This window comes from Microbulbifer maximicatervae (SeqCode) (genome assembly GCF_052467825.1).
In genome coordinates this window covers 3,190,758-3,421,443 of sequence record NZ_CP174327.1, presented here as the reverse complement: position 1 = coordinate 3,421,443, position 230,686 = coordinate 3,190,758, and the positions used below count along the sequence as shown (strand labels likewise).

General features: G+C 48.8%; 185 protein-coding genes, 7 tRNA genes and 1 pseudogene (2 of these 193 only partly in view). 76 read left to right on the top strand and 117 right to left on the bottom strand.

Going from position 1 to position 230,686, the window contains the following annotated elements; translation table 11 throughout:
- From ACJJII_RS15270 to ACJJII_RS15260, 3 genes and pseudogenes are all read left to right on the top strand, one after another.
- Window positions 1–413 carry the end of a lytic polysaccharide monooxygenase gene (locus ACJJII_RS15270; protein WP_444916779.1) on the top strand. It extends 1,117 nt beyond the left edge of the window, so the window shows 413 of its 1,530 coding nt (coding positions 1,118–1,530); the start codon falls outside the window, past its left edge; it ends in the stop codon at window positions 411–413.
- A 593-nt stretch (window positions 414–1,006) separates the two neighbouring features.
- Window positions 1,007–1,299: pseudogene (locus tag ACJJII_RS15265) on the top strand (DDE-type integrase/transposase/recombinase); the annotation flags it as partial.
- 441 nt (window positions 1,300–1,740) lie between these two features.
- Complete coding sequence (locus tag ACJJII_RS15260; protein WP_444916778.1) at window positions 1,741–3,723, top strand: NHL repeat-containing protein; 1,983 nt, start codon at window positions 1,741–1,743, stop codon at window positions 3,721–3,723.
- A 195-nt stretch (window positions 3,724–3,918) separates the two neighbouring features.
- Here the strand turns inward: ACJJII_RS15260 and ACJJII_RS15255 are convergent, their stop codons facing one another.
- From ACJJII_RS15255 to ACJJII_RS15200, 12 genes are all read right to left on the bottom strand, one after another.
- The gene (locus ACJJII_RS15255) at window positions 3,919–4,539 is read right to left on the bottom strand and encodes a response regulator (protein ID WP_444916777.1); all 621 of its coding nucleotides are present in this window, start codon (window positions 4,537–4,539) and stop codon (window positions 3,919–3,921) included.
- A gap of 13 nt (window positions 4,540–4,552) precedes the next feature.
- Window positions 4,553–5,125 (bottom strand): sensor histidine kinase, encoded by a 573-nt coding sequence (locus ACJJII_RS15250; RefSeq protein ID WP_444916776.1) that lies wholly within the window; start codon window positions 5,123–5,125, stop codon window positions 4,553–4,555.
- Window positions 5,126–5,640: 515 nt separating this feature from the next.
- Entirely contained in the window at window positions 5,641–6,666 is a 1,026-nt protein-coding gene (locus ACJJII_RS15245; RefSeq protein ID WP_444916775.1) for an alpha/beta fold hydrolase, read from the bottom strand.
- Between the two features lie 761 nt (window positions 6,667–7,427).
- Window positions 7,428–8,447 (bottom strand): NADPH-dependent aldehyde reductase Ahr, encoded by a 1,020-nt coding sequence (ahr, locus tag ACJJII_RS15240; RefSeq protein WP_444916774.1) that lies wholly within the window; start codon window positions 8,445–8,447, stop codon window positions 7,428–7,430.
- 286 nt (window positions 8,448–8,733) lie between these two features.
- A complete protein-coding gene (locus ACJJII_RS15235; RefSeq protein ID WP_413665326.1) occupies window positions 8,734–9,129 on the bottom strand; it encodes a YMGG-like glycine zipper-containing protein in 396 nt (131 codons plus the stop codon).
- A 177-nt stretch (window positions 9,130–9,306) separates the two neighbouring features.
- A complete protein-coding gene (locus ACJJII_RS15230; RefSeq protein ID WP_444916773.1) occupies window positions 9,307–10,041 on the bottom strand; it encodes a hypothetical protein in 735 nt (244 codons plus the stop codon).
- On the bottom strand, window positions 10,034–10,549 hold the full coding sequence (locus tag ACJJII_RS15225) for a DUF2878 domain-containing protein (RefSeq protein ID WP_413665324.1): 516 nt from the start codon (window positions 10,547–10,549) through the stop codon (window positions 10,034–10,036). Before ACJJII_RS15225 ends, ACJJII_RS15230 begins: the two co-directional genes overlap by 8 nt.
- 137 nt (window positions 10,550–10,686) lie before the next feature.
- Window positions 10,687–11,955: a class I SAM-dependent methyltransferase gene (locus ACJJII_RS15220; RefSeq protein WP_444916772.1), complete on the bottom strand. Its 1,269-nt coding sequence runs from the start codon at window positions 11,953–11,955 to the stop codon at window positions 10,687–10,689.
- The gene (locus ACJJII_RS15215) at window positions 11,952–12,749 is read right to left on the bottom strand and encodes a DUF1365 domain-containing protein (RefSeq protein WP_444916771.1); all 798 of its coding nucleotides are present in this window, start codon (window positions 12,747–12,749) and stop codon (window positions 11,952–11,954) included. The genes ACJJII_RS15220 and ACJJII_RS15215 overlap by 4 nt, the downstream gene beginning before the upstream one ends.
- Window positions 12,750–12,762: 13 nt before the next feature.
- The gene (locus ACJJII_RS15210; protein ID WP_444916770.1) at window positions 12,763–14,013 is read right to left on the bottom strand and encodes an NAD(P)/FAD-dependent oxidoreductase; all 1,251 of its coding nucleotides are present in this window, start codon (window positions 14,011–14,013) and stop codon (window positions 12,763–12,765) included.
- Window positions 14,013–14,792: an SDR family NAD(P)-dependent oxidoreductase gene (locus ACJJII_RS15205; RefSeq protein WP_444905638.1), complete on the bottom strand. Its 780-nt coding sequence runs from the start codon at window positions 14,790–14,792 to the stop codon at window positions 14,013–14,015. The genes ACJJII_RS15210 and ACJJII_RS15205 overlap by 1 nt, the downstream gene beginning before the upstream one ends.
- Window positions 14,793–15,221, bottom strand: a complete 429-nt coding sequence (locus ACJJII_RS15200) for a nuclear transport factor 2 family protein (protein WP_444916769.1) — start codon at window positions 15,219–15,221, stop codon at window positions 14,793–14,795.
- 254 nt (window positions 15,222–15,475) lie between these two features.
- On the opposite strand from ACJJII_RS15200, the gene ACJJII_RS15195 reads away from it, so the two are divergent.
- Both ACJJII_RS15195 and ACJJII_RS15190 read left to right on the top strand, forming a co-directional pair.
- Window positions 15,476–16,090, top strand: coding sequence for a sigma-70 family RNA polymerase sigma factor (locus ACJJII_RS15195; protein WP_444916768.1), 615 nt, complete (start codon window positions 15,476–15,478; stop codon window positions 16,088–16,090).
- Window positions 16,091–16,097: 7 nt separating this feature from the next.
- Window positions 16,098–16,769 (top strand): ChrR family anti-sigma-E factor, encoded by a 672-nt coding sequence (locus ACJJII_RS15190; RefSeq protein ID WP_444912747.1) that lies wholly within the window; start codon window positions 16,098–16,100, stop codon window positions 16,767–16,769.
- Window positions 16,770–16,793: 24 nt separating this feature from the next.
- On the opposite strand, the gene ACJJII_RS15185 is transcribed toward ACJJII_RS15190, so the two are convergent.
- Window positions 16,794–20,306 (bottom strand): indolepyruvate ferredoxin oxidoreductase family protein, encoded by a 3,513-nt coding sequence (locus ACJJII_RS15185; protein ID WP_444916767.1) that lies wholly within the window; start codon window positions 20,304–20,306, stop codon window positions 16,794–16,796.
- Between the two features lie 645 nt (window positions 20,307–20,951).
- Between ACJJII_RS15185 and ACJJII_RS15180 the strand changes: the two genes are divergently transcribed.
- Complete coding sequence (locus tag ACJJII_RS15180) at window positions 20,952–21,440, top strand: Lrp/AsnC family transcriptional regulator (protein ID WP_108732808.1); 489 nt, start codon at window positions 20,952–20,954, stop codon at window positions 21,438–21,440.
- Between the two features lie 136 nt (window positions 21,441–21,576).
- On the opposite strand, the gene ACJJII_RS15175 is transcribed toward ACJJII_RS15180, so the two are convergent.
- On the bottom strand, window positions 21,577–23,643 hold the full coding sequence (locus ACJJII_RS15175) for an alpha/beta hydrolase family protein (RefSeq protein ID WP_444916766.1): 2,067 nt from the start codon (window positions 23,641–23,643) through the stop codon (window positions 21,577–21,579).
- 148 nt (window positions 23,644–23,791) lie between these two features.
- Between ACJJII_RS15175 and ACJJII_RS15170 the strand changes: the two genes are divergently transcribed.
- Both ACJJII_RS15170 and ACJJII_RS15165 read left to right on the top strand, forming a co-directional pair.
- Window positions 23,792–24,301 carry a hypothetical protein gene (locus ACJJII_RS15170; RefSeq protein ID WP_444916765.1) on the top strand — a complete coding sequence of 170 codons (510 nt, stop codon included), beginning with the start codon at window positions 23,792–23,794 and terminating at the stop codon, window positions 24,299–24,301.
- A gap of 1 nt (window position 24,302) precedes the next feature.
- Window positions 24,303–24,512, top strand: coding sequence for a helix-turn-helix domain-containing protein (locus tag ACJJII_RS15165; RefSeq protein ID WP_444916764.1), 210 nt, complete (start codon window positions 24,303–24,305; stop codon window positions 24,510–24,512).
- A 69-nt stretch (window positions 24,513–24,581) separates the two neighbouring features.
- On the opposite strand, the gene ACJJII_RS15160 is transcribed toward ACJJII_RS15165, so the two are convergent.
- Window positions 24,582–25,313, bottom strand: coding sequence for a hypothetical protein (locus ACJJII_RS15160; protein WP_444916763.1), 732 nt, complete (start codon window positions 25,311–25,313; stop codon window positions 24,582–24,584).
- A gap of 169 nt (window positions 25,314–25,482) precedes the next feature.
- Window positions 25,483–26,274, bottom strand: a complete 792-nt coding sequence (locus ACJJII_RS15155; RefSeq protein ID WP_444916762.1) for a nucleotidyltransferase domain-containing protein — start codon at window positions 26,272–26,274, stop codon at window positions 25,483–25,485.
- Window positions 26,275–26,479: 205 nt separating this feature from the next.
- Between ACJJII_RS15155 and ACJJII_RS15150 the strand changes: the two genes are divergently transcribed.
- Window positions 26,480–27,340: an alpha/beta fold hydrolase gene (locus ACJJII_RS15150; protein ID WP_444916761.1), complete on the top strand. Its 861-nt coding sequence runs from the start codon at window positions 26,480–26,482 to the stop codon at window positions 27,338–27,340.
- Between the two features lie 668 nt (window positions 27,341–28,008).
- Here ACJJII_RS15150 and ACJJII_RS15145 read toward each other — a convergent pair.
- The 12 genes from ACJJII_RS15145 to ACJJII_RS15090 form a co-directional block, all read right to left on the bottom strand.
- Complete coding sequence (locus ACJJII_RS15145; RefSeq protein WP_444916760.1) at window positions 28,009–33,201, bottom strand: OmpA family protein; 5,193 nt, start codon at window positions 33,199–33,201, stop codon at window positions 28,009–28,011.
- A complete protein-coding gene (locus ACJJII_RS15140; RefSeq protein WP_444916759.1) occupies window positions 33,201–46,256 on the bottom strand; it encodes an isopeptide-forming domain-containing fimbrial protein in 13,056 nt (4,351 codons plus the stop codon). The genes ACJJII_RS15145 and ACJJII_RS15140 overlap by 1 nt, the downstream gene beginning before the upstream one ends.
- Before the next feature lie 298 nt (window positions 46,257–46,554).
- The gene (locus tag ACJJII_RS15135) at window positions 46,555–47,934 is read right to left on the bottom strand and encodes an AgmX/PglI C-terminal domain-containing protein (protein WP_444916758.1); all 1,380 of its coding nucleotides are present in this window, start codon (window positions 47,932–47,934) and stop codon (window positions 46,555–46,557) included.
- A 9-nt stretch (window positions 47,935–47,943) separates the two neighbouring features.
- The gene (locus tag ACJJII_RS15130; RefSeq protein WP_444916757.1) at window positions 47,944–48,483 is read right to left on the bottom strand and encodes an ExbD/TolR family protein; all 540 of its coding nucleotides are present in this window, start codon (window positions 48,481–48,483) and stop codon (window positions 47,944–47,946) included.
- Window positions 48,480–49,070, bottom strand: coding sequence for an ExbD/TolR family protein (locus ACJJII_RS15125; RefSeq protein WP_444916756.1), 591 nt, complete (start codon window positions 49,068–49,070; stop codon window positions 48,480–48,482). The genes ACJJII_RS15130 and ACJJII_RS15125 overlap by 4 nt, the downstream gene beginning before the upstream one ends.
- The gene (locus ACJJII_RS15120; protein WP_444897816.1) at window positions 49,070–49,801 is read right to left on the bottom strand and encodes a MotA/TolQ/ExbB proton channel family protein; all 732 of its coding nucleotides are present in this window, start codon (window positions 49,799–49,801) and stop codon (window positions 49,070–49,072) included. The genes ACJJII_RS15125 and ACJJII_RS15120 overlap by 1 nt, the downstream gene beginning before the upstream one ends.
- Before the next feature lie 69 nt (window positions 49,802–49,870).
- Entirely contained in the window at window positions 49,871–50,191 is a 321-nt protein-coding gene (locus ACJJII_RS15115; protein WP_238152012.1) for a hypothetical protein, read from the bottom strand.
- Window positions 50,188–50,772, bottom strand: coding sequence for a tetratricopeptide repeat protein (locus ACJJII_RS15110; protein WP_413662567.1), 585 nt, complete (start codon window positions 50,770–50,772; stop codon window positions 50,188–50,190). Before ACJJII_RS15110 ends, ACJJII_RS15115 begins: the two co-directional genes overlap by 4 nt.
- 32 nt (window positions 50,773–50,804) lie before the next feature.
- A complete protein-coding gene (locus ACJJII_RS15105) occupies window positions 50,805–53,939 on the bottom strand; it encodes a tetratricopeptide repeat protein (protein WP_444916755.1) in 3,135 nt (1,044 codons plus the stop codon).
- Entirely contained in the window at window positions 53,936–55,966 is a 2,031-nt protein-coding gene (locus ACJJII_RS15100) for a tetratricopeptide repeat protein (RefSeq protein ID WP_444916754.1), read from the bottom strand. The genes ACJJII_RS15105 and ACJJII_RS15100 overlap by 4 nt, the downstream gene beginning before the upstream one ends.
- A gap of 2 nt (window positions 55,967–55,968) precedes the next feature.
- Window positions 55,969–56,478, bottom strand: a complete 510-nt coding sequence (locus ACJJII_RS15095) for a hypothetical protein (protein WP_444916753.1) — start codon at window positions 56,476–56,478, stop codon at window positions 55,969–55,971.
- Between the two features lie 244 nt (window positions 56,479–56,722).
- Complete coding sequence (locus tag ACJJII_RS15090) at window positions 56,723–58,138, bottom strand: MFS transporter (RefSeq protein WP_444916752.1); 1,416 nt, start codon at window positions 58,136–58,138, stop codon at window positions 56,723–56,725.
- 258 nt (window positions 58,139–58,396) lie between these two features.
- Between ACJJII_RS15090 and ACJJII_RS15085 the strand changes: the two genes are divergently transcribed.
- Both ACJJII_RS15085 and ACJJII_RS15080 read left to right on the top strand, forming a co-directional pair.
- Entirely contained in the window at window positions 58,397–58,825 is a 429-nt protein-coding gene (locus ACJJII_RS15085) for a DUF4174 domain-containing protein (protein ID WP_444916751.1), read from the top strand.
- A gap of 217 nt (window positions 58,826–59,042) precedes the next feature.
- Window positions 59,043–59,690 (top strand): NAD-dependent epimerase/dehydratase family protein, encoded by a 648-nt coding sequence (locus ACJJII_RS15080; protein WP_444916750.1) that lies wholly within the window; start codon window positions 59,043–59,045, stop codon window positions 59,688–59,690.
- 109 nt (window positions 59,691–59,799) lie between these two features.
- Here ACJJII_RS15080 and ACJJII_RS15075 read toward each other — a convergent pair whose 3' ends face one another.
- Window positions 59,800–60,399 (bottom strand): CPBP family intramembrane glutamic endopeptidase, encoded by a 600-nt coding sequence (locus ACJJII_RS15075; protein WP_444916749.1) that lies wholly within the window; start codon window positions 60,397–60,399, stop codon window positions 59,800–59,802.
- Between the two features lie 382 nt (window positions 60,400–60,781).
- On the opposite strand from ACJJII_RS15075, the gene ACJJII_RS15070 reads away from it, so the two are divergent.
- Window positions 60,782–61,366, top strand: coding sequence for an exopolysaccharide biosynthesis protein (locus ACJJII_RS15070; protein WP_282932146.1), 585 nt, complete (start codon window positions 60,782–60,784; stop codon window positions 61,364–61,366).
- 56 nt (window positions 61,367–61,422) lie between these two features.
- Here ACJJII_RS15070 and ACJJII_RS15065 read toward each other — a convergent pair whose 3' ends face one another.
- Genes ACJJII_RS15065 through ACJJII_RS15055 form a run of 3 tightly spaced genes read right to left on the bottom strand, consistent with a single transcriptional unit; the run spans window position 61,423 to window position 63,894 of the window.
- Window positions 61,423–62,034 (bottom strand): CPBP family intramembrane glutamic endopeptidase, encoded by a 612-nt coding sequence (locus tag ACJJII_RS15065; RefSeq protein ID WP_444897824.1) that lies wholly within the window; start codon window positions 62,032–62,034, stop codon window positions 61,423–61,425.
- 19 nt (window positions 62,035–62,053) lie between these two features.
- Window positions 62,054–62,581 carry a GDYXXLXY domain-containing protein gene (locus ACJJII_RS15060; protein ID WP_444916748.1) on the bottom strand — a complete coding sequence of 176 codons (528 nt, stop codon included), beginning with the start codon at window positions 62,579–62,581 and terminating at the stop codon, window positions 62,054–62,056.
- Window positions 62,578–63,894 carry a DUF2157 domain-containing protein gene (locus ACJJII_RS15055; RefSeq protein WP_444916747.1) on the bottom strand — a complete coding sequence of 439 codons (1,317 nt, stop codon included), beginning with the start codon at window positions 63,892–63,894 and terminating at the stop codon, window positions 62,578–62,580. The genes ACJJII_RS15060 and ACJJII_RS15055 overlap by 4 nt, the downstream gene beginning before the upstream one ends.
- Before the next feature lie 243 nt (window positions 63,895–64,137).
- Here ACJJII_RS15055 and ahpC (ACJJII_RS15050) point away from each other — a divergent pair, with 243 nt between their 5' ends.
- Window positions 64,138–64,704 carry an alkyl hydroperoxide reductase subunit C gene (ahpC, locus tag ACJJII_RS15050; protein WP_413662577.1) on the top strand — a complete coding sequence of 189 codons (567 nt, stop codon included), beginning with the start codon at window positions 64,138–64,140 and terminating at the stop codon, window positions 64,702–64,704.
- A gap of 86 nt (window positions 64,705–64,790) precedes the next feature.
- Here ahpC (ACJJII_RS15050) and ACJJII_RS15045 read toward each other — a convergent pair whose 3' ends face one another.
- Entirely contained in the window at window positions 64,791–65,984 is a 1,194-nt protein-coding gene (locus ACJJII_RS15045) for an MFS transporter (RefSeq protein WP_444916746.1), read from the bottom strand.
- The gene (locus tag ACJJII_RS15040) at window positions 65,981–69,337 is read right to left on the bottom strand and encodes a Gfo/Idh/MocA family oxidoreductase (protein WP_444916745.1); all 3,357 of its coding nucleotides are present in this window, start codon (window positions 69,335–69,337) and stop codon (window positions 65,981–65,983) included. The genes ACJJII_RS15045 and ACJJII_RS15040 overlap by 4 nt, the downstream gene beginning before the upstream one ends.
- Window positions 69,338–69,726: 389 nt before the next feature.
- Here ACJJII_RS15040 and ahpC (ACJJII_RS15035) point away from each other — a divergent pair, with 389 nt between their 5' ends.
- The 9 genes from ahpC (ACJJII_RS15035) to ACJJII_RS14995 all read left to right on the top strand — a co-directional run bounded on the left by ahpC (ACJJII_RS15035) (window position 69,727) and on the right by ACJJII_RS14995 (window position 80,665).
- On the top strand, window positions 69,727–70,293 hold the full coding sequence (gene ahpC, locus ACJJII_RS15035; RefSeq protein WP_413662579.1) for an alkyl hydroperoxide reductase subunit C: 567 nt from the start codon (window positions 69,727–69,729) through the stop codon (window positions 70,291–70,293).
- A gap of 76 nt (window positions 70,294–70,369) precedes the next feature.
- Window positions 70,370–71,920, top strand: a complete 1,551-nt coding sequence (ahpF, locus tag ACJJII_RS15030) for an alkyl hydroperoxide reductase subunit F (RefSeq protein WP_444916744.1) — start codon at window positions 70,370–70,372, stop codon at window positions 71,918–71,920.
- A gap of 369 nt (window positions 71,921–72,289) precedes the next feature.
- Entirely contained in the window at window positions 72,290–72,955 is a 666-nt protein-coding gene (locus ACJJII_RS15025; protein ID WP_444916743.1) for a hypothetical protein, read from the top strand.
- Window positions 72,956–73,252: 297 nt separating this feature from the next.
- Complete coding sequence (locus ACJJII_RS15020) at window positions 73,253–74,230, top strand: right-handed parallel beta-helix repeat-containing protein (RefSeq protein WP_444916742.1); 978 nt, start codon at window positions 73,253–73,255, stop codon at window positions 74,228–74,230.
- A gap of 500 nt (window positions 74,231–74,730) precedes the next feature.
- On the top strand, window positions 74,731–75,684 hold the full coding sequence (locus ACJJII_RS15015; protein WP_444916741.1) for a NosD domain-containing protein: 954 nt from the start codon (window positions 74,731–74,733) through the stop codon (window positions 75,682–75,684).
- 402 nt (window positions 75,685–76,086) lie between these two features.
- Entirely contained in the window at window positions 76,087–76,971 is an 885-nt protein-coding gene (locus ACJJII_RS15010) for a hypothetical protein (RefSeq protein ID WP_444916740.1), read from the top strand.
- 389 nt (window positions 76,972–77,360) lie between these two features.
- Window positions 77,361–78,779 carry an alpha/beta hydrolase family protein gene (locus ACJJII_RS15005; RefSeq protein WP_444916739.1) on the top strand — a complete coding sequence of 473 codons (1,419 nt, stop codon included), beginning with the start codon at window positions 77,361–77,363 and terminating at the stop codon, window positions 78,777–78,779.
- A gap of 59 nt (window positions 78,780–78,838) precedes the next feature.
- Window positions 78,839–79,945 carry a sensor histidine kinase gene (locus tag ACJJII_RS15000; RefSeq protein ID WP_444916738.1) on the top strand — a complete coding sequence of 369 codons (1,107 nt, stop codon included), beginning with the start codon at window positions 78,839–78,841 and terminating at the stop codon, window positions 79,943–79,945.
- Window positions 79,946–79,948: 3 nt separating this feature from the next.
- Entirely contained in the window at window positions 79,949–80,665 is a 717-nt protein-coding gene (locus tag ACJJII_RS14995) for a LytR/AlgR family response regulator transcription factor (RefSeq protein ID WP_444916737.1), read from the top strand.
- A gap of 686 nt (window positions 80,666–81,351) precedes the next feature.
- Here the strand turns inward: ACJJII_RS14995 and ACJJII_RS14990 are convergent.
- The 4 genes from ACJJII_RS14990 to ACJJII_RS14975 form a co-directional block, all read right to left on the bottom strand.
- Complete coding sequence (locus ACJJII_RS14990; protein WP_444916736.1) at window positions 81,352–83,793, bottom strand: PKD domain-containing protein; 2,442 nt, start codon at window positions 83,791–83,793, stop codon at window positions 81,352–81,354.
- An 18-nt stretch (window positions 83,794–83,811) separates the two neighbouring features.
- Window positions 83,812–86,505 (bottom strand): TonB-dependent receptor, encoded by a 2,694-nt coding sequence (locus ACJJII_RS14985; RefSeq protein ID WP_444916735.1) that lies wholly within the window; start codon window positions 86,503–86,505, stop codon window positions 83,812–83,814.
- A gap of 263 nt (window positions 86,506–86,768) precedes the next feature.
- Entirely contained in the window at window positions 86,769–87,755 is a 987-nt protein-coding gene (locus ACJJII_RS14980; RefSeq protein WP_444916734.1) for a FecR domain-containing protein, read from the bottom strand.
- 29 nt (window positions 87,756–87,784) lie between these two features.
- Window positions 87,785–88,300: a sigma-70 family RNA polymerase sigma factor gene (locus tag ACJJII_RS14975; protein ID WP_282933363.1), complete on the bottom strand. Its 516-nt coding sequence runs from the start codon at window positions 88,298–88,300 to the stop codon at window positions 87,785–87,787.
- A 227-nt stretch (window positions 88,301–88,527) separates the two neighbouring features.
- Between ACJJII_RS14975 and ACJJII_RS14970 the strand changes: the two genes are divergently transcribed.
- From ACJJII_RS14970 to ACJJII_RS14870, 21 genes are all read left to right on the top strand, one after another.
- Window positions 88,528–89,160, top strand: coding sequence for a biliverdin-producing heme oxygenase (locus ACJJII_RS14970; protein WP_413665231.1), 633 nt, complete (start codon window positions 88,528–88,530; stop codon window positions 89,158–89,160).
- Window positions 89,161–89,191: 31 nt separating this feature from the next.
- Window positions 89,192–90,145 carry a tonB-system energizer ExbB gene (gene exbB, locus ACJJII_RS14965; RefSeq protein ID WP_444916733.1) on the top strand — a complete coding sequence of 318 codons (954 nt, stop codon included), beginning with the start codon at window positions 89,192–89,194 and terminating at the stop codon, window positions 90,143–90,145.
- Window positions 90,145–90,579 carry a biopolymer transporter ExbD gene (locus ACJJII_RS14960; protein ID WP_444905714.1) on the top strand — a complete coding sequence of 145 codons (435 nt, stop codon included), beginning with the start codon at window positions 90,145–90,147 and terminating at the stop codon, window positions 90,577–90,579. The genes exbB and ACJJII_RS14960 overlap by 1 nt, the downstream gene beginning before the upstream one ends.
- Complete coding sequence (locus ACJJII_RS14955) at window positions 90,576–91,412, top strand: energy transducer TonB (RefSeq protein ID WP_444916732.1); 837 nt, start codon at window positions 90,576–90,578, stop codon at window positions 91,410–91,412. The genes ACJJII_RS14960 and ACJJII_RS14955 overlap by 4 nt, the downstream gene beginning before the upstream one ends.
- A 239-nt stretch (window positions 91,413–91,651) precedes the next feature.
- Entirely contained in the window at window positions 91,652–92,068 is a 417-nt protein-coding gene (locus ACJJII_RS14950) for a YbaN family protein (protein ID WP_444916731.1), read from the top strand.
- Between the two features lie 645 nt (window positions 92,069–92,713).
- Entirely contained in the window at window positions 92,714–93,331 is a 618-nt protein-coding gene (locus ACJJII_RS14945) for a hypothetical protein (protein WP_444916730.1), read from the top strand.
- 185 nt (window positions 93,332–93,516) lie between these two features.
- Window positions 93,517–94,302 carry a PhzF family protein gene (locus ACJJII_RS14940; protein WP_444916729.1) on the top strand — a complete coding sequence of 262 codons (786 nt, stop codon included), beginning with the start codon at window positions 93,517–93,519 and terminating at the stop codon, window positions 94,300–94,302.
- Window positions 94,303–94,792: 490 nt separating this feature from the next.
- A complete protein-coding gene (locus tag ACJJII_RS14935) occupies window positions 94,793–95,065 on the top strand; it encodes a helix-turn-helix transcriptional regulator (RefSeq protein WP_413665225.1) in 273 nt (90 codons plus the stop codon).
- A gap of 302 nt (window positions 95,066–95,367) precedes the next feature.
- A complete protein-coding gene (locus ACJJII_RS14930; protein WP_444916728.1) occupies window positions 95,368–95,667 on the top strand; it encodes a hypothetical protein in 300 nt (99 codons plus the stop codon).
- A 1,064-nt stretch (window positions 95,668–96,731) separates the two neighbouring features.
- The gene (locus tag ACJJII_RS14925) at window positions 96,732–97,340 is read left to right on the top strand and encodes a bactofilin family protein (RefSeq protein ID WP_444916727.1); all 609 of its coding nucleotides are present in this window, start codon (window positions 96,732–96,734) and stop codon (window positions 97,338–97,340) included.
- 70 nt (window positions 97,341–97,410) lie between these two features.
- Window positions 97,411–98,643, top strand: coding sequence for a class I SAM-dependent methyltransferase (locus ACJJII_RS14920; protein ID WP_444916726.1), 1,233 nt, complete (start codon window positions 97,411–97,413; stop codon window positions 98,641–98,643).
- On the top strand, window positions 98,643–99,953 hold the full coding sequence (locus ACJJII_RS14915) for a MotA/TolQ/ExbB proton channel family protein (protein WP_444905720.1): 1,311 nt from the start codon (window positions 98,643–98,645) through the stop codon (window positions 99,951–99,953). The genes ACJJII_RS14920 and ACJJII_RS14915 overlap by 1 nt, the downstream gene beginning before the upstream one ends.
- Entirely contained in the window at window positions 99,946–100,647 is a 702-nt protein-coding gene (locus ACJJII_RS14910; RefSeq protein WP_444916725.1) for an OmpA/MotB family protein, read from the top strand. The genes ACJJII_RS14915 and ACJJII_RS14910 overlap by 8 nt, the downstream gene beginning before the upstream one ends.
- Window positions 100,644–101,717, top strand: a complete 1,074-nt coding sequence (locus tag ACJJII_RS14905) for a hypothetical protein (protein ID WP_413665219.1) — start codon at window positions 100,644–100,646, stop codon at window positions 101,715–101,717. Before ACJJII_RS14910 ends, ACJJII_RS14905 begins: the two co-directional genes overlap by 4 nt.
- Before the next feature lie 813 nt (window positions 101,718–102,530).
- Window positions 102,531–103,256, top strand: coding sequence for a hypothetical protein (locus tag ACJJII_RS14900; RefSeq protein WP_444916724.1), 726 nt, complete (start codon window positions 102,531–102,533; stop codon window positions 103,254–103,256).
- 563 nt (window positions 103,257–103,819) lie between these two features.
- On the top strand, window positions 103,820–104,971 hold the full coding sequence (locus ACJJII_RS14895) for a serine hydrolase domain-containing protein (protein WP_444916723.1): 1,152 nt from the start codon (window positions 103,820–103,822) through the stop codon (window positions 104,969–104,971).
- Between the two features lie 542 nt (window positions 104,972–105,513).
- On the top strand, window positions 105,514–105,966 hold the full coding sequence (locus ACJJII_RS14890; RefSeq protein ID WP_444916722.1) for a hypothetical protein: 453 nt from the start codon (window positions 105,514–105,516) through the stop codon (window positions 105,964–105,966).
- Between the two features lie 183 nt (window positions 105,967–106,149).
- On the top strand, window positions 106,150–106,749 hold the full coding sequence (locus ACJJII_RS14885) for a glutathione S-transferase N-terminal domain-containing protein (RefSeq protein WP_444916721.1): 600 nt from the start codon (window positions 106,150–106,152) through the stop codon (window positions 106,747–106,749).
- Between the two features lie 180 nt (window positions 106,750–106,929).
- Complete coding sequence (locus ACJJII_RS14880) at window positions 106,930–108,369, top strand: alpha-amylase family protein (RefSeq protein ID WP_444916720.1); 1,440 nt, start codon at window positions 106,930–106,932, stop codon at window positions 108,367–108,369.
- 205 nt (window positions 108,370–108,574) lie between these two features.
- The gene (locus ACJJII_RS14875) at window positions 108,575–109,459 is read left to right on the top strand and encodes an alpha/beta fold hydrolase (RefSeq protein WP_444916719.1); all 885 of its coding nucleotides are present in this window, start codon (window positions 108,575–108,577) and stop codon (window positions 109,457–109,459) included.
- A 338-nt stretch (window positions 109,460–109,797) separates the two neighbouring features.
- A complete protein-coding gene (locus tag ACJJII_RS14870) occupies window positions 109,798–110,853 on the top strand; it encodes an alpha/beta hydrolase (protein ID WP_444916718.1) in 1,056 nt (351 codons plus the stop codon).
- Window positions 110,854–110,993: 140 nt separating this feature from the next.
- Here ACJJII_RS14870 and ACJJII_RS14865 read toward each other — a convergent pair whose 3' ends face one another.
- From ACJJII_RS14865 to ACJJII_RS14850, 4 genes are read right to left on the bottom strand one after another with little or no spacing between them, the layout of a single operon-like run.
- Complete coding sequence (locus ACJJII_RS14865) at window positions 110,994–111,368, bottom strand: hypothetical protein (protein WP_282933382.1); 375 nt, start codon at window positions 111,366–111,368, stop codon at window positions 110,994–110,996.
- Entirely contained in the window at window positions 111,361–111,915 is a 555-nt protein-coding gene (locus ACJJII_RS14860; RefSeq protein ID WP_444916717.1) for an RNA polymerase sigma factor, read from the bottom strand. The genes ACJJII_RS14865 and ACJJII_RS14860 overlap by 8 nt, the downstream gene beginning before the upstream one ends.
- A gap of 11 nt (window positions 111,916–111,926) precedes the next feature.
- Window positions 111,927–112,745: a DUF6249 domain-containing protein gene (locus ACJJII_RS14855; protein ID WP_444916716.1), complete on the bottom strand. Its 819-nt coding sequence runs from the start codon at window positions 112,743–112,745 to the stop codon at window positions 111,927–111,929.
- 58 nt (window positions 112,746–112,803) lie between these two features.
- Window positions 112,804–113,094 (bottom strand): hypothetical protein, encoded by a 291-nt coding sequence (locus tag ACJJII_RS14850; RefSeq protein WP_444916715.1) that lies wholly within the window; start codon window positions 113,092–113,094, stop codon window positions 112,804–112,806.
- 170 nt (window positions 113,095–113,264) lie between these two features.
- Between ACJJII_RS14850 and ACJJII_RS14845 the strand changes: the two genes are divergently transcribed.
- The 3 genes from ACJJII_RS14845 to ACJJII_RS14835 all read left to right on the top strand — a co-directional run bounded on the left by ACJJII_RS14845 (window position 113,265) and on the right by ACJJII_RS14835 (window position 115,091).
- Window positions 113,265–113,873: a DUF924 family protein gene (locus ACJJII_RS14845; RefSeq protein ID WP_444916714.1), complete on the top strand. Its 609-nt coding sequence runs from the start codon at window positions 113,265–113,267 to the stop codon at window positions 113,871–113,873.
- Window positions 113,873–114,490, top strand: coding sequence for a LysE family translocator (locus tag ACJJII_RS14840; RefSeq protein ID WP_444916713.1), 618 nt, complete (start codon window positions 113,873–113,875; stop codon window positions 114,488–114,490). The genes ACJJII_RS14845 and ACJJII_RS14840 overlap by 1 nt, the downstream gene beginning before the upstream one ends.
- Window positions 114,491–114,791: 301 nt before the next feature.
- On the top strand, window positions 114,792–115,091 hold the full coding sequence (locus tag ACJJII_RS14835) for a YebG family protein (RefSeq protein WP_108732704.1): 300 nt from the start codon (window positions 114,792–114,794) through the stop codon (window positions 115,089–115,091).
- Between the two features lie 84 nt (window positions 115,092–115,175).
- Here ACJJII_RS14835 and ACJJII_RS14830 read toward each other — a convergent pair whose 3' ends face one another.
- From ACJJII_RS14830 to ACJJII_RS14820, 3 genes are all read right to left on the bottom strand, one after another.
- The gene (locus tag ACJJII_RS14830; protein ID WP_444916712.1) at window positions 115,176–115,571 is read right to left on the bottom strand and encodes an MAPEG family protein; all 396 of its coding nucleotides are present in this window, start codon (window positions 115,569–115,571) and stop codon (window positions 115,176–115,178) included.
- A gap of 145 nt (window positions 115,572–115,716) precedes the next feature.
- Window positions 115,717–117,018 carry an amidohydrolase family protein gene (locus ACJJII_RS14825; RefSeq protein ID WP_444916711.1) on the bottom strand — a complete coding sequence of 434 codons (1,302 nt, stop codon included), beginning with the start codon at window positions 117,016–117,018 and terminating at the stop codon, window positions 115,717–115,719.
- Window positions 117,015–118,427: an amidohydrolase gene (locus ACJJII_RS14820; RefSeq protein ID WP_444905736.1), complete on the bottom strand. Its 1,413-nt coding sequence runs from the start codon at window positions 118,425–118,427 to the stop codon at window positions 117,015–117,017. Before ACJJII_RS14820 ends, ACJJII_RS14825 begins: the two co-directional genes overlap by 4 nt.
- Before the next feature lie 330 nt (window positions 118,428–118,757).
- Here ACJJII_RS14820 and ACJJII_RS14815 point away from each other — a divergent pair, with 330 nt between their 5' ends.
- Window positions 118,758–120,371: a hybrid sensor histidine kinase/response regulator gene (locus ACJJII_RS14815; protein WP_444916710.1), complete on the top strand. Its 1,614-nt coding sequence runs from the start codon at window positions 118,758–118,760 to the stop codon at window positions 120,369–120,371.
- 285 nt (window positions 120,372–120,656) lie between these two features.
- On the opposite strand, the gene ACJJII_RS14810 is transcribed toward ACJJII_RS14815, so the two are convergent.
- The 3 genes from ACJJII_RS14810 to ACJJII_RS14800 all read right to left on the bottom strand — a co-directional run bounded on the left by ACJJII_RS14810 (window position 120,657) and on the right by ACJJII_RS14800 (window position 126,072).
- Window positions 120,657–121,235 (bottom strand): hypothetical protein, encoded by a 579-nt coding sequence (locus ACJJII_RS14810; protein ID WP_444916709.1) that lies wholly within the window; start codon window positions 121,233–121,235, stop codon window positions 120,657–120,659.
- An 85-nt stretch (window positions 121,236–121,320) separates the two neighbouring features.
- A complete protein-coding gene (locus ACJJII_RS14805) occupies window positions 121,321–122,943 on the bottom strand; it encodes a vanadium-dependent haloperoxidase (protein WP_444916708.1) in 1,623 nt (540 codons plus the stop codon).
- Between the two features lie 1,653 nt (window positions 122,944–124,596).
- Window positions 124,597–126,072, bottom strand: a complete 1,476-nt coding sequence (locus ACJJII_RS14800) for a lytic polysaccharide monooxygenase (RefSeq protein ID WP_444916707.1) — start codon at window positions 126,070–126,072, stop codon at window positions 124,597–124,599.
- Between the two features lie 776 nt (window positions 126,073–126,848).
- Here ACJJII_RS14800 and ACJJII_RS14795 point away from each other — a divergent pair.
- Window positions 126,849–127,481 (top strand): acyloxyacyl hydrolase, encoded by a 633-nt coding sequence (locus ACJJII_RS14795; RefSeq protein ID WP_444916706.1) that lies wholly within the window; start codon window positions 126,849–126,851, stop codon window positions 127,479–127,481.
- 56 nt (window positions 127,482–127,537) lie between these two features.
- Here ACJJII_RS14795 and ACJJII_RS14790 read toward each other — a convergent pair whose 3' ends face one another.
- Genes ACJJII_RS14790 through ACJJII_RS14760 form a run of 7 tightly spaced genes read right to left on the bottom strand, consistent with a single transcriptional unit; the run spans window position 127,538 to window position 132,575 of the window.
- On the bottom strand, window positions 127,538–128,704 hold the full coding sequence (locus tag ACJJII_RS14790) for a glutathionylspermidine synthase family protein (RefSeq protein WP_444916115.1): 1,167 nt from the start codon (window positions 128,702–128,704) through the stop codon (window positions 127,538–127,540).
- A gap of 3 nt (window positions 128,705–128,707) precedes the next feature.
- On the bottom strand, window positions 128,708–129,322 hold the full coding sequence (locus tag ACJJII_RS14785) for a DUF1190 domain-containing protein (protein WP_282933397.1): 615 nt from the start codon (window positions 129,320–129,322) through the stop codon (window positions 128,708–128,710).
- Between the two features lie 12 nt (window positions 129,323–129,334).
- On the bottom strand, window positions 129,335–129,751 hold the full coding sequence (locus ACJJII_RS14780) for a DUF350 domain-containing protein (RefSeq protein WP_282933398.1): 417 nt from the start codon (window positions 129,749–129,751) through the stop codon (window positions 129,335–129,337).
- Window positions 129,752–129,765: 14 nt separating this feature from the next.
- Window positions 129,766–130,419 (bottom strand): YjfK family protein, encoded by a 654-nt coding sequence (locus ACJJII_RS14775; protein ID WP_444916705.1) that lies wholly within the window; start codon window positions 130,417–130,419, stop codon window positions 129,766–129,768.
- Window positions 130,404–131,474, bottom strand: coding sequence for a potassium channel family protein (locus ACJJII_RS14770; protein WP_444916704.1), 1,071 nt, complete (start codon window positions 131,472–131,474; stop codon window positions 130,404–130,406). The genes ACJJII_RS14775 and ACJJII_RS14770 overlap by 16 nt, the downstream gene beginning before the upstream one ends.
- Before the next feature lie 4 nt (window positions 131,475–131,478).
- Window positions 131,479–132,174: a PspA/IM30 family protein gene (locus tag ACJJII_RS14765; protein WP_282933401.1), complete on the bottom strand. Its 696-nt coding sequence runs from the start codon at window positions 132,172–132,174 to the stop codon at window positions 131,479–131,481.
- Window positions 132,171–132,575 carry a DUF2170 family protein gene (locus tag ACJJII_RS14760; RefSeq protein WP_108732689.1) on the bottom strand — a complete coding sequence of 135 codons (405 nt, stop codon included), beginning with the start codon at window positions 132,573–132,575 and terminating at the stop codon, window positions 132,171–132,173. The genes ACJJII_RS14765 and ACJJII_RS14760 overlap by 4 nt, the downstream gene beginning before the upstream one ends.
- A 148-nt stretch (window positions 132,576–132,723) precedes the next feature.
- On the opposite strand from ACJJII_RS14760, the gene ACJJII_RS14755 reads away from it, so the two are divergent.
- Window positions 132,724–133,038 (top strand): DUF6471 domain-containing protein, encoded by a 315-nt coding sequence (locus tag ACJJII_RS14755; RefSeq protein WP_108732688.1) that lies wholly within the window; start codon window positions 132,724–132,726, stop codon window positions 133,036–133,038.
- 123 nt (window positions 133,039–133,161) lie between these two features.
- Here the strand turns inward: ACJJII_RS14755 and ACJJII_RS14750 are convergent, their stop codons facing one another.
- From ACJJII_RS14750 to ACJJII_RS14720, 7 genes are all read right to left on the bottom strand, one after another.
- Entirely contained in the window at window positions 133,162–133,464 is a 303-nt protein-coding gene (locus ACJJII_RS14750) for a hypothetical protein (protein ID WP_444916703.1), read from the bottom strand.
- Window positions 133,465–133,549: 85 nt separating this feature from the next.
- The gene (locus tag ACJJII_RS14745; RefSeq protein ID WP_444916702.1) at window positions 133,550–136,276 is read right to left on the bottom strand and encodes a DEAD/DEAH box helicase; all 2,727 of its coding nucleotides are present in this window, start codon (window positions 136,274–136,276) and stop codon (window positions 133,550–133,552) included.
- A gap of 76 nt (window positions 136,277–136,352) precedes the next feature.
- Window positions 136,353–136,904 (bottom strand): GmrSD restriction endonuclease domain-containing protein, encoded by a 552-nt coding sequence (locus tag ACJJII_RS14740; RefSeq protein ID WP_282933405.1) that lies wholly within the window; start codon window positions 136,902–136,904, stop codon window positions 136,353–136,355.
- A gap of 239 nt (window positions 136,905–137,143) precedes the next feature.
- A complete protein-coding gene (locus ACJJII_RS14735) occupies window positions 137,144–139,345 on the bottom strand; it encodes a hypothetical protein (protein WP_444916701.1) in 2,202 nt (733 codons plus the stop codon).
- A 296-nt stretch (window positions 139,346–139,641) separates the two neighbouring features.
- Window positions 139,642–142,749 (bottom strand): efflux RND transporter permease subunit, encoded by a 3,108-nt coding sequence (locus tag ACJJII_RS14730; protein WP_444905751.1) that lies wholly within the window; start codon window positions 142,747–142,749, stop codon window positions 139,642–139,644.
- Between the two features lie 43 nt (window positions 142,750–142,792).
- Window positions 142,793–143,857 carry an efflux RND transporter periplasmic adaptor subunit gene (locus tag ACJJII_RS14725; protein ID WP_444916700.1) on the bottom strand — a complete coding sequence of 355 codons (1,065 nt, stop codon included), beginning with the start codon at window positions 143,855–143,857 and terminating at the stop codon, window positions 142,793–142,795.
- Window positions 143,858–143,895: 38 nt separating this feature from the next.
- On the bottom strand, window positions 143,896–144,423 hold the full coding sequence (locus ACJJII_RS14720) for a TetR/AcrR family transcriptional regulator (protein ID WP_444896723.1): 528 nt from the start codon (window positions 144,421–144,423) through the stop codon (window positions 143,896–143,898).
- Window positions 144,424–144,575: 152 nt separating this feature from the next.
- Here ACJJII_RS14720 and ACJJII_RS14715 point away from each other — a divergent pair, with 152 nt between their 5' ends.
- Window positions 144,576–144,965 carry a YchJ family protein gene (locus tag ACJJII_RS14715; RefSeq protein ID WP_444916699.1) on the top strand — a complete coding sequence of 130 codons (390 nt, stop codon included), beginning with the start codon at window positions 144,576–144,578 and terminating at the stop codon, window positions 144,963–144,965.
- 21 nt (window positions 144,966–144,986) lie between these two features.
- Here ACJJII_RS14715 and ACJJII_RS14710 read toward each other — a convergent pair whose 3' ends face one another.
- Together ACJJII_RS14710 and ACJJII_RS14705 are read right to left on the bottom strand one after the other, a co-directional pair.
- Window positions 144,987–145,175 carry a hypothetical protein gene (locus tag ACJJII_RS14710; RefSeq protein WP_413665191.1) on the bottom strand — a complete coding sequence of 63 codons (189 nt, stop codon included), beginning with the start codon at window positions 145,173–145,175 and terminating at the stop codon, window positions 144,987–144,989.
- Window positions 145,176–145,254: 79 nt separating this feature from the next.
- On the bottom strand, window positions 145,255–146,463 hold the full coding sequence (locus tag ACJJII_RS14705) for an RtcB family protein (RefSeq protein ID WP_444916698.1): 1,209 nt from the start codon (window positions 146,461–146,463) through the stop codon (window positions 145,255–145,257).
- Window positions 146,464–146,853: 390 nt separating this feature from the next.
- On the opposite strand from ACJJII_RS14705, the gene ACJJII_RS14700 reads away from it, so the two are divergent.
- Entirely contained in the window at window positions 146,854–147,624 is a 771-nt protein-coding gene (locus ACJJII_RS14700; protein WP_444916697.1) for a pseudouridine synthase, read from the top strand.
- Window positions 147,625–147,662: 38 nt separating this feature from the next.
- Here the strand turns inward: ACJJII_RS14700 and ACJJII_RS14695 are convergent, their stop codons facing one another.
- The 7 genes from ACJJII_RS14695 to ACJJII_RS14665 form a co-directional block, all read right to left on the bottom strand.
- The gene (locus ACJJII_RS14695) at window positions 147,663–148,556 is read right to left on the bottom strand and encodes a polysaccharide lyase (RefSeq protein ID WP_444916696.1); all 894 of its coding nucleotides are present in this window, start codon (window positions 148,554–148,556) and stop codon (window positions 147,663–147,665) included.
- Window positions 148,557–149,214: 658 nt separating this feature from the next.
- Window positions 149,215–150,477, bottom strand: a complete 1,263-nt coding sequence (locus ACJJII_RS14690; protein WP_444916695.1) for a patatin-like phospholipase family protein — start codon at window positions 150,475–150,477, stop codon at window positions 149,215–149,217.
- A 159-nt stretch (window positions 150,478–150,636) separates the two neighbouring features.
- The gene (locus tag ACJJII_RS14685) at window positions 150,637–151,650 is read right to left on the bottom strand and encodes a YhdH/YhfP family quinone oxidoreductase (RefSeq protein ID WP_444894315.1); all 1,014 of its coding nucleotides are present in this window, start codon (window positions 151,648–151,650) and stop codon (window positions 150,637–150,639) included.
- Window positions 151,651–151,690: 40 nt separating this feature from the next.
- Entirely contained in the window at window positions 151,691–152,836 is a 1,146-nt protein-coding gene (sohB, locus tag ACJJII_RS14680) for a protease SohB (RefSeq protein ID WP_282933417.1), read from the bottom strand.
- A 48-nt stretch (window positions 152,837–152,884) separates the two neighbouring features.
- Window positions 152,885–153,535, bottom strand: coding sequence for a cation/multidrug efflux pump (locus tag ACJJII_RS14675; protein WP_444916694.1), 651 nt, complete (start codon window positions 153,533–153,535; stop codon window positions 152,885–152,887).
- A 45-nt stretch (window positions 153,536–153,580) separates the two neighbouring features.
- A complete protein-coding gene (gene nudC, locus ACJJII_RS14670; protein WP_444916693.1) occupies window positions 153,581–154,396 on the bottom strand; it encodes an NAD(+) diphosphatase in 816 nt (271 codons plus the stop codon).
- Between the two features lie 14 nt (window positions 154,397–154,410).
- The gene (locus tag ACJJII_RS14665; RefSeq protein ID WP_444916692.1) at window positions 154,411–156,117 is read right to left on the bottom strand and encodes a FimL-related protein; all 1,707 of its coding nucleotides are present in this window, start codon (window positions 156,115–156,117) and stop codon (window positions 154,411–154,413) included.
- Window positions 156,118–156,498: 381 nt separating this feature from the next.
- Here ACJJII_RS14665 and nhaB point away from each other — a divergent pair, with 381 nt between their 5' ends.
- Window positions 156,499–158,034, top strand: a complete 1,536-nt coding sequence (gene nhaB, locus ACJJII_RS14660) for a sodium/proton antiporter NhaB (protein WP_444913384.1) — start codon at window positions 156,499–156,501, stop codon at window positions 158,032–158,034.
- A 116-nt stretch (window positions 158,035–158,150) separates the two neighbouring features.
- Here nhaB and dnaQ read toward each other — a convergent pair whose 3' ends face one another.
- From dnaQ to ACJJII_RS14645, 3 genes are read right to left on the bottom strand one after another with little or no spacing between them, the layout of a single operon-like run.
- Complete coding sequence (gene dnaQ, locus ACJJII_RS14655) at window positions 158,151–158,876, bottom strand: DNA polymerase III subunit epsilon (RefSeq protein WP_444916691.1); 726 nt, start codon at window positions 158,874–158,876, stop codon at window positions 158,151–158,153.
- 14 nt (window positions 158,877–158,890) lie between these two features.
- Complete coding sequence (rnhA, locus tag ACJJII_RS14650) at window positions 158,891–159,328, bottom strand: ribonuclease HI (protein WP_413665181.1); 438 nt, start codon at window positions 159,326–159,328, stop codon at window positions 158,891–158,893.
- Between the two features lie 42 nt (window positions 159,329–159,370).
- Window positions 159,371–160,159, bottom strand: coding sequence for a class I SAM-dependent methyltransferase (locus ACJJII_RS14645; protein WP_413665180.1), 789 nt, complete (start codon window positions 160,157–160,159; stop codon window positions 159,371–159,373).
- 157 nt (window positions 160,160–160,316) lie between these two features.
- Between ACJJII_RS14645 and gloB the strand changes: the two genes are divergently transcribed.
- Together gloB and ACJJII_RS14635 are read left to right on the top strand one after the other, a co-directional pair.
- Entirely contained in the window at window positions 160,317–161,096 is a 780-nt protein-coding gene (gloB, locus tag ACJJII_RS14640) for a hydroxyacylglutathione hydrolase (protein ID WP_444916690.1), read from the top strand.
- A gap of 196 nt (window positions 161,097–161,292) precedes the next feature.
- A complete protein-coding gene (locus ACJJII_RS14635; protein ID WP_444916689.1) occupies window positions 161,293–162,855 on the top strand; it encodes a LysM peptidoglycan-binding domain-containing protein in 1,563 nt (520 codons plus the stop codon).
- Between the two features lie 79 nt (window positions 162,856–162,934).
- On the opposite strand, the gene ACJJII_RS14630 is transcribed toward ACJJII_RS14635, so the two are convergent.
- The 11 genes from ACJJII_RS14630 to ACJJII_RS14580 form a co-directional block, all read right to left on the bottom strand.
- Entirely contained in the window at window positions 162,935–164,818 is a 1,884-nt protein-coding gene (locus ACJJII_RS14630) for a SurA N-terminal domain-containing protein (RefSeq protein ID WP_444916688.1), read from the bottom strand.
- 119 nt (window positions 164,819–164,937) lie between these two features.
- Window positions 164,938–165,267: a non-specific DNA-binding protein Hbs gene (gene hbs, locus ACJJII_RS14625; protein WP_255422880.1), complete on the bottom strand. Its 330-nt coding sequence runs from the start codon at window positions 165,265–165,267 to the stop codon at window positions 164,938–164,940.
- 199 nt (window positions 165,268–165,466) lie between these two features.
- Complete coding sequence (gene lon / locus ACJJII_RS14620) at window positions 165,467–167,872, bottom strand: endopeptidase La (RefSeq protein WP_444916687.1); 2,406 nt, start codon at window positions 167,870–167,872, stop codon at window positions 165,467–165,469.
- A gap of 267 nt (window positions 167,873–168,139) precedes the next feature.
- On the bottom strand, window positions 168,140–169,426 hold the full coding sequence (gene clpX / locus ACJJII_RS14615) for an ATP-dependent Clp protease ATP-binding subunit ClpX (protein WP_282933429.1): 1,287 nt from the start codon (window positions 169,424–169,426) through the stop codon (window positions 168,140–168,142).
- Window positions 169,427–169,588: 162 nt separating this feature from the next.
- A complete protein-coding gene (gene clpP / locus ACJJII_RS14610) occupies window positions 169,589–170,230 on the bottom strand; it encodes an ATP-dependent Clp endopeptidase proteolytic subunit ClpP (protein WP_282933430.1) in 642 nt (213 codons plus the stop codon).
- A gap of 188 nt (window positions 170,231–170,418) precedes the next feature.
- A complete protein-coding gene (gene tig / locus ACJJII_RS14605) occupies window positions 170,419–171,732 on the bottom strand; it encodes a trigger factor (protein WP_444905767.1) in 1,314 nt (437 codons plus the stop codon).
- Between the two features lie 185 nt (window positions 171,733–171,917).
- A tRNA-Leu gene (locus ACJJII_RS14600) sits at window positions 171,918–172,002 on the bottom strand.
- 182 nt (window positions 172,003–172,184) lie between these two features.
- Window positions 172,185–173,360: an acetyl-CoA C-acyltransferase FadA gene (fadA, locus tag ACJJII_RS14595; RefSeq protein ID WP_444916096.1), complete on the bottom strand. Its 1,176-nt coding sequence runs from the start codon at window positions 173,358–173,360 to the stop codon at window positions 172,185–172,187.
- A gap of 11 nt (window positions 173,361–173,371) precedes the next feature.
- Window positions 173,372–175,528 (bottom strand): fatty acid oxidation complex subunit alpha FadB, encoded by a 2,157-nt coding sequence (gene fadB, locus ACJJII_RS14590; protein ID WP_444916686.1) that lies wholly within the window; start codon window positions 175,526–175,528, stop codon window positions 173,372–173,374.
- A 299-nt stretch (window positions 175,529–175,827) separates the two neighbouring features.
- Window positions 175,828–176,412 carry a type II toxin-antitoxin system RelB family anti-toxin gene (locus tag ACJJII_RS14585; protein WP_444916095.1) on the bottom strand — a complete coding sequence of 195 codons (585 nt, stop codon included), beginning with the start codon at window positions 176,410–176,412 and terminating at the stop codon, window positions 175,828–175,830.
- A 76-nt stretch (window positions 176,413–176,488) separates the two neighbouring features.
- Window positions 176,489–178,345 carry a beta-ketoacyl synthase gene (locus tag ACJJII_RS14580; protein ID WP_444916094.1) on the bottom strand — a complete coding sequence of 619 codons (1,857 nt, stop codon included), beginning with the start codon at window positions 178,343–178,345 and terminating at the stop codon, window positions 176,489–176,491.
- 139 nt (window positions 178,346–178,484) lie between these two features.
- Between ACJJII_RS14580 and ACJJII_RS14575 the strand changes: the two genes are divergently transcribed.
- Window positions 178,485–179,471 (top strand): GlxA family transcriptional regulator, encoded by a 987-nt coding sequence (locus tag ACJJII_RS14575; protein ID WP_413665170.1) that lies wholly within the window; start codon window positions 178,485–178,487, stop codon window positions 179,469–179,471.
- On the opposite strand, the gene ACJJII_RS14570 is transcribed toward ACJJII_RS14575, so the two are convergent.
- Window positions 179,451–180,104, bottom strand: coding sequence for a class I SAM-dependent methyltransferase (locus ACJJII_RS14570; RefSeq protein WP_444916685.1), 654 nt, complete (start codon window positions 180,102–180,104; stop codon window positions 179,451–179,453). The two genes, ACJJII_RS14575 and ACJJII_RS14570, sit on opposite strands and share 21 nt — an antisense overlap.
- Before the next feature lies 1 nt (window position 180,105).
- Window positions 180,106–180,582: an Hsp20 family protein gene (locus ACJJII_RS14565; RefSeq protein WP_444912651.1), complete on the bottom strand. Its 477-nt coding sequence runs from the start codon at window positions 180,580–180,582 to the stop codon at window positions 180,106–180,108.
- 146 nt (window positions 180,583–180,728) lie between these two features.
- On the opposite strand from ACJJII_RS14565, the gene thpR reads away from it, so the two are divergent.
- On the top strand, window positions 180,729–181,313 hold the full coding sequence (gene thpR / locus ACJJII_RS14560; RefSeq protein ID WP_444916684.1) for an RNA 2',3'-cyclic phosphodiesterase: 585 nt from the start codon (window positions 180,729–180,731) through the stop codon (window positions 181,311–181,313).
- Window positions 181,314–181,409: 96 nt separating this feature from the next.
- On the opposite strand, the gene ACJJII_RS14555 is transcribed toward thpR, so the two are convergent.
- Window positions 181,410–182,339 (bottom strand): hypothetical protein, encoded by a 930-nt coding sequence (locus ACJJII_RS14555; protein ID WP_444916683.1) that lies wholly within the window; start codon window positions 182,337–182,339, stop codon window positions 181,410–181,412.
- Window positions 182,340–182,877: 538 nt separating this feature from the next.
- Here ACJJII_RS14555 and ACJJII_RS14550 point away from each other — a divergent pair.
- Window positions 182,878–183,234, top strand: coding sequence for an HPF/RaiA family ribosome-associated protein (locus ACJJII_RS14550; protein ID WP_444916682.1), 357 nt, complete (start codon window positions 182,878–182,880; stop codon window positions 183,232–183,234).
- 87 nt (window positions 183,235–183,321) lie between these two features.
- Here the strand turns inward: ACJJII_RS14550 and gorA are convergent, their stop codons facing one another.
- Complete coding sequence (gorA, locus tag ACJJII_RS14545) at window positions 183,322–184,680, bottom strand: glutathione-disulfide reductase (protein ID WP_413665164.1); 1,359 nt, start codon at window positions 184,678–184,680, stop codon at window positions 183,322–183,324.
- Between the two features lie 241 nt (window positions 184,681–184,921).
- Between gorA and ACJJII_RS14540 the strand changes: the two genes are divergently transcribed.
- Window positions 184,922–185,422 carry a hypothetical protein gene (locus ACJJII_RS14540; RefSeq protein ID WP_413665163.1) on the top strand — a complete coding sequence of 167 codons (501 nt, stop codon included), beginning with the start codon at window positions 184,922–184,924 and terminating at the stop codon, window positions 185,420–185,422.
- Between the two features lie 78 nt (window positions 185,423–185,500).
- Here ACJJII_RS14540 and ACJJII_RS14535 read toward each other — a convergent pair whose 3' ends face one another.
- The 4 genes from ACJJII_RS14535 to ACJJII_RS14520 all read right to left on the bottom strand — a co-directional run bounded on the left by ACJJII_RS14535 (window position 185,501) and on the right by ACJJII_RS14520 (window position 189,582).
- Window positions 185,501–186,625 carry a TIGR01620 family protein gene (locus tag ACJJII_RS14535; RefSeq protein ID WP_444916681.1) on the bottom strand — a complete coding sequence of 375 codons (1,125 nt, stop codon included), beginning with the start codon at window positions 186,623–186,625 and terminating at the stop codon, window positions 185,501–185,503.
- Window positions 186,622–188,091: a YcjX family protein gene (locus ACJJII_RS14530; protein ID WP_444916680.1), complete on the bottom strand. Its 1,470-nt coding sequence runs from the start codon at window positions 188,089–188,091 to the stop codon at window positions 186,622–186,624. The genes ACJJII_RS14535 and ACJJII_RS14530 overlap by 4 nt, the downstream gene beginning before the upstream one ends.
- A 127-nt stretch (window positions 188,092–188,218) precedes the next feature.
- The gene (locus tag ACJJII_RS14525) at window positions 188,219–189,028 is read right to left on the bottom strand and encodes a GIN domain-containing protein (RefSeq protein WP_444916679.1); all 810 of its coding nucleotides are present in this window, start codon (window positions 189,026–189,028) and stop codon (window positions 188,219–188,221) included.
- 131 nt (window positions 189,029–189,159) lie between these two features.
- Window positions 189,160–189,582 carry an HIT family protein gene (locus ACJJII_RS14520; protein ID WP_413665159.1) on the bottom strand — a complete coding sequence of 141 codons (423 nt, stop codon included), beginning with the start codon at window positions 189,580–189,582 and terminating at the stop codon, window positions 189,160–189,162.
- Window positions 189,583–189,918: 336 nt separating this feature from the next.
- Here ACJJII_RS14520 and ACJJII_RS14515 point away from each other — a divergent pair, with 336 nt between their 5' ends.
- The 4 genes from ACJJII_RS14515 to tcdA all read left to right on the top strand — a co-directional run bounded on the left by ACJJII_RS14515 (window position 189,919) and on the right by tcdA (window position 192,169).
- Window positions 189,919–190,278 carry a hypothetical protein gene (locus ACJJII_RS14515; protein WP_413665158.1) on the top strand — a complete coding sequence of 120 codons (360 nt, stop codon included), beginning with the start codon at window positions 189,919–189,921 and terminating at the stop codon, window positions 190,276–190,278.
- 138 nt (window positions 190,279–190,416) lie between these two features.
- Window positions 190,417–190,881, top strand: coding sequence for an FKBP-type peptidyl-prolyl cis-trans isomerase (locus tag ACJJII_RS14510; protein ID WP_413665157.1), 465 nt, complete (start codon window positions 190,417–190,419; stop codon window positions 190,879–190,881).
- Between the two features lie 9 nt (window positions 190,882–190,890).
- Window positions 190,891–191,382 carry a thiol-disulfide oxidoreductase DCC family protein gene (locus ACJJII_RS14505; RefSeq protein ID WP_444916678.1) on the top strand — a complete coding sequence of 164 codons (492 nt, stop codon included), beginning with the start codon at window positions 190,891–190,893 and terminating at the stop codon, window positions 191,380–191,382.
- Window positions 191,369–192,169, top strand: coding sequence for a tRNA cyclic N6-threonylcarbamoyladenosine(37) synthase TcdA (gene tcdA, locus ACJJII_RS14500; RefSeq protein ID WP_413665155.1), 801 nt, complete (start codon window positions 191,369–191,371; stop codon window positions 192,167–192,169). The genes ACJJII_RS14505 and tcdA overlap by 14 nt, the downstream gene beginning before the upstream one ends.
- Here the strand turns inward: tcdA and ACJJII_RS14495 are convergent.
- Window positions 192,166–193,050: a LytR/AlgR family response regulator transcription factor gene (locus tag ACJJII_RS14495; RefSeq protein ID WP_444916677.1), complete on the bottom strand. Its 885-nt coding sequence runs from the start codon at window positions 193,048–193,050 to the stop codon at window positions 192,166–192,168. The genes tcdA and ACJJII_RS14495 overlap by 4 nt on opposite strands.
- Window positions 193,051–193,188: 138 nt before the next feature.
- Between ACJJII_RS14495 and ACJJII_RS14490 the strand changes: the two genes are divergently transcribed.
- Entirely contained in the window at window positions 193,189–194,385 is a 1,197-nt protein-coding gene (locus ACJJII_RS14490) for an acyltransferase family protein (RefSeq protein WP_444916676.1), read from the top strand.
- 1 nt (window position 194,386) lies between these two features.
- Here the strand turns inward: ACJJII_RS14490 and ACJJII_RS14485 are convergent, their stop codons facing one another.
- The gene (locus ACJJII_RS14485) at window positions 194,387–196,045 is read right to left on the bottom strand and encodes an aminotransferase class V-fold PLP-dependent enzyme (RefSeq protein WP_444916675.1); all 1,659 of its coding nucleotides are present in this window, start codon (window positions 196,043–196,045) and stop codon (window positions 194,387–194,389) included.
- Window positions 196,042–196,830, bottom strand: a complete 789-nt coding sequence (locus tag ACJJII_RS14480) for a TatD family hydrolase (RefSeq protein WP_444905784.1) — start codon at window positions 196,828–196,830, stop codon at window positions 196,042–196,044. Before ACJJII_RS14480 ends, ACJJII_RS14485 begins: the two co-directional genes overlap by 4 nt.
- 61 nt (window positions 196,831–196,891) lie before the next feature.
- Here ACJJII_RS14480 and ACJJII_RS14475 point away from each other — a divergent pair, with 61 nt between their 5' ends.
- On the top strand, window positions 196,892–197,512 hold the full coding sequence (locus ACJJII_RS14475; RefSeq protein ID WP_413665151.1) for a LysE family translocator: 621 nt from the start codon (window positions 196,892–196,894) through the stop codon (window positions 197,510–197,512).
- A gap of 65 nt (window positions 197,513–197,577) precedes the next feature.
- Here ACJJII_RS14475 and ACJJII_RS14470 read toward each other — a convergent pair whose 3' ends face one another.
- Window positions 197,578–198,057 (bottom strand): hypothetical protein, encoded by a 480-nt coding sequence (locus ACJJII_RS14470; protein WP_444896686.1) that lies wholly within the window; start codon window positions 198,055–198,057, stop codon window positions 197,578–197,580.
- A 507-nt stretch (window positions 198,058–198,564) separates the two neighbouring features.
- Here ACJJII_RS14470 and ACJJII_RS14465 point away from each other — a divergent pair.
- A complete protein-coding gene (locus ACJJII_RS14465; protein WP_282933459.1) occupies window positions 198,565–199,689 on the top strand; it encodes a M14 family metallopeptidase in 1,125 nt (374 codons plus the stop codon).
- A 205-nt stretch (window positions 199,690–199,894) separates the two neighbouring features.
- Here the strand turns inward: ACJJII_RS14465 and ACJJII_RS14460 are convergent, their stop codons facing one another.
- Window positions 199,895–201,415, bottom strand: a complete 1,521-nt coding sequence (locus ACJJII_RS14460; protein ID WP_444916674.1) for an MFS transporter — start codon at window positions 201,413–201,415, stop codon at window positions 199,895–199,897.
- A gap of 298 nt (window positions 201,416–201,713) precedes the next feature.
- Between ACJJII_RS14460 and ACJJII_RS14455 the strand changes: the two genes are divergently transcribed.
- Both ACJJII_RS14455 and ACJJII_RS14450 read left to right on the top strand, forming a co-directional pair.
- Window positions 201,714–202,913: a phosphatidylinositol-specific phospholipase C domain-containing protein gene (locus tag ACJJII_RS14455; protein WP_444916673.1), complete on the top strand. Its 1,200-nt coding sequence runs from the start codon at window positions 201,714–201,716 to the stop codon at window positions 202,911–202,913.
- Window positions 202,914–203,157: 244 nt separating this feature from the next.
- Window positions 203,158–204,909: a M28 family metallopeptidase gene (locus ACJJII_RS14450; protein WP_282933463.1), complete on the top strand. Its 1,752-nt coding sequence runs from the start codon at window positions 203,158–203,160 to the stop codon at window positions 204,907–204,909.
- A gap of 184 nt (window positions 204,910–205,093) precedes the next feature.
- Here the strand turns inward: ACJJII_RS14450 and ACJJII_RS14445 are convergent, their stop codons facing one another.
- From ACJJII_RS14445 to ACJJII_RS14385, 13 genes are all read right to left on the bottom strand, one after another.
- Window positions 205,094–206,731 carry an AMP-binding protein gene (locus ACJJII_RS14445; RefSeq protein ID WP_413665144.1) on the bottom strand — a complete coding sequence of 546 codons (1,638 nt, stop codon included), beginning with the start codon at window positions 206,729–206,731 and terminating at the stop codon, window positions 205,094–205,096.
- Between the two features lie 150 nt (window positions 206,732–206,881).
- Window positions 206,882–207,217: an SCP2 sterol-binding domain-containing protein gene (locus ACJJII_RS14440; protein ID WP_282933465.1), complete on the bottom strand. Its 336-nt coding sequence runs from the start codon at window positions 207,215–207,217 to the stop codon at window positions 206,882–206,884.
- Between the two features lie 81 nt (window positions 207,218–207,298).
- A complete protein-coding gene (locus tag ACJJII_RS14435; RefSeq protein WP_282933466.1) occupies window positions 207,299–209,092 on the bottom strand; it encodes an acyl-CoA dehydrogenase C-terminal domain-containing protein in 1,794 nt (597 codons plus the stop codon).
- Window positions 209,093–209,270: 178 nt separating this feature from the next.
- Window positions 209,271–210,341: an AraC family transcriptional regulator gene (locus ACJJII_RS14430; RefSeq protein WP_444896680.1), complete on the bottom strand. Its 1,071-nt coding sequence runs from the start codon at window positions 210,339–210,341 to the stop codon at window positions 209,271–209,273.
- A gap of 3 nt (window positions 210,342–210,344) precedes the next feature.
- Window positions 210,345–210,545, bottom strand: a complete 201-nt coding sequence (locus ACJJII_RS14425) for a hypothetical protein (RefSeq protein ID WP_282933468.1) — start codon at window positions 210,543–210,545, stop codon at window positions 210,345–210,347.
- 261 nt (window positions 210,546–210,806) lie between these two features.
- Window positions 210,807–212,192 (bottom strand): class II fumarate hydratase, encoded by a 1,386-nt coding sequence (locus tag ACJJII_RS14420; RefSeq protein WP_444916672.1) that lies wholly within the window; start codon window positions 212,190–212,192, stop codon window positions 210,807–210,809.
- A 58-nt stretch (window positions 212,193–212,250) separates the two neighbouring features.
- Window positions 212,251–212,697, bottom strand: coding sequence for a DUF4399 domain-containing protein (locus ACJJII_RS14415; protein ID WP_282933470.1), 447 nt, complete (start codon window positions 212,695–212,697; stop codon window positions 212,251–212,253).
- Window positions 212,698–212,949: 252 nt separating this feature from the next.
- Complete coding sequence (locus ACJJII_RS14410; protein WP_282933471.1) at window positions 212,950–213,384, bottom strand: hypothetical protein; 435 nt, start codon at window positions 213,382–213,384, stop codon at window positions 212,950–212,952.
- A 177-nt stretch (window positions 213,385–213,561) separates the two neighbouring features.
- Window positions 213,562–215,613 carry an NAD-dependent DNA ligase LigA gene (gene ligA, locus ACJJII_RS14405; RefSeq protein WP_444916671.1) on the bottom strand — a complete coding sequence of 684 codons (2,052 nt, stop codon included), beginning with the start codon at window positions 215,611–215,613 and terminating at the stop codon, window positions 213,562–213,564.
- Window positions 215,614–215,764: 151 nt separating this feature from the next.
- Entirely contained in the window at window positions 215,765–216,781 is a 1,017-nt protein-coding gene (gene zipA / locus ACJJII_RS14400; protein ID WP_444916670.1) for a cell division protein ZipA, read from the bottom strand.
- A 26-nt stretch (window positions 216,782–216,807) separates the two neighbouring features.
- Window positions 216,808–220,311 carry a chromosome segregation protein SMC gene (gene smc / locus ACJJII_RS14395; RefSeq protein WP_444916669.1) on the bottom strand — a complete coding sequence of 1,168 codons (3,504 nt, stop codon included), beginning with the start codon at window positions 220,309–220,311 and terminating at the stop codon, window positions 216,808–216,810.
- Window positions 220,312–220,615: 304 nt separating this feature from the next.
- Window positions 220,616–221,845 (bottom strand): c-type cytochrome biogenesis protein CcmI, encoded by a 1,230-nt coding sequence (gene ccmI / locus ACJJII_RS14390; protein ID WP_444916668.1) that lies wholly within the window; start codon window positions 221,843–221,845, stop codon window positions 220,616–220,618.
- Complete coding sequence (locus ACJJII_RS14385) at window positions 221,842–222,369, bottom strand: cytochrome c-type biogenesis protein (RefSeq protein WP_444916667.1); 528 nt, start codon at window positions 222,367–222,369, stop codon at window positions 221,842–221,844. The genes ccmI and ACJJII_RS14385 overlap by 4 nt, the downstream gene beginning before the upstream one ends.
- 176 nt (window positions 222,370–222,545) lie before the next feature.
- Here ACJJII_RS14385 and ACJJII_RS14380 point away from each other — a divergent pair.
- The 6 genes from ACJJII_RS14380 (at window position 222,546) to ACJJII_RS14355 (ending at window position 223,863) form a co-directional block, all read left to right on the top strand.
- Window positions 222,546–222,621 (top strand) — tRNA-Val (locus tag ACJJII_RS14380).
- Window positions 222,622–222,670: 49 nt separating this feature from the next.
- Window positions 222,671–222,747: transfer RNA gene (locus tag ACJJII_RS14375), tRNA-Asp, on the top strand.
- Between the two features lie 398 nt (window positions 222,748–223,145).
- Window positions 223,146–223,221: transfer RNA gene (locus tag ACJJII_RS14370), tRNA-Val, on the top strand.
- Window positions 223,222–223,270: 49 nt separating this feature from the next.
- Window positions 223,271–223,347: transfer RNA gene (locus ACJJII_RS14365), tRNA-Asp, on the top strand.
- A gap of 314 nt (window positions 223,348–223,661) precedes the next feature.
- Window positions 223,662–223,737, top strand: a tRNA-Val gene (locus tag ACJJII_RS14360).
- A gap of 49 nt (window positions 223,738–223,786) precedes the next feature.
- Window positions 223,787–223,863: transfer RNA gene (locus ACJJII_RS14355), tRNA-Asp, on the top strand.
- Window positions 223,864–223,934: 71 nt separating this feature from the next.
- Here the strand turns inward: ACJJII_RS14355 and ACJJII_RS14350 are convergent.
- The 3 genes from ACJJII_RS14350 to ACJJII_RS14340 form a co-directional block, all read right to left on the bottom strand.
- Window positions 223,935–224,414 carry a GFA family protein gene (locus tag ACJJII_RS14350; protein ID WP_413665136.1) on the bottom strand — a complete coding sequence of 160 codons (480 nt, stop codon included), beginning with the start codon at window positions 224,412–224,414 and terminating at the stop codon, window positions 223,935–223,937.
- A 142-nt stretch (window positions 224,415–224,556) separates the two neighbouring features.
- Window positions 224,557–225,066 carry a GNAT family N-acetyltransferase gene (locus ACJJII_RS14345; RefSeq protein WP_444916666.1) on the bottom strand — a complete coding sequence of 170 codons (510 nt, stop codon included), beginning with the start codon at window positions 225,064–225,066 and terminating at the stop codon, window positions 224,557–224,559.
- A gap of 63 nt (window positions 225,067–225,129) precedes the next feature.
- Complete coding sequence (locus ACJJII_RS14340) at window positions 225,130–226,020, bottom strand: patatin-like phospholipase family protein (RefSeq protein ID WP_444916665.1); 891 nt, start codon at window positions 226,018–226,020, stop codon at window positions 225,130–225,132.
- Between the two features lie 101 nt (window positions 226,021–226,121).
- Between ACJJII_RS14340 and ACJJII_RS14335 the strand changes: the two genes are divergently transcribed.
- From ACJJII_RS14335 to ACJJII_RS14325, 3 genes are all read left to right on the top strand, one after another.
- Complete coding sequence (locus ACJJII_RS14335) at window positions 226,122–226,637, top strand: PH domain-containing protein (RefSeq protein WP_282933480.1); 516 nt, start codon at window positions 226,122–226,124, stop codon at window positions 226,635–226,637.
- 59 nt (window positions 226,638–226,696) lie between these two features.
- Window positions 226,697–227,413: an esterase/lipase family protein gene (locus tag ACJJII_RS14330; protein WP_444916664.1), complete on the top strand. Its 717-nt coding sequence runs from the start codon at window positions 226,697–226,699 to the stop codon at window positions 227,411–227,413.
- Between the two features lie 84 nt (window positions 227,414–227,497).
- A complete protein-coding gene (locus tag ACJJII_RS14325; RefSeq protein ID WP_444916663.1) occupies window positions 227,498–227,956 on the top strand; it encodes a GNAT family N-acetyltransferase in 459 nt (152 codons plus the stop codon).
- 72 nt (window positions 227,957–228,028) lie between these two features.
- Here ACJJII_RS14325 and ACJJII_RS14320 read toward each other — a convergent pair whose 3' ends face one another.
- The 3 genes from ACJJII_RS14320 to ACJJII_RS14310 all read right to left on the bottom strand — a co-directional run.
- A complete protein-coding gene (locus ACJJII_RS14320; protein ID WP_444916662.1) occupies window positions 228,029–229,537 on the bottom strand; it encodes a PepSY-associated TM helix domain-containing protein in 1,509 nt (502 codons plus the stop codon).
- 27 nt (window positions 229,538–229,564) lie between these two features.
- Window positions 229,565–230,143: a hypothetical protein gene (locus tag ACJJII_RS14315; protein ID WP_444916661.1), complete on the bottom strand. Its 579-nt coding sequence runs from the start codon at window positions 230,141–230,143 to the stop codon at window positions 229,565–229,567.
- A 109-nt stretch (window positions 230,144–230,252) separates the two neighbouring features.
- On the bottom strand, window positions 230,253–230,686 hold the 3' portion of the coding sequence (locus tag ACJJII_RS14310; protein ID WP_444916660.1) for a TonB-dependent siderophore receptor. The gene runs 1,708 nt beyond the window's last position; 434 of the gene's 2,142 nt are visible here — the last part of the coding sequence; its start codon lies beyond the right edge, outside the window; the stop codon is at window positions 230,253–230,255.

Below are 230,686 nucleotides of genomic sequence, written 5' to 3'. Positions count from 1 at the left end.
GCGCCGGAAATATCAATAATACGGAATGGTCACAGGTAAGTGGAAGCCCTGTTGAAACCGCAACCGGGCCCAGTGGTGCACTGGTAATCGACACGTCAAGCTTAACAAATGAACAGCATGAATTAAGTTTCAAGTTAACCGTAAGCGGTGACTCTGCTGTTGATGACGAGATCTACTCATTTACTGTTGAACCATCAACTACCACAGATCCCACAGATCCCACAGATCCCACAGATCCCACAGATCCCACAGATCCCACAGATCCCACAGATCCCAGTATTCAAGCTTGGGATAGCAACGAAATCTACACCGCAGGTGATATCGTTAGCCACAATGGTGAAACATGGACTGCCGGATGGTGGACAAGGGGCGAGGAGCCGGGTACAACCGGCCAATGGGGTGTTTGGCGTTAAGTTAAAGGTCACCAACCAAAACAAGTAGCTAGTAGAAAATTATCTGCTAGCGCTTATCTGAAAGGCCTCAATAATCCTGAGGCCTTTCATTATAAAAGCTCACCCGAAAAGAGTTACCTTTCAACTGGATCAATATTTGGAGATTGTGGACTGGAGTAGTCGACATTTAGATCCCAGAAAGCGCGGCGCCTTTACTGAGAATACTCTCCTATTCTCCAGCAGCTGGAAATTCCATCAAAATACTGATCAATCTCAATCGAAATTTTGAAAGCCACTATAAAGATAACGTAAGCGTTGAAGAGGCTGTGCGACATGCTTAAAGAGAGCGCGATAAGCGCTGGGTACACAGCATAAGGACTGTCGGCACAACCTTTCTCCAGCGCCCTGCTAACTCCACTCCGTCACCACCATCATTACTTCCAGCTTTCACCTAAAACCACAATTTTTAATCCAAATCTGAATTCTTGATACTTTCATTACACCTTAGAAAACTAACAGACTGGGAGAGCATCTGCTTCACCGCCAGCGCCTCTAGCACCACTCTTCAATCTGTTGGCATGCTGGTTTTCTGATGCACCGAATCAGGAAAGGATTGGTTATATCTAGCGGTAGTGATCGACCTATATAGTTGGCTAGTTATTGGTTGGGTAACGTCGAAAACGGGTGGCTAACTTATGACGCTTTTCAAATGACTATATGGAGATGTAAGAAGCCTACGAATATTCTCCTGCATACTGACAGGAGAAGTCAGTATTGCTCTAGGAATTATCAACCTTTAATTACAGTGTATGATCTGCAGTACAGTATGAGCCCCAAGGGTAATTGCTACAATAACGCCTTTGCGGGTACCTTTTTCCACTCACTTAAAGTAGAGCTAATCCATGGTATCCGCTGTTGATGGGTATGATCAAAAATTATCACTTTCAAATGGTAATACCTGCTATCTCTTGCACTTCGAGCTGCCTACCAAACCCTCTACAGCTCAACTAAATAAAGATCGAAAGTACTCCCCATTGAATACAAAGTTACATATATATTTTACAGCAACCCCTGTTAGAGCCAAATAAACCTTACTTTCTGCCAAACCACTATTCTACTTATTTCTAGGTAAGATGGAAAATGGTAATGACTACCCATTCCTATTATTTCTTACACACAAATCAGAACTCTCGGTAGAATATTTTAAGTATCTCTGTGTATTTTTTAGAAAAGTCTTAACCTTCTTATTCAGGCAATATTCACATAGAAAATTTAGAATCACTTTTCTAGCGAAAACATTACTTTAAATGCTAGAAGGTTAACCTTTGTTGTTAATGGGGAAGTATGTATGAAAGTGAATTCTCAAAAATTAATTATATGCCTTGCAGTTACTGCTCTGCTCTCTGGATGCGGAGGTGGTTCTGGAAGTGACAAGTCAGCGAACAGTAATTCTGGAAGCGGACCGGTTAGTGGAGGTGGGAGTGGCTCCGGAAATGGGACAGGAAATGGTTCCGGGAGTGGATCTGGAGATGGAGATGGAGATGGAGATGGAGATGGAGATACCACTACACCTCCAACGGACGACCCCGATGTTGGTAGCTCGCGCTTCACAGTTAGCTTTACGCCTTTAAGCGGCAGTACCATTGGTAAAGATAAGGAAATCTATTTAGATTTTAGCAAAGCCATTCTGATCGACAACATTGTTATATCTGGGAGCATGGGAGAGGCCGGTGAACTTTCTCAACTCGATGAAGATACGCTTATATTGCATCCCAGGGGAGACTGGACCAACTCTTCGAACTACTCCCTAACAGTTAACGCCACAGATGATTCCGGCTATGATATCGAAGCGCTAACTGCCACCTACTATATTGATACGCTCTCCCCTTCCATTACTAGCTTCGAGCCAGATATCACTCGCCTGGAGAAAGATGACACGATCAATGTCCTCTTCTCTGAGACCATGGATATCGAGAGCCTTGCCCTATCTGGTACTCTCGTAGAAGATGACTATACAATCAACTGGTCAAAAACAAATATACCCAATGATACCTTAACGATTAGTCCTGTAGATGGCTGGAAATCAGCTCAAGATCGTAGCATTCAGATTGATATAGACGATCTTGTAGGGATTCCATTGATCACTTATGAGAATAGCTTTACTGTTCCCTTTTACTTTGAGAATTTTGACCCCGCACAGGTCGTTATAGGGCAAGATAACTTCTCCAGCACAGATTTGGGAATAAATGCTAAAAATTTTGCCTTTCAGCCATCCGGTGATGTCAGTATCGATGATGAGGGGAAACTATTTATATCAGATACTTCGTCCAATCGCGTCTTAGTTTTTAATTCAATTCCTATTACAAATGGCTCACCTGCAAATGCAGTAATAGGCAAGGACGGACTGGACACTTTGGCTTTATCAAATCCGGAACAGGAATTATTCGGTCCCTCGGATATTAGTTTTGACGGAGAACACCTGCTAATTTCTCAATACCGGGAAAGGCATATTTCTATTTACGATAGTGTGGTATCCGGAGCAGGAGCAGCGCCTACACTGACTTTAAATATTGGAGATTATGACATCTCCCCCTGTAAAAGCCTGGCACTTTGGATAAACTGGGGAGCCACCGTTGCTGATAGCAAAATAATGGTTACTGATGCAGCCAATTCCAGGGTGTTAATATGGAGCCAAATTCCTAAAAATAGTTATGCCTCCCCGGATCTCCTTGTTGGTCAGTCAGGGTTAGAAAACTGTGATCCAAACGATGTAGACCAAAGTGGCATATCATATCAACTATCAGCAAACACCCTATACACTCCAACAGATGTTTGGAGTGACGGAGAAAAGCTGGCCATTATTGACAGTGGAAATAACCGAATTCTTCTTTGGAATGATTTTCCTACCAGCAGTTTTGCCCCTGCTGATGTTGTTCTCGGACAACCCTCATTCAGCGAAAGAAATATTGAACTACCCGATGTGGACGGTATTGAATGGCCTGTAAATAGTAAGACCCTAAATCGCCCAGAAACTGGTATCTGGTCAAATGGCATTCAACTCTTTGTTGCCGACGCGAAGAACAATAGAGTTTTAGTCTGGAATAATTGGCCAACAAGCAATTTTGTCCCAGCAGACACAGTGCTTGGACAAGCTGACTTTGTAAGCTTCAAGCCAAATGATGCCAACCAAAACGGTATTAGCTATCCTGATGAACCTGAATCACCTACTGCTTCGACTTTAAAGGAGCCAACAGGAATTTTTGGATATAAAAACCACTTATTTGTTACTGATTCTGGCAATCATCGAATTCTGATCTTTAAATCTCGATAAAACATCGCTTGACAAATGGCTGTATAATTCGCAAAGAATATGTGCGGCCATTTTTCAACTTATACTTTAAAAGCTAACTCTACTTATATGAGTACCTTAAACATATATACGATCTAGAAAAAAAACAAAACACAAAAAACCAACCCAAACCCTTACCAACCCCTATTTTATACTAGCGAAACAATCGACTTTTATTTATTCAACAGGCTCTATCCAACCATAGTTTTGAGCCAAGCGTGCCGCTTCAACTCTATTACTGACATTCAATTTTTGGCAGCTGCTGTGGATATAATTTCGAATGGTACCCGGGGAGAGTGAAATTTCTCGTGCAATTTCCTCAGTAGTTTTCCCAGTATATGCGAGCTGGAGAATCTTCTGCTCTTTAGTGGAGAGTGGATTGTCCCCACATTTGAGTGCTTGCTGCACTAATTCAGGAGCTACCACGGTTTTACCTGCTGAAACTTGACGGATACAGCTTGCAAGCTGGCTCGGCGGAGCATCTTTAAGAAGGTAGCCGTTAACCCCTGCATTGAGTGCGCGACGAATATAGCCACTCCTTGAAAAAGTTGTCAGCATCACAACCTTGGGAGGATTTATAAGGCGCTGTAATTGCTCTGCGAGTTCAAGACCTGTCATCCCAGGCATTTCTATATCACTAACTACCAAATCCGGGCTGCAATTATCGCAAATCTCAAGGGCCTCTCGCCCATTACTAGCAGTTGCGACGGTCCGAATATCTTTCTCCAAGTCAAGTAATGCTCTCAATGCACCGAGCACCATCGCTTGATCTTCAACTAAAAGCACTTTAATCATCATTTCATACAACTACTTATTTGAGGGGAATTGTGGCGTAGATATGACAACCACCCTGGAATTGTATTTTCAAACTGCCTCCAAGCTGGTTCCAGCGATCGCTCATACCACTGAGGCCATGCCCCATAGATACCTTTCCCACAGCCTTTCCATTATCACAAACATGTAGAGAAAGTAGTTGCTTATCAAGCCACAGCGAAACTTCACACATACTCGCTTGGCTGTGTCGTAGAATATTCGTGGTGGCTTCGCGAATAGTCATTGCCAATGTATTGTCAACCTGAAGGGGTATTTCTGTGGCCTCGATATGATGTATACAGGTAATATTCACTGATTCCAGCGCAAACTTTGAACTCGCCAGCTCATTCGCCAGTGTACTGATTTTATAATTCGATACAGTTTCTCGAACCTCGGTAATCGCTGTTCTGGAGATTTTTTTAATATCAAGAATATGCTGCAGTGCCGTTGCTGGATCAACTTCGAGAAGCCTTTCGGCAAGCTCCGCCTTTAAAGTGATACTCGTGAGACTCTGACCGAGGGAATCGTGCAAATCTTGCGCAATACGCTTACGCTCAGAAGTCTTTGCCATAGAGGAAATTTCCTTTTGGCTTTGTTTAATAACCAGGTTAGATAAGTACTTTCTCAGTTGAAATAGAAAGTTCAGGCCGTTGATAGCTGTAAAAAATAGTCCCGTCAAAACAGCATATAGTGATTGTCCAGTTAAGTAGGCAGTACTCAAATAAGAAAAAGTAACAACAAACAGTAAAATAATGGATGCATAGAGTTGCCTGTACGCTGAGCAAGCTGCAGCTGCAAAGGCAAAGAAACCGATACCGGCAAGTGAATAGAAAGAAGTGATAACACCTAAGAGGTTTAATACCAAGACAATACCAGTAACTTTGGTTCCTTTACACCAAAATACGAGGAAGAACAAGGGAAAGAGAAGCAAGTGGCAAATTACTACCACCCCAAAAGCAACTTCACTAAAAGTATGAAAAATAAAGGGCAAGTATATAAGGATCTGAAAATAAGGTACTAAGTTCAGAGCACCTCTCAGATTCTCGGGGAAACTATAGAACCTTTGTAAATAGTGATATGCCGACATTAGTTATTAGCTTCCAAAAATTGTACTTCATACTCCATCCATTCTTTCACATATACAGGTGCCATGGCATGGCCCATACCTTCTACCCACAACGTTTTAGCACCAGGAATGCGAGCTGCATACTTTTTGGCTTGAGCAATACTTAACAGGGGATCTCTATCACCATGGATAACCATAGTGGGGACCTCCAAGCCCTCCAATCGCTCTAATCTCGAGCCAGAAAGAGAGATTGCTGTAAATTGCTGAACTGGCAGATTATGATCAAATCCTTGCCTATGACGTAGTTCGTAGAGAGTAGTGCGTGCAATATGTTCAACATCAAAGCCTCCCTGCCCCTGAAGACTGTGATAAGTACTTACCATCAACTTAGCCATACCCTCATCGGAGCCACTGAGTCCATAGCGAAGAAATAGCCGAAGCATATTGTATCTGAAGGTTTTTCCCTGGGGTAACTCGGGGTCGTCGAGAAAACCTGAGGACATGATTGAAGTAAGGCTTTTCAAGCGATTGGGAAATTGCAGGGCCATTTCTTGCGCAATCATCCCTCCCATTGAGGCGCCCATAACATGAATTTGCTTAATCCCCAGGGAGTCCATAACTGCAAGGTTATCGCGCATCATGTCGGAAAGGTCGTACGCTGTCTCCTTAGTCCAGTTGGTAACCCAACTCGAGGCACCGCAGCCACGATGATCGGTGAGTAGTACTTGATAGCCAGCAGCTAAGAGTGGCTCATAGACTTCAGATGGCCAATACAGAGAAGAAGAGCCCATACCGTTTATCAGTAACACAGTGCCACGAACAGGTATCCCCTCTGGGCTTTTAAGCTGATACCAAATTTTAAGGCTCCCTGAGCGAACATATCCGCTCTGACCTGAGATCAGTTCAGGTAGTGGTTTCTCAAGACTCAGATCTAGCTGTTTCTGGATATCCTTGGGTAGCGGGGGCGTTGTAAGGACCCAAATAGTACAGACTAACACCAGAAGGAATACTATCGTGCCAATGATTAAAAAAACTTTCTTGATCAATGTAAGCCTCCATAAACACCGTAACACTGGTGCAGAAATAATATTTATATGTAATATCAGGCAATAGCGGAAATTGGATAAGTCATTTCTGTCATCAAATTTATATGACATTTGTCATCTTTTGTTGATGATTAAACAGTCTAGCCACAACTGCTAGACAGTAAATGTACATGTATTAGAGTTAAGCCTCCAGCACGGGCGTCTAAGGGCGAAACCCTAAGTGTAAGGTTACCTGCAGCTCATCGCTTCTAGCGATCGCTCAACAGAAGCTTAAAGGTAAACAAACTTGTCTAAAATCGCTTAAAGATGATAGCTTCTACTCATGATCTAACATCTACAAGATCAAATGGTGCCAATAATGTACGAAGCTGCTTTACTTGTATCCCTCACGATCTTATTTTTATTTTTTGCTGCGAAAACTTTTTTATATAGAGCATCAGTAAAAAAACACCTAAAATTTGAACACGAGGGCACGTACAAACAACTTCTCATGTCTGAGTCCTTTGACATCAATGAGATCAAGAAACACAAACTTTTTGATAAGTTTATTAGAGAAAAAGAATATTTGAAGCTGGAAGACTCCTTCTTAACTCGCACTTGTTGCCGCTATGTTTTTTATGGACGCTGCTTCCTAGCATTTGGATTGTTATTGTTACTTGTATCTATTTCTATCTAGGTTTGAGGATACTTGCTTAGGACTTAAAACAATAGAACTTTGGACGCTCTTTTCTTTGACATCGTGGTCTGAACACAATAGCCCTCTACCCTTCCTGCGACAAAACAATCCGATACTTAGCCTTTCCTGATTTCAAATGTTCAAAAGCCGCCTCTATCTGACTCATTGGGAAAATCTCTATCTCAGGTTTGATCTTATGATGCGCCACAAACTCAAGCATGGTTTCGATGGTACCAGGACTGCCGACTGGAGATGCTGAAATTGAGCGCTGCCCAAATAACAAGGGAAATAGAGTAAATTGTATTGGGTTAGTTACAGCTCCAACAAAGTGTAAGCGCCCTTTAGGTTTCAGAGCCTGGATATACAGATCCCAATCAAGACTGACATTCACAGTCGACAGAATAAAATCAAAGCTCATTGCCGCCGCTTGAATCTCTGCGGGATCACGGGAGTTCAGTGTTTTATGAGCCCCGAGAGCTAAGGCTTCTTTACGTTTTTCCTCGCTGGAAGTAAACGCGGTAACTTCACATCCCCAAGCATGGAGAAACTTTAAGGCAAGATGGCCCAAGCCACCAATACCAATCACAGCCACTTTGTCAGTGGGTTTGATATCAAATTGGACCAATGGATTGAATACGGTAATACCCGCACATAAAAGGGGGCCGGCCGATGCATAATCCACACCATCAGGGATAACAACCAGACTACTCATATCTGCCCTGGCTTTATCGGCAAAGCCTCCATTGGTGAGTATGGTGAACTTTGCCTCTCTACATAAGTTGAGGTCACCAATTCGGCAAGTATGGCATGTTTCACAGTAGCCTGAATTCCACCCCAACCCAACCACCGTGCCCTTTTTAAGATGAGCTACTTGCTCCCCCATCGCGGTGACACGGCCAATGACTTCGTGACCGGCAACCATAGGGTACTGTCCAATACCCCATTCATTTTCAATCATGCTCAAGTCACTATGACAGATGCCACAGTACATGATTTCCAGTTCAACCTCTGTTGCACCCAACTCTCCTGCTGCAATTTGGTAGGTCTTAAATGGACCGCCGGCCTCTAAGACTGCATAGGCATTAATAGTTGATGCAGTAGACATGGCGGGCTCCTTGAAGAAAAGGAAATCACAAATGACCTTAAAAGTTTAGACGCCATTCAGCTGTAGACTTTATTGCACCCTTACAATTTTATTTTCTAGAAACTAGTGGCCCTACTATCTAGCACAGAAATTAAAAGTGTTAACCGGGAGAAAGTAAAAGATTGAAATTAAAGCTGTAAAATAGAAAAAAGGCCGGGGGTACTTCCCCCGGCCAGTGCCAAGTCCTGTGAGGTTGCTGAATAGCAGAGGACTGATGAGAAATTGGACCGCAGTTTTACTCAGAAGATCAATTCAACACTCGATATCCGCGACCAACCAGACAATTCTTGATGATGTAGGTTGCCTCAGAGCTCGCACTACCCGCCCCTGACAAGCCCCCAACAAGCGCGCCGGCACCGGCTCCGGCTACCGCAGCACGCCCGCTGTCACCGACTATTGCACCGAGCGCACCACCTACTACAGCACCACCCGCAGCACCGGCAGCTGTTCTCCGCCCTTGGTCACTGTACGTGGAGTAAGCGATTCCCTTGCACTCTGCAAGGTCCGCTTGATATTGATTCATGTTAACGCCCCAGGTATCGATAACGATTCCACCGGCACCGGGAACCTGCTCTGGCTGATTCGCACAACCGTAAAGCAGCGACATCATAATTCCAGCAGTTACAGAAATAGCAGTCTTCATCAAACACCCCATATCGCTTTCGCCACAGGATAGTGAGCTTGTCACGCTTTTCTTCTTTAGGTTTAGCTGCTGGTAGAACTTGACGCCAGTCTGGCGCCTAAAAATGAATGACCCGCTGGGCAACAAATCCAACAGGCGTAAATAGTGTTGTAGCTATTAGTGGAGGGCGCCTTTTATCTATGGATCTGCAGGTTGGGTTCCTGTAGGCAGAATTGAATATTGGTAAAACACTTCTAATTCTTGAGATTTCGCTTGTGGATCGAGGATATTTACTATGCCCTTAAAACTCTTTAATCGCCGACTCTCTGTATCGTAAGTGAGATTTAAGTCCTCTACGAAAAGGCGGATAAGAGGCTGGGCAATATCTACTCGTATACAAGTATTTTCACCTGCCGCTTGATTACAGGATACTGCCCTAGCGCGCAGCATTATCGATCGACCATGCAGTGGCGAAGCAAAATTGAATTTAAGAGTTTTTCCTGAAGACAATAAGTCCCAGTGGTCACGCACATAAGTATCAAAGCCTGCATCAACTACATCAACACTTCGTGCCTCTCGCAAACTTACTTTCCAGGCTTCGTCCTCGTTGGCTCTATAGCGCATCATCCACTGGCCGTCATCCCAAAGGACTTCACGGACTTCGCCGTGCCTCCGATCTATTTGAGTGACGCTAGGTAAGGCACTGCGACCAGCTGCGGGGCCACTTCGCTCTCGAAGAGTTTTCTCTGCTATCAAATCACCCTGGGGTGCATAGTAGAAAACAGTTATTTCGCCATTATCTTGCGAAGTATAATATTCGCAGTACTGTAACTGTTGATTATCCGGATCATAGGCCAAACCTTTGACCAGGAAAGGCCCTTCATAGTGACAGTTATTTCCGGCAATAGCCGACATCGCAATAAATTCAAGCATTGCTCACCTCTTTTTGACAAATCTTTCTTGCCAAATAGGCAAACAACGGCAGGATGCAGGCCCAAATTACACTTAGTGTTCCCAGGGATTGCCACAAGGGCCTGTGCAATTCCACAGTGCCATTTAGGAATGCACCGGTAAAGTAACTAAACGGTCCAAAAAAACCACCCAGGATTACCGCCAGCCATAGATTTTTCTGTAAGAAAACCAAACTGTATCGTAAGGTCATGGCAAAGTTCAACCACAGGCAGATCAGCCATAAGGGAGGCCAGGAGGAGCCGCTGTCATTTCGCATCACCCCCAAATGAAACAAGATAGAGTCTATAGACACTCCAAAGATAAACACCCCCGCCAACCAAAGCGGTTCCCTGGGCAAATTGGCGATATAGCGTAAATGTACAAAGAGGTTCACCAGAGTAAAGGGAACCACCAACCACACCTTGGCCACTATGACGCACAGTGGCCAGGCGATATCGAAAAGTAAGGCATTAGCGACAAAACGCCACATGCAGGAGAGCCTCTGGTTGATTCCGTAATATCCTTGGATTGCAAACTCTTAAAAGGTTTAAACAATTCCCTGAAATCACGCCTTGATCCTGAGCCATTCTGAAAGGCAAACACTTCACAAGATTAACTTGAGAGAGTTTAGAAACTGCCCAAAAACCGAGGTTTGGCGAACACAAATTGGGCGGTACCAATCACTCGTTGCAAAAATCCCCCTTCGCAATAGCATAAATAGAATTCCCACATACGGATAAAGCGCTCATCAAAACCTAACTCGCGCACTTTGGAAATTCGCTCAAGAAATGCTTTGCGCCAGTCACTTAATGTGCGGGCGTAATGGGCGGTGATGTCTTCAAGTCCAACAATCTGCATATCTGTTGAATTGGCAATATGGTCCGCGATAACCTGATTAGATGGCAGGCAGCCACCGGGGAAGATATATCGCTGGATAAAGTCGACCTCTTTACGATACTCGTGGTAGCGCTGGTCGCGAATGGTGATTGCCTGCATCACCATCAAGCCATCTTCTTTGAGTAATTCGCTACAACCAGCGAAGAAGGTCTTGTGAAATTCGTGCCCTACTGCCTCCACCATTTCAATCGATACAATTTTATCGTACTTACCTCGCAGGTCCCGATAGTCTTGTAATAAAAGAGTTATCTGATCCTCTAACCCTTCGTGCTTCACCCATTGACGGGCATAGTCATATTGCTCTTGGGAAATTGTAGTAGTTGTTACTTTACAGCCATAGTACTTGGCAGCATGAATGGCCATCCCCCCCCACCCAGTACCAATCTCAAGGAGGTGATCGGAGGGTTTTAACTTTAGCTTTCGGCAGATCAGTTCCAGTTTGTGATTAGAGGCTTCAAACAGGGTTGCATTTTCAGACGGGTAGACCGCAGATGAATACAGCATGGTCCTGTCTAAAAATAACCGGAAAAATTCATTGCCCAGGTCATAGTGTGCAGAAATATTCTTGCGTGAGCCATTGCGGTTATTCGCATTTAATTGATGTAACCAGCGCAAACCTAATCGGGGTAAATAGCTCCAACGACTATCGATACCTTCCACCAATTCCATGTTGTCCACCATCAGGCGAATCAGGTCCACGGTATTGGTTGAGGTCCAGGCGCCCTGCATAAAGGCTTCTCCAGAACCAATGGTTCCGTTTAATAGCACCTGTATATAGCTGGATGGATCATGTACGCAAATATGTGCCGAGATCTCTGCTTCTTCTGGTCTCTGGCCAAAGTGGTAACACTGCTCCCCCTCTTCGATTAGCAAGTGGCCACGATCAATACCCTTGAGTTTTTCCAACACCAGCTTGCGGGCCAGGCGAACGAGCCAGGACTGTGCCGATACTTCTGATTTTGACGACGAAGCCTGATCAACTTCCTGAACTGCTCTCATAGTTGTTTATCTCCTGCCTGAACCTCGGCGTCGTCGCGAGGATGCGAAAATACCGGGATACGCTTGACCCATAATTTCAGTGCCTGCCAATAAATGGCGGCTATAACTTTTACGGTCATCAAGGGGTACTGGATCAATATTGAATTAAGCGATCGGCCGCTAATTTCGCAGCGCTGTAAACTCAGGGTTGCATCAAACATTGGGCGAGTGCCATCTTCTGTATCATCGGCACTCGCATCAAAATTTTGCAGGTAGGCTGTCAGCTTTTCTCCAGGTTTTGTCCCTCTCCATCGATACCCTTGGGCCATGGGCATAAAAGGCGAGACATGAAATGTTTTTGCGAAGGTCGCTTTTTGCAACTTGGTATTATTACGGCAATCCAAAACATAGCTGTGACGCTCTTTCCAGGGTGTGTTGTGTACATCCAGGAGCAACCAATCCACATTCTGGCCCTCAGCATCGAAACAATAGTAAACACTGAGTGGATTCATGTTGTAGCCAAAGTAGCGCCAATTGGCCAGCAAACGAATAGGTCCCGCAGGCTGCTCTCCCGCTTTCTCCTCCACCCGCTGTCGAACCGCCTCATCAAGACTGAGGGATTCATCGCCAAAAAAATCACTGCGACAAAATCTCGCAGGTGCTCGCCGCTGGGAGGACCAAAGAGGTGAGAGCTGACAAATGGCTTCCACCTCTGCCAGATCGACGTACATCATAAAAACCTGATAGCGAAACTGATGAGCTCTGGGCGCAAAGCGCCGGTGCTCCAACCACCCGGTATAAATCGCACTTTCCATGATACCGGCCTCCTTACCAGTCAACACCCAACCCCCGAGCCACTCGCAACGCACTCGTTACACCGTCTTCATGAAATCCATTTGCCCAATAAGCACCGCAGAACCAGGTGCGGTTAACACCATTAATACTATCCCACTGCTGTTGCGCTCGTGTTCCGGCCACAGAGAACTGGGGATGGGCGTACTCAAAACGACCGAGCACAGACTTGGGATCGATACGCTCTTCGGCATTCAGGGTGACACAATAGGTTTTCTCGGTATTCAAGCCCTGAAGTATATTCATGTTGTATGTCAAAACAGGCAGTGCATCCTGTTCACTGCGCAATTGGTAATTCCAACTCGACCAACTGCGACGGTGACGGGGTAGCAAGGTGCTGTCTGTATGCAGGACCACGGCATTTTTTGCATAGGGTATAGCCCCCAGGATTTTTTGCTCACTGCCGCTGGGGTCGGTCAAACATTGAAGGGCCTGATCGGAGTGGCAAGCGAAAACAACGGCATCAAACTCCAAATTTTCCCCTGCTGCGGTGCGAACATTCACACCTTCCCTGCAGCGCTGCACCGCCTCAATGGGCGTAGATAAGCGAATTTTATCTGCGAAAGATTGTATTAACGGATCAATATATTCACGCGACCCGCCCTTAATCACTCGCCACTGCGGGCGACGCACCAGGTTGAGCAGGCCGTGATTAACAAAGAAGCGGACAAAGAAACTGACAGAAAACTCCAGCATTTGCGCCACACTGGCAGACCAGATAGCAGAGCCCATAGGTACCAAATAGCGATTGGCGAATTCCGCGGAGTAACCGTTCGCAGGTAGATACTCACCCAGGGTCAATGTCTCGCTCAGCCTCCCCTCCTGCCAGTCGCGGAGGGCATTTCGGTTAAAGCGCACTATGTCCCAGAGCATACGCCAGTGCCCAGCGCTGACGATGTTCGAGCGCTGTGCAAACAGGCTGTTGAGATTGTTACCCGCATATTCAAACCCCTCCTGATCGCAGCGCACACTAAAGCCCATGGAGGTGGGTTGGGATTGAACTCCCAGCTCTTTAAGCAAGCGAATAAAATTCGGATAAGTCCAGTCGTTGTAAACTATAAAGCCAGTATCCACTGCTAACCGGCGTCCCCTCTCGTCAATATCAACCGTAGCGGTATGCCCTCCCAGGCGCGCCTGTGCTTCAAACAGGGTGACATCGTACTTTCGATTCAATAGATAAGCGGCAGTAAGACCGGCAATGCCGCTGCCAACAATAGCGATTCGCATCAATTCTTCCTTAGTGTGCGGATTCTTGTCATTTTGGGTACGCAAAAACGGAACCAGATTGAGCTAAAAAAACCCAGAAACCGCAGAGGCCAACTGAGCCGTTTGGGAAAATCGACTGTATGCCCAACACCACAGAGCCCCTGTTCAATACGCTCGGCGGCCTGCTCTGGAGTCATTAAAAAAGGCATGTCAAAGTCATTGCGCTGGGTAAGGCGGGTGTCGACAAACCCCGGGCGAATGTGGACCACTCGAAGTGGAGTAAGGCTGGTATCGGCGCGCACCGACTCCAGAAAATAGGCCACCGCCGCTTTGGAACTGCCATACGCTTCGGCGCGGGGAAAAGGTACCACTGACGAGAGGCTGCCGAGCGCAGCAAATACCGGAGATCGACTTGCAGCTAACAGTAACTGCGCACATTTCAAGGTATTCACCAAGGCAAAGAAATTGCCATCAAAAACCCGCCGGTACATGGTGACATCCAATTGAAGGTCGTCGTCATATTCACAGGTACCAGCGCAAGCAATCACCATATCCAGGTGATCTGTAAAGTCCGCTAATCGCCGAGTAACACCCGGCATCACCGCATCATCACTAAGATCACAGTCCAAAACCCTGAGGCGACTGGGGGCTATGTTCTGTAACTCCGTCAGCGCATCGAGCCTGCGACTGCTGGCAATCACAAAATTATTCTGTTCCACCAGGCGCAATGTAAGCGCGCGCCCAATACCCGAGCTAGCACCTGTGATCCAGATGGTTTTATCGCGAATCCCCTGGGACACTTAGTTGCGCTCCATTCGCGACTTGATAAAACCTATGCAGGAGCCCAATACCGGCACCTGCTCGTAGACCATGGCGCCCATATCGTAAAAGTCCTCGTGGTAGTGAATCTTATCGGTGTAACGCAACAGGCTACAGCCACGAAGTTGTAATGGGCGTCCACCTTTGAGTGATTGGTGTCGGTAGTGCATGATCCACGAAAGGCAGGCGCTGCCCTCGCCCACCACCGGCAGATCATCAAATTGGAAGCGGCACTGGGTAAGCCCCCTGCTCATTCCCGCAAAGTAACTCTTTAAAGCAGGCAATCCCTCTATCCGATGCAACGGGTCGCAAAAAATGACATCGTCGCTATATAGTGATCCAAGGCTGCCAGTTTCCTGCATCAGGAAGTCTTTGTAGTACTTCTCTAGCTCCTCAATCAACGCGCTCATCATCGGATTCCTTACTGTTCTAGCTGCAGATAAATACGCCACACCCCATCGGGTGGATCACCGCTCAATAAAAGGTAGGCCAGAGTGATCCAGTTATGCCCTCTCTGCGTAAGTAGTTATCAGACAACTTGGAAGTCTCCCCCTGAGAGTCTGTTGCAGAATGTGGTACACGGATGTACCACAACAGCTCCCAACTCTAATTTCCAGACATGCTTGATTGCGTGAGTATCGACAACGACAGAAAGACCGTTAACATGGCGCATAGCCCCCAAGCAAAAAGTGAAATACGCCCGGTGAAACTGCCACAAAGAGAGGACCAGGACTGGAGTGCCCTGCTGACGCGAGTCGGTGCGGAGCGTGATCGCCAGTCCTTTGAGCAGCTCTTTCACCACTTTGCCCCACTAATTAAGGGTTTCCATCACAGCCGCACCACTCAGGCAATTAGCGCTGAAGCCGCCGATGAGCTAGTTCAGGAAACCCTGTTTAAAGTCTGGCGTAAGGCCCCCAGCTTCGATGCCAGTAAGGCTTCTGCCAGCACCTGGATATTCACCATTATGCGCAACACTCGTATCGACATGTTGCGCCGTAACGGGCGTCATCAAAACACCGAGATTATTGAAGCCATGGATGTTTGGGATGAAACCCCCGAACACCAACCGTTAATATTTCTACAGAGAAGACGCAACGAAAAGGAAGTTGCGGACGGCCTGCACAGCCTGCCGGCAGAACAGAGCCACGTCTTGGAAAAGGCGTATATGGAGGGAAAATCCCACAGTGAGATATCCAAGGAGCTGGAATTACCATTGGGCACGGTAAAGTCCCGCGTGCGACTGGCCCTAAAGAAGTTACAAGCGAGGTTGGCCAAGTAGGTTTAGTATGATTCGCCACCACCCCGATAAAAATTTACTCCTTGAATACGCTTCCGGCAGCCTGCCCAAAGGCGCCAGCCTGGTCGTTTCCGCCCATATACAAATGTGTGCCGAGTGTCGCGCTCAATATCAAACCATGAACACCCTGGGTGGCTCCATTCTGGAGTCCTGTGCACCACAGGCCGTAAACGATGAGGCTTTCCAACGCCTGATGGGACGTATTGATCAGGCCGCTGAACCGGAGCAACAAGTGGCTCCCGAGAGATCCAAATCCACGGAGCCCATGCTGGCGGGTGCACCGCCAGTCGTGCACAAGCTGCTGGAAAAAAATCCCCCGATCAAGTGGAAAACTATCGCGCCCGCCCTGAAAATGTGTCGACTAAAAACCGGGCAGGATCAATATGAAGTGAGCTTTCATCGCCTCAGTTGTGGCGGCAAAGTAGCAGAGCACGATCACCGGGGCTACGAACTCACCCTGGTTTTGTACGGCAGTTTCTCTGATAGCGATGGTGTTTATAGTCCTGGGGACTTTCTGTTGCGGGAACCCGGCGACGTGCACCGCCCGACGGTCACAGAAGATCAAGAGTGCCTGTGCTTCTCTGCGGTACAGGCACCGGTGGCGATTACCGGTGTCAGCGGCTGGTTGCTAAACCGCCTTATCCCGTTTCGTCCGGGCTGACACCGATTAAAAGAGCTGCGGCGTCTAGGACGCCGCCAGAGAAGTCGGCTCTTGCTCCCCATCCACAAATACTGCAGAAAGCTCATCCCAACGATCGCTGACCGCCGCGAATTTTTCCTCGCGCACATGGCCATAGCCACGCACTTGAAGGGGGATTTCGAGCAGCTCTTGTGCCTCTGACAGGTTTTCGCCGGACAGATGCGCGGCCACGCTATCAACTGCTTTGGCCACCTGTTGGGCCCAGCGCCGTTCAGCGCGGCGCTCCTGGGTGTAACCGAAGACATCCAGTGCAGTACCGCGAAGCACTTTACCCTTAGCCAACAGCGGCATCAGCTTGCCCATCCAGGGGCCAAACTGCATTTTGCGTACGCGACCACTGCTATCGGGGCGAGCAAGAAGCGGCGGCGCCATATGGAATTTCAGGGTGTAGTCGCCGCTGAATGTCTCACGTAGCTGTCGCTTGAAATCTTCACCGGTGTAGAGGCGCGCCACTTCGTACTCATCTTTATAAGCCATCGCTTTATAAAGGCTGCGCGCACCCATACGGGTAAGATCGCCCCGAGCAGCTGGCAGTGAGGATTCTGCTTTGCGCAGCGCCTCTATATGGCGAAGGAATTCTGCCGCATAGGCCGGGCTTTGATAGTCGCGAAGCTCTGCTGCCAATCGCTCCAGCAACTGCTCCACCGACTCCTCAGGCTCCACCAATTTCACCGGCTTGGCCGGCACTGCCAATTGCTCGATCGCTTTAGGATTCTCCGCCAGCAAACGGCCAGCGCGGAAAGCGCGCAGGTTGTTCTCTACCGCCACGCCATTGAGTTCGATGGCCCGCTCCAGGGCCGCTTCACCGATTGGCAGCAGTCCTTTCTGGCAGGCAAAACCCATAATCATCAAGTTACTGGCTACGGTATCGCCAAACAGTGCCTGGGCATATTTATTCGCATCAAAGGCAAAATACTCCGCACACAGAGACTCAATACTCTGTTGGGTCGCATCGGCAGGGAATGCCAGCTCGTTGTCGCGAACAAAGGCCGCTACCGGTACTTCAGCAGTATTTACCAGGGCACGCATTTCGCCGGTGGCAAATTTGGTTCGCTGGCCAGCGGCGGTGACCATATCGCAACCCAGTAACAACTGCGCCGCGCCATCGCGAATACGAGCGGTGGTAATCGCCTCGGGGTTTTCTCCCACTTTCACATGAGCCACTACGGCGCCATTTTTTTGTGAGAGTCCGGTAAAGTACAAAGTTGTACTGCCCTTCTCTTCCAGGTGCGCCGCCATACCCAGCAGTGCCGCCACGGTAAGTACACCACTGCCACCAATGCCGGCCACCAAAATACTGAGGGGCTGGGCCAGAGTCGCGACCGGCGCAGAAGGTAATCCGGCAATAGCCACGTCCAAGGCATCCGCCAGGGACTGCACCGGGGGCTTTTTCAGTTCTCCCCCTTCCACAGTGACAAAGCTCGGGCAGAAACCATCGGCACAGCGCATATCCTTGTTGCAGCTGGACTGGTTGATCTGACGCTTGCGCCCCAACGGGGTTTCCAGCGGCTCCACCGCAATACAGCTGGACTGCACGCTGCAATCGCCACAGCCTTCGCAGACACGGTGGTTGATTAACAGTCGCTGGGATGGGTCGACCATCTGTTTTTTCTTGCGGCGGCGGCGTTTCTCGGCCGCACAGACCTGCTCATAAATAATCGCCGTCACACCGGCAGTTTCCCGCAGACGACGCTGCACGGCGTCCAGCTCAGAGCGGGGAAGAACTTCTACGGCAGTGGGCAGTTGGCCACGGTGTTCACGCCAGTGGTCGGGGTTCTCGGTCAAAAGAATAACGGTACCAACTCCCTCGGCCAGCAACTGTGCAGCCAGGGACGGAGCATTAACTTCGCCATCGGCGGGTTGGCCACCGGTCATGGCCACCGCATCGTTCAGAAGAATTTTGTAGGTGATATTCACCTGGCTCGCCACGGCCTGGCGAATGGCTAATAGCCCAGAGTGGTTGTAAGTTCCATCGCCCATATTCTGGAAAATATGCTCAGCGCTGGAGAAACGGTGCAGGCCCACCCATTGGGCGCCCTCGCCTCCCATATGGGAATAGGTATCGGTGCGCAGGCCTTTGCCCAAAGCCATAATATGACAGCCAATACCGGCACTCCCCAAACTGCCTTCTGGCAATTTGGTGGAAGTGTTATGAGGGCAACCTGCACAGAAAATGGGTTCACGAGCCAACAAGCCCTGAACCTTTGCAGCGACATTGCCCCCCAGTTTTTCTGCCAGGGGAATCAGCTGTGCCGCCAGTTCAGTATCCACCAGCCAGCGGGCAATGGCTTTGGCCACCTGATCAGGACCAAAGCCCCACACTGCTGGCAACAGGTCCTTGCCATCCAGGTCTTTCTTGCCGACTACCTTCGGACGATAACTATCTTCCCAACCGTAGAGCAGGTTTTTCAGCTGATCCTCCACCAGAGGACGCTTCTCCTCGACTACCAGCAAGCGCTCCATGCCCTTGGCGAACTCGCCGATGCCCCTAGGCTCCAGCGGCCAGGACATCGCCACTTTATAGATGGAGATGCCTGCTGAGTTCAGATCTGCCTCTGATAAGTTGAGCAGTTTCAAGGCTTCAAGCAAATCACCGTGGGCCTTACCCACCGTTACAATGCCGAAGCGTTTTTGCTCCGCACTGTGGGTGGTTTTATCCAGGCGGTTGGCATAGGCGAATGCCTTGGCTGCAGGCAAACGCTCCTCCAGCATGCGGCGCTCGTACTCAAGGCGCTCGGCAGGCCAATTCAGGTGGGGATCGTAGTTCAGGCCGTGTGGCGGGATTGGGAAGTCAGCTGGAATTGTAAACTGGGGCAACTCCGGCACAATCAAGGAAGCACCGGCCTCTACAGTTTCAGTAATTGCCTTAAAACCCACCCACAAGCCCGAAAAACGGGATAAAGCAATGCCCGCGAGGCCCAGGGTCAGGTACTCATCAATGGAGGACGGAAATATCAGCGGCATCATTACCGACTCAAAAATCTGGTCGGTATTGTGGGAAAACATGGAGGATTCTGCAGTGTGGTCATCCCCACACAACGCCAAAACACCACCCAGTTTTGAGGTGCCCTGAATATTGGCTTGGCGGAAAACATCTGCGGTGCGATCTACACCGTGGCCCTTGCCATACCAAATAGAAAAGACGCCGTCTTTCGTTGCCTGCTGGCGATAGTGATCCAGCAACTGGGTGCCCCAAATATTGGTCGCCCCCAGGTCTTCATTAATGCCCGGCTCAAAATGGATTTCCCGCTCGGCCAATAGCTTCTTGTGCCGCCACAGGGCCTGGTCGTAACCGCCCAATGGGGAACCGCGATAACCGGAAACAAAGCCAGCTGTATTGAGGCCCGCCAGCTCATCCATGCGCTTTTGCATTAAGGGCAAACGAACCAGGGCGTCAATTCCGGTCAGGAATACACGGCCGGATTCACGGGTAAAAGCCGCTTTCAGCGAATACTCGCTATCAAAGCCCAATTCCTGATCGCCTTCGACCATTGCCATGGGTACCACCTATTTTATCTTTATTGCTTTATTGCTTTCATCACTCCAGTTCTCGACGCCAGTAACATGTCGCGAAAATATTCGCGGCATCTCCCGAGTTACAGCAGAACAGACCAGAGCTGTTTAATTGCGCTAAAATTAACACTGCCCGGCAGAGCAGGTCATACCAAAATTGGCCCAACTCAGGCATAATGCCGCCATAACTCGCTAAAGATGACCAGCTACTGGCAACAAATCACTCAAAATGAAGTATTTTGGGGGATACAACGGAAAGGACATGCCCTCTTATGGTGCTCGCCTCTGGCCTTCACACTCTGTGTGACTAAATAAGCGCCAAAGGTTCAGCTTTTTGAGAGGCATAGCCTGGAACTGATCAGGGGATATCAGTTTCCGCCCGTTTACAGCTAACCAGTATCAACCGGTTGGGCAACGTACCCATTAGCGGGAAATTAATAAAAAACGAGAAGGTCTCACAAAAGATGCGCAGTATAGGAAGCTACTGCCATAACAAACCAAAAAAAACCATGTACGCAATGCACACAATTTACCGGAGAACGCTGGGAAGCAAAGATTCACTGGCAGGTTGATGATTAGCAGCCGGCGATACCGGCGTACGTTCAGAGAGATGAGATACGGAATATAACCATGGCCTATTTACTGGATGCCATCGACAAGAAAATTCTGGAAATCCTTCAACAGGATGCCACCATTCCAAATATTGAGCTTGCAGAAAAAGTCTGCCTCTCACCCTCCCCCTGTTCACGGCGGGTTAAAAATCTAAACGAGCAAGGGTTTATAAAACGCGCAGTTACCCTGCTTGAACCGGAAAAGGTTGGGTTGCCGGTAAGTGTATTTATCCAGGTTACTCTTAACCACCAAGTGAAAAAAGAGTTACAGGACTTCGAATCGGTTATCGGCCAATGGCCGGAAGTGATGGAGTGCTACCTGATGACCGGTGATTTCGACTACCTGCTGCGCGTTGTTGTACCCAATTTGCAAGCTTATCAGGAATTCCTGGATAAAAAACTCACTGAGCTCCCAGGCATCGATCATATTAAAAGCAGCTTCTCTTTAAAGCAGGTGCGTTACCGCACTGAGTTGCCGCTGGACCAGTTGCTGGAAAGCCAAGGCTGAGCCTCTTTTGACGCCTGCATTCTTGCAGGCGTCTATTCACAACCTTGCCTTTAGCCGTCGCAAAATTGTGCGGGTTGCTTAAGCCAATTAATTGGAACTCTATTAGCAACCCGCCCCCATTAATTATCTAAAAGAATTACTTCTCAGATAAGCTTGATATATCAACTTCAAGACCAGCCAGATGCGTGGCAACTTGATCCGACACCAATGGGCTCACTTCCCCACCTAAGTGTTCTGCCAGGAAGTCTTCTGTTTTTATTAAAAGTGCCAACTTGTTAATGCGCTTGCTAAATCCATGCCCTTCATCTTTTGCCAAGATATACTCAACTTCCAACCCGTTTTCATACATTTTTTTGGCGATTTGATCAGACTCCACCTGGGTAACACGAGGATCATTAGCCCCTTGAACCAGCAGTAAAGGTGCCTTGATTCGATCGGTATAGTTCAACGGAGATCGAGTTTGCATTTCCTCCCGATCACTTTCAATCAAAGGATCTCCAACCGCTTTAAACCAATTGGAAATAAAGGGGCGATAATACTCCGGAAACGATTCAATCAAAGTAATCAAGCTAGAGGGACCAACAAACGATATTGCTGCAGTATATGTATCAGGCGTAAATGTTAGTCCTGACAAAGCCGCATAGCCTCCATATGAGCCCCCCATAATTGCTACTCTATCGCTGTCAGCAATTCCCTGCTCAATCAAGAACTCTACTCCATCGGTCAAGTCATGCTGCATCGCACCTGTTCCCCATTGGCGATTGCCCAGAGCGATAAAAGTCTCACCAAAACCCGTGGAGGCACGGAAGTTTGGCTGCAATACCGCATAACCGCGATTCACTAAAAACTGTGCTAGACGCGTCATAAATCCATCGTTGAGCTTCCAGTAATCCCTCGACCAAGGACCGCCATGGGGCAGAACAACCAACGGCAATTGCTTGCTCTTCCCTTTAGGTAAAGTGAGGTATGCCTGAATAGTAATACCATCACGCGCGGTATAGGTTATTGAGCGCTTTTCTGACAAAAATTTAGGGTCCAACTGGGAATCTTTGTCAATTAAACGTACCAGTGACTGATCTGATTGCTGATATCTATAAAACGCACCAGGATCGATATCGCTGGCAACTTCCAACAACCAAACTCCAGTTTCTTCATCCATGGAAACAACGTCTATTTCCACCCGACGACTAAAGTTACTGGTGATATTTTGCCAGTGCTTTTGGAAATTCTTATCAACAGGATAGTCTTCTCGATAACCATAATAATAGGAAATCAGCTGGAGCTCACCATCCTTATTGAACAGAGTTTTATACACGTCTGACCGTTGATTGGGATCTTGGTGAATGGCTGCTATTTTTCCTGAAGTTAAATCTAACTGTTTTACCCCAGAGGTATCAGCTGCACCAAAACTTGATTCAAAATACAGACTGCCAATTTCTGAGTTATAGCTCGACAGAGATAGTATTTCTCCCGGCTCCGTCTTTAGTGCCCCCTCCCAGGAGTCGCCTTTACGAACAAATAGTTCTTTTGACGTATCAGGATTGGGTCGCACACCAGCAACCGGAAACCCTTCATCATCAATTAAAATTTCGTTAAATCGATGAGTATTTTCCATCAAAAATGTTAGTTCACCCGTCTCAGTATTAAGCTGATAAAATTTCAAATTATTCGGGTCATCATGATTGGCCATTAGCGTCAGTGAATCCTGTTTTTCCGAAGCTTGCCCAAAAACCATGTAATTTGCAGAGTCGTTTGAGGTTAATTTTTCGGTGCCAATCAAGTTTAAGCTTTTACCTTCATCATTCAGGTCCAGTCGATAAACCTGGTGTTGCTCATTCCCATCCACATCTTTTAAAACGAATAAACCAAGCCGATGCTTATCCCACAAAAAAGCATCTACACCATCTGCAAACTCTGTTAACGCAAATGCATCTTTGCTTGCCCCATCAGCCGACATCACATAGATATTTGGCGCTCCATTATGCTGCTGTAGCCAGGCTAACCATTGTCCATCTGATGACAGATTAACATCCTTGATAGCAGACTCATTAAAGAGGCTCTCGACAGAAATCAACTCTTGCTCGTTAACTTTTGTCGCCCCCTCTTCCTGGGAAGCATTCATACTGCAACCGCTAAATGCAATCGCAAAACTCAAGCTACAGATAGCCTTCTTTATTGAACTGTTACGAATGTGCAATTTCATATGCTTTAACTCCTTGTTAGCTGTCAGTGTCGACTGTAAAAAATACTGTAAGACAGCTATAAATTATTGTAAAGCAATAATTTATAGCTGAATTGCAGAAATTAAACATCACGATATAATGCTTATGACTTCAAAAAAGGGGGAACTTATGAACCATAAAATTCAGGTGGTGAGTACTCGCCTGCGCTGGAGTGTCCTAGCAATAGGGCTGCTCGCTGTAGGTATCTTGCTGATCAATTTTTTTCTTTTCGATAAGTACCTATTTAATAGTGCCAATCCTTTTCTTCGAGAACTATGGGCACAGGATGACCAATACAGACCTTTATTACTAATTGGCCAAGTGCCAACAATTGTGCTTTTTGGTTTATTTATATACTGGCTGTGGCGTCTCTTCGGCCAGTATGCAAAAGGTGACTATTTTGATAAGGAGAGCGACCGGTGTTACCTGTGGTTGGTATGCCTATATGGAGCCATTATTCCGTTACGGGCAATTGAATCAGCCTGGATTAGTTACATTTACTACATGCATAGCGAAGAGGTCTCCTTACATCTTCCGTTTGATATCGGCAGGATACTTACCCTATTTGTACTAGTCAGCATTTTCTTTATTTTGCGCGCCGCAAAACAAATTGACCAAGAAAACAAAGAGTTTGTTTAGCATGGCAATTATTGTCAATTTGGACGTTATGCTGGCTAAACGTAAAGTCAGCTCGAAATCACTGGCCGCGCGAATTGGAATCACCGAAGCCAACTTATCCCTACTGAAGCGCGGCAAAGTGAAGGGAGTAAGGTTTGATACCTTGGCGGCAATCTGTGAAGCACTTGAGTGTCAGCCTGGCGATATTCTTGAGTTTAAACCAGACGAGTAAGACTATTACGAGAGCCCAATGGGCTCTCTAACAACAGGTTTTACCTTGTTCAGTGGCAAAGCAAGCCATTCACTCCAAGGTAGAATTCGCGTACTGAGCTAGGATACCTGCCCAGGTCTTCTCAATTTCCGGCAGTAAATCCTGAAACGCAGCTTTTTCTGTTGCAACACGCAAATCATCAACCGCATCTGATGTGCTCCAAACACTCGCACTCTTACGGTCTGTTGCTGTAGCTTCAGAAATACCAAACAGATACTCTGTGCGAACATCGAAGAATGCTGCCGAGACTGTGGTTGTCACCGTTACCTCTTTATTCTTTAAAAACCCCAGAGAGATAACATTGAGCGGAGCAAATTTCTGCTCACCAGCATGGAAAGACGTATCAAAAGTATACACCAACAAAATATCAGCTTTTAGCCGGGCCGAAGCCTCCCGAAGTGACCGTACTGAGTCCAGATTGGTCGGCAGTAGGATTTTATTGAGCGGCGCTACATTCGATACTGCCGGCAGCTGCGACAAACGAAGAAAATCCTCCTCGGTCTCCACCTCCCGAGTCGTAATAACACTGTAGCGACCTGTACCAAAGCTATTGAGCCGGTAAGATTGGTACTCTGGAGCCTGAACTCGGGCAATCGAGATATTTGCAGGGAATGGCGTTGCTGGCTCTTTAGACATCAATTCATTGATATCGGCATCCGCCAGCTCACTCAGATGTACTGAGCCTCCTGGAGTAGTATATGAGGCACAGCCACCCAGAGCGAATAAGGCAGCCAGTAGTAGCACTTTCGTACACACATTCATCAGAAATCCCTTTCGAAATTAGGTGAGATACAACGTTATCACAAGGTAACAGGTGGCTATATAGTTACCTGTTTATTCAGGCTAATCCCCACAACTGCTCTTCCCGCTACTCGCCAAACTTTATGCGCACCGCCTATGCACAAAATTCCAATCCGCTCGATTTAAAAGGCTATACACCCAGCACTTTACGAAAAAGCCTGTCAAATTCTGGAAGATCCAACTTTGGCCTTTCCTCTATAGAGTTGGCACCAGATCTATCCAGATTTGCTTGTATCCAGCCATCCAATTTGCCATCAACGGCTATCAAATCGTCCTCTTCAAGCTCCTTCTTTTTCAAAATCAAACTGGAAAGAATATCCAGAAGCCACTCATTTCCTGAGGGAGGCAACAACTCGTTATACATATGACTAAAGTCCACAGGAGGAATTTTTGTAAACTCTTTTATATACAGGGCATTAAGCAGTGAACGCAGTACATAAAGTAACTTCTTGACCTTAATCTCTTTAAAGCCTCGGTCATCCTCGCGAATAAACCTGGAATAATTATTAAACCCCATACTGACATAGTGATGAGCTAATGCTCGCGGCTGCCAACATTTTAAAGCCAAATCCTGCAATGACTCCAAACTATCTTCATTTCTAAAGTAGACTTTTGGCGAAAATAGCCACTCGATTAAAGTGGGGTTACTTGCCCTCATCAAAGTTAAAGTCTTCTTAATATCCCAGCCAACCAAGTCCAGCTCATCACCAAGCTTCTTATCAAAAGGAACCTCAACGACATCTCTGGGAGTACCTATAGTAAGATAATGCTGAATATCACACTTATAGATAAACCTTACATCCCAGTCACTATCAGGAGATTCAAACCCCCATGCGCGGCTTCCTGATTCACAGGCACAGATAATTTCAATATCTCGCTCTACTTCCAGTGACTTCAAGCGGTCTTTTATCAGTGATTCCATAAATACCTGCCCGCTACTTCAAAAAAAATCAACTATACCCGAAACCTTCCTTGATTACTCTTACGAGACCTATAATTGCACTTTCATCAAAGACTCATTAGGGCAGCGGCCTCTCTCTCCTAACAACTGGACTAGAAAATATTAAAAATAGACTTCTAATAGACTATGATAGCCGCTAAAAAATAGCTTCCAGGAGGCTGGTTTCATGGACGGAAATCCCAAAGACTCTATCATTGTAAACAACCATTCTATCTCTTATTCTCAGGAGGGACAGGGCGAACCCATTGTATTTGTGCATGGCGCACTGGCCGATGCTCGCATGTGGCAAGAACACTGCAAAATTCTATCAAAGGAATTTAAGGTAATCTCATTCACTCAAAGACATTTCGGCAATCCACACAGCCGCTCGGAGGGACCTTTTGGTATTGATACTCATACAAAAGACCTGATAAGACTGATTGAAACTCTGGATGTTGGCCCCATTCACCTTGTAGGCTGGTCTTATGGTGCCGATGTAAGCTTAAATGCTGTAGTAAAAGCCCCTCAATTATTCAAAAGCCTTTACTTATATGAGCCAGGATATCCTGGATACTTGTGTGCTGATGCCATGGCAGGTTATCAATGCGATGCTAAAGTAATGTTTACTGAGGTTTTCAAAGCCACCGCTGATAACCATCTGGATACAGCAACAAAGCAATTGATTGATGGCTCAGGAAACCGGGCTGGCTATTTTTCTCAGCAACCTCTCAAATATCGCGTACAGCAATTAGACAATGCCTTTACTCTCCCCTTACAGCTCAATCAAACTGAACAACCAGCACTAAACCCTGACAGCCTCACAGAAATCTCTATTCCAGTTTCTGTAGCCTATGGTAGTGATACTCGCCAGATATTTAAAATTGTATCCTGCACGGCTGGTGCACTGATTCCGAACACACTTCCGCTAGAGGTAGATTCAGCGAATCATATGCTGCCCCTTGAAGACCCTTCAAGGTTTTGTAAGCTCGTTAGAGGTTGGGTAAGAGCCTCCTCCCCAAAAAACTCAGAGACAAACAAAGACAAGTAATTTCTGCATATTTCCTTAAGCTTTGCTCCATTTAGGGAACAGTTACATGTTTATATGCTTTTCCACGTAAAACAAGTGAATACATATACTTTTCCAACACCCTCTCAACTCGATATTATTCTGAGGGTAAAAGATTCGCACCGACAGATCGTTCTCTCGACTTTCACAAACCATCATCCAAGAGCGTCAGAATTTTTTAGCTGCAAATTAGATAATATTTTTTCTCGCCTAACTGGCAAAAGCCAACTATTGACGGAGAGATTTGTCAATTTCCGTCAGACATATTTCACATAAAGAATCACACCCATCAGTTAATAAAAAATACTAATTCTACTTTACTCACCCAAAGCATCGGACAATTAAATATGTCATCACATTCAGGCTCTGAACTGATAGTTGACATCCCGAGCTACCCACTTAAAAACCCTTAGCAGTTGCAAGCTATTTCTCTTCAATCGCTCTAAAGGCTAAAAGGGGGCCGGTAGCCACAGTGGGCTACCAAAGATAGGTACAGTAGAGAAAGGCAAATAAAAACACATATAGGATCAATACTAAGTTAAATATCAGCAGTTCCTAACAAAAGATACAATCATAAATAATCAAAATAGAAGCCCATTAAAGCGGGCCCCTTAATTTTATGGGAGAAAGAATCATATAAAATCCAATCATCACAACTTACCAATAATATTAATAAACACCCCATGACTGTCATAGTCCAGCTGGGTGAGGTCATCAGAGAAGTCGGTAAAGTTGTAGCCCACCCCCAGCTTAAGATGATCGCCAACATGGCGATACAAGCCGATTAAGGCGCCGCTCTTGCTATCCTGGGCATCAGGTAGATCGAGCAGACGAGCTTCCAGGAGGAGATCCCAGCGCTTGATAAAATGCCAATCGGCACGCAGTACATAGAGACTCGCACGGCTATCGAAAAACTCCGGGTCTTCCGTATCCATGCTCAACTGGCCCAGACGATAGGCGTATTTGCCACCCAAAGTCCACTGTCGATTGAGATCGTAACTGGCGTCTATCGAAAAGATATGACTCTTCTGGATAAATTCAGTGGAGGTATTTTCAACCATAACCTGATCCTGAGTCGGCACATTATAGAAATAGGTGTACTTCATCAGGGTATTCAGGCGGTCGTTATTCACCGGGCGGTAGGCATAACCCATTACCGCTTCGGTGAATTTACCATCGTAGAATTCACCTTCCGAACTCTTGCTGTCTGAATAGTTAAGTTTGCCTACCAAGCGCCAGTCCGGAGTGAACTGGTAGTTGAAGGTATTTTTTAATAGCCAGGTATTACGCTCGGTTTCCGATACGGTATTTTCGCCCGATACCGTTTCCGATATATCCGTACGGTATTCCAGCGCGGATGCGATGCGTATAGCATCCAAACCATAGCCCACATTAAAGCCCATGGCATTGCGCTCGGTCTTGGCTCCTGTGTCTGGGTCTTCGAGTGTACCCGCCTCCAGGGTAGTGCCATAGGTCCAACGGTCATTGGGGGCCAGATCCATACCCAGGGCGTGGGTCAGGCCAGTGGAAACATCACCGTGACTGTAGCGCTCCTCACCGTAAATATTTAGCGTATCAGAATAGCGACTGCGGAAGCCGGTACTCATATTGCCCTTGCGTGCACGCACACCGGTATCGCTGCGCTCATTATCCAGCGCATAATTCATATAGAGGCTGGTTCTGTCAGTCACCAGAAAGTCCGTACCGAGTCGGGCAGCGGTGCCAGTATCACCACCGGAAACTTCACTGTCCATTGTCAAACGGTCACTTACCCGATAAGCGCCACCGAGGCCGATGCGATTGTTCTCTTCGCGGGTACCGGTCACTTCCATCGTATTCTGAACAAAACCAAAGGCGCTCCAACTCTCACCGGAATCATAGCTCGCCTCGACAGCAACATCTGTGCGATCCCCTTCTGTCTGGGTAGCGGCGACAACTTCGGATTCATCTTCACGGCTATCATTGCGAACTGCGGAGGTGAGTCGCCAGTGATCATTAATGCGGTAGCCGAGCATCAAGTCCATGGCATTGGTTTGTAACCCCTGCTCCTCCTCTTTGGTATCGGCTTTGATTCTTACATCAAAACTTTCGCCGATCGGCAGGTTAACGCCACCGCCATATTGGATGGTATCGCCATCCACAAATTGGCCTGGACCGGAAAAACCAGCTTCACGCTCTTGATGGTAGAAATTACCAGAGCCACGCAAACTCTCGAAGAAATCTCCCAGCTGTAAAACGCCTTCCACTTTGGTTGCACTGGCAGCAACCGTGGAATCCAGGCTTTCATCATCAAAGGTGTAGCCGCCATCGAGCGAACTGAAGCTATCGAGATTGCTACCCTCGCTATCGGCCATTTCAATTTTCACCCAACTACTGGCGCTTTTACGCAAAGTCAGGTCAATACCCTGCAAGGAACTTTCATTCTCATCTTCATCTTGCTGAATACTGCTGAGGCCCAATTTGACGTGATCGCCCAACCAGTAGTGGGCACGCCCACCGACAGCCAGGGTATCCATTTCTTCAAAACCGGGAGTATATTCGTAGCGTGCTACCAGGTATTGGGGATTGCCGTTGTAAGCTCCATCTTCAATGAGCAGTTCATCATTTGCCAGAGAAGATAAGGGGCTGTTAAGCAGGATACGCCCTTGGATATAGTCGATGTCGTAATCAACTACTGCGGTAAGGGTCTTAACTGCGAGCACCAGCCCGGAATCTTTATCCCGAACTTCTACTCGTAAACTTTCCGAGCCGCTGGAAATATCCTGGTGGCGGAGGTAATACAGGGAACCGCCGGTTCCACGATACTCATCGCGCCCGGCAATGGTTCCCGGCTCTGCTCCAAAGGCATCTATTTGAAAGCGCTTCTCACCAAAGCTGGTCATCGCATCGGTTTCAAAGTGACCACTGCCGCCGTAGAGCGTCCGGTCAATTTGGGCGAGCTCATTATCCGCGTAGTTGGCTTTGAAATTACCCCAGAGACCGTAGTCATCGTACTTGGATAATTTCACATAAAACTTGCCTGACGTGGGGGCGTCTTCAACTACGGTGGAGTCATCGCCAAACGTCGGGTAATACAAATCACTATCCAGACGGCGGAACAAGGCATCGGGAGACTTTTCCATAAAGTTGGAAAACAGATCCTCTACCGGGCCCTCTTCGGTATCTGCACTGGCCGACAAGCGCCAGCCTTCCCCGAAACCGCCGTTGGTGTAAAACGCCAGACGGCCATCGTAGCTTACTGAATTGTCATAGTGAGTTTCATCACCGGTAACCAGGGCCGCTGGGCCATTGGTTTTATCGTAACCCACGGTGAGGTCGGCAATACCTACAGTAAACCAGTCGTTTTTGGCAAAATCCAAATCCCGCAGGAAAAGTTCGCCATTACCCTCATCATCGAGTATCGCCACTTCAACCGTATGCATACCCGGCTCAAAAATCTGCTCGGCGATAAACTGACCTTGACTGTCGACCGGTACCGGATTGCCTGCTAACCATACGGTGTGCCCGGGCGGCACCTGAGTGCCATTGACCAATACACTGTTACCATCCAGGGGGATGTTCCGCTGCGCTAAGCGGTTCTCGCCGTAGCCTACTAATAATTCCCTACCGATATCTTCATTTTCTGCAGACTCTTCAATTTGATCTACCAACCACAGGGTCTGTTCCGTGGTCTCGTCATAGCGGCCCTTGTTGTCATAGGCACGCAGTACATAGTGTAATTTTTTTAAAGGCGCCTGGAATTCAGAAAATTCTGCACTCCATTCCCCTTTGCCAAAGTGATCCAGCGGTACAATTGCCAGAGGTGTATCGCGCAGAGACTGTCCCTCTTCGAACAATCGCACTTCGGTGCTTTTAATAAAAGAGGGATAGTTGGTATAGCTACTGAAAAATACCCGGTTCTCTGCCAGGTCGGTATCCGGGTTATCTGCGTAACGGATCGTATTGGGCCACGCTGTCACATTCAGGCGCGGTTGCATTTTTTTATTGTCGAAGCGAAATTGAATATTCGCTTCTCGCAAGGCCACATCAGTACAGCGCTGTAAGTCCGCCGAGTTTTTATAGGGGTCGTATTCCGGGCTGCCATCGACAGTGATACGCATTAAGTTAAGTGCGTAGGGATTATTGGCTATGGCTTCACGATTAATGCGCTCGATTTCCAAGCGATCACTTTCAGTAAGAATTGCCAGTTCATCGTACAGGATCTCGACCTCAACCCTGGCGCCATCCCGCTGCTCAAAGCCATTGCTCACTACATCCGCAGATTGGACGTAGCCTCGCCCCTCAAACTCCACCTGGGTATCTTCGAGATTCAGTAATTCCTGCACCTGTGCCATAGCGCGCTGAGCGCGGGCACCGGATAATCCCTGGTCATCGCCGTAAACCATCGCTTCGCGGCGATCCATACGCTGGTTATCACTGTAGCCAATAAAGCTCAGACGAACATTCGCTTTATTGGAAATTTCAGCCATGGCCGCACGTATTTGTGTCAGCTGTGCCTGACTGATAATCGGATCGCCATTATCAAAACGAATCGGCGACAGTTTTCCACCGGCAGACTCGTAGGCAATGGTGAGAGTTTCCGCAGCGGCAGCTTCCGGACAGGCCTGAACAGAATCAGTAGCAACTTCCAATGGGTCGTCATACCAAAATTCCACTTCTACCCGACGGTTGAGGGCTCGGCCTTTCGACGTATCATTGGCCGCTATTGGTTGACTTGCCCCCTTGCCACTGCTGGTGACCATGGCCGAAGGCAAATTCAGTGCAGAACCCAGAGCCTGAGCGACACGGCGGGCTTCGCCATAGGATCGCTCCTGATAAGCTCTCTGTTGGGCTTCCGGATTTTCACCTACATCCAGGGGGCGGGCGTCGGTATGACCAATAAAGTGAATAACCAGATTGTTTTTATCGGCAAGGTTGGATCGAACCTCGCGGATACGGCGAATAAAGGCTTCCGGTAATTCTGTTTGCCCGGGCTCCATCCTCAGTGGCGCCACCAGGTTTCTGAGGCGTGCCCGCTGTTCACTGCCTGCGGCATAAGTAAGCCTGCACACCGTTTCCTGGCGGCATACTTTCACCCGGTTGAGCAACAATGCTTCCGCACGGGCACGGTCCGCCATGGCTTTTTCATCCAGGGCGTCATAGGTTACTTTTACCTGTACTCGGCGATTCTCTTCTCGACCTGCGGTAGTAATATTATCCGCTGTGGGTTCTATATCCCCACGCCCTTCAACAACAATCATTTGCTCAGGCAGTTCAAGGGCTTCTTGAAGGAAGTCCGCCACGAACTGGGCCCGCGCCAAAGTAAATTCTTCTTTGCTGGCAAAGTCTGCTACCTGTTCCCCGGTAAGGGGATCGGAATCTGTATGGCCAATAAAGTGCAACTTAAAATTGGGCGTCTCACCCAAGTCATTCAAGGTCTGGCTCAGTAACTCCACTGCCTCCAGAGGAATTTCATCCTCAACGCCATAGAACAGGATTGGATCGATAAAATCTTCCACCACAATCGGGTCCAGCGGCGCAACAAATTGAGTCGCATCCTGCAACCATTGATTTGTAGGTGCGCGCAGCAGCATACCTTCTGTATTACTGCCTATCGACTGCTCTTCAAGCTCAGATTGGGTTTCACTTTCTTCGGAACTCAGGCTCGGAATATTTTGCCAAACCTGCCACCAACTAGGCTCATCTACTTTCGCATCCGCTTCCTGGGCCTGCGCTGGAAGTGTCAATGCCAACGCGATCGCAGTGGCGAGACGGCAGTCCCGCCGGGGGAAAAAGCGGGCCGTCTTCGCGGCAGTATTTATCGAGCAAGCTCGCCGGTCACGATTCCGTTTTGCAAAGGACATCACTTCAAACCTCCTTTACCAGGAGGCGCTCCGCGGCGCCAGAAAACTTCAGTTTCTATGGTCAAATCGTAGTCACCTTCACGGCTCTCCCAGTCCTGGGCGACCTGATCTTTAATTGCCTGCAGACGCTCGTCCACCAGATCCGGATCTTCATTCTCCCCAAGATAGGCAAGGCGTAAAACAGAGGGAGCTTCACTGAGTTTTTCCAACAATAAATCCATTCGGGAATGCCATTGCGGGCGCAATTCTGTTGTGCCCGGTTCAAATACCGCTTCGGCAATATCCAGGCGCACTACCCGGTGCAAGCTGGCTCCAAAGTTGAACTTCAGCATCTTGCCTCGGGTGGCTCGCAGCACACGCGGGTTTTCAGTGGTGAGACGATACCCGCTTGGCAAGCTGCGATCGTCGAGCTTGAGCACAAAATTGGAACCTCGATCCCCATTCGGCACCACTGCGCAGGTAATATGGAATCGACCGTGGGAATCCGCAGTAGCATTCAGGCCGGTAGCAGTCACCACTCGAGCACCCGGCAAACCACCCTCGCCTTCATCCTGGTAGCCATTCATATTTTTATCGTCAAACACTTTGCCGATAACATCGGTACAGTCGAAGGTGGGATCGGGCACCACGCGCACAGTGGCTGAGGCCTCACCAGAGGCTGCCTGTCCAGAGAGCTGATTAAACATACGGGCGCGGTTCACATATTTGCCCTCGCCCACACCGGAACCCACAACCAATAGCAATTTCAATACACGGGTTTCTTCCGCTTCCACGCGCAGGCCTGACCACCTCAATTGCAGACCTTCGCTTTCAGGCTCAACCGCTTCTCCATCAAGGCGCGCCGAGCCCGCAACATATTTGAAGCCTGCCGGGAAGTAATCTACTAGCTGTAGATCTGTTAGTGGAATTGGCAGCGTATTGCCAAAAGTAATGGTGTAAGGAACCAACTGACTGCGGGTTACGTTGAGCATGGCCGCGGTTTTGGTGATAGATAGCGCCCCTTCCAACTCCGGGTCCATGGCGACATGATTGTTGAACAGCTGGCTTTCCCCTGGAATCTGGCCGTCATCCAGGGTCATACGCAGGTAATAATCCGTTGCCGTGTCCCGTGCCTCCACGTCCAGGGAAGGATGAGCAGACGATTCCTGCACCTCGCAGTGGTTCGCAGTAGCGCGAACCATATCGGCGTTGCTGCCCAGGCAACCGGCCACATCAAAACCGGCGGTTTCGCTGTTTGTCTGCGAGGGAATTACCAGTGATTCCCCACCGGTGTAATCATCATCAGCGATATCTACCTGGATCAGGTAATCCACGTTGGACGGACAAGCCGCATCGCTAAAGTTGATATCGAACTTATAGTAGCCCCCGGACTGGGTAACCTGCCCCTGCTGCCTCTCATCATCAAAACAGCGCGCCGGCAACTCCTGACCGGAACTCACCCTCAACATAGTGAGGGTGGCACCCTCAATGGCGGAGCGGGTTATGGAATCATAAACCACACCATTGGGCGTCAACGGCAAGTTCAGGTCCTGCGGGTTTGCTCCCGACTCCACGTAGATGTCACTAATCGATTGCGGGCCGTTGGTGAAATCAGAAACCGGATTACCCAATGAGGCCGTGTTATCAGTGGCATCCGGTGCGCTGTAACGCATCTCATAGCTGAGTCCGCCATAACTGTTCGGTACCAGGCCCTGGAATTGGAAATAACCATTTTCATCGGACTGAACTGTTTCCATCAGTTCATCATTGAAATACAGGTCTACTGCCCAGTTAAGCAGCAGGCGTTCATCAGTATCTGCGCTGTTGTTGAAATTCACATCGTGCCACAGATAACCGGCCAGATTGGCAATGCCCGGGGTACCTCCAACATCGATAGCAACGCTGGCCTGAGCGCTGGAAGCCGGATCATTCCACTGTACTTCTGCGGTATTCACTACGGTAAAACCATAATCCAGGTTTTCCGACACCTGCGCTTGGAAGCGCAGCGTAACCACTTCTCCCGGCTCCAAATTGCCGTAGGTTGTGGCGTAGTCTGCAGTGATCAGCGTGTCGACAACAGTTATTCCGTCGGCTTGTCCGTTGAGCATGGCCGAATCGGCAATATAGGTAAGAACTCCATCTCCGGCTATAGCCAGGTCATCGGTGATCTCAATATAAGTTGCGGGGACACCGCTGATATTTTCGACGGTTACCAGGTATTCCAATACCGCACCCGCTTCTGCGGCACCGCCACCGACAACAGCAACTTCTTTCACAATGGAGAGCAACTGGGCATCACCCACAACAACGTCAGTTGGCTGTGCACCATTGGCTGGGTTGCCATCTGCATCGGTCAGGGTAAGTGCCAACTCATTTGCTTCGACACTACCCTGGTTGCTGATAACTGTGCCTGTCGGAGTGCCAGCATTCACCATTACCTCAAATGTGACAGTGGCAGTTTGACCCGAGGTAATAATGCCTTCATTGGCTCCTGGTAGCGGCGGAGTCAGGTCATCGGATGAAACCGGTAGGGCAGAATCCAACTGTGAATTACCACCACCGTTATCCGCGACCACTTCACCATTTAAAGTGGTGGTGCCGGCAACATAAGTAGTGTCATTTGGTACCTGGTCGGTAAGCGCTACTTCGAGAGCATCTACACCACCCATATTGGTGATTGCGATGGTATAGCGAAGTACATCACCCGGATCGACAATTCCTGCGGAAATATAGTCTTCGGCAATCTCCACAGTCTTGTGGGCAATTAACAGGGGTACATCGCCAACAATATCGATCGTTGGATCATTGGGAGCATCGGTATTCGGGTCATCGGAGGGCACTTCATCAAAAGTACCGCTACCCGCACCTTCACCATTTACAAACGCTTGGTTTGAAATAACGGTGCCATCATTAACATCATTAATGGTGACATCAAAGGTGATGACCACTGCAGCTGCACCATTGGCCGTTGCGCCGATAAAACCATCGGCTTCGCCATCGGTGTTAATGCTCATACCTGCAGCCAGAGGAGAGGTACCACTGACGTCTGACAGTGTGGAACCATTCAGGGTGGTAGAACCGCTGACATAGGTCGTATTAGCCGGAACCTGGTCCATTATCAGGACATTGATCGCATTCTCATTGCCGATATTTTCCACGGTAATGGTATATCGCAGGGTGTCGCCAACCATCAGCAGATCAGCATCATCAGTCATATCTGCCGACGTTTTTTCTACCACCAGTAATGGCTCTGACTCAATCAGTACTTCTGTGGGATCTTCATCACCCGCCGTATCCGGATCATCAGTGCCGTTGATATTGGGATCATCACTGTCTTGCAGTAATTGCCCGGGAAGCTGAACCTGGGCCTGGTTGAAGACTTGGGTCCCACTATCAATAACTGCTGCCAGGGTAACTTCATAAACAATCTGGATAGAATCTCCCGCGGTACCACTCGCCGTAAGATCCAGATTACTGACTTCCAGATAGCCACTATTCCAGGTACCGGCAGAAGCATCGATAGCACTGCTGTCACTGCCAGTCGGAGCACTCACCAACTGTAAAGTGCCCGATTCAAACAGTGCAGAATTATTTAATCGACCCAGATCATCGGTAATCTCGACTCCGCTCACATCAACACCACTCGTATTGGTCAGAGTCAATGTGTAACGTAAAACTTCCGTGGGACTGGCGGCAGTGGTCGGATTTTCTCCACGGCTGATATTTTCAACTGCCTTGTAGAAAGTTACTTTCGGCACAGAGGCGCTAACCGAATAAGCATCCTCATGATCCAATACACCGGGAGTGCCATCAGTGGGCGCCGCACGGGTGTACTGGCGAACCTCAGTGAGGCTGCTATCCCAGCTGTGCCACTGAGTAACACCGGCAATATTCGTCAGCGTATCCCCATCGACAGTATCTATATCCAGATAGGCATCGTAACCAATCAGCAGATGGTAATCCGCATCCAGTATTGCCACTGAACCAATGGAGGTGATTGTGAGGGTACAAGTCGCGTTATCGAATACCGCGCTAAAGTCGGAACCTTCTGTCAGGGTGGCCGTGGTGGTGCCGGCGCTGTCAGTAATTTGCGCGGTGAAATTGGCCGGGGCCGTTTCACACATTCCACCGGGATTATTATCCGGCAAAATATCGGTAACACTTATATCCCAGGCCGGGCCCGTACCGGTATTGTGTAAATCTAAAGTAAAGGTACCGCCTACACCGGACTGGACACTGGTGGGGCCAGTTTTAGTCAGGGTAATAGCCGTGGGCTCTACTACCGTCATGTCCGCCGTAGTATTGCCGCTACCCGCACCCTGCCCCGCAGGGGCATTATCATTATCGTAGTTGTAGCTGTAGCTGGCACTGGCGGCAAAATTCAAACCGTCCACATTCGGCGGGTCCATATCCAGCAGTCGCAGTGTTACATCAATAACGACTTGCTCGCCGGCGGGCACATCTATTCCGCTAGTGCTATCTGCAATACTGAGACTGGTGGAGCTGCCGTTATTTTCCGGAGTGAAAGATGCACTGCCAGATACTTTACTGGCACTGACAAATTCCAGGTCTGCAGCAGACGTAGTCAGATCCATCAGCACAGTAACATCGTGAAGCGCTGTGGTCTGCACCGTTTCCGGGATGGTAATGCGATAGTTAAACGGCTCGCCAATGGAGGCTGTTAATTGGGTAACTTCAATCAACAGTGGCGCGGCATTAGGAGTATTAAATTGGACACTCACTGGAGAAGTCGGGCCATAATCCTCGCGTAAATCGTCAGTGACCACCACGGAATTCAGAGACGGCAAATCGTTATCATCAAGCGAATAATAAACTTCAACATAGGCCGCATTTTGCAGGCTAAGTCCAGCCCCCAAATTAGAATCCGCTTCAACGCGATATACCATTTCCATGGACTCACCAGCGTTGATTCCGTAACCCGTACCTGCGGCAAAATCCCAAAAGGCTTCGCCAGTACTGCTATCGAAAGTAGGCGCAACCACTGTTGCTGCGGCACCATTTACTGTAAGGGATTGGACACCGACACCCCCTTGGCGCAGACCTAAAGGAATCACATCGCGGAATACCGGATCATAGGCTGGTGAAGAACCGTTGTTGGTTATCGTAACGGTATATTCAATGGTATCGCCGGCGGAAAGCGTGCTGCCATCTGCGGGAGTTGAGCTAATAGCTACGGCGAGGTCCGGCTGTAACAGATCCAGTGTTTCGCTATCACTGCGGGTTTCAGCTCCTGTGGCAGCATCAAAGCCAAACTCTGCGGTATTGATCAGAGCAGTATTCGTTGCCGGCCAGGGGTGGGAATCCTCATTGAGAACCCGCACAAGGTAACGCACAACAAATTCATCGTTGCTGGTATCGTTATCACCCGTATTGACCAGGTCGGGAATGCTCCAGGTAACCGTAGTGGCACCAGTAGAAGGATCACCAGACTGCACTGGTTCTGCGATATCGGCGTGGGTAAAGGGCGCCGCAGCAGTAAATGGAGCAGAAGTCTGGCCATTAATTGAAAGAGTGCTTACAAACACCATTCCCTGGGGCAAAGTATCGACAATAAGCCCATTGGAGGCCGTGCCCTCTGGTAGGGAGAGGGTAATCTGGTATTCAACCAGGTCGCCCACTCGCAATTGCTCGTCAGCGCTACCATAGCTGTCATCTGAACGAATTTTGCTAATTGTGCTGTCATTGGCAGCATCTAGCTGAGCAGCAATATTTTCCAGCAAGTAATCATTCAGGCCGCCGCTGCCATCAGCACCGTTACGTTCATAAATACTGCTGTTATCTTCATCGAGACTGGTCCATTCCACACTGGCAGTTGCGGACAGCGCCGCCGCCGGCTGTACGCTATCGAGTACAACCACATCGAAGACCAGTTCACTGTTATCACCTGCGGCGATATCCAGATCACTATTGGCCCGATCCCAAACCAGGTTTTGCGCAGTAGTAATTCCGTCACCAGTTACGGTGGGATCTGCCTGGGAGGCTCCGGCAAAAGTCACGGTGCCCGGTACAAACTCAAGCCCCAGGGATAACAGCTCGTTAACTGAGAGATCGTAAGCTGCAGAATTTTCCGCATTACCCGCAGCACTGAGGTCCAGGGTAAAACGCAGTACATCGCCCGCATCCGGATCGTTACCGGGATTGGTTTGATTTGCGACAGAGGCAATTGCACTTATCTCTGGCTCGACGATGGTGAGTGTCGCTGCAGTGCCGGTGCCTCCGGACTGAGAAGTGCCGCCATCAGTCGCGGCATAAGAATAAGTCACCTCATTTTCAAAGCTGTGAGCAGCCTGGGCTGTGGCATTGTTGGCAACCCGGGCGCGAACTTCAAAAATTGCCACGGTACCGGCTGGGATAATATCGATTGCCAGATCGATATTATTGCCACTGGTATTATCGGTGTAAGTAAGCCCATTAATTTCCTGCAATTGCACCAGCTCTAAGCTGGGGTCTAATACATCGGAAATTTCAATATCGTAAATGGCCGAGGTGGTGCCGCTACCGGGGACCTGTATCTGGTATACGACCTCGTCACCGACAGCGGCAGTAGTCGCTGTTTGCAGTGTTTTTTGCGGAGCAGTCACACTGGTCGCAACAGTGCCCATCGGATAGGGAGTGCCCAAAGTAACTGCAGAGTACTGTTCGCCATTGCTAGCTTCCAGCGACCAAAATTCATCGACGGTAAAAGTATTAACCCAGCTTTCACCGCCACTAATATCTGTATAGAAACCGATCTGGTAACTGATTTCCAAACAGGTACCCGCTTCGACCGGTACCAGGAAATCGAAGCCCATATCAGCACCGCGTGTTGCCGGCGCACTATAGGTGTAATCTGCTCCCTGTGTCAGTACAGTACCGTCGAGACTCACCTGGAGATTGGCAATGGAACTCTCATCCATTTGCGTCGCTAAATCGTCAGTTAGCGATAGGTTGTAGGCGGGGGCAAGACCCGAGTTACAGGCCTGCAGGGTAAACTGCATAATATCGTTGGCCGGGTCCACATTCATATGAGAGCTGGGCCAGGTAGCATCTGTCTTGGTGAGATTGTCGATCACCGGTTGCAATACAGTAATATCGGCGCTGTCCTGCAAGGTACTGGCGGCACCGGTGTAATTTAGCTGGGCCGTATTGGTCAGGGTTGCGGTAGGCGCGGTGATTCCCGAACCCGCCACTACTTTAGCGGTGTACTCAATAACAAAGTTATTGGTATTACCGAAATTACTGGTGATATCCCCCAGATCCCAGGTCACCGTGCCAGTATCACCGGCAGTGGGAACCGAAATCGCTGAATAGGTAAAGTCATTCAGACTATCGCTGTAGGGAGCAGCTGTGTCTCCGTTTACGCTGACAACAGTGTCAAACTCCAAGCCACTGGGCAGCGCATCATCAAGAGTTACCGCTGGTGTTGTTCCCGCCTGTAAATTTAGGGTGAGCTGGTAAGTGACAGTATCGCCAACACGCAAGGTACCCACTGCAGTTGCGGTATCTGTATCGGCAATTACTGCTTTTGTAATGCTGGTATTATCTACCGTATTGATACTGGCTTCTGCAGGACCAACACAGTAATCATCAGGTGCAGAAATACTGGGGCATCCAGCACCGTCGCGCTCATAGGCCAGGTCATTGATACTGCCATCGTCCAGAGAGGTCCAGTCCAGCATCACACTGTTGCTGATAGGCGAACCAAAAACGCCTGTAACCTGGGTTCGGTAGGTGAGCACCAGAGTTTGACCCAGCGCTAAATCCAGACTGTTATCGCCATTGTCACGACCCCATACGAGTGGACCTGCAGGAGCTGCCGCTGGTGTGGCGACAAAACCGGATACTGCGGTACCGCCTATTTCTGCGGTGGGTGTAAAGCTGCTGTCAAAGGTCAACTCTGAAGGCAGCGTATCGACTAAATTTAGCTCATAAGCTGCAGCACTGGAGCCCGCATCATGCTCCACAGTAATAACATATTCCAGCACGTCACCACCCACCGGCAGATTGCCGGGATTGGTGGCATTAGTCACTGTCTTGCTAATCTCGAGTAACGGTTCTACTACCGTTATACTGGTTGTGCTGTCATTGATATTTTCTGTGCTGCCACTTTCCCCATTGCTGTAAGTAAGCGCCGCATTATTTTGGCGATTGTCACCATCATTAGTGGCGAGATCATTTTCAATGCGGGCAAAATAGGTAATTCGAATCAGCGGAGCAATACTGCTTCCGACCGTGTCATTTTCACTACTGGTATCGACGGTGCCGATATCCCAGGTAGCATTCCCAGAAGTATTATCCCCCGGAAAACTGTTAAAGGCCGATTCAGACGGCGCGCTGCCATTAATAGTTTCAATACCGACAAAATCGTAAGTGATATCGTAGTCAGTATTGTGAGAGAGCACATAACCTTCAGGGCTACCCAGCTGATCAGTGATAACTACATTTTCACTGATACCTTCCGGCAAACTAATCTCCAGTTGGAATTCTTTATGGGCACCGACGGTGGGGACTACCGAGGTGTCCAAATCCGTTTTAGTCAACGCTAATGAAGGTACTTCAGTCTGGGCACTGGCAGTGGTTTCATAATCATTGATAGGATCGCCGACATTGGGCAAAACACCAATACGCATGCCATCAGCGGTACCATCAATGCCAATAGAATTGCCACTGTTAAGTGCAACATCCGAGCCCGGCAGGGACTGCCAGCGGGCTTCAACGGTGTTGTCCAGAATTTCATGGGGCTCAACGCCCTGCTCTACCTGGACTTCAAAAGTGAATATTTTTGTATCGCCAACCGCAATAGTGTAATCGCTATTACTGCGATTCCAGCTAAATATGGGGGCATTGGTGCCCACCGTAGTGACATCAACATTATTGGGGGGATCGTTGCCGCCCACATTGCCCAGGTAAATAAGATTGCTACCGGTGAGATCGTCGAGCACCTGCAAGTTGTAGGCATCGGCACTGCCAATATTTTCTGCTGTAACCGTGACTGTCAAAATATCGTCAGCATCACTATTGGTAACAGCAAAGGATTTGGTCAGCTGTATTTGCGGCTCGAATACTGTTATTTCATGGGCATCAAATGGCACCGCCACCGCCGCACCGGACTCATCCACATAGGTAACTTGCGCAGTGGTATAGCTGCCGCCATTACCCAAAACATCACCGTCATTGGTGTTACTGCTGTTTTCAATACGGGCAATAAACTCTACCGGAAAATCAAACAGGCTACCGGATACGGTGGTGAGTTCCTGATCACCAAAATCCCACTCAACGTAATCTGCAGTACCCGTGCTGGTACAGGTAGCATTAAAAGTACCTCCCGGTACAAAGCCAGCGGCATCATAAGGGGAGGCACTTAAATCGATAGTTTCCCCTTCGATACAGCGCATACCTGCCGGCAACTCATCACGAATCACAAAGTCTCGCAGTTTCGCAGCCGGAATCTGTGCTATCAGTTCGTAACGTACCTCTTCACCGACAACCGCTGTATCACTGCTGGTTCCACTGGCCGTGCCGTTGGAAAACTCAAGGGCTTTCTTCGGCTCCGCCTTCACCTCAATAATCTGCATCTGCGCTTCGGCATTGCCAGACTGGTAGTGACGAGCACGTCCTGCTTCGGGAGCGCCATCACCGACACCATCATTGTCCGTGTCACTGTCAATTTGCGGGGAAGTCTGATTACCAAAATCGCCTTCCAAGCTGTCATAGCGAGCAAAGAAAGTATTGGTAAATAGCTGTAGTGGTGCCACTGACTGGTGTGGTTTCACACGGTAATACAGGGTTACGGAGTCACCCGGGTTAATTCGCTCAAGGGCAGTGGAATGCTCATAGGAAAAAGTAATAATAGCCGGAGTACCACTATCACTACAGTGGGTAGCTTCTGAATAGTTATTTGCACCGGAGGTAATTCCCACCAAGCCATCATCGCCACTGACAGTTTCCGAACTGCCATCAGCATCGTTATCCAGGCTATCGGAATCCATTGCCTGCACACACATCTGGCCGGAAGAATCCAGGGTATCAGTTACTACAACATCGTATGCAGGAGCGCGATCAACACCGCTATCCGCAGCCCGGTTGGTAACCGTGAGACGGAAGATATAAGTCTGGTCCCGGTGTCCTTCATCAGTAAAATCCACAAAATTGCTACAGCTTGTTCCAGTGCCGTAGAGATTTTCGTTACAGACCTTTTTGTCGACTTCTATCGAGGGTTCAGTAACAGTGACAGATTCCGACCACTCGGTGATATCCGGAAAACCAGGGACCGTGGTTGGAACACCATCAATATTGGTCAGGGTTCCACTGGTATTGTAGTTATCTACGATAATCGTTTCAGTATCAAAAACCGCAGCAAACTGGGCGCGGGCGTAATCGATACTGTCATTTGCGTGTTGGTTCGGATCAGTGTTTTCTGTATCCACTGGGTCATTCAGCAAGCGGGTTGTCATATCCGCAAGGAACCAGCGATCTTTCGCAGTAATATTGGTAGTAATATCCCACTGTAAGTCTGTTTCGCTCAGAGAATTATTTAGACCACCGCCCTCAACAATATCACTGCTCAAAATAACCACACAATTTGCCTGAGAGGTGGGATCAGGAAGGCTAACGTCTGAACAATTTAGCGGTGAATCCGCAATATAACCCTGGCCGTCGGGAAGGTCATCGATAACATCAATATCCTTCACTTCAATCAAAGTAAATCCCGGTGTATCGAATCCAAACCAACCACCGGCTTGAATTTCAAAACTACACTCTTCACCAATCAATACACTGCTATTTGGAAAAGCAGTTTCGCTGGTCAGCTCGGTACATTCATCGGAACGGTCCTTGACCAGGTTAAAACCCATTACCCGCGCGCGCATACCATCAAGGGTGTAGTTGTTGGCCAGCTGCAAGCTTGGTGTTGTCTCGGGAATTACGGCAGGGCTCGGAAAGTACAGAGGTGTACCATCATTCAAAGTGATCTCACCGACCACATCCGCGCGGAAAGTCAGGTCGTCATCGGTGGCCGAGTGATTCTTTTCAACCACAAAAATCACCCGCTCTGTATCACCGGGTCCAATTTCACCACCAAGATCACCACTGTCACAGCGATACACTGTTGAGGAATCTGGCAAGTAATCCGGCTGGTTCCATACAGGATGCTGAGGTACAGTGCCTACATTCGGATTGCCCAACGCCGTACAGCTGCGGTCGTTAGACAATACCCTCATCGCCTCACCGAAGGTGACATACACTGAATAATCATTCGCATCGTGGCCACCATTATTGGTGATATCCACTGTTAGTTCTGAAGTGCCACTATCGCGAACAATATAGAGGGGGTGAACAGTACTAACATCCAGGTCTTCGGGATCGGGCGTAACTGATTCCGTATCTACCTGAGTAGCAGGGCTGGTTGAAGAACAAAAGTCCTCGTAATCAATAGTGAGAACATTGTTTGCCAGAGCGATATTACTATTAGGATCAGTACTGGTGGTGGAAGACTCTTCCTCTACATCCAGGTCCGCATCCAGGTCATAGAAGTCGGACTCAATCGTAACGATGCGGAAACGAATTTGAATTTCATCTCCATGTCGCATCATGTGCTCTTGGTCTGAGTATACCGAGTGAACTGTACTACTCAACAAGCGGAATTCCGGTTGGTTGTTATTAAGTGGATCCGTATCCCATTGATTCCAGTTAGAGCCCACACGCCATTCCAGAGTATCAACTTTGCCGTCATAGTCTGAGCCGTAGTTAGCGCTATGGCTATCAATACCGCGACGCTCGCGGGTAATTTCCGGTGTAAAGGTGGTATCAACCACATATTCGTCGGGCAGATCGCTGACAAACTGGATATCTCTTACCGAGCCACCTGTCCGGTTATTTACGGTTATAGTAACGTAACCGGAAGCACCGAGCGGTTGATTCAAGTTGGTACCAGTAATCTCCTGGGTAATAGTGAGGTCTGATAAAACCTCAACACGCATTGCCGAAGTATCAGAGCCCGGAGCTGAGGCTTCTGCAGGGCTTGAAATACCGCCCACACCCGTATCACCATCAATCTCACAACCCCACTGTAAATCTGACACTGTATTAGTGCCATTGCTACAGGAAGTATTTACTTTACCTACTAAATAAATATCCAGGTTGCCACCAGACGGAACGTCAGTGCGCCCTGAGCCACTGGAAAAGTTACCATCCAGCTCAAAGTTATTAATAGAATTACTTGCGGAAACACAGCTACTGCCACCGGGCGCAACACCATTATTATTGGCAACAGCTTCAGCGGCACTTTCACTCGAACAAGCGTAATTGATATCCATGTTGGGATTGGACATCAAATCATCAAAACGCGCATCCTGCATATCCGCGTCACCATCATTGGAGATACGAATACGCCAGATCACATCATCTTCAATATTGCCATAGACATTATTGGTGTAGTTCGTTTGCGCCGCATCAATATTACGGCCCCGCTTGTCCATGGAGGGTTCCGGCTCACGGATCGCCAACTCCATGCTGTGAGTATCTGTAGTGGTGGGGTAACTGCAGTAATCAAAAGTTGCGGTAGCATTTAAGGTGCGATTCTTAAGAACCAGCTCTTCCTCTTCGTCATCCTGACTGCGCACATTAAAGGTAATCGTCAAGGTAGTATTTTCGTCGCGCTCAGCGAGTGCCGACAGGTCATTTTGATCCCAAGTTATTGTGGTACCACTAATAGTGGGTTCACCCAGAACAACCCCGGAACTCACTGAAGTAGAGCCAGTCACATACTCGAGACCGGAGGACCCGAGGTTCTCCCTAATAACGATATTCTGAATGGACTGAGTACCTGATAGGCCACTGAAAATACTGGGCACATCAACTTCGATGGTTACCTGTCCATCACCACATAAAACGCACCAACTTTGGCCGGAGCGGTGACTGAGAATATTGAACCCTGCAGGATCATCGGTAATAGAAGGACAGCTAGATTGAGCAAATGCCTGCGGTGCAGCTAATAGGATCGCCGCACAGACCAATAAAAATCCAACAATCACAGACTTGCAGGATTTTTGCTCAACAAATTCCGACTTTATTATCACTTAACGGCCGCCACTTTCTAATACAGATATTTGGAGATAAATCGGGCATTTACACCAGACACTCCACGGTGGGCGAACTTTAATTACAACCCACTTAGGTAGCCGTGAAACAAGTCATAATTAGCCATCTAGCAAGTGGAACTTTTGTAGGGATTGCCAAGTGGTTCTCAGGCGGGCCCTCTGTGAGGGAAAATTTAGTTCAGAACGGACAAATAATAACTGAATAGGTATGACGAAAATTTCATCAGTTTGAAACGACCGGAACCCACTATTCAGTGGGCTCCGGCCAATTATCAGCCTAGGTTGGTGGGAAGAAGTCAATCGGATAAAGAATGGTAATGGTCGGCACTCCGGCCTTTTCACCAAAGTTAAATCGTTTGACCCTAGCCACAATTTTTGCATTGAGCGACGGCGAATCCACATCACTGGAATCTACACTCACGGCAGAAACCGATCCGCTGGGTTCAATAGTAATCTTCAACACCATCTTACCTTGCAGCGCGGGATTATTACGAAGCTCACGATTGTAGATACGATACAAGGTGGCTTTGTAGCGATCGAAAACAATCTGGATTTCCTCATCTGTCCGCGACGGTCCAGCACCATCACTGAGAGGACGGTCCTCGCCGGCAAAGTCACCTTCAGTACCGATAGAACTTTCCACTCGTGCAAAGGCAACGCCACCCAAGTCCGAACCAGATCCACCCACATTGCGACTCAACTCTGCCGTATTGATACCACCACTTCCCGCGGTAGATGCTGCGATGATCAGTGAGCGCTGACTGCGGTTCTCTTTTTTACCGGCTGTGCTCAGCTGGGTTTGCTGGCCGAGGCGGTTATCCAGATCATCCTGTATCAGGTCCTGGAAATTATCCTTAAAGGCGAGAACACCGGATCGCTCAGCTTTTTTACGCGCCTGCTTTTTCTCCGTCTTGGAGGGTTTCGGGTCCTGCTTGGCCACTTTCTGCTCAGGCTTCTTCTCCGGTTTTTTCTCCTCTTTCTTAGGCTTGGCTTTTTCTGGCTCCGGCGGTGGCTTGGGCTTGGTTTTCTTCTCAAGAACCAGCTTGGCCAAACGCTCGGGAATTTCCACTATTTGAGACTCGGGCTGGGGCACCGTATACAGAGGAATCAGGTAGCCCAGCAAGGCGGCGATAAACAGTGAGGCAAAGACACAGCGGCGAAAACGCTTTTCGTCCTCGCCCTGCTTGTGCCATGGCATCACCATAGGGCGGAACTTGGGCTGTTCGAATTCCCGTGTTATCTCGAACTCGAACTTTGACTCTTCCTCCTCGCGGCGCAGCTCATCCGCGCGCTCATCCAGCGCAAATACCTCTTCCTGGCACTCGCTTATGCTGTTCTGTATAGCACTGCGCTCATCGCGCAGCTGCTCCAGGCTCTGATTGAAACTGCGCGTCGACTGCCCGATCCGCTCGATAACCTGCGCAGAAGCATTCTCCCGGTAATCTTCCGCCCAGAACATTTCTCCCGCGCCCGCTTCTTCAAGCTTGCGCAGACGTTCGGAAATCTCGTCGAGCAACTGGTACTTGGACCCCTGGTCCTGCAATCCAGCCAGCTTCTCTTCGATCTGGTGCCGCTCATCCTCGAGCAGCTGCATGCGATGGTGAACCGCCTCAAGCGCCTCACCTACCGCCCGCTGTTGTTGAAGAAAATTACTCACAAACTTCCATTAACCCTGAGATGCTTTCTGAATAACCGCCAGTGAAACTTTGGTATAGCCAGCGTCTGTACAGCTGGACATCACCTTTTTCAGCAAACTGAACGGAATGCCTCTGTCCGCGAGAATATTGACCTCCGGTGGTTCTGGATCCTGCCCCGCCTCGACATCACCCTCACCTGAATCTGCCGAGGCCTGTGCAACTCCAATTGCCTTGGCCAGCTCTGCAACCATCGCTTCCTTAATGGCCGCAATAATGGTTTCCTCGCTTTCCAACACTTCGGAGGTGGCAATTATCGAGTTGGACTCCACCAGGATTTCATCATTGGTCACCATCAAGGTCACCGTTTCCCGGGGCTTGGTCTCCACCACTGAGTCCGGCAAGGTAATCACCTTGGGAGGCTCCAGCGCTTCATTGCTGGAGGTATTAGTCAGCAGGAAAAACACCAGGATCGTAAAAACATCCATCAGGGAAGTCAGGTTCATACCTGAGGTTTTCTTGCGCTTGTGGCTTCGCGCCATACGCTTCATGCGTCGGCTTTCATTTCTCATGGCGCATCTCCTATGGAAATATCAGGAAATAAAACCACCTTTTCCACCGCATCCAGATCACTGGGATCACTCCCCTCAACCCGCACTTCAGCTCCGCGCACAGTATCCATAATGCCCACCAAATGCTCATAGGCGATTGTGGGCTCCATCAGGATGATGGAATCAGTTTTTTCCGGATAACTGGCCTTAACTTCCAACAAAAACTGCGTGAGCTTCTTTAGGTCATACACCTCTGCTGTGGGCAGCACAGCGAGAATCTCAGTCTGTTCTGTATCTGCTAAAACGGGAGTCTCAATAGGAGCATTTTCACCCTCGCCATCGATATTCAGGTTGGGGAAACGTGCGATAACCTTTTCACCATCACTGATTTCCACGGCTTGCTCTCGCACAACCACCTCCACCGTAACCGTGGGATCATCCGGTGCTCCACCACCGGCACCACTCGGCATATTCAGTTCGAGAATTGTCACCCGCGAAAATACCGCCGATACCAATAGAAAAGGCACCAATACCACCATCAAATTCAAGAAAGCAGTGATATCCAGCTCAGGAGCTTCTTTATCCCGCCCGTGGCGCCGCCTTCTCATTACGCAGTTTCCGCTTGCTGTGCTACTGGATTGGTTTTAGCTGGTGTAGTTTTTTCACTAGACGGCTTGGATTTTGCGGGCTCCACTTCAAAGCGGCGACGAGTTGCACCATCAATCAGGTTGGATGCTTTTACTGAGACCATCTCCAGGCTATCGATAATTTCACCGGTGAGTGAGTTCAGCAGTGCGTGGACGATCAACAACGGGATACCAGTCATCAGACCGAAGGCGGTGGTGTTCATCGCCACGGAAATACTGGCGGAGAGCAGGTCTGCCTTTTCTGCCGGGTTAGCATTGGCTACCGCTGTAAAGGCTTCGATCAGACCCATAATGGTTCCCAGAAGCCCGAGCAAAGTTGCGATATTGGAAAACAAAGCGACGTAAGGGGTGCGCTTTTCCAGCTGTGGAGTGATCTCCATCATGCTCTCTTCCATCGCGATTTCGATATCTTCACGACGGCGAACAGCCCCCTGCCGGGCCAGCCCCATAGACAGTAATTTACTCACACTGGACTCGTCCTGTTTTACCAGGTTGCGAGCGCGATCGAAGTCTCCCGAAGCTAATACCGGCTGCAGCTTATCCCACATATTGCGGTTGCTGCGGCGCTCCAAATGCAGGCGGATAAAGCGCTCGATAGCCACAGCACCACCCAGTGCGGCAACCACGAGAATCGGGTACATGAAAGTACCGCCCGTCTGGAAAAACTCGATGACGTTATTGAAAAAGTCCATTACAAACCCTCTTGAGAAATACAGCTAAAACTTGGTGCTACTCCGGCGACAGCCAGAATCAATATGGCGTTAATCGCCGGACAGGCTGAGTTGATAGAACTCCAACTCACGCATGAAAACTTCCTTGTCAAGCGGTTTGAGTTTGTCGTCCATCAAGCTGGAGACAAGGTCGCTTTCGACACCCACTTCGGAACTTTTCCAGGGGACAATATAGAGAGACTTAGGGGCTTCCTTGTTACCGATAATAGAAATACCCGACAACTCCTTAATTTTTGAATCCACCTTTTTATCGGTGGATTCTTTTTTCTCCTCTCCCTCAGACTGAGCCAAGGCATAAGGAAAAACCATAAAGCTGGCCACGAATGGCAAAGCCCAACGAAGTTTGATCATTTACCAGCCCTCCGTTGAATATCAGCTAACCAGATAGTGACATCCCGGTCCTCTGGTTCCAATTGAACATATTGTTCGAATTGTGCCAGAGCACACTGGAGATCTTGCAGATACAGATCACACAATATGCCCAGATTTTTTATCAAAGGTAGATATTCTGGATTTTCTGCCAAAGCATTCACATATATTTTTCGCGCCTCGGCAAAGCGCCCTTGCTTTCGGTAGAGAACGGCCAGTTCATTAGTTGCCACCGGATGCTTTTCGTCCAGCGCCAATGCCTTTAAAAAAGCCTCTTCCGCTTTTGCCTCATTGCCACTTTTGTAGTGGGCAATACCCAGATTGATATAGGGTGCCGGAAGGCGCTGCTCGCGCTCCACCACTGACTGCAGAAGTTCAATAGCACTCGCATAATCCTGCTCGGCAAGATATTCCAGGGATCGCTCAAAGTCCCGACTCACACTGCCCGATACCCGCACCGAAGAATAATCAGAGATTTTTCCAGACTTGGTTTGGGTACTGGCGCAAGCTGCTAACAACAAGGCTAAGCCCACCAGAAAAAACAAACGCATTTGTTTTTGCATAACTTTCCACTCCAAAAGGCAAATGCCTGTTATTACTGACCCGAAACTGCTGATCCCGCTGAAGGCAATTCCGGCTCTGGCGGCAGGGGTACAATAGTCTGGAGATACTCACCAGCCTCTTCCGCCCGTGCATAGCGAGCGGGCATTAAATTGGCAAGCTTGCCAATACTTTTATCAACCCAGGGGTTATAAATACCGACGCCCAGCAACTCGACATTCTTCTGGTGAACAGAAATGGCTTTTTCCTCGAAGGGATAAATCTGCTCCTCCAATGCCAACTCATACTCTTCCAGCTCCAGGGCATTCAGGTTAGTTGGACGTTCAGAGTCCTTCAGGGCCACGCTAAAGTGGAGATAAATTTCAGCCAGGTAAAAGGTTGCCGCAGCGGTCACATCGGCCACCTGATAATCAATCAGGTCAGTAAATGCACGGGTGGCTGCTTTCATACGCTTGCGCTTGAGGTTGAGGCTTTTCTCGATAGGCGCAACCAAATCCACCTGGGTGAAAGCCTCAAAGCTGGGTTCAGCCAATAGCAGGGCCGCATTACCTGCGAGATAACGGGTGCGGTCGCTGCGCTGGGAACCACCGCGGGACTCAACTTTCACCAGTTCACGAAGCTCTGCCATGTAAAGCTTTTGATTCCCGGACACTTTGTAGATATCGGCAATTTTCTGGCGAGTCTCCAGCGCCGGCTCCATGGGTTCGGGGAAATAATCGACGTAGCGACGCAAAACAGACAGCGCTTTAGCGCTATCTTCTGCCGCTGCGTAAAGATCTGCCGCCTGGGTTAAGGCCTCACGGCGTATTTCATCGTCCTCGGATTCCCGCTCAATACGCTCAAATTCCGCAGCTGCCAACAACAGCTCACCGCTCTCCTGGTAAACTACTGCCAACTTCTTGGTGACATCATTTGCCAGCTCATGCTCCGGGAAGTGACTGCGGAAGTTATTTAATACCGTTGCCGCTTGTACCCAATCCTTAAGCACAATCAATGATGCGGCAGCATCGTACTCCGCCGTAGCCAAAATGGTCGCACCGGGTGCAGCGCCTCGAATACGCAGGAAGTGGCTCGCTGCGGTTGCATGATCCTCCTGCTTACGGGCCATATCACCCTGCTGGTAGATAGAAGCCGCCAGGTTATCTACCAGACCCGCCCTATCCTTTGCATCCTGGGCAGTCAGCGTCAAAGTTTCACCGTAAGCGATTTCTGCATCCGCAAAGGCCGCAGTATCGAAAGAAGCGTGAGCCACCAGCAGCCAGGCAGAACGTCTAATCTCCTGCTCCGCAGTGGGGAACTGCTCCAACAGTGAACGACCATTGGCGATTGTCGGGGCATAGTCTTTTAACCCGTAGAGATCCTCCACCGCTCCGAGCATGATCTGAGGGGCTTTGGCATGCTCAGGGAATGTAGCTGCAAAAGTCAGCGATGAACGGATAATTTCCCGCAATAGTGGTGCACGCTGCTCATCCGTTGCATCTTTTAAGTTATTGGCCAGATGTTCGCGATAAGCGTAAACCGCTGCGTAGCCTGCTTCGCTGGAATCCTTATGCGCAGGATATTCATAGGCCGTGCGCTCGTATTCCAGAGCTGCACCATGGAAATCCCGGTTTTCCAACATCAATCCGGCAAGCTGATAATTGATTTCCGGTGCGCGCTCAGTTTCCCGGAAGGAATCGAGATAGCTGCGATACCAGTGAATCGCCTCGCGATAATTCTCGGCCTTCTTATCTTTTAACTTCTTATTCTGGTAAGCCGCATGGTAGTGCCCGGCGAGGTCGATCAGGTTGGTCTGCAGGAAGGCAACCACCTCTCCGTATTCATTAATATCGAAGACAGTCCAGTAATCGGCATTAAGTGCATAAGTAGTGGCAAAATCCTTCTTCGCTTCCAGCACCAGCTTGGGGAAGCCGCCTTTACTGTAGATTTCAATAACACGAATTGAGAAATCCGCAGATACTCTGTGCAACTGGTTTCGATCAACAAACGCAATATAGGATTTTGCCGCATCCTGGTAGCGACGCTTCTCCAAATAATATTCACCCAGCTGGCTGTATACCCGGAACTCGTAATCTCTATTGCCCTTGCGGGTGAAGTAATCGACAACCGAATCAGGGCCTTCCAGGTAAGAAAAGCTCAAGCTGACCACGCGGAAAGTATCGTCAATATGCTTGCGCTCGCCCTTATTGTTTTGCTGGTCGAAGTCATATCCCTGGGAGACTTTGTAATCCAGCATGGCGATATAGTCATCCAGGGCCATTTCATACATATCCTGCTTAAACAGCGCCCAACCGCGTTTATACAGGGCAAGCTCGTAAAAACTGGATATCACACCAATATCGATAACTTTTCCGTAGGACTCTTCCGCATCGAGAAACTTCTTGCGGGTAAAATAGTATTCGCCCAGCCGGAACCAGGATTCATCGATATGTCGCGAATCCGGATAGTTAGCCACCAGCTGGCGCAATACATCCACCGCTGCATCAATCTCTCCCGCCTCTTCATAAGCCCGGGATAACTGATACATCACCTGGTCGTTGCGGTGGTATAGGGGGTACTTTTGCAGCAATTTAATATAGAGATCGATGGCCTCGCGGGCATTGGCTGACATCATCTCTTCAGAATCAACGCCCGGCGCTTCAAGCGGGGTTTCATCTGCAGCTATTTCTATGCTGCCACTAGCCCGGGTTTCAAACTCCTCGTCGGACTCGACAACCCCAGGATCCTGCACTTCAGTCACTACCGGCTCTACCTTGGCCACCGGCGCTGCCGTCTCTGGAGCATCCAGGGTATTTTCAGCCATAGCTTCTGACGCATCGACAGAGATCACCGCCCCGCTTCCAGCAGCTACTCCAGCAAGGTTATCGAATTCTGCATCTTCAGCGCGGTGTGCCTGCTTGATTTTCAGGTCGGCAATCCTGCGCATCGCCTCGGGGGTCAGCTTGGATTCAGGGGTTTCCTGCAAGTACTTCTGGTAGCTGGCCAGTGCCTTCTCCAGGCTCCCATCAATATGCTCTTCCTTAATTTCTACTTCGACATTTTGAAGACTGCCGATGGTCTTGCCGCTATTTCCCGCACAACCCCCTAGCACTATAAGTGCAGAGAGAAGACCGGCGGCGCGATTGAGAGATTTACCAGCTCGAGATTTAGATTTGAGCAACTTACTCACGAATCACCTCCCTCTGCTGATTCTTCTTCCTCCACCGGCTCCATCTCCGGCGGATTGTCCTCAGGGATTTGCTCTTCCAACAGTGCTTTGTGCTGCTCTACCTTGAATTCATCTTCACGCTGCTCCTGCAGCTCATTAGCGCGGTCGTAGCTGTCTGCCAGGGCGAAGCGGGCTTTAATTTGATAACTTTCCAACTGTGCGCGACGGCGTTCCAACTCAGCAATTGCCAATGCCTCAAGCATGGTGCCCTGGCGCGCCATCAGGGTTTTCAGTCGCCGCTGGGTTTGCTGGATACGCGCGCGCAAACGAGTAATATCGCGGTCGTAACCGGTATAGCTGTGAGTTGCCGCCTGGCGACTGCGCACAAAGGAATCGTAAACAGACTGGAGACTTTCGATCTCCTGGTTTAATTCCGCCAGGTGTTTGTAGGCCTCGGTCAAACGCTGGTCGTACTCAAAGGAAAGACGCAGGTCCAAAACACCTTTGAGCCGCTGTACCCGCTCCAAAGTAGTTTCAGTAAAGCCCTGGGGATGCTCAGCAATTTTTCCGCTAAGTTCCAGGAGCTTCAATCGCGCTTCCTGCTCTTCGGCCGTTGCCAGGTATTCTGGTCGGCGGGAGACCAGCATCTGCTCTATACGATTGGCAAATTGGTCACGCTGCTCCATCCGCAGTTGGATACGGGCATCGAGTTCACGGAATTGCCTGTCCAGCTCCGGCAACAGGGGTTCGTAATAGTTGCGGCGAATACGAATAATATCTTCGTAGGCTGTCAGGCTTTTTAGCCACTCTCCATTGCGCTCATATAAATCGTTGAGGTCGCGATAATTCCGCAGAAACTCCTGGTAGTCATTGGACGCCATCAGGTCGAGTAAGTAATGGGTCTCGGGGGCTTCCGGTAAATTGCGCAAGGCCACTACCCAGTTCTGTACCTGGGTGGCCTCTTTACGACGCAACGCCTCAAGGAACTTACCTTTGCGAATACTATGAATAGACTGAGTGAGGGTATCGATCTCGCGCCCAAACGCATCTAATGCGCGGCCGTAGTTAATTGCAGCGGTACTGTGGACATCCAATTTGCCATAGGCATAGGGCACCGCCAACATGACCTCTTGCACTGGCTCACTGGTGCCTTTGCGGTCTTGCAACAGTTTCCAGGGCACCAGTGCCCGGCCATAGCGACCCGCGCGGGCCTCTACCCAGCCAGCACCCAGCAGCGCCCTATTTGAGAAAGGGCCATCCAGGTTTACACGATCAAAATAGGGCCGCGCCATATCCAGCTTGCCCAGCTCCATTAAATGGGAGCCCAATAAGAGGTTGGTTTTATCGTATAGGGCCTGCAGGGCTGCCTCTGAACTGCGCTTTCTTCCCAGTGCAGTCAACTCCAGAACACCGCGTTCCTCTTCTCCCGCCTTCAGTTGGGCAATACCCAAATTGAAGGAAACAAAGCCCTCTAGCGACTCTTCACCCTTCAGGTCTTGCAGCAGTTCTACGGCCTCCTCGAATCGACCGAGCTGCATATAGACTCGAGCACGCAAAAACTGCTCATCTGCACGGACCCTCTCGGGAACCCGCCCGTCGATCATTTCCAGGGCGTGTAAGGCGTTGCGCGGCTGTTGTTTGTGATAGTGAATTTTTGCCAGTCGATACGCGGCTTCATTGCGAACCGGCTGGGAAACATTTCCCTGCAGTACAGCCTCAATAGCCCGCCCGGCCTCCCTGTGCATTCGGTAGGACAATTCCAAGTCACCCACCGAAAACTCAGCTTGCCCCAAGTGCGCACTGAAGGGATCGAGTTCGGGCTGATCTAAGCGGTGATACTGAGCAAGCTCTGTATCCAGTGCCACAATCGCATCAAAATAATTTTCCTGATGGGCATGAAACATTGCCGCACCGAAAAACAGGTCTTTAAGTTCTTCCTGCGATTCAGTCGCCGCTGCAGCGGGGAGAGCAGCCAAAGAACAAAGGGATAGAGCACCAAGCGTCATCCTGGTATGACAGGACAACACATTTACCAGGGACCTGAGCATGATTACCAGTCCTTGAAGTTTATCGTGGACTCGGTTCCCAGAACCTTAATCTCGACAAATTTAGGACCCACTGCTTTCTCCACGGTGTAGGAAGCTGTAGCCCGATACTCTTTTCCTGATGAGGTTTTACCGAGAAAACTAACCTCTAATGGGTGCCCACCCACTTGCACATTGCCAGTGTATATTTTTTGTACCCCACCTTTTTGCAGGGACTCAATTTCCCGGTAGGTATAGAGATGATGGGCAACTAATTTGCCATTCAGTGTGACCTCAACCGACTCCAGTTCGAAGGGCTTTTCATCTGCCACCGAGACAAAAAGAGCTACCTGCGTATTAGAGGGGAATAAGAGCTTTTCCTCCAGCTGTGACAATTCAGCAGTGAGATCAATTACATCTTTCTTAACATCCTGGATCTGCTCATCCAGGCCACGGATATCATCTCTATCAATAGTCTGAGCATGCCCAGTACTGGCCAACAGAAAGAAAAGTACAATCTGAAGAATTCTGAACATGTGGCCTACCTCCGACCCAACCCTAAACTATCAATTCCTGCCAGAGAACCTGGAACAGGACCACAATAAACCCAGGCACAACAGGGCCTTAAGCTGCGGCATTGTATTGAATAGAGGGCTAATCAGATGTGAGGAAATTCAAATCTCACAAAAACTCAAAGAATGGATAAATTTTGAAAAAAGCACTTCCAGCAAATAAAAGAGACCTACAACACAAAAGAAGTGAGATACAATTCACTTTCGATTAAGAAAGCTCTCCGCTTTGGCTCTCTGGCCTACCGATCACAAAAAACATACAGACAATCAAACCAACCAAGGCTAGGTAAGCATTTACTGTAAAAGCTCTATCTATACCCGAAGGTATATCTGGAGCGAAGGCAATGATTGTAGCATTCATACCCAAACCAACCGCACCCCCACCAATTTTAAACATATAGAGGATAGCGCCTGCCAAGCTGGCACGGTGAGGTTCCACCACCGTAATACCCGCAGTCGTACTGGATGGATTGAACAGCCCGATACCCACCCCCAACACGATCAAGCCCGGACACATATCCAGAAAACCCGTGTCCGAAGTCAGGTTCGAAAGCATGAACATTCCAACACTCATCCCCAAAATACCTAATGAGACGAGTAATTTGGGGCCAGCTACTTCATAGAAGCGGCCGGAGATAATAGCAACCAGCCCCGATACAACCATTAAAGGAACCAAAGATAAACCAGCCTGAAATGCTGAGTAACCACGAAAATTCGCCAAAAACTGGGGGACATAGAGAATTGCCGACAGAAATACTACGGAGATTAGGAGTGTCGTAACACCTACCGCTAGGAACTTCCGGTTCTTTGCAATATCAGGGGGAATCAGGGCATCTTTACCAACTCGATACTCCACGATGGTAAACAGGCAGAGCAACACCAGGAACACAACGATTAGGCTGATAACCACAGGATGCTTGAAACCAATTTCCGCGGAGACATCCAGTGCAAAAAGCAAACAAAATAGCGAGGTGCACAGTAGTAGCACACCGAAGAAGTCTATTTTTTCCTCGGTGTCACGAGGTTTATCGGGGGGCACTGCCCACCAACAAGCCAGCATTGTTGCCAGAGTGAGGAGAATATTAACGAAGAAAATCCATCGCCAACTGAAAAAATCTGCGAGCACCCCACCCAAAACTGGTCCAGCTGCATTCGCTAACCCACAGGTGGCCATCAGGATACCACCCGCCAACCCTGACCTTTCATAGGTCAACAAGTTAAAAGTCATTGCCAAAGTAGACGGCCACATCAATGCCGCACCCACTCCCATCAATGCGCGGGATATCAATAACATCCACATATCCATTGCCAAGCCACCCAGCACGGCAAAGAAAACGAATATTCCCGCTCCAATCATAAATACTCTGCGGCGGCCATAGATATCCGCCAAGCGGCCACCGGTTATGATGAAAACACCAAAAACCAAGGCGTAGCCGTTAATGATCCACTGGGAGCTAGTTATGTCTGCATTGAATTCTCTTTCGATGGCAGGTAGTGCGGGGGCAAAAGCGGTATAGTCATTACTAATAAGGAAGGCCGCGAGAACTAATGCAGCCAACCCCAAGTACTGATCTCGTGTAATTTTGCCGCTCTGTTTAGCCATACTGCGTAATTCACTCGACACCCGAGCCGCTCAGGTAATCCTTCAGAACCTAATTAGCTTGCGATATATTTTTAATACTCCCGCCTAGAGCCTAGACCACTCGCTAATTTACACGCCTTTTGACTAGTCAGTTTTCACTGTCGATACCGATCATCATCTGCCTTGTAACTGGCAGCTCATATCTTATGCTTAAAGGGCATCCAAGCGCCGGAAAATTGAATTAGTGATTGGATAGCCTACTGAGCCCCCTAAGATCACGCTAATAGATGAGATTAGTAAATGCATAAGTTCATTGTGCTTGTCTTGGTTCTGTTGACTTCTTCTACATTCGCCCAGGGATCTACGGTGAACGACCTAAAAGATTTCCAGTGGAAAAACCGCATTCTATTACTGAATATCCCGGAAGATCCCAATAGCACAATCAATGAATTACTCAAGTTAGCGCCGCAGTTTGCAGAGAGAAACTTGATATGGTTCCTATTCTCTAACGGCACCCTTGAGACTAACTTTCCCGGTAAAGTCACAGACAATTTTGCTAAAAATGTACGGGAAAAATATCTGCAAGGACCAGCAATGCAAGTACTTCTTATAGGAAAGGATGGGGAAGTAAAGTATAAAGCCAATAAATTCTCAGCCGTCGAAGTTTTCCAACGTATCGACAGCATGCCTATGCGACGCAATGAGATGCAGCAAGGATCTGCACAGTGAACAATTATTGAACATCCACAATCTGATAGAGAATTTTTGTATCTTCCAGAATTACTGAGGAATCCCAGAGTTAGATTTCCCTCAGTTAATTACGCTTCGGCCTTCTTTGCTCACCAGACACCCTTTCCAGCTGGCAACTTTTAACAAACATAGACATCTTTGCGCTAAAGTACGCTATTAGCCTTGCGAACTTATAATCAATGGAAATCGACCTCCAATGACCAAAAGAGCCATTATCCTCGGAGCTACGGGCCTTATCGGTGGCCATCTCACAGAGCAACTGGCTGGTGAAGAAGTCTTTGATGAAGTACTTACCCTCACTCGACGCCCCAAAGCCACTGCAAGTCAAAGAATACATAATCATATTGTCGATTTTGATCGGTTGGAGGAGGCTGCTCCTCTTTTTCAGGGAAATACTCTATTTTCCTGCCTGGGAACCACTCGCAAGCAAGCCGGCAGCCTAGCCGCCCAGCACAAGGTTGACGTTGAATATCAATACCAAGCAGCCCAATTGGCAGCGGAGGCAGGAGTCAGCCATTACTTACTGGTTTCATCCAGCGGGGCCAATGCCAATAGCGCCAGTGCTTACTTACGTATGAAGGGTGAGCTGGAAGAGAAAATCAAGAAACTTCCATTTAAGCGCATCAGTATACTGCAACCCTCCCTACTCCTCGGAGATCGTGCAAATGCCCGACCCGGTGAGAAAATCGGAGGCATCCTCCTACCAGTAATTTGTATGCTGCCGGGGCTGAGACGTTATAGGCCCATTGAGGGGCGTGAAGTAGCCAAAAAAATGGTTTATTTAAGTCGACAAGAACGAACAGGGGTTGAGACCCTGCGTTTGGATGAGTTATTCAATTCTTAAGGAGCCTCTGAATAATTCCGTAATGTCTCGGCGAATCTGGGAGGCTCCTTAAACCCCAAAGGTTAAATTCGGGAGCTTAAAACAAGTAAATCGCTCCCGAATATTACGGTTATTCTTTTACTTTAATTCCTAGCCAATGCGGATATTGAGTCAAAACAATAAGGACAATTGCATCGTAGACTGCGTGCCAGATTATCACCCCCAATAAGCTTCCGGACACTTGGTAAAACACTCCTAAAACCACACCAATTCCCAAAGTCAGAAAGAAATTGGTCCACGATGAGAAATGAAGTAGCGCAAATGCAATTGCGGAAATTAATAATCCCAACAATGGCGAGCTAAGTTCTGACAACCAGGACTGCAAAAAACCCCGAAACAAAAGCTCTTCACAAATTCCGACTACAACAGAAACCAACAGCAGCTGAAAGAAAGACAATCGTGAAAATAGCGGAATCAGGGCGATCGATTGACGCTGCATTGACTTGCCAAGGGTCGTTTCTGAGCGAGTTAACGACAACATCACACCGTAGGTAGCCATCGCTCCAATGATGCCAATTGTTACTTGCAACCCTACACTATCACCAATGATCACTACCTTGGGTGAAGCCAGATAAAAGCCCAGAAGGGCCAGCAACAAGCAAACAACCTGAGTGCCAATTAATAAAAGAAAAACTGGTGGATTCCCTTTTGTTTGGTCAACAGCATCCATTTGTGACCGTCCTTTTTATTAGTAATTTATCGAGGTAGTCGAGTGGCTCAGTACCTAAATAGACTGCCTTAGGATTCCGTACCAACTAGAAACCACATCGAAATTCAATCAGCCGAAATAAGCACACCCACCATCGGCAATAATCTAACAGAAAATGATGACAGGCATAATCCTCCGCCAACAGCCTATCTCTATCCGTTTAGTTTGACGTCAGACAGCTTATCTCCTTTGAAAAACTGCCTGACTTTAGCCGAAAAGCCAGTCACAGTGCTATGCTCGACAATATCTCTGGAACCGGATAGCTCGTAGAGACTACCCGGTTTCCAGCCCTCTTATCAGTAGATTGTCTTGCAAAGAAACTACACAGCAACTAATTCCAACCATGACACAAGAAATCATAGGACTGGGCCAGCTGCTGAAGGATATTGAGGAGAAAAGTCAGGGGCAGGAGAAAATCTCCATCCAGCATGTTATTGAGGCTGTGGGGCTTCGATCCTTTGCCCCATTCCTTATCCTTATCGGGTTGATCCTGTTTTCCCCTCTGAGCGGTATTCCCGGAATGTCTACCGCGATGGGCGTATTGCTACTACTGTTTGCCCTACAACTGCTGATGAAGCGCAACTATATCTGGCTTCCACAGTGGTTAATCAACCGCTCCATATCCAGCGAGAAGCTGATGGATGCCCTGCACTGGATGGAAAAGCCCGCCCGGTTTGCCGACCGCTGGATTCAGCCACGGATGGATTTTATCGTGCGCCGATATGGCACCTACGCTATTGCTGGAACCTGCATTTTTATTGCATTGACCCTGCCAATAATGGAAGTAATCCCCTTCTCTGCCTCAACTGCTGGTCTCGCTCTCACCATTTTTGGGCTGTCGCTGGCAGCTCGAGACGGACTCTTAGCGCTTATTGCTTTTATCCTAACGGCCTCCCTGGTACTAGTGGTGATCGTTGCCGTGATCTAGGAGCCCGCGAGTAACTACGTAATATCTCTGCAGGTCTCCAGACCAAAGCTGGCTACTTACCCTCGCTTTAAGACTTGATTTTTTAATCCGAGCAAATGGGGAAAGTGCACTATGGCGAAAATTGCCAAAAGGTCGTATACCGCATGCCAAACAATCGCCCCCACCAAGCCCCCGGACATTTGGTAGAAAATGCCTAAAATAAGCCCAATCATAAAGGTAAGGAAGAAGTACACCCAGGAAACACAGTGCAGTAATGCGAATATCAGTGATGCACCCAATAAACCGAGGAATGGCGTACTGAGCTGGGAGAGCCAAGACTGTAGAAAACCACGAAACAACAGCTCCTCACAAACACCCGCAGCTAAAGCAACCCATACCATCTGTGATGGGGACAACTTGGAAAACAGAGGGGTCAATTGAGTACAGTGGAGCCGCAGCATTTTCCCAAATAGCGTCTCAGAACGAGCTAATGTCAGTACTACCGCAAATGTGACAATAGCGCCTAACAATCCCAACAGCAGTTGCAGCCATACCGTATCACCAACAAATGAAACTTCCATTGGCACGAGGTAGAGACCCAGAGCTGCAAGCAATAGACAGCCCAGTTGAATATCCATTAAAAAAAAGAAAACCGGCAGGCTGCGCCGTGCCGGACCAATCGCTTCCATTCCTGATTTTTCCCTTTGCCTATTGATTTCCTGAGCCTCTGACAACCTTCAAGCTCGCTCGCCCATCCGCAGAAATCATCAATTCGGCCACGCCACCCTCCCGCAGTTGTTTTTCCAGATCCAGGGCTTTTTCCTTCGGAGCAAAGTAGGCTTCAATACCGTAGCGAATCCGGTAGCTATCTGATGAATTCCAAAAATTCTGGCCTGCTACCCGCCCTCGAATAAAGACTCCGCCCTGTGGTTGTTCAAGGCTGACAGAGGCGCGTTCATACAATCCGGATGGCCCTTTTTCTAAGCCTACATAAACCACCTCTCCCTGACGCAGCCGTCCCTGCCCTTTAAACAAGGCTTTATCTAAAGTGGAAAAGGGGTAATTTAATTGGGCATAGTTACCGCGAAACAATGAGCGCGGGTCTACAGGAACAGTTTTCACTGAAACAGGCTGGCCCGTCCACAGCGGCATTTGAGCCTTAATATACATTCCTAACAGTATAAAAAACTGCACGCCAATGGCGGCAACCAGGCCAATCACAACTCTACGTTTCATCGCAAACTTCCCCCCGCCTGGTGATATTTCCAATACTTGGCTGCTGCCAGCAATAAAACTGCGAAGAGAATAAACAGGAGAGCAGCTCCTATATAGTCGCCAATCAAGTCAATATAGCGCAGCAGAGCCGTCAACAGGACCGCCATAACTCCGAGGAAGAAGTAGTGCGAGATACCATCGTGAATACCCCTGAAGATCAACCAGATTCCACAGGCAATCAGGGCGAAGTTTGTGAAAATTTGTAACCAAACTGCGTAGTCACTGGAGCCGGCATTCGTTACAAACACAAGTACTGCCGCAAAAACACCGCACAACCCCAGTCCGAATAGCAACCTCTGAGACAGCAGCGCCAACACTATCGACACAGCAGACATAGTCCCCACTACCGCCCACATAGAGGGTAGGTGACTCCAGGGGGCTTCTATCATCTCCTCCCAGGGATATTCAAAGCTAAAAATCAGTAAGCCAATTAAAGTAAACCGAAGGCACCAAATAGAGATTACTGCTGCGTAGTCCTTGGCTACCGCCGACGGGCGAGTTGCCAACCAATGGGCAAAGCAATACATCAGGATAAAGAGCGAGACTGCAACAGCAAGGTTCTCTGGATAAATATCCGCACTAAATTTCCCATCCTGCAAACGCCAAAATTCTGATAGGGAAAATTCCAGCCAAAAACCTAAGCCAAAGATAAAGGTCAGCAAGAGAATCACGCTCGCAGGACCACTTAACAGAATATAGAGAGCCCCCAGCAAGAAAATTGGGAACAGGGCGGGGTAAAAGCCTAAACTCGACTCCAGGAAGAACCAAAGCAAAGCCAAAAGCAAGGACTGCTCTGCAATCCATGGGCTGCGAGTAATTAAAGCAAATGGCAAACTACCCAGTGCCCACCAGAAAATACCATCTGGCATATGCTCGCCCAAGTGGTATACCTGTGCGATCAAAATAATCGCCGCACCAAAAAACAGGTTGCCCAACAAGAACAAGCCCTCTCCGGCCTTCCGGTCTCCAGACAGGTAAACCTTAAACGCCACTCCCTGGGTCACCAAGGTCAAAGCGATCAGTCCCCCCATTCGCAGCGCTCTGGGGATTTCCTCCCAATTGGCTCCAATCAATGTAATCACCGCCAGCCCGATAAAGAGATAGGCCAACCCAATCAAAATACGATATCCAAGTGTTCTTTCTTGCGCCCGGTGGTAATCCACTTCATAGCGGGCACAGATCTGCTCAGCCTGAGCTTCACTGATCACACCGTCTTCAACCCAATCTCCGGCTTCGCGGGCCAGGTCATGCTTAAGCAACCGAATCAATCGCATAGATGCGCCTTGTGAAAAATTACCCATACCCGATGGATGGGTATTAATACTTTGGTCCCGAGTATCCCCGATGTAACCAGCGACCTCAAATTGGTACGGATTGAAGACTAAATTATCGCCAGGCTGCCTAGATAGCAGAAAACTATCTCAGATATTTAAATTGTTAATTTCTATTATTGATTGCCATTCAATAGCATAAACAGCATCAAAGTTAAGAGCCAGGCACCCAATAAGGAGCTAACCATGTCCCGCTATATCGAATCCGAACTCAAGCCGTTTAACGCCAAAGCCTACCAAAATGGCGAATTTCACGATGTAAGTGACTCTGACGTCAAAGGTAAATGGGCCGTATTCTTCTTTTACCCCGCCGACTTCACCTTCGTATGCCCCACTGAATTAGGCGATCTGGCAGACAACTATGAGGAGTTTAAGAAGCTGGGTGTAGAGATCTACTCAGTCTCCACAGACACTCACTTCACCCACAAGGCCTGGCACGATTCCTCTGACACCATCGGTAAGATCCAGTACCCGATGATCGGTGATCCTACCGGTACCATTACCCGCAACTTCGGTGTAATGATTGAGGAAGAAGGCATTGCCGACCGTGGTACTTTCGTAATCGACCCGGAAGGCCGTGTTCAAATTGTGGAAATTACTGCTGGCGGTATCGGCCGCGATGCCAGTGAGCTGCTGCGCAAGATCAAAGCTGCTCAGTACATCGCTGCTCACCCGGGTGAAGTTTGCCCAGCGAAATGGAAGGAAGGTGAGGAAACCCTGGCCCCCTCTCTCGATCTGGTAGGCAAAATTTAAGTCTTCCCAAGCCCTCACAGGATTGGAACTGGCCTTGCCCGCCCTTTTGGCGGGCATTGTCGTTAATCAAATATTGCAAATCGGTGTTAATGGCTTCTTTGCTTCGCAATAAGTGACAAAAGCAAGCAACATACAACTCCTCCCAAGAGGAACACAGGAACTACAAAGATTGCGGTTTGTATTCCGTAACTTTCGTCTAACCATCCCACCAAAGCATGGGCCAGAATCAAGAAAATTCCCCCCATACCTAAGGAGAATGAAACTGTAAAAGGGGGATTCTTACTACAATGTGTCAACCATTCCATGGCATAAGGAAACAAGTAGGATAGTGTCAATCCACATACTGGAAACCATAGTGGACTCACCCAGTAGCCCAGAGAAAATACGGCTGCTGTCGATAAAAAGGAGACTATTAACCAGAAAAAAGCACTTCCCTTCAGCAGGATAAAAGTGAAGGCCACTCTCCCTAAACAAAGCAATCCGAAAAAGATTGAAAGCAAAATATCCGCCTCAACGGCCCAGTGCCCTCCCCTAGCTTCAAGAAACAGCACCATCCTACTCGCCAATATATGTTCAGCGCCGTTGTAGGCAGAAACAATAAACCCACCACCAATTGCGATCCACCACTCTTTCGGTTCTTTATCTCGTTGGCTTGCCTCTTTAAAGGCGCCAGGGTTAAAAGAACTCCCATTTTTCCTCAGTTTTCCTTTTCTTCTTATTAATCCAGACAAGATAAAAAATAATATGCTTGCTGCTATCCCCCCAAACAAATAGAAACCACCCTCCCATCCAAAGTGAAATTTATATAACAACCCGGGTAACAAAGGAGACAATATAGAGGCCACCCCATAGGTACTATGTAATCCACAATAACCTTGACGAGTTAAGTTTTCAGGAACAAAAAGAGGAATTGCCACATTAATCAAAACCATGCTCCCTCCGGCACCCAAACCAAAGAGGAAGCTGCCCAGAATAAGCAGGGTAAACGAGTACAGATATCCAGAAATACCTGAAAGTACCGACCCTACCCCCATAAAAACTACGAATAATGCTAATCCAGAGATCACTCTGATTTTTTTTACCCAGAGAGCCCCTGACAAAGTCATAAGTAAGGCAGAAAAAGTGGACAGGAAGAAAAAGGTGGAACCCTTTGTTGGGGAAACGGAAAAAAAATCCAATATTTTTGGGTAAATTGGAGCTTTATAGACCTCCACAAAGCCCAGTAAAAATAGAGCCCCATAGCATGACAGCAATCCAAACCAATAGATGTTGCGTTTCACGCAGCCCTTCTTTTGATGTATTGATCACATTCTTCAATCATTCGGATTGCTTGTATAGAATCGGCAAGAGGAAGATCCGGTGACTCTATGAAGTTTTTTTCAATACATAATTGAACAGCCTGTGCCTCATAATAAAGCCCTTCAGAATTTGGATAATTAAACCTGCCTCTTATTCTCGGTAATGGGAATTCGTACAACTTAGTCTCATTATCTGTCCTTCGATCACCAGTGATCCGCGTCACTGACACCCTAGTTGGACAATGTGCCGGGGCAAACACTTTTATCCGCCCTTCTGTGCCATAGATTTCCAACTCTTCCGCACCCTCAACCAGATGACTCCAGGAAACTACAGCTGTTGATCCACTATCGAAGTGCGCATAAATGAGCCCGGCACCATCCTCCTGAAAACCGTAGTTATCCAGCACCCCAGAGAACTCCAGGTCTAATATCCCCCTACCCAACACCATCAGCGCCGTGTGAACAGGATACACACCGGCATCCATACCAGCTCCCACCTTCCATTTTGGAGACTGCAACCCTTCATCCTTACGCAGGTCAAAGCTCAAATCTGCACGAAGCTGGCTTACCTTACCTATATTTCCAAGACTAATAATATCTCTACAGTATTTAATAGCAGGGAAGAACCTCATCCACATCCCTTCCATGCAAAACAGCTGTTTTTTATTGGCAAGCTCTTTAATCCTTACAGCATCCTCAACTGTTAACGCCAGAGGTTTTTCAATAAGAACAGGCTTACCTGCCATTAATGCTAATTCAGCATGTTGTCGATGTAACTCGGGGATAGTTGCAATATAGACAATGTCAATATCAGGATCAGAAACAAGTTCCAGGTAACTGCCATAAGCCCTACTTGCTCCATAACTATTCGCAAACTCTCTCGCTCTATTAAAATCCCTGGAAGCTACAGCAAACACTTCTGAGGAATCCAGGTAATCGAGGACTAATGCAAAATCATTTGCTATTCTTCCACAGCCGATAAACCCCCAGCGCAGCCTTCTCAAAGGTAGTTTTTTAGCGCTTTGATGACTGGTCAAGTCTAATTGCTTAGGCAAATACTCCTCCTCTGCAATTTCATCAGGATCCAATATGAGCTCTGGATGACGAGTAAGCCTTTCTTGCAGGTCATACCAAGCGCTTTCCAGATAGTTCGCCTCTATCTTATTGACCCAAATACAGTTTCCTAAAGGGGCTGGGAGAGGCGCTCGCAAAGTACCGGAGCGATGAATCGAGATCTGTTTTATTGCCGTCTTGTATACATCCAGGCTCAGCCCTTTGACACTAGCTGCAAGTCCCAGCTGCACGTAAATTCCAAACAGTAACTCAATATCTGCCTTAGATATCAATCCCATTTTTTCAGCTACCAGCGAAGTAAACAGGCAATCAATGCCCACAGCTTCACCATGCATCAACCTAAAAGCCTCATCACGCTCCAACCACCGGGATAACGTATGTCCAAAGTCCATTGGTCTGGATAAGTTCTCTTCTTTTAAGTCTCCCGCAATACTATCCAGCATGGCATCAATACAATTTATCAACAGTTTATAGGATGCATCTCCCGGCAGGCCATCAGGTTCTAAAAAACTATTTTCCAACAGAGTGGCACCCTGAGCTGACAAGGTATCGAGCACATCCTTATTGAATACCACTCCAACCTTAATCATTTCACCAATCGCACTTTTTAATACCCGCTGTGGATTAGTTTTCAAGAAGGAGGGATCAATAATGGTATGCAAGGGACAATGAAAAGCACCAATCCCATTCTTAATATTGTGGTTCACACTGACTTTAATGCCGATAGAGGAGTCAATCATTCCCATTAGAGTCGTTGGAATACGTATCCAGGGTGTATTCCGTCGCCACACCGCACTGACAAACCCAATCGTATCGGTTACCGCCCCTCCGCCCATAGCTAAGATTGGCTCCCTGTAACGAAGAGGGTTTGCCTTCCATATCTCATCAATCATACTGATAAGACTATTAATATTTTTTGACTGTTCGCCACCCTTCATAACTATCGGGATGAACTCAACCCCCATGGACTCTTGCCACTCGGTAATACCCTTCCCATAGAGCTCCCATACCTTGTCATCAACACAACAAATAATTCTGTTCTGCGGCGGTCTTAGGAGTTCTATAAGGAATTTATTACCAGGATTAAAGAGTCCATGGTGGTACCAGATTCTTTGATTTGTTGGTGCCTGACAAATAGTATCTGAAATTTGTACGATAGAATGATGGCTTTCATCTTCTCTTAATTGAGCCTTAATAGAGGGCTCTATCGCTGCGGCCAATTCAAGAACACCACATGCATGAAGCAGTCGCGGCAGGCTCAAGTATTTCTCATCATCGCTATCTAGAATGGATTCAATAAACAGCCTTTTCAGATTGTAATAATCTCGCTCAAACAAGTAGCAATACCACATCCCTCCCTTTTCTTTTCTAGTAAGCTCAAGTGCCCGATCAAGGACATCTTCCATGGCCTGCCGAATAAAAACAGGGTCACCGCGAAGGCCTTTTCGCATCGCTATGCAATTTTCGACACCTTCACAACGGGTAGCCAGAAAAGAGAAACTCACTCCCAGATTAGTTTTTAGCGTAAAAGACAGCTTTTTGAAGTCCTCGATATCACCGAAGCGCTTTTGCACGGTTTCATCTCGATTCACTACTACATCAGTAATGTTGTGAGGAGCAAGGTTCCACTTTGCTATACAGAGTTCAAGTTCATGGCAACACTGGTTGAGCAGCATACCCTCAGAATTTTGCCTAAAAATGCTTTCCAGGTTGGCTTCCGGATGCGGGTTGTGATGAATGAATCCGACACTCCTGGACTTCAACTTCCATTGCTCGTTAAGCCTCTCGGCTCTATCCACGTAATTTGCGATATGCTTTTGATAGCCAACAACAACATTTACATTGTTTCTGTCGGCGATCCTTTCCATTTCACGCAGCTTTTCCAGCGAGTCTGCACCAGGTTTTTCAAGGTATATATTCCTATATCCTTTATTAATTACCGATTCAAAAACCCCCTTCGCGTGTGGAGTCCTCACCGAGATAACAACCAAATTTTTTAAGGAGGGATGCGCATCAGGTATTTGCTCCACCGAGCAATAAGTTTTGAAGTCGCCATACTGAGCTTTTAGCCTTGTCATCTCATTTCGGAAAACCACCCCTTTTTCAGATGACTCGACATCCCTGGAAAGCCAATACTCTTCAACAATCGCATCTACCACTACATTTCGCATATTCATTAGCTGAGACAAATGCAGCCATCCGATTGACTCCCCAGGCAGACCGACACCTACCACCGTGACATGCACCACATTCTGATTCATAGCGGCAACATTTAACCTCACATCCGCTGGCACTACCCAGATCGTCAGAACCGGGCTTGCACTTATAACTTATTGCTAATGTGCGCTGATTTACGACTCAACTCTTTTTTGATGCCTGAGGATATAGATCGCGATCAACACTTCTATATGTCGTCTTTGCGGCTCAATAGACATCAGGATGCGCCGATAAGGTTTCACCTAACGGCTGTCGCTTTGCCAAAGCCATTAAATAGCGGCTAAACCCCCAATCAATCAAATAGCCAACAACGATTGCCAAAAGCTATCACACGCATTTACATTAATAATTTTTATCAAAGGCTGTAGACCGATAGTATAGATCCCACTTCCAAACAACGACCGACAAGACAGTGATAAATAAGGAGCTATCCATGTCACGTTACATCGAATCCCAGCTGAAACCCTTCAGCGCCAAGGCCTATCAAAACGGCGACTTCTTCGATATCAGCGACGCCGACGTTAAAGGCAAGTGGGCTGTCTTCTTCTTCTACCCCGCAGACTTCACCTTTGTCTGCCCCACTGAGCTGGGCGATCTTGCCGACAACTATGAAGAGTTCAAGAAATTGGGCGTTGAGATCTACTCCGTATCTACCGATACCCACTTCACCCACAAAGCCTGGCACGACTCTTCCGACACCATCGGCAAAATCCAATACCCGATGATCGGCGACCCCACCGGCACCATCACCCGCAACTTCGGTGTGATGATCGAGGAAGAAGGCATCGCCGATCGCGGCACCTTTGTAATCGACCCGGAAGGCCGTATCCAAATTGTCGAGATCACAGCCGGCGGAATCGGTCGCGATGCCAGCGAGTTGTTGCGCAAGATCAAAGCTGCCCAGTACATCGCCGCTCACCCCGGTGAAGTCTGCCCGGCCAAGTGGAAAGAAGGCGAAGAGACCTTAGCCCCCTCCCTAGATCTGGTAGGAAAGATTTAACCCAAATACCTCTGACCCGGCCCATCAAAAGGTGGGCCACAACCCAGCCTTAAATTGTTAGAGAAAGGACACACCGATGTTGGACGCAAACCTGAAAAAACAACTGGACACTTACCTGCAGAATATCGTCAAACCGATCGAGATTCGTGTGTCCACAGATAACAGTGAAAAATCCAAAGAGCTGGAAGCGCTGGTAGATGAAATTTCCGGACTCTCCAACAAAATTACTGCACAGCAGAGTCAAGCCAAGCGTACGCCGAGTATGGCCATCGCTCCTGCCGGAGAGGAACCCCGGGTTAGCTTTGCCGGTATTCCCCTGGGACATGAATTTACCTCACTCGTACTGGCACTGTTGCAAGCGGGGGGCCATCCCTCAAAAGCAGACCCGGAGCTACTGGAGCAGGTACGAAACCTGAAGGGTGAATTCCACTTTGAAACCTATATCTCCCTCTCTTGCCAAAACTGCCCGGATGTCGTCCAAGCGCTGAACCTGATGGCAACCCTCAACCCAAACATCACCCACGAAATGATCGACGGTGGCCTGTTCCAAGAGGAAGTTGAAAAGCGCAATGTTATGGCTGTACCTGCGGTTTACCTCAATGGTGAACACTTCGGCCAAGGCAGGATGTCCCTCGAAGAGATTGTTGGAAAACTGGATACCGGCGCAACCGAGCGTAAAGCTGAAGAACTGAATGAAAAAGCACCCTACGATCTTTTAGTGGTAGGGGGTGGCCCAGCGGGCGCAGCGGCTGCTATTTATGCCGCTCGCAAAGGCATTCGCACTGGCATAGTGGCAGAACGCTTCGGCGGCCAGGTAATGGATACCGTAGGCATCGAGAACTTTATCTCTGTACCCTACACCGAAGGCCCCAAGCTCGCAGCCAGCCTTGAGCAACATGTTAAAGAGTATGGTGTCGATATCATTACCGATCAACGCGCAGCCAACTTGCGACGCAACGAAATGGTAGATATCAAACTACAAAGCGGTGCGACCCTATCCAGCCGCTCAGTAGTATTGGCTACCGGTGCCCGCTGGAGGGAACTGGGGGTTCCCGGCGAAGCCGAGTACCGCACCAAGGGTGTAGCCTACTGCCCCCATTGCGACGGCCCCTTCTTTAAAGGTAAGCGCGTAGCCGTTATCGGTGGCGGCAACTCGGGCATCGAAGCAGCGATCGACCTCGCCGGAATCGTCGAGCACGTCACCGTACTGGAGTTCGCCGACAAACTGCGTGCAGACGAGGTACTGGTACGCAAGGCTCAGTTAATGGACAACATCGATATTATCGTCAATGCCCAAACCACTGAAGTCCTCGGCGACGGTAACAAAGTGAACGGCCTGGCCTATACCGATCGAGAGAGTGGTGAAAATAAGCAGGTCGAACTGGCTGGTGTTTTCGTACAGATTGGCCTGGTCCCCAATACGGAATTCCTTAAAGAAACCGATGTGGAGATGAATCGCATGGGCGAAATTGTGATCGACGAGCGCGGCGCAACTTCAGTCCCCGGCGTCTACGCCGCCGGCGATGCGACCACTGTCCCCTACAAACAGATAGTGATCTCTATGGGTGCAGGTGCAACTGCTTCGCTGGGCGCATTTGACTACTTGATTCGATCTTCGATTGACTAGCCCTTAAGCAAGCACAGGTCGGCACTTTGCCGACCTGTGCTTAAACAATTAAGTGCACAATAAACTTTCACTGGCCCCAATTTAAGATTTAGGATACTTCCAAAAGTAACTTAGTGTTTAAACACTGACTCTAACCCTCCCCATTAACTTCAGGGATAGGCCCTCCAACACCTGAATTGCCCTATACTTTGATTTTCACCTACTTTTCAAAGGTATCCCGACTATTTGGCGGCGACTAATCCCACTCATTAAAGAAAGCCACCTAAGTAAGGTAGGTAAAGCTGGCAGGTTAACTTCCATATAGATCATGTAGATGCCCAACTTAAATAGCTGTTACACCTTTCTAAAAGAGTCTTGAAGAATTAGGCGATGATTAACAGTTTCACCGTCATCTTTGGTTTTTCCGCATTCATCATCACTTTTTTTCTCATTCATAAATCTCTTCACATTGTTATTAAGAGCAGCTCAAAGGACAACATCGATAAAGCATGTCAGCTAATTTTGTACACTATTTTAGTCATATTTGGCGCTATCGCACTATATCAAGAATACGAAAGTATCGGCAAAATTGGCGCAACCAGATTTTTCCGACTTGCATTGCTTTATGGCGTATCAATGTATGCGTTTGAGATAATCTTCTTACAGATAAGTCGATTTAATCAAATACATCATATCTACTACATTATCCTTGGGATGATACTCATATACCAAGATTATTATCTTGCAATATTTCCTGCTATCTATTTTGTCGAGCTAACCGTTATTTTTGATCTAATCAGCTTTCTCACACGGAAAAGCAAAAATATAGGCTTTAAATTTTACGCTTTTTCGCTAATGGTTCACGGCTTTGTCTGGTCAATACCTTTATTTCTTTTTTATCTGATTCTTCAAGATGGATTCCCCAACGATACCTTTTTAGATTCCATTCTTCTCATTGCACTTTCTATAACCTTTCTTGCGTCAATCGGGCTCGCCAACAAAGCACCTACACTTATTACCAAGTTTGTTAAGTACCAAAGGGACAAATCTCCCTAGAAATAAAGAAAATTGTACTCGCATCAAACCGATCCGCTTCCAAAATTCTGGCCAGCACCTATATAAGACGCCCAACTTCGCATACAGAAACAGCAATGGAAGGTGTGGTTTCACATGCCACTTTAGCTCCATATTTACAACAGAAACTAAACCTCTTCCTTTGATTTATATATATTATTAACAAACAGAAAACCAAGCCGATAAATTCGATAGAATATCAACCGGAATAACTCATTCATTCCCACCCCCGAACATGTGCCCACTATAAAAATTTAGTTTATCGACCTGGGAGCCCCCATGAAGAAGCCAAATTTAGCGCTATTTCTCAGTCTATTATCTGCCCTTGGATTACCTTTAGCCTCAAACAGTTTTGCTGTGAGCTGTGGCGACACGATTACTACCCAGGAATCCCTCACAGAAGATCTCTCCTGCGAAACCAATCCAGCCCTCACAATCGACGGCCCCGGTGGCGGGCTGAACTTAAATGGGTTTACTGTTACCTGTATAGAACCATTACATGAGGGCATCTATCTAACAGGGCTAGCTGCAAGCCTGTTTAATGGTGTAATAGACAATTGCAATGACTCAATAGCACTCACGGAAGATGGTGTTCATTTTGTCAGTGATATTGAGATTAACAATCTTGTAGGTGTGGGCGTACGTATTGAAAGTAACAGTAATTTTGTTACCGGCATCGTGATACCTTTTAATGGTACGCAATATGCAATAGGCATAGAAACAGCTAATCCCTCAAGCCTCAATCAGATCACTGGAAATTTTCTAGAGTTCCCGGGATTTTCAGGAATATATATAGAGGGGCGAAGCAATACAGTCACCGGAAATGAAATTCTTAACCCTGGTGATTTTGGCATAGCTCTTGATTCCGATGGAGGGAACAACTTAATCCTACTTAACACTATAATCAGTGACAGTAAAGCGAGAATATTCAACACCCTAAATGGCGATGGAGATGTGGGAATATCTGTAAGTTCAGATTCAAATCTCATTTCTCAAAATAGTATATCGAACAGCACCACTGGAATCAGAATCAACAACAGTGACAGCAACACAGTAAGCAGTAATGAAGCTGACAATAACATTGACTATGGCATAGTGATCGAGGGAACTAGCGCAGAATTCAATAACATTTTATCTAATACAGCCAATGACAATGGTATATTCGACCTTTACTCCCCTGATGATCCGAACTGCACATCTTCGAACAACTGGATTGGCAACATCTCTACAACCAATGATCCCAACTGTCTGGACTAAATATTCACTCGATTACATTCACACTCCCTAATGTACAAGCAATAGCTGAGTAGTATATCGCTGGCTGACAAATAGCATAAATAATCAGGGAGCCTCTGAATAGCTCCGTGATGCCTCTTGCCATGCAGAGCGGTCAACAATCAAGGCGTTGTTGCGTAGGGATGTCTAGACCTTTCAAGAAGTCGCAACGCGAAGTGTGAATCGCTTTGTATGTCAAGAGATAAAAACTTCAACCATCCTGCCTGTCTATACCTAAACAACCCCAACAATAAATAGCGCCCTAGAACAGACAAACAGCCCACTTAAAGGCGTAATAATAGATTCATTATTAGAAATAGCCCTTAAGCCCTCCTCTATCATTTAAATTAAGTATTATTAAAAATCATTAAAACAACTAAATATTGCAGGGGGAACACTGATATATCCTCACGAAATTCACCCAGACTAAAAAACTGCCTATCTAAGGTATCCGCAATAATTACTGACATGGTAAAAACCCTATGAAAAAACTAACAATAGCCCTTTGTTACATCCTTTTAACAACCGCCGCAATATCAACCTCTATTAATAGCTATGCCGTTACCTGTGGAGGCAGTATCACTACAGCGGAGACGCTAACTGAAGATTTAAATTGCACTACAAATTTTGCATTCAGCATTGTGGGTCCATCAGGCAGCCTTAATATGAATGGCTTTACCGTTACATGCCCTCTCACAGCAAATAATGGTATAGTTCTTGGTGGGTTTTTTGCGAGAATATCCTCAGGGACTGTCGAAAACTGTAATAATAGCATTACATTAACAGGAGACGGCTCCCATCAGGTTGTAGATGTTGATATTGTTAACCCTACCTCTACTGCATTATTTGTTAGAAGCGATCACAACTTTATCTCCGGTGTTCAGATACAGTCGAACGTCCCTGACTCTAACTTTGGTATACGAATTGAAAACAATGATTTCAACCAGGTTTTCGGAAATACTGTTGATGGTATGGATAACGTTGGCGTGCAAATAGAGGGGTCTTCAAATAGTGTTTCTGGCAATATAATCACCAACACCTCTGACACTAATGGCTCTGGTGTTGGTATATCTATTGAACCTCCTGGCAGCTCCAACATAGTTACATCAAACATTATCGATCAGAGTGCAGGTGAAGGCATATTAACATTTGAATCAGATTCAAACCTTATATCTCAAAATGTAGTAACAAACAGTCTAACCGGCATCGCAATTGATAATGCAGATAGCAATACAGTCACTATAAATAGCGTTAGCGATAATACGGATTATGGAATATCTATTGAGGATGCAAATGCTAGTGGCAATAACATTTTATCTAACTCATCGCTAAACAATGGGATTTTTGACCTTTACTCCCCCGATGATCCAAGCTGCACCGCCAATACTTGGTTAGGTAATACTTTTGTTACCAGCGACCCTTCATGCCTGAATTAAGCGAAAAGATTACTCAATCGAAGGTTTAGTTTGAAGACGATAATAAAGCTCCATATCGTCTTCTTACATAATTACCAACGCAACTTTAGGATTTACATTGAATTGGAATGCTACGCCTTTATCAACAGCATCACTATTTATTTATCAGTTTTTTAACAAAAATAAGTAAAACCTCCCATTAAACTAATGTCCCACTAAATCAGCACTTACCTCTCATAGCGCCTATCTAGGCCATCTATCAAACTCATACTTGTATCAACCCCATTCACAAGGAGTACGTGCCAGATTGTCGGCCAAGTTCCGACGATTAGGCTAGTGAACGGTGATTGATACGACCTCAACCTTGAAAATGCAATGGAAAACGACATTGGTCGTACAGTCTCATCACTAAAGGAGTTACTGATGAAGAATATTGCACCTCTAGCCGCCAGTATTGCCCTGGCAATCATTAGCCAGGGCGCTATCGCCGACACCAATACTGCAACGGTTTACCAAGAAGGTCTTGGGAACACTGCAACAGCTGATCAAAGTGATCCAACCGCCACAAACAATACCATCGATCAAACTCAGATCGGTGATAACAACACCAGCTATGCGGAGCAATCCGCTAACAGTGATGGTGGCACGATTATTCATAACCAAACTGGCGATATGAATACCGCCGAGTCCTATCAGGATAACTCTGTAGGCGCCTATATCGAGATCAATCAAGGAGACAACAATCAGTACGTCTTCACTCTCCAGTCATTTGTTGACGGTAGCACCATGTCCATTACCCAAGATGGGGATGGCCACAGTGCAACCTTAACTCAAACCAATAGTACCGATGATGTTATTGTGGTGACTCAAGCTGGGGTAAACCAAACTGCATTTGTTACCCAAACACTGACGTCAAATAGTGAAGTCTATGTAGATCAGCTCGGCGACTCCAACCTGGCGACCCACAATCAAGTCAATGGAGACTCCAACTACTCCTCCTCATATCAGGACGGTACTACCAATACCCTTAATGTGATTCAAACCAACGATGATCACGAGAGCAGTCTCTGGCAAATTGGCGACAACAATGTTGCCATTCATAACCAGACGGGTTCAGATCACTACGCACTGACTGAGCAGCTCGGAACTTCCAACTTTGCCAATATTACGGCAACAGGTATTGGTTCTTCCGCTCAAACTTACCAAAATGGTGTGGGTAACGCCCAGACAACAACACAAATTGGCGATGCGCAATCTGCTTTTGCCAATCAAACCGGAAACGCAAACGTAGGTGTGATTCTACAGTAAACGCTTCATCTCGCAGTGCTGCCCATAAATGGGCAGCACCCATGGACTCATTAGCACCGAAAGACCATCTTCCAAAGAGTTATTTCCGAACTAACTCTTCCCTTACATCCACATACCTAGGAATAACCCAAGTTCTTTACCAACTTATATAGGCGATTTCGTGTTCGTCATAGATACAATCCGCACCGTTAGTTAGTCTCTCCGTCCCATCTATCAGGATAAGTCGCCTCTATCTGATAACGTACCCCCACGCCTAACTAGACAAAGGATAGCCAAGACTTCCTCGCCGTTCAGCAGCCCTATTCGCCACTTATCCTAATTTTTATCCAGAAGAAAAAGATAGCTCTAAGATGGCAAGCATTCAGCAGGTGAACACAGAGAGAATAGTTATGCGATATATTCAAACTAGATATTCAAAGACCAACGCAAAGTTAAAGGCGCTCTTCGTAGCCGCCGGCCTGTTTTCTACTACAGCAAGTGCTAGTGGCATCGATGGGGAATGGAAGGCCACTATTCAAACAGAGAGTGACAAGGTACTTCCGATTGTCCTCCATATTGATCAGGACAACGGCAAATGGACGGGGGTACTGGATAGCCCCTCACAAAAGACCTATGGCATAGAGATGTCATCACTGGAAGTTAGCGGCAACAATATATCCTTCGAAATTGAGGACTTAGGACTCAGTTACGAGGGGGCGTACAACCCTGTAGTTGAGCTTATGTTCGGTTCATTTACTCAAGGGAAGTCACTGCCTCTTAACTTCAGAAAGATAAATACTGTTCAGCCGGAGAATCGTCCACAGACACCAACAGGCCCCTACCCCTATACTATTGAAGAGGTAAGTTTTAAAAGTACAATCACAAATAATATAATCTCTGGGACACTAACCAAACCAAACTCAAGGATAAAAGCCACCGCGATCCTGATTAGTGGTTCGGGGCCGCAAGACCGGGATGAAACCGCATTCGGCCATAAAGCATTTGCGGTAATTGCCGACTATTTAACCCGGCAAGGGTACGCCGTATTGCGTTATGATGAACGAGGAATTGGTGACTCTACCGGGAGTTTCTCCACGGCAACTACCGAAGATTTTGCCAATGATACCAGTGCAATTGTGGATTATCTGAACAGTCGTAACGATCTCCCCAAGGGTAAAACGGGCTTGATTGGGCACAGCGAGGGGGGGATGATAGCTCCTATGGTAGCCAGCAATCGTGATGATATTGCGTTTACAATTCTTCTCGGCGGCCCAGGGGTTAAAATGCAAGAGCTTTTTCTCGACCAGTGGTACAGGGATAGAAAACACAGCGGTATGACTGAGAAAAACCTGCAAGAGTTACGCAAGCTTGATGAAATTGTTTTTGAACAATTTGCTCGTCTTCCCACAGGGGGAACTATCAGTGATGGCTTACATCAAGTTCTTCATAAGAGTGTTAAACTCGAAGGCTTGGAAGGAGGCAAACTGGAAGCTCAAGTTGAGGTACTTAAGAAACAGTATTCCACCCCTTGGTTTCGTTATGCATTGAACTTCAACCCTGAGCCCTATTTAGAGGGTACAAAATGTCCTATTTTGGCTCTTAACGGCTCACTGGATTTTCAAGTTGATGCGGAAATGAACTTAGGCAATATAGAAAAGGTGTTGAGTAAATCCAATCATAAGGATTATGAAATTATTGAACTCGATAAAATGAATCATCTCTTTCAAACAGCCGAAACCGGCAGCTATGCCGAGTATGCGGAAATAGAGGAAACCTTTTCTCCTATTACCCTTGAGACGATATCAACCTGGCTGAACGAGAGATTCTGATTTTAACTAAACTCTGTGGCCCCAGAACAAGGGGCCATTTTATTAACATGTATTAATTTATGAAGTTACTGAAGTCCCCCGCACCTACGACAAAGTTCTTAGCGTATCATTTTGGCGGCTGGCTAATATTCGCCGTAGTGAACTCCATTTCTCGGGGCTTACTTACCGATGAAAATTTCGAGCAGCTCGCCATACATGCACTCACCCTGATATTAACCTGCGGAGCTTTAACGCTAATTATCCGAGAAGTGATTTATCGCTTTGACCTCTTAGATAAAAACTGGAGGCAACAGTGGCCCTACTTCTTTCTATCTTCAATATCACTTGCATTTTTATGTGCCTATATTTCAGTTATTTTTCTATTCTCATATTATAATTTAATGGGATATACCACTCCCGACTCAATTTGGCACAACGTACTTGGCAACTGGCTTGTCATGACTATTTTATTAATAAGCTGGACCCTAATTTATGTTACAGCAGTTAATCAAGACCGTTTACTCAAGGCTGAACAGGAAGCCATTCAACTTAACCTACAGCTCAATGAGGTTAAAATGGCAGCACTTATGGGGCAGCTTAACCCACACTTTCTATTCAATGGACTAAACAATATTCGGGCCTTAATTCTCGAGGATGCTACTAAATCAAGAACGATGCTGACAAACCTCTCTGATCTACTGAGATATACATTGATGGCACATAAACAGAAAACCGTGCCACTCAGAGATGAGCTGGAAATTGTTTGTCAATATATCGACCTCCTCAAAATACAATATGAAGATCGTTTGACTTTCAAGTTGATAACTGATCCAGAATTGATGGGAGAACGAATCCCTCCTCTTATTATCCAACTGCTTACAGAAAATGCGATACGCCACGGAATTGAAAAGTCCAAGCATGGCGGTGAAGTAACCATCAGAGTATCCCATGAAGAGGAACACCTAGTCATCACGGTAGCTAACCCAGGGACCTTAGAACTAAACGCACCTCTAGAAACAAAGCCCAGCAAAAAGAAAAATGAAAATACCGGATTGGGACTAGCAAATATACAAAAACGATTGACTCTTCAATATGGTAACAACACATCCTTCCAGATAAAGCAACAAGGGCAGCAAGTTATTGCCCAATGCAATATTCCTACTTCATCTTTACAGTCGGCGGTATAATAAGTGAAAGCCATTATTATTGAAGATTCCAGACTCGCTCGCAATGAATTGAGAGAGCTGTTAAAGCCTCACAAAAATATAAATTTAGTTGCAGAGGCAAAAGATTGTGAGCAGGCAGTTTCTCTGATTCTAAAAGAACAACCAGACTTACTTTTTTTAGACATTAATCTACCGGACGGGACTGGCTTCGACATACTAGAACAGCTTGAAGCTGCACCCCAGGTTATTTTCACAACCGCTTATGATGAATACGCCATACAAGCATTCGAAGTCAACGCATTAGACTATCTCCTCAAACCAATCAACCCGGAAAAATTAAAACGAGCGCTTAACAAAACACTAAGTGATTCTTCTTTACAGGATGATAATCACTTATCGAACTACCTAGACACCAACAACAAGATCTTTATCAAGGACGGAGAGCGCTGCTGGCTAATAGAAATAGGAAATATCCGTTATTTTGAAAACTGCGGAAATCATGCCCAAGTATTCTTTGATAACAACAAGCCGTTTATTTATAAATCATTATCTAAAATTGAACAGCGTTTAAATCCTGAGGTTTTCTTTCGCGCCAACCGCCAGCAAATCATAAACCTGAATTTTATTCAGGATATTCAACCATGGGTCAACAGCGGACTACTAATAACAATGACCGATGGAAAAGAAATAGAGGCTGCAAGACGCCCCGCTACTCGCTTACGGGAGATGCTGAGCTTATAGCCACTATTGTGTGCTACTGCCAAATATTGCGCCAGCAGTAGCACACTAACTATGCTCACATTTATTAAGCATTCTTCTTAAAGCTTACAAAGAAAATTCATTGACGACTTCTAACCCTTCCAAATAATAAAGGAAGACATTCCACCAATCATCTAGATGGCATTTTACTTAATTGAATATTAACCTATGTGGTTCGAAACTGCCTATGGGTAGGCTCCTTAAGCGCACAAGTTAACATATCCTCTACAGTTAGAGCATCATTTTGCTAGATGCCTATCAGCTCTCTTTAGAAGGGCATACTTACTGCCTCTTGTAACGACTCTCTTACATCGATAGAACGCGTTTCTCGATACACTAGTTATCTTGCAAACTTTGGAGATGTTTGCGCGCTTTTCTGCCAAGATTGGCAATACAGCTTTATGTTTGCGGGTCTAACCTCTCCTCTAGATATAGATACCCTCATAAAAACCAGTAACCGACCCCTCTTCAAGAGGAGATATCATTTTTGGCCTGAACTAATGAGTATTAAAAAATAGTGGCCTCATTAAAGTAATGTTACGGCATAATTTTTAACGCCTACAAAAATAAAAAGGGCATCCAAACGGATGCCCTTTTCTTGAGGAAGCCGCAAATCTCAATCAACTCTCAAAATAGAAAGTGTAATTGCGATGGCAAGCTTATATGTATCAGTTCAATTCCCCAGCTTCACACTCTCTCCAATCACCGAAGATTCCATTATCTGCCGCTACCCAGGTTTCATAGGTAAAGCTTAGCTCAGGAATCTCCTTAATATTGAATGAGAAGTGGAAACCTTCTGCTTTATCGTCGGTACGAATACAAGGTACGGCAGGCATCCAGGTTTTAAAGTCCAGGGACTCACCCTCGGTAATCACCTGCCCTTCCACCAAACCTTCAAACCAAGGTGTAAGGCTGTCTAAGTCGCCATTAATATGCTTGACTTGCACATTTTCAATCGTGTAATCAGAATCGACAGCTGTCAATGACCACTGGATGTTTTCATCTTCTGTTGCAGACGTATCCCACTGCAAGTTAGATGGAGTGCCATAGCTAGGGATATTTTCGTACGGCATCGGCAACCAGAGGCTCTCACCCCAGGAATTGATATTACGCAAACGTACCCCCTTAGCTTCGCTAATAGGCTCAACTTCTACAACAAAATCGTATACAGGTGCATCGTCGATCAAATCCGTGGCGTAGTAACGGAATACGTAGGTGCCCGCCTTGGAAAACACGGTACCGGTTGTATTCTCACAATCTTCACTATCTGGATAACTAGTGAATTCCCCCCCCTCCGGCGCACTGATCAGCTCTTCATAAGTGAATACTTCATCACCATCGGCATCAACAGCAACCGGGCGATGCAACAAGGACATGCAAGGCAGTATCTGGAAATAATCTTCACCGACGGACAAGCTGCCCCAATTGCGCGCCCAAACTACAGATTGTATTTCCGGTGCGGTATTAGATATTTTGGCTAGACCACTATCTTCAGAATAAGTCTTGGCGTAGAGGCCGCGGTCATCACTTACGATTAGACGCGCAGTATAAGAACCCGGTACATCGGTAATCACCCGAGCCCGGCGAAGCTCTTGACTCTCCGGCTCAGTGATCGGCTCTATTACAGCATTACTGCCATCAGGCTTGTCCACCAGCTCCCAATGGAAATCCATGGGGTCACCATTAGGGTCTTTACTGGTCGCATCAAATATCAGGGCTTCGCCTAGCAATACAGAGTTAGACTGGGCCTCAACACTTCGAGTAGAGGGATAGCCATTAACATTGCCAATCTTCGCTTCCATGGTCGCTTCCATAGTCACCAGATTGCTCCCATCGGAAACAGTCATACTTACGCGATAAGTGCCAACAACATCTAGCTCTTGGATTTTCTTGCCCATCGGCTTCCAAGAACCAATATCAACAAGCTCAGCAACACTGCCTTCCGGTTTTTCAATTAGCTCCGCATCAACAAGCTGTAGCGCATCACCCTCAAGGTCATAACCAACAAAGTTAAACTCAGCGCGAAGTCCCAGCTCTTGCTCACCAATACTGTAAGATGGGTAATAACCTGTAGCTTCAACCTCCCCAACAGGAGCTTCATTCACTTTCGCTTCAGGATCTGCCTCAACGATAATCGTAACTTCTCGCTCTTCACTTTTTCTAGCACCATCAAAAACAAACAAAATCAAATTGTAAGTATCAGCGGCAATAGGTGTGAATCTAAGGATGGAAGTTGTCTGACCTTCTAATTCGGGAATTGGTACACCATCAGTTTCAACCGGGCTGTAAGCCCACTTCCAGCGGTACTGTAAAGCGTTGCCTTCCGGATCGTAGCTTTCGCCAGCATCAAGAACAACCGTCTCACCAAGCGTAATAGTCTGGCTTTGTGCCACCGCAACGGGCGGTGCATCGCCAGGGGAAACTGTTACCAGAACTTCTGTAGCTGCACTAGAGAACCCATTGTAAGACACAACCAACGTAAGCTTGTATTCAAATTCATACTCACCTTCAGTATCCAGATGCAAGGTAGGCTTACTTGAATCCCTGTTTGTCAGGTATGCATCGCTGTCGAGGGGCTTATCAGTAAGAGTCCATAGATATTGCAGATCCCCTGTCTCTCCAGTCGGTGGCGTACTCATACTCCCATCGAGACCTAGGGTCTCAGCACCTAAAATAATACTGTGTACGGGCTCCGTAATTGCTACTGGGTAGGGGCTGGTTGCAGTCAATGTCATACGGGACACTTCACTGCTCTCAGTGCCATCATTGACAATCAAACTTACCACGTAATCCCCTGGATAATCGGCAGTAAACTCAGTATATGCATCTTCAGAACTGCTGAGTGTAGCCCGACTAGAAGGTGATTCAACCAACTCCCAACGATATGTAACGCTCGCATCTCTTGGACTGGAGCTATCCGTACCATTCAGCTGAACAATAACTTCTCCATCAGCCAGCGAAAAAGTTGTGTCAGCAGGGGACAACAAACTGATATTTGCCGTTGGTTTTTCTACCTCATTTTTTGAGCTGCCGCCCGAACCACCGCCACTACAAGCAACCAGCACGAGAGACAGACATAGCATGCCAACAAGGGCTATTGCTCTTTTCATCTGTTTTACTCCAAATAATTAATATTGATAGGTCAGACTTAGTCTCGCAGTACGTCCAGGCGCAGGAACAAGACCTAGACTCAATGCATCGAGATAATATTTATCGGTCACGTTGTCGACGGTGAAGTCCATCGAAAAGCTATCGCTAAATTGGTAGCTGGTATAGACATCAAGCACTTCATAACTGTGCCATAAAACAGGCTCATTAAAGCTGGTAGGTGCGTTATAACGAGGGATAGAATTTCGCTCACCGACAAAAGTGCCACGCACTCCCAACTCCAATTTTTTCTGGAATAAACGCAGGCCGAAATGGGCGCTTGCATGCCAGTTGGGTGGGATCATGTTATTGACATAACTTTCCGGGATGCCCCAATCTGTGCAGGAGTAGCGCACATAGCTGCCAACGTTGCACACTTCAATATGGCTGTACTTGGTGCCACTCAATTCGAGCAACCACCAGTGGGCGTCATACCCTAAATTCAGCTCCCATCCTTTAAGATCGAGGCTATCGATATTGCGCATACGGAAAAAGTCGAGACCATCCTGGGATTCCTCCCAGGCATTAGGTTGGGTGCGAGTCAAATAATCATCAACATGGTTTTCGAAGTAAGCAACTTTCGCGCGTAGCTGATGACTAGCTTCGAATAACTGACCATTAAGGTAGTTAATGCCAATTTCATTATTTTTAGCGTGCTCAGGCTTTAGTGGAATATCCAGGGCTGGGCTCACCGACCAACCGGAGGTATTTTCGAACAAACTCGGCATGCGCAATGCCTGCGCATGGCGGGCATAAATCTGCAACCCTTTAATCGGCTCCCAGGTCAGGACCACCATTGGCGCAGTGCCAGAGTGATTGTTTTTATAGTGAACCGGCAGGCAGCCACCATCTCCATCGGCCACACAAGCGGGGTCACTAGTGCTAAGCGGAAGGGCATTGTTGTCTTTAGAGGAAAAGCGGGTGTAGCGGAGTCCTGATTCAAGAGTCCACTCTGGCCACGGCTGCCATTTAACACTAGTAAAGGCACTATACTCATCACGCCATCCGCTACGGGAGCCGGAATAAAAACTATCAGTTGCCGGGGTGTCGGTATCCATATCCTCCCATTGGGCGGAAATACCATAGTCCCAGCGTAGCTCACCCATTGGGTAGAAACGCATACTATTGGTTATATCAATACCAAAACGCTGATAATCATCAGTACGTGCAGTATTGTCTTCCAGATCAACAGAGCCCACATCTGGAGTATTTAAATCGGTAACTGCATCGGTGTGCCAAAAATTAATACGCAAGTCCGCCCAATCATACTCAACCGGCTGCCAGCGATAACGAGCAGTATAAGTTTGGTTCAGCACCTCACTATCCAGCCACTGGCGCGCTTGCCCAAAAGAAACAATCTGGGATGGCATCATTTCGCCATAGGTGCTGCTATAGCGCAGGTAGCTGAACTCCAGACTCTGATCCTTTGGCAGATACAGGCTGCTTTTTAACAACCAAGAGTCACTGGAAAAATTAGTATTAGGGATTCTCTCTCCCGCACGAAATGGAGATGCCCCTTCAAGGGTGACCGGAGTTTCAGTATGCCAAGCCAACTCTAGAGGTTCACCAACAATTACTTCCGGTGCAGGACCATCGGTACCTGCGTAGTAGTTGCCCTGCTCACGCTGCGCATGAGCCACAACCAGGTCCCCCCATTCAAAACGCTGGGCGCCGGCAAAGCTCGCAGCGTAGCCGTCAAAGTCAAGGAGGCTGGGCCTATCCATACCGTAATCCGGGGCAAAACTATCCGGCATCAGGAAACCGGTACATTCAATGGCAAAACGACAGTCAGAGTGATAAGCATTTCGCGGAAGGTAATAGCCTGCGTATGTACCGGGCTCTGGGGCTTCGCTATTGTTTCCGATACCACTGACACGAACACGGAAACCCGACAATTCGCCGGGTTTTACGACATCTTCTGCTCTCAGGGTATTTACACTGACAACGCCACCGGTAGCGCCAGTGCCCTCGGCACCCATTACTGGGCCTTTATCAATACGCAAGGACCCAATCAGATCTGGGTCAATATAACTACGACTGGAAACCCCGGCATAACCGCGATAAATCGTTGTTTCCTGGCGACTGCCATCGATTAAGACAGGAACCCTACCCTGCCCTTGCATACCGCGAATATTGACATCCAGACCACCGGAATTGCGGTTTTCACTGATCAGTACACCGGGAGTGCCCTGGAAAATATCGCCAACACTGGTACCGCGAAAGCGCTCAATATTTTCCTGGGTGAGAATATTTACTGAACCGGACTCGCGAAATACCTGGTCTTTTTCACCGCCATCACGGGTCTCAACCTGAATGCTGTCCAGCACCATCAGATCCTGCTCGCCAGCGGACTGGATCAGCCAGGCACCACTACCAACGGGAACCGCTTGCAGGTTGGTACCGCGCAACAAGCTCAACAGAGCTTCTTCTGCACGATAGCTACCAAATAGTGCTGGAACAGAAATAGTTTCCACCAGGTTCTCGTCGAAAGAGAGCGTTACCCCGGCCTGACGCGAGTAGAGGTTGAGCACATCTCCCAGATTGCCCGCGGGCAAACTGAATTCGATCAACGCTGTATTGCCCTGCTGGGCTTGCGCAAAACTCGATACGGGAACTACGGCCAACAACAGTGCCAACAAGGTGGGCAAAATATGTTTTGGGGCGCGGGACTGCATTTAAGCGGCTTCCTATTCTCAGGTGTATAACTAGGAAGCCGAACGAAAATCAAAAACCCGTAATCTAAATGAGAATTATTTTGTTTTTTTTGCTTCGGAGGGAAAACTAGCAATCAAAAGCGTCATCAAAAATAAAAAATGGCACCTTCGGATAACTTTTTTGTGGTCATCTGGCAATAAGAGCAGGAATTAAAGGTTGCCCGTTCCGAAAAAACCGTCAGCCCGGACGCATAGGGGAAGGCAGGGAGCGATGCGACTTACTATCAGCCCGGCAATTGAATCGTTGCCCACCAGCGCGTGGTATAGCTCAGTTCAGCTCCCGCCGAACGCGCCAATATTTTTAGGATGGTGTCGATATCGTGAAGCTGGAAAACCCCGGAAACCTGGTGATCTCTTAATGCCGGATCACAGCGTAAAAAACCAACACGATAGCGAGACAACTCTTCAAGCAGTGCCCCTAATGGCATGCTCCGAGCTGAAAGCACCCCGTCAATCCATCCGCTGTAATCAAACATCTTGCTGTCCAGAGCGAGTGAACCGGCTCCAGTAAGACGATAAGCCTCACCCGCTTTAACTGCAAAGGGTTCTATATCCGCACTCGGCTGAACCTGCACCCCACCTTCCACAACCTGCAAAATCGTGTGGTCATCGCCATTGCGGACAAAAAAGCGCGAGTCACGGGAAATCAGCTGCCCCTGAGGCACCGATACCTGCATTGGCCTCGGGTCAGCGGCACTGGTCAAGTGCATTTCACCTTTAGTCAGCACAAGCGAACGGATTGCTGCGCCCGACTCCCATTCAATGGCACTGCCGGTGTTTAACCAGACCTGGCTCTTATCATCCAGAGTATATTGGGCCGGCTTAGAACCAGAAGAATAATCGGCAGACATATACTTCAGCAAACCGGTGTCATATCCCACCAGGCCAACGGCAAAAGCCCCAAGGACACCACCACCCATGGTTTTAAGAGCAGCCCTGCGATTTAAACGGCGAATTTCTGCATCGGTTTGATTTAGGGTGGAATGGGCCAAACGCGGCGCTCGGCGGGCCACCGTATCTAGAGGCGACTCCATCCGCTCAAAACGCTGCCACGCCAGTTCATGCAGAGGGTCCGCCGAACGCCATTGACTGCAAGCATCGCGCTCTGAGTCAAGCGCCTCGCCGGAGCCCAGGCGAACGCGCCAGCTAACGGCTTGCAACAGTACTGCTTCAGGAATTTTTTCTCTATTTTTTTCTGGGGCGTTTGACATCAGCGAGCAAGTTCCAAGTCCATAGAAAATTATTCGTTATCGTACGCAGCGGCATAGCACTTGAGCATGGCTTTTGCGATATATTTCTCTACTGAGGAAAGGCTCAGCCCCTGCTGCTCAGCCACCTGGCGGTATGTTAAGCCATCTAGTCTCGCCATTAGAAATACCGTTTTCTCTATCGGGCGCAGACCACTGAGCAATTGATCAATTTGCTCCAAAAGCCCCAATAGCTCCCACTTATCTTCCGGGGAGGGACATTCCGGTTCCGGCAAATTTTCCAGCAGCGCTAAATAATTCTTCTCCAGCACTTGGCGACGGGCTTGGTCGATCAGCAGGTTCCCGGCCACTTTGGTTAACCAGGCCCTCGGACTTCGAATTCCCGCAGGCAGGCTCGGCCTATCCAGCAGACGAATAAAAGTGTCCTGAGCTAAATCCTGGGCATTATCAACACCGGAAGTTCGGCGCGCTATCCAACGGACAAGCCACTCGTGGTGCTCTTGGTAAAGCTCATCAAATCCTGGGGTTGAAGGGGTTTCCGGGGCCAAAACTCAGACCTTGCGCTGTAATCTTTTGAGGGCGGGGACTGTAAATGATATCTATTCTCATTTAAAGTAGCTGAGCTGAGAATGTTATATCAATTTGGAATAACCCGGTGAATTTTTCAAAAAATATTGATCAACGGGATGGGTTAATTTGAATTTGGTCCGTCACCCATTACAAAGCCACCGGAATAACCGGGCGGTTATTGTTTAATTTGTTTTGGAAAAATCCCGTGAGTAATCCAGCAGAATGCCAATCCGTTGAACCAACAGAGCCCACCTTTTCCGCTTGGCTGAAAGAAGGCACTAATACGACCCACGAGAGTCTAGATAAACGCATTATGTCCCTGTCACCATTTTCCAATCGCGAGCGATATGCACTGTTTGTTCGCACGCAGTCGCGATTGCATCAAGCGGTGTCTGATTGGTTTCAAAGTGACGAATTAAATAATTTTTTGCCCGGCCTGAAAGAGAGAGACCGCTCTGAAGCAGTCCTCCAGGACTGTGCTGATTTCGAAATGCCCGAGAGCGATTTAAAAGCTGATCAACAAGCCGCAGCAGAAGTCACAATTACTGATTTCCACTCTGCACTGGGCTGGCTCTACGTAGTTGAAGGCTCCAACTTAGGAGCGGCATTCCTTCTCAAGTACGCGCGCAAACATCTGGATTTATCAGAAGAGTTCGGCGCACGCCACTTGGCAGGACATGAAGACGGTCGCGGGTTACACTGGCGCCAATTCAAAACTGCGTTAGATGCTCTTGAACTCAACCAAGAGCAAAAAGAAGTAGCCCTCAATGGGGCCAAACAAGCCTTTGCTTTTGCACGACAAAATGTCGAACAATTATTAGCGCCCGCTACACCCTAATTTATTTTTCACCTGAAGCCAGGAGTCGGTAATGAAAATCTGGACTGTAATTTTATTGTGCCTGCTAGGCAGCACATTGGGCCCATTGCCGGCTTTAGCGCAGGAAAATAATTCCAACTCAAGCGAACAAAGCAATACAAAAATAGTTCTCGAGGGAGATGTGGAAACCTCCGTGGGGTTGCAAGAAAATCAAGACAACTCTACCTCGACTGCAACCTCCAACATTGGAGATACCGCTTTCAGCGCACACGATTTATCTCCCATGGGAATGTATCACGCCGCGGATATCGTCGTTAAAAGCGTAATGATCGGCCTACTGTTGGCCTCGGTTTTAACCTGGGCGATTTGGCTTTTTAAAACCGTGCAGCTGGTAATAACACGTCGCAAGGCCAAACAATTATTGGCAACCCTGATCCAAAGCAAGACGTTCGCCAATGCCGAATCAAAGCTTTCAGGCCAAACCGGCGGTGCCCTATTATTGGTAGAAGCGAGTCGCCACGAACTCGACTTATCTTCAGGTGGCCCAGTGTCAGATGACGGCTTAAAAGAACGTGTTCTGGCTCGCCTGGAAAGAGTCCAAGCTTCTCTCGCTACCGACATGAACCGTGGCACCGGAATTCTGGCAACCATCGGTTCCGTCGCCCCCTTTGTCGGTTTATTTGGAACTGTTTGGGGCATCATGAACAGTTTCATCGGTATCGCAAAAACCCAAACCACAAACCTGGCCGTAGTGGCTCCAGGTATTGCCGAAGCCCTGCTGGCAACTGCGATCGGCCTGGTTGCTGCGATTCCGGCGGTAGTGATCTACAACTACTTTTCCCGGGCTATCGGCAATTATCGCGCGGTATTGGCCGATAATGTCACCGCCTTAATGGTACTGATTAGTCGGGACCTGGATCGCCATCATCCAAATGCGCGCCCGCTCGCCGAACTGGTTAGCGCGAACAAAAAGCGCGCAGTACCGCAGGTTCAGGGCGTCAACTAATGGCATTCAATCTCAACAGCAGCAATAGCGAAGAACTGCCAGAACAGCACGATATCAATGTCACACCTTTTATCGATGTGATGCTGGTATTGCTAATTATTTTTATGGTTGCGGCTCCGTTGGCCACTGTAAGCGTGCCCGTCAATCTACCCTCGGCGACAGCTCCGCAACAACCCCAGGCAGAAGATCCGAAATATCTCACCCTGCAAAAGGACCTCACCCTGACTCTCGGTGAGGACAAAGTTATTGTGCGGGAGAACTTAGCTGCTGAACTCCGGGCAAATGAAATTGGCACAGAACAGCAAATCCTGCTGCGTGCCGACAGCAAAGTGGAATATGGGGATTTGATGGACCTGATGAACCGCCTTGCCAGTGCCGGATACCAGAAAATCGCTCTGGTAGGTCTGGATAAACCGGCGACCGTAAACCAATGAGCCTCTTGGCCGGCCCGAAGGTAAAATCTGCGAAGCGTCCGCGATTTTTTCTATCGCTCTGCGCCTTTTGCTGTGCCCTAGCCCTTCACGGACTTATTGCCGTCTATTTTTTATGGCAGCCCAAATCCGAACTGGCACTTCCGCCTGCTGCAGCACCACAGGTATTTGAAGTCAGTATGGTAGCCGCTCCAGTGGCACCACCCACGTCGCTACCGGTAGGTCCCCAACAACAGGAATCCTCTCCCGCAAGCCAGCAGAGCAACGAGCCACAAAAAACCTCTGCGCAGTCAGAGCCTGTTATTTTGCCAGAAGCCCCCTCGGAAATTGCCATTGAGAAGCCCGAAGAGGAGCCCCCCACGGAGGAAAAGGAAGAGACCCCTGAGCCAGCGGAAGAGAAGGAAATCGCACAGCAACAAGACTCCAGTGGAGAGGCTACTGGAGAAACTGTTGTTGAAGAAACATCAGCCCCTCTCGCGGCAGATGTAGCAGAAGCAGAGCAAGCTGCAGCACCGGAAGTGGGCGCCTTGAACCAGAGGGAATCACAAGCCAGATTAACCTGGCAGAATCAATTACAGGCTCACCTTGAGCGAAGAAAACGCTACCCCCGTAGCGCCCAAATACGGCGTCAACAGGGTATTCCCTGGGTACAATTCACGATGGACAGAAAAGGCAAAGTACTAAAGGTTGAGCTGCACCGAGCCAGTGGCATATCGTCTCTCGACCGAGAAGTCGTGGCCTTGGTGCGCAGGGCAGAACCACTGCCTAGACCACCAGAAGAGGTACCCGGTGATCCTCTGACAATGGCCGTTCCGGTCGAATTTTTTATTCGTTAACCAAAATAAATTGCTTTCTCAGAACTGGGAGGCATGGCTTCACATAAACCAGAAAGTCACCTCCCTGGACAGAGGAAATCATCCACATAATCCGTTACCCTGCACTAGCGACCTATCGGCCTGCTGACTCTATTGACTAGGTGCTGGGCAAACTGCTTATGAGCAAGCAGACCAAGCGGACAAATATTGTTACTTTTGATGCACAACTACTGCAATAAGCTAGAAGGTAGAGGTACCGAATGAAAGAATCCGCTGAAGACAGCGTAATGTCCTACACCCCGCCGTTGGCAAAGGGCTGGATGCGCTGGCTGTGGGGCGCCGCTGCTTGCTTTTTTATCGCCCTTGGCATTATCGGAGCCATTCTTCCCGGCCTGCCGTCGGCTGTATTTATTGTCCTCGGTGCCTGGGCCGCATCACGCAGCTCCCAGCGCCTGCACCAATGGATCGAAGAACACCATCTCTTTGGGCATCTATTGCGGACTTGGCGCAGTGGTTATGTAAGCCGCAGAACCAAGTTACTGGCCAGCCTGACAATGGCTATATCCCTAGCTTTTGCCATCCTTCATATCAGTAATATTTACCTTCTTTGCTTTACCATTGGCGGCATCAGCTGCGGCGCCTACTGGATTTGGTCCCGGCCGGAACCCAGGGAGTAGACAACGCTACTTTCTACCCCTATTTGGCAGCAGACACCCGTAGATTTTAGCGCTATAGTCCCCCAACAAGGATTTGTCTGGGGGACAGGATGTACAACGTAGTACTTTTTTTTCACCTTCTAGGTGCAACAATTTGGACCGGTGGGCATCTGATACTTGCCTGCACAATACTACCCAAAGTTTTACGGGATAAGGATGTAGCTTTTCTTTCCCGGTTTGAAAGCAGCTACGAAAAGATTGGCATCCCCGCCCTGCTCATTCAAATACTCTCCGGGCTATATCTCTCATATACCCTACTGCCTGACTTATCGCAGTGGTTCAACTTCTCCAATCCAATTTCTCGCCTGGTATCCTTCAAACTGATTCTTTTGGCATGCACTTTCTTACTGGCAATTGACGCAAGGCTGCGAATCATTCCAAATCTTTCTGAAAAAAATCTCACTGCACTGGCATACCATATTATCCCAGTTACAGTGCTGTCCGTTCTCTTTGCTTTTGTTGGAATTTCATTTCGAACGGGATGGTTGTTTTAGATTGTGCCCCAGCGCACATACTGCTGAATCAGAAGGAAAAGCCAAAAACGTCCCCACTGGTTTGCTTGATCGATATACTAAGCAAAAATGGGATATGGCAGGAGTTCGGGGTTTGTCTATAGCTGAATACTATGAAGTGATTTTCGATACGCTGGAAAAAAACGAATCCATCCAAGACGGCCTTGAAAACCTTTCTTTTTGGGCTGATGGCCGAATCCCCAATTTGGCATGGCTAAAGCTGCCCACTATGCTAGGAACTGATGAACTTGACCTAGCCCAAACATGGTTCGATACAGAGCTGGCAGCTGCTGGGGACTCGCTTCCTCCTTCAGTCCTATATTTCGAACTGCGTGAATTCAGAAATAGTATAGGCCGGGAATTCCCGGATATCAGCTTAACTCTACTTCCTCAACTATTTAAAAGCAGAGAGGATTGGGTATATTCAAAATCTGATTTGGGCTCGAGATATTTGAGAAATATTGCAGCCTTGTGTAAAGGAGCTAACAAGCCGAAGTACCTAAATAGAGACGGATACATTGGTTTCAGCTTATGCTATACATCCCTCTTAGCGCGAGAACTCTGCAAAAACGAACAGCTTCTCCAATACAGTGAAGAAGCACCTATTAAGATTGTTGCTGGATTTTCTTCTGGAGACCTTCTTGAGATTATGCGCATATCCAACGGCTTGATTTATTACGAACGTCGCTTTGCGCAACTAGAGAGCCTGTAAATAATTCGCTATATTTCTGTGGACTTTGAAGGCCCGCCCTACAGGACACCCAGGTATGAGCATCCTAACTTCCCTTAGCCGTTAGATAGTTTGTATACCACAAACAAAACTGACATCAACAAGCCAACTATCACAATAATTTTATACTGACCGAAAATAGCACCTATTCCTCAAGGAAAAAACTAATGGAACTAGCAATTTATCAAGTAGATGCCTTTGCCTCCGAGGTATTTGAAGGTAATCCTGCTGCTGTGTGCCCTCTTGATAACTGGCTTGCGGATGAGACACTGCAAAAGATAGCTGAGGAAAACAACCTCTCTGAAACCGCATTCTTTGTTAAAAATGAAGATTCCTTTTCTCTGAGATGGTTTACTCCTGAGGCAGAAGTAGATTTATGTGGCCACGCCACACTCGCAGCTGCCCACGTTCTATTTACTCATTTAAGATACTCAGGCCAAACCATCCAGTTTGATACAAAAAGCGGCCCACTGTTAGTCCAGAGATCGGGAGCTGTCTATAGCATGGACTTTCCGGCTAGCATTCCGATATCCACAGAAGTACCAGATGCTCTTATTGATGGCCTCGGTGTCACTCCGCGAGAAGTTCTGTGTGCATATGATTATATAGCTGTCTTGGGTAGCGAAACCGATCTAAAATCTGTAAATCCAAATTTTATAAAACTTTCCCAGCTGGATAAACGAGGAGTTGTCATTACCGCTCCTGGGGCAAGTAACGATATTGATTTCGTTAGCCGATGCTTCTATCCAAAATTAAGGGTAAACGAAGATCCTGTGACAGGGTCAGCGCACTGTCAACTGGCACCATATTGGAGCCAACAATTTAAAAAGGATGTGCTTTTAGCTAAGCAACTCTCCAAGCGGACTGGACTAATTCACTGCGAACTGCATAGTAACAGAGTCTCTCTCAAGGGAGGCGCTGTAGATTATCTTCACGGCAGTATTAAGATTTAATAGCTTGGAGAGTTAAATTTATATAAGGAGCCTCTAAATAAATCCGTGATGCTTCTGGCTCACAGAGATATTACGGAATTGTTCAGGAGCTCCATAAGTCATCTTGCTACATGTTCTCATTGAAAGCTCTTCGACTCTGCTTAGTGGTAACCTTCCCCCAAAAAAACAGAAGAGCCACTATCCGAACCTCCAGTTACAACCTGACTCAACTCCCTAGCCTTTTACTTATCTCAAAGTGAGAACTTAGATCCTATAGATGTCTTCCCGACCCAGAATATGGATTCAGGGCAATAGTTAAAGGTTGTGCACCTCTTGTAGTACATCAGTGAATCACCTAACCTTCAACCACGCCCACCATTGACCGCAAATTGCACAGATAGTCTATTATTTGGATAAAGTCGTATAGCTGTCAGGTAGGTGTCGCAAGAACATCGTAACCAATAAGGACTGCCCCCCTGAAAATGGAGCTCAATTTTCAGAGGACAGAAGTATGGAAGTGAAAGTTAACTCAAAGAAAATTATTAAACTGAGAACAACTAGGGCTTGGAGTCAACAACAACTAGCCGATGTTGCATCATTAAGCCTTAGAACCATTCAACGGATAGAAAAAAGTGGAAATGCCTCTCAAGATTCAATAAAAGCAATATCTTCAGCATTTTCACTGAAGCCCATAGATATAATCCTTCAGGAAAACCCCAAAATATCGATGGCCAAGCAGGGCAGAAAGTATCTCACCGCAATATTGGCCCTAGGGAGCCTCTGAATAACTCCGTGATACCTCTGGCATGCAGAGCGGTTCACAATCAAGGCGCGGCTTCGCAGGAATGTCTAGACCTTTCAAGAAGTCGCAACGCGGAGTGTGAATCGCTCTGCAAGCCCCGAAGGGCGGGCCTTGAAGGCCACAGCTGCTGCGTTGCAGCTCTTGCAAAGGACTAGGCCATTCGCGGCGAGCTGCGCCTAACATCTGCAGCCTTCAAGACCCGCAGAGGCATTATGGAGTTATTCAGAGACTCCCTAGGTACGACTTTGCTCTTATATACCTCCTTATCGTCAGCTTCTCCAATAATGCTTAAGATAGATGCCAGCACCAGAAACGAGAACCTGGCCTCCGTCCGCCTCCTCAATAACGAAGGAGATGAAAGCGAAATCCAAATCGAAAACACACTTAGGTTCGAGGTATCTGCCGAACAAGTTTCTGAAAACCAAATTCGATTGCAGACAAAAATATATGAATTTGGGGCTTCTAGTGGTTACAAGCAGATAGCAAGTCCCATTCTGGTGACAGGGTTCAACCAAGCTGCAGAGGTAGAGTTTAAAACTTCAAACGGAACTCCGTTTAAAATCCAAATTACCCCTGAAATTTAGCCAGCCCAACAAGGCTGGCACCCCTGCCAACGCCACCAAAAAATATCTCTTGGGCCTACCTTTTTGTAGGTGGGACTGAGAGGTATGCGGTGAGTGACATATATCCTAGCCAAAACTGCCTGCAGCTCCACCCTGTGAAAACAGCCTTCCTGAGGACACCCAATAGTCATTGCAAATAAGTGCAGACTTACATTTAGGATAGAATTTTGAAAGCGCAAGAATGCAAGGCTCAGACATTAATCCAAATGCCAACATAAACAATTCTTTACATAGGAATACATCGCATATTGCAACAATATTTTAAGCCGTAAATCATTAGCGGATTAAAAAACAGGAAACGACGATCATCACGACCAAAAGGTGCTACAAGTCACACTTTTAGCATGCAATCCGTGCTAAATTCAGCGCATTCAAGTCGAGGTCAGCTTGATTGATTGCCAGACCGAAAACGCTGGTAAGCTCGCTGTAGGTAGTATTCCAATCATATATTGTTTTGTGCCAATAGGCTCGATACCCATCAGCAGACAATTAGAAGTATGCCCTCCACAAAAGAAAGTAAATATTTACTTACAGGTCGAGCCTGAAGCAAATAGCGGGAATATAGCGATATCAACAGCAATCGCAAAAATCGATCGTAGCTTAAGGTCAGAAGAGACTCTTCTTCACCTTGATGCAAGCACGAGAAAACGGGCATTGCAACTCTACGAGAGAGACGAAAACTGTAAAAGGACAAAGGAAGTCGTTCTTAAGGTATGTGCACAATAGGGAAAAGGCAGAGACAGGGATATTTTAGGTGACCAAAAGCACTGATAGTCTAATTTTCTTTTTTAGCAAAACACTCACAGCAAAGAAAAAAAATTGACATAAATGTAGGGACGTTTGTTTTGATAGGTATTACTCAGTATCAAAATAATCCGTACCCGCCATTAAAAAGTGCCTTATCACTTTTGAAAATTTTGATTTTCCGATTTAACAAAAACCCAACGTATCGACAACCCTGTAACCACGGTTATCGGTGCAATCGACGCAACAGCTGACTTTTCTAAACAGAGAGACTTATTTCTATGAGCACTGACAAAAGCAATGACTCCACACCATTTTTAGCGGGCATGAGCGCTGTTGAGCAGCAATCATCTCTTTCGGGCTCAGGCTCCAAGTCAGTGCTGGGTGAAGGTATTAACTTTCGTGGCGAGCTGATAGGCACCGAAGATCTGCACGTGGAAGGTACTGTTGATGGTACTGTGATCATGGTTGGCCACAATCTTTCTGTTGGCACTGGCGGTGCAGTTACTGCCAATATCCACGCAAAAAATATTGTTGTAGAGGGCACCTTGGATGGCGATGCTCTTGCCGATGAGTTGATCGAAATCCGCAACACCGCACAAGTTAATGGCAATCTGATTGCACCGAGAATCAAGCTGGACGACGGCGGTAAATTCCGTGGCTCCATGGATATGGTTGATACCGATTCCGAAATGAAAGAGCGCCACAAGGAGTTCTCTGATCGCCTGGTACACCCAGACCTGCCCGCAGCAGAAGAGAAGCCCGCAGCCCGTACTCGCGGCAGCTCTACCTACTCCTCCAGCACCACGAGCACGAGCGATTCCTCTCGCCTGTCCGACACCAGCGACTACCTCTTCGGCAAGACCGAAGAAGAAGCTGAGGAAAGCTAGGAAACCTTCTTAGTTAATCCTCAATATGGGCCCCGGCTAATGCCGGGGCTTTAGTTTTGGTGTGGGAAATATGTTGCAGCATCATTCATTTGGTATTGCTGCTTTGGTGGATGAAGTCATTCAACCAGGTAGTAAAGTTTTAGATTTGGGATGCCTTTCGTTTGGCACCACACAGCCTTTATTGGAGCGCTCCTGCCAGACATTTATCGAAGATTTACGCAGTCTGCTATTGGATACTTCTGCCCTCGATAAAGAAGTCAGGGCCGTTAAGCTTTCTGAATATCTCACCAAAAAGCCCCAACGAATCAAGCTTGATGTGGTGCTCTGCTGGGATCTATTCAACTTTATGGAGCCTGAGCTTATTACCAAGCTCATTGAGGAAATCCGACCCCACTTAAAGCCGCGTACCATTTTCCATACAATGCTGTACACCGGCACTATGCCCAAGGGGCCCGCGGATTTTAAGCGCCTTTCTGGCTTTACCTTCAATACAGAACCGCTCCACCTGGAAGAACCACTGCCCACCTATAGGTACTCATCCCTGAATTTAATGAAGACTATGGGCAACTTCTCCCTGCGCTCTTCCCTGCTACAAAGAGAGGGGATGCGTAAAGACCTTATCGAATTAATGTTTGAGTATGGCAATGTAAAATCGCCAACTTCAGTGATGGCCAGTGGATCATCAGCAGCGGTATCCGCTTTCCAAAAAAACCGCCTTACTAATATTTCGCTAACCGCTCTCGACACCGCCCTGACTCACGTCAAGCGCTCACCGGTCAGCAAAGTTCTGGATATTGGGCAAAAGGCTGGGAGAAATATGGAACACCTCCAAAGGGAGGTGGGCGAACTGTTTATTTCTGATTTTTACTCATCGCTCGCTTGGCAAACCAGCAGAAAAGTGCCATTTGAAGAAGCCGTTCAGGCCGCGTTGCGACAGGCAACTCTGCCAAAGGATCTCAATTGCATCCTCCTCTGGGACCTTCTCAACTTCTTTTCCACCGGGCAAATACAATTGATCACTAAAGCCCTCCATCAATATCTCAGTGATGGTGGCGTGATGCACTTTTTGCTATTCAAACAAAACAAGCTTCCCGTCAATTGTGGTGTATTTGAAATTCAAAAGTCGGGCCAGGTTGGAACCTATATTCACGCTTCGGGTAGTAAGCAGCCCCAGCTCCGCACGATCACCGATGTTGTGAAATCTCTACCAGAGATGAAAGTACTCAGCCAGGGAACCGGGCGAATACCCAACGGACCTTTTTATCACGAAATAACAATGCAAAAAGTTGTAAAGGATAAATAATGACCCAGTTTTTCTATCACTGGTTAACCAAGTTATCTGCGGAACAGGTTACCGACACCTTTCTTATGGTCATGCTTGCCATTGGTGCTATAGCCATAATCCTCTACCCTTTAGGCAAGTTTCCCCGCTTTGTAAAGGAAACGCCATCACTACTGACTGCCCTCGGTATTTTAGGTACTTTTATCGGTATCATTATCGGTATCTATGGATTTGATCTAAACGATATTGACACCTCAATTTCAGAACTGATGCAAGGTCTGGAAACCGCCTTTATGACCAGTATCTTGGGACTCTTCCTATCCCTGATATTGCGAACTATTTTTCAAATATTCACTAAAGAACAAGCCCCTAAAGCGACAGCAGATGACATACTGCAGGCTATTAACGGTCAGCGCGAAGATCTGGCAAAATTCCAGCGACAGATTAGTGATGAAGTCCTACAGTCACTCACTGCCGTTGTAGAAAAGTTTAATAGCGGCCTGAATGCCCAGATGGGTGAGAACCTACAGCAGTTTACCCAGCAATTAGAGGCCGTATCCCCTGCCCTGCAGGCCCTAATAGATCAGCATCAGCAGCACGCAGAACTCGCAACTATTTACCGCGACCAAACTGCAACTCTTCTCAATGAAATTAATGGTGCTCAGGAAAACCTTCTGCTGTTACACCAGCGTATTACTGAGCTGCCAGAAATTTTCAACGTGATTCCCACCCTGGTAGAGCAGCAGCGCAATCACGCAGAGCAGATATCAATCATGCTGAATGAGCAACAAGCTTCTATTGAAGTTCTACAGCAATCGATCCCCGATATTGCGCCCAAGTTTGAAGCGCTCACCCGAGGAATTGACCAAGCTCAACAGCAACTGGGGGCCCAGGTTTCCAACCTGATCTCCCTGAGTAGGACCCAGGCGGAAGTATTCGACCAAAGAACCAGTAAGGTCGTAGCCCTGGCCGATGTGGTTACCAGTATGGACCCCAACCACTTCTCTAAAGCAATTCACGAGCAGGCTACCAGTCACCGGGAATCCATGGCCGAGCTAGCTCAGCTGATCGCCAAAACTCACAACCAGATGATTACCGAATTGTCACAAGTGATTACTCGCGATCTTAGTAATGCCGATGTCAGTATCAAGCGTCAATATGAACTTCTGGATGAACGTCTGCGCGATGAAGTAGAGAGTGTTATGGCAGCGATGGGCGATGCCCTTGGCACGTTAAGCGGTGAATTCTCCAGAGACTTCCGTCAGCTCATCCAGCAAATGAAGAGAGTCGATGCGCAAGCTCAGAGAGTCACTGGAGAGGCGCATGTTTGAAAGCACGCAAGCCAGTAGTGAGCCCAGCGATAGTCAATGGATAAGCCTATCGGACATGATGGCTGGCCTGATGATGGTATTTCTCTGTATTGCCGTCTTTGTAATGCGCTCCCTTATCGACGAACGCGCCAAGATCCGCGAACTCGCAGAGTCTTACCGGGACACCCAGTTGGCCATCTATCAAACTCTGCAACAGGAATTTGCCCACGACTTAACTCGTTGGGGAGCGTCTCTGGATAAGCAAACCCTGGCCATCTCCTTTAATAACAGTGATGCCTTATTTAAAACCGGTGATTTTACCCTGAGCGACAATGCCCGCGAGATTATGTCCTCCTTTGTACCTCGCTACATCGAAGCGCTCACGCCCTATATGGATTCCATTGCCGCAATCCAAATCGAAGGGCACACAAGTTCTGAATGGGGAGATCAATCCGCACCGGAAGCGGGTTATTTCCACAACCTACGACTTTCCCAACAGCGCTCCCGAGCCGTAATGCAATATGCCCATTCATTACTGCCTTCGCAGCAAGCCGTCCTGGTACGGGCCAAGGTAGCAGCTGTCGGTTACTCCTCAGCTCGCCCAGTCTTGGATAAAAATGGGGTAGAAGATCCAGATCGTTCTCGCCGGGTAGCATTCAGGGTAGTTAGAGACTCTGAGAGCCATATCCTGCAAATCCTTGAGGAAGCTCTGTGAACCTCACAAAATTTCAACCCATTCAAAACCGTCAGGCTATCACAGCATTCCCAAGCGCCACACGAGCACTATCAGTACCTTATGTCATTAACGATGGTGATTCATTCTCAGCCGGCAAACGTCCGTTAGCACAGCGCTTGTCTGAAATGCCTGATCGAAACAGCTTAGCCAAAGCCATCCGTACTGGAATGCAACTCGATTCAAGTGATCTGGACAGCGTACCTGTGGCTTGGCGCTACCGGGGTATACCGGTTTTTTTATTTGGCCTGGAACAAAACCCGGACTCTTTTGGTCAAGTTCATATTTACCCCAAGTGCCCAATAGTGAATAACTATAAGGGTCCGGTTTGGATAAGCAGTGACTATAGCGAAGCGCGAAAGGCATTTCCCCAGGATCAACTAAAGCCATGCCCTCACTGCTTACGTCACCTTTACAGCCACAATATTCCCGATGTTGTACACAAAGACCGTTTCGGCAATGTGACCAATATCGACTGGCTGACCTATACCCGATACTTTGCCAGCAATATTTTTAAAAGACACTCTCTCATCTGGAAAAATGGCGAACGCCCCCAAAAAGTTAGTTCTGTATTCACCCCTGAAAACCCGAAATATAACTGCTCTATCTGCCAATGCGATATCAAAGCCGGTGGATGGGCACTCAACCAAGAGCTTGCAGAAAGTAGCGGCCTCCCCAAAGAGATTTGCCTACTCTGTGCAGAGAGAAGGGCCCGTGCCGTCATACTCGCACCACCCCAAGCCTCGCTAAGAGCCGCTACATTGCGCTACGAATCCCTGGCAAAGCAACTGGGTAGTGATCCTCAGGCCTCATGGATGATCGCAGAACAGGTAGTCCCCGCATCCTGGCTACCATTAATACAGAGACTCAAATCCTTAATGGGGCCACCCAAAGTCTTCCAAGTAATCGCGCCCAGGGTATTGGCCGTACTATGCTGGCCAAACCTCGGCCGCGCCATCCTTGCCGATGGCACCAAAGAGGCAAAGATACCAGCCAGTTACTCAGTTTGGAGAAAGGCTCAGATTGAGCGGGAATTAGGACTTAGCAACTAGATATATTAATGTGCTGCCTCCGGGCAGCTTATTTTTGTTACTTATCGGCCAAACTGGCAACTCTATTTCATCTTGTAGCTCTCTACATCACTAGAACAACCCAGATTAAAATCTATTCTCTTCTACCCCACCGAGAGTTAGCACCTCCTCCATTTATGGATCCAACAAAACCATTCCAAGAATCTCAAGACTTTTGACCAAAAATGTGGTTACAAATAAGCCACAAAAAAATTAAACTTTTTAGTTCGGAGTGCCGTAAAGGAATGCCGTATTAGATAATGTGATCACACTGCCCCTTCATTCTTTACACATGTAGAAGATTTTCTACTGTAGATTACTTTTTTTCACAAAAGCTATCCCTATAGAAAAGAACCAATAGAAAACCAGAAAAAACACAATTAGCCCAAAATATCTATCACAGAAGAACCGATTTTAAAGACCAAAAAATCTACCCTAGAAATCATACTTGATACGACCATCTCCAAGATTGCCAATATTAATAAAAACTACACTACAGGACATTAAAAGGGAACCTACCTCACAAAGGACACAAACCCCAGAGCAATAAACACCCCCGAAAGAAATAACTCACAAACTAAGACAAAATTTGGAAAGGTGTTGCATTTATTTCTTGAACCTAAATTTCATGAAGAGTAACTTGATTAGCAATACATGCATTACAAAAACCGAAACATGATAACTCCTGCTTTTGCAGTTGTGTCCAAGCCAAATAAAAAGGTACTACTCGACGAGAAATACACCGAGCACATTCGACGCTAAACCAGTCGTTCTACAGCAAGATGGAGATATAAAATGCCAGTAAACAATATAACCCTGCAAGACGCAAAGGCCCGTGTTCGCGCCACATTGCAAGCCGGAGGGCTAGTGATTGTCCAAGAGCCGCACAATGATGTACCTCACGGTTTCTCCTTTGCAGCTGAAGCTATAGCTGATAACAGCGATCAGCCTCACTCATTGTTCGTCGAAGCACCGCATGAAATAAAATCTGCAGGAACTCTCTCCGCTTACCCCAATAGGATAAAAGACTATTTCGCGGGTGGCGTAACTGACACTGAAACATCAACGCTATTAATCAATATAGCTACTCAGAAAAGTTGGGATATAGCCTGTGTAGATTCATGGAGAGGAAATGGAGAGTGGAAATCTTCAGAAAAACGTCAAAAGGGAATAGCAAGAAGAATTATTCACCACTTTAATATAGGCGGACGCCCAGGAGGAATAATCCCTATAGGTTCTGCGCATGTCACAGGGTTAAGAATGGGAAGAAACATGATTGGAGGCCGACGTGTTGCTCGTACTATAAGCACTCTTTCAAACCAAATCCCCGATGATCAAGCCATTAACTATCAGGGTTACTGGGGATTGGGAAGGTATATTGCCGGACGGAACTTACAAATATATAAATTCACAGCTACCGGAGATTATTCCCATATCAGTGCACCGAATGTTTCTCGAGACCTGCACATTCAATTTGTTCCTCGCGACAGAATTTTTCGAGCTCGAAATCTTGCCATCTAGAAATCCCAAAAGCTCTTGTTATTGTATTGTTTAACATTCATCTAATCCCAGATGATAAACTCAGCCATAATCCAAATGTTCATTTTCCGTCAGCAAGCACCACCTACACGAATTGCTGACGGGCTTCTCTCACAATGACGCCATTTCTAATAGATAATAAATATAGCCTTCCTAGGTCGCATATACTAAAGAATCAAATTCCAAAAGAAAGATAATTGAGAAAATGCCGTTAGCATATATTCCAGTCAACACCCTAAAGAAAGGAAATATCATTACTAAGGGATATCAAAGTTGACTTGAAATTGAACAAAGGATGTTCAGATCAATACGATGATCTGGTGGCTGTTATAATCTATAATTCTTCGAGCAGAAAGACCTCACAAAACACCTTTCTCTAGCACTTACCTGAAAATAATTATGAACAATATTTAAAACAACCACTTGGCAACAATGTACCAAAACCCTTCATTACATCGAAGCCTCAGAGTATACCAATCGACATAAAATATCTGTATAAACACAGATCCAGCACTTGCTTTAAATATTCATTCGGGCTTATTAAAATGCATATAGGATTTAATAAAACTCTACCAAGGATTCTCCTGGCAGTCACACTTCTAACGTCACCCTTTATCGCACATGCCGACGATTCGTTACAAGAGTTTCTCGAACAAATACTTACTAATTCCCGAGATAGCAACAACCTTCCAGCAGTCGGTGTACTAGTTCAAATCGATGGCGACATCGCTGCCATGGCGGTAGACGGAGTTCGCGCACAGGGCCATAATGAAATAGTAACTATCAATGACCGCTGGCACATAGGTTCTAACACCAAAGCGATTACAGCAACAATGGTAGCGCGCTTAGTCGAGCAGGGCATATTACAATTTGAGGATACACTAGCTGACTCATTTCCCTCTTTTGCAAAAGATATAGACCCCGCTTACCGTAATATTACGATCACACAATTGCTCAGTCATACTGCCGGCCTACCCCCTTTATCCAGCTGGTATGAGCTTCCTACATTAATGAAAGTAATCGAGCCGGAACACAGTATTCAAGCGCAACGCATGGCAGTCGCACGCCATTACCTCACTATACCTCCCAGCTCCGAGGCTGGCTCAGCTGAATATTCCAATCTCGGCTTTATCATTGCTGGGGCTATCGCCGAATCTCGAACAGACAAGACCTGGGAAGATCTCATCAAGGAGCAGATCTTTGTTCCACTTGGTATCAAGAATGCAGGTTTTTCAGCTCCCGGCTCTTCGACCACATTAGATCAACCTCGTGGCCACAAAAAATCCTGGCTGGGCAAGCTCATCCCGCTAGACCCTGCCGACAAAAATAGTGATAACCCACAAGTAATGGGTCCCGCAGGAACTATCAATATATCACTCCAGGATTGGACTCTTTTTGTAGAAGATCAGCTCAATGGCGTACATGGTCGCGGTAAATTGCTAAAGACTGAAACCTATCGCAAGTTACATTCACCGGTGACAGGCAATTATGCTCTCGGGTGGGGCGCAGTGTACGACTCTGAGTTATCACTTCTTGCACATACTGGCAGTAATGGATATTGGTTTACTGATGTGCGTATCATGCCCAAGCATGACATAATCTTTCTAATTGCGATAAATGCGGGGCACAAGACTGCGGAAAAGTCGATGAAAGATATCCGCAAGCACCTTACAAAACGTTTGAAACCATTTGAGTGATTCACTGGAGCAAGCGGGCTTGATTGTTCAGGTCCGCAGCAGTTTCTCACTCCCTCCTCCTATAGACGCCCACATCTTGTGGAAAATAGCAGCCGCATTAAAGGAAGTCGCCCACCTTTAAATATATTAAAATAAACATTTCTGAAAATTAATTTTATAAAACCACACCTCAGATTCTTAAACAGAATAAGCCAGCATAATTATCAACCCATACGGACACATAGTAAGATCCTATTAACAACTAGTGGGCCAGCTAAAATTTAGCAAACACCGAAATTCGATTCAAAAAGGATTTAACACAAAAATATAGAGATACCTCCTTGTAAACAATGGTGTGATTGGCCATTATTGAACTACCGCTGAGTAATAAAGCACAAGTAAGTAGCGGCCTGTGAATTAACTCTCCATATTCTGACTAGAATAGAAAAACCATCGAAACCAGACAGAAATACTAACAATACTGACGAAAACAGCTATTAAAAAGCTCCACCCTAGGCAATCAATGTTGCGCCTGGTATAACCTACAAAAATAGATAATACTCATGAAAAAGCTGGCTTTCTTTTTACTATTTTCTAGCTGTGCAAATGGAACATCTATAGAGCCTGCAACACTGGAACAGCTTCTAGAAAGCACCGATCACGTTCTACATGTTCTGGTTCAAAAGGTAGATATGACCACCTCAAGCGGAGAAATCACATTTAATCCAGATGGGAGAACCAGCCCTTTATCAGGAAATAAGATTAGGCTCCATGTTAAATTGATGCCAAATGGTGTAATTAAAAGCAACCTTGATCATGTCCCCCCGGAATTTTACGTAGAACTTTGGGAAATGTGGCACTATCAACTCGGCAATATCCAAGGGTCATCATTAGGCGAAGAATTTATTTTTCTGCTGAGAGGTCCAGACTTAAACAAGGTATATCCCCGGTATTTTATGAGAAAAACAGATGAAAAACCTAACATTATTGAACTACTGAAGAAGCTATATGACTAATTAATGCTACCTCTAAATTCACCCTTAAGTTTTCAGTCAGCATGAAAGTCTCAGTATAATGTTTAAACACTAGATTCTGTATACTCTATTCTAAATATCGCGAAGGGAGGCAACATATAGCTTCTCGGATGCCCTTGAATACCCTGCCACTTTCTCCAGCAACACCAAAAAGGAGTACATGTTTTGAAATTAATCACAGGCACTGATTCCACCTGGTCCTTAAGAGTCTGGATATGCGCCCAAATCGCAGGCCTTGACATTGAGATCAAAGCCATAGACCTCTCCAGCCCTAACTACAAAAACGAAGTACTTAAATATTCCCAAGCTGGACTTGTACCTGTATTGTTGCTTGAAGATACTTACATTCATGATTCACTAGCAATCGCTGAGTATTTTAATGAACTCTCCAAAGACATCTTGTACCCTTCATCAAATATTGAGCGAGCACAATCAAGAAGCCTATGTGCTGAACTTCACTCCGGTTTCATCGCCTTAAGAAGCAACTGCCCTTTCACTTTAGATAAAAGCAACTCCTCTCCGGATATGAACCCTGGAATTCAGGCTGAGTTAAAAAGGATTGAAGATATTTTCTCGAAAGCAAAACTGCCCTTCATGTTCGGCTCTGCTGGGGCTGTAGACGCATTTTACGCAATACTCGCTTATAGACTATATGTTTATAATATCTCATTAAGCGACAAAGCTACCAAATACCAGCAAAGTCTTTTGGAATGGCCTATCTTGCAGCAAGCAATTGACCTGGCTGCAGAGTGGAGAAACTCATAATTAAAGCTGTCACCAAATGTCGCTTTGGAACTTTCTTATCAACTCATCGACTACAAGGTTGGCTGTAGCCAGCCTTGTAGTTACAACAGCATCAACACGGCGTAAATTTGTAAGTTATTTACCTAATTTGCCATAATCACTAATAAGGCAATCAATCTTAAAGGGCCTCGGATAAGATACATGCTTATATCCAGCCTACACTTAAGTACTGAGCAAGCAAGAAGCGCCACATCTCAAACTACTTGGCTAGCCATTATCAGCCTCCTCTTAGGCGCAGCCTGTATTCAGTTAGTTATCATGCGCTTTTTTAATGGGCAAATGGCACCGGATGTCTTCGCAAGTTTATTACATCAGCTTGTACAGACTAAGGGCACACCTTCACTTGTCAAATCACTGGCCAGCCACCTTATCCCCTACTCAGCTTTTGTGACCTATACACTCCACCTGGCACTATTGCTTGCTGGGACCCTCTTGATATTGCGTGTTTTTATTGTTTTGGGCGCGACACTCATGTTTTTCGGCTTTATCTTGCTGTGGGGGTTGACTTACATGGGAGAAAACAGCTGGTACTTCGAGTTTTTGTCACCTGCGTTATTTGCCTTAATCTTGGCAGTTAGCATTTACAAGCTCCATAAAGATTCTCAATACAATTTTCGTTCTCGGCTTTTAGGCGCGGTGATAGCACCGAGAGTAAGCCTATTAACTTGGGGTTGTGCGATTGTTGTAGCATCTGCTCTCTTATTTGGGGTCTTTACTATGTCACGCAATGGTGGCGATTACGTATTCACTGTAAGCGCCCTATCCAGCATTACCATTGCCATATTATCAATAGCTTCAAAGTATTTAGACAAGTATCGAAATACTCCCCCCAAACAGGATTCAACTCCGATAGTAGGGGAAGGTTTCGGGCGCTGGATTGATCTTTTTACCTTCACCATCGGGGTAATGTTAGTCTTTCAGGTTTTTGAGGATGGGCTATTAAATTGGTTTACTGTAGAAGGGTACCGAGGTCTCATTAACTCCTATGTCGAATACGGGAATACACCGTATTGGTATCGGGGAGCCTTGGCCTGGGTAGCGGATCACGCCGAGATCTTTATGCCAACCCAGAGACTATTCGAGACCTTTGCTGCAATCTGTATGGTAATTTTAATATTTCGATTTCCAGTTGTACTGCTGGCGACCGGTCTCTTTGCCATCCTCTCTTTTACAGAATTTGGAGTTACGAATGCTTGGCCTCCCGCTCCAGGCAAGCCTCCCGCCTGGGTATTTGAACTACTGCTTACAACATTGGTTAGCTTTACCTGCGGTCTCTATTACTTACTAGATGCTATTGCGCACAAATCCTGGAAGCATTGGATATTGGGTCCCAAAATATTTGACTCAATATCAGATTTCAATAAGTGTTTTTTATTTGTTTTCTTACTTATTATCGAAGTAATTATATTTTCCTCCACGCCCATACAAGAGGAGACCAAATTCATTGCACTACACTTCTCAGCACTTTCACTTATTCCTTTATTTTTCACTATGATAATTCTGGATAAATACCGAGCAATCACACCCAATATAGATTTTTATACCAACCCAAATGGGAAAAATCATAACCAACTACCGTAAGCTCCCACCTACTTTGGCTTTAAGCAATCAACCCTATAAAACGGACGTTTGTGCAATTTATATGGCCGGCAATATTGCAGCAACAACTAATAGGAGTAATTCCACGGTACAATGTGGGCATAAGCGAATATTGGTAGCCGAAGCTCCTTCGCCTACGAACTTCCTCTAATAACGTTATAGAAATTTTATTGGGTTAATTTGCATCATGAAGACTCTTCATCTGATAATTTTATTTAGCATCCTGTCTATTTTTTCTACTTATGTGGCAGCAGAGAGAATTAAGATCGACAACACTCTCACTATCCACTACGAACAAGCGGGTAATGGCGATACGACAATCATCTTTATTCCCGGCTGGATGATGTCTACAAAGGTTTTCGAGCATCAACTTGCCCATTTCAAGGACTCCCCCCAGTATCGCGCACTAGCTTATGATCCCCGCGGCCAGGGCATGTCATCCAAGCCTGTTGAGGGCCATACTTATCAGCAACACGCTCGAGACTTAGCTGCACTGATTGACAAGCTAGGGCTTGATAGCGTGATTCTCGCGGGTTGGTCCTATGGAGTGACCGAGCAACTGGCCTATCTCAACCAGTTCGGCACTGACAAGATAAAAGCCATGATTATGATCGACACTGGCCCGGAGATTTCTGGGGCCAGCCGGGACGAGTGGGTCTGGTATCTAAATGATGATTCAGACGGATACTCGCGCTCATTCACTGAGGGGATTATTGAGGATCGCGAAAATGTGATTGCAGAGTTCGTCAAATGGATGCTTGAAAATCCCACTGCAGAAAATATTGCCTGGGTATCTAATATCGCCAATCAAACCTCTAGCAGCGTCGCCGCAATTACCAACGCTACTGGTTTTTATCTCGACTACAGCAAAGACCTTATCGGCCTTGAAGGGAAGATTCCCATGTTATATGTGGTACGAAATGAAGCTAAGGAAGTGGCTAACAAATGGATCAAAGCTAATACCCCTTCCGCCACTACCGCTTATATGGGAAAGCATATGATGTTTTGGGAGAGGCCCGATGAATTCAATGCAGTGGTCGATCAATTTCTGGAGAATATAGAAACTAAGTAGCATTCACTATTTTGTTAAACTTAGGGCAGACTGACTTCAGCCTGCCCTAAGCTTTAAGTCTGCAGGCCCTACTTCTTCGACTTACCCCCGCTCAACAAGGCATATCTCCCAGTCAAGGCACTTGACATCTAAAGGGTCAGTAAATAGATTTAAGTCATATAACAATAAATTGGCAACTTCTTCCGGCACAAACATCGGCGTACTTTGACACGAGTACCCTCTACTGAAAATACCTGACAAGTAGGCAAAAGCAGCTTTCTTCAGCCAGTTTTAGCTGGTTAATTTAACCCGAACTTTAGTGTTACACCCTAAAATAATACCTACATGGAGAGTGGAAAATGAGAGTTCTATTTTTAGCCTTGATAAGTGTTTGTTCGCTGATAGCAAATGCTTCAGATTTTATTCTCGCACAAAAGACGGAAATCAAATCAGATTTTCTTGGTGAAAACCGAACCATCTTGGTGAAACTTCCCGAACGATATAAGGATAATGACAAAGAATATCCTGTGCTCTACGTATTACATGCTCAGTGGGACATGCTTTCTACTTTGTCTACTGTCGATTTACTTGAAGGCCAAGTGCCCAATTTTATCGTGATTGGTGTAGAGGGAATGGGCAAGGAGTTGCGCCCGGATCAAGGTAAATCGACAGCATTTTCTCAGTTTCTAGCGAACGAAGTTGTGCCCTATGTCAACAAAAACTATCGAACCGCAGATTTTAGTATTTTGTCTGGGCACTCCAACTCTGGCCGCTTCGTACTGGACTACTGGCTAAACGACAAAGCACCGTTTTCACAGTACTTTGCTTTTAGCCCGTCATTAGAGGATAAATATATAACCGGGCGAGCTTCCAATTTAGCACCTAAACAACTCAAAGAGCTTTCCCCGCTGACCGTGACCATCGCTAACGAGGGGGATCATATGCAAGTCCCATTTGACGAGTTGAGCCAAACTCTCGCAAATGTACCGGGTGCAACCTTTACCTTCCAGAAATTCCCAGAGCAATCCCACAGAACGACTAAACATCACTCTATGCAATTTGCCCTTCAACACACCTTTACAGGGTGGGAACCTACTTACGAACTTAAAGTAAGCGGGTTTGATGGACTGACAAATCACTACCGTAATTTATCAGATAAATTTGGCTTCAAAGTAGTTATTCCCACCAATACCCTGCAGCGCTTGATGGCCCACCATGCCATTTCCGACTCTGAAAACGCAGCTAGCGAATTGAAACTCCATATCGCATACACCATCAAAGAAATTTCCACCGGGATCGATGCCACAATTGAGACAGCAGAATACCTGCTGAACAATGGCTATGAAGAGGCGGGGGAAACCATATTGAAAGAGATGTGCAACCAGGCTGAAGAGCACGCTCGCTGCAAAGGCTGACAAAAATCTACTCGAAGGCCAGACACACTCTTAATGTGAAGCGAGTCCACTAAAACTATAAGTAAAGCTTGCAAAGTAAAAAAGGAAGCTGCCCGCCCTATCATGATTTAGGCGCGGGCTTCCATAAAGGCAGGCTCTCGTTAGCGGCGTGCGGCGAAAATGCCACCGGTCATTACCGCTAAAGAAGATAAAAGTCCAACACCTACCAAGCTATACAAGCTAATGGATTGCTTGGCCATCTCGGCAACTACCTCACTGAAAGGGAACTGCCAGGCAATGATCCCTAATGCGGCTGCTACCGCAATGTACTGAGAGTAACTGGAACGACGCTTTGAGCGTTTAGGCTGCGCAGGGAGCGCGGCCATCACGCGGTCACAAAAACCATCGTTATCCAAATGGGGCTCATTGAACTGGAGCTGTTCACTTAGCCAGGCGTCAAACTCCCGGTCGTTGCCCTCTAATGCCATTTCACTCAAGGCGTTACCTTTCGTGTTGCGCTGTTCAAAGTTAACCATTTACCACCTCCTCACGCCAGGGTTGTAGCAAGTTACGCAGCTTGGCCCGAGCACGGTTGACATGGGATTTTACCGTACCAAGCGGCAATTTCATAATACTTGCCGCCTCCTCGTGAGAAAAGCCCCTGTGCATACACAGATGGATTGCTTGCCGTTGCGGGCCGCTCAGGGTATCCATCGCGGCAGTGAGGTCCCTAGCCATCCCTAACTGCCGAGATTCTTCAATAGTCTCATCGGCCTGAGCCCTATCCACTGCCTCTTGATCCACATCGGGCATATTCTTACGCTTGTGGCTCATGACGAGATTATAGGCGATACGGTACAGCCAGGTGCTGAAGCGGGCATCCCCCCTGAACGCCGGCAACGCCTTATAGGCCTTAATAAAGGCCTCCTGCGCCATATCGTCTGCCAGACCCTGGTCGCCATCACACAGCTGACGGAGCGAGTATCGCAGCTGAGATTGATAGCGACGAACCAGCTGGGCGTATGCCCGCTGGTCCCCGTCTTTGACGGCCCGCCTGATTAATTCCTCGTCATTGAGGTCCATACTCGCCTTTCCTACACCTGCTTATTATCGAGCTTCCAGTTCACATAGCGAGCCACACCGATAAACAGAGGGATCAAGCCGAGACTGCCTACTCCAATACCCGCAAGAGCCGAGAGGGAGAGGAATACCGCAGCGCCTATTGCAATCAGGTTGATACCGCGATCATTGGAGCTATTTGGCTCTCTCTCATCCAAAAGATCTATTAGCTCCGGGGGCACATCCCGACCATCAGCAACCATCTGGTTGATATTGCTCATTACCAGTTGTTTCTTGCGATAGCTACTGCGCGTTACCAACCAGACAATAAATACCGGCATTCCAAATACACAGAGGAGCGCTACTACTGGTACAACTGTGGTGACTCCCGATACGAGATCTTCGTTATCGTGATCGTGGTGTGAGTAGTTGTGATCCCAGTGCCTGTCCCTGCCCCGATAGTTACGGTCACCAGAAAGACTTATCCTGACATTGTCCGGTACGCTATTCAGGGTATCTTCAGTAACCTTGCCGTCTACATCCAGAATGCCCTTGCTTTTCAGCCGTTCAATAATTTCCTGGCTTAGGGGGCCGCCAAAGTCCTGCCCCAAGTCAACCCGAACCTCACTTTTCTCACCATTCTCGCCTTCGGATTTGATCGTGAGAACACCATCTTCACGCAATATACGGACGCGGGTTTCAGATTCGGAGGCCTCCACACCTGGCGGCGGCGGGGGCTCAGGGACAAATGAGTCCTCCTCCTGGGCCCAGCTGCCCATGCTTATGCTGGATGCCGCAATGGCCACCCAACAGCAGATGACTGCCTGGAATGATTGTTTATTTCTCGCTCTCATTACTTACTCTCTAATCATTTTCGTTATCAGTGGTGTAAACCGTCGTTGGGGGGGTGACCTACATCACCATCATTCGAGCCTTGGAGTAGGGGTAAGCCATTCCTCCTCGGGGCTCTTTTTCCTCAGCAATACGCACTGGAGGTAGCCGGTTAACTTCCTCACTCTTATCAGTGCACTCACCAAGCTTTTTAAGTATTTGCTGATCAATTTTCTGGGTGAGCTCTCGGTGAATCCCATCCTGGGAAAGCGTCAGCTCGGAGGCATTAACCTGACCCGCTTGCAGAGCCGCAACTACCAGAGATAGCGCGACGCAAAATTGTACCTTTTTAGTTGATCTCGCAGTAAACATTGTGATCTCCCGATTTTCCCTTGTACGCCACTATGACGATTCGGGGAGCCCAGTTGGATGCAGGTGTATAATTTTTTTTACGCCAACACTTGGAACCACCTTCTAATGGTCATCACTGGGCTAGAACGATCGGATAAACTCGGAACACAACACGGAATGAGAACTTCGATATGACAACCCCTGATGATGTCCTGGTTTTTTGGTTTGGCGGCACTGATATTCGTGGTAACTCTATTGCTGCGGAGAAGCAGAGTTTATGGTTTGCCGCTACTCCGGAAGTGGACGCCGACATCAAGGCAAGATTTGGAGCTATTGCCGAGTCAGCGCAGCGTGGAGAGCTGGACCGTTGGCGGCAAACTTTGGAAGGCGAACTCGCCTTGCTACTGGTTTGTGACCAATTATCCAGAAACATTTACCGGGGCACCCGCCAGGCATTCGCTACAGACTCCCTGGCACTGGCAATAGCGATATCATTGATTCAGCGCGGAGAGGCCCCGAATCTTGGGCTCTACCAGCAGGTATTCTTGGGCATGCCGCTAGAGCACAGCGAAGACCTCGTGACCCAGCAACACTCGGTAGACTACTTTCGGCAGTTGCAGCAAACCTTCGCAGAAGACAAAATTGCCTCGCCCTATCTCGACACTCATTATCGATACGCCCTTGCCCATCAAGAGGTCATTGAGCGATTTGGGCGCTTCCCTCACCGCAATGCGGCTTTGGGTCGCACTTCCACTCAAGCAGAAAAAGAATGGCTGGCTCAAGGGGGCGGCTTTAAATAATGGATTTACTCAGTTGGTTATCTCTCGCGGGGATCTGTGCCCTCGGCGCTATGTCTCCGGGACCGAGTCTTCTTATCGTCTTACGCAGCGCCTCCTCAGGCCTACAGCAAGGCCTGGCCAGTGCTATTGCTCACGGAGCCGGGGTCGCTATATACGCAATTCTTACCGCATTTGGCCTGGCGGTGCTGATTACTAGCTCTCCTCTTCTATTTAACATTCTGCAGTGGGCCGGTGCAGCAATGCTGGTCTACCTGGGCTGGAAAGCCCTAAGTGCACCCGCACCGGGTACCAGTACTGCAACCGTACAACCTCCACACCAAAGCCTGAAGCGCTCTATTGCTCAAGGTTTTGGTGTTGCCTTCTTCAACCCCAAGATCGCCGTATTTTTCACCGCCCTATTCAGCCAGTTTGTGTCAGAACAGCAAGCCCTGAGCACCAAGCTGGGCATGGCGGCGCTGGTTTCAGGAGTGGATGCAGTTTGGTACTGCATCGTTGCCCTGGCGGTTCACGCCAGCCGTAAACGCCAGCTGGTCAGCAAACATATTGGCCATCGTATCCAACAGGTTTTCGGGATCTTACTGATAGGACTGGCAGCCCGGCTGATCCTTAGCATCTAAAGCCACAGGCCTGCAGAAACCTTCACTATCTCAGTTTCACCACATCCCAATAAAAAACAGGCCCGCAAGCGGGCCTGTTAAATGATGTGAAGACAACCAGTCGCCCCGGGGGGAATGCGTCTGGCTGTTTGCACATTATGACAGGGTTCACGCTTAATGGCGGACCAATCATCGCACCTGCTGGTCTTTTGACCGCATAGGGCCCTTTCTTCACCCCATCGTTGACACTGAATATTTATACAGTTAGGGTAGCGGCATACAAACTAAGTGGACAGTCTAATAGACGATTGGGAGGCACACGATGGCCGTAGTAGCTGTTTGGAAATGCGATAGAGACGGAGCAATGTTCGACAACAAAAAAGACGCTGAAGAACACGATAAGATGCTGGAGCTCGCAGCTAATATCACGTCGCTGATTGAGCGCCACATCGACAGCATTGATGAGCAAGTGGGCGAAGAGATCGGCCTGCTGTTGGCCAAACGCCGCGATGCCCTGGCTAAAGCCTGTAAAGGGAAGCCTGAAGTACTACTCGAAGAAGACGAAAACATGGTGCAGGAGAGCGAAGATGATCGCGTAACTCCGCTCGCCGCCAATCAGTAAACGCTTATAGATTCATCCCTGTACTCTGCCCGGTTCTACCGGGCTTTTTTGCGTGGGGCTCATACTGAGCCTCACCAATAAACTTCAAAGATTAATTATGGCATTAACAATGTTAATGACCGCTAACACAACGATAACGACCCAGCTGATTAAAGTTCCCCAGAAGCGCCCAAAGTGCAGCCCGCCTTTGCCCTTGGTCAGTCCATAGGCATGAAATACCCGTGAGATAAAAAAGAGCGCCCCGAAGAGGTGTAACCACAGTGCAGGCAAACCGCCCAACTCTGCAGCCAGCAACAGAAGCAACGCTATCGGAGTGTACTCAATCGCATTAGCGTGAACTCGCACCCTAATCTCATTGAAACGATCATCTCCGGTTCCAATTCCCACTTTCTTTGTGCGACGAAACTCGACTACCCTGAATGCCAAGTAAATAATCAGAAGCGCACAGAGGCCGGTGTAGAGTGCTGTGATATTCGCCATGTTTTTTCCTTGTTCTTATCAATCTGGCCAGGGAATATATCCCCGAAAGCAAGTATTCCGCCACACAAATCCTGTACAAGCCAATGGACCTTTCAGATCAATAGGCGGAAAAAGAAAAGCGGGCTAGAAGCCCGCTCTTTGCATACTAGTGCTTGTAACCAAATTCATGGCCCTTTGCGGGCTTGAGGTGTCGATCTCTGAGGCGCGTTGAGCGATTCACCAGGGATTGATTCTCACCCTCAATCAGGATCTGCTCAGCGTAGCTGGTAACTTCCAGGGGATCATCGCTCCAGATCACAATATCCGCAACCGCGCCCTTCTCCAACGTACCGCCCTCAAGATTAAAAATCTCAGCAACATTGCTACTGATTGCCTTTAGCGCTTCCTCATAAGGCATACCATGGGCTACAGCGTTGCCCGCCGATTGGCGCGAGAGGTAAACGTTGTGGCTAGCCACCATATCTGGGCCACTGATAGCTACCGTCACCCCAGCCTTGGCCAGAAGTGCAGCATTATCCAGGCGTGCGCCCAAACTTGAGAATGATGCTGGAATATTGTTGATTGCATCGATCACAACAGGCACTTGTGCTTGCGCCAGTTTATCGGCAACCATCCAGCCCTCAGCTGCACCGATTATAATGAGCTTCACCTTAAAGGTTTCACCCAGTTCTAATACTGCGAGGATATCACTGGCCCGGTTGGCAGTTACCATCAAAGGCTCCTTACCATCGATCACCGGCTGCAGAGCTTGCAGATCTGCCAGATCGTAATCCAGCTCTCGCCATTCTCCACGGTGGATCGCTGCACGATTATCACGATACTCCTGAGCTTCACGCAGAGCACTCTCCACCTTGGCATAAGCGTTGGCACGGCTACCACCGGCCAGCTCGCCACCGGACTCTCCCAGATAAGCTTTTTGCGCAACATTCTTTGCTTCGACGCTATCAAATTCACCATTCAACTTGATGGCAAAACTGCGCCCTGCAAATATCCGCTGAGCATCGATAGCACCGCTGTCCCAAGTGCTGATTCCCGGTGAAACAACGGCACTGGTGACTCCACCCGCCCGGTTGAATGGGATCAGGGTGGACTTAGGGTTGTAAGCAGGTACCGGATTGAAGGCACTACCGATACTGTCACCGGTCACCTGGTGATCATTGGTGGCGCTGGCCGCACTGATCTCGACCAACCCCAGTTCAGAAATGGGCGCTATCACACCGGGCGTCACCACCTTGTTGCGCGCATCAATTACCTGATCTGCATTCACCTCCAGTGAGGGGGCTACCTGCTGGACCTTACCATCCACAACCAGAATATCTGCGGACTCCAGGCTGCCCTGTCCCGCCAAGGTGTGTACCTTGCCACCCTTGATCAGGATGGTCTCTGCCTGGCCAGCGGCTGACATCAACCCCAGGGCCAGCGCACAATAAACAGCTACTTTTCTCACAGTCGCTCTCCCTCTGCATCGAGAATACCCAACTCGAAATCGGTGCGTGGCTGGCGTTTCTTGTCCGCGCGATCGAACATCAATTCCCCATCGATGAAAACTTGATCCACATGGGTGTAAACACTGAAGGGACTGCCGGACCAAACAACGATATCCGCCATCTTGCCGCTCTCAAGGCTGCCAGTTTGATCGGCAATACCCAGAGCCTTGGCGGGGTTCAAGGTCATCCAAACCACTGCATCCTTTGGCTGAATATCGAAGCCCGCACGCTGTCCTGCAGTCATTGCCTTCGCGGTCTCCTCGTGCAAATGCTGTACGCCAACACCGGAGTCCGAGTGAATCATTGCGCAGGCTTTGGCTTGATCCACAATGGCGATATTGGCCTCGGTCATATCGTAGGCCTCATGCTTAAAGCCCCACCAATCAGCCCACATTGCCGCACAAACATTGTTTTCAGCCAGCAGGTCAGCAACCTTGTAAGCTTCCACTGCGTGGTGGAAAGTGGAAATTTTGAAATCAAACTCCTTGGCAACGTCCATCATTACCGCCATTTCCTCACCGCGGTAGCAATGGTTATGAACGAGAATATCTCCATTGAGTACGCCCGCCAGAGTTTCCATCTGCAGGTCGCGCTTGGGCTCATCCCCTCCGTTCTCAACGTAATCCTCCCACTCCTGCTTGTAGGCACTCGCCTTAATCCAAGCATCGCGATAACCGGCGACGTTACCCATTCGAGTTGAGGGAGAGCTACCTTTACCACCGTAAACCCGCTTGGGGTTTTCACCACAGGCCATTTTCAAGCCGTAGGGAGCACCGGGGAATTTCATATCCTGAACACTGCGGCCGGGTACATTTTTCAGGGTGACACTGCGGCCGCCAAACAAGTTGGCCGAACCCGGCAGGATTTGCAGGGTTGTTACACCTCCGGCAAGAGCTAAGGGAAACTGGGGGTCTTGGGTCCAGACAGAGTGCTCCGACCAAACCTGGGCAGTGTTTGGCGAGGTCATCTCATTGCCATCCTGGGCAGATTCAATCCCCGGAGCTGGATAATCACCCAGATGAGAATGCACATCGATAATGCCAGGAGTGACCCACTTACCTTTGCCATCGACAATCAAGGCACCTTCAGGGGCCAGTAACCCCTTACCGATCTCCTTGATCTTGCCATTTTCAAACAACAGGTCCGCATTTTCTTGCTGCTCCCCTGTACCGGTTAGCAGGGTAGCTCCCTGAATCAACACAGGGCGGGACTGGGTTACAGAATAAGTGGAAGGGAAGGCGTCCACACGAGCGAAGTCGAGAGATCTCGGCTCACTGTCAACACGCTTCTCACCGCATGCGGACAGCAGTAGCGAGGCACTTAACAGAGCCGCGATACTGCGCCCGAGAAATCGGGGTTGCAGCTGCATAGTCATTCATCCAATCGTTTTGAATATGGCGGTGAATGCTACCAGTTTGTGCTGACAGCGCCACTATCCAAATTGTCACAAACGACTGTTTAGAGATATGCATCTCCCAATCCAAGGGGCCATAACTGAGCCTGGGAGTTCCCCCAGTACCCCCAAAGCACACTTGATAACAATACGAACTAAAAATAACAGCCAGTCAGCAAAGAATGTCTACACGGTCAAAATACGCCGCCCCAGCTATATACTTTTGTACGTCTTCATGGTGGAATTTCTGGCGGAAAAACAGGCAGCCGCACTCAGGAGGGGAAATAGGTGATCAAGGAAAGTAATATGCCCATTTTTCCCCTTTCACCATCTACAGCTACCACCTCGGGTAGAGACTCAACCCAGGTCTATGAGGCCTTACGTAAAAGTGAGGAGCGCTACCGGGAGCTGGTGGAGCATGCAAACTCGATCATAATGCGATGCGATCAACACGGCCGTATCACATCCTTTAACGAGTACGCTCAACAATTATTTGGCTATACCGAAGCCGAGATTATTGGCAGGCACTTAATTGGCACGATTGTTCCCGCCAGCGAAACGAGCGGCCGTGACCTGCGGCAATTGATAGACCGTATTTGCCAGTTCCCAGAGGAACACCGTTACAATATTAATGAAAACATTACAAAGTGCGGGAAGCGAGTATGGATCGCCTGGACCAATAAAATTATCTCAGATGAGAAGGGAGATCCCGCGGGAATTCTCAGTATTGGTTCGGATATTACTAAGCAGCGGTTGCTGGAGGAAGAGCTTCGGCAAGCTCAAAAAATGCAAGCTATCGGTGAGCTTGCCGGCGGTATTGCCCACGACTTCAACAATATGATTCATGGAATCAATGGCTATGCTGAAGTTATTCGACAAATTTCCACCGATGCCAGAATCAACGAGTATACCAACCATATACTGACTACTGCCCGCCATGCCGCAGAGCTGACCAAACAGCTACTCACTTTTGCCCGCAAGGGAAATTATCAACTTAAGAGCTGCAATACCCACGAAATCATTCGCGATGTTTGTGCAATGCTAACCCGCACTATTGATCGAAGAATCGAGATTGATCAGCAATTAGATGCAAATCGTCCACATATTGTGGGCGACCCTGCTCAACTCAAGAGCGCTTTGCTAAATATCGGAATCAATGCCAAGGATGCTATGCCCTCTGGTGGCTCCCTGAGCTTTGTCACAGCTAATATCACCATAGAAAAATCGGCTTCTATCGCCGATTTTGAGATCCAGCCAGGCCAGTACCTATTAATAACGATTACCGATAATGGCACTGGCATGTCTGACGAAGTGCGACGCCGTATTTTTGAACCATTTTTCACTACCAAGGAAAGTGGACGTGGTGCTGGACTGGGCCTTGCCGCAGTGCACGGCACCATTCATTTACATAAGGGCGCTATACAGTGTCAGAGCCGTGAGGGAATTGGCAGCAGCTTTAAGCTATACCTGCCAATTTCCAAGCCCCCAATCAAAAAGAGAACTTACCAGGCCAAGAAACTAGCTCGCGAGCGCAAATTGCGCATTATGGTTGTCGACGATGAGGCAATTGTCCGCACCTACTCTAAAGCCCTGTTCGAAATGAACGGCCATAGCGTCGTTACCTTTGCGACAGCAGAGCAAGCAATAACTTACTATCGAAAATATAGTGATGAAGTAGATTTGGTCCTGCTGGACATGATTATGCCCGGCATGGATGGGCAAGAATTGTTCGCTTTTCTAAAACGGATTAACCCCGAAGTGAAGGCTATTCTCTCCACCGGTTACAGCGTGGATAGTAAAGTTCAGGAAGTAATTTCTGATGGGGTGCTAGATTGCATCCAGAAACCATTTACATTCGAGCATCTCAGTAAAAAGATTGAAGAGATGATTGCCAGCGGAAAAATAACTCTCCCCAGGTAACAAAAAAATTCTATCTAAATCGCCGCAACTAGCCTAGCTGACAGCTACGTCACAGAGTTCAGATACCAATTAGTTAGCTAATGGAATGACCCCTATGATAATCGGTTGTAAAAAAGTGAAGTGATAAAGTAATCAGGATAAGGCTACACAAAAGCAGCTCAAGCGGAATTTCCCATTATTTTAGTGTTTGCAGACTCCCACAAACCAAAGTCAATCGATATATCATTACCTTCCTGCTCGGTACAATCTCGATAGTTTTGAAGCCGATGCGTTCTTAGTGGTATGTCACAATTTTGCCGCTACGGTCCCCTTCCCCACCAATCTTGTCAGCTTGGTGTGCTCGTCTCCTATTTCAGTGGACACAGTCTCCACGAAGCGTACCATGCCCGCTAAAATTGCTGCGTTATAGTACTCTCCACTTGCCTCAAGCTCCTCAACGGCTGCGTTCATATCCTTGAGAGCCCTGGATGCTTCCAGATCCCACTCATGCAGCTTGGCGAGACTCGCCTTCGCAGATGCCACTTGCTGCTCATCCACCCCGTCTTGAGTCGCCGCAAGACTCTCTGCTCGGACGGCCTTTATCTCAGCATCGTACTTACGAATATTAGTCAGGGAACGACGAACAATACTGTTCAACTTGATAACTGTATCCCGCTCGAATGCAGCCTTAATGTCATTGCTAGCCAGTGCCACTGAAGCGGGTGTTTTTGCGGGGTGGATAACGCTTTCAACATCCGGTGCCGACTCCTGTTCACCTACCCAGACCTTCTCGTTTTCGACTGGCTCTTTGAGTGTGTGCGTAGCTAAAAACCCAAAAGCGATTATTCCGAACACTGCCACTGCAATATATCGTTTGCTATTCATACGGTGAGTTACCTTTGGTGTGGCCGCCCCTTACGGAGCGGCACCTGATGGAGAGCGAGAATTTAGCTCATAGCGTAAAAATAGTTTACCTGCGAGCCCTTGATCTACTAATCAGGCTAAATGCTTCGACGTTGTTCATTAAATTCTGCGCGATCTGCTCGCCCATGACTTGGCCTGCAATATTGTCAAAGTCCCAGTGCACTCCGTTATAAATGCGGCTTAGGCCATTTTCCTGTTGAGCGGCGGTATAGGATTCAAAACGGACAGGTACCAAAGGCCTCGGTGTATCCGGCGTGAAAGGGTCGAAGCCTTCCCCATTGTATTCTTCCGATACAAAAGTAAAGGGCTGGTCTCCAAACATACTGCGCATAATCTCGAAGGTGGAAGCACCGAAGGTAGCATGACCCGATGGGTAGGAGGGGAACGGCGGTGTTGGCCTAATCGCAATGGTGGTATTGATGACTGACACCCCTACCGGCAACCATTGCTCATCCTGCAAGGTCGATGGGTTGTCGTCATCGATGCGAATACCGGTAACAGGTCTCCAGTAATTGTAATAGTATTTACTGTCCCACGCAGCGATACCAGAATCCGCCAGCCCCACATTGATCAAAGCAAAATACCGGGCCAGATCCAGCTCATTGTCGACTTTGTTATCCAGTGCTGCCTGCAGGGCGATAAGGTTATATAGTCTCGGGGGAATGCCCAATAACGGTACACCATCATATCCCCAGTAATTCCCGATAAATCGTGTCTCTGCTGTGGATGTCGATGGGGTAATAGTATTGGCTGGGGACCCGCCGAGGGCCGCCACTTCCTCATAGGCTTCGGCATATTCCTCAGACGTAATTGTAGGCGGAATCGGACTGCGGAATTGATCACCTGAACTTAGTGAAAAAGGTGTCACACTACCCCAATAGGCTCCGAGAGCCACGGAATCGTGGCCAACTGGATCCACGGGATCAGGCTGCCATTCTCCCGGTACCGTAGCACCCGTGTTGACCGATGTAGAGTGATAGGTGTCATCCCCATCCGCGACAGCGCCGCCCTCACCATAAGCGGGCTCCAAGTGGTCGGCCTTATCGTTGCTTCGCACCGCGAGCATTGCCGCAGCGGCGGCTTCGCCAATCACTTGGCCCTTGGCAATCCTTTCGGCACTATCTCTTGACTGGTCGAGGTCGGATTGCAGTAATTCCTGCAATCGCTCTGCCTGATCGGGGTAGAGTGCGCGCAAGGTTTCGTAAGCGGCGTAAGCGATAGCTGCACCTTTGGATGCATCTCTGGTGTCGAGCACACCGAGATCATTATAAGGTTGGTATTTACCGTCAAAGGCGTTCAGAGCGTCAAACACAGCAGTTTGTACGATGGCGAATGCGCGACTGGACCGGGTAGGCCCCCCCTGGTAGAAATCCACTTCACCGGTATCAGGGTCGGGAGTATGATCGATAGCCGATGAGTCGAGCATCGTGTTAAACCAAAATACAACACGATCTCTAGGTCTATTAAGCTCACCAGACTTCCCCGATGTCCGCTCAAGCCGATCAAGTACACCTTTGGAAAGAGTTGATCGGCTGGTTTCTCCTAGATAAGCACTGGTTTGTCCCTTGGGCTGCTTACCCTTCGTCTTCTGAGCCTGTACAACATCCGTTGCCAGTAATAAGCCGGCTGCTAAAAAGCAGGCTGATGTTTTTAAAAAAATATGGTTCATTGTATTACGTCCTTAGATATTAAAGGGCGCGCTGAATCAGTACATCTATCAGTGGCCGTAAGTATGCTTTCGTAAATCGCATCAGGCTGTAGAAATCATGCCGAGTAATATTTCTCGCAAGTCTCTACTTGCAAACTACAAACCTGCCCCCTATGTTGATCCCTACCGCTTCATATCGATTAATTTCATACATCCCTATAGACATGGCGCCGATAATAAAGAGAAGGCCAAACATCAAAATGGTTCTCTTATCAGGTTGTTATTTTTTAGGTGCTGAGCCAAGCTGAATACGGCTCGCTCTCCCATTCCTTGCTACTAAGGGAGACAAATTTCTCAACAAACTGCGGACAATGGACCTGCATAAAAGTGCTAGATAAAGGTTTTTCAACCAGAGCGAATATAATTTTAAAATTAGCGATCAGACGCTGTTTCCCGCACCGACAACTTACCCATCGGCAGCCTCTTCATCACTACCACTAAAAGTCTTTGATCTAACCTCGAACAATACTCCAGCCTTAAGCAAGCACATAAAAACGGATTGATTGACTACCGATGCTAGTTTGGATTTTTGTAAATTCATCTCTTTACCTGTTATTCAACCTTGTCTAATTTCCCCATTTGAAACAGGTTAGTATTACCTGGCGAGGCAAACCTCGAATATAATAATTATTACAAATCTATAGACCACGGTTTATCAACACGGTTCCTGACAATTATTTTCATAAATTTACACACCCATTAAATTCAAACCAGTGGAATTTCCCACCGCAAGAAAAACTTAAACAACCAATTCCCAACCAAAAACCCAATACTAAAAAATATTAATAAATACGTAACTACAATTAACATCTAAACGCGAAAATCATAGTCAGCACAACAAAAACAAAGTCGTCATACGCAAGGCCCTGAGCATCCGAAACAATTAAATTGCCAGCAGATGACAATCCACAGACAGTGCTATGAGAAATATACTCTTGAGATCACACACATACAGAACCTATAGAAGCACCCTCCAGTCTCACGCTATTAAGGCAGTAAAATAATAAAATACATTGCACATTCACTATGACCCAATGTAAACACCGCTTAAGGGATTAACAATTTTCTATGTAGACAGTTAGATTTTTAGATCAACACTTAGACTAGGCAAATAGTTTATTTTCCAGTTTCAGCAACTATTGCCCCTGAAATACTCTATCTACCCAACTAAATTTTACTTGGAATGACGGACGATATAATCCAGCATTTAAATAACCAAGCCTAAAAAAGCAATTGCTATTACTTATTTATAGCTCCATAGCTAGACGGTATTATTCGATCGCAAATACCGATATGGAGATAAAACATCAGGCGTGCAAGCTAACTGTTGAGCCAATTTTGACCCAATAAAGCGGACATAGTGCAGAAATGGAGATTGATCATTGTTCGTGGAGCCATCCACTAACAACGCTTGATTATCTCAACCCAGGAGCAGAGAGCTGATTAGGAGTGGAGAAATATACCTGTTCATCTAACAGGAGAGAGCGAGATTGGTGTATCACAAGAAGTAATACACCAGATAGGTTAATAAATCTTTCCGACTTCAGGATACCATGCTCTTAGATTGAACCCAGTTCAATCACCTACCGAAAGGTAAGTGATTGAATTTGCTAGTTACTGACAGGAGCTCTCTTCCCAAAACTGCGGAGCAGCAGATGGAGACCACCAATTTGGTCCATAGGTTGAGACATAAACTTGGCCGCCGAAGGTCACTCTATCTCCAACCTGGTAACCGTTATCACCCGCGTAAGGCTGCTGGAACTCAGGGCAGGAAACTGCAGAGCTATCGTCTCCACTATTGCTATCAGAGCTATCATCGGAACCGTTATCAGAGCTATCGTCTGAACCACTATCGGAGCCATCACAGGTAGTTTCATTCCAGAATTGCGGCGCGGCACTCGGCGACCACCAGTTTGGCTCATGTGTAGATTCATAAGCAACATTGTCATAGATAACTACGTCGCCAATCGAGTAACCTGGATCACCGCCATACTGCTGCACAAACGCTTCACAGCTGGAATTGCCGGAATTTCCAGAATCGCCATTGTCTCCACTATTATCCGAACTATCATCACCGGAATTATTGTCGTCATCGGTAGAGTCATCATCCTGGTCTTGAATAAGCTCATATCCAATTTCAACATTTTCTAAACTGCTACCTTCTAACAAGTAGATACTGTTGATGCCATATAGAGGCTCAAAGCTGCTGCTACCATCATAATCACCGGCGCGGATGCTGCTCTGTTCCTGGTTAATCAGCTCAGCCAGATCGTGAGACCAGTTTTCAGCGATACCCTGTTCATCTGAGGCAATTTCCAGAACAGTAGAGTATGAGGAGTTCTCACCGGAGCTATCAAATACACGAGTGTAAACTTTATCGCCCACATTCAGGTCTTGAGTTGGGTTAATAGTGCCCCCAACACTCCAGTCAGTATTGACAACATTATCACCATCAAACTCGACATCGATAACGTTATAGAAGGCATTAACCGTATCACCTACATCCCACACAGCAAGAATTACATGGTAGCCTTCACGCTCCGGCACCTGACACTCGTGTGTCGTATTTACCGCAGGCTGCTCATAGTTGCCATCAACCTCACAGAATGGATCCAGATCAAATTGGTCGCGGGTCAAAACCGCATTTGGATTCCAACCTTCTTTGGTAATGTAATATTTCCAGTCCCGGGTTACATGATTGGCCGTAAAGCGCCATTTAAAAGTTTGCCAACCGGAGCTAATATAATTCTTAACCCAGCGATCTGAGGATTGCTCATTTAATTCTGACCAAGAGCTATCTCCTGCACTGGCTATCTGCCCATCAGCAGGACCACTTTCAGGAAAACCTTCATTCCCTTCAATGCTTTGCGGTTCCCATTGAACAGCACCGCAGTTAACATTCATCTCTCCTGTATCGAGAGCATATTTACACAAGGTCCCACGAGCGGATGCAACACCACCATCAGCGGCCTCTACATAGCCGTGGCTAAGTGCATTTGAACTCATACCGGCCAGTGCTATTGCCATCAGGGCGCTATTTAATACTGGTAGTTTAATTGCAGATGCTAGTTTGGTTTTTCGTAAAATCATATCTATGCCTGTTATTCAATTTCGTCCAACCTCCTTCCCCAGCTGAACCAGGTCCTTATCCTGATTACACATATTCGATGTGTAATGTTGGCGACAGAATTATGGACCGCTACTTAACAGCACGGTTCCTGACAATTATTGATATAAATTTACAAACTTCAGAAGATCACCAGCGCACCATTTTCCCTTAAAAATAATATTAAGGGGTATTATTTTTCAAGAAAGAATAATCAATTAAAAAATAGGACGAAAAAACTACAGCGACTCCTAAAATAGAGAACAGGCAAACCTTTAACAGGATGAGAAATTTCACAGACGATTTTTAACTTAATACAAGTCCCCACACCCGTTAATTATCAATAGATGACACCCTCTCTCACGAACAACCCCCTATTACAATTCAAAATAGATAAGCCTGACTGCCTTAAAACCATAAATTTCTCGAGATTACCTACCCGCAAAAGTTGCTAGTAGGGCGGGAATTGGCAGCTACCCCAACCTACGAACACGTATTTCATCCTGAGAAAAAACCTCTTTACATATCAGAGAACTATCGCTGTCACCGCTTTTTTTAAACTGTCACTGCAAGTGTTTTCCTGGCAACAAATACCACTGGAGACCAGTAAATTATTCCCATGAGTAAATTACCACTGGGATAAAAGACCTATATTCGCTCACCTCTGTCTACACTGGAAAAGAACCCGGATGATTTTGAGTTTCCCTAACCAATCATTTTCTTGTAGTCACCATTCGTAGTAGGAAAGGTAGGATCAGGGATGATGTTGTACTTGATTATCCGCAGGCTCGGCCTGTGTCTGTTATTTTCTTCTCTTTTGCTTCCAGCCTGGTCTTTGGCTGAAACGGCAACAAACCCGGATAAACGGTGGGCTGCAATTGTTGGAGCCGGCCCGGGATTTTCCAATCGCCGCAATGAACTCACCCAATATCGCCTTGCCATATCCAAGGACCTGCCCTGGCAGTGGTCCCTTGCTGAGAAATGGACGCTAAAAACGCGACTGGAGACCAGTTACTTTGAATGGCGATCCAGCCTGGACGATGGCGATCCAGACGTCTCCAAACGGGGAGAGGATTTAGTTCACGGTATGTCAGTGAGTCCGGTATGGAGGCTTGAGTACCTGCCCCAGTGGGACAAGCCTATCTTTCCCTACTTCGAGTTTTCCGTGGGGGCCAGTTACATTACTGAGTCCAATATTGTGAGTAAAAACATGAACCACACAACTCTGGGATGCCATTTCCAGTTTGAGGATCGAATTGGATTGGGCTCTGACTTTGGGAGTGAGCGCCGCTGGGGAGTCACAACTTACGCACTGCACTACTCAAATGCGGGAACCTGTTCTGAAAATTCCGGAGTGAATTTTTTTGAGCTGCGGCTGCACTATAACTTTTAAAGAAGAGGATTGAGCAGGCGCCGGCTTGATGTCAGCGCCTGCAGTCGTTGGCGGGCCTAGAGGATGATATGTGGCAGATAACGGCTCATATCCTGGGTAATCAGGTTTGAATCTTCCCGGATGGACATTCCCGCTGCCAGGTCATCAACAAGCCAGCTTCCCACCAGGGTATGGTTCTTTCCAAACTTGGGCAGAGGATGCAGAGCCTGATAGATAAATCCTTCTTGCCCATAGGGGCCATCGGACAGCAAAGTGGTATCCGCCCCTTTTACTACCGAAATATTCGCCCCTTCTCGTGAAAAGATTGGCTTCTTAACCAACTCCGGGAAATCCGCAGCCTTGTCCAGCTCATCCTCAAAAAAAGAGGGAAGCAGATTCGGGTGCTCTGGAAAAAGCTTCCACAACATTGGCAGAAGCGCCTTATTGGAAATAATTGCCTTCCAAGGCGGTTCCAACCAACGGACATTGCTTCCTGCCAACAGGGTCCCGAACTCCTCTCGGAGCATAAATTCCCACGGGTACAGCTTAAACATCCAGGTAATTACCTGATCATTCAAATCGGTAAACTGACCCGCTTCATCCCGGCCAATATCTTCGATAAAGACAAAATGATTATTGATCCCCGCTTCGGAGGCACAATCCTGTAAATATTGAACCGTGCCCCGGTCTTCTTCCGTATCTTTACAGCAGGCGAAATGCAACTCCCGCCCCGGGGTCAGGAACTGTAAATCATGGAAGCGGTTAACCAGCTTTTCCTGCAGGCTATTGAACTGATCAGACTGTAGCGGCAGAGACCTGCGATCAACATTGTCCTGTAGCCACAACCACTGCCAGAAGCCGGTTTCATACAGAGAAGTGGGAGTATCAGCATTGTTCTCATAGAGCTTTGCCGGCCCCTGTCCGGAATAGGCAAAGTCCAGGCGAGAATAGAGACTGGGGTCGCCGTTACGCCAGGATGCTCGCACAAAGTCCCAGTGCTGCTCGGGTATACAGAACCGCCTCAGCAACTCCTCATCCTCAAGCACACGGGCAACGACATCCAGGCACATCTGGTGAATTTCTTCGGTGGGATCTTCAATGTGCTTTTCTATCTGCTCCAAAGAGAATTGATAGTAGGCGCTTTCATCCCAGTAGGGCTCGCCATACATGGTATGGAAGTGAAACCCAAACTCCTGCGCTCGCTCTTGCCAACGCGGGCGCTCACCAATCGGCAACCTCAGCACAAATCAACCTCCCCAGCCGCGCGAACCACCACTGCTGGAGCGCCCCCCTCCCCAGTTGGATTTGGCCGATGCCACTGCACCAAAGCCTCCACGGGAAACAGTTTTGGTAACTTTAGGCTTAGGCGCCGTAGCGCTTTTATCCACCTTATAAGATGAACGGCCATAGTCGCCAATAATGCCGCCGTCAGCTGTCATCAGCTTGTCGCGGTAACGGGAGCCTGAATAGCGGTAGACCGGGTTGTAGTAGCCATAGTTGTAGTGGCGATCCCTGTCATTGAGCATGGAGCCAACCATAAAGCCCGCCATCAGAGGCATCCAGACGCCGCTACTGGTCTCTTGGCAACTACCGAACTCAGCCTCACACTGAGAGAGACGGGAATACTTGGGCCCGGTGCGCTCCGCTTCCTCAACCGCGCGCTGATAAGCTGCTTCACATTGAGCTTCGTCCAGCTGGGTATTGGCCACACAGTCATCTACTGAAGAGACAACTTTAACTTCCTCATCTGAGGAGCAACCGACCAGGGCAGCCGCTACACCTAAGGCAAGTGGGCGCAGTAAAAAATTGGAGCCACCGCCCTTTCGCATCCTTGCCAGGTTAATATTCTTGGTACGCTTCATTACCACCCCCAATTAGTAGCTCATGCAAGCCGCATTCAATACGCCAACAGCGATTGTAGTTGCAGCCAACATAACACCGGCACTCACCTCTCCATCTTCGATGCGCTCAACAATACGCGGCATAAACCCAAAGCGGATAATGGCAAAAGCAATTAACTGGGCGATCAATGCAACCAGGGCCCAGATGGCGAAATCGACAATAGAAATAGAGTTACTTGCAGCACCACCAACGGCAATTGCAAAACCCAAAACAGCACCACCAAAACCAATAGCGGCAGCCGTATTCTTATCTTCGCGGATCAACTTCCACTCATCGTGAGGGGTCACCAGTGCGTATAAAAATTTAAACGCGATCAAAAGTACCAGCGACAGGCCAAAGTAGGCCGCAAAATGCAAGATACCAGTCAGTAAATCATAAGGCTGGTCCATTAAATATCTCCTTATTATCCGTGTATTGTTATTTGTGAGGGGGTCAGAGTAATGCCGGTGCTAATCACCAGGCTGCGGCTTAGGTAGCCTGCATCCTCTTCTTTCTCTTCAGCTGAGAGAAAAAGGGATTCGGTTTGCTGATCAGACAATTCGCGTTCAAAAAGCATGGTGAATTGATCCGTTACTGAATAATCACCATCTTCATCGTAAGTCTTTTCGGCCATATGCACTGGGTTGTGGTAATCCCCTGCTGCGGTCCATACACGGCTATAAGTGCGATCCTGAAGGTGATAACTGGGTGCGCCAATATCACTCTTTAACAGTTTATTCCAAGCCTGCTCCGAACCAACATCCAGAGTGTCGTAAAAATGGAACAGCTTTACATCGACCACATGCTCATCCCGCTGACCGCCCTCAGCAATCACTTGCAGCCAGGCATCATCATCAGTGTAAAAGCGATAAATCCAGGTACCATCTAGTTCGACAACACCGGCCGCTTTAATGATCTGGGTCGGTGAACAGGATTCAATGGTCAGTTCATCGAGTATCAGACGAATGGCCAAAGGGTCCAGCTCAAAACTCGTCCCCATTCGCAAGCCCATAATTTCTGGAGTCTTGACCTTTGGAGCGTCCTTTCCCTTTATTTTATTTATCAGTTTGGTAAACATGTACCAACACCTTCTTCATTACTTTTTATATCGAAACAGCTTTTTTCATCGAGCCGCTTTGCAGAGATATAATACAGCATGTCGCCCTCGGTGACCTGATCGGTAAGCCCCGGGTTCACATCAATTTTAACCACGCCCTTTCTACGTACCGCAATTAAGGTCGCGGAGAGATCCCGCTTAAAATGGTCAAATAATTCACCGACAGGAAGAGGCTTCTCACCCCGATATTCAACGCTGTATTGGGTCATGCCGTAAGTGCTATCGAGCAACTGTCGGTGCAACCTTGCGGAACCGGGGTCAAGCGAGGATTTTGCCAACATCTCTACAGCGACAGAGGGAATACATTCAATATTGGGACAGTGGGCACGGAGCAATTCACCCACATTTTCATCTTGGAAATAAGCCGTTTTATGGCTGTTCGGGCTGAGCTTGTCGCAGAATAAGGCGGTTGTAAGGGTTACATCATCCAGAGGGTTGTCGATAATAATTCGAGCGGCATCGGCCAACCCTGCCCTCTGCATACTTTCTCCGTGGGAAAACGATTCCACCCGGACAAAATCAATCTTACCCGGCATCGGATTTTCGATATCGGCTTCAACACAGAGGACAATCTCTGCTGCGCTACCGTTTGTTTTGGAGAGTAGCAACTCAATCAAGCGGAGCGTTCTGGTACCGTTCCAGCCGATAATTACTGTGTGATCAATATGGTTTGTCATACGCAAGCCCTTCTTGCCGCGATGCACAAATTCTGAAACCGCAAAGCCAATTCTTGTGACCACCATGGCAAACAGGCTGAGGCCCACTGGGATTACCCAAGCGGCAACCACGACTTTACCCTCAGGGGTTACCGGGGAGAAATCGCCGTAACCTACTGTCGATGCGGTAACGACCAACCAGTAAAAGAAATTCTCGCCCGCGACAATATCAGCTTCACCGGCAATTTTGAGCAGCCAATAGGAGATGAAAACATAGCTGCCTACAGCTATGAGAATTGTGGTTACATTGGCCCGAATGAAAAGCGACGCCAGAAGGCGTCGCACTCGATAAAGCAGCACTGTGTTAAGCCTTTTCGCGGCCCGCTAACAGTTGAGCCAACTTATCGCTGCCACTTTTCTGGCCGCCGGGCTTGATGCCCGCCGCTTTCAGCTTGGCATCCAGGCTGGAACCGGTTTCCTCTGAAGCCAGCTCTTCCGCAGCTTCAAGCTCAGCAGCACGCTGCTCCTGCTTGTTTTTGATGCGATCCAGGCTGTCCAGCGCTGTTTTGATCTTGCTGTTCGCGCCCATATGGCGGGAAGAAACCGCTACCTGTGCTTTTTGAACAGATTCAGTCGCTTTGATCTGGTCAATCTGCTGTTCCATACGGCGCACATTGGTTTTTGCCTGGGTAATATTACCTTTCAGGGTGCTCTCTGAACTCAGGAATCCATCCAGGATGCTGCGCTCAGTTTCCAGCTGGCTTTCCAGCTCGGTAACACGCTCTGCGCACTCAAGAGCGAGTTCGTTATCGCCCTTTTCACTCGCGTTAATTGCGTGAGTGCTATAGGTTTCAACGTCGGCTTGCAGCGCTTGGACCTTACTCTCAGTAAGTTTGCGCTTCGCCATGATTTTGGTCAGATTTTCATCGCAAGCTTTCAATTCTTCCTTCGCCTCGCGTAATTCTTGGTCAAGAATACGAATCGATTGGCTATCCGCTACTGCTTCTGTTCCTTCGTTAACTGCGCCTTTCAAAGCAGTCCAGATTCTCTTAAGGCTCATGCTACACCCTCCGTTTCAAAATGATCGGCAAATAAATCCAGGAAGTCACCCACATTGGAAAACAGGGTCTCAACCTCCTCGATAACAACTTCGTCCTTGCTGGACACCGACAGAGCACCGAAAGCGACGTAGTAGTTCTCACCACCAATATTCTTAATCGCAATGGCTGTCAGGGGCACCAGCTGATGTGTTTGCAGAACCATTTCATTGAGCGCTGCCACATCATCTACCTGGCTCACGGGAAACAGAATGCTCTCTACAACTATCTGCTTCTCGCCAACATAGACAAACGCATCGACGCCTTCATCGTTGGAAATACTGAGGCAATCCCCCTCAGATTCGACCACCCATCCGGAGTGGTTTTCCGCCAATTGGCGCAGGTTCTCATTGTTCCAGGTCATCTCAACTCCCTCGCTGTGGAATATTGGTCACAAATATAGCACCAAAAAATCTGCGGTCAATAACTTATTACAAACTAATGTTGCAAATAATACACACAAAGATAATATTTACCACATTGGTGATAGTGAATAGGACGGAGTAGAGCCCATGGACCACAAGCAAAGCCTGAGCAACCAGCAAGCACTGACCCCTTACAAGCAGGCAATTGCTCGCTATGTGCGCGCATCAATGGCACTAAAGGGCATGCGTTACGGGGATCTCGCCCAAGCACTGGCCGAGAGAGGAATTTCAATGACACCGGAAAACCTGCGCAGCAAAGTCAGCAAGTGCATGTTTTCAGCAGATCTGCTGGCAGCCATCATCGATGCCATGTCGGTGGAGGACAGCGCCATGCTTGAAATCCTCAAACAGGCCCGTGAGCTGCAAGATCGAGGACTCTATGCCGAGCAGGAGAAAAGCTAACACGCCACCTCCTTGGACACCAGTACACGCGATCACACTTTGACTCCGTCGTCAGTAATCAAGCTTACCCGCTGAAGAACCGGGGTATCCACGACTCACCTGCACAGCTCCTTTACAGGTGAGTTAGTAGTGATGCAATTTGACGACTGGCTCACCATTACCACACTTTCCGACAACCTCAGGCTCTGAAAGCTTGGCCCCTGCAGGAATAATCTTATTCGTTGGCCACCAAACAAAGCAGGCATACCTGAAATTGACTGCCCAGTTACAGTAGAGGCGTCCGTCCTCTTCCTCATAGAACCGCGCCTGGCAGAAACTTAAAGTGGGACTTCGCACCCCTTGAACCTGCTGGGGATCAGCCAAAGAAACTTGCACTCCGGCAATTGCAACCACCGAGAGGGAGAGAATCAGCGACCAGGATTTCATAGATCTACTCTGGAATTTTGCTCAAACCTCCTTGAAGACTAGCAGCTGCGGCGTAACTTTCATCTCCGAGCCCTAAGCAGCGGCACTAACCTTCAGGAATAGCAGCTTCAGATACAGGCACTTTTTCCTGCTGAAGAATCGTCAATAACTGCTTGATGCAGCCCTGCCGGTCTTTTCGCCAGTTAATATACGGCAGGGGAAAAACCGGAATGCCTGCCCGATACAATGCCTTGTAGACCTTTACACTAAAGTAAGACTCGTAGTCGCCGGGATACCCAATCAGGTCAATACCGATAAAACGCCCGCTCACAGCACAAACCACATCTACAATCTGCCCAGCCACAGGAAAGCCTACCCAATGGGGAATTTCGTGCTGGGTTAATAAATGGCTAACTTCACTCGCAAAACGACATACGATTTCATCACCCTGCAAATGACTGCCAACGGAGTGTGGAAACTCAACATATTGACGCAAGAGATGATCCGTAGGGAGAGTTTGGGGCTCAATCGACAATGCAACCAACTGCTTTTCTTTTGCCCTGGTAATTGCGACATTAAACACATCCGCCCGGTTTAAGTAGCTGGCTGCCCGCAACGATTGATTATCAATAGCCATGGAGATAAGCATTAAATCTCGCTCCTCTCCTTGAAAACCATAGGGCGTGGCAACGCGTACAGAAAAACTCTGTAACTTCTGAGAGGAAAAGACCTTAATCAACTCCCCTTCCAAATAATCGGCCTGATCCCGATAGGGAGACAAAACACCGACCGACGGCCGAATTGCAGCATCGGCATAGCGCTCGAAATGCGCTTTCAATTGCGCAATAACCCAGTCGCGCTCTACGGTGTTTCTCCCATTTTTTCTCCGGCGCCCTGGCAGTTGATAAAATTCTAGCGCCGACTCTGGTAATGGTTTGGGCCTGGCCCTCATAACTTTCAAGCGGCCGGAGTAAAAAGCATGGTTACTGAATGCGATCAGCTCTGGATGGCTGCGAAAGTGCTCATCCAGCATCACAATAGCTTGTTGAGTGGGGATCACGTCTGAAGCCAAATCCAAAAGTGATTGATCCCTATAGCTCAGTTTTGGCGGCACCCCGGCATCTTTTATCACTCCCTGCCAGATACTTTGCTGCCGCTTGCGGGAAAGAAATGAAACATGCCGCAGTTGTTTACTGTCACCGACAATCACTGCCCGCTCAGCTCGAAACAGGGCCGGCAGTGAACTTGTAATATCACACTGGGTTGCCTCATCAAAGACTACCAAATCGAACATGGCGGGCGATAACGGCAGCACTTCATTGAGTTCATCTGCCTCCACCAGCCATATGGGGAACGCCTGCATTACCACCCGCATATCAGTTTGGGCAAAGCGCTCCGCCTGTACTTTTGAAGTTCGAGATCGCAAGGCTTGATTGAATTGGCTCAGGGTACCCCGATTCTTTTCCAGCAGTCTGTGCAATGTATCGCGGCGATAAGTGTTTAAATACTGACTTGCCAGGCTTTCAAAGTTGCGCCGACAATCATCAATCGCACCTTGTGATTGCCACAGATTTTTAACACTCAATCGATTTGCAAAGAAGCTCCAGGCATGTCGCGCTACCCACTGAGCAAACCGACCTACACTAACAGCGCGCGCCAATCCCAGCTCTTTGGAGAAGCGCTTCTCCAAGCCCCTCAAGGCTCGATAAGCCCTCTTCAATTCCCTCTTCACCTGGGCAGGCTTTCTCTCTGGAAGTTCCACCCCCTCTTTCAGCAGCCTATCCAGATGAGCTTTTAAGCTGGGGATAAAACCCCGCTCCTCTCGATGTACATACCCTTGAGTCAGCCCGTACTCATCTCGCAATTTATCCCGCACCACATCCAATGCTTGCTGGTTCTTCGATACCACCAAAACACTTTCACCATGCAGCACTCGATCGAGAACCATAGCCGCGATCGTAAAACTCTTTCCCGTACCGGGCGGACCTGAAACAAGGCTAAGAGGAAAGCGAGCCGCATTTTCCAGTGCCCCCTCCTGAGCCCCACTCAACAGACCCGGCAGCATATCCGGCTCACACGCTTTCTGTGCAGTTTCCCAGTGGCACTCTCCCAGTAATGCCTGTAACGGAGGAGATAATTTTTTTTCCCTGCCTAAAAGTTGTAATTCGTGCAGTACTCCACGAGAGCCCCTTGATCTATCTGCAAGAATTACCGCACCCGCCGAGACCAAGGACAACTGAGCACCCTTCGATGCACTTTCAACAGCTGCCTTACCACTCAAGTTAGGCCAGCGCCCCAATTCCTCTACATTTTCCAAAATAGTGTAATGGGTTAGCCAGCGGCCGACGTCAGCCAGCTGTGTCGAAGAAAGCGGCGAAGCAAGCACTCGGAAACTATCTGTTATTGAGGACTCAACATCAGGTTTAAGCAGTTGACGTAAAACAGGGAGATTAACGTGAATGTTTGCAGAGTTGATCTCTACAAAACAATCCTCATCAAAATGTAGCTTGGCGGGAAAATAAAGTAGTGGTGCACAGAACTTGCGTTTTACACTTAGTCCAGATTGGAGAGCATAGTTACCACAAATAAACAGGCAACCATAAATCAGCCGCCGCTCCTTTCGGTAAGCATCCACTTGTTCCAGCAGTTTTGCTCCCGAAGTAGCGAAGACAGGTATACGTGGTAACTCATCAGCCCCCAAATAGTCCCGCTCATCTAAGAACAGACGCCGATTCGATTTGAGATTTAGAATATTGTTCAGGGAGAGGTCGTAACTGTCAGCTTGATAGCAGCGCCGAAAGTATTCGATTAACTTCTTGGGGGGGTGCTGCATATCAAATAACTCCTGGGGGACAACAAAATTCTAACGGATGCCGGAACCTTGTTATACCCCCAGAGACTACTTGTCCTCAGCCATCCGCCATTAGCGATTGATATTTGCGGCGCTCGCCCGCACTCAATTGAAGACCATACTTATCTACGATTGCCATAAACCGCTTGAGGTAAACTTGCTTGACCGGTCCATAGGGCGGCATCCACTTGTCCGGCCCTTTGTGGCCTTTACTTTGGTTACGACCGTCATCAACCAGCCATAAATTCTCGATGTCCTCAGCAAACCGCTGCTTTCGCTTGCGCGTCCAATCCGCTCCCCCGTGATCGTGCGCCCACTTCAGCGGCACAATATGTTCCACATCAAGATCTGAAGCTTTTACAAAGAAGCCGCCCGTATATGGGTCCAGCCACAAACCGGTGTCTACTTTGCAGTGATTGGAGCGGGTATAGGTTACCGGGGATAGTGAATAGCGAATTAACAACTCATGGCGGGTATCCTGGCAATCCCGATCGGAATCAGACCACTTGGGCAGCCACTCCGCCCGATCATAGGACGCTGCAAAAGCGGAAAAACTGAAGGAGAAAACTACAGCAATGGAAAAAAGCTTAGAAACTGACCGAACGCTCATACATCAACTACCAATCAAACCAGAGCGCTAGGTTACAAGAAAGTGTGTACCAATTGTATGCGGCGATTCAAATCAATAAGAAATGGTTCAAACGTTATACAAAACACCCCAAATGAAAAAATAGGGCTATAGCAAGAGTAATGAAGAGCAGGATATTTCGATCAATTTTTTTACACCTGATAAAAATGCCCTGCCTGATTAACGCTTGACAGGGCATAATTTATCAACGATAGATTTTGCTACTTGTCCAGCCCTACCGCTTGAGGGATATAGATTGCGTGCAACTGTCCTCCGGCCATCATTTCCTGAATCAATTGAGTAGAGGGGCCATTTTTTTGGTCACGCACATTAAAGGAATTCAGGTAACTATCCACTCGACCTTCAAAATCATAGTGAAACTGGGTTGAACTCAAGAACCAACCATCACCCAGAATATCGCCCACATAAATAACCCCGGATGCTTCAGCATCGGTAGAGAGCGCAGCCTCCATCCCGGTATCATCCAGCCCACTGCGAACCTTGGAGGATTGTGAGTAGTATTGACGGTAGGGCTTACTCTCCACATGCTCTTCCAGCAGCGCTTGGTATTCCTCATCGGTAGGCTCAGCTTCCAGCTCTCCACTTGCCAGCTGTTTCTCGATCTTCAGATCGAGCTCGTCTTCACTATCGCCAATAATTTCCGGGTTAAATTCGGCAACACGAATCATTTCTCCGGTTTCAGGGTCGAGAACGTAGATTGGTGAGTAATAATTAGATTTATCAAATTGCAACACCAAGCGAGTCTTATTATCGACACCAGCAACCGCTGCCATATTGTCGAAATTTTCATAGTTGTCAGTTATATCGCCATCGGATTTGCTACTCACTACTCTCTTGATGATTCCACCATCTATTGGATTGGTGATATCCGCAAACTCAATCTGGTATACACCGTACTTGGCTCCAAAATAAAAGCTATTGGGATCTAATGGGTCCCAATCACCATCTTCCGGAGAACGCCACTGGGAGACTTCCATTCCGGTGGTATGAATGCGGAAAGCCTCCTGGCTCATATCGCGAATATCTTCTGACTTCCCATCGCCGTCGGTATCCCGGTTGGAGAGTTGTACCAACTCAAACATCAATTCGCTGTCGTCAAACAGCGCTCGATTGTCACTATCACTAAAATCAACCACCGGAGCGCCATCTCTATCCAAAACCCGAACCGCATACAGCTCACCATTGGTCAAGCCAGCCTTATCAACTTCACTGCCTTCATTGGCTTTTTCACCAACATAGACTGTGAGAAAACCTCCATTGCGATAAGCATCATCCTCATCCCCCCGAGGCCGTTCATCATCGACAGACAGCAGTATGGTTTTATCCTGTGCTTTATAGTTGGGTACGATATTTTCAAATCGAGATTTACCGAGTAGTGGCAATTCATAAGCATCACCAGCATTGTCTCCGGTTGTCAAAACAGCGATACCGCGACCGATATAAATTTCCGATTTGTCGTACTCGTAGACAGACTCGATCTCACTCTTGGCTTTCGCCTCACCACTGATGCTACCAAAAGCATCAAATCGAAGGCCTTCATAACCACGCTTCTCAACCAAACCATCGTAATAAGTTTTGAGGCTCTCGCCACCGTCACTCTCTTCGCCGGTCAAGAACATCCGCACCTGGGTGCCCTTGCCGCTTTCCGCATTATAGAAAGCAGTTTCAGCTGGCAGAGTTGCGGAGCAGAAGCGTTCGAATGCTCCCGTATTCACAAGGTCCCCATCCGCATCAAAATAGGGTTTCATTTGTGTTACGTAGGTATATCCTGGAGATTCAGCAACCTCACCATCCGTGTCATACAGGGTACGCCGCCAGGCATAAACACCTTTAATCAGGTCCTCACCACCCTCAATTTCCCCGGTGGTTTTATTGATTACCCACTTTGAAATGAAGGTGCCTGTCGATCGGAGACTGCGATTTGAGTTCTCCAGCACCACCCCATCACCGCCAACAAAGTTGTAGTGTTCCTGGTTCATAAACAGGGTAAATGTATCGTCGTCATTATCCAGATACCCCAAACCATCGGGTTCTCCAGACAATACATAAAGGCCATCCGTATCCGCAGCATCGAGACTCGGGTGCTCCTCGAATATAGGAAGCATATCCTGTTGGGGAACATTTTCACTGGAGTAATCAGTGGGGAGATAACCATTGCTGAGCAGATTAATTACCTTGACGTTTTCAGCCGTGGCGACAACATGTGGTACCTGCATTGTTGAAGGACCAATATGCGCAGCAGCCTCAGAACCAGCAACTGATTCAAATAGACTGACTTCCTCTGGCACTTCCGGATCTGGAGTTACCACTATCGGATCATCATTATCGTCACTGCAACCAGACAAAATTGCCGGTATAGCAATAGCTAACGCTGCTCTTTTGAAAAATTTATGATTTTTCATTGCCACTCCAATGCGTTGATTCCCCACCCGAAGGCAGTTCCAGTTATAAAGGCGGCATAGAGTAGTTGTGCTAAATGACAGACTTAATAAGGTTTGATTACAGACGAAAAAAAATTTAGTTCAATAAATTTAATTTCCTACGTAAAGCTCTTCATATATTTCAATGGAAAGCTCCCCCTCAGAAAACAACCCTATAATTTATGGATAAAAAACGAAGACAAAAAAAATCCCGTACCAAGCGAATAGTAACTTGGCACGGGACTCTTAGATCAGCCCCAAATTAGGGCAAACATGTTTTAAACGGATACAGGTTCGCTAATAGCCGCCTCTTTGCGTTGCTCCTTGGTTTCAGTTTCCCCGCCGATTACTTCGTTGGGTCTCACTTTGTGGAATACCGCATAGAACACAGGGATTGCAATCAGTGTCAACACCGTAGCAAATCCAAGCCCACCCATAATTGTCACCGCCATATCCGCAAAGAAAGCGTCGAACAGAAGCGGGGACATTCCCAAAATAGTAGTGACAGCGGCAAGGAATACCGGACGCAAACGGCTAACGCTGGCCCGTTGGATAGCTGTCAATCTCGGTAGGCCCGCATGAGTCTGAACCTCAATCTCATCCACCAATACCACGGCATTTTTAATCAACATACCAGACAAGCTGAGGACACCGAGAAGAGACATAAATCCAAATGGTAATCCCGTCGCCAACAACCCGACAACAACACCGACGAGACACATAGGGACAACCAGCCAGATAATCACCGGCTCCCGAACAGTACCGAACAGCAATATCGACACCAGGATCATAATCAGGAAGCCCAAGGGTAAACCTTTACCTAACGACTTCTGCGCATCGGTAGAACTTTCGTACTCACCACCGAATTCAACCTTGAAGCCGGGTGGCAACTTCATTTCTTCAACCCAGGGACGTATGCGACCAAAGGCTGCCATTGCCGTAACACCTTCAGGCGCATCCGCACTGATGGTAATAGTCGGCACCCTGTTGCGTCTTTGGATCAATCCTTCATCAGCAGTTAACTCGAAATCAGTAATCAACTGTCCTGCCGGAATATATCCTTGCTCATTGGGGCTCCATACCAAGCGGTCTTCCAGTGAACCCACCTGATTGCGATCTCCCTCTGGCATACGGGCAACAATAGGGATAATACGGTCACCGCTTTCAAAGTCGCCAACGGTGTAACCCGCAGTGGCAAACTGAATCATACGGCTGACATCAGCATTGGTAACCCCGGCAACTCGCGCCCGCTCATCATCCAGATGTGCGTGGAGAGTGGGCTCTCTGCTGCGCCAGTTGTGACGAATATCTTCCAGTCCTTTTTCACGGAACTGCTGTTCTACACTGACCGCCAAGGTACGCAGTGTCTGGTAATCCGGACCTGAAATACGCACTTCAACATCCGATCCGCCACCGGGACCAAACACCAGGCGCTTGAAAGTAATCAATGCTTCCGGCTGCGCTACACGCAACTTCGCCTTGGCACTCTCAATCAACTGGGGGATTTGCTCCCGGTTTTCCGTGCGAACAATCAACTGGCCATAAGACGCATTGGGTGGCTCGGGAGCATAGGTCAGCATAAAGCGATCGGCCCCGCGACCAGCTACCGCCGTTACGGAGACAACTTCATCCTGTTCCTGGAAGAATGCAGTCGCTTCCTGAAGCGCCTTGTCCGTACGGTTAATATCACTGCCCTGAGGCATGAAGTAGTTAACATAAAAAAGAGGAGCATTTGAATTGGGGAAGAACCCCTGCTTCACAAACCCGAAAGCAAAGTAGCTGGCCAGGGTCACCACAATAAGTACTGCAATGGTCAGGCCCCTGCGCTTCAACGCTCCTGATAAAGCACCGGAATACATGTTGTAGAAGCGGCCATCGTACGGATCATCCGAGTCGGCTTGCTTACCCGGCTTAAACAGGTGATAGCCCAGGTAAGGGGTAATAGTAATCGCCAGTATCCAGCTGAGTAGCAGGGAGATACCAATTACCGCAAACAGGGAGAAAAGGAATTCGCCAGTAGCATCATCGGACAGACCGATGCCGGAGAACGCCATAATACCGATAATGGTCGCACCCAGCAGTGGCCAGAAAGTCTGGCGGACTACGCGCCTGGCAGCACTCTTAGGCTCTTCTTTTCTCTGAACCCCCATCAGCATCCCTTCGGCAACCACAATGGCATTATCAACCAACATACCCATGGCGATAATCAGGGCACCGAGAGAGATCCGCTGCAAATTCAAGCCAAACAGGTTCATGATTAACACGGTGCCCAAAACGGTCAAACCGAGGACAGTGCCAACCACAACACCGGATCGCCAGCCCATAAATACACAAAGTACTAGAGTAACGATCACGACAGAGGAAACCAGGTTAAAGAGGAAACCGTCAACACTCTCCTCTACTACCTGGTGCTGCTCGTAAATAGGATGGATTTCTACACCCAGGGGCAATGCCTGTTTAATCTGCTCCAGCCTGGCCTCTACCGCCTTACCAACGTTCACGATATTGGTATTTTCCGCACCGGCAACACCCAGCAGAATGGCCTGCTTACCATCAAATCGGGCAATAAAGCTTGGGCTTTCATCGTAACCGAGAGAAATATCGGCGATATCACGAACGGCCAGCATCGCGGTAGAACCGGGCACGCCGACGAGAATATTACGAATGGATTCCAGGTCACTCGCAGGATTATCAACCAGTATGCGGGTACGTAAATCCTGACCTCCAATCTCGCCAACTTTCTGGGTCGAACTTTCAGATTGCAGTACCTGCGCTAAGTCATCCAGGGAAAAACCAAACTGGGCCAGGCGGGATTCATCAATATCCAGGTAAGCCACTTCGTCGATAATGCCTGAGCGGGAAACCTTGGCAACCCCCTCAACTCCCAGTAACTCCCGGCGAATCGCTTTGGTAATTTCACGCATTTCAGTCAGCGAAAACCCTTCTCCGGTAATCGCATAATAAATACCGTAAACCTCACCAAAGTCATCATTCACAATGGAGGGTAAAGCACCGCTGGGCAGGTCACTTTGAGCATCATTAACCTTGCGCCGCAATTCATCCCAAACCTGGGCAAGTTCCTGCGAGGCATACTGATCTTTGATTTCCACCCGAATTTCAGACATTCCCGGACTTGAGGTGGAAGAGACCTTGTCCAGCTGTCCCATTTGTTGGATGGCCACCTCAAGCTTTTCGGTGACCTCCTCTTCTACACGCTGGGCGCTGGCGCCTGGGTAGAAGGTGTAAACACGGGCTTCCTTGATCGTAAACGCAGGATCTTCGAGGCGACCAATATCTGAAAGCCCCCAAAGACCACCGATTAAGCAAATCAGCATCAACAGCCAGCTATAAACTGGCTTTTCTATAAATATGTCAGAAATCTTCACAACATTTTCCCTACTGTTAACAGGGCCAGAGCTAACACACTAATTAGTGCTGTGCGTAATTGCGTACTTTTGCACCGTCATAAAGGTGCTGGCCGCCGGTAGCAACCAGTTTCATAGAAGGGCTAATGCCATCTTTAATCTGAACCGACTCACCATCAGTACGCCCGAGGATCACGGAAGCTTTGGAAACAGACTGGTCTGCATTAATTTGCCAAACATAGGGCTTACCTTCCGGGCCAGTCTGCACTGCTGAAAGGGGAACCCACAGATCACCACTCGCTTTATTCAACTTCACACTAACGCGAGCGGTCATGCCGGGAAGGATCTGTACATTTTCGGGGCGGGGCATTCCAAACTCGACAACGTAAGTCTGGGTAACGCTGTCTGCCTCAGCCTGGTGCTCACGGTAAGTAAGTGGGAACTCCTTGCCCGGCAAAAATTCAAATTCGGCGGTCATGGAGTTGACTTGCTCTTCATTAACCGTGGCCAACAGCTTTTCAGGCACGGAGATTTGAATTCGAACTTCAGAAATATTCTGCAAACGGACAATTGCCTGGCCGGCCTGGACATTGGTGTAATTCTCTACCAGCTGACGAGTCGCCAAAGCATCGAATGGAACCCTTAGCTGGGTATATGCCAGGTCCTGCTCAGCACGTTCCAGGGTAACTTTAGCCAAGTCAAAGTTACTTTTCGTTTCATCCAGCTGCTGCTGTGAAATAACTTTTGACCCTGCCAGAGAGCGTTGACGATTGAGGGTTTTTTCCAGTAACTCTACATTTAATCGTGCTTCTTTTACCCTGCGCAGGTAATCCCGCTGATCAAGCTCTGCTATCAGGGTTCCCTTTGGAATAATTTCACCTTCGCGAATTGTGAGCTTGTCCAGCTTCCCACCGACCTGGAAAGATAGATCGACACTCTGCACTGCCTTAACACGACCGGCAAACTGTCGATCTTTGACCTGGTTATTACTGGCAACGGTAGCTACTTTCACGGGCCAGACGTGCTCTGCCTGCGCCTGCTCCGTCTTCGATTCGGAGCATCCTGCCAAAACTGCAACTGCTGCGATCAAAACGGCCAATGAGAAACGCGATCTTGGCGATATATTCATATTCATAATCCACAAACTGTATTAACTGGGGCTGACCTTTAGTTCAGGTCGGCAGAGAGCGCCAGCAGACGTCCCTGTAAACGTTCAATAATCGGGTCTTCAGACTCAACCACACCGAGTACGCGACCCAGGAACATGCCCTGGGCCGCCAGGATTAGCAGTTCCGCCATTTCCGGGTCACGATACGCATCGCATATATCGCGACGCTGCTGATCCTCTTTGTCTTTTACCGGCCCCAGCAACATGGGGTCTTCGGCCACGGCGGCAATCAGTGAGCGAGGCAGCCCCTTGTCGTCCTCCATCAATTCAAAAATGCTCTTCAAGCGCGACACCAACAAGCTGTCCCCGGAGGACACAAAAGTGGCAACACTGTCATCTTCACGAGCTATTGCCGCCTCCAGCATCGCCTTCAGGAGTGACTGCTTAGTTCGAAAATGATGAATCAAACCGCCCTTACTGAGCCCGCACTGTGCAGCCACCGCATCCAGGGTCAACTTGCGCGCCCCGCGATCCCGGACTACTTCTTCTGCTGCTCGAACAATGGCAGCTTTGTCGACTCTCGACACATGACCTCCTGGGCATCATCAATCAAAACCAACCGGTTGGTCGGTATCTTAGCGGCAACATTTCAAAGGTCAAGCTATGCTACGCTCCCTCACCAGAAAACATGGTTAAAAAGTGTTACGAGAGCGTTAAGTTCACGCTGGAGAGATGATTTATGACGGATCGGTACTGCCCCTGTGGATCGGGCAAGCCCCTTGATACCTGCTGCGGACTCTATTTGTCGGGAAAGGCTTACCCCAATAATGCAGAAGCGGTTATGCGCAGTCGCTATACGGCCTTTGCAACCGGAAATTTTCGGTACCTGAAAAAAACCTGGCATCCCGACACCTGCCCAGAACTGCAAGCTGAGGATATTGAAATCCAGTGGACACAATTGGAAGTTATTAAGAGCAAGGCGGGACTAAAAAAGTCGATTGTGGAATTTAAGGCTTGGTATACAGAAAATGACCAAGAACACCTGATTCACGAAATTTCACTATTTAAGTTATTTAAGAAGCGCTGGGTATATTTGGAAGCTCTACCCAACTGGCCTGATGGGAAATAGGCTAGCAGAGAACACGGCTAACTAAAGAGGCGATATCAACGAAAAAATAGCGGCAAAAGCCTGGGGGCGGGAGTCGCACTCCCGCACCTCTTTACGCAGCTTCTGCTTGCTAGCGAAACGACCCGAAGATTTTGCCTTTACGTGGGCACCGCCCTTTCTCATTAGCGGATTACGCGCAACGTAACTACGAATTTTTTCTTTCTTTTTCATAAAACTTCACCTTTTACTTTTAGTAGATCCACTCTTCCAAATATCTTCTCACTCAAAACTTGTATTGATACCTCCATATTTACCCCTTGATACAAATTACCTGGCGCAACGTGTGCACCACTTCCACAAGATCGGACTGGTTCTCCATCACCTGGTCAATATCCTTATAAGCAGCAGGAATCTCATCCAGAACACCCTTATCTTTACGGCATTGCACACCTCGGGTCTGATCTTCCAAGTCCTTTCTGGTAAAACGCTGGCGAGCCGCTGTACGACTCATTTTTCGACCAGCTCCGTGTGCACAGGAACAAAAAGATTCCTTATTGCCAAGCCCACGCACGATAAATGACTTAGCCCCCATAGAGCCGGGAATAATTCCCAACTGATCTCTCTGAGCACTAATAGCCCCTTTGCGAGTCACGAATACATCTCTATCAAAATGGCGCTCGCGAACAACATAATTGTGGTGGCAGTTAATTGCCTCTGTGGTCAAAGTAAACTTTGGCAAGCTTACCTTCAGGCATCTAAGCACAAGCTTCATCATTTCCTGCCTGTTCCAGCGCGCATATTCCTGCGCCCAATTAACCGCCTCAATATAATCGTCAAAATTCTGGCAGCCTTCTGAGAAATAGGCCAGATCCTTATCCGGAAGATTATGCATATGCCCAGCCATATCCCGTCGGGCCAACTGGATAAAATGCTGACCAATAGCATTGCCAATCCCTCGACTCCCTGAATGCAACATCACCCAGACAGCACCACTCTCATCAATACAAACTTCGATAAAGTGATTGCCACCCCCTAATGTACCCATTTGGGTCACCCAGGTTTTTTGTGGCTGATGCAGCTTCTTCAGTAGCCCTGGATGCTTTGAAAACAATCTATCCACACCGGGAGCTAAAAGTTTGCAGGCAGATTCCCTGGCGCTGATCAGTTTATGTCGTCCCTGACCAACCGGCACTTTCACCTCAATGGCGTCCCGCAGTGCTTTCAGATTGTCTGGCAGCTGATGGGCTTGTAGCGAAGTTCGCACCGCATTCATTCCACAACCAATATCCACCCCAACGGCAGCAGGAATTATCGCACTTACCGTTGGGATCACCGATCCTACCGTTGCCCCCTTTCCCAAATGCACATCCGGCATAGCAGCAACATGGGAGTGCACAATAGGAAGCTGGGCAATATTCTTTAACTGTTGCATTGCCTGGGGCTCGATATCATCGGTATAGATTTTTACCGGTACCGTGCCAGGCGGTGCATTTCGATTCAACACTGTTTTCACAGGCATATTTTATCCCTGGATTAATCCACTTAACTGAAACGGCAATCCAAGCTAAAACAAAAAAGCCCCGGCATTTGCCAGGGCTTTTGGAAGGTCTGGCTTGGAAAGCAATATCACTTTCCAAGCTCAAGCGCGTGAAAAGTGATTAAACAAATAAACTCTTGATATCTACATTTCGCATTTCACGGCTCCTTAGTGGTGCGATCCACTTCAAAAATACTGCCAATTAGAATGCCAACCTTGAAACTAGATCAGCAATGGAATTTAGGTGCAGTTTATTCTCATTTGGTACCATGTCAAGCCTGTTTTTTGCCTATCGATAAAAATTCTACCCTGAATTCACTAACCAACTTTTACTTTTCAACATAGCTTGAGGGCTCGCTATGCCATAAAATCGTGCTACCGAAATTACAGTCCAGTCGCCACGCCCCCAAAATGACCACTCAAGAACCTACCATTCTCATTGAAGACGACTACTTACTTGCCGCTTATAAACCAGAGGGGTGGCTTGTTCACAGATCAGAAATAGACCGCCATGAAAAGCGTGTACTTTTGCAATATTTGAGGGACCTATGTGGCAGCTTTCTTTATCCAGTACATCGACTGGATAAGCCTACCTCCGGTGTTATTATTTTTGCGAAAAGCAGCGAGATTGCTGCGCAGGTACAGCAGCAGCTGGAAAGTGATTTATCATCAAAAAAATATATTGCTGTATGTAGAGGGTATAGCCCGGAAGAAGGTGTCATTGACTATGCCCTCCCCCCCGTTGCCGACTTCAAACACCAGAGGAAGCGACCTAAAACGGATCTGCCACGTCAGCAAGCTGTTACACTGTACCGACGCTTGGAGACTATTGAGTTACCTTATGAGGTTGACCGCTACCCGACCAGCCGGTATTCCCTAGTAGAAATCCAATTGAAAACAGGGCGGCGCCATCAAATAAGAAGGCATTTCAAGCATATCCACCACCCTCTAATTGGCTGCCCGAAATATGGAAAGTCAACCCATAATCGTTTCTTTGCCAATAGGCTCGAGTGCTCTCGACTGCTTTTGCATGCATCTGAACTTAAGCTTGAACATCCGGTGAGCGGCTCTCAGCTGAAAATACAATGCGAAATACAGGGAAATTTCTTGCAATTAATTCAGCGATTTAAATGGAAACTTTAATTTATAAAGCGTCCAAGTTACTCAGAAGCCCTCAAGCCTTACATAGTGCATGGGGCGACCTGCCCAGGATAGGAGCACAATGGCGCTGAATTAATAATTTCCGATGTGCAGCAGGCTGAGCTTCCACCATTTAATTGGCCGCATCCGGGGCCGCCACAGGCCCCACACGAGCTGGAACAGCAAGCTCCCGACCCATTGTATATTCCAGCTTTCTCATTTTCGCATACAGCCCCCTTAAGGCCATATATCTTTCTCCCTTGCTTCACTGAAATATTGTCAAAGTAGGCATAGACTTTTTTGGAGGGTGACCACAAAGCTGAACTACCGCCATGAAAAGTACTGAACTGAAATTTATCAATAGCTACCCTATCACTACCAGTCAGCCGCAACCCTTGTTCCTCTACAATTTTTTTTCCATTTATAAACAGCTCGATATATCCGTCAGCATTATTTGCACTGCTATTTAATTGCACAAACAACTCAATCCGATACCAGGTATCCCGCTCAAATCTAAAGCTGTCATTCCCTTGATACCCATCTCCACACCGAGCGACTCTATCCTGATGATAGGTATAGAGCCCAACCCTACCCTCCGCACCAAACTTAACCCGCACACTCCAACTCTTCGGATCAATAGGTACGCATCCTGAAGCCTGTCCCCCACCAGCAAGGCCGTGTAGCTTACCTCCCTTAACAAATTCGAAGTTCCGATGAAACTTCACATCGTAAGCGAGAGTTGCCGATGAAACAGATTTGGCTAACTGGGTTGATGTACTAATTCTCTCCGAACCCTTCTCATAAGGAATATACTGAGCTTCCAGTGCATACCCATTACCGGGCATTGGAATTAAATTTAAATGCTGATCATCAAACGTAGCCAGTGGCTGCAAATCAAAAGTTCTTCGCAACAAGGTAATATCGGTATATTTCATGTAGGGGATCCCGACCCGATATCTACCAGAATTTGAAATTGCACTGAATCTGCCTTGATTTGATGAAAACCCATATACATAGATCTTCTTTCGTACAAATTTTTTCATTTCCTCATAATTCAAATAGAACTTGAATCCATGGGGAACGCCCTGAGTATCACATATATTGGCAATTCCTTTTGACGACGCCTGATCAGCTCTGGAAATTTTTAATGGAAACCCGCTTCTACTATCGCTACCTAGATAAAGACCAACAGAAACTGACTTGAATACTCCTTTCTGACAAGCCCACCCAGAAACAACCAAGCCTCCCCCCAAATATTCAACCCGATCAACCCTACCGATCATCTGGGCGAAATCCTGATTACCTGTACTAAATGAAAAAAGAGTCACGAGTAAAAACACAGAAAACATCTTGAATAATACCCGACAGCATTGACATCACTATTAAATATAGAAGCTACTTGTTCGGATGAGTGAGGGCGCACATAGCCCGAGAAAATCATAAGAAAGCGCAAACTAAATGCTAAAGGCTTCCTCCGCCTTGGCGGAATAATAATGGATTCAAGGGCGTTTAACGCCCTTTAGAAACTTGAAGAAAAAATATTCACTAAGATGAAAGGCGCTAGTCACGCCAATGAGGGGAGAGAAACTAAGGTCAGTGTTCAGAATTACCGTGAGAAGCCTCTTCTTGAGATTTACTGCGAATCCCAAAGAGCCCCTTGCGCTCAGTTTTACCTTCCGGCTCCGGCTGTAGAAAACTGCGCAATTTATCTTTTTCCCACATGGCATCCTGATAGCCGAGATCGATAAGTTCTTCGATATATGGCCTTTCAAATAATAAATAACTGGCTGCAGAAACACCGCCACCGGGATTGGTCGCACCCGTTGAGCGGAATAACCAGCGTAGCGCCGAGGGAAGGTGACCAAGTTTTCTGCCACTAAGACGCCCTAAACTCTGCGAGGGCTCAATAACAACCGACTCTACCGAACGCAACAATTTCAAATCGGAATGATCTGTTGGATCCACATAGTCAAGTAACATATTTACTCGATCCAGATGCTCCAAGTCCGCCTCCAAGCTATCGATAAATGCGGCATTGAATAACTGAGCAGCTATTTGCGCCATCGAAGGGGACTCCATCTGCGCAGGTCTGTTGCGACTCCCCCAATGGGCTGGAGAACGGTTGTCCGACACACCCACCACAAAGACACGCTTGGCACCGAGATGCAGTGCGGGACTAATCGGGGCCATCAGACGAATGGCACCATCGCAAAAATAAACCCCATCCAATTTGACCGCCGGGAAAATGGCAGGAATTGCTGCTGATGCCAATAGGTGGTCCGAGGTTAATTGAGTGGGCACTCCAAAGCGACGAAACCGCTGCCATCCTTTAACATTCTCCGCTCCCTGAAAAAAGCTGACGGACTGCCCTTCACTATAAGAAAGCGCATTAACACTTGTGGCATGCAAATGCCCAGCCGAAATATTTTTTTGAATATTGTCAAAGTTTATCTCGCGCTCAACCAAGCTGCGCAGCGGACTGTTATCCAGGAGTGCCAAAGGTTTTTGTCTACCCACACCTTGGTTCAAGAGCGAACGACTGATAGAAAACAGATTTCCAAGCAAACTACGCCAACTGGTGCGATAAACCTGCTCAACACTAAGCTGCAACCAAACTGAGCACATTCTGTCGACAGCTTCTTTAAAGGTACCTGTATGAGAGGCGAGAAGCATCGCGTTCATAGCTCCTGCAGAGGTGCCGCAGATTATTTGAAAGGGCCGAGGATTATCTTCTGGAACCAGTTCCGCAAGCGCCCTTAAAACGCCCGCTTGATAGGCAGCACGCGCACCTCCCCCAGAGAGAACCAGAGCGTTACGCTGGCCAGGTTTGTTACTTTCACTGTTACTTGTCGACAAAGTTTTCTTCCAATACAACAAGCCCGCAAACAACAGAGTCCGCTTAAAGGCTATTGAGAAAAAAGCCCATATACAACTCAGATTCAGAGTTGTCGGGGATATTTGGTAAGATAAATAGAATCTTTTAAGTGTACTTATTATTCTAAATCGATAGATCTATTAGAGAGCCATATCTACAACGTAACGACCTATTCCATGCCCTCTATTTAAGCGCGCAAGAAACTCTGGAGCCTGATCAAGGCTAATATTCTCCGCAATACTGTCGAGCTTATCGCCGATATACCACTCACTGGCCAACCGCTTCCATACTTCTGCCTTCTTTTCTATTGGCAAAACAGCGCTATCCACACCCAACAAACTAATACCGCGCAAGATAAATGGAAATACATTGGCGTGAAATTGAGCACCTGAAGCCATACCACAAGCAGCCACTCCGCCGCCGTAGCGCAGGGATTTAATGACATTAAAAAGCGTTTCCCCCCCCACAGTATCTACAGCCCAAGCCCACAATGGCTTGGCCATCGCCTTATTGGCAAAAGGGGCCAGTGTATCCCGGTCGAGAACCTTCCATGCACCCAATCTCGCCAAATAATCAGCAGACTCCAACTTTCCCGTCACTGCTGCGACACGAAAGCCTAGCTTCGCCAGCAAGGCGACGGCAACAGAGCCGACGCCCCCGGTTGAACCTGTTACCAGAATCTCTCCATCCTCAGGAGATGCGCCGGACTCCAGGAGTTTTTCAACACAAAGCGCGGCGGTAAAACCAGCCGTACCCAGTGCCATAGACTCCCAAGCTGTTAGGCCCTCGGGGACTGGCAAGGCCCATTGCGGAGGAACGGCAATACGCTCTGCAAGTCCACCAGAAGTATTCATGCCCAAATCGTAGCCATTGACCAGTAATTCGGCACCTGGTTGAAACGTCTTGCTCCGATCGAACAGCACTTTGCCCACCGCATCAATACCCGGGGTATGGGGGTAGGTATTAGTAATCCCACGATTGCCAAACGCAGATAAAGAATCTTTGAAATTCAAGGATGAATAACTTACGGCCAACAGCAACGGGTTATCGGGAAGCTCAGAAAGTTGACGCTCAACAACAGACTGGTCAAACTTTCCCGAAGCTACTTCGGCAACCTGAATTGCCCGAAATTTTTCATCCCTATCTATTTCCATGGGGTATATCCCGCAACACTATCAACCTGTAACGTTACAACTATTGAGCCTGATGACGCAGAGCTGCCAGCCGTGAAAAGAGACGAGTGACCGCCGATTCCACACCGGCTTCTGCCGCCAGCCCTATTTTCTTAGCAATATTTTTCCGCTCTTTGAATTCCACCTGATATAAGTCGCAGTCCTTAGCACAGCTGGTCAGGTATTCATCTGATGTTTTCAGCTCATCGACCAGTCCCAAGGATAGGGCTTTTTGCCCGAACCAAACCTCACCCGTGGCAACTTTGTCGACGTCGAGTTTTTGACGGTACTCCCCGACAAAGTGCTGAAACAGAATATGGATCTCATCTAAATCCTCTTGGAACTTCTGTTTACCTTCCTCAGTATTTTCGCCAAACATGGTTACAGTGCGCTTGTACTGGCCCGCAGTAAACAGTTCATAATCGATATCATTGCGCTTCAGCAGGCGGTTAAAATTCGGCATCTGAGCTAAAACACCAATTGAGCCCAACATCGCAAAGGGTGCTGCCAGAATACGGTCTGCAACACAGGCCATCATATAGCCCCCACTGGCAGCTACTTTATCGACAGCAATAGTCAAATGGATACCTGCACTGCGAATCCTGGTTAACTGACTGGCGGCCAAACCATAGTTCGCCACCATGCCCCCAGGGCTTTCAAGACAAAGAAGAACTTCATCTCCGGACTCTGCCACTTGAAGAATGGCCGTCACCTCTTCACGCAAGTGGGAAAGCGCACTCGCTTTGATATCCCCATTGAATTGCATAACAAAGACACGCTTGCGCTCGGAGACCAACTCCCCTTTTATACTCTTGGACTCATGCTCTCCTTCCTCTTTAGCAACGTCGGAAGAAGTAGCAGCACTTTTCTCCGGCTGCTTTTTGCTCTCAGCTTTATGTTTTTTAGCCAGGGCTTTTTCTTGAGTTTTCTTTTCTTTCGCCATTTGCTTTTTACGACGGGCGAATTCGTGCTTATCCATCACAGCTTCAAGCAGTGTTTCTTTAAACTGCTCATAGCGATCATTCAAATGTGTAACTGTGATATGTCCCTGAACACGCTCTTTCAGCTGCTCTCGATTTGCAAAAATAAAACCTATCAACACCATTAAGGCCACGACAACCGTAACAATTTTGGCTAGAAAAAGGCCGTATTCAATTAAAAATTCCACTTAGACTCCATTTTCCGTCATAACTAATTTTTATTTAGCTTCAGTATTTTACTGCCAACCTTCCAGGGCGGAAGTTGCTCGCTGATTAAGGGGGCGAGCCAACAAACCGCTGTGGCTAATACGTACCTCGTAAACCGCACCGTCCTCCATAGGTAGAAATGTGGCACTGCCATATACCGCATCAACAAAGGGCAACTTGCGATCAACACCGCGTACAAACTGCCAAACATCCACGCCATAGTTCGCCCCCTCTATTTCATGGACAGAACGCTCGCGAGCTCGCTCATCCTGCAGCGTGAGATAGCGACCACTCAACCTATCTAGACGATAAGCGGGCTTAATTCCCCAGCGGGCTAATGGACCCTGCCACTTGAGCATTCGGGCATCCAACTGCCACTGATCCCCAAGCAATTCAAACTTTTGCGCTATACCATCCGCATCGGAAAACTTGACTTCAAATTGCTGCTCGGCAATTTTTCGGAACGAAACAATGCCAACACTGTGCTCTTCAGCCAGGTTTCTATAGCTGTAAACATCTGCAGCAATCAGAACAATCCAAAGGGCAGTTGCAAAAAGAAAAAGACCGGCGAAACCACGTATAAACCCCAGGAACCAATTTCCCGATAGCAGGACTCGCGCCCCCCAAAACACAAACAACAACGCCAGGATGGCAATAATAAAGGTAATCGCTATATACATTATGATTTCTACTCCCTGATACTGCGCAACATCTTTAAACCAACCTTACGGGCGGTTCTTCGCTGCAGCCTTTTCAACAAAAGTGTGGATCAAGCGGCCGGACAGGGTTTGTATGGGCGGTATAGCTGGCAATGAACTGTAGTGGAACCAGTCTGCCTCTTCTATCTCATTGGGGTCCAAGCACAATCCCCCACCTTGCCACTCCGCCAAATACCCGATCATCAACTGCCCGGGAAAAGGCCAGGACTGGCTCCCCACATACTCCAGGGCACCCACTTTGAGCCCCACCTCCTCATAGACTTCACGCACCAGCGCTTGCTCAGCACTCTCACCGGGCTCTATAAACCCAGCGAGGGCTGTATAAGTTGCATTTCGACGCGAGGCGTGACGAGCTAAGAGACACTCATCTCCTCGGGTAACAAGCATAATTACACAGGGGGAGATTCTGGGGTAGACAGTAAGATCACAAGCCGGGCAGGTGCGAGCGCGATCATTAGAGTGATAGATGGTGGGAGTGCCACAACGACCGCAAAATCGATGTTGGCTATCCCAATGGGAAATCTGTAGCGCCCGCCCAGCCAATGCAAACATCGGCTCCTCAACCAAAGTCAGCAGGCTGCGCAGGTTTCGCCATTCATAGCCGGCAATTTCAACCTGGCGAGACAAAACGTGGACACCACACGCCCGCCCACTTAACTCTCCCAAGTAGTGGCTGGATTGAACAGCCTCCGCTACCAACACCTGGGCGTCGTGGAGGAAAAAATCTCCTCGGCAGAGAATCAGTCCATCAGCAATCAGGATATGCTGGGAAAATTCCGGAACTGCCCACACATTACCCGCTGGGACAAACTTATCTACCAAGGAGACCTCCTTAATTATGCGGCCTCAACGGGATAACCCAGAGCAGTCAAGCTTTCGATAGCGAGACTGAGGGATTGAATATCTGCTTGCCTATGCAGCTTTACCTCTCCCAGATAGTACTCAAGGCTGATAATCGCATCGGCAAAAATATGCAAAGATTGCTCTACTTCAGGACCGGCATCATGGCGGTCGATAACAGTTTCAACAAAGTTCAGCAGACCTTCAACTACGGCCGCCGCTCTACTTAAGTTGAGAACAATCAAGCCTCCGCGCACTGAGTTCAAAGTAGTGGAAACATTGCGAATATGGCCATGATCAAAGTCGGACTCTGCATAGGCCGCCAGCGCTCTCTTAATCAACGCCAAACCGGCTTCAGCCTCTTTAAGTACAGCCACTTCCGCTTCCGCCAGCTGGCTGTGCTCAAAGGCAATATCCGCATGACCGTATTCATCCAGATCAATAGAAGTACTCTGCTTGAGCGCTCTTACCGTGCTATCGACCATCAACACCTGGCCTGTCAGCTTCTGCAGTGCGCTGTCCGCTATGGAACCGCCCGCGCCGGAGGCACTCTGGTATTCCGCAACCGCGCTGCGCAGACTCTCTCCAACCCGCTTAAAATTGAGCATCTGCAAGGTACCGGCCACTCTCTGTAGAGAAGAAGCGAGGCCATCTTCTGCATCCAAGGTAGTAGTACCAATTAACTCAGCGTCATCCAACATCCGGCGCACACCGGACAACTCTTCCTCTAAGGCGTTAGCAACTGCGGTAATTGCCGTGGCACCAGGGCCTCCAAGGGTGGCTCGCTCCCGCTCTAATTCCTCTTCGCTGTAATCAAGAGCCTCTGCGGAGAAGGCTTCCAGCAACTTGCCACCAAAGCCCTCGGGCTTGGAAAGAGTCAGCCAATAGAGGCACTCTTTCAGCAAAATCGGTGGCGCAGGCTGATCTAAAGCTGTGTCACACTCTTTTTGTAATGCTCGCAGCCAGCGATCAAACATACTGAAAACCATCACCCGGGATCGACTGATGCGCATTTCCTGGGAGGCCATGCCTGCAAGTGCCGCCCCTGCTACCACCCATAAACGCCCGTTTGGGCGCCCCATGGTGATGCTTGCGATTCTCTCAAGGGCACGAGACATCATCGTGTACGCTGGGCCCCGAGGTTTACCTCGCAACAGAGCCAACAAACCAACCTGGTACATATGACGGAATCGGCGAACAAAACTATTCAAGTCTTCCGACATAACCGCAGAAGCCCCTGCACCAGGCACAGCTCCCTCCAAGTTACAACGGAAAAAATGACTTTCCGGCACAGGGGGCTGGGACCGGGCCGCGCGCAAATTATTGATATAGGGGATCAGCAATTCTGGACGGGCAATGGCACGACTTTGAACAAATTCCAAGTAGCGTCCCATTACGTAAAAACCTGTACCCAGCGCTTCCATCAGTTCTTCTGAGGCGCTCTGTCTCTCCTCTAATACCTCTGTAAGCGCTTTGATTTTCTCTTGGGCGAGGAGCTCAGCTGCCTGGAGCTGCACCATCTGCAATACTCCACTGACCTGCCTGAGTGCAGCCAAACTCTGTTCAAGAGCCTGCTTTTGGGAAGTATCCGCGGCAAATTTATCCAAGTGTGAGGCGGCATTATCGATGGTAGCTACCAGCTCATCCTTCACTACATTGACAGAAGTGATATTGATCTTGCGCAATTCAGTCTTTGGCTGCACCGCTGCATTCTTCCTATAATCGAACAAAAAACAACCAGATCAGGATGATTCTGGCCTCATTAAGGGCAATTTACCCCAATAAATAAAAGAGTCCACCTTTCGCCAAACAATTTCCACCGAATAATCGACAAATAACCTAGCGGCGGGGCTGAAGCCCCTAAATTACTTGAATTTTCCAGAAAACCCAGTAGCGTTTGCTACTTTCAAGTTAAAAGCTGTACGTTTTTTTGTGTTAAAGAACAAAAACCAATCAATCTGTGCACAATAAACCAGGGGAAGCACGCAGCGATAATTGAGCTCAGGTATCTATTTCGCATACACCGCCGATTCCCAAAGATTCCATTTTGACCCACACCAATGGGTTAACCAAGGAAGTAAATGATGAACACTTACAACAACACCATTGCGGCATCCGGCGGCGGATTTGGTCGCGCCTTTGCCGAAAATTTTCTCGGCGAAGCGCCTGACTGGTACAAATTGACCATAGCCGCCTTTTTGCTTCTCAACCCATTAATACTGTATGTATCGGGGCCTTTTGTAACAGGCTGGGTCCTTATTGGTGAATTCATTTTTACCCTGGCGATGGCCCTGAAGTGTTACCCACTTCAACCCGGCGGACTACTCGCAATTGAAGCCGTATTGATGGGTATGACAAGCACCGATGCCGTCTACCACGAGGTAGTTGAGAATATCGAAGTTATTCTGCTGCTAATGTTTATGGTGGCCGGCATTTACTTCATGAAGAGCCTGCTTCTATTTGTATTCACTAAAATTTTGATTAATGTGAATTCAAAATCTCTGCTGTCACTACTTTTCTGTGCTGTATCTGCAGTACTGTCAGCATTCTTAGATGCCTTGACCGTAACTGCTGTTCTGATTGCGGTTGCCGTAGGCTTTTACTCAGTCTATCACCGGGTCGCCTCCCAGCAGCCACACCACCACAACGACCACGACCACTCCAACGATGAGCATGTCGTGGAGTATCACCGCGAAGACTTGGACCAGTTTCGAGCCTACCTTCGCAGCCTGATCATGCATGGCGCCGTAGGCACTGCTCTCGGTGGTGTTTGCACCTTGGTTGGAGAACCGCAAAACCTACTGATCGCTGAGAAAGCCGGGTGGGAATTTGTACAGTTTTTCCTGCAGATGGCCCCAGTAACCATTCCAACATTCTTTGCCGGCCTAGTTACTTGTTTCTTTTTAGAGAAAATTAAAATGTTTGGCTATGGAGCCCAGCTCCCTAGCGCCGTACGCGAGGTACTGGTTAATTTTTCCAAAGAGGAAGAAAAGAAGCGCACCTCGGCTCAGGTTGCCGAGCTGTGGATTCAGGGCATTGTCGCTGTGGTTCTGGTTTTTGCCCTGGCATTTCATGTTGCCGAAGTCGGTATCATTGGCCTGATGATTATTGTACTTCTGACCTCGTTTAACGGCGTTGTTCAAGAAGCTAGAATCGGCCACGCGTTTGAAGAGGCACTGCCATTTACTGCACTGCTCGTGGTTTTCTTTGCAATTGTTGCAGTGATTCACCAGCAACACCTATTCGAGCCTGTAACCAACTTCGTTCTCGCACAAAAGCCCGAACAGCAGCCAGGATTGCTATTCATGGCAAACGGTATCTTGTCGATGATTAGCGACAATGTTTTTGTGGCAACGGTTTATATTAACGAAGTTAAAGCTGCCCTCACTGCAGGCGACATTACCCGAGAACATTTTGACAAGCTGGCCATTGCCATCAATACCGGAACCAACCTACCCAGCGTTGCCACTCCCAATGGACAAGCTGCATTTTTGTTCCTGCTGACATCGGCCCTGGCACCTCTCATACGCCTATCTTATGGCCGCATGGTGATCATGGCTCTGCCCTACACCATCGTACTGAGTATTGTTGCTTTGATTTGCGTGGTCTACGCGATCTAAAGAGAGCTTGTATTAGAGACTATCTGGATGGGTGGGGATTGATAATTCCCACCCACTCAGAAAAAGAAAAGCACAATAAACATCAAGGTTAAAGAGAACACCTCTTCATTGATGTGCTACCAGAAGTGTTTGCCCGCTGATTTCTCCAGCAAACCTAGCATCGATTGATGCGCTTCAGCTTCCTGTGGCGTAGCACGCGCTACTAGCAGGGGCGCGCGATCTGCCGATAGGCGACGAATGGCTTCACCCGCCACATCATTTTCCGCCTTCTTACCTTCCTCCCCTTCCGAGGAATCACCCTGTGCCAACACCAAATCGGTTTGGCCACCGGTCATCATCAGGTAGACGTCGGCAAGAATCTCCGCATCCAGTAATGCGCCGTGCAAATCCCGCTGGGAGTTATCGACAAAGTAGCGCTTACAAAGGGCGTCCAGATTGTTTTTCTGCCCAGGGTGCTTTTCCCGGGCCATTGTCAGGGTATCCAAAACCCCACAATGCGCATTGACATTGCTCCAGCGCGGATTACCCAGCAGCCTCAGCTCAGCATCAATAAAACCGACATCGAAGGGCGCGTTGTGAATAACCAGCTCTGCACCTTCACAGAAGGTCATAAATTCATCGGCGACCTGAGCGAATACGGGTTTGTCCGCCAGGAATTCATTAGTAATTCCATGGACCTCAATAGCCCCATCTTCCACTTGTCGCTGCGGGTTGATGTACTGGTGATAGTGACGGCCAGTCAACTTCCGGTTAACCAGCTCTACGCAACCAATTTCAATAATACGATGGCCGCTTTTGGGATCGAGACCTGTTGTCTCTGTATCGAGAACCACTTGACGCATATGCAATATTCCCCTCAGGACTCCAGCTCATCGACGCCGCGATTTGCCAACTGATCGGCCCGCTCATTGCCTGGGTGGCCGGCATGACCTTTAACCCAGTGCCACTCCACATCATGCTGGGAGACGCTCTCATCCAACTGCCGCCATAGGTCTGCATTTTTGACAGGCTTCTTACTCGCCGTTTTCCAACCGTTCTTTTTCCAGTTGTTAATCCAGCCGGTAATGCCCTGGCGCAGGTACTGTGAGTCAGTATGTAAATCAACTTTGCACGGCTGTTTAAGAGCCTCCAGAGCTTTGATTGCAGCTAACAATTCCATACGATTATTGGTGGTATGCGCCTCCCCACCAAACAACTCTTTCTCCCGCTCACCGTACACCAACAGGGCACCCCAACCGCCGGGACCAGGATTACCGCGACAAGCGCCATCTGTATAGATAGTAATTTGTTTCAAAACTTACGCCAAAATTAGATATGGGGCCGATTTTCAGCGAAATCAGCGCTTTTGATGCTTCCCGCGTGCTGCAACGCGAGGGCTCGACGGGGTGGCAACCAAAGCGGGCTTTCTCTCGGCCCGCCAATTGATTTTAATAGTGCGAACACGTGCCACTTCTTTGCGGGCGACTATGATGTAAAAGCCCCCCCATGGCAAGTGCAAGCGGGAGCCAAGGCGCTCCATCCAAGCCGTCTTGGAAAGCAATTCCTTTTGCTGTAATGGCAAGCGGAAGAAGCCGCGATCTACCCTCTCAGCCTGCAAGTCCAACAGATTCATCCAGTCGGCAATTCGAGCAGCACGCAGTTGATTTCCGCGCTGGTAAGCCCCCCTGGAAAATAGCAGGCGGGACAAGCCGAGCAAGGAAAACGGGTTAAACCCGATTAGCAGCATATGACCACCGGGTATCAAAACCCTGGCCGCCTCTCTCAATACTTGGTGGGGATGACTGGAAAAGTCCAAAAGGTGATGCAGCAGTACTACATCGATTGAATCGGCGGGGAGGGGCAGTTGCTCGAACTCCACTATCGCAGCCCCGCCCTGCTCAGAAGTTGCCCCCAATCGAAAACGATGATTGATACGGCTGGAGGCGCCAAAGTCAACGGACTGGGTCACACTGGCCTGTAGAAAGTGGTAACCGAAAAAGCCCTCCACTAAGGGTTGGGCCAACGCCAGCTGTTGCGAGAGAATCTCCTCTCCCAGCGAACTGGAAAACCAATGGGATAGCGCTGGGCAGACCTTGCCAAGAGGGGATTGCTCCTCATCATTACCAGGCCTGCTCTTTCCGGTCATCATATCTCCATTGATCAATCTAACAGCTATTCAATTCTACACTCGGGCGATGTTTCCAGGGCCTTACTCTAAGTAAACCAGTCCTCAGGTAACAATTCACACCGTCTCACGCCTTCCATGATATTGTTCTGCTATTCAGCGAAAAGACGATTCGATTATGCTATCCATCACGCCAATCCCCGCCTTTAATGACAACTATATCTGGCACCTGCAAAAAGATGGCCAGCACTGGGTAGTCGACCCTGGTGATGCTGTGCCAGTAGAAAAGGCCCTAGAGGGGACCAGGCTCAGCGGCATTCTCATTACTCATCACCACTATGACCATACCGGTGGCATCGAAACGCTTTGCCACCAGTACCAGTGCCCTGTCTATGGCCCCGAGCACATACCTGGTGTCACTCACCCCATTGCCGGTGGAGATTCCTTACAGGTCCTTGGCATGCCCTTCCAGGTACACGCTGTTCCGGGGCACACTCTAGACCACTTAGCTTTGGTTTTGAATGAAACCACAGCAGCAGGCGGTGAACAATTACACCTTTTTTGTGGTGACACTCTTTTTTCCGCTGGCTGCGGCAGGTTGTTCGAAGGCACTCCAGAGCAGATGTACCATTCTCTGCAAAAGCTCAGTAAATTACCCGCCGCAACTTTTGTTTATCCTGCACACGAGTACACACTCGCCAACCTGAAGTTTGCCCAAGCGGTAGAGCCTAACAATCAAGCCATTGAGGCAAGGGTTGCTCAGTGCAAAGCCTTGAGAGTAGAAAACAAGCCAACTTTGCCTTCAACTATCGCCCTTGAGCTAGACACCAACCCATTTCTTCGCTCCCAGTATCCGGAAGTTAGGCAGACAGCTATCAATTCGAGACCGGAGTTAAATGACGGAAGCGATAACGTAGATATTTTTGCGAGCTTGCGCGGCTGGAAGGACAACTTCTAAACGCCCAACTTCACCTAAACTCCTCTCAGGCTGGGTGATAAACTAGCAATTCGCATACTTTTTAACCGTCAATATTGACCGAAACTAATTTGCCTAATTAGAATCGAAAGTAATTGACCAAATGCCTGGCGCTTTACCAATAATTGTTCTGAAATGCGTCAGGATGAATTACAAGAAAGACTCGCGGATATCACACATGGTTCACAAGAATTTTGCCGTAGCATTACTAGCCGCTACGGTAGGGGCCTGCTCGCAATTACCGGAACAGGCCTCTGCGCCTGAAACTGAAAATATCCCTGCAGAGGAAACCTCTGTCGCGAGTGACCGAGCTGTTAAAAAACACAAACCCTCTGAAGCGGTCCCTCCCCCCGTAGACATCTGGGCAAGACTTCGTCAGGGGTTCGCCCTGGATCACCACACCAGCGACCCCAAGGTTAAGGAATATATTGCTTACTTCGCCCGCAACGAGGGCTATATGGCTCGGGTAACGGAGCGCTCTCGTCGCTATATTTTCCATGTTGCAGAACAGCTGGAACAGGCAAATCTCCCACTTGAATTAGCGCTGCTCCCCATTGTCGAGAGTGCATACGACCCCTTCGCCTACTCCCACGCCCGGGCTTCCGGTATGTGGCAGTTTATCCCGGCCACCGGGCGCTCTTTCGGGCTCGAGCAAAACTGGTGGTATGACGGACGCCGCGATGTCCATGAATCCACCCAGGCTGCGGCAAAGTACTTCAACTACCTACACGATCGCTTTGATGGGGACTGGGAGCTGGCACTCGCTGCTTACAACGCCGGTGAGGGAACGGTTCGCAGAGCCGTAGAGCGCAATCGTCGCAACGGGCTTGGCACCAGTTATTGGGATCTCAAACTGCCGCGGGAAACCAAGCGCTATGTACCCCAGCTGCTGGCTCTGGCGGAGGTTATATCCCGCCCGGACCATTACAAAATCCCACTGCATGATGTCTCCAATGAGCCCTACTACGCCCGTGTCGATGTAGGCAGTCAGATCGATCTGGCCCAAGCTGCGGAACTTGCAGAAATTGAGATAGAAGAGCTGTACCTACTGAACCCAGGCTATAACCGCTGGGCAACCGACCCCAACGGAAACCACCAACTACTGATTCCAATAGAGACCCAGGAAAAGTTTGAGAGCGCCCTGGCACAACTTCCCAAGGAAGAGAGGGTAAGCTGGCAGCGCTACACCATTGCCCGAGGCGACACCCTTTCCACTATCGCTCGACGCTACCAGACCACCGTCGGAGCGATACGCGAAACAAACAAACTACGCAGCAATAATATTCGCGCCGGTAAAACACTGTTAATCCCCAGCGCATCGGGCCCCGCGGGACAGTATGCCTACGCACTCGATCAGCGAGTTAAACGCAAGCAGTCTTCTGGCAAGGGCCAGAAAGTTAATTACACTGTACGCCCTGGCGACAGCCTTTGGGGGATTTCACGCAAGCTGGATGTGACCGTAAAGCAACTGGCCAGCTGGAACAGCATGGCACCGGGAGACACCCTGCGCCCTGGACGCACCCTGGTGGCTTACAACGGCTCCCCCGCAGTATCAGAGAACAACCGCACTACCCGCAAGGTTTCTTACCGGGTACGCAGCGGCGACTCTCTATATCGGATAGCCAATAAATTCAGTATCGAAATCGATGATATTCTCCGCTGGAATAAGATAAACAAGTCCAAGTATTTACAACCCGGACAGCGCTTAACCTTATTTGTGGATAGTGCCAGCAACACTTAAAGCGCACCCTACCCTACAGGGAGTTAGCCATAAAAAAACCCGGCAATTGCCGGGTTTTTTTATGGCTCAATAACAACCGTTACTCGGCAGAAGAGGCCAGATCGATTTTTGCCTGATCGGACAAGTAGCGCTGGATAGCTGCTAACTCTGCCCCACCATTTACAGAGGCCAATTGCTGCATCAGTGCCTGACGCTGCTCTTTGCTCTGCTTGGACAGTTCGCCCGGGCGCACGCTGCGCAGATCGAGAACTACCAGATCACCATTATTTGTAGCGAAGCTGGTCACTTCATCTTTGCCAGCAGATGGTGCAGGCAATGCAAATGCCTTGGCATTAATCTCACCGCGCTGAGCAAAACCACCGCGGCGAGTTTTATCACTGGTCTCCAGGGTTAAACCTTGCGCTTCTGCCAGTTCTGCAAAACTAGTACCAGTAGCGAGCTTCTCTTTAAGCTCTTCCGCTTGCTTAGCCAATTGCTCACTGGCCTTATCACGCTTCAAACGGTCAACAATTTGCTGGCGAACCTCTTCCAGAGGGTAGGTACCCGCGGGCTTAGAGTCGGTGACCCGCAAAACGACAGAGTGCTCATTGTTCAGGTTGATCACATCTGAAGTATTGCCATCTTCCTTCACTTCCACAGAGAAAGCAGCCTCGATAACCTGCCCGTTAGAAAGGACGCCAGATGCGCTCTCGCGCGAAAACAGATTGGCAGTCTTCAGGGGAACACCCAACTCTTCAGCGGGCTCAGCCAGGTTATCCGCGTTGTATGCCAGATCGGCAAGACGGGACAAGGCATCAACAAACTCGCGCTCGGCAACGGACGCACGCAGTCGCTTTTCGATCGCCACTTTTTGCTCTTCGAAGCTCGGCGGTTCACTCTGCTCTACTTCCAACAACTTGATAAAGTGAGTTCCACTATCGGTGGTCACTGGAGCAGAAACCTGACCCACTTCCAGCGCGGCCAAGGCCTGCTCGAATGCCTCTGGGAATACATCACCTGTGGTGTAACCCAACTCACCGCCTCCCTCCGCAGAGCCTACGTCTTGGGAGTAAGTCTTTGCCAACTCGGCGAAATCTTCGCCGGCATCCAGTTTGCTCTGAATCTCAGCAATTTTTTCTGCGTCAGCTTCTTCAAGCAAAATATGTGCAGCTCGACGGCGAAGTTCCGATGCGAAACCTTTCAGCTCTTGCTCGTACTGAGCGCGAACATCGCTTTCAGAAATATCAATGTTACCGGCAAATACTTCAGGAGTTAGCTCAATATACTCAACCGCCACCTGCTCTGGACGCTGGTATTGCCCTTGATTCTCCTGGTAGTACTGTTCTACTTCAGCATCCGAAACCTGAGTCTCTGCTAGCAGGCCTTCAACTGGCATCACCACGTAATCAAAATCACGCTCTTCCATAGAGGCCGCAACAATCTGCTCTGCATCCGCCTGGGTAGTAAAAGCACTTTCAACAACACTGTTTGCGTACTGCTCCAGCGCCATATCATTTTCCATAATCTGGCGGAAGCCTGCAGGGCTATACCCCATACGACGCAAAGCATCGCGGTACATTTGCGGATCAAAACTGCCGTTCACCTGAAAAGCCGGAATTCCCACGATCGCTCTGTCGACCGCCGCAGAGCTCATCACCATACCACTGTCCTGAGCAGCTTGGCGCATCACAGCACTGGAAACCAACTGGCGTAAAACTGGCTCACGCAACTGCTCATCGCTGATTAAATCAGCGGGCACATCTTCGCCGTACTGACTAATGATCATATTGCGGCGATTTTGAATTGCGCGTTGCAAATCCAAGTTTGTAATTTTTTCGCCATTAACCTCGGCTACCGCATCGGCAGCACCTCCACTGGCACCGGTGAAGAAATCAATTCCCCCAATGACCATAATAAAACCGAAAAAGGCTGCGACAATAATCGCGGCTGTCCCTTTCAGGTTGTCACGCATGGACTGAAGCATGCTCAGCTCCGAAAATTAATTGTTTTTAACTACTATCAGATACAAAAAAGGCGTATCCCAACTGACACGCCTCTTTGACATTCAGACTCTTTTACAAAGTCTCAAAGCCTGCTGAAAACTTAGTTTACAGCGTCTTTCAGGGCTTTACCGGCCTTGAAGTTAGGAATTTTTGCCGCAGCGATTTCAATGGGATCGCCAGTGCGAGGATTGCGACCAGTACGAGCTGCACGCTCTTTCACAGCAAAGGTACCAAAGCCAACGAGGGCAACTTGATCACCTTTTTTTAGGGCATCAGTGATGCTATCAACCATTGCGTCCAAAGCACGGCCAGCTGCTGCTTTTGGAATATCTGCAGATGCGGCAATTGCTTCAATCAGTTCGGACTTATTCACGCTTAATCCCTCTGTTCTTTTTAAATATGCTTCGGGTGGTCTACAAAAGACACCCATACTTTAAATTTTTTAGCCTTCGGCAATTTACGCGCCGGGCAATAAGCCCCGTTTTATACCAACTGCCCAGAAGCGGGTCAAGGAACCATGCGGGTTTCCGGGCAGATGCACACTTTTCAAGCAGCGTAGATAGCCTGATTGGCGAAGTTTTGGCCTTGCAAGTTGTAAAGGGGCGACAAAAGTCACCCCTTTACAAGAGTCAGTGAGTTTGGATTCCTCGCTGCGAGCGCTCCTCTGCCTTTTTCTGTAAGGCGGAATACTCTTCATCAGACAGGGATTCAGGCTTGTGTTCGAGCGCCAGCTCAAGTACCTGATCGATCCACTTAACGGGCCTAACTACCAAGTCCTGGAGAATATTATCGGGAATATCCTTCAGGTCTCGCTCGTTATCAGCAGGAATCAGTACAGTTTTTATACCGCCCCGATGCGCTGCCAATAACTTTTCTTTAAGACCACCAATTCTTAAAACTTCTCCACGCAGAGTAATTTCTCCAGTCATCGCCACATCTGAGCGAACGGGAATATCCGTCAGTACAGACACCAAAGCGGTGCACATGGCAATACCCGCCGAAGGGCCATCTTTGGGGGTGGCACCTTCAGGCACGTGGATATGAATATCGCGAGTCTCGTGGAAGTCCGGACCTATTCCCAGTGCCTGGGAGCGCGAACGCACAACCGTCAAGGCCGCCTGGATAGACTCCTGCATAACATCGCCAAGGGAGCCGGTTTTGATCATGCGCCCTTTGCCCGGCACAGCTGAAGCCTCAATGTTAAGAAGCTCACCACCCACCTCGGTCCAGGCGAGACCGGTAACAATTCCGATTTTGTCCTCTTCTTCTGCGCGGCCAAAATCAAACTTGCGAACACCGAGAAGCTCTTCAAGTTGCTCTGGCTGTATTACAGCCTTCTTCTCTGAAGGATTGCGAACGTGCTCCGTTACTACCTTGCGGCAGATCTTGGCAATCTCCCGGTCCAGGCCACGCACACCTGCTTCACGGGTGTAGTAGCGGACAATATCTCGGATACTGTCATCAGAGAGATCCAGCTCATCATCTTTAAGGCCGTTGGCCTTGCGCTGCTTCGGCACAAGATAACGCTGAGCAATATTCAGTTTTTCGTCCTCGGTATAACCGGGGATTCGAATAACTTCCATACGATCCAGCAACGGGCCTGGAATATTCATTGAGTTAGAGGTGCAGACAAACATCACATCGGAAAGGTCGTAATCCACTTCCAAGTAGTGATCATTGAAGGTTTTATTCTGCTCCGGATCCAAAACCTCAAGAAGCGCTGAGGCGGGATCGCCGCGCTGATCCATCCCCATTTTGTCGACTTCGTCGAGCAGGAACAGGGGATTCTTCACTCCAACTTTCGAAATTTTCTGAATCAGCTTGCCCGGCAATGAGCCAATATAAGTGCGTCGATGCCCGCGAATCTCAGCTTCATCACGAACGCCGCCCAGGGCCATACGCACATACTGACGATTTGTTGCTCGGGCGATAGATTGACCGAGGGAGGTTTTACCCACCCCGGGAGGCCCAACCAAGCACAAGATCGGCCCTTTCACTTTCTTCACTCGCTTCTGTACTGCGAGGTATTCCAGAATCCGCTCTTTAACCTCTTCCAAGCCGTAGTGTTCTTTCTCGAGAATTTCCTCGGCTTTAACCAAATCGTGTCTCACCCGGCTGGCTTTTTTCCAGGGCAGGCTCAACATCCAGTCGATATAACTGCGTAAAACCGAAGCTTCCGCAGACATAGGCGACATCATTTTCAATTTAGCCAGCTCAGCGCGGGTTTTCTTCTCTGCCTCCGCACTCATGCCGGATTCGGCAATTTTGTTTTCCAGCTCTTCAATTTCATTGGGCTCTTCGGTGATCTCGCCCAATTCTTTTTGAATCGCCTTCATCTGCTCATTGAGATAGTACTCGCGTTGGCTTTTCTCCATCTGCTTTTTCACACGCCCACGAATGCGTTTTTCCACCTGGATCAGGTCGATTTCAGCATCCATAAGGCCCAGCAAATGCTCCAAACGCTCTTTAACACTGAGAGTCTCCAGAAGCTCTTGCTTCTGAGCCAACTCAAGGGACATATGCGCAGAAATGGTATCTGCCAAGCGGCCAGGTTCATCAATTCCCGACAGAGAGGTAATAACCTCATTGGGGACTTTCTTACTTACAGAAACGTACTGTTCAAACTGAGACATCACAGAGCGCACAAGGGCATCTGCTTCGCCTTCCGGCAACTCCTGCGTTTCCATCGGCGAAACGGTCGCCTCGAAATGGTTCTCCCTCTCCATCACTTCGTGGATATTTACGCGCTCCCCCCCTTCTACCAGCACCTTCACAGTGCCATCGGGGAGTTTGAGTAACTGCAAGACACTGGCAATAGTGCCCACGCGATAGATATCGTCTGCACCTGGGTCATCCTCAGATGCCCTTCGCTGCGCCACAAGCAATACCTGCTTATCCCTGCGCATGGCCTCTTCCAGGGCCTCTATGGACTTTTCCCTGCCGACAAAAAGCGGGATCACCATATGGGGGTAAACAACAACATCGCGCAATGGCAACAACGGATATTCAAGTGTGGTGTCGGATGACTGATCCATAGAACTCCTCTCGGCCCTATCACTGGGTATTTGGCGCGGCATCATGCTGCTGTTGGAATTGACAGCTTAACCTGGGCCACCGCCCTTCAGATGCTAGTAATGGGGGGGAAGGGCCCGAAATACAAGTCTAATCTCGCGACCAATTTGTGCCGAGCTAAGAGTGCTATTCGAGCCAGGAATACCCAGACAGGTAGTTAGATACCCGGGTAATCAGAAAAAATTATAAAAAAAGCCCCAATATTGGGGCTTTTTGAGGTGGGATTTGAGCTACTCTTCCGGCGCCGCCTTCTGCGGCTGGGACTCACTCTCATAAACCAGCAGCGGGGCTGATTCGCCTTTAATGACCGCCTCGTCAATCACAACTTTCACCACATTATCTGTGGACGGGATGTCATACATGGTCTCCAACAATACAGACTCCATGATAGAGCGCAGGCCACGGGCGCCTGTTTTCCGTTCCATTGCCTTGGTGGCAACTGCATCCAACGCATCGGGGCGGAAATCCAGTTCTACATCTTCCATCTCAAACAGTTTTGCGTACTGTTTGGTCAAAGCGTTGCGTGGCTCGGTGAGAATCTGCACCAGAGCCTCACGGTCCAACTCTTCCAAAGTTGCGGTCACCGGTAGGCGTCCAACAAACTCCGGGATCAGTCCGTAACGAACCAGATCTTCAGGCTCCAGGTCGCGCAGGATCTCACCAAAATTACTGGTGCCATCCTTCGATTTAACCTCGGCACTGAAACCAATTCCACCCTTCTCCGAGCGATCGCGGATAACCTTATCCAGCCCCGCAAAAGCGCCGCCACAAATAAACAGGATATTGGAGGTGTCGACCTGCAAGAATTCCTGCTGCGGATGCTTGCGTCCACCCTGCGGCGGCACAGACGCCACAGTGCCTTCAATCAACTTCAGTAGTGCTTGCTGCACACCTTCACCGGACACATCACGGGTAATTGAAGGGTTGTCTGACTTGCGCGAAATTTTGTCGATCTCATCGATATAGACGATACCCTGCTGGGCTTTTTCTACATCGTAATCACACTTCTGCAAAAGCTTCTGGATGATATTCTCAACATCCTCACCCACATAACCAGCTTCGGTCAGGGTGGTTGCATCGGCAATAGTGAAAGGAACATTGAGCAGGCGAGCCAGGGTCTCGGCAAGAAGGGTTTTACCACTACCGGTTGGGCCTACCAGCAAAATATTAGACTTGCTGAGCTCTACTTCATCCTTACTTTTAACACCAGACTTGGTGCGCAGACGCTTGTAGTGATTGTATACGGCGACAGCCAGCACACGCTTGGCTCTCTCCTGCCCAATCACATACTGATCGAGGATTTCAGTAATCTCACGGGGTGTCGGCAGGCGCCCTTCAGGCCCCTCCGCAGTCTCTTGTACTTCTTCACGAATAATGTCGGTACACAGCTCGACACATTCATCGCAGATAAAGACTGACGGCCCAGCGATTAACTTCCGCACTTCCTGTTGGCTTTTGCCACAGAAAGAGCAGTACAGCAATTTTCCGCTGTCTTCTCCGCTGCTTTTGTCGGTCATCAAAATACTCCGTCGTCACTGGCCGGCCAGGGCCCTAAATTCAGCTTACCCAGCAAGATGCTGCCTTTTGGCGTGATTTTCAAGTCCCAACGAAAGCCAGCCTGTCAAAAAAACCAACTTTCGCTGAAATCCGCCTCCGGCAAACTTTTAATGTAGAAAAATCTACTTATCGAATGCCTGTCGGCGAGACAATACATCATCGACCAAGCCATATTCCTTGGCTTCATCGGCGCTCATAAAGTTGTCGCGCTCTGTATCCCTCTCAATATCACTGACTGGACGTCCAGAGTGATGCGCCATGAGCTCATTCAAACGATGACGAATCTTGAGAATTTCCTGGGCGTGAATGTGGATATCGCTCGCCTGCCCTTGGGCCCCACCGCTGGGCTGGTGAATCATCACACGGGAGTTTGGTGTTACGAAGCGTTTGCCTTCAGCACCGGCAGTCAACAAGAAGGCGCCCATACTACAGGCCTGCCCAATGCACATAGTGCTGACATCAGGCTTAATGAACTGCATGGTGTCATAGATAGACATGCCGGCAGTTACCGAGCCGCCCGGTGAATTAATGTAGAGGTGAATATCCTTATCCGGATTTTCTGCCTCGAGGAAAAGCAGCTGCGCAACAACCAGATTGGCCATGTGGTCTTCTACAGGCCCGACCAGGAAGATCACACGCTCTTTTAACAGGCGAGAATAAATATCAAATGAGCGCTCCCCTCTGGCGGTTTGTTCTACCACCATGGGAACTAAACCTGATGCTGAGGGCTCTATCGAAGCTTTTGGAAAATCAATTCGTGCCATAGGTACCATTGCTTCCTTTTGTGGCGTATTCGGCAGGCCAGCGAATAGGCATCGTATGCCCATGCTGAAAAATTTGGTTTTCAGAGCTTAACCGGTCAGGCGAGAGAAAGCCAGCCGGTAAAAAGGAAGGAGATGTAGGGGCGTCACGCTTGAGCGGACGCCACCTTACACCTGAATGAAGTGAGAGATTAGCCTTGTTTTTGCGGCTTAATCACTTCGTCGTAGCTGCTGTCAACTTCAGATACTTTAGCTGAAGCCAGTACGTGATCAACAACCTGGTCTTCCAGTACAACAGACTCAACACCAGACAGCAGCTCACGGTTGCTGTAGTAATAGTCAACCACTTCTTGCGGCTGCTGGTAGGTAGAAGCCAGCTCTTCAACTTTCGCCTTTACGCGATCGGCATCAACAGAAAGTTCATTCTGCTTAACAATCTCACCGACTACCAGACCGAGAACTACACGGCGTTTTGCCTGCTCTTCGAACATAGTATCAGGCAACATGCGCTCGGCATCTTCAGCCTTGATCTGACCACCAAACTGCTGAACCATTTGACCACGCAGGGTAGTTACTTCACTGGCAACCAGAGCGGACGGCAGCTCAACTGGATGCTTCTCGAACAGCTGATCCATGATCTGGGTCTTAACTTTGTTCAGAGCGGCATTTTTCAGCTCACGCTGCATGTTGTTGCGAACTTCCTCACGGAACTTCTCTTCGCCACCTTCCTGAACACCGTAAGCTTTGAAGAACTCTTCGTTCAGCTCGGGAAGTTCAGGCTTCTCGGAAGAAGTCACCTTGATATTAAAGGTAACAGCAGCACCGCGAAGCTCTTCTGCCTGGTAATCTTCCGGGAAGGTCAGATCAATGTCTTTCTCTTCACCGGGCTTCATGCCCAGAATGCCTTCTTCGAAGCCAGGGATCATCTGGCCGGAACCCAGTACCAACTGGTGACCTTCGGCCTTGCCACCTTCAAACTCTTCGCCGTCTTTGCGACCAACAAAGTTGATAACAACACGATCGCCCTTTTGAGCTTTGCGCTTGGTATCTTTCCAGGAAGACTGTTGCTTACGCAGAACATCGATCATGTTCTTCACGTCAGCATCAGTAACTTCTGCAACAGGACGCTCTACAGCGATCTCAGCCAGATCAGCGAGTTCAACTTCAGGGTAAACCTCGAAAGTAGCAACGTACTCCAGGTTTTCGCCAGCAGCAGTCTGCTTAGCTTCGATGCTAGGCTGGCCGGCAGGTTTAACCTCTTCCTTCTGTACCGCTTCGTAGAAAGAACGGCTCATTACCTCACCCAGAACTTCCTGACGAACGCCGGCACCAAAGCGCTGACGAACAACCTTCATCGGCACCTTGCCTTTGCGGAAGCCATTGATGCGAACAGTCTTAGCAGCCTGCTGGAGGCGCTTATCCACTTCTTTGTCGACAATTTCTGCCGGCAAGTTGACCGTTAAACGACGCTCCAGACCGGAAGTAGTTTCGATGGAAACCTGCATGTTTATCCTCGTGAGACTATCTCTGTAATCGCGCCGCAGCGCCAACGAATACCGGGTCACCGAGACTTAGTCAGTAACCTCGTAGGCCCAGCACCAAAACAATACTTTTGTGCTGCCGCCAAATACACAAGAAGCCCGCACCTACCCCTCCAGGGCAAGTCACACGGACTTCAAGGCTTTTAATTTGGTGGGGACGGGGAGACTCGAACTCCCACACCTTTCGGCACCAGAACCTAAATCTGGCGTGTCTACCAATTTCACCACGTCCCCAAATCGAACCTGCCGCTAACTCTTTGATATTTAAGCGCTTTCGCTACTTTTTTAGAGCCCATCGCGACAAGGGGTGCAGATTGTGCCACAGCATTTTGGGGTCTTCAACACTTTACTGAACACTTTTCTCATAAAATAAAAAAAGGCGCCTCAAAGGCGCCTTTTTTCGGGGTCTAATTTCCTTAGACTCGCTCTACAACAGTGGTAATACCCTGCCCCAGACCGATACACATGGTAGACACACCCAGGTTGCCGCCCTCATTCTGCATAACGCTCAGCAGGGTGCCAGTAATGCGCACGCCAGAGCAGCCGAAGGGGTGACCCAGGGCAATAGCGCCACCGTACAGGTTGACCTTCTCATCCATCTGCTCGAGCAGATCCAGGTCTTTCAGCACCGGCAGCGCCTGCGCCGCAAATGCCTCATTCAGCTCAAACTTGTCGATATCGCCAACAGTTAGACCCGCTCTCTTGAGCGCCTTCTTGGTAGAGGGCACCGGGCCATAACCCATAATGGACGGATCAACACCAGCCAGCGCCATTTCTTTCACGCGAGCAATAGGAGTCATACCCAAAGCCTGAGCGCGCTCAGCGGACATTACCAGCATCACAGAGGCACCGTCGGTGATCTGAGAGGAGGTGCCGGCTGTTACCTGACCGTGCTTCGGATCGAATGCTGGCTTCAGCTGAGCCAGACCTTCCACGGTGGTGTCCGGACGGATGGTTTGGTCCGCCTCAACCAGGAAAGGTACGCCGTCATCGTCATGACCTTCAATAGCGATAATTTCGCGATTGAATTTGCCAGCCTTGGTAGCTTCAGCGGCGCGATGGTGAGAGCGTGCACCGAACTCATCCATCTGCTGACGCTGGATACCGTGCATCATCGCCAGGTATTCAGCAGTCATACCCATGGAGCCGGCAGCTTTAGCCATATAGCGACCCAGCATTGGGTTGGGGCTAACATGCTCCATCATGTTCAGGTGACCCATGTGCTCAACACCACCCACAACGTACACATCGCCAACGCCAGCCTGGATGTTGGCAGCTGCAGTATGCAGGGAGGACATAGAGGAGCCGCACAGGCGGTTGACGGTTTGCGCCGGGATAGTGTGTGGCAGACCAGCGCGCAGCAGAATAAAGCGAGCTACGTTAAAGCCCTGCTCATCGCGCTGCATAACACAGCCCCAGATCAGGTCATCGATCTCGGCGGGATCGAGCTTGTCATTGCGCTGCATGAACTTTTTCAGCAGCTCAGCGGACATATCATCGGCGCGAACATGGCGATATACGCCATTCTTCGAGCGACCCATGGCCGTACGCGCGTAGTCGACGATTACGGCATCTCTAGGATTTAAACTCATCGCTATTCTCCTTACTTGTCGCCGTAGTAGGTTTTGCCACTTGCGGCCATTTCACGCATGCGATCGGTCGGCTTGTACAGCTCACCCAGATCGGCGTACTTATCGGCAATCTTCACGAATTCATCCAGACCAATGCTGTCCAGCCACGCGAAGATTCCACCGCGGAACGGAGGGAAGCCAATGCCGTAGATCAGCGCCATATCAGCTTCAGCTGGGGAATCCACGATACCCTCTTCCAGGCAGCGAGCCAGTTCGGTTGCCATAGGCACCATCATGCGCTCGATAATTTCGTCTCTTTCAAACTCGCGACGTTCAGCAACGTGCGGCTTAAGCAGCTCGTAGGACTCTTCGGTAGCCACTTTCTTCGGGCGACCTTTTTTGTCCTGCTCGTAGTTGTAGAAGCCTTTGTTGTTCTTCTGGCCGTAACGACCCGCTTCATACATAACGTCGGAAGCAGCGGTAAAGGTTTTACCCATGCGATCGGGGAAGCCTTCAGCCATTACGCTTTCTGCGTGAACACCGGTATCGATACCGACAACGTCCATCAGGTAAGCGGGGCCCATCGGCCAACCCCAACGCTCCATCACCTTATCAACGGCCTGGAAGTCAGCGCCATCGCGCACCAGCATGGAGAAACCGGCAAAGTAAGGGAAGAGAACGCGGTTAACCAGGAATCCAGGACAGTCGCGTACAACAATAGCTTTCTTGCCCATCTTATTTGCGTAGGCAACAACGCGAGCTACAGCTGTGTCGGAAGTTTTCTCTCCGCGAATCACCTCAACCAGCGGCATTTTGTGCACTGGGTTGAAGAAGTGCATACCGAGGAAGTTCTCCGGACGAGAGAGCGGCTCAGCCAGCTGGTTAATAGAAATAGTGGAGGTGTTAGAAGCGATTACAGTGTCTTCGCTTACTTTGGCTTCCACTTCTTTCAATACTGCATGCTTCACCTTGGGATTTTCAACCACCGCTTCCACAACAACATCGATATCGTTGAAGCCGTCGTAGCTCAAGGTAGGCTCGATACGGTTGAGCACTTCACCCATTTTAACGGGGGTCAGGCGCTTGCGATCAACCAACTTGGACAGCAGCTTGTTCGCCTCATTCAGACCAAGATCGATACCCTTCTGGTCGATATCCTTCATCTTGATCGGAGTGCCTTTGTAGGCAGACTGGTAAGCGATACCGCCACCCATAATGCCAGCACCCAATACTGCCGCACGCTCAATCGGCTTATCGGCTTTCTTCTCCCAACCTTTGGCAACTTTACCAATTGCCTGGTCAGCCAGGAACAGCCCTACCAGAGACTTCGCAGTGCCGGTCTGCGCGCAGAAAATGAACTTCTCCTGTTCAATTTTCAGCGCTTCATCACGGGTCAACTTGTAACCCTGCTCGATTGACTCAACCGCAGCTACGGGAGAGGGGTAGTTTTTACCCGCCTGCTGACCCACAAATGCCTTGGTGGTAAAGAAGGCCATTAGCGCCTCAGTATCATTCAAGGGGATTGGAGATTTCTTCAGCTCGCGAATGGCTTTGTAGTCCAGCTCGCCATTAATAGCGCGCTCAAGCAGCTTGACCGCTGCATCTTTGAGCTTGGCAGTGGGGATCACCGCATCGACAGCGTGAGCTTCCAGAGCGGCGGCAGGCTTCTGCTCTTTACCCGCTGCAATCCACTCAGCAGCAACATCAACACCCACTACACGCGGCAGGCGAACAGTGCCACCCCAGCCCGGAATCAGACCCAGCTTAACTTCCGGAAGGCCAACTTTGGCCTCTTCGCCCATCAGGCGGAAGTCACAGCCAAGACACACCTCAAAACCACCGCCAAGCGCGTAGCCATTAATTGCTACCGCAGTCGGTACCGGAAGGTCTTCCAGGCGGTTGATATTTTCGTTGTTCTGATTCATCAGATCAGCAACGCCCTCTGCACCTGCAGAGAAGGCACCACCAAACTCAGTGATATCAGCACCAACAATGAAGACGCCTTTACCGCTGGTCAGCAGTACACCTTTTACACCATCCGCTGCTTCGATAGCATCCAGCGCTTGGGAGAATTCAGAAACCGTCTGACGGTTAAATTTATTGACGGATTCGCCTTGCAGGTCGAATTTGAGCTCGGCGATGCCGTTGTCCAGCATCTGTACCGTGAGCGCTTTGCCACTAAATAACATTGATTGACCTCTTTTATTCTGGGCCGCGATCCTGGGCCCGGGGTCGGAATTTTTGTGCAACCAAGGGCCGCCCCGCACAGCGCGGTGACACTTAGGCCCAATTTGGTCAGCCGTAGTATAGCCAGATTCAAACGATTGTTTGAATACTATTTCTTACAAATGGAGTGGCACCAGGAGTGCCAAAGTACAGAAATTCGCCAGTTTGCGAACGGAATGAAATTAAAGCAGGGCTAGTCTATCTCGGATCGTGCCGCCTTATCAGCCACTTGGCACGAACTCCCTCTTTTCTAAACCACCTTTCAGGAATTGGGCTCTTGAAGGTCGGGATGCCCATAAGCCGGCATCATTGCGCTGACAACTACACAGTCACAGCGACCTATATTTCGAAAGCGGTGCGGACGCTGAGCATCAAAATAATACCCATCACCGGTACTCAGCAGCGCAAAATCGGAGCCAACCGTAACCTCCAGGTCACCACTGACAACCACTCCACCAATCTCCCCCTCAGTAGACTCGAGAGAAAAGCCGGTATCATCCCCAGCCGGAAATACTTTCCACAATAGCGACATGCCGCAGTTTGCCTTTGCCCCTCCAAACAAACGGCAGGACACAGAGCCATGACCGATCTCAGGCACTTCATTTCCGCGAAAAAAAATTTGCTTTGCGCCCGATATTTCCAAGGAAAAAAAATCGGTTAGCGACATAGGAATGGCGCCCAATATTTTTTTTAAGGAGCTTACGGAAGGGCTAACCTTTCCCAATTCAATAAAAGAAATTGTTGCGTTGGTTACCCCAGCCCGTCTCGCCAACTCCCTCTGTGAGATACCGTAAATGTGGCGCACCATTTTCAAGCGGGCGCCAACATCCTCTTCAGGATCATCCATGCTCCCCATTAGCTCCTTTTGTGCAATCTCCCCTCAGGTAAAAATCACCGTAATTGAGGTATTATGTAAAAGCCAATCACACCATATCTTCAAAGGGATTTCCATTTGGCAACTTCACCGGCGGCATTCCGGGTAAACAAATTTCTTCTTCTGAGATAGTGATCTCACTTTCATTGATCATGCCCTCACCAAATCGATAAATAACATCAAGCTCACCACGAGAAGCCTTGGTGTTGTACTTTTCGCTCTGCTCTACAACCTTCTCGTTCAACGCTTGAGACGTCACAATGGCCGATTTGCCATGACGCTTTTCCATCATTGATTTTGTGATCTGCGGGGACAAAATTGTTGCCGTCGCATTATTTCCGCCAAAACCTTTCGAGTTTAAGAACGCTAAATCAAGCGCACCCCTACCCCTATCGGTATGCTCAAGGGAAATATCCAGATGCTTACAATGAACATCATCGGCGATGTGATCAACGGTGGTTACTCCCGGGAGTATGCCGCGATCAAATACACCTAACGCTGTAACTAACTGATCTCCACTGGCTGAAGCAACGGTATGCCCCAAAAAGGCCTTGACCGCACAAATCGGCCACTCGGCAATACCAAATGCGCCGGCCAAACGATCAAAAATGGCGGACTCAGTAACCCGATTTTGCGGCGTGCTGGAGCCATGGGCTTGCACAAAGCTGCGACGCCGCAAACTATCCTCACCCACAATTGCCCGCGCCTCCGCCATTGCCCTGGCCATCGTCAGGTAATTCCCGGGACCCGGCGCAGAAATCGATTTTTTTGTACCGTCGGCATTGGTAAACACACCAGCAACCGAACCATATACGGAAGCACCCAACTCAAGCGCCAGAGCATCATCCATTAAGATGACCCACTGGGTACCCTCACCCAAGGTAAAACCACAGTTCTCACCGAACGGGCGACTGGTGCGTCGATAATCAATTTCACCAGGGAAAAGCTTGCGTAAATTCTCGGTAGTGGCAAGAGCACCCATCGTTGAATAGCCATCGACAACTTCAGGCACAAGGGGCGCCTCAGCCGCACCAATTACAGCGACCCGCGCCCTACCCGAGCGAATATCTTCAACGCCAGCGCGAAGGTTGTACAGGAAGGTTGCGCAAGCACCGGCAACAGCGCCAGTAGAACCGACATTTCCGAGCACATAAGCGTTAACAAAATCCGCTGGCATACTATTTAGACCAAGCGCTAACTGTTTAGAGCTTACGCGACCACCTCGCAGGCGGGACTGCAATAGACCACCGTTGCCAAATGGGTCCAGTTGACTCATTGCCGAGGCGGCATAGAGTGAAATATTTCCCGGCCCAGCCGCAGATACAACGGTATCCCAATCAACCCCCAAAGACTGCACAGCATCTGATGCGCCCAAGAGGGCCAACTGCAGTCCCCTCGGGTGAAATCGAGAGTTATATTTAGTGCCCGGTTCAAATCCAGTTGGGAGCTGGCCGGCAGCAGCCACACTTATCTCACGGTGGCTATCCAACAAAACTGACAGCTCAGCTGTGGTGACCCGAACCCTGCCGCCCTGGATATGCTCCAAGTGCCAATGAGCTGGCACAGGCTGCGGAAGCTGCCGGGTGGAAATTTCAAATGTCAGGCCCTGGGGGTTTGCGAGCTGGGCAGACTGATGGAAATGGCACTTGCGGTAGTCGTAATAGCGACTCTCTAGTTCGCGTACCAAAGTACCATCCAACACCTGCTGCTCAAGGGCAGGGTCCAAAATGCCTTCAGCGTTGTCTCCGGTACGCAAACCCATCAGGGCAGCCAGGTCGGAAAGAGTGCTATCCCTCTCTTCCTTACCCAGTTTATCTAGCACGAGGCGAGAGTACCCCCTATGGAAAGAACTACGTCCAGCAGGGTTGAATCCACCGAATGCGGTGATTACGGGAAGGCGCTGCATCCTGACCTCCAGCCAAGCACTTAACACTATAAAAATAAGAGATGCGAGTGTAGGGGGTGGCGATTCTGTCCAGTTATGGGCATACTGGCCAGCAAAATTGAGTGTTTTGGCCAATAGCGCAAGTGCGCATAGATGTGTAATGCGAACAGTAACTTTTCTACTTATCGACCAGATGCTGGCAACCGGTACCGTTCTCCCACTTGAGATGCTCCGCGGTGCGGAGAGTCGCGCCAGGGTTGAGGGCATCAAGGGCAGCCTAAAACTGGTGACCGCCAGTTTGGATGGGGCACCAGTAAATACCCGCTGCGGGTTTACCCTTCAACCGGACGTCGCTCTTAGCGATGCACCAGATAGCGACCTAATCTACATCCCGACCATGTGGCGCAACCCTCGCCCCGCCCTTAAACGAGGCGGAAAAATATTGGAATGGCTGCGCCAACAGGAAAAACAAGGAGCTGCAATTAGTGCTGTGGGTACCGGAGTTTGCTTTTTGGCCGAAGCGGGCCTCCTTAACGGAAAACCTGCAACCACCCACTGGCATTATTTTGATCAATTTAGCTCAGACTATCCAGAGGTAAAATTAAAACGTCAGTATTTTATTACCCAGGCAGACAAACTTTTCTGCGCGGCCAGCGTCAATGCCCTCGCTGACGTAACGGTTCATATGATCCGCCAACTGTATGGACCGGCCATTGCTAGTCATGTAGAGCGCAATTTCTCTCACGAAATTCGCCGCCCATTTGAAGAGATAGCCTACTCAGAAGGATCTGTTCACCTACACCCAGACGAAGATATAGTTCAAGCCCAGGCCTGGCTCAAAGAACATTGCAATACCGAGGTACGCCTTAGCGAAGTGGCGCAACTTTTCGATATGAGCGTGCGATCGTTCAATCGCCGATTCAAACTTGCTACAGGACAGACACCACTGCAGTATTTGCAAAATGTCAGGGTTGACATGGCGCGCGAACTTTTACAATCAAGCAATTTATCGGTCAATGAAATTGCTGAAAAAGTTGGTTACCAGGATATGGGGCATTTCACAGCGCTATTTAAAAAATTCCTGGCAACAACTCCAAGTGAATACCGCACCACGGTGCGAGCCAAGCTATTCAGGGTCAATACTTAATTTTCTTAGAAAAATAACATCGCTGTGAACAAACTGGAGCTCGGCACCGAGTGACCGAGCCAACCATTCAAATGTCTTCACGCTAAAGAAGCAAATATGTGTAGGGTCTCTGATGTAGTGCCAATTGGCGAAGCGCTCTGCAGAAATAACCAGTTTCGTCATCAGGGCCATAACCCCTCCCGTGCGAAGCCTTTGCCAAAGGTTTTCAAGCTCCTCTCCCGGCCTCACAAGATGCTCTATCACTTCTGTAGCAACAATAAAGTCGTAGCTCCTATGCAACGCCTTTCTGGCCGGCATGTAAAAGTGATCATACAGGTCCACCCGGTGTCCACTCTCCGCCAAAATTCTGGCCAATAAAGGCGCCGGACCACAACCAAAGTCCAGGCCATGGCAGGCTCCACTCAACTCTTTCAGTAACGGCTGCGCGCAACGACTGAGAAATTGATGGTAACCATCATCCTCCATCGAATTCTCATGGAGGTCGTAATAAGCTCTCTCTTTTTCAGGTGTCAGATGGTATTGCGGCGGCACAAAAACGAGCGCGCAGTTATCACACTGATGATAACTGCGGAATTTATCCTGATGGTAAAGCTGTACCGCACTTTGGCGGCACAGCGGGCAATGAAGTGACAACTTACGCTACTGCAGCAGTGGACTTAGTCTCACTCTCTTTGTGCTGCAGCACATTACCTTCTGTAATCGAAATTTTTCGTGGTTTCATCGCTTCAGGTATTTCGCGTACCAATTCTATATGTAACAACCCATTAGCCAGTTTTGCATCGGTCACTTTCACGTGATCGGCGAGCTGAAAGCGCCGCTCAAAATTTCTTGCGGCGATACCCCTGTGTAAATAATTTCCCTGGCTATTACTTTCTGGCTTAGTACCGCTAACCACTAAACGATTTTGCTCCACCTGAATATCGAGTTCAGACTGCTCAAAGCCAGCGACAGCCATGGAAATTCGGTAGCTATCCTCACCGGTTAACTCTATATCGTAAGGGGGGTAGGATGGCTGTTTTTGCTCGCTTGTGGTCATTGCATCGAGCAGACTGGCCATACGGTCAAAACCAATTGCAGAGCGATAAAGTGGAGAGAAATCAAAATTACGCATTATCATATCCTCAATTCAGAGCAATATTTAAAACTACGTCCGTCAAATGACCGGACTCTTTTCAGGGGCACTTTTCATTGAAGCTACCACCTGTACAACAGAGATATGGGCAGAGGTTTCTAATTCAAGGGTGACAGATAAATTTTATGCCAAAAAATCACAAAAAACCTTTAGAGCCCACTTGTCGAATCTTTATCGGCATCCAGCTGGATAAAACAACACAAGAATTTTTAAATTATTTAACAAGCTTCATCACAGAAAAACAAAGCGCCTCATCCTTAGCCAGCACCCGCTTGATAGCCTATAAGAACCGTCATATCACCCTTTGTTTTTTAGGTCAGATTCCAATAAAAACAATACAGCCACTAAGAACCGGCCTAACCTCAATCGCTCGAAACACAACTGAGACGAAAACCCGCCTATTTAAACTTGATACCTTCCCGGGCAATGATGCTCATCTAATCGCCGCAGAAATCACAGCCACCAAACAATTGACGGCCTTGCATATGTCCGTCAAACGCCTCGCTGAGAGCCTATCCATACCGACAGAAAACCGGCGCTATCGCCCACATATCACCCTGTGCAGAAACAGGAAACAATTTCACGGATTTTCTCCAATCGACCTAGAACACCCAATAACAATTAACAATATTACTCTCTACCAAAGTCAACCAAGTCCAACAGGAAGCCTTTACACCCCCCTACAAACAACTATTCTACAGTCGCGGTAAGACTCCTCCCCACTGGTAATATCTATTTTCTGAAACCCCAAAAAGCAAAAAAGCGAGCCTTAGGCTCGCTTTTTTATTTACTTGTTCACTGAACAATTAATTCAATTCTGACAGCACATACTCTGGGTACATAACCAATCTTGGTCGAGATAGGCGACGCGCATCAAAAATAAAGACATAGCGAGCCCCATCATCCTCAGCCGGAATTGTACGGCGGAATTTCCAAGTGTTAATTTTATAAGTTTGGCGACCTGACTCAACGCTAGCCACCAAGCGATATTGATTTTCCCCCAAAAACTCAAAGGGCACTCTTTCCCCCCCAATTGGCCGCAACTCAAGATCCCGGAACGTTTTTCTATCGTTACCTTCTTCGTCAGCCAGGAGATCTCTCAGGCGTGCTGTTTCCCGCTTTACATAATCCAATAAGTCGGCATCGATCTCACGTTTGGCAACAGCTTCCACTTTTGCGGGCTCCTCGCGCTTTGGCGGCTCGACCTGAGCTTTAATTTGCGGGGGCTTTGGTTTCTCATTAGTAGCAGCAGCTCGCGCCATAGCTGCCCTTCTCTCGGATGCTTCAGCCTTTGCCAGCATATCCTCAACCATCTTGCTAATTTTATCCTGCTGGGCAGAAATCTTAGCTTTGGCATCAGCAATTGCCTGTTTCTCTTCAGCCAGTTTTTGTTGAAGCTGCTGATGATTTTCTTTGATAAACTCGAGACGACGTGAACGGCTATCGACACCTCTCTCCGCCATAGCGAAGGCATGCTTTGCCTTCTTCAGGCGACGCTCAGTATCTGAGCTGGGGGTTGACTCATGAGCCCGGGTCGCCTGATTGAGTTCCTGGCGACTCGCTTCGTATTCCAGGCGCAGGTCATCGAGAGATTTCTGGGCCTGCTCGAGCTTATATTCATAGGAGAGCAGCTCATTTTCGACATCCTCGAGCCCAACACTCCTATTTTCAAGAGACTGTTCCAATCGCGCAAGACGGTTCTTCTCCGCCGTGAGGGGCGTCTGCGCTTGTGCCACTGCCCCACCCATAACTACTAAGCCCGCCAAAAGGAGCGAGCAACACCGCTTTACCGCCATCGTCGTGAACCCATTTCTCGAATTGATGTGTTTCGTGTTTTGGAAGCGCAGCGACTCTGAATCTACGACAGAGTGAAGCTACTGCGCAATATGGTCAATTTTACGCAGGGAGCAAGCTATGAGCAATGACCTTGCGTTCACCTGAGCCAACCAGCTGATCAATAAACCTTCAAATCCACAATATTGAGTCACCACAGTGACACCACTCCAAAATTTATATGAAATTTTTCTGCGATAGCGCTTGATTTTTTTTTTGGCGGAAGCATTATGGATACCAGGGAGAAGATCGCTGGACTCAGCGGAAACCCGACCCGGACGTAAAACACCCTAAGCTGCTTTGTCAGCAAATAATCGTTGCGATTCCGGCAGCTCGGCGCTTCAACTGCAGCCTCGAACCCTCCCACTAGGGCGCCCTACCTTCTTACAGCAAACCGCAACAGCGGCCTGCATGGTTTCTTTTAACCGGAGGTATGTGCCCATGAAATCAGCGCCTAACGATAACATTGTGTTCCGCGACATTGACAAGTCAGCCGCCCTGGCGACTACCGTATCCAAGAAGTTAAACAAGCTGGAACGTTATTGTGGCGACATCATACATAGTCGCGTAGTCCTCGAAGCTCCCCATCAACACAAAACTAAAGGCAGACACTTCAAGGCATCACTAGAGCTTGCGATTAGTGGCAATCCCGTGACTATTAGTAGTGAGAACGAATCCATACACCGAGCGGTAAACGACACATTCGCCTCCGCCGAGCGCTGCCTGAAAGAGCGTAGTGAACGCAAGAAAACACGGCGGCACCAAGCCCTGCAAGAGGTTGCAGAAGAACCCAGCTAAAAACTGGGAGTCACAAAAAAGGCGGCAAAATGCCGCCTTTTTCATTATTCACAACTGCAACTTATATCTACAGCGTAACAACAGCACCTAACCTGCAACTGGAGTTCTCATAGTTACAAACTCCTCAGCAGCGGTGGGGTGAATTCCAATCGTTGAATCAAAGGTGCTTTTGGTAGCTCCTGCCTTAAGTGCTACGGCCATCCCCTGAATAATCTCCCCTGCGTCATCGCCAACCATATGCACGCCAATCACCTTGTCGTTGGACGCATCTACAACCAGCTTCATCAATGTCCGCTCTGTATTCCCACTCACAGTGTGACGCATTGGTCTGAATTCCGACTTATAAATAGTGACGTCGAGTCCAGAGTCCCGCGCCTCTTCTTCAGACAACCCCACAGTTCCGATATTCGGTTGACAGAAAACCGCTGTAGGAATGTTGTTATAGTCAATTTCAGCCGTCTCTCCCGTGCGCCAATGCTTAACCAAGGCCATAGCCTCCGCCAAGGCAACAGGAGTAAGCTGAGGCTCACCCGTTACATCTCCCAGTGCATAGATTGACTGCACACTAGTTCTAAAATTATCGTCCACAGAGATTGTGCCATCCTTGTGCAAGACAACACCCTGCTCCTCTAGCCCCAACCCTTCAACATTTGCTACGCGCCCAGTAGCGTAAAGCACCATATCTACATTAATACTGGAACCATCATCGGCATGAGCGAGCAAGCTGCCATCCTGAAGCTTCTCAATAGAAACAACGTTGTGGTTAAACTTTAGATCGATATTTTTCTTCTGCATCTCATCGCGAACAAAAGTGCGAATATCCCGATCGAATCCTCGCAAGAATAAATCTCTTCGATAAGAGAGGTGCACGTTTGCGCCGAGACCAGCAAAGATGCCTGCAAATTCAACGGCAATATAACCCCCACCAACAACCAAAACTCGCTTGGGAAAGTTTTCCATTGAGAAAACTTCATTGGAAGTCAGCGCAAATTCCCGTCCCGGAATATTCGGAATAAATGGCCATCCGCCTGTCGCCACCAAAATACGCTCTGCAGTAATTTCTTTGCCGTTAACAACAACACTGTGAGGACCTTTGATGCTGGCTCTACCATTTAGGGTTTCCACCCCAGAGTTATCCAGCAAATTGCGATAAATCCCATTGAGTCGAGCAACTTCTTTTGCATTGTTATCCCGCAGTGTTGGCCAGTCAAACTCAACTCCCGCGCTATTCCAGCCATAGGCTCGAGCATCAGAAAAGCCTGCGGAATAACCACTCGCATAAACAAATAATTTTTTGGGGACACAACCTACATTTACACAAGTCCCCCCCATATAGCGGTCTTCAGCCACAGCGACCTTCATTCCTTGTGCAGCAGCCATCCTACTTGCACGCACGCCACCAGAGCCGGCACCAATAACAAACAGATCAAAATCATACTCAGCCAAAATAAACTCCCACTCAGCTATGCTTCGAATAATTTTTAAACAGCCCGACAATTAGTTTTCTGTGAACAACCATCTCAAGCTGACAATTCTTACTTAATAACCGTTGACACTTGACTTCGCTTTGGATATTCATGTGACTGCTGTCACAGATATCAGCCCGCCAGAGGAAATTGCACAACAAAAAAACCTGAGGCGGATAAAATAACAGTCATTAATAAGAGCAAAACCTATGGGCAATAATATGAAATACCCAAATGCAGTGATGCAGCGCGCCCTATTGCTTACCTCTCTACTGCTCATCAGCAATTTAAGCAGCGCAAAGTCTCATCCATCCTATCTGTCAGAAAAATACTGTGGCGATGTGGTTGAACAATTTGTCGGCTCGGGCATGCGTAGCCTCGACAAGTATATCAACCATAACTTCAACCCCGAATACACCGGGGGAATTCGCAATACCATACAGTTTCTTGAACAGAGGTTGGACTGGCTGAGCGAGTGCGATGATTACCTGACAGACACCACAAAAAGCTCAGTATTTCACAGCAAAGACGACACACAAAAGATCTTCACCGCCATCAGAGAGTTAGCCAAGGAGCTCCAACACGTCCGGTCTGGAGTTGAATATCGGGATGAATCGGGAAATAACAACCCCGCCCCCTTCATACAGCGCCGCTATGAAGCCCTGGCCCAGCTGGTTGATCGACATCACACCCGCATGTTGATGAAAAAACAGTTTCAATAAGTTGCTGACTAAGGGGGCAGATTTTCGCCCCCTTACATCAAACAGTCAGCCCAAGAGATGGGCTTACGATCCCAGTAGCTACTCGGTACCCGCCTTCCGAACCTTTGCTTCCTTTCGCGAGCTAAGCCCAACCATAGAAAACAACTCGGGCATCCTCTCTTTAAGGCCACCACCAATACGGGCCATAACTGATCTCAGGCGAGGGCGCTGCTTTTCAGTAAAAGGGATTGGCCGACAGCTTTGCATTGTCGCAAGGCCGATACGCGCAACAAACAGGCTGGCTCCGACCCCCTGCCCCAAACGCACAGATACTGTACTCAGCATGCTATCGCCAACAAGTTCCGGCCACATCTCACTGATCGCATACTCACTCGCGCCAGTGTAGGCGACCAAAGACAAAACCCTCTTGAACAAGCGCCATCGCACCACAAGAGACGGCTGCACGCCATAAATCTGCGCCACATCATCAATCATTCGCAGTGACTGCCTCAGGGCAACCAGAATATCGATACTGGCAAAAGGGCTCAGCCCAACCAGTGCACCAGTGCTCGTTGAGTGGCGCACGACTCTCCTTAGAGCCTCTTGGTCAAGGGCATTTAAGAAGGCAACCTCTAAGTGCTCTAACAACTCACTGCTATCGTAATAGTCAGCTGCCTCATCTAGAACTCGATTGAGCAGTACACCTTGGGGCTTACCGGCAAAATGCTCCTGCAAATTGCGCCTGAATACTTGCGCCTCTTGGTGACTGCGGCAATCTCGGGCCTCGGCAGCCATTGCCTGAGTTTTTTCAAGCTTGTTCAGTGGGCGCCCCGCTCGGAAAAACTCCCAAACGGAACTACCAATGATTGCACTGAAGCCCGCCATCAAAACAGCCACAAAAAGTCCCAATCCCCAGTGTTTATCGACCGCCCATTGATAAAGTCCATAAAACTCCCATCCGACCACGGCCACCACTACTGCAAGCGCAGAGAGCACTGCGGGCTTTAGCCACTTAAACCGGAAAGTGGGTAGGCGCAACTCGGAGAAAGCAATCCGATCTGGAAGAGACTCTCCAGTGGTTATTGATCTAGGAATCTCCGCTGACTCATCCGCAAGCGGTTCCACCCGCGTCGCATCTCTGTGCGGGACCTCCTGTCCAGGCTCATCTAGCGACTCGATACGTGTTTCGCGACGGTACTCAGTATTTTTATCACTGTTAATCAAACCTTATCTCCCAACAGAAGGTTCAAAAGAGCATCCACCCGTATATGTGGAATATGTCCTGCCTGCATTCCCACTGGAGGCCGCAGCTGTGGTGGTGCAGCTCCCGCATAGTGGCTCCACCCCTGCTCTTCATAGGGCGCCTGGGCAAAAATTTCCGCATTCTCAAAACCCAAATACTGCCCTTCGAGGTCATAACCCATCAGCATTCTCCGTCCATTCTTCTGCCCCTCTCTAGAGCAGCGAACCGCGGCAATCGCCTCACTAAATACCGGCAAACCCCGGTGACGGGCATCGGAGAAAGTCTGTTGTAACTGCTGGCCTAGAAGCTGCCTCAAAGCATCGTGGTCGGCAGCAAGTACCTGATCGACTTTAGTCGCAGCAAAAAGGAGTCGATTAACCTTTGGGCGCCATAGCTTGCTTAAAAACCCCGATTCGCCATAGCGGAATGTATCGGCAATATGAGCAAATGCCAGACGCATATCTTCCAGGGACTGTTCACCAGCAAATAGAGTGCCAATCATATCTACCAGTACCAGTTGTCGATCGATATGTCGAAAATGGCTGTCTACAAAGGGTTTTACCTGCGCCTGCACATAGCGTTCGTAACGCGCCTGCAAAACCTTAAAAACACTACTCTCAGACAAAGCAGCTAACTGCCCAGCATCTAAACCACGTAAATCCAGGAGTGGAACTACCCCGTACGCCTCCTCGTCTAGCAGCGCTCTACCAGGCTGTAAATAACTGAGATTCAACTTGGTTCGGCAACTCAGGAGATAAGCTCGGTATTCCCCCCATAATTCGTCCAAATTTACTTCACTGGCATTCGCCTGGGGGGACAGTGCTGCCAGCTGAGCTGTCAACTGGGGGGCCAGCATTGACCGCGCATCTGTAGAAAATAGGTGTGCTTGATGACGACACCACTCTGCATAATCCATACGCAATAGCGGCAAGTCCATCAACCATTCCCCTGGGTAGTCACGCAACTCCACTACCAACGTCTTTCTACCATTACGCCGAATACGGCGCCGGCTGCGTAAATGGATGTGTAACTCCATAGCCGAAGCATCTCTAGTGCTCTGTGGCCAACTAGGTGGCTCAGCCATCAGTGCCGACAGGCAGGTCTGATAGTCAAACGGCGCCAAACCAGAGTCCAGCGCTGGCTTCAACTCTGCCCCCAACAGATCGCCATTGAGCGCAGGGGCAAAACCAGGTAATTGAGACTTCTCCGGATTGCAGAGTTGGTATATCAGACTGGTGAGAAACGTGGACTTGCCAGCACCACTGAGCCCAGTGATACCGATACAGATGCGTCGGTCCAACAAGCGTTCGGCGGCCCAGTGGGATTTATCTTGGGCCTCTCGGCTCCAGCGCCGTAGCTTTTCTTTTAAATGTGGGCGAGATTGGCTCTCGCGAGACATAGAATCTTCGCGGTCCAGCGACACACACTCTGTCACTTTGGGTTCCATATAAAGCTGACTTCCAGAAATGGGGATAGAGAGGACGATGGAGGCTCAAGAATGCCCCAAAAAAGAAATAGGCGCACAGCCTTACTGGCCGAACGCCTTAGATGCAAAGGGGCTCAGGAGCCGCCACTTAGTCAACCAGCGCTACGTCTCCCGACCCCATTACTGAGAAGGAGTCTGTTCCCGGTCGTTTCAAGACAATATCACCCGATCCCATTATTGAACCGCTGGCATTATCGGCGCGCAGACTGCGGCCAATAAAATCACCTGAACCCATGAGGCGAACGTTCACATCGGCAACTCGCCCGCCAACCAACATATCGCCTGAACCTTGTATCTCCGCAAGTAAACTCTCACCGGTAATAGTACTTATCTTCATGTCGCCAGAGCCTGTCACCGCTACTTCCCCTTTGACAGTCAATGCCTTGTTGAGGAACAAATCACCGGAACCAGTAACATACGCTTTCAAGGATTCTGCGGCGACCTTGTCGATATTGATCATTCCTGAGCCCGTCACCCCCAAAGTTAGGCCTTCACTCTCAACACTTGAAGATCTAGCCTCACCAGAGCCAGTCACCTTAAGAGCCTCAATTTTAGGCATCGTCACTGTAAAGTTAACTTCATCTCCCTGCCCTCGGGATATGGTGACAAATCCAAAAAGGTTCTGGGTGTTTTCCTCAACGGATAACTCCAACCTTTCCCCTTTTACCTCAACTTTGACGTAGGGCATTGTGCTGACAGGGCCGACAGCGACAACTTCAAAACTGTCTCCCTGAATCAACTTCAAGTGAGAACTCCCCTTGAGAGACACCTGAGTGAACCCTTCCATATCGAAACGCTTAGTTTCCATTTCCTCTGCCTGGGCATTAGTGCAAAACGCAGCGACTGTGGCGAGGACTACTAGCAGCGGGGCAAAGAGCGTCTTCTTCAAAATCATCATTAGAGGGATCTCATCGTTATTACCAGTTCATACCTATGTGACTCAGTAAGCGGGGGACTTGGATGCAGTGTCCCACAAATATTTTGGGGACACCATATGACCGAACAGTCTAAAAAATCAATCTTAACGTCCTAGCCGCACTCCGCCTCGCTAAAGCCCAGCTCCTTTAAGGATTGTCGAATCTTTTCCGCCTCATGTGCCAACTGCTCTGAAGAAGCAGGCTTTTGCTTAGAGAAGTCAAAGTCTGACAATTCATCTACGGGTATCAGGTGGATATGGGTATGTGGCACTTCAATCCCAGCGATCATCACGCCCACTCGCTTCGGTGAGTAAGTTGCTTTCAGCCCTTTCGCCACCTTTTGCGCAACCAGCATTAGATGACTCGCCAGCTCCTCCGGAACATCATCCCAATGATTAATTTCCTCAACAGGGATGACCAAACAATGACCAGCCTTAATGGGTGAAATGGTCAAAATAGCTACGACCTTTTCATCTCTCCAAATAAAATTGCCAGGTAAATCGCCATTAATTATCTGAGTAAAAATACTTGCCATAAATTATCTCAAAAGGTTGAAATTTATTATTTGGTGCAAGCGTGCAGTCTAACACCAAGAAGAAAAAATAAAGTGTAAAGGCTTAGAAAATACTTGTGCAAACATAGATTTTCTTCTTTGGCGAAATAAACCCCCAATATGTGACAACCTGTCGAACAGAATGACAATTTTCTTAAACCAAGTTGGCATACCGAAAGAATATGTCTTAGGCTCGTCACCAATTAATGTTGTACCGCCATTGAGCCAATGCACATTGTGCTTCTCGTTACCAAAATACTTTTTCGGCTCTGCGGATAAACTTTAAATCAGTGCCAACTGCTCACCGGGGGGAGAGATATGGAAAGCCTGTTGGATCAGGTCGGTGGTACTAAATTTGTCAACCGTACAGTCAGTGAATTTTACGGTGCTCTCAGCCACCACCTTTCAGCCTACGAAACTTGTGATTTCCGCAAACAATTAAGTCGTCAAGCTCAGTTTTTGAGCCATGCGTTGTCATCTACACCGGAACCAGACCGGAGTAGTCGCGCCCGTTTTTTAGCCAGGGGGTTAAACCCAGAGCTATTCGATTCAATGCTGGAGTATTTCGAGGGTCGCCTATTGGAGTTGGGCTATCGCCCTGACTTCAGCACACAACTGGTTGCGATCGTAACCAATCTCTATGGCGGTTGTGAGCAGGACCTGTCAATCGCTTGCTAATCTTTATCAGCAGCGCGCACGCACAAGTTGCGGCGCGCCCGCCCTGTCAATACAATTGCGCTTCACAGCCTTTACCCCCCGTTTTATTGCGCAGCGGTAAGCGCTCATTCACATACTCTTTTATATCAGAGATTATTCATGAAGATTGCCAACCACACAGTTGTGGAGATCCACTACACCCTGAAAGATGCTGACGGAACAGTCATTGACTCCTCAGCCAATGGAGAGCCGCTCAAATATCTGCAAGGGGTTGGTAATATCATTCCTGGGCTTGAACGCGAGATGCTGGAAAAGGCACCTGGTGATAAATTTACTGCGGTGATCGCACCTGAAGACGGTTACGGCGAGCAAAACCCGGAGCTGATCCAAACCATGCCGCGCAGTGCCTTTGGTGGGGTTGAAGAGTTATCTGTAGGCATGGCATTCCGTGCAGAGAGCACCGAAGGTCACCCGATTGAAGTGGAAATTATCGACATCGACGGCGACGAAGTCACTATCAATGGCAACCACCCCCTCGCCGGCGTTGAGCTGCACTTCGAAATTGAAGTTGTTTCTGTACGCGAAGCGACTGCCGAAGAAGTTGACCACGGTCACGTGCACTGATCCCATGATATGAAACGCCGCCAGCCGCGCGGCGTTCCCCCCTTCTCAATGTCATTGCCAAACAACATCATCCTATTTGATAGCGTCTGCCACCTGTGCAATCGCTGGAGCCAGCTAATTCTCAAGCGCGATAGAGAGCGGCTCTTTACCTTATGCCGAGTACAATCCGAGGCAGGCCAATATCTCCTAAAGCAACTAAACCTTCCTCTGGACACATATCAGACCATGATCTTGCTGGAGCGGCAGGAAAATGGTTCATACCAACCCTTTGATAAAAGTGAAGCTGCGCTGAGAATTGTCAGCCGCTTACCCCAGCCCTGGCATTTACTGACCATATTGCGCTACATTCCCCGCCCAGCACGAGACTGGCTCTACGATTTAGTTGCTCGAAACCGCTATCGCTGGTTTGGTCAACGGGAGAGTTGCCTATTGCCGTGTGACGCTGACAAACAGCGGTTTTTGGAAGATGTACCTGAAGAGACCCCAGATGAGCTTGTCTGACCAGTATTTACAGCGATTTGGCGGCATTGCTCGCCTGTATGGCGATAAGGCCCTCGAAATTTTATCCTCTGCTCACATATTGGTTATCGGTATTGGTGGCGTAGGGAGCTGGACTGCAGAGGCCCTGGCGCGAAGCGGCATTGGTCAGTTGACGCTTATCGACTTGGATGACGTCTGCATCACCAATACCAATCGTCAGAGCCACGCACTCGCCGATACTGTAGGCCATATCAAGGTCGAGGTGATGGCAGAGCGCCTCAGGCAGATTAACCCGGAGATTACAGTTCATACGGAAGAGGACTTTATCGCTAATGACAATTTCTCAGCGCTGATCAACCCCGATATACACCCTATCGATGTGGTGATTGATGCAATAGATTCCGCCCGGGTAAAAGCCGCCCTGATCGCTTACTGTAAAGCCCGAAAAATACGCTTGATAACGGTTGGTTCCGCAGGAGGTAAGCGCTCCCCCGATCGCATTGAGTGCGCCGATCTCGGCCGTACAATTAATGATCCGATGCTGGCAAAAGTCCGCCAACATCTATACCGCTTCCACAACTTCCAGAAGAGTCGCAAGCGCCAGTTTGGCATCGATGCGATCTTTTCCACTGAAGCAATGGTATACCCGCAGCCAGATGGGCAAGTATGCCAACAGAAGAGCGCTATGCAGGACGGTGTTAAATTAGACTGCAGTGGCGGCTTTGGTGCGGCAACTATGATTACCGGCACCTTTGGGTTTTTGGCCGCCAACCGGGCCATCGAGCGACTTCTCCAGGCAAAAAACTAAGCCGGGGTTAATTGAGCCCTCAACTGATCGCGGTAGCGCCTGCTCACCGGGATCAGCTGGCCGCCAACCAAGTGAATACGCGCATCACCGCTCTCCAGGGGTTCAATCTCCGCAATAGAGTCCAAGCGCACAATATAGGAGCGATGGATGCGAGCGAATGATCCTGGATCCAAACGCTCCAATAACTTGGTCATAGTCTCCCGCAGGGGGTAAATTCTATCGCCCAAGTGCAGATTGACATAGTTGCCAGCAGCTTCTACCCATTCGATATCCCGCACATTAACCAGAAATTCTTTTCCCAGCTTTTTCACCAGAAGACGCTCCGGCCTTTCTACTGACTCAGCAGCATCTCCCTCATCTGGCTCTTCTAGTAAGCGCGCCTCACCCTGTAAACGTACCAACAAAAAGCGGTACAAATAAACAGAGCTTAAAAGAGCGGCATAGGTTTGAATATCTTTGAGATATTCATAGAAAAATTCTACAGGCCAGTTACCAAAGTTATAGGAACCATCATTGAGGTGGTAAATGACCGTCCTCATAAACACCATGCCGGAAACGTGGATCAAGGACCAAGGCAAAGTGAAAAATAAATGTATGGCCAAGCTCTGCCGAACTCTCCCCTTGCGCAGGGGGAAATAATGATCAAGAAGCAATATCAGCGGAAATAAGATTGCGATCATTAGGATACTGGTTCCCTCCCACACCAGAAATTCCCATGGCTGAAAAATAGAACCCCAGCGGCGGTGATCAAAGTATGCCAAAGCGAACTGAACAAGCCACTGGCCGACAAAAAACAACAACCAGAATCCCACCTCAAACTGTCGCCGGTGCGCCAAATACTGCTGAACCGTCATTGCTCCTGAACCAGTATAAAAATTCATCGGCAGTCTACCCCCGATTCGCCCCCAAAAACCACCACTGGCCCCTAATACCGCACAAACCGGCACTTTGGGATAGCTAATGGCAATTACTAACGGGAGCATAGCGAGCGACTAAAACAGCCTTGAACGACGAAACCTATGCATTCAATAACACAGAGACGCCACGATATTGACGCCCTTCGCGTACTAGCCTTTGGCCTACTTATTCTCTACCACCTGGGAATGGCCTATGTCGCGGAATGGGGGTGGCATGTAAAAAGCAGCTACCAAAGCGAGCCACTACAACTGGTAATGCTAGCGGTTAACCAGTGGCGGATGCCGTTGTTGTTCCTGATTTCAGGTGCAGCCAGCTATTTTCTCTTCCACAAGTTGGGCACTGGAGATTACTTACTGAGAAGAATGAAGCAGCTATTGATTCCCCTGGCATTTGGAATGCTGGTGGTGGTTCCACCCCAGGCCTACTATGAAGCGCTAAGCAACGGCATTATTGAGCCTGGATACTTATCATTCCTGCTGAAGTACTTCTCGTTCAGCCACTGGCCAGAGAATGCCTTTGCTGGGAGTGAGTTTGGCCTGACCTGGAACCATCTGTGGTATCTACCCTATCTGGCATGCTACACCCTGGCCCTTATTCCTCTAGCCCTGTGGTTTAAACACCAACGGTGGCTGGGCCGATTCATGGAGAATATTAAATCTTGGCAACTGCTAAGTCTGCCGCTTGTACCCATGATGGTGTACGGCCTGGTCCTATTTCCGCGCTTTGGTGGGATTAACTATGCCATCGTCGATGACTGGTACACCCATGCCAGATTTTTTACTTATTTCTTCTGCGGCTACTTGCTAGTCAGCAGTAACGCCCCCTGGGAAATACTGGCAAGACTACGCAATCGCTTGGTTATTGCAGCGCCCCTCACTTTCGCCCTATATCTATTATTTGATCGAGCACTACCTGATAACAGTATTCCCGCCCAGAAAATACTGCATTTTATTGTTATCTATACAAATCGATGGGTATGGCTCCTGGCTGTTTTAGCCTGCGCTTATCGATTTCTCAATAAGCAATTCCGTTGGTTACCCTATGCCAATGAAGCGGTATACCCTTGGTATATCCTCCATCAAACCATTACCGTAATCGCTGTGTATCAATTGGGGCGACTCGCCCTGGGGCCCATCCTGGAGCCCTTGCTAGTATTATTAATCACTATTTTCGGCTGCTGGGCTTCATATGAATTTATCATCCGAAGAAATCCAGTTTTGCGACCGCTGTTTGGTTTAAAGCCTATTTCCAATATCGGGTCTATTGCGGTGGAGGCCCCCATACCCCGCTCCAGTTAAGTTAATGGGAGGTCTGCTCCACCAGATTCAAAGCACGTTGCAGCAATGCGTAAAAACCATTGCTGCGCGATTCACTTAAGTGCTTACCGAGTCCCAGCTCAGCAAATAACAGGGAAAGATCTCTCTCTCGAATCTCAGTAGCCGTGCGGCCATCAATTTGTGAAAGTAATAACGCACCCAGGCCTTTTACAACCCGGCTGTCGCTTTCCAATCCAAAATAGTGCCTACCACCCTCTGTCCGGTGCGCTAACCAAGCTGCAGACTCACAACCCCGCACCAGGTTTTCTTCGGTACGTATCTCGGGCTTTCGGGCAATAGTTTTACTCCACAGCATTAATTCTCTATAACGTCCCTGCCAGTTGCGCTGGGAAACCAAACTCTCTAGCAATAACGAGGAAAAATCATCCCTGGCCCATTCATCACCCTGATTACTATCCCCCTGTTCAATTGACTTCTGGATCTCACAGTACTCTTTCAGGGCCTGCAAAAAAGCCTGAATATCACTATCGGTATTGTAGGCTGCGACTGATGCTCGGACCGTCACCAAATCACCGCTCTCTTTACCTAACAATTGTGCACAGTGATGGCCTACTCTCACTGCAATATCGCGCTCGTCCAGCCAGTGCATTAAATCGGCAGCGCTACCATGAATAGGCACAAAAGAGACAATACCCAGATTGTGGCGCACTTGGCTGATAACCCTAAAATTGGGGGACGCTATCAGTTCGCGATGTATCCATCGCACCAATTTCTGCTCATGCGCCGCTATTGCGACCCTATCTTGCTGCTCAAGAAATTCCAGTGCCGCTCCAAGACCCGCTATTGCCGCCAGCGGAGAAGTGCCTGCCTCAAATTTGTGCGGCAAGCCTGCATAATGACTCGTTTCAAGTTCAACGTCGGAGATCATTTCTCCACCACCCAGCCATGGTGGCATAGATTCCAAAAGTGTTTCCCTACCGTATAAGAAACCAATTCCTGACGGGCCGTAAAACTTATGTGCGGAGGAAACAAAAAAATCACAGCCAATTTTCTGCACATCAATCACTTCATGGGCTGCCAACTGGGCGCCATCAACAATCCACATCAAGTGCTTTCTGCGCAGCAATTGCCTCACTGCAGCCAGGTCCGGACGCAATCCGAGTGCGTTGGAACCGCCGGTCAGGGATACAATTCTTGTGCGCTCATTCAGCACTTCTCCCAGGCGATCAAATTCCGGGACACCCGCTACATGGGGTACATAGCGTAAACTCAAATTGAATCGCTTGGCCGCCATCTGCCAAGGGATAATATTTGCATGGTGCTCCGCTGTTGAGATGACAATTTCATCCCCAGCCTGCAACTCACTGCACAGGCTGTGCGCCAACAAATTCAATGCCTCAGTAGCACCGCGACAAAATACAATTTCCCTTGTGCTGACAGCATTAACAAACTGTGCCGCTTGGCGACGCACTCGCTCCACCATTTCTGTAGCTTTACGCGCCAGACGATGACTGGAGCGGTGCGTATTGGCATTGCTGTGCACATAGTAATCGCGTACAGCATTAATCACTGCCTCTGGCTTCTGCGTCGTTGCAGCATTATCCAGGTATACCAACTCCTTATTCTCCTCTTGAGCAAAGAGGGGAAATGACTGCCTGAATGATTCAGCGGAAAAACTCATAGGGAAAATAACTTCTCAGTATTTCGACAGGTAGCATTGGCGATTTCCCGCACGGAAACTCCCCGTAAATCAGCCAGTGCTTGTGCAATTTTAGAAAGGTTTTCAGGGCTATTACGCATACCCTGCTGACCTGAAAGAGGCATATCCGGGGCGTCCGACTCAAGCAGTAAACTCTCCAGCGGCGCACGTGACACAGCCCGTCGGGTTTTCGCTGCCCGTGGGTAAGTAATTGTTCCACCGATACCCAGATAGAAGCCGCGCTTCCAGTACTCTTGCGCCATTTGCTCACTGCCACTGAAAGCGTGGATCACACCTCCCCGCGGGAGCTTGAATTGCTTTAACAGCCTCAGGAGTTCATTGTGGGCCCGGTGAACATGCAGAATAATCGGCAGTTCATGGTTACTAGCAATCTCCAAATGAAGCTTGAGAATATCTTCCTGCTTATTCAAGTCAGTGCCGATAGAGGCATCCAAGCCACACTCTCCAACAGCGACACATGAGTATTTCTCAAGGCTCTCACTAAGCCGTACTCCCAACTCCATCAGGTTTTCCCGCCAACGGGAATCTTGCGGGATTTTCTTCACCCACCAAGGGTGAACACCAGCAGCCATCATCCAACCGGGCTGTTCCGATACCAGAGCGCCCAACGACTGCCACTGAGCCTCGCAAACGCCGGGGATAATGACCCTATCTATTCCGGCATTGAGACATCTTTGCCACACCTGATCCCGGTCCAGAGAAAAAACCTCAAAATCAAAGTGGCAATGGCTGTCTATAAATTTCACTTGTGATACCCATTATTCGCGCGCATATTAGCATGAAGTCGCCTTTTCCTCTGGTACACCTGTGATTGAATCACTTTTGCCGATCGCCCTTTTTGCTTTCTCAGCCAGTATTACACCGGGCCCTAATAACCTGATGATTATGTCCTCAGGACTCAATCACGGCATCTACAGTTCAACACCTCACCTACTGGGAATTTGGCTGGGATTTCCCGCCATGGTGGTTGCCATTGGCTTGGGACTGGGAACCGCCTTCAATCACTTCCCTTTTCTGCATGAAGTTATTCGCTGGGCAGGCATTGCCTATTTACTCTACCTGGCATGGATAATTGGTTCGACCCGGGAAATGGGTTCTGGAAATTCAAGCCAACCCCTGAGCTTTACCCAGGCGATGGCTTTTCAGTGGATCAATCCCAAAGGCTGGATTATGGCCACTGGAGCACTGGCTGCTTTCACCAGTCCCGGCACAGAAATATGGTCGGGAGTTGTTAAGGTTGCACTGGCATTTATCACCATTGGCGGGCCTTGTGTTGCCATTTGGCTATTCTTTGGCGTTGGGCTAAAACGATTCCTGACTGAACCACGCTACTTGCGAAGCTTTAACATTGCTATGGGATTGTTGCTTGCTGCAAGCGTTATCCCCTTGGCGCTCGAGGGGCTTACCCCCTTTGGCGCAGCCACCTGAAAGGTCTCTTCAACAGCTTAAGCTCGGGAGCCTTCAACTCCCGAGGCGCTCAGAGTTAGGAAAAACTAGCGAGACGCAGCCTGGAAACGGCTTACTGCACGAAGCTCGGCCGAGTCCTGTAACCAAACAATATCTTCAGCTTCTACTTGCTGCCCTGTTATCCCTGATAACTGATCACTGAGTACTTCTAGTCGGGTATTCTCATCGACGCCTTCCACCGGAAGTCGAATCCAGACCTGCCCCTCTTCGTCTGTAACCTCCGCAGGTGCCCCCTGTTCAGTGCTGCTTAAATGGCGATCAAACACCGAGCTGTGACCTGGCGGCAAATAAATAGTGCCATTGGTAATATCGACAGCGAAGGCCACTATGCCCGGCAGCAAGCCAAATAGCAGGCCTGCGCCGTCCAAGATTACGACCGCAGGATCAACTCGCCCACCCGCCTGCCCTTTGCGCTCCGGGTACAGGAAATAGCCGCAGGCGCTCAGATTCATCACTGTTACAAGCGCAGCGGATGCCACGATACTTCGTTTAATCACTCTATTCATGGTGTCACCTCTCACGAAAGCCCCCTATGCGGAGCTATTACTTGTTCTTTCTATTCCCACTAATGCCATGGGACCTATTCTCTATCTGTACAAATTCACGTCAGATAGCCCTGAGACAAAAAGATCATCAAATTTACGCCGATCGAAACGTTCGTACAACATCAAGCAGGCTCGATTGCCTAAACTTTAACCAGCACTTGCTGCGGGATGTTAAGGAGATTTACTAATTTCTGACAGTGTGGAGTGACGCACTTGTGATCTGACCGGGCAGTAAGCAGTCGCCTGGGGTCCGACACCGGAAATTTCAGGGAGCAGTAGTCGTAGCAGGTGCCGCCAGGGATTGGCTAAAGCACGGTATCCTTATCGATGCCGTGCTTTTCTATTTCACTAAATAAAGGAGATTTCGTCCTATCGCACCCAAAATTGGCGAGATCCCCTACCTTTCTTCCTGGAAAATTCCCCCTACCGCTGTATCCTGCGCCCAAGAACAAGAGTGGAGCTCTCTACATGTATATCAGCAGCGCCTTTGACAGCGGCAATATCGAAGTTATCAATACCGACAGCAATCCAATTGAGCTAGCAATCCGTCAGGACAACAATTCTGACTTCTACCAATGGTTTCACTTTCGTCTGGAAGGCGATATTGGCACCAGCTATCCCTTGCGCATCGTTAATGCCGGCAAATCCGCCTACCCGGAAGGCTGGGAAAACTACCGCATCTGTGCCTCTTACGATCGTCAAAATTGGTTCAGAATTGGCGCCAACTACGACGGCAATACTCTGGACTTCACTGTAACCCTGGATGAACCCAGCATCTATCTCGCCTATTTTGCCCCCTACTCCTGGGAACGCCACCTGGACCTGCTCGCTTGGGCGCAGAGCCACGACCTGGTCAAACTGCAAACTCTGGGTAAAACCCTTGATGAGCGTGATATGACTATGCTCACGGTTGGCAACGCCGACACCGCGAAACATCGTGTTTGGATGATTGCCCGCCAACACCCAGGAGAGACCATGGCGGAATGGTTTGTTGAGGGCTTCCTGGAAACGTTGCTCGACCATGCCAATCCTACTGCGCAAAGCTTGCTGGCAGATACAGTATTTTATGTAGTACCCAATATGAACCCCGACGGCAGCGTTCGCGGGCATCTGCGCACTAACGCTGCGGGCGCCAACCTGAACCGTGAGTGGCTCAACCCCACAATGGAGCGAAGCCCGGAAGTCTTTTTGGTCAAGGAGAAAATGTTGGAGCTAGGAGGGGATATCTTCCTGGATATTCATGGTGATGAAGCCCTGCCCTATAACTTTGTTGCGGCTTGTGAAGGCATTCCCGGCTATGACGAGCGCCACGCCAAGCTGGAAGAGACATTTAAGCAAGCTTATGAGGCAGTCAGCCCCGACTTCCAAACGGAGCATGGATATGAGCTGGATAAACCCGGCGAGGCAAATTTGACAATTGGTACCGCCTGGGCTGGACATCAATTCCGCACCCTGGCTCTAACATTGGAGATGCCGTTTAAAGACAATGATGACCTGCCCGACTTGATCGAAGGTTGGTCTCCAGCGCGAAGCCAACAACTCGCTCGCGATATTCTTTTCCCAATTCGCGAAGTGTTAAAAACACTCAAATAATCTCTATACGGTGAACTAAATCACCGTTACCAGTAAGAGAAATTAATTTGAGCTGGGCTGTTTCAAACAGCAGCCCAGTTTTAGAGAGACTTTTCTTATTGCAATTATTGATTTATAAAAACCGAGTAGGCGTTTATTTTTGAGCCAAAAGTCACAGGACAGCCTCTATATTTCAAAGATTGCAGAGATCATCAAAACAACATCTCTAACTTTTCTTATTACACTGTGATTTTTTTAATAATACAGCTACAGCAACCAACAAAAGAAAAGTAAATACCACCAACCCCCACATCACCGACTGAAAAGCCTGGGCAAAAGCCTCATTAAACATGTTAGCGATGCGACCGTGCAGAGCAGCAGACACCCCCATTGCGCCACGCTCTATCCTTTCAGGGTTAATCAGCAATGCTTCGATATATTTTTCCAGTACACTGGTAATCTGCACCCCACTTTCCTGCAATTGATTTAGCAAACTCTGTTTTTCCATTATCCGGAATACAGTACCCACTACAGCCAAACCAAGTGCTGCGCCTATGTTTTGTATGCCCCACAACATTCCGGTTGCTATACCTGCACTATTAGGCGGCAAAGCGCCAATAGCGATTGGCGCTGTCGCACTAAATACAAACCCCCAAGCCACACCGAAAGGTATAAAAGCCAGCAAAAGCGTCGAAAAATTGGTATCCACTGAGAATTGTGTCATTACGATTGCCGCAATCAAAATACATATGACACCAATTAAGATTGGAGCCGCAGGTGCGGAATTAGCCGCCATTCTGCCCGCCACAGGAGATACCAAAGCCATTACCAAGGTAATAGGGAGCAAAATCAAGCCGGACATTACCGTTGTATCCTGACGTACAATATGCAAATAAAATGGTAATAAAAAGAAAGCAGAAATGAGAAATATCAACAAACTAAAATTGGTTAAAACACAAGCGGAAAATAGCGAATTCTTAAAATAGGCAAACTGGATCAACGGTTGCTCCAGTTTTCGCTCAACACGAAAAAGGGCAATAAAACTCAATATAGAAATAACCAGTAACAACAGTATCGGCCAGCTCAACCAACCCACTTGCGCCCCTTCAACTACTAACACCACTAGCGAACCCACACTAAGCGCAAGAAGTATCATTCCACGCCAGTCAATATAACTTTTTTCTTTATCTAAATTTTGCGGGCTCCGCATCACAAAAAGACCAAGCACCATACTAACCAACACAAAGGGGATATTAATAAAAAAGATCGACCTCCAAGACAAATACTCACATAGGACCCCACCCAATACCGGACCAAGAGCAAAGCCGACAGCCAATACCGACATCCACCATCCCATTGCAAATCCGGCTTCTTTTTCTACAAAAGTGTGGGACAGCAAAGCAATATTATTCGGCACGATTATGGCAATGGAGACACCTTGAAAGGCCCGCCAGACAATTAACCAAAGTGGATCCTCAGCCAACCCCGCGAAAAGGGAGCTAACTGCAAGTAATACCCATCCAATATTGAGCATCTTCAGGGAGCCCACAATATCCCCCAATCTCCCCATACTGGCCATCAGGATACATAGCATCAACATAAATATATTCATAACCCACTGGGTTTGAATAAAGGATGCACCTAAACTCTGCTGGATTGTCGGCAGCGCAATACTGACAATGGTGTAGTCCAACCCCAAAATAAAGGTGGCTGGAAAGGAGCCAAGCAAAACAACCCACTTATTCATTAGTCGCATAATTCCCCTTATGCAGCTTGTTAATTAAAGCAAGGAAAGACCCTGAATAATTTATCGGCATTTATTGCTGAGAGAGCTACACAACCCATCCATTATCAATAGAATTATGATGCCACCAGAAAACAACAAGAAACCAACCCTCTTCACATAGACAAAAAAGTCCAATTCGTAGTAAAAAGCAAAAATAATAAAAACGGTACCTTAAGGCACCACACACCAATAAAAATTAAAAAATATTCACTAGCGTCTACTGCAAAGGTAGCGTATCTACTTAGTCCGGAGAAAAATAATGAAACACACTATCAGACAGATGATCCTATCGATTCTATTTGTACTTTCCTTCGCCTCCCCCCCCCTTTGGGCCGATAGAATTTCTGATTTCCAAAACAGCTGGACAGGCACAGCCTTGGATCTACAGCGTCAAATAGACAACCACACTCCCATGAGTGAAAACAATATTTTGGGGACACACAATTCTTACAACTCAGAAGTGTATCGCGCCTGTAACTTCTCAGTGGGATGTCGCTACCTGGACCCTCAACAGGAGCATTCCATAAAAGATCAATTGCGCATGGGAGCTCGCTTTATAGAACTGGATGTCCATTGGACAACGAAAATGGAGAGCCTTTTTTCCTATCCCAAAAGATTACTTCTGTGCCATGGGCTCTGCAGTATCAATGACAAGTACGCGACTGAAGGATTTAACGAAATAAAGGACTGGCTAAATGACAGCGCCAATCAGGACGAAGTCATCATTTTATATATCGAGGACCACTCTGATGGGCGCCATCAAGATCTCTACAACCAAATAACCGATCGATTCGGGGATAAGATTTTCTACAGTGGCGGCTGCCAGAGTATTCCCAGTAGCCTTACAAAAAATGATGTGCTTGCTGCAGGGAAACAAGTCGTCGTGTGGAAAGATAGCGGCTGCTCTGGAAATGGTGACATGAAGAACATGGCCTTCACCGGATTAGGGGAAATCGGTCGAGTGTGGGAAGACAGCACCACTATTGGCACTATAGGAGAAATTTTTAGCGGTGGTATTGAACGAATCACAGCCGACGATGTGCGCAATGGCTTTGCTATAGGCCACAACATAATCAACCTCGATAATATGAATACGACCGATGGGCGCATCGCTGCAGCTATTTGGTCATGGGATCAGAATGAGCCAAATAACTTGAACAATGAGGACTGCGCTATGCAGTGGGGCAACGGGCGCTGGAATGATGCCAACTGCAGCAACCAATATAGCTTCGCATGTAAGAACACGGCTGACGGTAGCTGGCTGGTCAGCGCCTCAACAGGCCCATTCTCTTATGGTGCCGGGGTGTGCCAAGCACTGGGCAATGACTACGTGTTTTCCGCCCCCACCAATAGCCAGGACAACCAAGCCCTTAAAAGCGCCAAGGAAACCACTGGCTATGACAAGGTATGGATTAACTATCAGGACCAGATAACTGAGGGCCAGTGGCAGCACAATTAACCTCAAAAATCTCGACTTGAGGATTTAGGCTGGATAGGAGGCTAAGCCCGAGCCTCCTATCCAAGGCGAGTTTTATTGAAACCTCTCAAACACAAACCCTGTCACCATATTCAACTAAATTACCAAAACGGGAATATAGCTCTGGGCCCAGCCACACTCTACTCTCCACTGATCGCTGATATGTCGTTAGTTAAGACAAGATCAGGCATAATCTGCCTCCTAACAAGACTGTCAGGACAAAATTATGCGAATTCCTACCACCTGGCGCCGCCTTGGCTTGGCTATAGCCATCGGCGGTGTTATCAGCGGTTGTAGCAAGGGCAACGAAGAAGTCAGCTCACAAGCGCACTCCCATAAAGAACATATCGAGCACAGCACTGAAAAGCTCGATCTAGAAGCCGCTGAGAAGGCTCAAATTGATACTGTCGCCGCCGACCTGCACAAGCATGTCGCCGTATTGGCCTCCGATGAATTCGAAGGCCGCGCTCCCGCCAGTAAAGGTGAGGAGCTGACGGTAAACTATCTGGCAGAGCAATTTAAGGCGCTCGGACTTACCCCTGGTGCCGTAGATTCCGACGGTAACCCCAGCTGGTTCCAGGAAGTCCCCATTGTAGAGATGGATATTCAATCCACTTCCCTTACTATTCAGGGCGAGGGTGTAGGCCAGGTTCTAAAACCTATTGACGACATGGTCGCGTTTACCCAGCGGCAAACCAGCGCATCCAGCCTTAATGAAAGCGAATTGGTTTTTGTCGGTTACGGCATCGTAGCTCCAGAAAACAACTGGAATGACTACGCAGGTCTGGATATGGAAGGCAAAACCGCAGTCATTCTGGTGAATGACCCCGGCTATGCCACCCAAGATGAGGCTCTATTTAATGGCAATGCCATGACCTACTACGGTCGCTGGAGCTACAAGTTTGAAGAAGCTGCCCGTCAGGGCGCCGCAGGGGCCATTATTGTCCATGAGAATGGCGCTGCCGGTTACCCCTGGGAAGTAGTGAGCGGCTCCTGGTCTGGCGCCCAGGTAAGCCTTGAAGCAGAAAACAAGAATATCGATCGCGTGGCGATTGAGGCCTGGATCACCAACCAGGCAGCGAAGGATCTGTTCCAGGCAGCAGGTCTCGACTTGGCCGAAGAAATGGCAGCGGCAAAAGCATCGGGATTCAAGCCTAAGTCACTGGAACTCAAAGCCAGCATCGAACTCAGCAACAGCCTTGAGAAGTCCAACTCTCGCAATGTTATTGCTAAGTTACCCGGCAAAAAGTACGCAGATGAAACCATTGTTTACACTGCCCACTGGGACCACTTAGGGGTCAACAGAAATGCTTCTGGCGAAGACCATATCTTCAATGGCGCAGTGGACAATGCCACCGGCACCGCTGGACTACTTGCTCTTGCAGCCCAAGCAGTAAAAGAGGATCAAGCTGATCGCTCCCTGGTATTCGTTGCAGTAACTGCTGAAGAGTCCGGTTTACTCGGCTCCAAATACTATGCCGCCAACCCAGTTGAACCTCTGGAAAAGACGGTTGCCGGCTTTAACTTCGACGCTATGAATGTCTTGGGCCCCACCAAAGACATCACCGTCGTAGGCTTCGGCAGCAGCGAGCTGGAAAATCTCTTAGAAGCAGCCGCCAAAAAGCAGGGCCGCTATCTGGCTGCTGAAGAGCACCCGGAACGCGGTTACTTCTATCGTTCAGATCATTTCAGCCTGGCAAAAGAAGGCGTGCCAATGCTGTATTTTGATTCCGGTAGCGAAAACCATGAGCACGGCCGGGAGTGGGCACAATCCAAGGACAAGGAATATCTCAGCCAGCACTACCACAAGCCGGGAGATGAATACGACCCCAACTGGAACCTGAAAGGCGCTGCTATGAACTTGCAGCTGGGCCTGCAATTGGGCCTGAAGTTGGCAAACAGCCGCGACTGGCCCAACTGGTATGAAGGCAATGAGTTCCGAGCTATTCGCGACGCCAGTGCCGAAAGCCGCAAATAACTAAGCAGGATAAACATCCCGCTTTTCCTTGGTGGCACCTCCTCGGTGCCACCAAACTTCCCACCCCAAACATCAACTCTGCATTAGCTGCAGGTGCCTCTCCCTGAATCGAAACCAATAAAAAAAGCCCCACTGTCTCCAGCAGGGCCTTTTATGCGAATGAGCTCTTTAGCTAAATAGCGACTTAAGCAGCGCTAGTAGCCTCAAGCTTTTTCAACTCTTCATCGCGAAGTTCGCGGCGTAAGATTTTACCCACATTAGTTTTGGGTAAGTCCTCACGGAACTCCACATGCTTCGGCACTTTGTAAGCCGTCATATGCTCACGGCAGTAGGCGACAACTTCATCTTCAGTCAAAGATGGATCAGCCTTCACCAGGAAGAGCTTCACCTGCTCACCACTTTTCTCATCCGGGATACCGATAGCGGCAGCTTCAGTGACCTTCGGATGCGCGCTGATCACGTCTTCAATTTCATTGGGATATACATTGAAACCGGACACAATAATCATGTCCTTCTTACGATCTACGATTTTGATGTAACCATCATCCTGAATAACAGCCATATCGCCGGTATTCAACCAACCCTCACTGTCGATGGTATCCGCTGTCGCTTCCGGACGCTGCCAGTAGCCTTTCATCACCTGAGGTCCGCGCACGCACAGCTCGCCAGGAGAGTTGTTTGGCAGGTCATTGCCATTCTCATCGACAACCTTGACCTCAGTACCGGGAACAGGAACACCCACTGTGCCCAGCTGAACACCATCAGTAGGGTTAAATGAAACAACCGGGGAGGTTTCAGTCATACCGTAACCTTCCATGATCATACAGCCGGTCATTTCCTCCCAGCGCTTAGCCGTATCGCGAGTTAACGCCATGCCACCAGAAGCTGTTGAGTGCAATTTGCTGAAGTCCAGTTCAGCAAAATCCTTGTTGCGCATCAGGCCATTGAACAGGGTATTGAGCCCAACAAATCCGGTGAAACGCAGGCCTTTCAGCATCTTCACAAAACCCGGAATATCCCTCGGGTTGGGCACTAACAACGAGTGGTTGCCCGTGGAGAAAAGGCACATGCAGTGGATGGTAAATGCGTAGATATGGTAAAGAGGCAAAGGTGCAATATAGAACTCCTCACCTTCTTTCATACCACTGGCAAATGCGATACGAACCTGCTCCATATTCGCAACCAGATTGCCATTTGTCAGCATTGCCCCTTTGGCAACTCCGGTAGTACCGCCGGTGTACTGCAGAACCGCAATATCTTCTTTGGTGCGCTCAACATCCTTATGAGGACGCTCAGCGCCTTTTGCCATGGCATCGCGAAAGCTAACCTCATTGGCAAAAGAAAATTCAGGCACCATTTTCTTAACGTACTTTGCCACACTGTTGATCAAGGTACGCTTCAGCGGACTGTGCAGATCCGCAATCTCAGTAACAATAACTTGTTTTACATCGGTTTCAGCAACAACAGCAGCAGCGGTATCGGCAATATTTGCCAGCACAACCAATGCTTTGGCTCCTGAGTCATTTAACTGATGCTTAAGCTCGCGCTGTGTATATAGCGGATTGGTATTTACTACAACCAGACCTGCGCGCAGTGCACCAAAAACAACTACTGGGTACTGCAACACGTTGGGCAACTGGACAGCGATGCGATCGCCGGGCTTCAAGTCGGTATGATTTTGTAAATAAGAGGCGAATTTTCCACTCAGCGTGTCAATATCATTGATTGAAAGTGTACGCCCCAGGCATGTGAAAGCCGGCCGGTCACCGAATTTGGCGCAAGCGCCTTTAAAGACATCAAGTATGCTGCGATCAATGTCCAACTCTCTTCTCCCATTCCTGATTGTTGTCGTCGCTTGCCCACACCTTCCGTCTCCATAGGCGAAAGCTGCCATATCTCTTGGCGAGCGAGAATTTATTTATTGTTTGTAGTATCTTTGAGACGGTGAAAAAGAAGGGTTTAAAACCTCTCTTTACCGATCTCCCTCTTCACTATTCGCAGGAAATAAACCTGCCAATGCTGCGGCCAATTCGCGATTTCCAGAATATTGAACATCCCCCAAAAGGAAGGCGTGACGCCCACTTAATTGACCGTCCAATATAGCACTGAGAGTGCTGTTTTCCATTTCCAATGTTAGTTCTGGATTATCAGTCTGACCAAATTCGGAAATCACTTTGTAATTTTTAGATACTTCGGTGACATAAACATAGAAGTCACAGGCATCTGGCAGCCGGAACTGTACCCGAGCCAGCGGGTACGAACAAGCTAAGTGACACAGGCGCTCTTGAACTGAATCCGGCAATTGCATCGGAAATTCTCCGTTTAAGCCGCTTTATTACTCACAAAAAAACCGCCGGCATTTGCCGGCGGTTTTAATTTCAGAGCGGGATCAGAATGCAAAATGCTCGGCATCCAATTCCATCAAGTTGCCTGCTCCACTCAACATGGACGTTGCGTGGCTGGAAGTGCGAGGAAGGATACGCTCGAAGAAGAAACGCGCGGTAGTAATTTTCGCCTTGTAGAAATCTTCTTCTCCAGTGCCCGCTGCCAGTTTTTCATTGGCAACTTTAGCCGCCTGTGCCCACAGGAAGGCCAGCACGGTGTAACCGGAGAACATCAGGTAATCTACAGAAGCAGCACCTACTTCGTCTGGGTTTTCCATAGCTTTGCCGCCAACGTGCAAGGTCAGGTCGCCCCACTGTTTGTTCAGCTCTTGCAACTTAGCAACGAATGGCGCCAGTGCTTCGTTATCAATTTCCGCCTGGCAGAATTTGTGAACCTGCTTGGTGAAACCGCGCAGCAATTCACCCTGGGTCATCAGAACCTTACGACCCAACAGGTCCAGAGCCTGAATACCAGTGGTGCCTTCATAGATAGTGGAGATACGCGCATCACGTACGTTCTGCTCCACGCCCCACTCGGCAATATAACCGTGGCCACCGAAACACTGCATACCCAGGTTGGCAGATTCGAAACCAGCTTCTGTCAAAAATGCTTTTGCAATCGGCGTCAGGAACGCCAGCATATCGTCAGCGGCTTTCTTCGCGTCAGCATCGCCTTTGTGAGTGATATCAACCAGCTGTGCGCACTTAACAACCAGCATGCGGCCACCTTCGGAGAAGGCTTTCTGGGTCATCAGCATGCGGCGCACGTCAGGGTGAACAATAATCGGGTCAGCCGGGCCTTCCGGGTTTTTCACGCCGGACAGAGAACGCATTTGCAGGCGATCTTTTGCGTAAGCCAGGGACTTCTGGAAACCGATCTCGGAGTGAGCCAGGCCTTGCAGAGCAGTACCCAGGCGCGCAGTGTTCATAAAGGTGAACATATAGCTCAAGCCTTTATTCTGCTCGCCGATCAGGAAGCCTTTAGCACCGTCAAAGTTCAACACTGCAGTGGCGTTGCCGTGAATACCCATTTTGTGCTCGAGGGAACCACATACTACACCGTTGCGCTCACCGGCAGAGCCGTCAGCGTTCGGCAGGAACTTGGGTACAATAAACAGGGAGATACCCTTGGTGCCAGCAGGTGCGTCTGGCAGGCGGGCGAGTACGATATGAACAATGTTGTCAGTCATGTCGTGCTCACCGGCGGAGATAAAGATCTTGGTGCCGGTAATCGCGTAGGAGCCATCTTCATTTGGCTCGGCCTTGGTGCGCAGAATACCCAGATCGGTACCGCAGTGAGGCTCGGTCAGACACATAGTGCCAGTCCAGCTACCTTCAACCAGCTTGGTCAGGTAAACCTGCTTCTGCTCTTCAGTACCGTGCTCTTCCAGGGTGTTCATGGCACCGTGGGACAAACCGGGGTACATGCCCCAGGACCAGTTGGCGGTGCCAACCATCTCGCTCATGATAGTACCGAGCGAGGGCGGCAGGCCTTGGCCACCGTACTCAGGATCGTGGGGCAGCGCAGCCCAGCCACCCTCTACAAACTGCTGGTAGGCTTCTTTAAAGCCTTCCGGGGTAGTAACTTCACCGTCTTTCCAGGTGCAACCTTGTTGGTCGCCAATTTGGTTCAGCGGTGCAATAACGTTTTCACAAAACTTTGCACCCTCTTCCAGGATGGCATCCACGACATCAGGAGTAGCCTCCTCATATCCAAGTGACTCATAATGCTTTTCTGAGTCCAGCATCTCGCGCATTACGAAACGCAAATCACGCAGTGGCATTTTGATATCGGTCATCCTGATAACCTCAATTCGCTTATGTTTGGGACCGGAGGCAAAACCATCCAGTCATATTTATGACTAGTTTCTAAGATTGGTTCATCATAGTAGTAAGCAAGCAGCCCCCTCTATGGCCAAACCCGTCCAAAGCGGTGACAAATCGAGGCGAGAGGATGAAAAAAGGTGACTGGCCCAGTCAAATATCCAGGCCAGCTGCGGCGCGACCACCCCGGCGATACTCGCCTGGCGTAATTCCCGTCCACTTTTTGAAGGCGCGGAAGAAAGCACTGGATTCATCGAACCCAAGCATCTCTGCGATCTGCCCATTGGAAAGATCCGGGCAGCTCAGGTAGTGGAAAGCCGCTTCCATCCGACATTCGTCTTTGAGCTTCTGGTAGGAGGTGCCCTCCTGTTGCAGGCGACGACGCAACGTGGTGACCGACATATTGAGCCTCTCCGCCACCGCCTCTGCGGCAGGCATGGACTCACTCACATCCCGGTTCAAAATGGTTTTTACTTTGGTTTTGATACTATTGGCACTGCCGTCGCTGATCACCAGGTGATAAGGAGCGGTGCGAATAAAGTCCTCGACCATCTGCGGGCTTTGCACCACAGGGTATTCCAGGTAGCGGGTATCATATTCGAGCGCATTAAACGGCTGCTCAAATAACAACTCATTGGCCTCGCTTTGCGCGAGACTGCGAAACTCTTCCGGGCAAGCAAATGAGAAGTGCAACCTGGCCAGCGGAATCTCCCGCCCTGCCAGCCAGCAATAAAACCTGTGCCAAACCGCTAGAGTTGTACGCACCACACTGGGGCTCGTGTTATTCAGCAGCTGCTCAAACTCGCCTTTGGCCAGCGAACTGATCCCGCAAATTTCAACCCGCTCGCGCCCATGGCCACCTTCTCCGAGTACCGGCTTCACCTTAAAACCTCGGCAGATTTCCATAAATTCGGCACAAAGCGTAATCGCCTGGCGGAGGGTTGCACAATTCACCACCGCCAGACACAACAAGCGAAAAGACCCGGAACGGACCCTTCCACCGCTAAGCATGCCAAACCACTCATTTTGCGCCAGCCACATCACGCGCTGGTACAAGCGGCCGTACTTCACTGCTGAAAATGCAGACACTCCCTGCAATTCAGACTCATCGATATCGACAGAAGCTAAAAGCTCCTTGCGATCACACCCGTGTTTGGTCGCCTCTTCGAGCAGTCGCTCGAGGTAGGCGATAGGGATGCGAATATCCTCTTCCGTTGACGCCATCTATTATTTACGCCTGCGCAACCAATTCAATAAAGCCCCGCACCCAAACGCCAGAGCAATGATGACAAGCAATATCACCAATAGAAGAATGAAATAGGTGACAACATCCTTAACAGGCAGGTCCCAGCTGTAGACTGCCGCCACTACAAAGGCGACACAGGCGAGGACACTGGTAATAAAGGAGCGGCGACTTCTTTTAGCCATGACGATCTGGATACATTGATTTTCAAAACAGGTGAGACTGCCACATTTTGTGGCGCTACCATTGTATTGTCGGCACCCAGTACCGACGCGGCGTCGAATCGTGAGGGATTGGCCGGTTCCTGTCAACGCCGCAGGAGGCACCAATGAGCAGAAGAATGCTGGAACCAGAGGATCGAGCCACGCTGTTAAGGCTTTTGCACTGGCTTATGTGCCTGACAGCCATTATATCGTTAATACTGCTGGGAATCGCCTTTTTTGCCCCTAGCTAACCAACCCACCCTTGGCCAAATGGGCGGGATCTAACAATTCCTCAAGCGTTTCTCTATCCAGGTCCGTCATTTCAACAGCGACATCCAGCACTGGCCTACAGCTGGCATAGGCGGCCTTGGCAATCTCCGCCGCTTTCAGGTAGCCAATCACTGGGTTAAGGGAGGTCACTAAAATGGGGTTGCGGCCCAGGGTTCCCTCAATATGCGCCCGATTCACCGCGAAACTGGCAACGGCTCGATCAGCCAATAGGGTCGATGCATTCGCGAGCAGGTTAATACTTTCCAGCAGCGTACTGCCTACTAAAGGCAACATAACATTCAATTGAAAATTGCCGCTCTGTCCCGCCACGGTCACTGTGGTGTCATTACCCATCACCCGGGCACAAACCATAGTAACTGATTCGGCAATAACCGGGTTCACTTTGCCCGGCATAATGCTGCTCCCTGGCTGCAAGGCCTCCAGGGCGATTTCGGAGAGGCCAGCAAGGGGACCGCTGTTCATCCAACGCAAATCGTTGGCAATTTTCATCAGGGAAGCTGCCAACACCTTGAGCTGCCCGGACAACTCCACCGACGTATCCTGACTGGAAATTGCGGTAAAAAAGTTCTCTGCCGGGCGAAACTGATGGGATGTGTGGGCACTGATTTTTTGCGCGAACAGCTCGGCAAAATCCGGGTGAGCATTGAGCCCGGTGCCAATCGCCGTACCGCCTTGAGCCAGCTGGGCAAGCCGAGGCATTACCGCGCGAATTCTCTCCCGGCACGCTTCTATTTGTGCTGCCCAGCCTCCAACTTCCTGCGCCATTGTCATAGGCACTGCATCCATCAGATGGGTGCGGCCGGTTTTTACAATACTTTCAAGTTCCGTGGACTTGTCGCACAAGCCAGTGTGCAAATGGCGCAACGCAGGCAGCAGGGTGTCTCGCACTGCAAGCAGGGCTGACACATGGATTGCGGTAGGAACCACATCATTACTGCTCTGACTCATATTCACGTGATCATTGGAGCTGATGGTTTGATCACTGTGCTTTTCTGCGAGGTGGGCGAGCACCTCATTAACATTCATATTTGAGCTGGTACCAGAACCTGTCTGGTAAATATCGACGGGAAAATGAGTGGCATACTCCTCATCACCGAGACTGTCGCAAGCATTGATAATGGCCTCAGCCTGCGCTTTATCCAACAACCCCAAGTCCCGGTTGGCCTCCGCGGCAGATTTCTTTATCAGCACAATGGCGCGGATAAACTCTGCCGGCAAGCCGTGACCACTGACAGGAAAATTCTCCACGGCGCGCTGGGTTTGCGCGCCATACATCGCCTCAGTCGGCACCTGAACTTCGCCCAGGCTGTCCTTTTCAGTGCGGAATTCGCCACCCATTTCACTCTCCCCAGATGCGCTTAATGCATCGACAGAAGGTTATTTAGCCGCTGCAGCCCTACTCGACCACGACGGTAATTTTCTTGGACATCACAGGCTCTTTATGTGGCACATGCATATAGTTGCCCAGAACCAGTTGTAGCGTATGCTTGCCGGGTGGCAAGGTAACTTGAGTCTCGGTTTGCCCACCGCCAAAGTGAATGATGTTCTTACTCGCCGGCAAAGGCTTGCTCATATCCGGCATATCATCCACATCAATCAGCAGATGATGGTGGCCGGTATTCTCTTGATTGGTACCCGCCGGTGCCACACCCATACCAGACAAACCAAACTTCACCGTAAATGTCTGGGGCACCTTCTCTCCATCTTTCGGCGAGATAATATAGACCTTGGCATCTGCTGGGGCCTTACTGCTCATATCCATTTTGCTTTCGTGTTCAGACGCATGTAACAGCGGCGACAACATCAGTGCGCTGGCAAACAGCAGAGAACTGGATTTAATCATATGTATTCCTTCCTGATAGGGCGCCCAGATCGCGCCAATTCTTATAATCTGGCTTTACAGCTTCTCGGCCGCGGCACCTTGGTACCGTTCGGCAAAGACACTTTAACAGACCAAAGTTTCAGTTCCAGAGACTATCAGGGAATATAGTTGCGGAAAGAAAAAGAGAGATAGGATTTGTGACAGGGCTACTTATTTAAATCTGCTTTGCGGCAATTAGGCAAGAGAGGGCCCGGACCAACCGGGCCAGAAAAATCAGATACTCACCCGACCCTCTTGGGTCCATTCGCAGCGAACCTGCATATCGCCGCTGCCAGGCTCGTGATAGAGGCCAGCGGACTCCCAGCTGAAAGAGTGAACGCCGGAAAGCTCAGTTTCCAAATGCACAGTTGCCGAAACCCAATACATACTCTTCAGCAACTCTTCAAACTTCTGTATCCACAAATCCCACTCGTACTCTACCGCCCGATAGGAAGCGCCAAAGTGGATAACATCGGTTTGATACTGGGACTGCTTCACTTTAATGGTGGGAATAGCAAACATATCCCGGCACAGGAATGGCCATTCATCAGCACTGGGCAGGGCGAGCACAGCATTGCGGTTCACCCTGCGCCGATCGCTGCCGCCAGCGAGGCTATTGCTGTCTTTGATACATCCGTAAACGATGGATTCCTGATCGCCCTGAAGCATTAATTCCATTCCTTACCACAGTGCCACTGGACATCAGGTACCCAGGGCAAAACAGATCTAAGGCATCAACTTTAACGGCGAAGCGACCAGAAAGCCACAAAACAAAACATGAACCTGCAAAGTGCTCAAAACTTCGGCTATTCAGTTACTAATGGTGCCCCGCCTAAAATACCAGGACTAAATCTCAAAGCCCCTTTCGCGCAACATATCCAGAAGCGCCTCTTCATCCATAACTGTGATACCTAGCTCCTGCGCTTTGGTCAATTTTGAGCCAGCGCCTGGCCCGGCAACCAGAGTGCCGGTCTTGGCGGAAACACTTCCTGCGACTTTCGCACCCAGCCTCTGTAAGTAATCTTTTGCTTCACTGCGGGACAGGGTTTCCAGTTTGCCGGTGAGCACCCAGGTTTCCCCTGCCAGGGGCTGATCCTGCTCGTCACTCTCTTCCGCTTGCCAATGCACACCCGCCTGCTGCAGTGCCTCCACCTCTTCTTGGGCATGAGGCTGCTGAAAAAACTCAGCAACAAAATGAGCGACCACTGGGCCCACATCTTCAACTTCCTGCAAAGCCTCGACATCTGCCGACATTAGCGGATTCAATTCGCCAAAGTGCCGCGCCAAATTGCGCGCTGTAGCCTCACCCACTTCCCGGATACCCAGGGCATAGAGGAATTTAGGCAGCGTGGTCTCTTTACTGCGCTCCAGTGCATCGAGGAGGTTCTGGGCAGACTTTTGCCCCATTCGCTCAAGTCCCGCCACCTGCTCCAAGGTGAGGTGGTAGAGCCCGGACACCGAATGTAACAAGTCCTCATCTACCAGCTGCTCTACCAGCTTGTCTCCCAGCCCATCAATGTCCATCGCTTTGCGCGAAGCGAAATGCTTGATGGCCTGCTTGCGCTGGGCACTACAAATCAGGCCGCCGCTACAGCGGACCACCGCCTCACCGGGCGTGGATTCCACCGGCGAGCCGCATACTGGGCAATGTGTGGGGAATTCAATAGCGTGGCCACCCGGCTTGCGCTTGCTCTCCACCACAGAAACCACCTGCGGGATAACGTCTCCGGCACGGCGAATAATGACGGTATCACCTACCTGCACGCCGAGGCGCTCGATCTCATCTCTATTGTGCAGAGTTGCATTGGAAACGGTAACGCCGCCGACAAAAACCGGCTGTAGGCGAGCAACCGGGGTGACCGCACCGGTGCGCCCTACCTGGAACTCAACATCCAATAATTCAGTCATTTCCTCCTGAGCGGGAAACTTATAGGCCATGGCCCAACGGGGTGCGCGAGCCACAAAGCCGAGACGGCGCTGCAGGGGAATACTGTTGACCTTAAAAACAATACCGTCAATATCGTAAGCGAGGTCCTCGCGCTTCTCACCGATTTCCCTGTAGTAGTCGATGCAGCCCTGAATATCCTTAGCGACGCGCATCTCCCGGTTTGTACGGAAGCCCCAATGTCCCAGCAGCTGCAAAGTCTCAACGTGCTTTTCCGGCAGCTCACCGTCCTCTACAAGGCCAGTGCCATAAACACACAATTCCAGCGGTCTCTGCGCTGTTATGCGGGAGTCCAATTGACGCAAACTACCGGCAGCGGCATTTCGAGGATTTACGAAAAGCTTCTCACCCGCCGCGGCCGCTTTGCGATTCAATTCGGCAAAGCCCGCTTTCGGCATATAGATTTCACCGCGCACCTCCAATACACCCGGATACTTTTCAATACCATCTGCTTGACGCAAACGCAGAGGTACAGATCCCACGGTGCGTACATTCTGGGTGATATCCTCACCCGTCGTGCCATCCCCTCGCGTTGCCGCTCGCTCAAGTACGCCGTCGCGATATAAAAGGCTGATAGCGATACCGTCTAACTTGGGTTCACAGGCGTATTCCACCGGCCCTTTACTGTTGAGGCGCTCACACACCCGGCGGTCAAACTCCAGCAACTCTTCATCATTAAAGGCGTTATCCAAAGACAACATCGCCACCTCATGGCGAACTTCCTGAAAAGAGGAAAGCGGCTCTGCGCCGACCCGCTGGGTGGGAGAATCCGGAGTTAGCAGCTGAGGATATTCACTTTCCAGGTCCTGCAACTCGCGCAGGCGCCGGTCGTACTCAATATCCGGCAACTCGGGATCATCAAGCACATAGTATTGGTGATTCGCACGCTGGAGGATTTCATGTAATTCCTGAACACGTTCGCGCACTTGAGGGGAAATAGTTTGATGAGTCATCGGCAATTCGAGTGAATAAAAATAATAGTTAGAAAATTATTTCGATTTTACATGCAAATACGGCCCGAGCTTACGGCTAATTTCCAAAATGAAAATCAGCCGGCATCCCGGGCCGCATTAAAAATGGCAACAATTATTTAGAGATTGCGAGCTAGCTTTGCGCCATCGCTAAAGTCCTGCGACGCTGGTACTCCACAACCCGCTGACGATAATGCTCCGCCGTTTGCGCGGTAAATACACTGCGATTCTCATCCTTCAATTCGCCACCGAGCAGCTCGGCAATTTTGTATGAGGTGGAAAGCAGTTGATCGAAAGCTTTAATCGCCTCGCCTTCCACAGGTAGTGTCAGGAACAGGCTAACACCTGGCGTGGCAAATTCTTCCATCTGGGCCAAGTCGAAAACGCCGGGCACAACAATATTGGCGAGACTAAAGATAATGGCCCCATCAGCACCGCCGTGCTCATGGTAGTGAAAAATATTCATTTCACCAAAGCGCATGCCACAGGCAACCATTACCCGAAGTACGTCATTACCCTCGAAGTAATCCCCTTCTGGCGCCATTACATTAATCACCAGCACCTCACGGGTGGGAGCACCTTCACCAACACTGCCACAGCTTGGAGACTGAGAAGATCGTTCGGGTTGAGAATCCTCATGCACCGCTTCATGCTCAGGACTGTGAGCGCTATCCATCGCATTTAGGCTTTCAGCCTCATCTAATGCAGGCTCATAGCGTTGCTCTTCACCGACCGACTCCATCAGAGTGGGGACTTGCTCTTCCAAATCGAGGATACCCTGCTCTTCCGGGCTCCTCTGGGGATTGCTGCCAGCGAGCGGCTTGCGCGAGGAAATAAAGCTCTCCTGCACCTGGCGATTCACATGTAGCGCATCCTCTAGCGGACGGCGCTGAACAACGCGAGCCTGCCCGGGCAATTCGCTGTTTGCGGGCTTGGGCTCCCGCGTCTCTAGGGGTTTGCGGACCGGGGGCTCTTCTTCAGCCTTCTCTGAGACCGGATCAGCTTCATTTTTTACTTCAGATTGCATGGCCCGCGACAGATTGCGGGAGACCTTAACTGCCGCGCGCTGCCGCAAGATCGCCCGGCGTATGCCATCGACCACAACGACCAGCAGAACGACAACCAGGATTGTAACCAGCCAGTTATCCATTTTTTAGCGCCTCTCCCTTTACGCCCTTATGCAGAAGCCAGCTCGGCTGCTTCTTCCACATTCACCGACACCAGTCGGGATACACCCGGCTCGTGCATGGTAACCCCCAGCAACTGATCCGCCATCTCCATTGCGATCTTGTTGTGGGTAATATAGATGAACTGAACGTGTTCTGACATTTCTTTAACCATTCGTGCGTAACGACCAACGTTAGCATCGTCAAGGGGAGCATCCACCTCATCCAACATACAGAAAGGTGCTGGATTCAGACGGAAAATCGAGAATACCAATGCGATCGCTGTCAGCGCTTTTTCTCCACCCGAGAGCAGATGGATTGTGCTGTTGCGCTTGCCCGGCGGGCGGGCCATGATCGCGATACCAGTATCGAGCAGATCTTCACCGGTAAGTTCCAGATAGGCATTACCACCACCGAAAACTTTCGGGAAGAGTTCCTGCAGGCCCGCATTTACCTGATCAAAAGTTTCCTTGAAGCGGGTTCTCGTTTCCTTGTCGATTTTCTTAATTGCATTTTCCAGGGTCTCCAGCGCTTCCATCAGATCCCCATGCTGGCGATCCAGGTAGTTCTTGCGCTCAGACTCCTGCTTGTATTCATCGATAGCGGCGAGGTTAATCGGCCCGAGACGCGAGATACGCGCGGCTACCAATTCCAAATCTTCCTGTACCTGTTTAATCGTCAGATCGCCAGGCAACTGTTCGAGCAGCTGATCGATATCGTGCTCGCTCTCGCGCAGCTGCTCTACCAATCCGTTTCGTTGCACTTCCAGAGTCTGCGCAGCGAGACGCTCCTGCTCAAGCTGCGCGCGCACTCCCTGAAGAGCCGCCTCCACTTTGTGGCGCTCCTGTTCCTGCTCGCGCAGGCCGGTCTCAACCTCTTCCAGCTTTTTGCGCGCATCGGCGAGTTCCGTTTCCACCTCAATACGCTCGCCGAGTTTTTCTTCCAACTCAGCCTGAAAATCCTGGGAGGGGTCCTGGGTCTCCTCCATTTGCTCCTGCAATTGCTGACGACGACTGCGCAACCTTTCCAGCTGCTCGCTCATCACCTGCAAAGTGCGCTCGAGAGACACCATCTGGGTGCGCACTGACTGCTCGCGCATAGCCAGTTCATGGGCGCGATCCTTGTCCTCCCGCGCGCGCTGGCGCACGGCATCCAAAGCTTCGCGCAATTCCTCCCGGCGTGCCATTAGCGTTTCGCGACGATCGGTATCATCGCTCATCGCCTCGACAGCTTCCTGCAGCATTAGACGAGCTTCCGACAGGGACTCCCCTTCCAACTCCTGCTGCTCACGCACCTCATCGATTTCCTGCTCAATTCGGATACGGCGCTCATTCATCTGCTCCGCACGCGCCCGTCGGGCGGACAACTGGCTGCGCAGCTCTGCCTCGCGACGCCCGAGCTGGTCGGACTCATTGCGAGCCTGTTCGATGGAGCGCTCGAGATCGACCGTTTGCGTGCGCAGGGACTCGCGTCGCTCGGCAATACTCTCTATCTGCTCCTCACATAGGGCCAACTCCTGCCCCAGGGTTTCAAGATCCTGCTTGCGCGCCAGGACCCCGGCCTCTGCATCACTGGCGCGATTCACTCGCAACCAGTTAGGACCGAGCCAGAGCCCATCGCGAGTCACAATAGACTCATGAGCTTGCAAATTCGCTCGCCTGGACAGCGCCTCAGTCAAATCCTCTGCGGTATAAATTCCCGCCAAGATGCCGGAGAGAGATGCCGGCCCCTGAACCATATCCTGCAGCGAAGGAAGTGCTCCCTTCGCACTGCTATTTACAGCACTGTTATCGATCAGAACCGCTTGACCGCTTTCCAGTGCCGCCAATCCTTCAGCCACGGACTCGAGCTGCTCAACACATACCGCCTGCAATTGGGGGCCGAGGATAGTTTCAACTGCGGTTTCCCAGCCGGGCTGGGCTTTAATCTGGTCGGCGAGCCGGGGCTTGTCAGCCAGGGCTTGCTGGTGCAGCCAATTCTCAACTGCCTTGCCTTGCCCTAAAGCAGCTTGCTGCAAGGCTTCCAGAGACGCCTGACGGCCGCGCCCGGTTTGCAGCTGCAAGCGTAACTGATCGAGTTCGGTAGCCAGCTCCCGCTCCTGCACACGGAGACTGTCCAGAGACTCGCGACGCTCTGCCGCTTCCTCGCGGCGCTCTTCAGCCTGCATTTCCAGCTCGGCCATCTGCTCGTTCAGCTGCAGTGTCTCTTCATCGTCGTCAGAGACCTGGAGGCCGGACTGCTCCGCCAATAGCTTGTTGACCCGCTCCAGCAGCCGCTGGCCAGAAGTTTCCAAGTGCTGGATGCGGGATTGCTGTACCTCAGCTTTCTGACGGGAGCCAGAGGCACCCTGGTTAAACTGGTCCCACTCGTTCTGCCAATTGCGCATCTGCTCTTCAGATTCGAGCAGTGCCGCAGCAGACTCCTCTTCTGCTGCCAAAACCATCTCCAGGTCCGGCAGAATAATCTCAAGCTCCTCCTCAAACTGGGCCGCTTTTTCGCGATCCACTTCGAGATTGGTCTCCGCCTCGCGATATTCTTGTTCGGTTTGCGCCAAATCGGAATGCAGGCGAGTAGAGCGCTCACGAGCGTGGGCAATGCTCTGCTCCAAGCGGGCGATATCTCCACCGACGGCGTAAAAGCGTCCCTGGACTTCGTTAAAGCTATCAGACAGCTCGTGGTACCCCACGCGCTTTTGCTCAATGCCTGTGTCACAGGTGACCTGGCGGGTAACCAGCTCTTCAACGGTGAGTTCAAGCTCACCTATTTGTTGCTGCTTGGCCTTGGATTGGTCATCCAGTTCGCGGTATTTGAGCGCCTGAAGATTAGCCTTGTGGCTGCGCTCTTCCTCTTTAAATCGGCTGTATTTTTCCGCTGCTGCGGACTGTCGCTCCAGTCGGGACAACTGGCGATCCAGCTCATCGCGGATATCCGTGAGGCGCTCAAGGTTTTCAGAGGTCCGTCTCATCCGGTTTTCGGTGTCCCGGCGGCGCTCCTTGTATTTGGAGATACCGGCGGCCTCTTCGATATAGACGCGCAGCTCTTCGGGCTTGGCTTCGATCAACTTGGAGATCATGCCCTGCTCAATAATGGCGTAGCTGCGTGGGCCAAGGCCGGTACCCAAGAAGAGATCGGTTACATCGCGGCGGCGGCACTTCTCGCCATTCAGGTAATAGGTGTTCTGTGCTTCCCGGGTTACCTTGCGCTTGACGGAAATCTCCGAGAAAGACGCATAGGCTCCAGAAAGCTTGCCCTCAGAGTTATCAAATACCAACTCAATCGAGGCCTGCCCCACGGGCTTACGGCCACTGGAGCCATTGAAGATAACATCCGTCATCGAATCGCCGCGCAGGTTCTTTGCGGAGGATTCCCCCATAACCCAGCGCACCGCATCGATGGTGTTGGATTTACCACAGCCATTGGGACCCACCACCGAGTTGAGGTTTGTCGGAAAATAGACAGTGGTAGGGTCAACAAAAGACTTGAAGCCCGCTAGCTTGATGCACTTCAGACGCATGTATTTATAAACTCGATATTTTTCTCTGCCGGGCGGGACACCAAACCTTTAATATTACTTGGTGTCGCCAGAGCATTCAGCGCTATTCTTCACAGTAATGTTCAGTCGGGATTATCAATCCGACCAAGCAGCGGTCAAGTCAAACATGACGATCGCTACCAAATGCCAACTTGCCCCAATAGAACTCATCAATATCGGGGCAATGTGAGCTTGAGGCCAATTAGACGCAAGAATGCCATCCGGCCGCAAATAAAAATGAGGCCACAGCTTACACTGTGACCTCATTTTCGACAGTCACAGCCAGTTACAGCTGACTATCGATGGCTATTGACTGAGTTTCACTCCAGCGGGATTTAGGCAACTCGCTAATCATTCCCTGCCAATCCCCCGGGGCCGGACGCGCATCTCCCTTAATGGCCAGTCGCGCTACCAACTGCACAGAGTCGACAGTGGCGATGGAGCTTCCAGGCATCATTGCTCGGGACTCATCCAGCACAACCTCTGCCGGTAACTGCCCAGCCGTGAGGCGCACGATAGCCAGAGGCATCGGGCTCGCAGCACTGCGTGCATAGATAAATACCGGGGTAGATTCTGGGGCTTCAACTCCCTCCCCCAAACTGACCTGAACTCGAATCTGCGGGCCTTTCTCTTTCGTTTCTACCTTTGCCTGCACCGCTACAGCCTCACCGCTGTCTGCCAAAGCGCTTTCGGCCCTGGCAACGCCAGCCTGAAGCGCCTCTGCTGCTGCAGATCCTGGGGGAAGCTGGCTAAGTGCTAGCTGCCAATGCTGGCGAGCCTTGCGGTAGTCCCCATCTTCAAAAGCGGCAATACCCGCCAAGCCCAGCACAGTGCCATTGGATGGCTGCACCTGTAACACCTGCTCGATCAAGGAGCGGATCTCATCGGTAATCTTGGAACCGCCGGCAAAAAACAGCGCTTGCGCCAGCTCAGCTTTAACATTGGCTGCCTGAGGCTCGCGGGCTACAACATAGCGATAGGAATCTACCGCCCCAGCCAAATCGCCACTCACCAGTAGCCGCTGCGCCAATATATAGCGACTGCTAAGATCATCTGGGTGAGTTTTAGCCCGCTCCTGCAACTGACGGGTGATTTTTGCCTCTTCTTCCGAAGAGGTGTGCCCACCTTGGCTCGCCACCATATCGCGATACAAAGCTACTTCGGACGGTCGGTCGGAAAACCCGTAGGCAGCCGCTGCAATTGCAGGCACCAAAACTGCCAGCCCGATTAGCAATCGGCCGCCACCCTGCTTGGCTTCACCAGATTGACTCTCCTGCTGAGCCGCCAGCAGTTCCCGCGCGAGATCTGCCTCCAGTTGGGCAAACTGCTTTTCATCCATCGCACCGCTCTGCACCGCAGCGCGAAGCTCTTTACTGCGCTCCCGGTAGAGCGATGCCATAGCCTCTCGCTTGCTACTACCGCTGCGACGCCTGCCTGCAGCTCTCAAAGCAGGAATCAGAAATACAAAAGCTACCAACAGTAGCAGTAGGGCTACACCAAACCAGATATCAATCATTTACCTTCCTTCCCGCTATCACCTTCATCTACAGGTCCATCTCCCAACAACTGCTTTAATCGACGCCGCTCATCATCAGTGAGTTCCCCACTGCCATCATCTTGGCGAGCCCCGGTACCACTTTTTGAGCGCATCACGATCACAATCAAGGCCAGAAGCCCGAAAACGGCAAAAACTCCCGGAGCCAACCACAGGATCAAGGTATTTTTCTGAACAGGTGGGCGGTAGAGCACAAAATCCCCATAGCGGGCCACCATGTAGTCAACGATTTCCTGGTCCGTAAATCCCTCCTCCAGCAAACGGCGGATTTCACGGCGCAAGTCCGAGGAAATAGACGCATCGGAGTCTGCCAGGTTCTGGTTTTGACATTTGGGGCAGCGCATCTCTTCAATAAGCACGCGATACCTTGCATCCAGCTCGGGAGAGGACAATTTTTGTGTCTCCACTACCGCATGTGCAGCGATGGACAGGCAAAACATACCGAATGCCAGTACAAGTTGGGCCAGCCAGGTCTTCTGTGTCACAGCTTTTCTCACGCTCTAACTAACGGGAATTGGGGCGATTATAACAGTGTCACCCCCCGGCGGACACGCCCACGAATTCACACAAAAGCGCGTTAACTCATTGAAAGACAAAAAAAAATTCAAAAAAGGCGTTGACGCCACGAAGAATATCATTAAGATACGCAGCTCCTGACACGGGGTGGTTAGCTCAGTTGGGAGAGCGACGGCCTTACAAGCCGTAGGTCACAGGTTCGACCCCTGTACCACCCACCACTTCTCTTACTCTTGCCCGGCAAGAGCAACCAAAGAGAAGCAGGAATGCGGACCGGTAGTTCAGTTGGTTAGAATGCCGGCCTGTCACGCCGGAGGTCGCGGGTTCGAGTCCCGTCCGGTCCGCCATATACAAAAAAGCCCTGCTCGCAAGAGCGGGGCTTTTTTGTTTGTGCCTCACATCTTTTCATTTTTCTCACATTTTATTTTCAGTTGCTTACGCTGGAAATTTGAAAGAGCCACAAAAAAATAACCAAATCTCAGCGTAAAAAAAATAGTGCGAGCGCAGTGCCGACAATATTTTTCTGCAACAATTTTCTCCAGCCTGATTTTTTTATTTTCTGAACTTCTACGCAGCTGATTTTGATCGATAAAAACAGCTTAAAAAATCCTCAAAAAATCCTCTAATTAATTAATTTTTAAACAATTTTTGGATGTTTTTTATTCTTAAAAAAATTTTTAAAAATCTCCCAACAAAATTGTTGACCGCAAAAAAAATATCATTAAGATACGCAGCTCCTGACACGGGGTGGTTAGCTCAGTTGGGAGAGCGACGGCCTTACAAGCCGTAGGTCACAGGTTCGACCCCTGTACCACCCACCACTTCTCTTACTCTTGCCCGGCAAGAGCAACCAAAGAGAAGCAGGAATGCGGACCGGTAGTTCAGTTGGTTAGAATGCCGGCCTGTCACGCCGGAGGTCGCGGGTTCGAGTCCCGTCCGGTCCGCCATATACAAAAAAGCCCTGCTCGCAAGAGCGGGGCTTTTTTGTATATGAAAAACTCAAAACCACTTTTCAATACACAACCACCTCCCCACTCCCCACTACAAACTGTGCAGACCGACTAACAAAATTAATAGAAAACCGGGGCAATGAAAGTAGCACCCTGTTTTATTACCAAATATTGCCAATAGACGAGCAGCAATTTCTTCAAATACATCCCCGCTTCTCACACTTAAAGCCAGGCGCAAACTTTTTTAGAAAAACTTCCCTAAGTTGTTGACCTAAGTAAAAAAATCATTATGATACGCAGCTCCTGACACGGGGTGGTTAGCTCAGTTGGGAGAGCGACGGCCTTACAAGCCGTAGGTCACAGGTTCGACCCCTGTACCACCCACCACTTCTCTTACTCTTGCCCGGCAAGAGCAACCAAAGAGAAGCAGGAATGCGGACCGGTAGTTCAGTTGGTTAGAATGCCGGCCTGTCACGCCGGAGGTCGCGGGTTCGAGTCCCGTCCGGTCCGCCATATACAAAAAAGCCCTGCTCGCAAGAGCGGGGCTTTTTTGTATGCGCTAATTAGAAAAGAGTTTGGTTTTTTTAAACTTCAGCTGAAGCCGCCTGGCTCTCCTCCCATTCCCCATCCATCGCTTCGTCGCCGCCATGCAATAGATGCATCAATCGCTCCAGCTCCGGCATTTCGTTAAAGCACTCCGCCTCACCAGAAATTTCATCCCAGGATGCTTTGGATTCTGTGCAAAGATGGGCCACAACTTTCCCATCGATATCCCCCTCCAACAATCCCGCAGGTACCCAGAAGTGCGTTGTATTACTCATTAAGTGAGGAACTGTACTTCCACATCCACTGCAAAAGTCAGATCGATAGCCCGTAGGAGTCCGGAATGAAGAGATTCTGTCTAAGCCCCGCACCCAGCGAAACTGATCCCGGCTAATAAACATGGCCGTATCCGAGGCGGAACCACTCAATTTGCGGCAGAGTGAGCAATGGCATTGGTAAAGGTTTGGAATTGGCTCTTCCAGCTGGAACTCAACCCCACCGCATAGGCACTTCCCATTCATCCCTTTCTCCTTCCGCAAAACTGTTATTCGAAGTCGTCCATGAAATCGCAATAGGTTAGCAACAATATCTCAGTCCTACCCAAGACTCCTATAGACACACAGTGAAGTAAATGCCATTTGGCGCCTCATTCAACGAACATCATTAAATATCCAAGGATCTGGGGTTTAGCTTCGCCGTGAGGATATGATCCTCCCAACATCCATTGATCTTCAGGTATTTTGCCGCCCTACCCTCGACAACGAAGCCCAATGCCTCCAGCAGAGCTGCCGACCTATCGTTACCAGGCATGTAGTTGGCCATCACTCTATTCAAATTTAAGGTGTCAAAAGCATAATCAACGACATAACGACACAAGCTCCCCATTAAGCCCCGCCCCTCGTGGGACTGGTCAACTGCATATCCCATATTACAGGCCTGAAATGGGCCTCGGATGATATTCGTCAAGGAGCAAACACCCAGTAACTGATCACACCCGGACTCTAATGCAGCAAACTTTAAAATTCCTCCAGAGCTTATGCGTCGAATCCAGGACCCGGAACTGTGAAAACCGGGCTCACGAATGGGCTCCCAGCGCTTCAGGTGCTCTTCATTAGATAAATAAAAAGCAGATATGGCGGGCGCATCTGTCACTCCGAGCAAACGTATTTCCACCAGTCGATTACCTCACCATTCACATTCTGATTAAGCTCAATCAACCCATTTATACCGGCACTACTATTCAAATGACGGTAAAGAGTCCCGCTGACCGGGAAGCTCACCAAGAAATTCCCAACCCCGGGTCCTGCCGCTCTCATAACCTTCCTCGAGCAACTCTGCTTCCTGGGTAAAACGCTTAACCGGGAAATTGTCTGGAGGCGCAATAACCGAAACCTGGCACCCCTCTGGAGGCACCTCGATAAACTCCAGAGCCCGATTATATTTCTCCCCCCTCTCTAGCACGGCCTCAAATAGCCGGGCATGATCACGGAAAAACTGTTTGATAAATTTTGGAGCAGGCCCCTTAATTTTCCGATACCCCAGAGGGCGCGAAAGAATAACGGTTATATTTCTGGCCCCCTGCTGATAGGCCTGAATGATCGGTATCGAATCAGCCAGACCGCCATCGGTCATAGGCTCCCCATCCACTTCAGGAAACCCCCGGTAAGCAACCGGAATGGCACAAGAGGCCGGGAAAACCTCGTGCATATTTTCTGGAGTTACTTTCAGGTATCTAGCCTCCCCCGTCTTGATACTGGTAGTCACGGCATAAAGCGGTATTCCATTCTCAACATAACTATCGACACTGAGCGGAATATCCTGATATGACGCATGCCACAACCAGCCAATATCACAAAAATGACCGCCTCGGAGATAGCGGCGCCAGTCGATGAAGTCTGCCCGCCGGGCATGGTCCATTAGTATTTGCCGACTTCGCCCATGATTTCCCGCCAGATAACCAATCAAGTTGGTGGAGCCTGCGGATACACCGATCGCAAAATCAAATGGCCGATAGCCCGCCTCCAAAAATGCATCCAATACGCCTGCAGCGAAAATCCCCCGCATAGCACCCCCTTCGACCACAAGGGCTGACTGGGAATTCTCGTTAATCAAAATACAGTCTTCCATAGCGAGCAACCGTTAAAACCAAACCATCTCTACCTTTGCCAAGCAGATTCCAATAGCACTATGATTGAGGCATTCAGGTAATCCGTTGAGTTAAACCAAGTATGCCAACAATCGCGTTTAAAGCGCCGTGGAGCCGCCAGCTCCAAATTATCAGTGCCATATGCACATTACTCCTACTGGGACTGCCGCTCTTTCTGGCATCGAGAGCACCAGCTGCTCCATCTACCCTCTATAGCATTGCCATAGCACTTCCGCCTGCAATACTGGCTCTCAGCGCCTTCTTTGCCATCCGTGGTTACGCCATCAAAAATGGCAACCTCTTGATATTGCGCCCGGGCTGGAAAACCACCATCTCCTTGGAGGGGCTATCTGAAGCATTCCCCGACTCAACCGCCATGCAAGGATCAGTCCGCATCTTTGGCAATTCCGGCTTATTTGGCTATATAGGCCTGTTTCAAAACCAAAAGTTGGGGCGCTATCGTGCATTTGCTACCGATCAGCAAAAATCTGTCGTACTGCGCCTGGCCACACAAACTATCGTGATCACCCCCGATAAACCGGAGCGGGCAGCGGACATTCTCCGCCAACACTGCCAACTTCAACCCAATCCAAATTAATTGCTCCGACAACAACGCCACACGAATAGGCACGAGAAGTCGACAGGAAGTTCAAACCGATGAAAAAGTTCGCTTTTATAATTGCCGCCGCATTTACGCTGCTATCAGCAAGTGCTCACTCCGCTTGTGTGATTTTATTGCATGGACTAGCCAAAACAGATAGCTCAATGGAGAAACTGGCAAAGGCCATAGATGCCGAAGGTTTCCAAACGGTCAATATTGATTACCCTTCGACCAAGCACTCCATTGAAACCTTGGCCAGCATGGCCATAGCGCCTGCTGTCGAGGAGTGCGGTAACGCGCAAGAAATCAATTTTGTCACTCACTCCATGGGCGGCATTCTGGTAAGGCAATATCTACATTCAGCTGAAATCAAAAACCTGAATCGCGTTGTCATGTTGGGCCCACCCAATAAAGGCAGCGAAGTAGTTGATAAACTGGGAACATTCCCCGGTTTCAAGTTTATGTTTGGCGATGCTGGGCTGCAGTTGGGTACCGGCGAGATGAGCGTCCCCAACAAGCTCGGTAGTGCAGATTTTGATGTAGGTATTATTGCCGGTACTCGCAGCATCAACCTGATTCTATCCCGCCTTATCCCAGAAACCGATGATGGTAAAGTCTCCGTATCCAGCACAAAACTGGATGGCATGAATGATCATCTGCAAATGCCAGTGACCCATGTGTTTATGATGAAAGATAAAAAAGTTATCTCGCAAGTTATCCATTACCTTAAGCATGGATTCTTTCATAGAGCCGGCAATCAGGCATCCAATTAAAATTAATCGATCTTATAAATAATCTATACCTTTTAACTCCAATCACAATACAAAATTAGTGACAATAATTTGGAATTCACCTTTATGCAGTGGCAATGGTGCAGCTTTAAAGAGCTTACGCTCAGTCAACTTTACGAAGTTTTGCGAGTAAGGCAGGAAGTTTTTACGGTAGAACAAGATTGCCCCTATCAGGATGCCGATGGCAAAGACCAACACTCCTGGCACCTAATCTGCTGGGAGGGAGACGAAAATAACCCGCAGGTTATGGCCTACCTGAGAGTTGTTTGCCCAGGCCTTAAATACCGGGAACCTTCGATAGGAAGAGTGTTAACCGCAGAAGCCAGTCGCGGAACAGGCCTGGGCAAGGAGCTGATTCGCCGAGCCGTAATGCACACATGCGAAGAATACCCCAACACTGGTATTCGCATTTCAGCTCAACAACATTTGGATAGATTTTACGGGGAGTTTGGTTTTGAGCAGGTGTCTGAGCCGTACCAGGAAGACGGCATCCCGCATATCGAGATGTTACGCCCTGCCAAGTAATTGAAAGGGATCTTATAGGTCCGATGGAAGTTTTGGGGCCCTGCAGAGGCACTGCGAGCCCCCCAAAAAAATCTAGTTGCTACCCAGTGGATTGGCACCGGCAGATACAGTCTCACTATCCGACTGACGCGCCCTGCTATAAAGGCAAGAGGCCGCGATTCCAGCAGCAATTAGCAACCACACAACATTAACGACCAGTGATGCTCTCACAAAGGAATCCTCACCAAACTGAGCAACGTGCACTACAACTGCCCCGACGCAGGCGATAATTGTGGCAATACGCAGAGACATAGACCACTTGGCCACTGTCCCCATGAAGGCAGCCGCAACGCTTAACGCCAAGGTCACCAGCCAGAACACCTGCGCAGCATTTAGCTTAAACGCCAGATAAGTCACCGCACTCAGAGCAATCGCAAATGGTACACCCCATACCTGAGCCACCCAGACTCGCTCCAAACGTACGGCGGGATTGCCGCGCTGACGCTTGCGAACAAACCAGATATTGATGCCGGATACCACCAGCAAACACATCCCCACCCCCAGCAGGAAGTAAGCAATTTTCACAGGGAAACCGGAAAAGTGGCCAAAGTGTAAACGGTACGTAGAAAGGTAAACCTGCTTAGCCGCGTCTCCCTCAGACCAACCCTCTTTTTCAATCAGGCTGCCATCGGGATTAAAGTGGTAACGCTCACCCCAGACCAAACGCTCTGGAACCCGGGTCCACACCTCAACAACCTGGCCTTCACGTCCAGGAAATGCCACTTCTAAACGAGTCCGCTCTTCTTCCGGTGCGATACGATCCATTGTTGCCAGAATTGCAGCATAATCCGGATAATCAACTTCAGGGGCGTTTTCCTCCATCACCGGATGATCCGCGTAAAGCATGTGCTCTACCTTTTCCGTATCACCCTCAAAGAATACGCCGGCAATTGCAAAAGCGGCTACCTGGGACAACCCGATAAAAGCCCCGGTAATGGCTATAGCAAGATGAAAGGGTGAGGCCCAAACCCCCAGGCGATTGTGCAAATCCACTTGCTGAAGACGCTTAGAGCCAGAAAGACGGAAAGAGAAAGCGTCTTTAATAATTTTGGGATGGGCCAGCAAACCGGAGACGATCAGAGCGGACATCACCATCCCGATCAAACCAACCAGGATGACTCCATAACCAACAGGAAGGTTGAGCGCGTAGTGTAGGTAGGCCAGGAAGTGGGTCCACTCATGCTCCACCTTGCCCAGCAGGGAACCATCTTCAGCGACATATCGCTCCATATCGCCAACTTCAACCATCAATCTGGGCTTATCCTGATTGGGGATGGTGAAGGTAATTGAATCGAGATCCTCTTTTTCCTGCTTAGCTAACGCAATAGCATTTTCTGTAGCAGTCCGATACACAGAGGCTTCAACATTGAGGTTCTCCAACTCGGAGGCCTGCTCCCAGCGTTCGAACTCATTGTAAAAAACCGCCAGTGTTCCGCTGACGCAAACAATATATAAAAGAGTGGATACCGCCAGGCCGAGAACTGAGTGTCCATCGGTCATATCACGGACAAAGCCAGGGGTGGGTTTAAAGGAAAATTTCACGTTAAATTCCTACTCAAGTCCGTTGATCTATGCTGCCGAAGCGGGAAGCGCAAAGGTCAGCAACAAGCCGCTGACCACCGAGTAAGCCAACATGGCAGCCGAAGGGCGCAGAAGCTTTTTATCGGCACAGCACCAAACCATCGCCAGGGTCCAGATTATCACCGACAGGAAGGCTCCGCCGACCAAGCGGACAGTTTCAGAAAACCCGGTAAAACCAAAGAAAAGCAAACCGGCGATCAAACCGCTGGCCGCGGGCAAAAGAAAGGCAGCCATAAAACGCAAGAAGCCCCGCAACCACAATGGAAGCAGGGCTTGAGATTCGGGTGTTCCCGAGCGCTGTTTTTCAACGGGCCTAGGGCCACTGGGCCAGTCACCCTTAAGAGCCAATAAAGCAAAGGCTCCGAGCATCACTATTAAAGTGGCAATACTGATTCCATATTCCACCCCAACAATTGAGCTCCACCCAAAAGCCGACAACACAATGGCTCCCCAACCACTCCAACGACGCATGGGTTCTGCCCCTCTGCGGGACCAGGCGGAATAAAGGAGCAGAATCCCAGCCAGAGCAAAGGCGCTGGATACTCCTGCAATCATATAAAAAGACATTGGCATAACCATAACAGCGAGAGACTCGCCTCTCGTCTGGTTGCTTAAACGTAAAAAAGGGAGCCCGCCCACAGACTCCCCCTGAGGACAGGCTCCCAGTCTACACTAACTAAAAAATGTAGCGTGCTTCTGCAGTGACGTAACGACGCTCACCGTAATAACAATCTCCGCGGCTCAGGCAAGCGGTGGTGTGCACTTCATCAGTCAGGTTTTTAGCATTTAACTGGAACTTCCAGCTATCCAGCGTATATCCGATAGTTGCATCATATAAGGTATATGACGGGTTATTTGCAGGGAGAATACCATTAATATCTTCACCGTTATAACTCTCACCAACATAACGAACACCTACTCCCGCGCTCAGGCCGGGCAAAAGCAATCCAAGATCATAGTTACCCCATACAGACATCTGCTCCTCGGGAACAGCGACAATTTGGTCGTCCAAGTCGAGAGAGCTGTAATTCGCAACGATCTGGAGGTCACCAATTTGGCCTGCAGCCTCTAACTCAAATCCGTGAAGTTTTGCTTCACCAATCTGCGTAT

What these genes read in the sequence shown, in the direction of transcription:
- ACJJII_RS15100 (WP_444916754.1), bottom strand. Translation starts at nt 55,966, where the DNA reads ATGCTCAGGTCCCTGGTAAATGTGTTGTCCTGTCATACCAGGATGACG.
- ACJJII_RS14735 (WP_444916701.1), bottom strand. Translation starts at nt 139,345, where the DNA reads ATGAAAAATCATAAATTTTTCAAAAGAGCAGCGTTAGCTATTGCTATA.
- lon (WP_444916687.1), bottom strand. Translation starts at nt 167,872, where the DNA reads ATGGATCAGTCATCCGACACCACACTTGAATATCCGTTGTTGCCATTG.
- ACJJII_RS14880 (WP_444916720.1), top strand. Translation starts at nt 106,930, where the DNA reads ATGCTTATATCCAGCCTACACTTAAGTACTGAGCAAGCAAGAAGCGCC.
- ACJJII_RS15235 (WP_413665326.1), bottom strand. Translation starts at nt 9,129, where the DNA reads ATGAAGACTGCTATTTCTGTAACTGCTGGAATTATGATGTCGCTGCTT.
- ACJJII_RS14950 (WP_444916731.1), top strand. Translation starts at nt 91,652, where the DNA reads ATGAAAGAATCCGCTGAAGACAGCGTAATGTCCTACACCCCGCCGTTG.
- ACJJII_RS14675 (WP_444916694.1), bottom strand. Translation starts at nt 153,535, where the DNA reads ATGTATATAGCGATTACCTTTATTATTGCCATCCTGGCGTTGTTGTTT.
- ACJJII_RS14350 (WP_413665136.1), bottom strand. Translation starts at nt 224,414, where the DNA reads ATGAATGGGAAGTGCCTATGCGGTGGGGTTGAGTTCCAGCTGGAAGAG.
- hbs (WP_255422880.1), bottom strand. Translation starts at nt 165,267, where the DNA reads ATGGGTGTCTTTTGTAGACCACCCGAAGCATATTTAAAAAGAACAGAG.
- ACJJII_RS14955 (WP_444916732.1), top strand. Translation starts at nt 90,576, where the DNA reads ATGAGCCTCTTGGCCGGCCCGAAGGTAAAATCTGCGAAGCGTCCGCGA.
- ACJJII_RS15165 (WP_444916764.1), top strand. Translation starts at nt 24,303, where the DNA reads ATGGCAATTATTGTCAATTTGGACGTTATGCTGGCTAAACGTAAAGTC.
- ACJJII_RS15040 (WP_444916745.1), bottom strand. Translation starts at nt 69,337, where the DNA reads ATGAATCAGAATGTGGTGCATGTCACGGTGGTAGGTGTCGGTCTGCCT.
- ACJJII_RS15210 (WP_444916770.1), bottom strand. Translation starts at nt 14,013, where the DNA reads ATGCGAATCGCTATTGTTGGCAGCGGCATTGCCGGTCTTACTGCCGCT.
- ACJJII_RS14765 (WP_282933401.1), bottom strand. Translation starts at nt 132,174, where the DNA reads ATGAGCCTTAAGAGAATCTGGACTGCTTTGAAAGGCGCAGTTAACGAA.
- tcdA (WP_413665155.1), top strand. Translation starts at nt 191,369, where the DNA reads ATGAGCTTGTCTGACCAGTATTTACAGCGATTTGGCGGCATTGCTCGC.
- ACJJII_RS15225 (WP_413665324.1), bottom strand. Translation starts at nt 10,549, where the DNA reads ATGTGGCGTTTTGTCGCTAATGCCTTACTTTTCGATATCGCCTGGCCA.
- ACJJII_RS14495 (WP_444916677.1), bottom strand. Translation starts at nt 193,050, where the DNA reads ATGAATTTTTATACTGGTTCAGGAGCAATGACGGTTCAGCAGTATTTG.
- ACJJII_RS14440 (WP_282933465.1), bottom strand. Translation starts at nt 207,217, where the DNA reads ATGCAATTGCCGGATTCAGTTCAAGAGCGCCTGTGTCACTTAGCTTGT.
- ACJJII_RS14685 (WP_444894315.1), bottom strand. Translation starts at nt 151,650, where the DNA reads ATGGAAATAGATAGGGATGAAAAATTTCGGGCAATTCAGGTTGCCGAA.
- ACJJII_RS15180 (WP_108732808.1), top strand. Translation starts at nt 20,952, where the DNA reads ATGGCCTATTTACTGGATGCCATCGACAAGAAAATTCTGGAAATCCTT.
- ACJJII_RS14930 (WP_444916728.1), top strand. Translation starts at nt 95,368, where the DNA reads ATGCTTAAGATAGATGCCAGCACCAGAAACGAGAACCTGGCCTCCGTC.
- ACJJII_RS14900 (WP_444916724.1), top strand. Translation starts at nt 102,531, where the DNA reads ATGCCAGTAAACAATATAACCCTGCAAGACGCAAAGGCCCGTGTTCGC.
- ACJJII_RS14925 (WP_444916727.1), top strand. Translation starts at nt 96,732, where the DNA reads ATGAGCACTGACAAAAGCAATGACTCCACACCATTTTTAGCGGGCATG.
- ccmI (WP_444916668.1), bottom strand. Translation starts at nt 221,845, where the DNA reads ATGATTGATATCTGGTTTGGTGTAGCCCTACTGCTACTGTTGGTAGCT.
- ACJJII_RS14830 (WP_444916712.1), bottom strand. Translation starts at nt 115,571, where the DNA reads ATGGCGAATATCACAGCACTCTACACCGGCCTCTGTGCGCTTCTGATT.
- smc (WP_444916669.1), bottom strand. Translation starts at nt 220,311, where the DNA reads ATGCGTCTGAAGTGCATCAAGCTAGCGGGCTTCAAGTCTTTTGTTGAC.
- ACJJII_RS14525 (WP_444916679.1), bottom strand. Translation starts at nt 189,028, where the DNA reads ATGATGATTTTGAAGAAGACGCTCTTTGCCCCGCTGCTAGTAGTCCTC.
- ACJJII_RS14960 (WP_444905714.1), top strand. Translation starts at nt 90,145, where the DNA reads ATGGCATTCAATCTCAACAGCAGCAATAGCGAAGAACTGCCAGAACAG.
- ahpF (WP_444916744.1), top strand. Translation starts at nt 70,370, where the DNA reads ATGTTGGACGCAAACCTGAAAAAACAACTGGACACTTACCTGCAGAAT.
- ACJJII_RS14505 (WP_444916678.1), top strand. Translation starts at nt 190,891, where the DNA reads ATGAAACGCCGCCAGCCGCGCGGCGTTCCCCCCTTCTCAATGTCATTG.
- ACJJII_RS14435 (WP_282933466.1), bottom strand. Translation starts at nt 209,092, where the DNA reads ATGACCGATATCAAAATGCCACTGCGTGATTTGCGTTTCGTAATGCGC.
- ACJJII_RS14915 (WP_444905720.1), top strand. Translation starts at nt 98,643, where the DNA reads ATGACCCAGTTTTTCTATCACTGGTTAACCAAGTTATCTGCGGAACAG.
- ACJJII_RS14860 (WP_444916717.1), bottom strand. Translation starts at nt 111,915, where the DNA reads ATGGACCTCAATGACGAGGAATTAATCAGGCGGGCCGTCAAAGACGGG.
- ACJJII_RS15250 (WP_444916776.1), bottom strand. Translation starts at nt 5,125, where the DNA reads ATGGCAAAGACTTCTGAGCGTAAGCGTATTGCGCAAGATTTGCACGAT.
- ACJJII_RS14520 (WP_413665159.1), bottom strand. Translation starts at nt 189,582, where the DNA reads ATGGCAAGTATTTTTACTCAGATAATTAATGGCGATTTACCTGGCAAT.
- ACJJII_RS14715 (WP_444916699.1), top strand. Translation starts at nt 144,576, where the DNA reads ATGACGGATCGGTACTGCCCCTGTGGATCGGGCAAGCCCCTTGATACC.
- ACJJII_RS15255 (WP_444916777.1), bottom strand. Translation starts at nt 4,539, where the DNA reads ATGATGATTAAAGTGCTTTTAGTTGAAGATCAAGCGATGGTGCTCGGT.
- ACJJII_RS15005 (WP_444916739.1), top strand. Translation starts at nt 77,361, where the DNA reads ATGCGATATATTCAAACTAGATATTCAAAGACCAACGCAAAGTTAAAG.
- ACJJII_RS14575 (WP_413665170.1), top strand. Translation starts at nt 178,485, where the DNA reads ATGCGAACAGTAACTTTTCTACTTATCGACCAGATGCTGGCAACCGGT.
- ACJJII_RS14940 (WP_444916729.1), top strand. Translation starts at nt 93,517, where the DNA reads ATGGAACTAGCAATTTATCAAGTAGATGCCTTTGCCTCCGAGGTATTT.
- ahpC (WP_413662577.1), top strand. Translation starts at nt 64,138, where the DNA reads ATGTCCCGCTATATCGAATCCGAACTCAAGCCGTTTAACGCCAAAGCC.
- ACJJII_RS14410 (WP_282933471.1), bottom strand. Translation starts at nt 213,384, where the DNA reads ATGCTTCAGGGCGATCAGGAATCCATCGTTTACGGATGTATCAAAGAC.
- ACJJII_RS15055 (WP_444916747.1), bottom strand. Translation starts at nt 63,894, where the DNA reads ATGCGATTGATTCGGTTGCTTAAGCATGACCTGGCCCGCGAAGCCGGA.
- ACJJII_RS15190 (WP_444912747.1), top strand. Translation starts at nt 16,098, where the DNA reads ATGATTCGCCACCACCCCGATAAAAATTTACTCCTTGAATACGCTTCC.
- ACJJII_RS15075 (WP_444916749.1), bottom strand. Translation starts at nt 60,399, where the DNA reads ATGGATGCTGTTGACCAAACAAAAGGGAATCCACCAGTTTTTCTTTTA.
- ACJJII_RS14515 (WP_413665158.1), top strand. Translation starts at nt 189,919, where the DNA reads ATGGAAAGCCTGTTGGATCAGGTCGGTGGTACTAAATTTGTCAACCGT.
- ACJJII_RS14890 (WP_444916722.1), top strand. Translation starts at nt 105,514, where the DNA reads ATGAAAAAGCTGGCTTTCTTTTTACTATTTTCTAGCTGTGCAAATGGA.
- clpX (WP_282933429.1), bottom strand. Translation starts at nt 169,426, where the DNA reads ATGACCGACAAAAGCAGCGGAGAAGACAGCGGAAAATTGCTGTACTGC.
- zipA (WP_444916670.1), bottom strand. Translation starts at nt 216,781, where the DNA reads ATGGATAACTGGCTGGTTACAATCCTGGTTGTCGTTCTGCTGGTCGTT.
- ACJJII_RS15070 (WP_282932146.1), top strand. Translation starts at nt 60,782, where the DNA reads ATGACACAAGAAATCATAGGACTGGGCCAGCTGCTGAAGGATATTGAG.
- ACJJII_RS14565 (WP_444912651.1), bottom strand. Translation starts at nt 180,582, where the DNA reads ATGCGTAATTTTGATTTCTCTCCACTTTATCGCTCTGCAATTGGTTTT.
- ACJJII_RS14490 (WP_444916676.1), top strand. Translation starts at nt 193,189, where the DNA reads ATGCATTCAATAACACAGAGACGCCACGATATTGACGCCCTTCGCGTA.
- ACJJII_RS14550 (WP_444916682.1), top strand. Translation starts at nt 182,878, where the DNA reads ATGAAATCAGCGCCTAACGATAACATTGTGTTCCGCGACATTGACAAG.
- fadB (WP_444916686.1), bottom strand. Translation starts at nt 175,528, where the DNA reads ATGTTATTTAGTGGCAAAGCGCTCACGGTACAGATGCTGGACAACGGC.
- ACJJII_RS15155 (WP_444916762.1), bottom strand. Translation starts at nt 26,274, where the DNA reads ATGGAATCACTGATAAAAGACCGCTTGAAGTCACTGGAAGTAGAGCGA.
- ACJJII_RS14775 (WP_444916705.1), bottom strand. Translation starts at nt 130,419, where the DNA reads ATGTTTACCAAACTGATAAATAAAATAAAGGGAAAGGACGCTCCAAAG.
- ACJJII_RS14920 (WP_444916726.1), top strand. Translation starts at nt 97,411, where the DNA reads ATGTTGCAGCATCATTCATTTGGTATTGCTGCTTTGGTGGATGAAGTC.
- ACJJII_RS15000 (WP_444916738.1), top strand. Translation starts at nt 78,839, where the DNA reads ATGAAGTTACTGAAGTCCCCCGCACCTACGACAAAGTTCTTAGCGTAT.
- ACJJII_RS14725 (WP_444916700.1), bottom strand. Translation starts at nt 143,857, where the DNA reads ATGAATATATCGCCAAGATCGCGTTTCTCATTGGCCGTTTTGATCGCA.
- ACJJII_RS14705 (WP_444916698.1), bottom strand. Translation starts at nt 146,463, where the DNA reads ATGCCTGTGAAAACAGTGTTGAATCGAAATGCACCGCCTGGCACGGTA.
- ACJJII_RS14510 (WP_413665157.1), top strand. Translation starts at nt 190,417, where the DNA reads ATGAAGATTGCCAACCACACAGTTGTGGAGATCCACTACACCCTGAAA.
- exbB (WP_444916733.1), top strand. Translation starts at nt 89,192, where the DNA reads ATGAAAATCTGGACTGTAATTTTATTGTGCCTGCTAGGCAGCACATTG.
- ACJJII_RS14985 (WP_444916735.1), bottom strand. Translation starts at nt 86,505, where the DNA reads ATGCAGTCCCGCGCCCCAAAACATATTTTGCCCACCTTGTTGGCACTG.
- ACJJII_RS14800 (WP_444916707.1), bottom strand. Translation starts at nt 126,072, where the DNA reads ATGATTTTACGAAAAACCAAACTAGCATCTGCAATTAAACTACCAGTA.
- ACJJII_RS15120 (WP_444897816.1), bottom strand. Translation starts at nt 49,801, where the DNA reads ATGGACTTTTTCAATAACGTCATCGAGTTTTTCCAGACGGGCGGTACT.
- ACJJII_RS14315 (WP_444916661.1), bottom strand. Translation starts at nt 230,143, where the DNA reads ATGTCTTTTTATATGATTGCAGGAGTATCCAGCGCCTTTGCTCTGGCT.
- ACJJII_RS14750 (WP_444916703.1), bottom strand. Translation starts at nt 133,464, where the DNA reads ATGAAATCCTGGTCGCTGATTCTCTCCCTCTCGGTGGTTGCAATTGCC.
- ACJJII_RS14795 (WP_444916706.1), top strand. Translation starts at nt 126,849, where the DNA reads ATGATGTTGTACTTGATTATCCGCAGGCTCGGCCTGTGTCTGTTATTT.
- ACJJII_RS14430 (WP_444896680.1), bottom strand. Translation starts at nt 210,341, where the DNA reads ATGGCGTCAACGGAAGAGGATATTCGCATCCCTATCGCCTACCTCGAG.
- clpP (WP_282933430.1), bottom strand. Translation starts at nt 170,230, where the DNA reads ATGGCACGAATTGATTTTCCAAAAGCTTCGATAGAGCCCTCAGCATCA.
- nhaB (WP_444913384.1), top strand. Translation starts at nt 156,499, where the DNA reads ATGAACACTTACAACAACACCATTGCGGCATCCGGCGGCGGATTTGGT.
- ACJJII_RS15175 (WP_444916766.1), bottom strand. Translation starts at nt 23,643, where the DNA reads ATGAAATTGCACATTCGTAACAGTTCAATAAAGAAGGCTATCTGTAGC.
- ACJJII_RS14935 (WP_413665225.1), top strand. Translation starts at nt 94,793, where the DNA reads ATGGAAGTGAAAGTTAACTCAAAGAAAATTATTAAACTGAGAACAACT.
- ACJJII_RS14980 (WP_444916734.1), bottom strand. Translation starts at nt 87,755, where the DNA reads ATGTCAAACGCCCCAGAAAAAAATAGAGAAAAAATTCCTGAAGCAGTA.
- ACJJII_RS14580 (WP_444916094.1), bottom strand. Translation starts at nt 178,345, where the DNA reads ATGCAGCGCCTTCCCGTAATCACCGCATTCGGTGGATTCAACCCTGCT.
- fadA (WP_444916096.1), bottom strand. Translation starts at nt 173,360, where the DNA reads ATGAGTTTAAATCCTAGAGATGCCGTAATCGTCGACTACGCGCGTACG.
- ACJJII_RS15060 (WP_444916748.1), bottom strand. Translation starts at nt 62,581, where the DNA reads ATGAAACGTAGAGTTGTGATTGGCCTGGTTGCCGCCATTGGCGTGCAG.
- ACJJII_RS14820 (WP_444905736.1), bottom strand. Translation starts at nt 118,427, where the DNA reads ATGCAGCTGCAACCCCGATTTCTCGGGCGCAGTATCGCGGCTCTGTTA.
- ACJJII_RS14340 (WP_444916665.1), bottom strand. Translation starts at nt 226,020, where the DNA reads ATGGAAGACTGTATTTTGATTAACGAGAATTCCCAGTCAGCCCTTGTG.
- ACJJII_RS14695 (WP_444916696.1), bottom strand. Translation starts at nt 148,556, where the DNA reads ATGAAATATACCGATATTACCTTGTTGCGAAGAACTTTTGATTTGCAG.
- ACJJII_RS14460 (WP_444916674.1), bottom strand. Translation starts at nt 201,415, where the DNA reads ATGAATAAGTGGGTTGTTTTGCTTGGCTCCTTTCCAGCCACCTTTATT.
- ACJJII_RS14855 (WP_444916716.1), bottom strand. Translation starts at nt 112,745, where the DNA reads ATGAGAGCGAGAAATAAACAATCATTCCAGGCAGTCATCTGCTGTTGG.
- ACJJII_RS14785 (WP_282933397.1), bottom strand. Translation starts at nt 129,322, where the DNA reads ATGAAGCGTACCAAGAATATTAACCTGGCAAGGATGCGAAAGGGCGGT.
- ACJJII_RS14740 (WP_282933405.1), bottom strand. Translation starts at nt 136,904, where the DNA reads ATGAGCGTTCGGTCAGTTTCTAAGCTTTTTTCCATTGCTGTAGTTTTC.
- gloB (WP_444916690.1), top strand. Translation starts at nt 160,317, where the DNA reads ATGCTATCCATCACGCCAATCCCCGCCTTTAATGACAACTATATCTGG.
- ACJJII_RS15080 (WP_444916750.1), top strand. Translation starts at nt 59,043, where the DNA reads ATGACCAAAAGAGCCATTATCCTCGGAGCTACGGGCCTTATCGGTGGC.
- ACJJII_RS15130 (WP_444916757.1), bottom strand. Translation starts at nt 48,483, where the DNA reads ATGAGAAATGAAAGCCGACGCATGAAGCGTATGGCGCGAAGCCACAAG.
- ACJJII_RS15150 (WP_444916761.1), top strand. Translation starts at nt 26,480, where the DNA reads ATGGACGGAAATCCCAAAGACTCTATCATTGTAAACAACCATTCTATC.
- ACJJII_RS15200 (WP_444916769.1), bottom strand. Translation starts at nt 15,221, where the DNA reads ATGAGCGCGTTGATTGAGGAGCTAGAGAAGTACTACAAAGACTTCCTG.
- ACJJII_RS14895 (WP_444916723.1), top strand. Translation starts at nt 103,820, where the DNA reads ATGCATATAGGATTTAATAAAACTCTACCAAGGATTCTCCTGGCAGTC.
- ACJJII_RS14455 (WP_444916673.1), top strand. Translation starts at nt 201,714, where the DNA reads ATGAAACACACTATCAGACAGATGATCCTATCGATTCTATTTGTACTT.
- ACJJII_RS15115 (WP_238152012.1), bottom strand. Translation starts at nt 50,191, where the DNA reads ATGATCAAACTTCGTTGGGCTTTGCCATTCGTGGCCAGCTTTATGGTT.
- ACJJII_RS14325 (WP_444916663.1), top strand. Translation starts at nt 227,498, where the DNA reads ATGCAGTGGCAATGGTGCAGCTTTAAAGAGCTTACGCTCAGTCAACTT.
- ACJJII_RS14330 (WP_444916664.1), top strand. Translation starts at nt 226,697, where the DNA reads ATGAAAAAGTTCGCTTTTATAATTGCCGCCGCATTTACGCTGCTATCA.
- ahpC (WP_413662579.1), top strand. Translation starts at nt 69,727, where the DNA reads ATGTCACGTTACATCGAATCCCAGCTGAAACCCTTCAGCGCCAAGGCC.
- ACJJII_RS14840 (WP_444916713.1), top strand. Translation starts at nt 113,873, where the DNA reads ATGGATTTACTCAGTTGGTTATCTCTCGCGGGGATCTGTGCCCTCGGC.
- thpR (WP_444916684.1), top strand. Translation starts at nt 180,729, where the DNA reads ATGCCAAAAAATCACAAAAAACCTTTAGAGCCCACTTGTCGAATCTTT.
- ACJJII_RS14910 (WP_444916725.1), top strand. Translation starts at nt 99,946, where the DNA reads ATGTTTGAAAGCACGCAAGCCAGTAGTGAGCCCAGCGATAGTCAATGG.
- ACJJII_RS14585 (WP_444916095.1), bottom strand. Translation starts at nt 176,412, where the DNA reads ATGGATGATCCTGAAGAGGATGTTGGCGCCCGCTTGAAAATGGTGCGC.
- ACJJII_RS14870 (WP_444916718.1), top strand. Translation starts at nt 109,798, where the DNA reads ATGAGAGTTCTATTTTTAGCCTTGATAAGTGTTTGTTCGCTGATAGCA.
- ACJJII_RS15125 (WP_444916756.1), bottom strand. Translation starts at nt 49,070, where the DNA reads ATGAGAAGGCGGCGCCACGGGCGGGATAAAGAAGCTCCTGAGCTGGAT.
- ACJJII_RS14865 (WP_282933382.1), bottom strand. Translation starts at nt 111,368, where the DNA reads ATGGTTAACTTTGAACAGCGCAACACGAAAGGTAACGCCTTGAGTGAA.
- ACJJII_RS14425 (WP_282933468.1), bottom strand. Translation starts at nt 210,545, where the DNA reads ATGGCTAAAAGAAGTCGCCGCTCCTTTATTACCAGTGTCCTCGCCTGT.
- ACJJII_RS14335 (WP_282933480.1), top strand. Translation starts at nt 226,122, where the DNA reads ATGCCAACAATCGCGTTTAAAGCGCCGTGGAGCCGCCAGCTCCAAATT.
- ACJJII_RS14710 (WP_413665191.1), bottom strand. Translation starts at nt 145,175, where the DNA reads ATGAAAAAGAAAGAAAAAATTCGTAGTTACGTTGCGCGTAATCCGCTA.
- ACJJII_RS14540 (WP_413665163.1), top strand. Translation starts at nt 184,922, where the DNA reads ATGAAATACCCAAATGCAGTGATGCAGCGCGCCCTATTGCTTACCTCT.
- ACJJII_RS15095 (WP_444916753.1), bottom strand. Translation starts at nt 56,478, where the DNA reads ATGTTCAGAATTCTTCAGATTGTACTTTTCTTTCTGTTGGCCAGTACT.
- ACJJII_RS15010 (WP_444916740.1), top strand. Translation starts at nt 76,087, where the DNA reads ATGAAGAATATTGCACCTCTAGCCGCCAGTATTGCCCTGGCAATCATT.
- ACJJII_RS14485 (WP_444916675.1), bottom strand. Translation starts at nt 196,045, where the DNA reads ATGAGTTTTTCCGCTGAATCATTCAGGCAGTCATTTCCCCTCTTTGCT.
- ACJJII_RS14875 (WP_444916719.1), top strand. Translation starts at nt 108,575, where the DNA reads ATGAAGACTCTTCATCTGATAATTTTATTTAGCATCCTGTCTATTTTT.
- ahr (WP_444916774.1), bottom strand. Translation starts at nt 8,447, where the DNA reads ATGTCTACTGCATCAACTATTAATGCCTATGCAGTCTTAGAGGCCGGC.
- ACJJII_RS15065 (WP_444897824.1), bottom strand. Translation starts at nt 62,034, where the DNA reads ATGGAAGCGATTGGTCCGGCACGGCGCAGCCTGCCGGTTTTCTTTTTT.
- ligA (WP_444916671.1), bottom strand. Translation starts at nt 215,613, where the DNA reads ATGACTCATCAAACTATTTCCCCTCAAGTGCGCGAACGTGTTCAGGAA.
- ACJJII_RS14645 (WP_413665180.1), bottom strand. Translation starts at nt 160,159, where the DNA reads ATGACCGGAAAGAGCAGGCCTGGTAATGATGAGGAGCAATCCCCTCTT.
- ACJJII_RS14810 (WP_444916709.1), bottom strand. Translation starts at nt 121,235, where the DNA reads ATGAATAGCAAACGATATATTGCAGTGGCAGTGTTCGGAATAATCGCT.
- ACJJII_RS15170 (WP_444916765.1), top strand. Translation starts at nt 23,792, where the DNA reads ATGAACCATAAAATTCAGGTGGTGAGTACTCGCCTGCGCTGGAGTGTC.
- ACJJII_RS14630 (WP_444916688.1), bottom strand. Translation starts at nt 164,818, where the DNA reads ATGCTTCAGTCCATGCGTGACAACCTGAAAGGGACAGCCGCGATTATT.
- ACJJII_RS14815 (WP_444916710.1), top strand. Translation starts at nt 118,758, where the DNA reads ATGCCCATTTTTCCCCTTTCACCATCTACAGCTACCACCTCGGGTAGA.
- ACJJII_RS15020 (WP_444916742.1), top strand. Translation starts at nt 73,253, where the DNA reads ATGAAGAAGCCAAATTTAGCGCTATTTCTCAGTCTATTATCTGCCCTT.
- ACJJII_RS14745 (WP_444916702.1), bottom strand. Translation starts at nt 136,276, where the DNA reads ATGCAGCACCCCCCCAAGAAGTTAATCGAATACTTTCGGCGCTGCTAT.
- ACJJII_RS15025 (WP_444916743.1), top strand. Translation starts at nt 72,290, where the DNA reads ATGATTAACAGTTTCACCGTCATCTTTGGTTTTTCCGCATTCATCATC.
- tig (WP_444905767.1), bottom strand. Translation starts at nt 171,732, where the DNA reads ATGCAGGTTTCCATCGAAACTACTTCCGGTCTGGAGCGTCGTTTAACG.
- ACJJII_RS15195 (WP_444916768.1), top strand. Translation starts at nt 15,476, where the DNA reads ATGGCGCATAGCCCCCAAGCAAAAAGTGAAATACGCCCGGTGAAACTG.
- ACJJII_RS15230 (WP_444916773.1), bottom strand. Translation starts at nt 10,041, where the DNA reads ATGCTTGAATTTATTGCGATGTCGGCTATTGCCGGAAATAACTGTCAC.
- ACJJII_RS14760 (WP_108732689.1), bottom strand. Translation starts at nt 132,575, where the DNA reads ATGACCTGGAACAATGAGAACCTGCGCCAATTGGCGGAAAACCACTCC.
- ACJJII_RS14465 (WP_282933459.1), top strand. Translation starts at nt 198,565, where the DNA reads ATGTATATCAGCAGCGCCTTTGACAGCGGCAATATCGAAGTTATCAAT.
- ACJJII_RS15260 (WP_444916778.1), top strand. Translation starts at nt 1,741, where the DNA reads ATGAAAGTGAATTCTCAAAAATTAATTATATGCCTTGCAGTTACTGCT.
- ACJJII_RS14805 (WP_444916708.1), bottom strand. Translation starts at nt 122,943, where the DNA reads ATGAACCATATTTTTTTAAAAACATCAGCCTGCTTTTTAGCAGCCGGC.
- ACJJII_RS14835 (WP_108732704.1), top strand. Translation starts at nt 114,792, where the DNA reads ATGGCCGTAGTAGCTGTTTGGAAATGCGATAGAGACGGAGCAATGTTC.
- ACJJII_RS15215 (WP_444916771.1), bottom strand. Translation starts at nt 12,749, where the DNA reads ATGGAAAGTGCGATTTATACCGGGTGGTTGGAGCACCGGCGCTTTGCG.
- ACJJII_RS15160 (WP_444916763.1), bottom strand. Translation starts at nt 25,313, where the DNA reads ATGAATGTGTGTACGAAAGTGCTACTACTGGCTGCCTTATTCGCTCTG.
- ACJJII_RS14755 (WP_108732688.1), top strand. Translation starts at nt 132,724, where the DNA reads ATGGACCACAAGCAAAGCCTGAGCAACCAGCAAGCACTGACCCCTTAC.
- ACJJII_RS14780 (WP_282933398.1), bottom strand. Translation starts at nt 129,751, where the DNA reads ATGGACCAGCCTTATGATTTACTGACTGGTATCTTGCATTTTGCGGCC.
- ACJJII_RS15185 (WP_444916767.1), bottom strand. Translation starts at nt 20,306, where the DNA reads ATGGCAATGGTCGAAGGCGATCAGGAATTGGGCTTTGATAGCGAGTAT.
- ACJJII_RS14530 (WP_444916680.1), bottom strand. Translation starts at nt 188,091, where the DNA reads ATGGAACCCAAAGTGACAGAGTGTGTGTCGCTGGACCGCGAAGATTCT.
- ACJJII_RS14850 (WP_444916715.1), bottom strand. Translation starts at nt 113,094, where the DNA reads ATGTTTACTGCGAGATCAACTAAAAAGGTACAATTTTGCGTCGCGCTA.
- ACJJII_RS15220 (WP_444916772.1), bottom strand. Translation starts at nt 11,955, where the DNA reads ATGAGAGCAGTTCAGGAAGTTGATCAGGCTTCGTCGTCAAAATCAGAA.
- ACJJII_RS15110 (WP_413662567.1), bottom strand. Translation starts at nt 50,772, where the DNA reads ATGCAAAAACAAATGCGTTTGTTTTTTCTGGTGGGCTTAGCCTTGTTG.
- ACJJII_RS14420 (WP_444916672.1), bottom strand. Translation starts at nt 212,192, where the DNA reads ATGGGTGGCGAATTCCGCACTGAAAAGGACAGCCTGGGCGAAGTTCAG.
- ACJJII_RS15015 (WP_444916741.1), top strand. Translation starts at nt 74,731, where the DNA reads ATGAAAAAACTAACAATAGCCCTTTGTTACATCCTTTTAACAACCGCC.
- ACJJII_RS14415 (WP_282933470.1), bottom strand. Translation starts at nt 212,697, where the DNA reads ATGATTAAATCCAGTTCTCTGCTGTTTGCCAGCGCACTGATGTTGTCG.
- ACJJII_RS14470 (WP_444896686.1), bottom strand. Translation starts at nt 198,057, where the DNA reads ATGAATAGAGTGATTAAACGAAGTATCGTGGCATCCGCTGCGCTTGTA.
- ACJJII_RS14845 (WP_444916714.1), top strand. Translation starts at nt 113,265, where the DNA reads ATGACAACCCCTGATGATGTCCTGGTTTTTTGGTTTGGCGGCACTGAT.
- ACJJII_RS14990 (WP_444916736.1), bottom strand. Translation starts at nt 83,793, where the DNA reads ATGAAAAGAGCAATAGCCCTTGTTGGCATGCTATGTCTGTCTCTCGTG.
- ACJJII_RS14450 (WP_282933463.1), top strand. Translation starts at nt 203,158, where the DNA reads ATGCGAATTCCTACCACCTGGCGCCGCCTTGGCTTGGCTATAGCCATC.
- dnaQ (WP_444916691.1), bottom strand. Translation starts at nt 158,876, where the DNA reads ATGCGTCAAGTGGTTCTCGATACAGAGACAACAGGTCTCGATCCCAAA.
- ACJJII_RS15145 (WP_444916760.1), bottom strand. Translation starts at nt 33,201, where the DNA reads ATGTCCTTTGCAAAACGGAATCGTGACCGGCGAGCTTGCTCGATAAAT.
- ACJJII_RS15085 (WP_444916751.1), top strand. Translation starts at nt 58,397, where the DNA reads ATGCATAAGTTCATTGTGCTTGTCTTGGTTCTGTTGACTTCTTCTACA.
- ACJJII_RS14635 (WP_444916689.1), top strand. Translation starts at nt 161,293, where the DNA reads ATGGTTCACAAGAATTTTGCCGTAGCATTACTAGCCGCTACGGTAGGG.